165 protein-coding genes, 17 tRNA genes and 1 other RNA gene (1 of these 183 only partly in view) are annotated in these 177,131 nt (G+C 44.1%); 76 read left to right on the top strand and 107 right to left on the bottom strand.

Going from position 1 to position 177,131, the window contains the following annotated elements; all coding sequences use genetic code 11:
• Positions 1-306, top strand: partial view of a hypothetical protein gene (locus tag WC227_03590; GenBank protein MFA6963771.1) — the 3' portion only. The gene continues 24 nt to the left of window position 1, outside the view; 306 of the gene's 330 nt are visible here — the last part of the coding sequence; the start codon falls outside the window, past its left edge; the stop codon is at positions 304-306.
• Between the two features lie 65 nt (positions 307-371).
• On the opposite strand, the gene WC227_03595 is transcribed toward WC227_03590, so the two are convergent.
• Together WC227_03595 and WC227_03600 are read right to left on the bottom strand one after the other, a co-directional pair.
• Positions 372-812: a YbhB/YbcL family Raf kinase inhibitor-like protein gene (locus tag WC227_03595; GenBank protein MFA6963772.1), complete on the bottom strand. Its 441-nt coding sequence runs from the start codon at positions 810-812 to the stop codon at positions 372-374.
• A gap of 16 nt (positions 813-828) precedes the next feature.
• Complete coding sequence (locus WC227_03600; protein ID MFA6963773.1) at positions 829-1,974, bottom strand: NADP-dependent malic enzyme; 1,146 nt, start codon at positions 1,972-1,974, stop codon at positions 829-831.
• 142 nt (positions 1,975-2,116) lie between these two features.
• Between WC227_03600 and WC227_03605 the strand changes: the two genes are divergently transcribed.
• Positions 2,117-2,725 (top strand): CYTH domain-containing protein, encoded by a 609-nt coding sequence (locus WC227_03605; GenBank protein MFA6963774.1) that lies wholly within the window; start codon positions 2,117-2,119, stop codon positions 2,723-2,725.
• 72 nt (positions 2,726-2,797) lie between these two features.
• Here the strand turns inward: WC227_03605 and WC227_03610 are convergent, their stop codons facing one another.
• From WC227_03610 to uvrA, 4 genes are all read right to left on the bottom strand, one after another.
• Entirely contained in the window at positions 2,798-3,997 is a 1,200-nt protein-coding gene (locus WC227_03610) for a PLP-dependent aminotransferase family protein (GenBank protein MFA6963775.1), read from the bottom strand.
• A gap of 143 nt (positions 3,998-4,140) precedes the next feature.
• The gene (locus WC227_03615) at positions 4,141-5,469 is read right to left on the bottom strand and encodes a GNAT family N-acetyltransferase (GenBank protein ID MFA6963776.1); all 1,329 of its coding nucleotides are present in this window, start codon (positions 5,467-5,469) and stop codon (positions 4,141-4,143) included.
• A 144-nt stretch (positions 5,470-5,613) separates the two neighbouring features.
• Positions 5,614-5,949 (bottom strand): ASCH domain-containing protein, encoded by a 336-nt coding sequence (locus tag WC227_03620; protein MFA6963777.1) that lies wholly within the window; start codon positions 5,947-5,949, stop codon positions 5,614-5,616.
• 20 nt (positions 5,950-5,969) lie between these two features.
• Positions 5,970-8,795: an excinuclease ABC subunit UvrA gene (gene uvrA / locus WC227_03625; GenBank protein ID MFA6963778.1), complete on the bottom strand. Its 2,826-nt coding sequence runs from the start codon at positions 8,793-8,795 to the stop codon at positions 5,970-5,972.
• 235 nt (positions 8,796-9,030) lie between these two features.
• On the opposite strand from uvrA, the gene WC227_03630 reads away from it, so the two are divergent.
• The 7 genes from WC227_03630 (at position 9,031) to WC227_03660 (ending at position 13,372) form a co-directional block, all read left to right on the top strand.
• Entirely contained in the window at positions 9,031-9,501 is a 471-nt protein-coding gene (locus WC227_03630; protein MFA6963779.1) for a polymer-forming cytoskeletal protein, read from the top strand.
• Between the two features lie 65 nt (positions 9,502-9,566).
• Positions 9,567-10,337 (top strand): hypothetical protein, encoded by a 771-nt coding sequence (locus tag WC227_03635; GenBank protein MFA6963780.1) that lies wholly within the window; start codon positions 9,567-9,569, stop codon positions 10,335-10,337.
• 63 nt (positions 10,338-10,400) lie between these two features.
• The gene (locus tag WC227_03640) at positions 10,401-11,177 is read left to right on the top strand and encodes a C39 family peptidase (GenBank protein ID MFA6963781.1); all 777 of its coding nucleotides are present in this window, start codon (positions 10,401-10,403) and stop codon (positions 11,175-11,177) included.
• 216 nt (positions 11,178-11,393) lie between these two features.
• Positions 11,394-11,915 carry a translation initiation factor IF-3 gene (infC, locus tag WC227_03645; protein ID MFA6963782.1) on the top strand — a complete coding sequence of 174 codons (522 nt, stop codon included), beginning with the start codon at positions 11,394-11,396 and terminating at the stop codon, positions 11,913-11,915.
• Between the two features lie 15 nt (positions 11,916-11,930).
• Positions 11,931-12,113 carry a bL35 family ribosomal protein gene (locus WC227_03650; GenBank protein ID MFA6963783.1) on the top strand — a complete coding sequence of 61 codons (183 nt, stop codon included), beginning with the start codon at positions 11,931-11,933 and terminating at the stop codon, positions 12,111-12,113.
• Between the two features lie 17 nt (positions 12,114-12,130).
• On the top strand, positions 12,131-12,472 hold the full coding sequence (gene rplT / locus WC227_03655; GenBank protein ID MFA6963784.1) for a 50S ribosomal protein L20: 342 nt from the start codon (positions 12,131-12,133) through the stop codon (positions 12,470-12,472).
• Between the two features lie 162 nt (positions 12,473-12,634).
• Entirely contained in the window at positions 12,635-13,372 is a 738-nt protein-coding gene (locus tag WC227_03660) for a hypothetical protein (GenBank protein MFA6963785.1), read from the top strand.
• Between the two features lie 170 nt (positions 13,373-13,542).
• On the opposite strand, the gene WC227_03665 is transcribed toward WC227_03660, so the two are convergent.
• From WC227_03665 to WC227_03680, 4 genes are read right to left on the bottom strand one after another with little or no spacing between them, the layout of a single operon-like run.
• Complete coding sequence (locus WC227_03665; GenBank protein ID MFA6963786.1) at positions 13,543-14,142, bottom strand: MBL fold metallo-hydrolase; 600 nt, start codon at positions 14,140-14,142, stop codon at positions 13,543-13,545.
• A 1-nt stretch (position 14,143) separates the two neighbouring features.
• Positions 14,144-14,536: a signal peptidase II gene (locus tag WC227_03670; GenBank protein ID MFA6963787.1), complete on the bottom strand. Its 393-nt coding sequence runs from the start codon at positions 14,534-14,536 to the stop codon at positions 14,144-14,146.
• Entirely contained in the window at positions 14,517-14,858 is a 342-nt protein-coding gene (locus tag WC227_03675) for a TraR/DksA family transcriptional regulator (protein MFA6963788.1), read from the bottom strand. Before WC227_03675 ends, WC227_03670 begins: the two co-directional genes overlap by 20 nt.
• Positions 14,855-15,586 (bottom strand): prolipoprotein diacylglyceryl transferase, encoded by a 732-nt coding sequence (locus WC227_03680; protein ID MFA6963789.1) that lies wholly within the window; start codon positions 15,584-15,586, stop codon positions 14,855-14,857. Before WC227_03680 ends, WC227_03675 begins: the two co-directional genes overlap by 4 nt.
• A gap of 182 nt (positions 15,587-15,768) precedes the next feature.
• Between WC227_03680 and lepB the strand changes: the two genes are divergently transcribed.
• Positions 15,769-16,473 carry a signal peptidase I gene (gene lepB, locus WC227_03685; GenBank protein ID MFA6963790.1) on the top strand — a complete coding sequence of 235 codons (705 nt, stop codon included), beginning with the start codon at positions 15,769-15,771 and terminating at the stop codon, positions 16,471-16,473.
• On the opposite strand, the gene der is transcribed toward lepB, so the two are convergent.
• On the bottom strand, positions 16,441-17,781 hold the full coding sequence (gene der / locus WC227_03690; GenBank protein ID MFA6963791.1) for a ribosome biogenesis GTPase Der: 1,341 nt from the start codon (positions 17,779-17,781) through the stop codon (positions 16,441-16,443). The genes lepB and der overlap by 33 nt on opposite strands.
• A gap of 79 nt (positions 17,782-17,860) precedes the next feature.
• The gene (locus tag WC227_03695; protein ID MFA6963792.1) at positions 17,861-18,202 is read right to left on the bottom strand and encodes an RNA-binding protein; all 342 of its coding nucleotides are present in this window, start codon (positions 18,200-18,202) and stop codon (positions 17,861-17,863) included.
• A gap of 189 nt (positions 18,203-18,391) precedes the next feature.
• Between WC227_03695 and priA the strand changes: the two genes are divergently transcribed.
• From priA to trmD, 5 genes are all read left to right on the top strand, one after another.
• Positions 18,392-20,359 (top strand): primosomal protein N', encoded by a 1,968-nt coding sequence (gene priA, locus WC227_03700; GenBank protein ID MFA6963793.1) that lies wholly within the window; start codon positions 18,392-18,394, stop codon positions 20,357-20,359.
• Between the two features lie 40 nt (positions 20,360-20,399).
• Positions 20,400-21,731: a peptide deformylase gene (gene def, locus WC227_03705; GenBank protein MFA6963794.1), complete on the top strand. Its 1,332-nt coding sequence runs from the start codon at positions 20,400-20,402 to the stop codon at positions 21,729-21,731.
• A gap of 57 nt (positions 21,732-21,788) precedes the next feature.
• The gene (rpsP, locus tag WC227_03710) at positions 21,789-22,322 is read left to right on the top strand and encodes a 30S ribosomal protein S16 (protein ID MFA6963795.1); all 534 of its coding nucleotides are present in this window, start codon (positions 21,789-21,791) and stop codon (positions 22,320-22,322) included.
• A 68-nt stretch (positions 22,323-22,390) separates the two neighbouring features.
• Positions 22,391-22,741 carry a KH domain-containing protein gene (locus tag WC227_03715; protein ID MFA6963796.1) on the top strand — a complete coding sequence of 117 codons (351 nt, stop codon included), beginning with the start codon at positions 22,391-22,393 and terminating at the stop codon, positions 22,739-22,741.
• 102 nt (positions 22,742-22,843) lie between these two features.
• Entirely contained in the window at positions 22,844-23,515 is a 672-nt protein-coding gene (gene trmD, locus WC227_03720) for a tRNA (guanosine(37)-N1)-methyltransferase TrmD (GenBank protein ID MFA6963797.1), read from the top strand.
• An 87-nt stretch (positions 23,516-23,602) separates the two neighbouring features.
• On the opposite strand, the gene WC227_03725 is transcribed toward trmD, so the two are convergent.
• Positions 23,603-23,842, bottom strand: a complete 240-nt coding sequence (locus WC227_03725; GenBank protein MFA6963798.1) for a hypothetical protein — start codon at positions 23,840-23,842, stop codon at positions 23,603-23,605.
• A gap of 263 nt (positions 23,843-24,105) precedes the next feature.
• Here WC227_03725 and uvrB point away from each other — a divergent pair, with 263 nt between their 5' ends.
• From uvrB to WC227_03745, 4 genes are all read left to right on the top strand, one after another.
• A complete protein-coding gene (gene uvrB / locus WC227_03730) occupies positions 24,106-26,076 on the top strand; it encodes an excinuclease ABC subunit UvrB (GenBank protein ID MFA6963799.1) in 1,971 nt (656 codons plus the stop codon).
• Positions 26,077-26,116: 40 nt separating this feature from the next.
• On the top strand, positions 26,117-26,437 hold the full coding sequence (locus WC227_03735) for a hypothetical protein (protein MFA6963800.1): 321 nt from the start codon (positions 26,117-26,119) through the stop codon (positions 26,435-26,437).
• A 3-nt stretch (positions 26,438-26,440) separates the two neighbouring features.
• The gene (locus WC227_03740; protein ID MFA6963801.1) at positions 26,441-27,124 is read left to right on the top strand and encodes a 50S ribosomal protein L25; all 684 of its coding nucleotides are present in this window, start codon (positions 26,441-26,443) and stop codon (positions 27,122-27,124) included.
• A gap of 131 nt (positions 27,125-27,255) precedes the next feature.
• Complete coding sequence (locus WC227_03745) at positions 27,256-27,519, top strand: hypothetical protein (GenBank protein ID MFA6963802.1); 264 nt, start codon at positions 27,256-27,258, stop codon at positions 27,517-27,519.
• Positions 27,520-27,587: 68 nt separating this feature from the next.
• On the opposite strand, the gene WC227_03750 is transcribed toward WC227_03745, so the two are convergent.
• Complete coding sequence (locus tag WC227_03750) at positions 27,588-28,163, bottom strand: 2'-5' RNA ligase family protein (GenBank protein ID MFA6963803.1); 576 nt, start codon at positions 28,161-28,163, stop codon at positions 27,588-27,590.
• Positions 28,164-28,291: 128 nt separating this feature from the next.
• Here WC227_03750 and WC227_03755 point away from each other — a divergent pair, with 128 nt between their 5' ends.
• Both WC227_03755 and WC227_03760 read left to right on the top strand, forming a co-directional pair.
• The gene (locus tag WC227_03755; GenBank protein MFA6963804.1) at positions 28,292-29,326 is read left to right on the top strand and encodes a MiaB/RimO family radical SAM methylthiotransferase; all 1,035 of its coding nucleotides are present in this window, start codon (positions 28,292-28,294) and stop codon (positions 29,324-29,326) included.
• A gap of 48 nt (positions 29,327-29,374) precedes the next feature.
• On the top strand, positions 29,375-29,515 hold the full coding sequence (locus tag WC227_03760; protein ID MFA6963805.1) for a hypothetical protein: 141 nt from the start codon (positions 29,375-29,377) through the stop codon (positions 29,513-29,515).
• A gap of 58 nt (positions 29,516-29,573) precedes the next feature.
• Here the strand turns inward: WC227_03760 and WC227_03765 are convergent, their stop codons facing one another.
• The 14 genes from WC227_03765 to WC227_03830 form a co-directional block, all read right to left on the bottom strand.
• Positions 29,574-30,359 carry an alpha/beta hydrolase gene (locus WC227_03765; GenBank protein MFA6963806.1) on the bottom strand — a complete coding sequence of 262 codons (786 nt, stop codon included), beginning with the start codon at positions 30,357-30,359 and terminating at the stop codon, positions 29,574-29,576.
• Between the two features lies 1 nt (position 30,360).
• Complete coding sequence (gene thrS, locus WC227_03770) at positions 30,361-31,548, bottom strand: threonine--tRNA ligase (protein ID MFA6963807.1); 1,188 nt, start codon at positions 31,546-31,548, stop codon at positions 30,361-30,363.
• A 35-nt stretch (positions 31,549-31,583) separates the two neighbouring features.
• The gene (locus tag WC227_03775; protein ID MFA6963808.1) at positions 31,584-31,877 is read right to left on the bottom strand and encodes a GIY-YIG nuclease family protein; all 294 of its coding nucleotides are present in this window, start codon (positions 31,875-31,877) and stop codon (positions 31,584-31,586) included.
• Between the two features lie 213 nt (positions 31,878-32,090).
• Positions 32,091-32,543: a deaminase gene (locus WC227_03780; protein MFA6963809.1), complete on the bottom strand. Its 453-nt coding sequence runs from the start codon at positions 32,541-32,543 to the stop codon at positions 32,091-32,093.
• Complete coding sequence (dcd, locus tag WC227_03785; GenBank protein MFA6963810.1) at positions 32,506-33,234, bottom strand: dCTP deaminase; 729 nt, start codon at positions 33,232-33,234, stop codon at positions 32,506-32,508. The genes WC227_03780 and dcd overlap by 38 nt, the downstream gene beginning before the upstream one ends.
• On the bottom strand, positions 33,212-33,745 hold the full coding sequence (locus WC227_03790) for a dihydrofolate reductase family protein (GenBank protein ID MFA6963811.1): 534 nt from the start codon (positions 33,743-33,745) through the stop codon (positions 33,212-33,214). Before WC227_03790 ends, dcd begins: the two co-directional genes overlap by 23 nt.
• The gene (locus tag WC227_03795; protein ID MFA6963812.1) at positions 33,742-34,572 is read right to left on the bottom strand and encodes a thymidylate synthase; all 831 of its coding nucleotides are present in this window, start codon (positions 34,570-34,572) and stop codon (positions 33,742-33,744) included. The genes WC227_03790 and WC227_03795 overlap by 4 nt, the downstream gene beginning before the upstream one ends.
• Positions 34,573-35,136, bottom strand: a complete 564-nt coding sequence (locus WC227_03800; protein MFA6963813.1) for an AAA family ATPase — start codon at positions 35,134-35,136, stop codon at positions 34,573-34,575.
• A gap of 42 nt (positions 35,137-35,178) precedes the next feature.
• Positions 35,179-36,423 (bottom strand): serine hydroxymethyltransferase, encoded by a 1,245-nt coding sequence (gene glyA, locus WC227_03805; protein MFA6963814.1) that lies wholly within the window; start codon positions 36,421-36,423, stop codon positions 35,179-35,181.
• Between the two features lie 95 nt (positions 36,424-36,518).
• Positions 36,519-37,169, bottom strand: coding sequence for an HD domain-containing protein (locus WC227_03810; GenBank protein ID MFA6963815.1), 651 nt, complete (start codon positions 37,167-37,169; stop codon positions 36,519-36,521).
• Positions 37,166-37,852: a dTMP kinase gene (tmk, locus tag WC227_03815; GenBank protein ID MFA6963816.1), complete on the bottom strand. Its 687-nt coding sequence runs from the start codon at positions 37,850-37,852 to the stop codon at positions 37,166-37,168. Before tmk ends, WC227_03810 begins: the two co-directional genes overlap by 4 nt.
• Before the next feature lie 3 nt (positions 37,853-37,855).
• Positions 37,856-38,152, bottom strand: a complete 297-nt coding sequence (locus WC227_03820; GenBank protein ID MFA6963817.1) for a hypothetical protein — start codon at positions 38,150-38,152, stop codon at positions 37,856-37,858.
• A gap of 1 nt (position 38,153) precedes the next feature.
• Entirely contained in the window at positions 38,154-38,525 is a 372-nt protein-coding gene (locus WC227_03825; protein MFA6963818.1) for a nucleoside triphosphate pyrophosphohydrolase family protein, read from the bottom strand.
• Between the two features lie 59 nt (positions 38,526-38,584).
• The gene (locus tag WC227_03830; GenBank protein ID MFA6963819.1) at positions 38,585-38,755 is read right to left on the bottom strand and encodes a hypothetical protein; all 171 of its coding nucleotides are present in this window, start codon (positions 38,753-38,755) and stop codon (positions 38,585-38,587) included.
• 86 nt (positions 38,756-38,841) lie between these two features.
• On the opposite strand from WC227_03830, the gene WC227_03835 reads away from it, so the two are divergent.
• Positions 38,842-38,918: transfer RNA gene (locus WC227_03835), tRNA-Val, on the top strand.
• 79 nt (positions 38,919-38,997) lie between these two features.
• Here WC227_03835 and WC227_03840 read toward each other — a convergent pair.
• From WC227_03840 to WC227_03865, 6 genes are all read right to left on the bottom strand, one after another.
• On the bottom strand, positions 38,998-39,792 hold the full coding sequence (locus tag WC227_03840) for an inositol monophosphatase family protein (protein MFA6963820.1): 795 nt from the start codon (positions 39,790-39,792) through the stop codon (positions 38,998-39,000).
• 6 nt (positions 39,793-39,798) lie between these two features.
• Positions 39,799-39,873: transfer RNA gene (locus WC227_03845), tRNA-Val, on the bottom strand.
• Positions 39,874-39,912: 39 nt separating this feature from the next.
• Positions 39,913-39,986, bottom strand: a tRNA-Ala gene (locus WC227_03850).
• Between the two features lie 177 nt (positions 39,987-40,163).
• Positions 40,164-40,415, bottom strand: coding sequence for a DUF5665 domain-containing protein (locus WC227_03855; GenBank protein ID MFA6963821.1), 252 nt, complete (start codon positions 40,413-40,415; stop codon positions 40,164-40,166).
• Between the two features lie 101 nt (positions 40,416-40,516).
• Entirely contained in the window at positions 40,517-41,107 is a 591-nt protein-coding gene (locus WC227_03860; protein ID MFA6963822.1) for an Hsp20 family protein, read from the bottom strand.
• A gap of 48 nt (positions 41,108-41,155) precedes the next feature.
• Positions 41,156-41,770 carry a peptidylprolyl isomerase gene (locus WC227_03865; protein MFA6963823.1) on the bottom strand — a complete coding sequence of 205 codons (615 nt, stop codon included), beginning with the start codon at positions 41,768-41,770 and terminating at the stop codon, positions 41,156-41,158.
• A gap of 158 nt (positions 41,771-41,928) precedes the next feature.
• On the opposite strand from WC227_03865, the gene typA reads away from it, so the two are divergent.
• The 3 genes from typA to ssrA all read left to right on the top strand — a co-directional run bounded on the left by typA (position 41,929) and on the right by ssrA (position 45,358).
• Positions 41,929-43,764 carry a translational GTPase TypA gene (gene typA / locus WC227_03870; GenBank protein MFA6963824.1) on the top strand — a complete coding sequence of 612 codons (1,836 nt, stop codon included), beginning with the start codon at positions 41,929-41,931 and terminating at the stop codon, positions 43,762-43,764.
• A gap of 80 nt (positions 43,765-43,844) precedes the next feature.
• Complete coding sequence (locus tag WC227_03875) at positions 43,845-44,585, top strand: NTP transferase domain-containing protein (protein MFA6963825.1); 741 nt, start codon at positions 43,845-43,847, stop codon at positions 44,583-44,585.
• 388 nt (positions 44,586-44,973) lie between these two features.
• Positions 44,974-45,358, top strand: a transfer-messenger RNA (tmRNA) gene (gene ssrA, locus WC227_03880).
• A 1,895-nt stretch (positions 45,359-47,253) separates the two neighbouring features.
• Here the strand turns inward: ssrA and WC227_03885 are convergent.
• On the bottom strand, positions 47,254-47,895 hold the full coding sequence (locus WC227_03885; protein ID MFA6963826.1) for a hypothetical protein: 642 nt from the start codon (positions 47,893-47,895) through the stop codon (positions 47,254-47,256).
• A gap of 282 nt (positions 47,896-48,177) precedes the next feature.
• Between WC227_03885 and WC227_03890 the strand changes: the two genes are divergently transcribed.
• Complete coding sequence (locus WC227_03890) at positions 48,178-48,363, top strand: hypothetical protein (protein ID MFA6963827.1); 186 nt, start codon at positions 48,178-48,180, stop codon at positions 48,361-48,363.
• A gap of 12 nt (positions 48,364-48,375) precedes the next feature.
• Positions 48,376-49,038, top strand: coding sequence for a hypothetical protein (locus WC227_03895; GenBank protein ID MFA6963828.1), 663 nt, complete (start codon positions 48,376-48,378; stop codon positions 49,036-49,038).
• Between the two features lie 2 nt (positions 49,039-49,040).
• On the opposite strand, the gene WC227_03900 is transcribed toward WC227_03895, so the two are convergent.
• From WC227_03900 to WC227_03915, 4 genes are all read right to left on the bottom strand, one after another.
• The gene (locus WC227_03900; GenBank protein MFA6963829.1) at positions 49,041-49,574 is read right to left on the bottom strand and encodes a hypothetical protein; all 534 of its coding nucleotides are present in this window, start codon (positions 49,572-49,574) and stop codon (positions 49,041-49,043) included.
• Between the two features lie 27 nt (positions 49,575-49,601).
• On the bottom strand, positions 49,602-51,971 hold the full coding sequence (locus tag WC227_03905; protein ID MFA6963830.1) for a S8 family peptidase: 2,370 nt from the start codon (positions 51,969-51,971) through the stop codon (positions 49,602-49,604).
• Positions 51,968-53,059, bottom strand: a complete 1,092-nt coding sequence (locus WC227_03910; GenBank protein MFA6963831.1) for an ATP-binding protein — start codon at positions 53,057-53,059, stop codon at positions 51,968-51,970. The genes WC227_03905 and WC227_03910 overlap by 4 nt, the downstream gene beginning before the upstream one ends.
• A 133-nt stretch (positions 53,060-53,192) precedes the next feature.
• Entirely contained in the window at positions 53,193-54,149 is a 957-nt protein-coding gene (locus WC227_03915) for a hypothetical protein (protein MFA6963832.1), read from the bottom strand.
• 298 nt (positions 54,150-54,447) lie between these two features.
• On the opposite strand from WC227_03915, the gene WC227_03920 reads away from it, so the two are divergent.
• The 5 genes from WC227_03920 to WC227_03940 all read left to right on the top strand — a co-directional run bounded on the left by WC227_03920 (position 54,448) and on the right by WC227_03940 (position 57,688).
• Positions 54,448-54,912 (top strand): hypothetical protein, encoded by a 465-nt coding sequence (locus WC227_03920; GenBank protein MFA6963833.1) that lies wholly within the window; start codon positions 54,448-54,450, stop codon positions 54,910-54,912.
• Between the two features lie 122 nt (positions 54,913-55,034).
• Positions 55,035-55,442, top strand: coding sequence for a hypothetical protein (locus tag WC227_03925; GenBank protein MFA6963834.1), 408 nt, complete (start codon positions 55,035-55,037; stop codon positions 55,440-55,442).
• A 144-nt stretch (positions 55,443-55,586) separates the two neighbouring features.
• Positions 55,587-56,342, top strand: a complete 756-nt coding sequence (locus WC227_03930) for a PIG-L family deacetylase (protein ID MFA6963835.1) — start codon at positions 55,587-55,589, stop codon at positions 56,340-56,342.
• Positions 56,343-56,471: 129 nt separating this feature from the next.
• The gene (locus WC227_03935; protein MFA6963836.1) at positions 56,472-57,152 is read left to right on the top strand and encodes a hypothetical protein; all 681 of its coding nucleotides are present in this window, start codon (positions 56,472-56,474) and stop codon (positions 57,150-57,152) included.
• 125 nt (positions 57,153-57,277) lie between these two features.
• The gene (locus WC227_03940; protein MFA6963837.1) at positions 57,278-57,688 is read left to right on the top strand and encodes a hypothetical protein; all 411 of its coding nucleotides are present in this window, start codon (positions 57,278-57,280) and stop codon (positions 57,686-57,688) included.
• A gap of 90 nt (positions 57,689-57,778) precedes the next feature.
• Here the strand turns inward: WC227_03940 and WC227_03945 are convergent, their stop codons facing one another.
• Positions 57,779-59,251: a hypothetical protein gene (locus WC227_03945; protein ID MFA6963838.1), complete on the bottom strand. Its 1,473-nt coding sequence runs from the start codon at positions 59,249-59,251 to the stop codon at positions 57,779-57,781.
• 196 nt (positions 59,252-59,447) lie between these two features.
• Between WC227_03945 and WC227_03950 the strand changes: the two genes are divergently transcribed.
• The 6 genes from WC227_03950 to WC227_03975 all read left to right on the top strand — a co-directional run bounded on the left by WC227_03950 (position 59,448) and on the right by WC227_03975 (position 65,700).
• A complete protein-coding gene (locus tag WC227_03950) occupies positions 59,448-60,476 on the top strand; it encodes a hypothetical protein (protein ID MFA6963839.1) in 1,029 nt (342 codons plus the stop codon).
• 154 nt (positions 60,477-60,630) lie between these two features.
• Positions 60,631-61,569, top strand: coding sequence for an ankyrin repeat domain-containing protein (locus WC227_03955; GenBank protein MFA6963840.1), 939 nt, complete (start codon positions 60,631-60,633; stop codon positions 61,567-61,569).
• A 430-nt stretch (positions 61,570-61,999) separates the two neighbouring features.
• Complete coding sequence (locus WC227_03960) at positions 62,000-62,884, top strand: hypothetical protein (GenBank protein ID MFA6963841.1); 885 nt, start codon at positions 62,000-62,002, stop codon at positions 62,882-62,884.
• A 202-nt stretch (positions 62,885-63,086) separates the two neighbouring features.
• A complete protein-coding gene (locus WC227_03965) occupies positions 63,087-64,325 on the top strand; it encodes a DEAD/DEAH box helicase (GenBank protein ID MFA6963842.1) in 1,239 nt (412 codons plus the stop codon).
• Positions 64,326-64,413: 88 nt separating this feature from the next.
• Positions 64,414-64,968 carry a hypothetical protein gene (locus WC227_03970; protein ID MFA6963843.1) on the top strand — a complete coding sequence of 185 codons (555 nt, stop codon included), beginning with the start codon at positions 64,414-64,416 and terminating at the stop codon, positions 64,966-64,968.
• Positions 64,969-64,980: 12 nt separating this feature from the next.
• Positions 64,981-65,700: a ZIP family metal transporter gene (locus WC227_03975; GenBank protein MFA6963844.1), complete on the top strand. Its 720-nt coding sequence runs from the start codon at positions 64,981-64,983 to the stop codon at positions 65,698-65,700.
• Between the two features lie 52 nt (positions 65,701-65,752).
• Here the strand turns inward: WC227_03975 and WC227_03980 are convergent, their stop codons facing one another.
• From WC227_03980 to WC227_03995, 4 genes are all read right to left on the bottom strand, one after another.
• Positions 65,753-66,550 (bottom strand): hypothetical protein, encoded by a 798-nt coding sequence (locus tag WC227_03980; protein ID MFA6963845.1) that lies wholly within the window; start codon positions 66,548-66,550, stop codon positions 65,753-65,755.
• Between the two features lie 93 nt (positions 66,551-66,643).
• Positions 66,644-67,720, bottom strand: a complete 1,077-nt coding sequence (locus WC227_03985) for a hypothetical protein (protein MFA6963846.1) — start codon at positions 67,718-67,720, stop codon at positions 66,644-66,646.
• An 88-nt stretch (positions 67,721-67,808) separates the two neighbouring features.
• Positions 67,809-67,884: transfer RNA gene (locus tag WC227_03990), tRNA-Arg, on the bottom strand.
• A 122-nt stretch (positions 67,885-68,006) separates the two neighbouring features.
• A complete protein-coding gene (locus WC227_03995) occupies positions 68,007-68,459 on the bottom strand; it encodes a hypothetical protein (protein ID MFA6963847.1) in 453 nt (150 codons plus the stop codon).
• Between the two features lie 144 nt (positions 68,460-68,603).
• On the opposite strand from WC227_03995, the gene WC227_04000 reads away from it, so the two are divergent.
• Together WC227_04000 and WC227_04005 are read left to right on the top strand one after the other, a co-directional pair.
• Complete coding sequence (locus tag WC227_04000; protein MFA6963848.1) at positions 68,604-69,263, top strand: thioredoxin domain-containing protein; 660 nt, start codon at positions 68,604-68,606, stop codon at positions 69,261-69,263.
• A gap of 119 nt (positions 69,264-69,382) precedes the next feature.
• On the top strand, positions 69,383-69,811 hold the full coding sequence (locus WC227_04005; protein MFA6963849.1) for a hypothetical protein: 429 nt from the start codon (positions 69,383-69,385) through the stop codon (positions 69,809-69,811).
• 4 nt (positions 69,812-69,815) lie between these two features.
• On the opposite strand, the gene WC227_04010 is transcribed toward WC227_04005, so the two are convergent.
• From WC227_04010 to WC227_04030, 5 genes are all read right to left on the bottom strand, one after another.
• Positions 69,816-70,403, bottom strand: a complete 588-nt coding sequence (locus tag WC227_04010) for an MBL fold metallo-hydrolase (protein MFA6963850.1) — start codon at positions 70,401-70,403, stop codon at positions 69,816-69,818.
• Positions 70,404-70,693: 290 nt separating this feature from the next.
• Positions 70,694-71,164, bottom strand: coding sequence for a hypothetical protein (locus WC227_04015; GenBank protein MFA6963851.1), 471 nt, complete (start codon positions 71,162-71,164; stop codon positions 70,694-70,696).
• A gap of 17 nt (positions 71,165-71,181) precedes the next feature.
• Positions 71,182-71,643: a hypothetical protein gene (locus tag WC227_04020; protein MFA6963852.1), complete on the bottom strand. Its 462-nt coding sequence runs from the start codon at positions 71,641-71,643 to the stop codon at positions 71,182-71,184.
• A 24-nt stretch (positions 71,644-71,667) separates the two neighbouring features.
• Complete coding sequence (locus WC227_04025; protein ID MFA6963853.1) at positions 71,668-72,225, bottom strand: DUF4202 family protein; 558 nt, start codon at positions 72,223-72,225, stop codon at positions 71,668-71,670.
• Positions 72,226-72,233: 8 nt separating this feature from the next.
• Complete coding sequence (locus tag WC227_04030) at positions 72,234-73,148, bottom strand: EamA family transporter (protein ID MFA6963854.1); 915 nt, start codon at positions 73,146-73,148, stop codon at positions 72,234-72,236.
• A 128-nt stretch (positions 73,149-73,276) separates the two neighbouring features.
• Between WC227_04030 and WC227_04035 the strand changes: the two genes are divergently transcribed.
• Genes WC227_04035 through WC227_04045 form a run of 3 tightly spaced genes read left to right on the top strand, consistent with a single transcriptional unit; the run spans position 73,277 to position 75,855 of the window.
• On the top strand, positions 73,277-74,074 hold the full coding sequence (locus WC227_04035) for an ABC-2 family transporter protein (protein ID MFA6963855.1): 798 nt from the start codon (positions 73,277-73,279) through the stop codon (positions 74,072-74,074).
• On the top strand, positions 74,071-74,859 hold the full coding sequence (locus WC227_04040; GenBank protein ID MFA6963856.1) for an ABC-2 family transporter protein: 789 nt from the start codon (positions 74,071-74,073) through the stop codon (positions 74,857-74,859). Before WC227_04035 ends, WC227_04040 begins: the two co-directional genes overlap by 4 nt.
• Positions 74,860-74,901: 42 nt before the next feature.
• Positions 74,902-75,855 carry an ATP-binding cassette domain-containing protein gene (locus WC227_04045; protein ID MFA6963857.1) on the top strand — a complete coding sequence of 318 codons (954 nt, stop codon included), beginning with the start codon at positions 74,902-74,904 and terminating at the stop codon, positions 75,853-75,855.
• A gap of 24 nt (positions 75,856-75,879) precedes the next feature.
• On the opposite strand, the gene WC227_04050 is transcribed toward WC227_04045, so the two are convergent.
• Both WC227_04050 and WC227_04055 read right to left on the bottom strand, forming a co-directional pair.
• Complete coding sequence (locus WC227_04050) at positions 75,880-76,263, bottom strand: response regulator (protein ID MFA6963858.1); 384 nt, start codon at positions 76,261-76,263, stop codon at positions 75,880-75,882.
• A gap of 14 nt (positions 76,264-76,277) precedes the next feature.
• On the bottom strand, positions 76,278-77,906 hold the full coding sequence (locus WC227_04055) for a hypothetical protein (protein ID MFA6963859.1): 1,629 nt from the start codon (positions 77,904-77,906) through the stop codon (positions 76,278-76,280).
• 25 nt (positions 77,907-77,931) lie between these two features.
• Here WC227_04055 and rsmH point away from each other — a divergent pair, with 25 nt between their 5' ends.
• Positions 77,932-78,882, top strand: a complete 951-nt coding sequence (gene rsmH / locus WC227_04060; GenBank protein ID MFA6963860.1) for a 16S rRNA (cytosine(1402)-N(4))-methyltransferase RsmH — start codon at positions 77,932-77,934, stop codon at positions 78,880-78,882.
• Positions 78,883-78,909: 27 nt separating this feature from the next.
• Here the strand turns inward: rsmH and smpB are convergent, their stop codons facing one another.
• The 5 genes from smpB to WC227_04085 form a co-directional block, all read right to left on the bottom strand.
• On the bottom strand, positions 78,910-79,350 hold the full coding sequence (smpB, locus tag WC227_04065; protein MFA6963861.1) for an SsrA-binding protein SmpB: 441 nt from the start codon (positions 79,348-79,350) through the stop codon (positions 78,910-78,912).
• A complete protein-coding gene (locus tag WC227_04070; GenBank protein MFA6963862.1) occupies positions 79,337-80,347 on the bottom strand; it encodes an AI-2E family transporter in 1,011 nt (336 codons plus the stop codon). Before WC227_04070 ends, smpB begins: the two co-directional genes overlap by 14 nt.
• Before the next feature lie 12 nt (positions 80,348-80,359).
• Positions 80,360-81,004 (bottom strand): DUF881 domain-containing protein, encoded by a 645-nt coding sequence (locus WC227_04075; protein ID MFA6963863.1) that lies wholly within the window; start codon positions 81,002-81,004, stop codon positions 80,360-80,362.
• Positions 81,001-81,726, bottom strand: a complete 726-nt coding sequence (locus WC227_04080) for a DUF881 domain-containing protein (GenBank protein MFA6963864.1) — start codon at positions 81,724-81,726, stop codon at positions 81,001-81,003. The genes WC227_04075 and WC227_04080 overlap by 4 nt, the downstream gene beginning before the upstream one ends.
• A gap of 111 nt (positions 81,727-81,837) precedes the next feature.
• Complete coding sequence (locus WC227_04085; protein MFA6963865.1) at positions 81,838-82,056, bottom strand: helix-turn-helix transcriptional regulator; 219 nt, start codon at positions 82,054-82,056, stop codon at positions 81,838-81,840.
• An 80-nt stretch (positions 82,057-82,136) separates the two neighbouring features.
• On the opposite strand from WC227_04085, the gene WC227_04090 reads away from it, so the two are divergent.
• Entirely contained in the window at positions 82,137-82,847 is a 711-nt protein-coding gene (locus WC227_04090) for a phospholipase D-like domain-containing protein (protein ID MFA6963866.1), read from the top strand.
• Here the strand turns inward: WC227_04090 and WC227_04095 are convergent.
• The 6 genes from WC227_04095 to WC227_04120 all read right to left on the bottom strand — a co-directional run bounded on the left by WC227_04095 (position 82,806) and on the right by WC227_04120 (position 88,483).
• A complete protein-coding gene (locus tag WC227_04095; GenBank protein ID MFA6963867.1) occupies positions 82,806-84,824 on the bottom strand; it encodes a cation-translocating P-type ATPase in 2,019 nt (672 codons plus the stop codon). The genes WC227_04090 and WC227_04095 overlap by 42 nt on opposite strands.
• A 10-nt stretch (positions 84,825-84,834) precedes the next feature.
• Positions 84,835-85,197 (bottom strand): metalloregulator ArsR/SmtB family transcription factor, encoded by a 363-nt coding sequence (locus tag WC227_04100; protein MFA6963868.1) that lies wholly within the window; start codon positions 85,195-85,197, stop codon positions 84,835-84,837.
• 86 nt (positions 85,198-85,283) lie between these two features.
• Positions 85,284-85,580, bottom strand: a complete 297-nt coding sequence (locus tag WC227_04105; protein MFA6963869.1) for a zf-TFIIB domain-containing protein — start codon at positions 85,578-85,580, stop codon at positions 85,284-85,286.
• Positions 85,581-85,662: 82 nt separating this feature from the next.
• Positions 85,663-86,583: a thioredoxin domain-containing protein gene (locus tag WC227_04110; protein MFA6963870.1), complete on the bottom strand. Its 921-nt coding sequence runs from the start codon at positions 86,581-86,583 to the stop codon at positions 85,663-85,665.
• Positions 86,583-87,788, bottom strand: a complete 1,206-nt coding sequence (locus WC227_04115; protein ID MFA6963871.1) for a cysteine desulfurase — start codon at positions 87,786-87,788, stop codon at positions 86,583-86,585. Before WC227_04115 ends, WC227_04110 begins: the two co-directional genes overlap by 1 nt.
• The gene (locus tag WC227_04120; GenBank protein MFA6963872.1) at positions 87,785-88,483 is read right to left on the bottom strand and encodes a thioredoxin domain-containing protein; all 699 of its coding nucleotides are present in this window, start codon (positions 88,481-88,483) and stop codon (positions 87,785-87,787) included. Before WC227_04120 ends, WC227_04115 begins: the two co-directional genes overlap by 4 nt.
• Positions 88,484-88,994: 511 nt before the next feature.
• Here WC227_04120 and WC227_04125 point away from each other — a divergent pair.
• Positions 88,995-89,195, top strand: a complete 201-nt coding sequence (locus WC227_04125) for a hypothetical protein (GenBank protein MFA6963873.1) — start codon at positions 88,995-88,997, stop codon at positions 89,193-89,195.
• Between the two features lie 26 nt (positions 89,196-89,221).
• On the opposite strand, the gene WC227_04130 is transcribed toward WC227_04125, so the two are convergent.
• The 3 genes from WC227_04130 to WC227_04140 form a co-directional block, all read right to left on the bottom strand.
• Positions 89,222-89,395 (bottom strand): hypothetical protein, encoded by a 174-nt coding sequence (locus WC227_04130; protein ID MFA6963874.1) that lies wholly within the window; start codon positions 89,393-89,395, stop codon positions 89,222-89,224.
• 77 nt (positions 89,396-89,472) lie between these two features.
• Positions 89,473-89,549, bottom strand: a tRNA-Ser gene (locus tag WC227_04135).
• 51 nt (positions 89,550-89,600) lie between these two features.
• Complete coding sequence (locus WC227_04140) at positions 89,601-91,685, bottom strand: AAA family ATPase (GenBank protein ID MFA6963875.1); 2,085 nt, start codon at positions 91,683-91,685, stop codon at positions 89,601-89,603.
• 314 nt (positions 91,686-91,999) lie between these two features.
• On the opposite strand from WC227_04140, the gene WC227_04145 reads away from it, so the two are divergent.
• From WC227_04145 to WC227_04155, 3 genes are all read left to right on the top strand, one after another.
• Complete coding sequence (locus WC227_04145) at positions 92,000-92,800, top strand: replication-relaxation family protein (protein ID MFA6963876.1); 801 nt, start codon at positions 92,000-92,002, stop codon at positions 92,798-92,800.
• Positions 92,801-93,020: 220 nt separating this feature from the next.
• Positions 93,021-93,368, top strand: a complete 348-nt coding sequence (locus tag WC227_04150) for a hypothetical protein (protein ID MFA6963877.1) — start codon at positions 93,021-93,023, stop codon at positions 93,366-93,368.
• 645 nt (positions 93,369-94,013) lie between these two features.
• Positions 94,014-94,223, top strand: a complete 210-nt coding sequence (locus WC227_04155; GenBank protein ID MFA6963878.1) for a hypothetical protein — start codon at positions 94,014-94,016, stop codon at positions 94,221-94,223.
• 664 nt (positions 94,224-94,887) lie between these two features.
• Here the strand turns inward: WC227_04155 and WC227_04160 are convergent.
• The 4 genes from WC227_04160 to rny form a co-directional block, all read right to left on the bottom strand.
• A tRNA-Arg gene (locus WC227_04160) sits at positions 94,888-94,963 on the bottom strand.
• A gap of 106 nt (positions 94,964-95,069) precedes the next feature.
• Entirely contained in the window at positions 95,070-95,342 is a 273-nt protein-coding gene (locus WC227_04165; GenBank protein ID MFA6963879.1) for an HU family DNA-binding protein, read from the bottom strand.
• 27 nt (positions 95,343-95,369) lie between these two features.
• Positions 95,370-96,149 carry a TIGR00282 family metallophosphoesterase gene (locus tag WC227_04170; protein ID MFA6963880.1) on the bottom strand — a complete coding sequence of 260 codons (780 nt, stop codon included), beginning with the start codon at positions 96,147-96,149 and terminating at the stop codon, positions 95,370-95,372.
• A gap of 23 nt (positions 96,150-96,172) precedes the next feature.
• Positions 96,173-97,693: a ribonuclease Y gene (gene rny / locus WC227_04175; GenBank protein ID MFA6963881.1), complete on the bottom strand. Its 1,521-nt coding sequence runs from the start codon at positions 97,691-97,693 to the stop codon at positions 96,173-96,175.
• Positions 97,694-98,007: 314 nt separating this feature from the next.
• On the opposite strand from rny, the gene WC227_04180 reads away from it, so the two are divergent.
• Positions 98,008-98,083, top strand: a tRNA-Lys gene (locus tag WC227_04180).
• Position 98,084: 1 nt separating this feature from the next.
• Positions 98,085-98,159: transfer RNA gene (locus tag WC227_04185), tRNA-Glu, on the top strand.
• Between the two features lie 201 nt (positions 98,160-98,360).
• Here WC227_04185 and WC227_04190 read toward each other — a convergent pair.
• Positions 98,361-99,737 carry a radical SAM protein gene (locus WC227_04190; GenBank protein ID MFA6963882.1) on the bottom strand — a complete coding sequence of 459 codons (1,377 nt, stop codon included), beginning with the start codon at positions 99,735-99,737 and terminating at the stop codon, positions 98,361-98,363.
• Between the two features lie 175 nt (positions 99,738-99,912).
• Here WC227_04190 and WC227_04195 point away from each other — a divergent pair, with 175 nt between their 5' ends.
• Positions 99,913-100,626: a helix-turn-helix domain-containing protein gene (locus tag WC227_04195; GenBank protein ID MFA6963883.1), complete on the top strand. Its 714-nt coding sequence runs from the start codon at positions 99,913-99,915 to the stop codon at positions 100,624-100,626.
• Between the two features lie 46 nt (positions 100,627-100,672).
• On the opposite strand, the gene WC227_04200 is transcribed toward WC227_04195, so the two are convergent.
• Entirely contained in the window at positions 100,673-101,026 is a 354-nt protein-coding gene (locus WC227_04200) for a hypothetical protein (GenBank protein MFA6963884.1), read from the bottom strand.
• 216 nt (positions 101,027-101,242) lie between these two features.
• On the opposite strand from WC227_04200, the gene WC227_04205 reads away from it, so the two are divergent.
• From WC227_04205 to WC227_04250, 10 genes are all read left to right on the top strand, one after another.
• Positions 101,243-102,520: a hypothetical protein gene (locus tag WC227_04205; protein ID MFA6963885.1), complete on the top strand. Its 1,278-nt coding sequence runs from the start codon at positions 101,243-101,245 to the stop codon at positions 102,518-102,520.
• Between the two features lie 14 nt (positions 102,521-102,534).
• Positions 102,535-103,332 carry a hypothetical protein gene (locus tag WC227_04210; GenBank protein MFA6963886.1) on the top strand — a complete coding sequence of 266 codons (798 nt, stop codon included), beginning with the start codon at positions 102,535-102,537 and terminating at the stop codon, positions 103,330-103,332.
• 108 nt (positions 103,333-103,440) lie between these two features.
• The gene (locus WC227_04215) at positions 103,441-103,902 is read left to right on the top strand and encodes a MarR family transcriptional regulator (GenBank protein ID MFA6963887.1); all 462 of its coding nucleotides are present in this window, start codon (positions 103,441-103,443) and stop codon (positions 103,900-103,902) included.
• Entirely contained in the window at positions 103,903-105,702 is a 1,800-nt protein-coding gene (locus WC227_04220) for an ABC transporter ATP-binding protein (GenBank protein MFA6963888.1), read from the top strand.
• Positions 105,699-107,726, top strand: coding sequence for an ABC transporter ATP-binding protein (locus WC227_04225; GenBank protein MFA6963889.1), 2,028 nt, complete (start codon positions 105,699-105,701; stop codon positions 107,724-107,726). The genes WC227_04220 and WC227_04225 overlap by 4 nt, the downstream gene beginning before the upstream one ends.
• A 66-nt stretch (positions 107,727-107,792) precedes the next feature.
• The gene (locus tag WC227_04230) at positions 107,793-108,110 is read left to right on the top strand and encodes an RNA-binding protein (protein MFA6963890.1); all 318 of its coding nucleotides are present in this window, start codon (positions 107,793-107,795) and stop codon (positions 108,108-108,110) included.
• 113 nt (positions 108,111-108,223) lie between these two features.
• Positions 108,224-108,298 (top strand) — tRNA-Gly (locus WC227_04235).
• Positions 108,299-108,307: 9 nt separating this feature from the next.
• Positions 108,308-108,382, top strand: a tRNA-His gene (locus WC227_04240).
• Positions 108,383-108,437: 55 nt separating this feature from the next.
• Positions 108,438-108,513 (top strand) — tRNA-Arg (locus WC227_04245).
• A tRNA-Arg gene (locus tag WC227_04250) sits at positions 108,514-108,589 on the top strand.
• A 79-nt stretch (positions 108,590-108,668) separates the two neighbouring features.
• Here the strand turns inward: WC227_04250 and WC227_04255 are convergent.
• The 14 genes from WC227_04255 to WC227_04320 all read right to left on the bottom strand — a co-directional run bounded on the left by WC227_04255 (position 108,669) and on the right by WC227_04320 (position 140,606).
• Complete coding sequence (locus tag WC227_04255) at positions 108,669-110,324, bottom strand: hypothetical protein (protein ID MFA6963891.1); 1,656 nt, start codon at positions 110,322-110,324, stop codon at positions 108,669-108,671.
• 111 nt (positions 110,325-110,435) lie between these two features.
• A complete protein-coding gene (locus tag WC227_04260) occupies positions 110,436-112,220 on the bottom strand; it encodes a hypothetical protein (GenBank protein ID MFA6963892.1) in 1,785 nt (594 codons plus the stop codon).
• A 113-nt stretch (positions 112,221-112,333) separates the two neighbouring features.
• The gene (locus WC227_04265; protein ID MFA6963893.1) at positions 112,334-112,801 is read right to left on the bottom strand and encodes a VIT1/CCC1 transporter family protein; all 468 of its coding nucleotides are present in this window, start codon (positions 112,799-112,801) and stop codon (positions 112,334-112,336) included.
• 116 nt (positions 112,802-112,917) lie between these two features.
• Positions 112,918-112,993 (bottom strand) — tRNA-Pro (locus WC227_04270).
• Positions 112,994-113,059: 66 nt separating this feature from the next.
• Entirely contained in the window at positions 113,060-115,015 is a 1,956-nt protein-coding gene (locus WC227_04275; protein ID MFA6963894.1) for an ATP-binding cassette domain-containing protein, read from the bottom strand.
• Positions 115,008-115,277 carry a hypothetical protein gene (locus WC227_04280; protein MFA6963895.1) on the bottom strand — a complete coding sequence of 90 codons (270 nt, stop codon included), beginning with the start codon at positions 115,275-115,277 and terminating at the stop codon, positions 115,008-115,010. The genes WC227_04275 and WC227_04280 overlap by 8 nt, the downstream gene beginning before the upstream one ends.
• Before the next feature lie 2 nt (positions 115,278-115,279).
• Positions 115,280-115,999 carry a fibronectin type III domain-containing protein gene (locus tag WC227_04285; protein ID MFA6963896.1) on the bottom strand — a complete coding sequence of 240 codons (720 nt, stop codon included), beginning with the start codon at positions 115,997-115,999 and terminating at the stop codon, positions 115,280-115,282.
• Positions 116,000-116,002: 3 nt separating this feature from the next.
• The gene (locus tag WC227_04290) at positions 116,003-135,886 is read right to left on the bottom strand and encodes a BspA family leucine-rich repeat surface protein (GenBank protein MFA6963897.1); all 19,884 of its coding nucleotides are present in this window, start codon (positions 135,884-135,886) and stop codon (positions 116,003-116,005) included.
• Positions 135,887-136,042: 156 nt separating this feature from the next.
• The gene (locus WC227_04295; protein ID MFA6963898.1) at positions 136,043-136,768 is read right to left on the bottom strand and encodes a dolichyl-phosphate beta-glucosyltransferase; all 726 of its coding nucleotides are present in this window, start codon (positions 136,766-136,768) and stop codon (positions 136,043-136,045) included.
• Positions 136,768-138,606, bottom strand: coding sequence for a glycosyltransferase family 39 protein (locus tag WC227_04300; GenBank protein MFA6963899.1), 1,839 nt, complete (start codon positions 138,604-138,606; stop codon positions 136,768-136,770). Before WC227_04300 ends, WC227_04295 begins: the two co-directional genes overlap by 1 nt.
• Positions 138,578-140,113, bottom strand: coding sequence for a glycosyltransferase family 2 protein (locus WC227_04305; protein MFA6963900.1), 1,536 nt, complete (start codon positions 140,111-140,113; stop codon positions 138,578-138,580). The genes WC227_04300 and WC227_04305 overlap by 29 nt, the downstream gene beginning before the upstream one ends.
• On the bottom strand, positions 140,110-140,442 hold the full coding sequence (locus WC227_04310; protein MFA6963901.1) for a hypothetical protein: 333 nt from the start codon (positions 140,440-140,442) through the stop codon (positions 140,110-140,112). The genes WC227_04305 and WC227_04310 overlap by 4 nt, the downstream gene beginning before the upstream one ends.
• 13 nt (positions 140,443-140,455) lie before the next feature.
• Positions 140,456-140,531, bottom strand: a tRNA-Thr gene (locus tag WC227_04315).
• Between the two features lies 1 nt (position 140,532).
• Positions 140,533-140,606 (bottom strand) — tRNA-Gly (locus WC227_04320).
• Between the two features lie 152 nt (positions 140,607-140,758).
• On the opposite strand from WC227_04320, the gene trpS reads away from it, so the two are divergent.
• The 6 genes from trpS to gpmI all read left to right on the top strand — a co-directional run bounded on the left by trpS (position 140,759) and on the right by gpmI (position 147,302).
• The gene (gene trpS, locus WC227_04325; protein ID MFA6963902.1) at positions 140,759-141,766 is read left to right on the top strand and encodes a tryptophan--tRNA ligase; all 1,008 of its coding nucleotides are present in this window, start codon (positions 140,759-140,761) and stop codon (positions 141,764-141,766) included.
• Positions 141,767-142,176: 410 nt separating this feature from the next.
• A tRNA-Asp gene (locus tag WC227_04330) sits at positions 142,177-142,253 on the top strand.
• 185 nt (positions 142,254-142,438) lie between these two features.
• Positions 142,439-143,428 carry a hypothetical protein gene (locus tag WC227_04335; GenBank protein ID MFA6963903.1) on the top strand — a complete coding sequence of 330 codons (990 nt, stop codon included), beginning with the start codon at positions 142,439-142,441 and terminating at the stop codon, positions 143,426-143,428.
• A 179-nt stretch (positions 143,429-143,607) separates the two neighbouring features.
• Entirely contained in the window at positions 143,608-144,363 is a 756-nt protein-coding gene (locus tag WC227_04340; GenBank protein MFA6963904.1) for a slipin family protein, read from the top strand.
• A gap of 120 nt (positions 144,364-144,483) precedes the next feature.
• Positions 144,484-145,770 (top strand): phosphopyruvate hydratase, encoded by a 1,287-nt coding sequence (gene eno, locus WC227_04345; protein ID MFA6963905.1) that lies wholly within the window; start codon positions 144,484-144,486, stop codon positions 145,768-145,770.
• 14 nt (positions 145,771-145,784) lie between these two features.
• Positions 145,785-147,302 carry a 2,3-bisphosphoglycerate-independent phosphoglycerate mutase gene (gene gpmI / locus WC227_04350; protein ID MFA6963906.1) on the top strand — a complete coding sequence of 506 codons (1,518 nt, stop codon included), beginning with the start codon at positions 145,785-145,787 and terminating at the stop codon, positions 147,300-147,302.
• A gap of 50 nt (positions 147,303-147,352) precedes the next feature.
• On the opposite strand, the gene WC227_04355 is transcribed toward gpmI, so the two are convergent.
• The 19 genes from WC227_04355 to WC227_04445 all read right to left on the bottom strand — a co-directional run bounded on the left by WC227_04355 (position 147,353) and on the right by WC227_04445 (position 164,614).
• The gene (locus WC227_04355) at positions 147,353-148,396 is read right to left on the bottom strand and encodes a peptidylprolyl isomerase (GenBank protein MFA6963907.1); all 1,044 of its coding nucleotides are present in this window, start codon (positions 148,394-148,396) and stop codon (positions 147,353-147,355) included.
• 45 nt (positions 148,397-148,441) lie between these two features.
• Positions 148,442-148,975 carry a hypothetical protein gene (locus WC227_04360; protein MFA6963908.1) on the bottom strand — a complete coding sequence of 178 codons (534 nt, stop codon included), beginning with the start codon at positions 148,973-148,975 and terminating at the stop codon, positions 148,442-148,444.
• A gap of 35 nt (positions 148,976-149,010) precedes the next feature.
• Positions 149,011-150,411 carry an LCP family protein gene (locus WC227_04365; protein MFA6963909.1) on the bottom strand — a complete coding sequence of 467 codons (1,401 nt, stop codon included), beginning with the start codon at positions 150,409-150,411 and terminating at the stop codon, positions 149,011-149,013.
• 56 nt (positions 150,412-150,467) lie between these two features.
• Positions 150,468-150,830, bottom strand: a complete 363-nt coding sequence (gene tsaB / locus WC227_04370; protein ID MFA6963910.1) for a tRNA (adenosine(37)-N6)-threonylcarbamoyltransferase complex dimerization subunit type 1 TsaB — start codon at positions 150,828-150,830, stop codon at positions 150,468-150,470.
• Positions 150,827-151,249 (bottom strand): tRNA (adenosine(37)-N6)-threonylcarbamoyltransferase complex ATPase subunit type 1 TsaE, encoded by a 423-nt coding sequence (gene tsaE, locus WC227_04375; protein ID MFA6963911.1) that lies wholly within the window; start codon positions 151,247-151,249, stop codon positions 150,827-150,829. Before tsaE ends, tsaB begins: the two co-directional genes overlap by 4 nt.
• Before the next feature lie 45 nt (positions 151,250-151,294).
• Entirely contained in the window at positions 151,295-152,035 is a 741-nt protein-coding gene (locus WC227_04380) for a PH domain-containing protein (protein MFA6963912.1), read from the bottom strand.
• A 1-nt stretch (position 152,036) separates the two neighbouring features.
• A complete protein-coding gene (locus WC227_04385; protein ID MFA6963913.1) occupies positions 152,037-152,237 on the bottom strand; it encodes a hypothetical protein in 201 nt (66 codons plus the stop codon).
• A complete protein-coding gene (locus WC227_04390) occupies positions 152,234-152,818 on the bottom strand; it encodes an epoxyqueuosine reductase QueH (GenBank protein ID MFA6963914.1) in 585 nt (194 codons plus the stop codon). Before WC227_04390 ends, WC227_04385 begins: the two co-directional genes overlap by 4 nt.
• Before the next feature lie 2 nt (positions 152,819-152,820).
• Complete coding sequence (ruvB, locus tag WC227_04395; GenBank protein ID MFA6963915.1) at positions 152,821-153,870, bottom strand: Holliday junction branch migration DNA helicase RuvB; 1,050 nt, start codon at positions 153,868-153,870, stop codon at positions 152,821-152,823.
• A 73-nt stretch (positions 153,871-153,943) separates the two neighbouring features.
• Complete coding sequence (gene ruvA / locus WC227_04400; GenBank protein MFA6963916.1) at positions 153,944-154,498, bottom strand: Holliday junction branch migration protein RuvA; 555 nt, start codon at positions 154,496-154,498, stop codon at positions 153,944-153,946.
• 8 nt (positions 154,499-154,506) lie between these two features.
• Positions 154,507-155,631: a glycosyltransferase family 4 protein gene (locus WC227_04405; protein MFA6963917.1), complete on the bottom strand. Its 1,125-nt coding sequence runs from the start codon at positions 155,629-155,631 to the stop codon at positions 154,507-154,509.
• Positions 155,632-155,633: 2 nt separating this feature from the next.
• Complete coding sequence (locus WC227_04410) at positions 155,634-156,809, bottom strand: glycosyltransferase family 4 protein (protein MFA6963918.1); 1,176 nt, start codon at positions 156,807-156,809, stop codon at positions 155,634-155,636.
• A 17-nt stretch (positions 156,810-156,826) separates the two neighbouring features.
• Positions 156,827-157,903: an HAD family hydrolase gene (locus tag WC227_04415; GenBank protein ID MFA6963919.1), complete on the bottom strand. Its 1,077-nt coding sequence runs from the start codon at positions 157,901-157,903 to the stop codon at positions 156,827-156,829.
• A complete protein-coding gene (gene galT, locus WC227_04420) occupies positions 157,900-158,892 on the bottom strand; it encodes a galactose-1-phosphate uridylyltransferase (protein MFA6963920.1) in 993 nt (330 codons plus the stop codon). Before galT ends, WC227_04415 begins: the two co-directional genes overlap by 4 nt.
• Before the next feature lie 98 nt (positions 158,893-158,990).
• Positions 158,991-159,512 carry a crossover junction endodeoxyribonuclease RuvC gene (gene ruvC, locus WC227_04425; protein ID MFA6963921.1) on the bottom strand — a complete coding sequence of 174 codons (522 nt, stop codon included), beginning with the start codon at positions 159,510-159,512 and terminating at the stop codon, positions 158,991-158,993.
• 66 nt (positions 159,513-159,578) lie between these two features.
• Complete coding sequence (locus WC227_04430; GenBank protein MFA6963922.1) at positions 159,579-160,310, bottom strand: YebC/PmpR family DNA-binding transcriptional regulator; 732 nt, start codon at positions 160,308-160,310, stop codon at positions 159,579-159,581.
• Positions 160,311-160,416: 106 nt separating this feature from the next.
• Positions 160,417-162,201, bottom strand: coding sequence for a hypothetical protein (locus WC227_04435; protein MFA6963923.1), 1,785 nt, complete (start codon positions 162,199-162,201; stop codon positions 160,417-160,419).
• 110 nt (positions 162,202-162,311) lie between these two features.
• Positions 162,312-163,172: an MBL fold metallo-hydrolase gene (locus WC227_04440; GenBank protein MFA6963924.1), complete on the bottom strand. Its 861-nt coding sequence runs from the start codon at positions 163,170-163,172 to the stop codon at positions 162,312-162,314.
• Positions 163,173-163,174: 2 nt separating this feature from the next.
• Entirely contained in the window at positions 163,175-164,614 is a 1,440-nt protein-coding gene (locus WC227_04445; GenBank protein MFA6963925.1) for a ComEC/Rec2 family competence protein, read from the bottom strand.
• Between the two features lie 60 nt (positions 164,615-164,674).
• Here WC227_04445 and WC227_04450 point away from each other — a divergent pair, with 60 nt between their 5' ends.
• From WC227_04450 to WC227_04485, 8 genes are all read left to right on the top strand, one after another.
• Positions 164,675-165,151, top strand: coding sequence for a nucleotide exchange factor GrpE (locus WC227_04450; protein ID MFA6963926.1), 477 nt, complete (start codon positions 164,675-164,677; stop codon positions 165,149-165,151).
• Positions 165,152-165,340: 189 nt separating this feature from the next.
• Positions 165,341-167,245 (top strand): molecular chaperone DnaK, encoded by a 1,905-nt coding sequence (gene dnaK / locus WC227_04455; protein ID MFA6963927.1) that lies wholly within the window; start codon positions 165,341-165,343, stop codon positions 167,243-167,245.
• A gap of 116 nt (positions 167,246-167,361) precedes the next feature.
• Positions 167,362-168,021 carry a hypothetical protein gene (locus WC227_04460; GenBank protein ID MFA6963928.1) on the top strand — a complete coding sequence of 220 codons (660 nt, stop codon included), beginning with the start codon at positions 167,362-167,364 and terminating at the stop codon, positions 168,019-168,021.
• Between the two features lie 85 nt (positions 168,022-168,106).
• Positions 168,107-168,757 (top strand): DnaJ domain-containing protein, encoded by a 651-nt coding sequence (locus WC227_04465; protein ID MFA6963929.1) that lies wholly within the window; start codon positions 168,107-168,109, stop codon positions 168,755-168,757.
• A 225-nt stretch (positions 168,758-168,982) separates the two neighbouring features.
• Complete coding sequence (locus WC227_04470; protein ID MFA6963930.1) at positions 168,983-169,477, top strand: hypothetical protein; 495 nt, start codon at positions 168,983-168,985, stop codon at positions 169,475-169,477.
• A gap of 123 nt (positions 169,478-169,600) precedes the next feature.
• Positions 169,601-169,963: a phage holin family protein gene (locus WC227_04475; GenBank protein ID MFA6963931.1), complete on the top strand. Its 363-nt coding sequence runs from the start codon at positions 169,601-169,603 to the stop codon at positions 169,961-169,963.
• Positions 169,964-170,047: 84 nt separating this feature from the next.
• A tRNA-Lys gene (locus tag WC227_04480) sits at positions 170,048-170,122 on the top strand.
• Between the two features lie 140 nt (positions 170,123-170,262).
• Positions 170,263-170,853, top strand: a complete 591-nt coding sequence (locus WC227_04485; GenBank protein MFA6963932.1) for a hypothetical protein — start codon at positions 170,263-170,265, stop codon at positions 170,851-170,853.
• Positions 170,854-171,063: 210 nt separating this feature from the next.
• Here WC227_04485 and WC227_04490 read toward each other — a convergent pair whose 3' ends face one another.
• The 3 genes from WC227_04490 to WC227_04500 form a co-directional block, all read right to left on the bottom strand.
• Complete coding sequence (locus tag WC227_04490; GenBank protein ID MFA6963933.1) at positions 171,064-172,425, bottom strand: Ig-like domain-containing protein; 1,362 nt, start codon at positions 172,423-172,425, stop codon at positions 171,064-171,066.
• 14 nt (positions 172,426-172,439) lie between these two features.
• Entirely contained in the window at positions 172,440-176,096 is a 3,657-nt protein-coding gene (locus tag WC227_04495) for a S8 family serine peptidase (GenBank protein ID MFA6963934.1), read from the bottom strand.
• Between the two features lie 124 nt (positions 176,097-176,220).
• Positions 176,221-177,131: hypothetical protein (locus tag WC227_04500; protein MFA6963935.1), on the bottom strand; the 911-nt coding region annotated here is incomplete at its 5' end.

Raw genomic sequence — 177,131 nt, forward strand, 5'->3', positions numbered from 1 at the left:
TTTATGGCACTTGGTCTGGTAGTATTTTTCCAGATATGGCTTTGGCTCAGTACAATATTGTATATATCGCCAAAGGTTCAAACGCTAATTATTTGCTTGGCTGCAATTGCGATCATGCTTCTAGCGCTTAAGATGCATTATCGCGCGGATCAACCGTGGGGACCCTTCATTGACGCTGCGTGTTGGGGATCCATACTTACTGTGCTTTTGGTAGGGGGAGTGAAAGGCTTCGCTCTGTGGACTCCGTGGATAAAGTTGATTGTCTCTCTGCCACCGTCCGGAAACGGCGCATATGCGTTTTACTAAATGCCAAAATTTCGCACAATTGTGCATTCCTTCACACTTAACCAGAGCAAGCCTGCTCTGGTATTTTATTGCCTACCAAATGTGCCCATGAGTTCTGCTTCGGCCACGATATGGCCTTCGGCCGCCGCCATGAAATCGTCACGGCCGGATTGGTTGTCGAGATCGATAGTAGTGTCGAGAGCGTATAGGTGAAAAGTATAATGATGAACTCCGCTTGGCGGACATGGGCCCTGGTAGCCCTCTCCTCCAGAGCTATTAATTCCTTCGACTGCTCCTTCTGGCACTCCGCCCTGTTCGAGATCAGTCAACTCTGGCGAGATATTCCAGACCAGCCAGTGAGTCCAGACACCGTCAGGCGCATCTGGGTCTTCCATCATCAAAGCCAGACTTTCTGCCTCCTCTGGTACATCGTCAAAGAAAAAATTTGGATTGATATTCAAGCCGTCACAGGTAAATTTCTCAGGAATACCGCCCTCATTTTCGAAATCAATAGATCCAAAATTCATTTTGCCTCCTCCAATATTATTTTGCTGCCCTTTTGACTGCTTCGCTGACTGACTGAACTACTCCTCGGTCTAGCGGACTCGGGATTATATTCTCTTCGCTTGGATTCTCGACATAATTAGCCAATGCCATGGCTGCGGCCAGAAGCATTTGGTCGGTAATCCTCTCCGCGTTTGCATCGAGCGCTCCGCGAAATATTCCGGGGAAAGCCAAGACGTTATTGATCTGATTGGGGAAATCAGATCTTCCTGTTGCCACAACACGAGCGCCAGCACCTTTGGCCACGTTTGGATCAATCTCGGGCGTTGGGTTGGCCATGGCGAAGACGATCGCGTCCTTGGCCATCGAGGCAACCATTTCCTGATTTAACAAATTTGGTGCCGAGACTCCGATGAAGACATCTGCATTTCGGATTACTTCTTCGAGTCTGCCTGGCGTCTGATTGTCTGTGATTTTTGCTAGTTCTAATTTTTCTGGAGATAAGCCTGGCCGATCGAGATTAATGGAACCTTGTCGATCCACAACAATAATTTGTGCTCTGCTCTCCGAATAATCAAGTAATATTTTAGTTATCGCTGTTCCGGCCGCGCCAGCGCCAGAGATAACAATTTTGACATTTTGGATGTCTTTGCCCACCACTTTGAGCGCATTGATGAGACCGGCCAACACAACCACGGCTGTGCCATGTTGATCGTCATGCATGACTGGGATACCAATATCTTGCAATCTTCGCTCGATTTCAAAACAGCGTGGGGCGGAAATATCTTCCAGATTGATCGCGCCAAAAACTGGTGCGATGTTTTTCACACTTCGTATGATCTCTTCGGTGTCCTGGGTCGCCAAACAGATCGGGAAGGCATCAAGACCAGCAAATTCAGCCATGAGCAAGGCTTTGCCTTCCATCACCGGAATAGCTCCCTCCGGGCCGATATTGCCAAGGCCGAGAACGGCGCTGCCGTCAGAAACGATGGCGACAGAGTTACGCTTGATTGTCAGTGTCTTGGCTAGAGATTTGTCCTCTGCGATGGCGAGAGAAACTTTGGCAATTCCAGGAGTATAGAAAGTTGAGAGATCGTCTCTAGTTTTGACCTCAACATTTGGGATTATTTTCAATACATTTTTCTTTTTTCTGGCGTCTATCGACGCTTGTCCATAATCAATCATATAACTCCAAAATTCTTTAATAGTTCGCATCATAAGATTAGCACAAATTAGGTCAAATGGCATATCCTTGCTCTGCTCGTAATAATCTGATTAATTTCAGATATAATATATATAACTTTACAAAATAAACGGAACGAATCGAATGAAAAATATTGAAGTTGAAGTACGCGGCATGCTGCCCAAAGAAAAAGTAGAGCGGCTTAAAACTTTATTCGCCAAAGATGGGAGGCTCAAAGAATCCAAAAAACGTTTGCTAATAGATTATTCTTCATTTATTCCGGGCCAAGAGCTCGGAGACAGGGACAGGGATATCCGCCTCCGAACTACCAATGGCCAGCCCGAAATAATTGTCAAACTTGGCAATTGGGGAGTGGACGAGCGTAGAGAAGAAATCTCTATCAAGACAGAGGAGGGCAGCTTCGAGGAGCTAGTCAAAGCTTTTGCTGCCATGAACATGAGAAAAGGGATGATGGCTATCAGAGAGAGTGAAGTCTACGATTATAAAGGCATTGAGTTCGCTATCGTGACTGTACCAAACCATAGCTACTATTTCGAGGCCGAGAAGATGTCAACCGAGGAAAATTCGAAGCAGGCTTACCAAGAAATTCTGGAAGTTTGCAAAGATTTGGGCCTAGAGCCGTTTGACCAGAAGGGATTTCTGGACTATATCGATCTTCTCAATAAGGAAGCCAACCAGGTTTTTGATTTTGAAAAGTACACGCCAGGATACTTCGATAAGTTCTTGATCTAAAAATTTTTCGTGCTAATCATCTGCCAAGAACTATTTTTTGGTGGCGGATTGGACGCTATAGCGTGATAACCGCTACTTTCGGCCAGTAGATTCATTCGGCAGATTTATTGTATGACCTAACGCTGAATGCCCGGAAGCGTTGAACTCAATAATAGCTTCTTTAAGCTTCTTGATGCCGGTTATTAATTCATCATCTTTATAAGTGGCGAAACCAAATCTCAAATATGTCCTGAAATGGTTGCTGTCTCCGGCACATTTAATGCCAGGAACAAATACGATGCCCTTTTTGTCCTTTGCAAATTGCCTAAATTTGTCATCGGCAATCAGATCTTCTTTTAGATCGGTCCAAATATAGTAACCCCCGGCAGGGGTACGAAAGCTAGACTTGGGAAAAATATCCCTTAATTCTGTAACAAGTTCTTTTTGCTTTCTCTTTAGAAATTTAACCCAGATTTCGATGATCATATTCATATCTTGATTCTGGATAATCCCCTCCATTAATCTCGCCGATATGGGGTTAAAACCGCCTGAACTCTGTACGTATCCACTTTCGGAAATTTTCTCAATAACGGATTTCTCTGCCTCTATCCACCCAAGCCTTACTCCTGGACCGAATATTTTTGAAAATGATCCGATGTTAATTATTCTGCCCAAATCCTTTGACAAAATATCGTCATATTCTATTTCTGCAAAATTGAGATATTTATAGACGTTATCAACTAAGAGCCAGGTGTTCTTGTTTTCTTTGATTATTTCAACCAATTTTCTAGCCCTATCCTTACTCATACACACGCCTGTTGGATTCTGGAAGAAAGGCGTGACATGGATGAATACATTTTCTTCATGAGGAATAGTTCGTAGATGCGACAAAATCATATCCACCGAAATACCCTCCGAGTCCATATCTGCGAAATGCAAACTGAGGTTTAATTCTTTAAATAAGTCTATCATAGGAAAATAGGTCGGTCGCTCCATGATTACTGATGCCCTGCCTCCAGAAAGCGAGATGATTGATAAGAGAATCCCATGTGTCGCGCCGTTGGTAATAAATAGATTCTCTGGATTCAGAATTCTTCGCTCTTTACCCCCAATAAAATTTGCGAGTATTCTCTTAAATCTTGGATAGCCTGAAGAGAATCCATATTGTAGAAGATTCGGATCTTTTTCCTTTGATAAATCAAGAGACATTTGGTTGATTATTCTCGAAAATGGAAGTACTGAAACACAGGGTAACCCCGCGCTGATATGTATTCTATCGTGTATATCAAACATTTCGTATGACATGCTGCTTATTTCATTAATAATCTAGATTTCGGTAATAAGGTTATCTTTTATTTTAATGGTACTTTAACATATTTACTCGACAAATGTGTACATTAAAAAAGGCCTCCTAGATAGGCGGCCTTGCGATTGATTTATTTTTTGACTTCGATTTCGAGGACGTAGACCCCAAGGGCCTCACGTTCTTCTGAGTAAATCTCTCGAAGTAGCCAGAGGACCTGATCCCAATTTTTGTCTGGGACAATCTTGGTGTGATCCTCCACATTCAGCATCTCTTCAAAGTCACCGTAGACACGAACGTCTTTCACATGGATCACGCTCTGCTCTGTGCTGGAAGCAAGGAGAATGTCCTCGCCCGGTCGGATAGTTTTGATATTATCATACCCAACACGCACTTCGATGGTTTTCTGGCCAGACGTAATTTGTCTTAAGAGATGGTTCTTTACTCTTATGGTTCTCACTGTATTCCCTCCAACTTTGAAACTCCACTGCTGTGTCACCTTTCGTGGATGATATGCAGCAGGCATTGCGGCATCCAAGCTCCAACCAAGCTTTTGTAAGACAATCGTCTCTTCTACACCCGGCACGATATGGATATAAAGCTTGTGTCCATATGCCGAAAGAACGAATGGTAGGTCTCGGAGCAGAGCGATCATTGCGCAGATATTGTTCGCGCACAGAGGCATGACCTTGATCGGTTCTCCCTTTTTGGGTGTTGCTCCCGCAACGCCCAAAACATTGTTCTCTCGATCAACAGCGACATACACCAATTTGTATTTTGTGTTAATGTCGCCAGTACCACGTCTGTAGTACCCTTCAAAAAGCGAGCCGACCCAAGAATCATCAATACCGTTAAAACACGACTTTAGATTTTCAAGGATCAACTTGCGTACCTGGTCTTCGTGTCTCAGCTCCATTGGAATTACCGAGATATTTAACGCTTCCTCGATATCACAGCTTGATGTGTCCGCAATAAGCTTGTAGAGCATCGTCTCAACAATCCCAATCTTGTAGTGACTGTCAGACTCACCAGCGATCAGATAACCTTTCCTGAGGAAAAAACCCAGAGCTAAAGTATTCTGTTTTGCAACAGTGCAGTAAATCTGCCTCGCACCGTTGGATTCGGCATACTCTTCTGCTTTCGCGAGAAGCTGGCTACCATAACCTTTGGTCGAGCGGAAATGTGGCGATACGATCAGCGGACTGATTTTGTACGTACCCTGTCTCTTGCCAACCACATGAACCATCCCGACAACTTCGTCGTCGACGCAACCGACAAACATTTTCTGTTCTTTGGAGAAATGTCCGATAGCATCAACCCCACCGGAAATGTGGGTCTGAAAAATCCGCTCGGCATGCGACGTATGGTCGCCACCGTAGTAAGGTTCGAGTGCTTCTTTCATCAACTCGATAACAGTTTTAAGGTCAGCACTTATCGCTTCCCTTATGCAAAGTTCGGCCATGTACAGCCTCCTTCGTCTGTCGCTAACCATGCTTTGGTTTGAGCGACTGGAAACTCCCTTGCGGGGTAACATTCTTATAACATAAGAAACTAATTTAGTCAACAAAAAAATCCTCCCTCTTGCCCTGCTACGGATAGTACATTTCTACAATAGTGCGATCTTGATGCCTACTACGCCGAGACTTGACTCCTGTTTCGGAGTGTAGAATTCATATAATTCGGCAAGAAAATTTTGCTTGTCCGAGCCCCCTACCGCTGCTACTCCAACTTGATCAATTAGTTCGGCGAAAGTCTTACTGTATATTAGTTCAGTTACTTTAACTCTAAAAATATCGTGGCTTTTGACATTCTCGAAATCTATAAAATCGCCAGCCTTGATCATCTTACGTTTCTCGTCAAAAAGACGGCACTCTATGCTTTTCTCGCCCGATGCGATTTTTTTGAAGTATTTTGGTTGCAGGCTCATCTTGTGATCTGGCATAATAATTCCATGTTTAGCTGCTAATTTAGAAGTTTGGCCAGATATTGGCCGGTGTATGATGCTTTGACTTTTACGATCTCTTCTGGCGTGCCAGTGGCAACTATCTGACCGCCGCCATCCCCACCTTCGGGACCCAGATCGATGATATGATCGGCTGATTTGATAACATCGAGGTTGTGTTCGATCACCAAGACTGTGTTACCTTTGTCGACCAGAGCTTTGAGCACTCCGATCAGCTTGTTGACGTCTTCGAAATGAAGGCCGGTCGTCGGCTCGTCTAGGATGTAAAAAGTCTTGCCTGTGCCACGGTGAGCCAATTCAGAGGCTAGTTTGATCCTCTGGGCTTCACCGCCGGATAAGGTCGTAGCTGGTTGGCCCAGTCTGATGTAGCCAAGACCAACTTCAGAGAGGACGCTCAATTTTTGATAGATTTGAGGAATATTTTTGAAAAATTGCGTCGCTTCGTCTACCGTCATAGCCAAAATATCAGCAATGTTCTTGCCTTTGAAGTGAATATCGAGCGCTTCGGAGTTGTATCTCTTGCCTTTGCACTCTTCACAAGTGATATAAACGTCTGGTAGGAAATGCATCTCTATCTTGATCACGCCCTCGCCACGGCATTTCTCGCATCTTCCGCCTTTGACATTAAAGGAGAAGCGGCCAGCTTTGTAACCGCGAATTTTGGCCTCAGAAGTAGCGGCAAATAGATCACGAATGAGATTGAAGACTCCAGTGTAGGTGGCTGAATTTGACCTTGGGGTCTTACCAATCGGAGATTGGTCGATATCGATCACTTTGTTTAGATACTCCAGCCCTTTGATCTCTTTGAATTGGCCTGGCTCTACTTTGGCATGGTGAAAAACTTTGGACATATGCTTGGCCAAGATATCGTTGATCAGAGTAGATTTACCCGATCCAGAGACGCCAGTGACGCAGGTGAAAGTATTTAGTGGAATCTTAGCAGAAACATCTTTCAGATTATTCTCGGTCGCACCAATAATTTCAACAAATTCGCCACTGCCTGGTCTGCGAATTTTTGGAATTGTAACCTTCTTCTTACCGGAGAGATATTGACCAGTGATTGATTCGGGACAGGCCATGATTACTTCAGGGCTTCCTTCAGCTACAATTTTTCCCCCGTGCTCCCCTGCTCCAGGTCCGACATCAATGACCCAATCAGCTGATTTGATCGTATCTTCGTCGTGCTCAACCACGATCACAGTATTACCAAGATCACGCAGGTTGTTCAGGGTTGCGAGCAATCTGTTGTTGTCTCGCTGATGCAAACCAATCGAAGGCTCGTCCAGAATATAGAGGACTCCCATCAACCCTGAGCCGATTTGGGTAGCCAATCGGATACGTTGAGCTTCGCCACCAGCTAGAGTGGCGGCGCTTCGGTTGATAGTGAGATAGGACAATCCAACATCTTCCAAAAATTGGAGTCTCTGCATGATTTCTTTGGTGATCAGATTGGCAATCTGTTTCTCATTTGGTGTGAGTTTGCCATCAATCTCTTTGAAAAAAGCGATTGATTTGCTGATAGTCATATCCGAAAGAGTCGAGATATTTGTGCCATATATTTTGACCCCCAAAACCTCACGTCGAAGTCTGGCTCCACCACATATCGGGCATTTCTTGACGATCATATACTTCTCGATCTCGGTCTTGATATAGTCGGAATCAGTTTCCTTATATCTGCGTTCCATATTTGGTATGACACCTTCATACTTTGTTTCATACCCACCAACATTGAAAATTTCCTCTCCTGCACCAAACAAAATCAGGTTGAGCGAATCTTTCGAAAGTTTTCCGACAGGTATATTTAAATCGACGCCGTACTTCTCTGCCGCTTTTTCCATAGTGCGAAAATACCAACCTGGATGACCGATATTACGTGACCATGGTCTGATTGCGCCCTCGCTCAGTGTCAATTTGGGGTTTGGCAATATCAGATGTGGCTCGATCTCTGACTTGACGCCCAGGCCCTGACAATGCTTGCAGGCACCGTGAGGTGAGTTAAAAGAGAATGAGCGGGGCTGGATTTCTGGCATCGAAATTCCGCAATCAGGGCAGGAGTGTTGCTCAGAAAATGATTGATCTGTTTCTTTTTCGAAATCAAAAATAATAATCTTGCCGTTTGATTCTTTCAGCCCCTTCTCGATCGAATCATAAAGTCGGCTTTTGGTCGAATCATCAATATTATCAGCTTCCAATATCACGCGGTCGACTACAATTTCTATATTGTGACGTTTGTTCTTGTCAATTTCTTTGTTCTCCGCCTCTTCGAGGTCCATGATGGTGCCGTCGATCCGGATACGAGAAAAGCCAGATTTCAAGATTTTGGCGAAGACATCTTTGTGCTCGCCCTTCTTGTCCTCGACTACTGGCGCCAAGACGGCCAGGCGACGAGTCTGGGTATTTTCTCTGATAATAGTATCGACAATTTGGCCAACGGTTTGCTTGACCACTGCTTTGCCACATTTCGGACAGTGGATGATGCCAACTCGTGCGAATAGGAGACGATAATAGTCATATATTTCGGTGATAGTGCCGACAGTAGAGCGAGGATTGCGAGAAGCGGATTTCTGATCTATCGAGATGGCTGGTGAAAGACCTTCGATACTATCAACGTCTGGCTTTTCCATCATGCCGAGAAACTGTCGTGCATAAGAAGAGAGCGACTCAACATATTTGCGCTGTCCCTCTGCATAAATCGTGTCGAAAGCAAGGGAGGATTTACCTGAACCGGAAAGGCCGGTAATCACGACAAACTTATCTCTCGGAATTTCGAGCGAGACATTTTTCAAATTGTGTTCCCTTGCACCGGTAATTTTTATATTATGCATGGAAATAATGGATTACGAATTATTCAAATTACGAATGTTTATTCTTATCAATGCTCCGTACTGCTTCGCAGGTGAAAATTGATCCGCAAAATTATACCACTCTCAGTCAAGTATTTCAATCGTGGCCTCCTTTCGCCCACCTTGCGGATGAAATTGCTTGCATTTTTTTGCGTTTTATTTATATAGTAAGAAAAGCAATCGATAACAAAAAAATATTTATAAATAGGAGCAAGTTATGGAGAACAACATCGACACCATCATCGGCGTCAATGTGACGCTAAAGGGCAACCTTTATAACAAAGGTTCGATCCAAGTCAACGGCAGTGTCGAGGGGGAAGTGAAGAGTGATGAGAACATTGTGATTGGCGATTCAGCCAAGATCAAAGGCCCAGTCATCGCCAAGAAGATAGAAGTTTCCGGCGAAGTTATCGGCACTATCGAAGCTTCTGAGAAACTTGAGATCAATCCGACAGGCAGAATCGTTGGAGATTTGAAGGCCAAAACTTTGATTATCAAAGAAGGCGCTGCTTTTGTTGGCAAGAGCTTGATGCCAGCTACTTCTGCCGCAGGAGACACTGAGGCCAAGAAAGACGCCAAGGACGAAGAAACTGAGAAGGATTCAGCCACAAACGTATTTGAAGAAGAGAGCAAATTAGCCGACAAACCAGAATCTTCCGACAAGCTAGGCTTCTTTAGCAAAAAATAATTAATTCAAGTTCGCCTTCAATTTTCTGTTTTGAGATTTGAATTTTGAATTTTGAATTTTGAATAATGTACTATTATATTTTCGATATCAAGAGATGCAAGAATAAGACACTCGTAACTGACATCAAAAGCTACTTGTCTTCTCTTGGCATTTCCGGAGAATTTACCTATCCTTCGGCCGCCTACACCACCGAGGAGCTTGTCGACTTGGGCATCTCCAAGAAATATAACACTATCGTCGGAATCGGCAGTGATGATTTGGCGAATTCGATTGCCAGTCGCCTTTGCGGGCGACAAGAAGCGATGGGTATGATTCCGCTCGAAGCTTCGGCCGAGCTCACCGCCCTTATCGGAGCGAAAACCTGGCGCGAAGGCGCGGAGAACCTAAGATATCGCAAGATTACCACTATGAAAATAGGCAAAACCGCAAATGGTAGCGGATTTTTGACTGATTTGGAGTTGGCGTTGAAGGGACCGACTGAGATAACGATCGAATTTCGAGATTATATGGTCCAGGCTAAGGTAACCAAACTGGTTATCTCTAACTTCAACCCTGAAATTACGAAGATCGGACCAGACTTTCTCGATGTCGTATTCGAAAGTGTTGCTCCAGAACAAAATATGCTCTCTAGAATTGGAAATTTTCTCGGCATGGGCAAAGATGACCACAAAAGCAGTTTTTCCCTTTTTCGAGGCCGCTCACTCCGACTTTTCACAAGCTCTCAGATTCCGCTCGCCTCAAAGGGCCACGCGATAGCCAAAACTCCTCAGTTGGTCGAGAGCTCAGACGAAGATTTGCGTTTAATCATCGGCAAAAAGAGTGTCATCCTAGAATAAAATCTCCCGTACTCAAGAAAAAGGAAACTTATCAGGCGAAAAAGAAAAAAGCTATTACTCATTGTGTTCGCTTCCCTGACTGTCGTGGTTCTGGCAGTTTTGACGATTTTGTTTTTGAGATGGCGCGAAGCGCGTGAAATTCCAAAGACCGAAACGATACCTGCAGGAACAGAACAAATTGTTTATCCAGCCCCTGCGGCTCCTTACCCGGAGCCAAGCACCACGAACGAGTCGGCCCCAGCTCCAAGAGTTGCGGAGGTAAAAACAACGGCAAAGCCAGCGAAGGTCCTACTCGGAGTCCCCTTCACCTCTCAAGCGCCAAAATCTGTCTGGGACGCTCTGCATGAAGATGCCTGCGAAGAAGCGAGCCTGATCATGGCCCACCGTTATATCGATGGCACTGAGATCGAGAGCATTGATTCTGCCGACCAAGAAATTAATGATCTGATTAAATTCGAGGAGTCCAAAGGGCTTGGCACGAGTATCACGCTCGAAGAGCTCAATAATATTGCAAAAGAATATTATGGCATGAATTCCGGCCAGATTGTTCCCAACGTAACAAGCGACATTCTGAAGGACCAGCTAGCCGAGAGCAAAGTAATCATCCTGCCAGCCGCCGGTAAATTGCTCAATAATCCAAATTTCAAGAACGGCGGGCCGAATTATCACATGTTGGTGGTAAAAGGATTCGAAAACGGCAACTTCATCACCAACGATCCAGGCACTCGCAAGGGTGAAGGCTATCAGTACACGCCGGAAACGCTGATCGATGCTCTCCACGATTGGAATCCAGATAATATTCTAAATGGCGAGAAGAATATCCTGGTTTTCGCCAAATAAATAATCATTAGTAAATGATCAAAGATCAATGGTCAATTATTCCCAAAGGGACCCTTTTAGGGCAATTAAGTATCAATTTCAAAAATTAAGAAATTAATCACTTCGATGCTTAGATGATCATTGATACTTGAGCGTTGATACTTCCTAAGAAAATATTGACCTATGCCAAGTTTTGTGCTATTTTAGTGTTGTATTAAGAATAAAAAGGAGTCCAGTATCAAACCACGGTTTCTTCGTGCCAATAGACAAATTCGTTTTTCACCCATAATTGTGATCGACGACGAAGGCACGAACCTTGGAACTTTGTCCCTCGACCAGGCCTTAGCCATCGCGAATGAAAAAGGCCTTGATCTCGTTGAGATCAATCCTACAAATCGTCCACCGATCTGCAAAATTATGGACTTCGGCAAGTATAAGTACGATTTGGCCAAAAAGGAAAAAGAGAGTCGGGCAAAGCACAAGGAAACAGAGCTGAAGGAGATACGACTTACTTTTAAGATTGGCGACCACGATCTGGAATACAAAGCCAAACAGGCGAATGGATTCATTGCAGATGGCGACCAAGTCAAAGTTTCGATGAGACTTCGCGGCCGAGAAAACGCCCTTGGCGAGATCGGATTAGGGGTATTTGCTAAGTTCGCCGAGATGGCCAACCTTTCGTATGAGAGAAACCCAGTTCGAGCAGGCAATCAGATCGTTGGAATGCTCGTCGTGAAAAAAGAAGTTAAGCAATCATAAAGATTTAAAAATATTATGAAATTAAAAACACACAAAGCAACAATCAAAAGAGTCAAGACTAGCGCAACTGGTAAGCTTTTACGAGTCAAATCAGCCAAGAGCCATCTTCTCTCCCACAAGGCCAATCCTACAAAGACTGACTTGGTTGTCGCTCACGCAGATCAGAGACGAGTCAAGAGATTGACTCCTTATAGCTAAATTCTTTTGGAGAAAAAATGAGAGTCAAAACTGGCGTCGTCAGACGAGCCAAACACAACAAAATGTTAGCAAAGACCAAGGGCTTCCAAGGACGCCGAAGGTCAGTTTATAAACTTGCCAAGCAAGCCGTTCTTAAAGCTGGCGTTTACGCTTACCGTGATCGTAAGGTCAACAAGCGCAACTTCCGCTCACTTTGGATCGTCCGCATCAACGCAGGACTTCAAAGCTTCGGCATTTCATACTCTCAGTTCATCAACAAGCTTCTGAAAGCAAACATCACACTCAATCGCAAATTCCTAGCTGATCTCGCTACCAACCACCCAGCTGAATTCGAAGCAGTGGTCAAAAAAGTCAAATAGTCGCACTATAAAAAAATCCTCGGACAATGTCTGGGGATTTTTTGAATAAAAAAACAATCATTTTTTACTTGTAACTGTTGACAACATCTCTAGATTATTGTATAAATTAGAGTCACGGAAACGGCGGTTAGGCCGACTGTTTATCGTGAAGAGGAGGTCGATATGACCATTGAAAATTTAACAGACAGAATATGTCTGCAAGAAATCCTGCTGAAGCGACTGCTGTTAGAGCACGATCGCCCAGAGTTGCAAAGAGTGCCGGCGATTGAATACGCTTTAAGTCTTTTGGCATACAGGTACCATACGGATGATATTGCTTTAAGCATTATCTATGTTGAGCGTTCCCATCACACACCGGTCGCATCTTTGGCCAACAACATTGCGCAAGCTTTCCTGTTTATGTCTCAAAACAAGCGCGGACTCGGCGCGACGAAAGATTTTTGCAAGAAAGACCGTGATAAAGCCCGTGCAATATGGGAGTGTTACGCGGCCACTAAGCAAGCCAGAACGATGAACGCCCTCTACGGAACAATTACTGGCATTGGATACGGCGCCCATGATCCTGTCGCAATTGGGTCGAAAATAATCCAGGTATTCGGTGGAGAATGGCGCGATTGGGGTGATTCCAGTAACAGTTTTTTTTCTATCGTAAAATTGCCATGGGGCAGTATTGACCTTGTCAAAATTGGCGATGGCATGAAATGCAGTGAAAGCGTAATCACCTTCGGCACACAGATGAACATGGAAAGTGTCTTTGACAGCTTACGTCTTCTTGATGTTAACCCAGCGAGACAACAGGAAACCAAATCGGGGCAGCAAATAATTTGCTTTTCCTTGACGGTCGAATATACCAATGATCTCTTCGACCGTCTCTACTTCCGTATTGTCTCCTTGCCCTGACCGTAAAAATTACCGTTCTGTGCCAAATTTGGCACGGGGATCCGAGACGCTGCACAAAGCAGCGTTCCGCCCCTTTTATCTCAAATCGTTGAGCTAATAGGTAGCGAGAGATCTACTTTTTAAAAAATCCCCTGAGATTATCGGGGGATTTTTTGTATCAAGATAAGTAATTATTTTTTGACTTGAAATTTGTCACCGTGACCAGGAATTATATAGTCTGCGACTGCGAGAATTTTCTTCCGGCTTTCGTCGTAATCGACTAAATTATTTGCCAGTGGTGGATTCACTTCCATATCGGCAAAACTTTCATCGGCCATGGCATCGCCAGCGATGACAATGTTTCCCTCGTCAGTGTTTACTAGCACTGAGATGTGATCTTCGGTGTGGCCTGGAGTTAGCAGTATCGAAACATCTTTGGCAATTTCCGTCCCATCGATAATCTCAGATCTCTGTACGCTTTTCTCCTTTGGAATATGGTATTGGCCGATATAATCTTTCCTGAGTTTGCAGAATATCTTGGCGTTTTCAAACAAATATGTGTTGACCACGTGGTCCAAATGCATATGGGTCAGAATGACGATGTCGATCTGATCGGGAGTTAGGTTCTCCTTGGCCAATGCCGCAATTAATTCATCTTTGTCTCCGAAATAGCCCGCGTCGACAAGGATATTTTGGTCCGACTTGATAAGCGTCGTAGTTGAGCCAATCCGAAGTTTACCTTCTATCGCCTTGCCATGAACACCCTGAACTACTATTTTGATCTCTGCCATATTACTTTTTTTCCTTGCCCCAAATGATTAGAAGTACGAACATAAAACCGATAGTAATTAGAACATCAGCAATATTGAAAACAGTCAGATGGAAAAACGGGATATAATCGACCACTCCACCGAATATGGCGCGCTCTATCAGATTGGTAACCACTCCCACCGAGATCAATATTTTTGGCAAAACTGGTAGCGACTTTGATCGGACAAGTAGCGCTACAGCCAATATCAGAACCAGAATTACTGAGATAAATGCGATTGGTCCCTGCCAAAAGCCGAGATAGAAACTATTGTTGAGGCTTCCGAGGTTAAATTTGAATATTGAGAAATCGATCAACAAAAGCGCCGCGATATAGCACGGTATTGAGACGAATAAATTAACGTTCTTTTTTGGCATTATTCTGGCATGTTACACAAAGATCAGCGTAAGGCATAATTTTCAGTCTTCCTGTCTCTATCTCGTCTCCGCACTTGGCACATTTACCATATGCGCCGCTATCAATTGATTTGAGCGCTTTGTTGATTTTCTTCAACACTACTTCGAGCTGGTCATCAACGGCCATACTATTCTCGAAATCAGTCAATTCCTGGGTGTTGTCATCGCTAATATCACCGTAGTCAGGGTATTTCTTGAGCTTTTTGATCTGCTCAGCAATACGCTCTTTTTCGGCTAGCATCGCTTCTTTTTGCTTCTCGATATATTGTTCTGTTGGTTTCATTTCGATCTCCTGATTTTATGGCCGAGTATCTTGGTCCAAAGATAAATGGCGCCGATAATAAAAATTGCTAAACTGATGATTTGACCAAATGAAATTGGGCCCAGAATCTTAGAGTCATCTCGCCAAAAATCAATAATGAATCGAAGCCCACCGTACATGGTGATCATGGTGTAAAAAAGTGTACCGTCGGTCTTGAACTTCTTTTTCATGGTGACAAATAAAGTCACGAGGATCAAAATTAGGGCCAGACATTCATAGGCTGGGACTGGAATCTGATGATTGAGACTTAATTTTGAAAAAGTTCTGATACCGGAATACTCCCCCGCCATCAGATTGCCAATCCTGCCGAAGAAAAGGCCAGCGGCAAAAGCAACTGCATAGATATCGAGCCATTTCAGGATATTTTCCTTTTGGGCCTTGATCAGAAGGGCGAAGACAGCTCCGCCGACAATGAAACCACCGTAGGAGACAAGGCCGCCGTCCCAAAGATAAAAGATTTCTTTGAGCGATTGAAATTGTTCGTGATAAAGCACGAAATATGTAATCCTAGCGCCAATAATTCCAGCCAAGACAGAATAGACGATGTTGTCAAAAAGAAATTCTGTATTGTAGCCCTTGTACTTGGCAAGTCGATAAACGAGCAAACTACCGATCAGGATGCCCAAAACAGCCAGCACGCCATGTGTATAAAGACTAAATTGCCCGATTGTGAATAATATTGGATACATAAGAGAAAAATTATTAATTCTTAATCTTTAATTCTTAATCAATTTTTAAGTTCTAATACCAAATTATTAAATTAGAATTAAATTAGAAATTAGCAATTATTAATTATAAATTGTTTGGTAGCTATATTATATCTTGCTGTTGACCCGCTATGTCAAGTCTTGATAGAATCTAAATATCAAAAATGACAAATGAGGAACTAAAAAAAGAGTTGAACTCCGAGATCTTGAATGACTTAAGCACCGAGGTCAATCCAAAAAAAGATATCTTGGACCTAGTGATTGACCTGGTCAAAACCGGAGTCGTCGTTTTCGTGGTGGCCTTCTTGCTCCGCTATTTCGTAATCCAGCCTTTCCTTGTTGATGGCCAGTCGATGATGCCAAATTATCATCACAAAGAGTATATCCTGACCGAAAAATTATCTTATATGACTGGAGAGCCAAGGCGTGGCGATGTGATCGTCTTCCGCTATCCTCGCAACCCTAGCGTCAGCTACATCAAGAGAGTGATCGGGCTGCCTGGTGAGACGGTTAGAATCGCGAACAACAAAATTACAATCGTAAATTCTACAAATCCGAGCGGAATGGTGCTGACTGAGGACTATATTCCTGCTGATTTTAAGACCAAAACTTACGACAACGGCGACAGCAAATCTGCCTTTGAGAAGACCTTGCAAGAAAAAGAGTATTTCGTCATGGGCGACAATAGAGAACATTCTTCTGACTCTCGTGAGTGGGGCGTATTACCAAAAACTCTAATTACCGGCAGAGCCTGGCTCACCCTGATGCCGCTAGATCGCATCAAAATTCATGAAAGAATCACCTACAAGACGAGTATATCGTATATTTCAAATCGATTATCGCTTCTTGCTTCGAACTCTACCAAGTAAATGAGTATCAATATAGATCGGAACTCCATTCATCGGGACGACGTCTCTGATGCGATTTTCTAGATAACGAACTTGAGTGTAATGAGGGACTTTCTTGGCTGAAACCACGATTTCAAATTGAGGAGGAGTGCTTCTTTTCTGATTGAGTTTCTGGATATCTTGAAGCTGAGGATTGGATTGCTTGGAAAGTTCGATGATCTCATCCAATAACTCCTGTGGGACTATGGTATTTCTGTTCTCGGCCACTGCTACGACCTGAGTTAGGAGCGAGTTGATATTGACCTCATCTTGAGCAGAGATAAAGACTATTGGAAGCCATGGCGCAAAATTGAGTTTTCGCTGGAGAATCCAGATCGTCTTGGCCATATATTCTTGCTGGTCTCCTGGGATCAAGTCAATCTTGTTTACTGCCAAGATAATGCCCTTGCCCCACTCTTTGGCGTTGCCAAGAATGTTGGCGTCCAGAGCGACTAATCCCTCGCTAGCATCGATGACCAGTATGGCAACATCACAATTCTTGAGTGCTCTCTCGGCGCGAATGACGCTAAAAGATTCGATCGTGTCATGGCCAACCTTGCCAGGTCTACGGATACCAGCGGTATCAGAAATTTGAATATTCTTGCCTTTGTGAAAAAAGCTGACATTGACACTGTCGCGAGTAGTCCCGGCTTCTGCCGAAACAACCGCTCTTTTTTCGCCAATAATAGTGTTGAGCAGAGTAGATTTGCCTACATTTGGTCGCCCGATTATAGCGAGGCTAATATCATAATTAGTATGAACTTTGGCTGGTACTGTCTCATCGTCTTTCAACTCTTTGGCAATAACATCGAGAAGATCACCGGAGCTTTTGCCAGAAATAGCGGAGACAGGAATAGGATTCTGAAAGCCGAGGCGCTTGAATAGATCAATTGATTCGAGACGAGAAACATTATCAACTTTGTTGACGACCAGAAGCACCTTCTTGCCGCTTTTCTTCAGTCTGCGAGCGACTTCCTTGTCCTTCTGATTGTCTGGCTCGTTCCAGTCGACGATGAAAAGGATGAGATCGGCGCTTTCGATAGCAGTATCGACGCCATCTTGGATTGAGAGATCAATCTCCTTCTTGGTCCCTGATTCGATACCAGCTACGTCGATGAGGGTGAATTCTTCGCCCTGCCAGTTGACCTCACCATAAAGACGGTCCCTGGTCGTGCCAGGAATCGGAGCTTCAATAGCTACGCGTTTGCCGCATAGACGATTGAACAGCGTAGATTTGCCAACGTTTGGTCGGCCGATCACCGCTACAATTTTTTGGTTTTCTTTCTCCATTGTTGATTGACTATAACATAAATATACAAAAAATGGTAGCACTTACGTACTACCATTTTTTCTTTTATCGAGTTAACGATTAGCGTCTGTCGCCGAAGCGATTTCCGCCACTGTTTCTAGAGTCTCTACCACCACTGCGGTCGCCAGATGGGCGCTCAGTTTGTGGACGAGCAATACTTACGAAAATAGTTCTACCGTCAACTTCGGTGTTGTTGGTAAGCTCAATAGCCTTTTCGGCCATTTCTTTGTTGGCAAGGGTAACGAAACCAAAGCCACGTGATTTTCCGGTAAAACGGTCCATCACAACACGAGCTTCAACGACCTCAACTTCTGGAAGTGAACTAAAAACATCTAAAAGCTTAGCATCGTCGATGTTGTAACTAAGATTACCGACGAAAAGCTTGTTGTCTTCTTCTCTCATAATAGGATCCTTTCATTTATAAAAATCGACCTTGTTTGTCTGGTCTCAGCCGACTAATTCTCCAAAATCCCATTAGAGCCTAAGCGAGTAGTTTCAAACTTGCACATATCATAGCACAAATGATGGAAAAAAGATAGGGGTTAGAGTCTAAAAACTGGAATTTGCGTCCGACTTTGCTATACTCATGTCATGATTGTAAACGTAATACCAGAGGTCAAGGTTGGTGGAGAGATGGAGAGCTTCTCCTATTTGGTTCCCGAGGAGCTAGAGGGAGAGATACGAATCGGCTCAGTCGTCTCTATCCCTTTTGGTAATCGTAAGATTCGAGGCGTTGTCGAAGGGACGACGGAACACGGAGCAAACAATACTAAGTATGAAATAAAATCGTTAATTTCAGTTGACCCGAATATCATTTTCACTGAAAAATACATAAAAATCGCCAAATGGATATCATCATACTATTTATGTAGTTTGGGCGAAGCAATCGAACTATTCCTCCCGCCGATGATGAAAAAACCGCGCCCAGGAGCACAGGTTGAAAGTTCAAAGTCCAAAGTCAAAAGTCCGATTGAATTAACAAATGAGCAGCAGGAAATATTTGAAAAACTGAAACTAAGCCTGAATTCAAAAGCGAAAAAACATGCTCTGATCCGTGGAATTACTGGATCGGGGAAAACAGAAATTTATATTAAATTAGCCGAGGAAACATTACAACTTGGGAAGCAGGTCATAGTATTGGTACCAGAGATTATTTTGACTCCCCAAACTGTCGAGCGCTTCCAAAAAACTTTTGGCGACCAAATTACCCTGATGCACCACAATCTCTCGAAATCGGAGAAATTCAATTGTTATTTTGATTTTTATACTGGGAAGAAGCCGATTATTGTTGGACCACGATCTGCTTTGCTAATCCCCTGTCCCAACATCGGGCTTATTATCATCGATGAAGAACAGGAAGATTCCTTCAAACAAGATCAAAATCCACGTTACCACGCTGTCACACTGGCCGAGAAAATCGCTGAGGCTACAGGCGCACAGCTCCTCCTCGGTAGCGCCACGCCCAAAATTGAAACGTTCCACAAGGCGAAAACGGGACAGTTTGATCTTTTCGAATTGACCGAACGGTACAACTCCGCCAAATTGCCTCCAGCAGAGATCGTGGACTTAAGGAATGAACTCCGGACTGGCAACAACTCCCCGATCTCAGAGAAGCTTCGCCAAAGCATAGAAGATATTTTGGAGAAGAAAAAACAGATTCTTCTCTTCCTAAATCGTCGCGGTACATCCACCTTCGTCTCTTGCCGAGATTGCGGACACGTGATAATATGCAAAAATTGCTCCATCCCACTTATCTATCACCTTTATGGCCAGAAAAGTGAGTTGAATTGCCACCACTGTGATTTTCGCCAAGATGTCCCGATTACCTGTCCAAAATGCCACAGCCCAAAGATCAAATTTTTTGGCTCTGGGATTGAGAAAATTGAGACAGAGATCAGGAAGTTGTTTCCCCTTGCCAGGGTAGCCAGAGTAGACGCCTCAACGATCAAATCGAAGACCGACTACGAAAAGTTTTATCTCTCGTTCAAGAATCATGAGATCGATATCGCCATAGGTACGCAGATGATCGCCAAGGGCTTGGATATTCCAGGAGTTGACCTGGTCGGGATTGTTTCGGCTGATACCGGTCTCCACCTGCCATATTATCGAGCGAGCGAAAAGTCTTTTCAAATCCTGACTCAGGTCTCGGGCAGAAGCGGACGCAGAGGAGTGGCCGGCAAGACGATACTCCAGACCTACTGGCCCGAAGCCAAGCCGATTATTGACGCCAGCCTTCATGATTACCAAACCTTTTATAAGGATGAGATCGCGGAGCGTGAAAAGCATAATTATCCCCCCTTCCAGCATTTGATCAGAATAATTTCTGAGGACGAAAGCAGCGGAAAAGCAATCGAAAAGATTAGAAAAGTGGCGGCGGAATTAGCCAAAAACAAATTATCCTTCATCGGTCCTGGCGCTTGTTTCTATGAACGTCTTCACAACAAATTTCGCTTTCACATCATCGTCAAAGTCGACAAGCTTCCAGATCAAAGATTGCACGAAGTGGCAAAACTTTTTCCCCACCTCGTATGGGACGTCGACGCCGTAAATTTGTTATAATTTAGCTTACTAGAAAAATATATTTGTCGAAAGTAAAAATATGAAACTAGATATCTTCAAAAATGGATCCCCAATACTTCGCACACCCACAGAAACGGTGACTGATTTTGACATGGAACTCCAGAAAACTATAGACGATATGATCGAGACGATGAGGGGCGCCAACGGAATCGGCTTGGCCGCACCACAGATCGGTAGCTCGAAGAAATTATTGGTCTGCGAATTTGCAGGAGATGAAGAGAGCAAGATTCCGGCTGTCCCGCTAACTGTCCTTTGCAACCCCGAAATTGTTCAATCGTCAGACGAACTAAAAAATATGGTCGAGGGCTGCCTTTCCTTCCCTGGTATGGAGTTGATCGTGAAAAGACCGAAAAAGGTGAAGGTGAAGGGCTTTGATAGATATGGCGAACCGATCGAGATCGAAGCTGACAATTTGTATGCTCGAGTGCTACAGCACGAGATCGATCATCTAAATTGCACCCTTCTGGTCGACCATCTAGAGGAAGTTGACGTTATTTTTATCGGCACTGGCACGCTCGGCGTCCCTGCGCTCAATGCCCTAGCAACAGACCCGCAATATCGCATCAAACTTGTCATCACCGGTGAAAATCTTGCCGTCTCAAGAACTCATGCCGACAACATCAACCCAATCGAGGAAACTGCCAAGAAATACAAGATCCCAATTCTCAAGACCAAGAATATCAAGGATCCTGAAACAATTGAGAAAATCAAAGCGACTAAGCCAAAAATTGGCATTATGGCTGATTTTGGTCAGATCGTCAGCGAGGAGATTCTCAACATTCCAGAGTTTGGCATCATCAATATTCATCCTTCACTACTTCCTAAATACCGTGGACCCTCTCCAATCCAGCAACCGATTCTGGACGGCGTCAAAACTACTGGCGTAAGTCTGATACTAACGGCGAAGAAAATGGATGCTGGCGACCTTGTTTCTCAAACTATTGTGAAACTTCAAGGTTCGGAAACTTCTACTATTCTGAAGAACTTCCTGGCCGAAGTCGCTGCAACGCAACTTCTGAATTCCCTGCCCTACTATATCGCTGGCGACTTGAAGCCTGAGCCACAGGGAGAGAAGCGGATCAGCTATACCCGCCTTTTCACGAAGGAGGATGGCCTTGTCACCGAAACAACTCCAGCAGTAGAGGTTGAGAGGAAAATTCGCGCTTTTGACGCTTGGCCCAAGGTCTACACTATGGTCAAGGGCAAGAGAGTCCAGCTTCTCTCTTCACATTTCGATAAAGAAAATAATTTCTTCATCGACCGAGTCAAACCAGAGGGCAAAAGTGAGATGAGTTATGAAGACTTTGTCCGAGGTTATCATACCGAAATCAAATTCTCTGAATCGCGTTGACATAATGCTCTTATTTTGTTATTCTAATCAGAGAAATTTAAGTTTTTTAGGAAAAAAATGTTGAAAATCAGACTTACCAGAGTCGGCAAAAAGAATAGCCCGGCTTACCGTGTCGTAGTCGCAGAGCAGAAAAAAGCTGTTCAGCGCAAATTTATTGAAATCTTGGGTAATTACAACCCAGTTCTCAAACCAAAACAGCTTGTTATCGACAAAGAGCGAGCACTTTTTTGGATGAGCCAGGGCGCTCAGCCTTCTGACACCGTCAACAATTTGATGGTTGATCTTGGCATTTTGTCCAAGGACAAGAAAATCAAAAAGGTTTTCGGCAAAGCCACCAAGAAAAAGGACGAGGGCAAGGAGCCAGAAGCTCCTAAAGCCGAAGAAGCAGTCGTAACAGCCGAGAGTGCCGAAGAAGCAGCTGCCGAAACTCCTGCAGAAGAAGCCCCAGCCGAAGAATCCAAGGCTGAAGAACCAGTTGTTGAAGAGCCAGTTGCTCCAGAAACTCCAGTTGAGGAAACTCCAGCCGAGGAACCAGTTACTGAAACCGAAGCTCCTGTTGAAGAATCTCCTGAAGATTCTGTTGAAAAATAAACAAACTTTCCGTACAATAGAGCCATTAAGTAATATTTTTACACCGAAACCCGTGTAGAAAGGAAAATGTGGAAGCAGATCAGAAATTTGTTGAAGATCTAGTCAAATCAATCGTCGAAAATCCAGGAGACGTTAGCACTGAAAGAACGATCGACGAAAGAGGTGTCCTTATCAAACTCAATGTCAATCCTGAAGACATGGGCAAAATCATTGGCAAAGAGGGCAAAACTGCCAAAGCTATCAGAACTTTACTTCGTGTTTTCGGCGCTAAATCAAACTCAAGACTAAACTTGAAAATTGTTGAGCCAGAAGGATCCGAGAGACCAGAGAGATCAGAAACTGCTAGCGAAGATCAAGACGACGTTGAAGATGCTACCAAAAGCGCTTTGGACGACGTTCCAAACGACGTATTGGCCTAAATACAAATTGAATTTTATAAGAGTCGCCACAACTCTTACCATCCCAAAGATGGTTTGATGTGGCGATTTTCTTTTTTCAATAATTATTAATCGATATAAACTATGAAATTTGACATTATTACACTGTTCCCTGAAATGTTCGTCGGCCCCTTCTCGGAGTCCATTTTGAAGAAGGCCCAAAACAAAGACCTGATCAAAATTAATTTTCACAATCTAAGAAATTGGGCTACTGACGCTCATGGCACCGTCGATGATACTCCATATGGCGGAGGTGCCGGCATGGTCTTGAAAATAGACGTAATGGACAAGGCGCTGGAAGCAGTCAAAAGTGACAAAGCTGAAGGCTCAAAAGAGAAAATTATTTTGCTATCGCCAAAAGGGCGAAGATTGAACCAAGATATCGTCAGAGACTTAGCCCAGTATGACCGTCTAATCCTGCTCTGCGGGCATTATGAGGAGTTTGACGAGCGTATACGGGAGAATCTAGTTGATGATGACATCTCGCTCGGAGACTTCGTCCTGACGGGTGGAGAGATCCCAGCCATGGCGCTAGTTGATTCTGTCTCTCGTCTCGTACCAGGGGTGCTGAAAGAAGGATCTCCAGACGAAGAATCCTTCATGCAAAAGGATGAATCAGACAATTTCCTGCTCGAATACCCTCAATACACTAGGCCAGTAGAATACAAAGGTTGGAAAGTGCCAGAAGTCTTGCAATCCGGCAATCATGGCGAGATCGACAAATGGCGAGATCAAAACCGTCAAAAAGCTGAATAAATTCACTTTTTGGGCACAAAAAATCCCCAATGAAGGGGTAGGCGGGTCTCCGCGCATGTAACATGCTTGGAGACCCTCTGAAATTATCTACGTTGTGACTGAGACGGCATATTTGCCGCTTTCTGGTGCTCTACGAAGCCATGTAATCGCTGCTCGATGGCCAGTTCCTACAGGACAATTGCGGACGACTGCTCCGTCGTTGAGGATTTTAACGCCAATGACGCCAAATTCCTGCACACAGGCTTCGATCCGTGAGACTGCCGTCTCTGCTGACATTGGCTGACTACCGTCAAGCCCTGCCAACAATTTCTTCTTTTTGTCTGCCATTTGATTGGCTCCTTTGGGGGTAGAATGCTCCCTAACTTGATCCTTGGGGGATCGCCTTAGAAAGACTAGGCAAAGCTAATATCTAGCTCTGGACTAGCCTCACTAAATGCAGTATTATTACTACACAATATTTTTGGAATATTTGCAATTATACTGTTTATTAGTCTTTTTGTCAAGAGTACCGAACAAACATCGAATAAAATGATTGGATCCCCGGATCATGGCTAGCGCCTGTCCGAGGATGACAACTAAATAATATGGCCATGGAACATCCTTTTAAAATTCATTCCGATTGGAAACCTGCCGGCGATCAGCCGGAAGCGATTTTGGCATTGACCGAAAATCTGAAAAAGGACGTGAAACATCAGACCCTTTGGGGTGTGACAGGAAGCGGCAAGACCTTCACCATGGCCAATGTGATCCAAAATGTGCAGAAGCCTACTCTAGTGATCGCACACAACAAAACTCTGGCCGCACAGCTAGCCGATGAGTTTCGCGCCTTCTTCCCAGAAAATGAAGTCCATTATTTCGTTTCGTACTATGATTATTATCAGCCAGAAGCCTATATTCCCCATTCCGATACCTATATCGAGAAGGATTCCTCGATCAATGATGAGATCGATCGCCTTCGCCACGCCGCCACCCACGCGCTACTGACCCGCAAAGACGTCATCATCGTCGCCTCAGTTTCCTGCATCTACGGTATTGGTAGCCCAGAATTCTATCTATCGGAAAATTTCAGCTTCGAGGTCGGTCAAAAGATAAATCGCAATGAATTCTTGCAGAAACTAAATACTCTGCGTTACGAACGCAACGATATTGATCTCAAGCGCGGAACATACCGCCTTCGCGGCGACGTCCTGGAGATCCTGCCGGCCTATGCCAATAATTCTATCCGAATTGAGTTTTTTGGCGATACAGTCGAGAAAATTTCAGAGGTTGACTGGGTCACTGGCGCACAAATGAAGGATCTGACTGAATTTGATGTTTTCCCGGCTACTCACTTCCTGACCCCGCCAGAATTGCAGAAAAAAGCGATCGAACAGATCAAGAATGATTTGGAGATCCAAGTTGCCAGATTCAAGAAAGAGGGCAAGCCACTCGAGGCCGAGAGGATCGAGCAGAGGACAAATTTTGATATTGAGATGATCGAACAGACCGGGAGTTGCTCCGGAATTGAGAATTATTCTCGTTATTTTGATGGTCGCAAAGCGGGAGAGCCAGCCACCACCCTAATTGACTACTTCCCCGAAGATAAATTGATCTTCATCGACGAATCCCACATGACCGTGCCACAGATCGGCGCAATGTTCGAAGGCGACCGCGCCAGGAAAGATAAATTGGTCGAATACGGCTTTCGTCTACCGTCCGCCTATGACAATCGTCCGCTCCGCTGGCCAGAATTCTACAAGAAAATCGACCAAGCCATCTATGTTTCGGCTACTCCAGGTAAATACGAGATGGAGAAAACTGCTGACAATATTATTCGTCAATTCATCCGTCCGACAGGACTGCTCGACCCAATTATCGAGATAAGGAAAACGAAAGGCCAGATTGATGATCTGATGGCTGAGATCGCCAAGACGACGGCCAAGGGCCAGAGGGTCCTCGTCACGACGCTAACCAAGAGAATGGCCGAAGAGCTCTCAGATTATCTAACGGATAAGGGAATTAAGGTCGCCTATCTCCACTCCGATATTATTACGCTAGAGAGGCTAGAGATATTACACAAATTACGACTTGGCAAATTTGATGTCCTGATCGGGATCAATTTGCTCAGAGAAGGACTCGACCTGCCGGAAGTCTCTCTGGTCGCCATACTAGATGCTGACAAAGAAGGATTTCTCCGTAGCAAGACTAGCCTGATCCAGACCATGGGCCGCGCCGCCCGTCATGTTGACGGCCGAGTTATAATGTACGCTGACGTCGAGACCGATTCGATGAAAGCGGCCATTGCCGAAACAACAGCACGCCGCGAGGTTCAGGAAAAATATAATCAGGACCATGGAATCACCCCAATCAGCATTTCGAAATCTGTCGCCCCAGAGAAGATAGAGGAGGAGAAGGAATTGTCAGAAATCGAACACGATTTTGCCAGATTGCCAAAAAGTGAAAAGAAAAGGGTCGTGGCCGATATTCAAGTAAGAATGCTAGCGGCGGCCAAGAACCTGGAATTTGAGCGTGCAGCAGAGCTTCGCGACCAAATTACCTTCTTGGAGGCCCAAATCCGCTAACCTTGACTTTGAGCGTCATTTTGGCTATTATAACGAAGCAATGAATCATCAAGAGCTTTATAAATTGTTGGTCACGGTGCAGAAAAACGTTCGTTGCCCTCAGTGTGGCAAACAGTACGATTTTGCTTCAATCCAGATTCGTGGCATCGTCGACACAATTCTCTTTCTTGAGCTCAATTGTTCGAGCCACATGCCCCTCCTTGCCACAGTCACCTTGAGCAAACAATCGCCCAAGATCAAGACTGGCGTTGAGAGCAAAGTCAGCTCAGACGACGTGATCGAAACATACCGATTCCTGAAGGATTGGAACGGATCATTTGCCGAAATATTTAACGAAAAAATAGATAACAATAAGGAATAGAAAATGTCAGAAGAATTCAAACTAAAAGTAGAAATCAGAAGCGAGAAACCAAACATTACTCGCAAGAATAACAAAATTCCAGCTATCGTCTACGGTAAACACGTCGATCCTATTGCTGTAGCTATCGACAAGCTCGAGTTTGAGCGCATCTTCCGACATGCTGGTACTTCTCATTTGATTGAGATGACCGCCGGAGATCAAAAATTCAAAACTTTGATTAACGACTTTCAGAAGCACCCCGTGACTGGTCAAATTTTGCATATTGATTTCACTAAGATCAATATGAAAGAGAAAATCCGCGCCGAGGTCCCTCTCAAATTTGTCGGCGAATCCAATGCTGTCATCAATCTTGAAGGTTCTCTCATCAATCCAATCGATGCTATCGAAATTGAATGTTTGCCAGCCGACCTTCCTGCTGAAATTGAAGTTGATATCGCTGTGCTTGACGACTTCGAGAAGAATATCAAGATTTCCGACTTGAATATCCCTGCCGGTGTCGAAGTTCTCTCTGACGTCGAAGAAGTGATCGCATTTGTCCAGGAGCCAAGAAGCGAAGAAGAGCTTGAGGCCCTGAACGAAGAAGTGGTTGAAGATGTTAGCGCAATCGAAGTTGAGAACAAGGGCGAGGACGCTCCCGTTGAAGAGGGCGCAGCCGAAGAGAAATCTGAAGACAAAAAAGAAGAGTAAATATTTCGCACTAAATACAAAAAATGCTCCGCAAGGGGCATTTTTTGGTGGACAAAGATTAAATATTATGTTAACGTATCGCCATCATCATATTGATCGTGATCGGTCTCGATCAACTAGGGGGGCACCAAGTGGATGATTTAAAATTTGGACATAGAGTTAGGGTCAGAGTCCTTGGATTCCTCGAGGGAGTAAAAATCCCAGAAGAGTTTCAGGAGGCTCGACAGATCGGCCGTTATGGCAAGATTGTTGGTTTCGTCAGCGGTTATGGCGGGAACGTCTGCATAGTCCAAATGGGCGACACCTGCCAACGCGGGTATTTCTCCCGTCATGAGCTGGGAGAGACCTTCCACGAATCTTCTCCAGAATCAAGATGGTTCGACAAATCGGCCTGATGGCCGAATTAATTACACGCTCCGTAGAATCAATTTCCGCGGAGCGAATTTTATTAGTACTCGACTAATTATTTTGAGATCAGTTCTAGCTTCGATAATAATATGCGTTCATTCCCAAATCCTGTATTTTCATAGAGTGCGATGGCGTCGATCGTAGATTTCTCATCAAAATCCCTATCGGCTAAATATCGTTTTATTTCGGTAAATTTTTCTTCAGTAACATCGTTGTAGGCAAGAGTGACGTGCGGATCAAATGCCCGAGCTTGCTGAGCAGGAAAGGCATTGAACTGGAGTAACTTTCGATTAATACCTGATAGCTCGGCTCCCTTCGCCACATCAACCGTCGCTACATAAGGATTTTTGGCTGTTCCCCCGACGATAGCATTATCAAAAAATTTGAAACCGCTCAGGACAACTTGGATAGGGCCAATTGGCGAAATAAATTCTTTAAATTGGGAGATCATGTCTGCGATCTTATCTGACGGCACGATAAGACCAGGACGCAACGTCACATGTGGCGGCCAACTTAATGCTTCGCGCACATCAAATTTTTCAGCGATTTCAGCGCGTAATTCCTGAAGACGGTCGCTTGTTTCTTCCGAGAATAGCCCGATAACTGCAATATTTTTCTGCTCTGTGCCCATAATTATATCTCTATTTTTAATTGAATACGGTAGTTTACTTAGCGACTTCTTGTTTTTGAATGATTTATTTGCGTATAATAACCACTGCTAGTATAGCAAATTATTAATTACTATTATATTCGCTAAATATGAATTTCTATATCAAAGTTTTCGGCTGTCAGTACAACGAATGGGACAAGACACGTCTCGCTTTTGTTTTGAATAAATTTGGTCTGACGGAATCATCAGAAGAAAGTGCCGAGATTGTTTTCCTGTTAAATTGTTCTGTTCGCAAAACTGGCGTTGACCGAGCTCTCGGCTTCGCACGGAATTTTATCGATCAGAAGAAGAAGGTCGTAGTTACTGGCTGCGTCCTCGAACCCGACAAGAAAAGATTCCTGGAAAAGGGCGCCATACTTTGGGACGGCAAAGACTTTTCAAAATTGAATGAAGCTTTGAAATTAGAACCTACAGATGAATTACAAACTAAAAACTATGAACTAAAAACTAGCCTGGTTCCCATCATGACCGGCTGCAACAATTTTTGCTCATACTGCGCCGTGCCATATACTCGTGGCCGAGAAGTTTCACGATCGGTTGAAGACATATTAAATGACGTTCGCCGCGCTGTTGAAGCAGGAGAAAAAGAGATCGTTTTGCTTGGACAAAACGTGAATTCTTATTCAAATGACTTTGCTAAATTGCTAGAACAAGTAAACGCGATTCCTGGTGATTTTAAAGTCAAATTTACCAGCAATCACCCCAAAGATATGTCTGACGATATTATCGAGGCGGTCGCAACTCTGCCCAAAATTGCTAAAGAAATTCATCTCCCTCTACAATCCGGCAGTAACAAAGTATTACAGAGTATGAATCGTCCGTACACCCGAGAGCAGTATCTCGATTTGGTAAGTAAAATCAAAAAACGTATTCCAGAGATTAGAATTACGACCGATTCAATAATTGGTTTCCCGACCGAAACGGAGGAAGATTTTGAGCTAACAGTCGACGTTTATAGACAAGTCGGCTTCGCCCAAGCGTTCAATAATAAATATTCGCCCCGCGAAGGGACTAAGGCTTGGGAGCTAGGTGACCCGATCCCTTGGGCCGAGAAACAACGCCGCTGGCGTGTGCTCAACGACATAAGCTACCAAAAGAGCGAAAAGCCAGCTATTGCATTATAGACTATTTTGTGATATAATATATTATATTCAAGCTCGGAGGAGGTACTTATGAGCTTAGTTTACACATTGGTCGCATGCGCGGCCATGTTCCTGGCCTTCACCCATTTTATGGGCGGAGACCTCAAAGTCTTTGGCGAGTTTGCCAGAGACACTGCTGAAGATTTCAGCAAATTTTTCAGGAGAGGCTAAGCCTCTCCGCAACTAGCGCCCCAGACATTTATGTACTGGGGCGTTATTCTTTTTTAGATCATTTCAAGAACTCTATTACTTCATCCAAATATTGATCAACCATATCCGGTCGCGCAAGATCGTGATTGCCGTCCCTGACCTCTAGCAATCGAATATTGCTTGGTATTTTGTCATTGCTGGCCATGGGGACGACTTCATCAGACAAGCCGTGAATGATCAAAATATTTTCTGGCTTGGCGGTTTGTAGAAATTGTTGGTAATCCATTTCCGAATTTTCAGATAGATAACCACTATCGAGATAGTGTTCTTTTCTCATTTGATGATCAAGTCGACAGTTGTTCTGAAACGCAGCTTCGTCCAAATAATGTTCATAGTTTGACCACTCTATTTTCTGATCTTTCAGTTCTGATTGTACGAAGAAATAACGAAGAAGTTTTTGTTGGTTCAGCCCCGGGGCGAGTAAAATTAGTTTGCCCAGAGTATCAGGATTTTCTTGATTAAATTTGAGGGCAACGCATGCTCCCAGACTGTGAGCCACAACAGAAACATTTTTGATGTTGGTACAATTTGATTTGAGCGCCATAATGGCCGAATTTAGTTCCCCAACCATTTTGGCAACGGTTATTTTTGAAAAGTCACCATCCGAAATGCCAGCCCCAGCGAAATCTAAACGAAACGAGACAGCCTGATCCTTCAGTCGATCAACAATATTTTTAAATCTCATCCTAACTGTGCTGCCCTCAAACCCGTGGAGGAAAATAACGGCTCGGTCAGAATTAGCTTCGTCGACGATGCCACGCAATAACTCGCCATCTTGGTTTTTGAATTCTAATAGCTTTGCCATATTATTTGGTTATTTCCTTGACCAATTCGTGAATGCCGATTTGACCCTTGTCGCCCTCGCCGTATTTGCGAACAGCCACTTTGTCGGCCTCGATTTCTTTGTCACCAATCACTAACATATATGGAATCTTTTGCATCTCTGCTTCGCGGATTTTCTTGCCAACTGATTCGGTCCTAACGTCAATTTGGACTCTGACGTCCTGGCCTGCCAATTCTTTCCTAATCTTCTCAGCGTATTCGTTGTGGCGATCAGCAATTGGTAGAACAATCGCTTGAACGGGAGAAAGCCAAGTAGGTAGCGCTCCACCAGTTTGCTCTAGCAGTATGGCAATAAATCTCTCAACTGATCCCAAAATTGCTCGGTGGATCATAACTGGATGCTTTTTCTCACCCTTTTCGTCGACATAATTGGCGTCGAGTCTCTCAGCCATGGCGAAGTCTAGCTGGATCGTGCCCAATTGCCAGCTTCGACCAAGCGCATCTTTGACGTGAAAATCAATCTTCGGGCCGTAAAATGCACCATCGCCTTTGTTGATTTTGAATTCAACTTTTTTGGATTTCAGGGCCTTTTCCAGCCCGCCCTCTGCCTTGGTCCAAACTTCATCACTTCCGATCGATTTCTCTGGTCTGGTAGAGAGTTCAACTCTGATATCCGTAAAGCCATAACGATGATAAGTTTCGAATACGAAATCAATCAATTTGGCAATTTCCTTCTCGATATGGTTGTCATCACAATAGATGTGCGCATCATCTTGTGTAAAATTTCGAAGACGCAATAGTCCGTTGACCTCGCCTGCCTGCTCGTAGCGAAAAACTGTGCCAAATTCGGCCAATTTGATCGGCAAATCTTTGTACGAGTGGATTTCTTCGTTAAAGATCATGAGTGATCCTGGACAGCTCATCGGCTTCAAGCACCATTTTGGCTTGTCGAGCTCCTTTTCATTGCCGACAAAGAATAATTTTTCGTGATAGTTGTCGAAATGTCCGCTAGTTTTGAGTGTCTCAGTGCTGATAATCGAGGCAGATTTGATCTCTTTGTACCCGTCAGCAGTAAGATGTTTTTGCAAATCTGCGAGGATCACATTGAACAGTGTCAATCCTTTGGGCCACCAATAAACAACTCCTGGCACCTTCTCGTCAAAACTAAACAGTCCCAATTCTCGCCCCAATGCTTTGTGGTCGCTTTCCATAATTTCCTCATGTCATTCCTGCGAAAGCAGGAATCTTAAATAATATTTTTATATAAGTCATCCCAGTCGGGATTTTCTTTTTCTATTAATTCAATCTTCCAATCTCTCTTCCAACGTTTCAATTTCTTTTCTCTCTCGATCGCAGATAACGGATTGTCGTACTCTTCAAAATGTACCAACTTATCTATAAAATATCTGCTCGTGAAACTCTCTTTGTCATACTTGCCCTTGTGGAAATAAATCCTTCTTTTGAGATTATTCGTAACCCCGACGTACAAAACTCCGTCTTTCTTGCTGGCTAATATGTAAGTGTAATACTTCTTTCCCATCTTGCCCCTGAAGATCCCTGGTCAAGCCAGGGATGACATTATAAAAAGACTAGTACATTTGGGAGCCCTCATTTGAGGTCGGTTCCATCCCAGTTTCTAATCTTAATTTCCTCATTCGCTTGAGATTGCGCCAAGTCTCGCTGGATGGTGGCCAGGTCAACGACTTGGATAACTTATCTAGATAATACCATTATTTGGAAAAAAGTAAATATTTTATTGCATGAACATTTCGGTCGCACCTTCGGGTAAGTGGACATCGCGAATTTTGCCTCTGATCATCGCCTCCCAACAAGGCTGGCAACACCACCAATGTCCCCAGAGATAGACGTCTGCCCCCTCGGTATCGATGCCCGCCTCGATCGCTTTGTTCACAACCAAAAGTTCGGAGTGGCCCTCCTGTTCGCAAATTTCCTTGCAGAGATGATAATCAGTCCCAGTCTTGCTTTTTGCAACTACCCTGGGGCAAACTTCGACTAATTTGCCAGCGTTGGTCGAAGTCATTAAAACTTTGCCGTTTTTGACCAACACTGCACCGGTCGGCTGTTTGCGACAGCCGGTCTTCTCGGTCGCTTTCTTGGCCGCTAGGATGAACGGATTATCGACCGCCACATATTTGATCTCTCTGCCTTCAGGCAGATAGGGGCAATTGATTTTTTTCTTCGTCATTTTTTTCTGTTTTTATCGGTGCATCTGGAACTTCTACGAGATAATTCTTCTTGATTTTGTCGACTGCACCATCTCGAAGAAGGTTAATTTCATCGTGCGGATCAAATTTGTAGTCTAGCTGATAGCCTTCGACACCCTGATATTTTGGCTTGGAAAGGCCATGTTCCTCCGCTTCTTTGACCGTGATATCATGCTCCATGGTCTGGAAGACGAGCTGTGCGATTCTCTCGCCGGGATAAATTCTGATTTTCTGAGTCTTGGTCATGTTGAAAACTGGAATCATGAGAGAGCCAGAGAAATGAGGGTCGATAATGCCTGATTCGATCGAGATGCCACGACGAGTAGTCGAACTCCGAGGGTAGAGAGTGGCCATGATCCGACCGGAGTTGATATTGATCTTCTCGAGAGTCGAAATGAGGATGAATTCACCCGGAAGTAATTCGAAGGTTTGGCCGGGCTTCAGGTGCAGGATATCTAGAACTTCGCTTTTCACCTCGTTGTTCAAATGATCAACCATCAATTCTGTCCGGCCTTCTTCGCTGAAAGACCAAGTCTTGGGGATAAAGAAGTTGGAGCCGACGCGAACATCAATTGCGGCTGGTTGAAGTTGAAATTGGTCAACTCCTGGCTCAAAAGTTAGCTCGCCCTGGCTGATAGATTTGATAATTTCACTCTTTGTCAGAATTCCCATAGTTCACTCCGTATTTTAATAATACCGTTTGATTTGCTTTTTTGACGCTCTTCAAATGCAGATTAACATCTCTTTTGACGTCGGACAATATTCTCATGCCAAAACCGAATATCTTGGGCTCTACTGTAATCCAGAGCTCATCGATAAGTTGCTTGTCGAAGAAAAGACTATTAATCATGCTTCCGCCGCCAATGAATACTTTCTTGAATCCCCGCTTTTTCAAATTTTTTAGTACCTCAGCTGGAGGCGTGTTGACCACAAACTCGAGCAAACCCGGTTTCTCTAATTTTTTGTCCTCCGGGTTCATAGTCATGACATAATTGAGACGACCTGGAAGTGGCCTGTCGCCAAAGGTGGCGAAGGTGTTGCGGCCAAAGACAATGGCGCCGCCCTTTTTCGTTTCTGCGACGAAGAACTGTTTGTCTTCCTTCGAGGTCCAATTGGCGGTGTGATCCTTGTCATGAGCGATCACTCCGTCCAGAGACTCAGCCATAATAATTATTGTTTTCATAATGCGATTTTCATTTTTTTAACTGCTGCTTTGGGATTGTATTGACTGCTTAAGATTTCAAATATTTCCATAATCAGTGATTCATCGCCTGCCATCGCTCGATCGAGCCAATCTGCCTTGGGCTCAAATACAATGGGGGGATGAGAATTTACCCGATTGAGAAGTTCGTGTGCTTGAGCATAATGATTTTCATAGATGTGAGCGTTGGAAACGGTATGGGTATAGACACCTGGCTTCACTCCCAATTTGGCGGCTAATAGATACTGAAGTAATGCAAAGCCAGCGGTGTCGTGAGGACAGCCCAACATCATGTCGTTTGAACGAACGACCGAATGAAGGTGGAGTTTGTTGCCGATAATATTGACGGTGAAAGTGTATGGACAGGGCACATTTTTCTTCTTGGTGCCGCTCGATAGCCCATCATCAGCTGGGTCCCAGGTCACCACCACTCCATGGCGAGATGAAGGATCCTTTTGTAGTAATGTAACCAGATCGGCAATCTGATCACGGCCAAAGGCGTGACGCCAACGATAACCGTAGGCCGCCGCCACTGTCCCGTCTTCCTCCAAGAAGTCGTCCCAAATCTTGGTGTATTTGTCCAAGAACTCGTCCGGCCTCTGTCCCCCTGAGAGATACCAGACCATTTCAGCCACGAATATTTTGATCGGGATTTTGCGCAAAGTCAGAATTGGAAAGCCAAAATCAACTTGAAAAGTGAGTCCTGGCACCGCCTTGGTCTTGAGACCCGTGCGGACATTCAACTCTTCAATGCCTTCGTTCATCACTCTGGCGATTGCGTTTTGGTAGACCTTGTCAAACTGTGTCATTTATTTCTCGCCCAATTCTAATATTATTTTGTCGATCTTCTGATAAAGATCGTCGAAGTTACCCGAGTTGTCAATTTTCCGATCGGCCATAGCGGTTGTCAAGTCGATCTGGGGAGCGTTATTGGCACCAGACTTTTCCTGCTCCTCTTTCGCAACCAAATCATCAATCGTTTTGATCGCGTCATCCTCGCCACCTTTGTTCCTCGCCTGCATGCGCTGAAAACGTATCTCTATTGGCGCATATATTTCCCAAAGTTCAAAATCAGGGCTTTTTTTCAAAGCTTCAACTTCGCCAGTTTGGCGAACAGCCGGGACGACCCAATCGCCGCCAGTTTCGTTTATTTTTTTGAGAGCTTGTTCCGCCAAGTATCCCGTCCCGAACTCGGCACGTAATTCGTTGCCTTTTTGTAGTAAATTTTCACGAATTAATTCTTTGCCTTCCGCTCGCAAATGGTCACGAATTATATCTGAAAGAGAAACACGTTTATATCCCTTTTTCTCAACTAAATAATCACCCACTGTGTCTTTGCCGCCAGCAAACCAACCTGTAATTCCGATAATCATATTTTCCTTATTACTTTATAGACTTTACGAACTTTATGAACTTTATGACTCAACCCCAGGGACCGGGAACTTCGTCGCCATTTCTTTGACCTCAGCTTTGACTTCGGCCAATTTCTCGGCCTTGTCCATATTCTCTGCCACTATATTAAACATTTCGGCGATTCTCTGCATCTCGGCCACGCCCATGCCACGAGTAGTCAACGCGGCTGTCCCCACTCGAATGCCCGAAGCAATTTTGGGCGGATTGGGATCTGCCGGCACTCCGTTTTTGTTGACTGTAATACCAGCTTCGTGAAGAGCGTACTCAAAATCCTTGCCGGTCAGATTTTTGTTTCGTAAATCAACTAATACCAGATGATTGTCCGTCCCGCCAGTGACCAGCTCAAAATCAAAGGATTGGAGGGTCTTGGCAAAGGCTTGCATATTCTCCAGTACCTTGCCGATATATTCTTTGAAATCTGGGCGCAGTGCCTCGCCAAATGCGACCGCTTTGGCCGCGATGACGTGCTCGAGCGGCCCGCCCTGGAGCATGGGGAAGACGGCTTTGTCGATCTTCTTGGCCAGCTCCTCGTCATTGGTCATAATAATCCCACTTCGAGGCCCGCGCAAGGTTTTGTGAGTGGTGGAAGTTACAATGTCGGCAATTCCGATTGGTGACTCATGATATCCAGTCGCGACCAAGCCAGCGATATGGGCGATGTCAGCGATCAAAACAGCGCCGACTTCATCAGCTATCTCCCTGAATTTCTTGAAATCAATTGCGCGAGGATAAGCTGAGTAGCCGCACATGATCACTTTTGGCTTGACTTCGAGGGCGATTTCTCTGATCTTGTCATAATTCAATCTGCCAGTCTCGGGATCAATGCCGTAAAAGTGGGAGGTGAACCATTTGCCGGAAAATGAAACCTTGGCGCCGTGGGTCAAATGTCCCCCCGCGTCCATGGCTTGGCCGAGAATAACGTCGCCTGGTGATGCCACAGCGGCGTAAGCGGCCATATTGGCAGAGGAGCCGGAGTGCGGCTGGACATTGGCAAAGTTGCAACCAAAAAGCTTCTTGAGCCTATCGATCGCTAGAGATTCGGCCTGATCGACGCATTCGCAACCGCCATAATATCGAGAAGCAGGATAACCTTCGGCGTATTTGTTGGTCAATATCGATCCCGTTGCCTCCAATACGGCTTCTGAAGCGTAGTTTTCCGAAGCGATCATCTCAAGTCCTTCGACTTGGCGCTTTTTTTCGCACTCGATAATTTCAAATATTTCTTTGTCTGATTCTTTTAAATTCATAAAAATCCTTGTGATTGTCATCCTGAACTTGATTCAGGATCTAGATTATTTGGTAGGTTCCGGATCAAGTCCGGAATGACATTCTTCGCCTCAACTCATAGGTCCTCGCTTTTGATCTCACTTTTCAGCTCATCTAGAAAAACTTTTGTAAAATTGTATCTTTTCTCAGCAATTTCCTTCGAATATGGGAAGTTCAGATTTTCGTATTTTTGAAGAGGCCCTCGGTCTAGAGCGTCTACAAAGCTGTGATTTAGCCAGACTTCCTTTGACTCCGGCACAGGTTCGTCATTCACAATTGGATAGCCTCTCTCGCCATAATAATAGGCGATTCTACTGATCCCGATCGCTCCCATCGATTCCAGACGGTCTGCGTCCTGTAAAATCTTTGTCTCGACATGGTTAGTCTCTTCTCCGTCATGACCCCAAGCATAATTATCATGCAGACGAATCGCTTCCAATACGTCATCCATTTTGGCAGGAGGGAAACCGAGCTCAGGCAACCATTTTTTGGCGATTTCCATACTGTACTTAAAATGATGCTTGTCATCATCTTCATGATTTTTGTATCCGATATCGTGAAGCAAAACTGCTGCAACTAAAATCTCTTCATCGCAAGCAATATTTTTTGAGATTTTAATTGCAATATCTTTGACCCTTTCCAAATGATAAAAATCGTGGCAAGCGGTGTAGCCTTTCAAATATTCTTTGATCTTCTTTTCTAATTTGTCTTGCCAATCATATTTCAAATCAATTCCTTCTTTACAATCTCAAAAACCTTCTCTGATATCTCTTCAATCGGCAAAATCTTGTCGTCAACTGCGCAATCAATTTTACGCCATTCTGGGTACCTATCTGCTAGCCAAAGATATGTTTTTTCGACTTCAAGCAAATACTCGCTGTTGCTTTCGTGGATATCTCTTTTTGCGTCAGTATAACTTCTTTTGGCCTTCTGATCGACTAGAATCTGGCCAATCTTGAAAGGGACATAAAGATAAACAACCAGATCAGGCTTTGGGATATTGAAAACATGGTATTCCAATTCGTAAAGCCAATCTAGAAATTTCTGGCGTTCTTTTTCATCTGGAAACAGCGCGCCAGAGAAAGCCATGTTTGATTGCACGTAACGATTTGAGACAATGATCTTGCCCGCGCTCAAATCATTCCGCATCTTCTCAGACACCTCGTAACGATCGCCTGCGTACATTAGAGAGATTAGATATGGCGAAATTTGTTTGGTTGTTCCAAATTCGCCATTGAGATATCGTCCCACCATCTTGCCAAAGAATGTCTCTGTGTACTGGGGGAAATCATAATAGGCGATCGAGTGGCCCAGGCTTTTCAACTTTTCAACTAAAATATCAGACTGCGTCTTCTTGCCCGCTCCGTCAGATCCGTCAATGACGATAAAAGTTCCTTTTTGTTTTGCCATGGTTTAGTCGTTATTTTTTAATAATGCACTCAGCTTATTTTGCAGATCGTCCAAACGAAATGATTCGTGAATTTCGGCTTCAGAATATCTACCTTTTTGTTCAGCAGCCGCGTCGATAATGTCGATTCTCTTCTGCGCCTCTTCGATGATCATGCCTATCAGATTTGGTCTGATTCGAGCGAGTTTGATAATCGGAGCAACGTTCCAAGACATCTCAAAGTCATTAAGCAATTCCGAAATATCAATTCGTTGATAATCCTCTTTCATCGGCCTCTGTTCTGTCGGTTCGCCCTCTGCCATTTTAGCTCTCCAATTCTTTGCGCTCTTTGTCGGTTTGTCGATTAATATTCATCTCGTGGTCGTATTTGTCAGGATAGCGAGTCTTCAATTTACGAATATTCTTGTCCCAAATATCTTCGAAAGAAACACCCAATTCATCGGCCAAAATAGCCAGGTACCACATTACATCTCCCGCTTCCTCAACCAAATTGATCTTGTCGAGCGGTTTTTCGTAAATTTTTGTCTTCTTAACCGCCGACATGAGCTCGCCCGCTTCGGTCACAATGCCATAAACAGCATGCTCGATCCGAGGTGACAAATCCCGAAAGGCAGGAAAAGCGTATGGTTTTGACTCTGTCCTCTTGGCATTCTCAATATATTCTTTTGGTGTCATCTTGGCTCCGTTACTTATGTGTCGACGAAAAAAGCGCGCATCTCGCCGCTTCTTTGTTTTTATTTTTGCTTGCCATCCATAGCCTTGCGCGTAGGATGGTTTGGTTTAAGTTTAGACCAATTCCCAGAAAGTGTCCAACGATCTTTTCCACATATATTTTCGTATGAATATGGTCGATCGACGAGAATCATACGAATGATGAAGATCTCCATGCTATCTATAATTTTCATTTTTTGTTGTTTGGCTCTAAGACTCGGCTCTAAGCGTTGAAAAAAAAGCCATAATTTGATATTATAGCAAAGTAAAAGTCCGCTGCGCGCCCATAGCTCAGTTGGTTAGAGCGCCTCATTGACGTTGAGGAGGTCAGAGGTTCGAATCCTCTTGGGCGCACCATAAAAAAATCATCACCCTCCTTCGTTAAAACTACGGACGGCAGGCAGTGGTGATTTTTTTATGAGAATATTTAATAGAATTATTTTTTACTCAGGGCTGATTTTATGATCGGAGTGATCGCTTCGCAAATCGATTTATTTGCGCAGATGACAAAGTATTCACTTCCGAAAGAACGATCGGAAACCTCGTCGAAATATAATATAACTGCGCCGGCCTCCTCTGCAATCAATTTGCCGGCCGCATAATCATATATTTCGGTGGCACTATTGACCAAGACCTCGACTCGGCCCAAGGCAATGAGGGTACAGTCAACCGCTATGGACCAGTTTTCCATCCAGCGCTTGATGCCTATTTGGTCGAAGGCAATCCGAAATTTGCTAATTTGTTCTCGTGAGCCCTCATAGCCGGTAGTGTGACAAATTGTAGAATTGGCCAATATCCCTTCGTTGCTGGTCTGGATCTTCTTGCCGTCCATCCAGGTGCCCTGGCCCTTTTCGGCCCAGAAGGTCTCTCCCGTGATCGGCTGGTGGATGACGCCAAAGATTACTTCTCCTTTGTGGGCCAAAGCGATCGAGACACCAAAATTTGGGATGCCAAGGAAAAAGTTGTTGGTGCCATCGAGCGGATCGATAATGAACTCATATTCCGAGCCCTTGGCAATCTTGCCGGCCTCCTCCGAATAGATATTGTAATCAGGAAATTCACGCTCCAAAATCTCAAGTATTACTCTCTCCGAACCAAGATCTGCCTTGGTCCGAAAGTTAGCAGCCATGCCCTTGTCCTCCAACTCAAGAGCTTCGCCAAAATACTCCTTGACGATTTTCCCGCCAGCCTCCGCCGCTTCGATAATAATTTTGTATTTTTCTGTAATCATAATAGGTGGTGGTCGCTACTGGATTTGAACCAGTGGCTTCCTCAATGTGAATGAGGCACTCTACCGCTGAGTTAAGCGACCATGGTGCGACGCTGAGCGTCGCTTTCACCACGCTTAGCGTGGTGGACCTACCGAGAATCGAACTCGGGACTCAGCAATGCGAATGCCGTGTTAAACCACTTAACTATAGGCCCATCTATGTTTTACAAGGCTGATTCTAACAAATTATAGCCGGTTGAACAAGAAAAAATCCTCCAGCAACGGAGGATTTTCCCAATTTGATATCTGGATCCCGGATCAAGAGCCAAAGGAGCCGAGGGTTACCCTTTGGGTCTTCCCTTCGGGTTCCGGGATGACAATAAGCCGTCAGTCTACCTGGCGTTTTCTAAAATAGTTTTAGTTTTCTCGATAAAACCGCCCATGAAAGGTGCAAAATCAACGCGGTTGAGAACATAGGCTAGACCCGAAATAACGATGGCGGCACCGATGGAAGCGCCGAGACCGGCGATAATGCCGCGACCAAAAACGTAGTACCATTTGTTTAGCTTGAGACTTTTACTAAGCAATTTATTATTTAAATCAATTTTGTCCATTGAATTTTCGGGGATCTTGTCGTTTGCCATATGACCCATTCGTTAATTAGTACATCATTATTGTACTTTTAATTTTGCAATCCGACAAATTGTACCCAATGGGGTTGATTCAAGAAATGACGGCAGAACCGTCATTTTTTCTTAACTGTAATCTTTTGCGCTTTCTTCGGCTCAGCTTTTGGCACTGTGATCGAGAGAATGCCGTCTTTCATTTCGGCCTCTGCTTTATCGGCAACTACTTCGGCTGGCAAAGTGAAACTCCGCTCAAACCTGCCCGTATGGCTCTCTTTATAATAATAGTGCTCTTCGTTATCGGAATATTCGCCCGCGATCGTCATCACATTGTCCATGATCTCGACATTGATATCTTCCTCTTTCATCCCTGGCAATTCTACTCTGACCACGATAGCATCTTTGGAATCTAGAATATCAATTTTTGGTGTTAGGCTTTGCGGATTCGGCGCGGCGAAACCATCGCGTGACTCGTCAATCAATATCTTTTCTATTTCATGTTCAAATTCAAAAATATCTTCGAAGGCGGTATCAAAAAATTGGCAGAGCGAAACTGCCAGCGGCAGAGAAGGCATTGAGCGCCCCGACTCGAGCGAAATTATTGATTGGCGAGAAATGCCGAGATGTTCGGCTAGCGCTTCCTGAGAGAGATCGCGCTTCTTGCGCCAATCCTTAATCCTGATTTCAATTGGAAAATCTTTGTCATCCATGACATAAATGTAAAGTAGACTTTACATTATGTCAAGACCTGACTCGTTCTATTTGATGTTTTCAATAGTGACTGAGTCCATCTTGTCGCCAACTGCGATGTTCTTGACGACGTCCATGCCGCCAGTCACTTGACCAAAGAGGCTGTAGCTCTTGGGCAAACTTGGCTGATCTTCGAGACAGATGAAGAATTGTGAGCCATTGGTATCGGGGCCAGAGTTCGCCATAGCAACGGTGCCAGCTAAGTATTCACCGACAACTGGCTCATCTGGGAATTTATAGCCTGGTCCACCGCTTCCAGTGCCAGTCGGATCGCCACCCTGAATTACAAAATTTGGCACGACTCGGTGAAAAATTAGCCCATCATAATATTTCTGATCGGCCAGGTAGACAAAATTGCTCACTGTCTTGGGCGCCTTGTCAGCATAAAGCGTAAATTCGATCGTACCTTTGGTCGTCTTGATCACTGCCTTCTTGTCCGCGATTTGGCTCTGGTCCAGAGCACCAGGAAATTGATAAGTACTCACTTTGCTCTCCTTATTTTCGTTAGTTATTTGTTGTTGATTGTCTTCATTTTTGGCTGGGGCAATAGTCTTCTTGGGCCAGAGAAAATATCCTCCGATCAGGATAATGATAATGACGGAAAAAAAGATAAATTTCTTCATACTTCGTCTTTCCTTTGATTAAGCTGAACTCAACTATAATAATAGAGATCATGAAGTTTAGTCAATGCTAAATCCCTCTCCGATTGACAATGAGGCTCAATTTTGTTATGATAAATTCATACCATTAAGTACTATCCCGAGGGGATTTTTTATTTATTATGAAAAACGAACAAATCAGAAACGTTGCTATTATCGCCCACGTTGACCACGGCAAAACCACTCTTGTCGACGGATTTTTGAAGCAATCCAAAACTTTTCGCGAAAATGAAGCTGAAATGGGTCAAGACTTGATCATGGACTCCAACGATCAGGAACGTGAACGCGGCATCACAATCCTGGCCAAAAACACTGCTATCAATTATAAAAGTGTCAAAATCAACATTATCGACACTCCTGGCCATGCTGACTTTGGTGGTGAAGTAGAGCGTACTCTCAATATGGCAGACGGTGCCGTACTCGTCATCGATGCTCAAGAGGGCCCGATGCCTCAGACCAAATTTGTGCTGAAGAAAGCACTCGAACTTGGCCTCAAGGTGATTGTAATTATCAACAAAATCGACAAGGCAAACGCTGATATCCCAGCCACTATCGACAAAACATATGACCTCTTCCTCGAGATGGCAACCAAAGACGACCAGCTCGATTTTCCAATTTTCTACGCTATCGGACGCGAAGGCAAAGCTTGGGCCGAACTGCCAGATGACGAAAGCCAACCAGCTGATCTTTCCCCTATCCTCGACGCAATTGTCGAATCAATTCCAGCGCCGGAGGGAGACGTCGAGGGCGGCTTCCAGATGGTGATCTCCGCACTCGCACAGGACAGCTTCATCGGCAAGTATTCGATCGGTCGTATCACTCGTGGAATCGCCAAGACCAACATGCCAGTAGCATTGATCAACGAAAATGGCATTATCGAGAGTGGCCGAATGGAAAAAATCTATGTCAACTCTGGACTCAAAAAAGTTGAGGTCTCTGAGGCTGTGGCTGGAGATATTATCTCCGTGGCCGGACTAGCCAAAGCGACTATCGGCTACACTATTGCCGACAAAGAAAATCCTGAAGCCCTTCCATCCATCGAAATCGAAGAGCCAACCCTCTCAATCTCGATGTACGCCAATACTTCCCCATTTGCTGGTCGTGAAGGCAAATTTGTGACTGCAAGACAATTGCTTGATCGAATTCAAAGAGAGCTAGAAACAAATATCTCGATGAAATATCGACTCGGCGACGACAGCACCTATATTATCTCTGGCCGTGGCGAGCTCCACCTCTCTGTCTTCATCGAAACCCTTCGCCGCGAAGGATTCGAACTTCAGGTTGGCAAACCACAGGTCATTACGAAAGTAATTGATGGCACTGTTTGCGAACCAGTCGAAGAATTGACCGTAGACGTTCAAAACGATTTTACCAGCTCTGTGATTAGCGAAATTTCTCAACGTCGTGGCATCCTCCACAATCAGATGGAAAACGCGGATGGCACGACTAGACTCGTGTTTGAGATTACGACTCGTGGCACACTCGGACTTCGTAACACTTTGCTTACGCTTTCCAAGGGTACTGCTATCACCAACACGATGTTCCTCCGCCACCAACCAATCGGCGCCAAAATTCCGAAAATGAGAAACGGCGTTTTGATCGCCTACTCTTCTGGCAAGGCCGTTGGATTTGGTCTCAATATTGCTCAGCAACGTGGCACAACTTTCATCCATCCAAATACAGAAGTTTACGAAGGTATGATCGTCGGTCAGAATCAGCGTGAGGACGACCTTGAGATTAACGTAACAAAAGAAAAACAATTGACCAACATGCGTGCTTCTAGCGCTGATGCGATCACAGTGCTCACTCCTCCGACTATCTTCTCGCTAGAGCAGTGCATCGACTTCCTCGAAGACGATGAACTACTCGAAGTAACACCAAAAAGTTTGCGCCTCCGCAAGAAACATTTGGACTCCGGTAGCCGCAACAAGGCTAGAAAATCTGCAGGCCAATCCTAAAAAATTATTAGATCTACAAAGCAAAAATCGCTTCACAGGAAGCGGTTTTTGTGTTATAAGTGCTACAAGAGGTGAGGACAATGAAAATTGATTTTGGCATTCTTGCAGGCGGCGATGGAAAACGTTTGAACGCTGGCATTCCAAAAGCCTGGGTGACCATAGGCGGTCAATCAATCCTGAGCCGCGTTTATTACGAAATTCCGCCCTTGGCGAACAAAATATTTGTTGTTGGCCATGACGATCGGAGAGTCGACATTCTCGGACTTGGCGAGAAAAGTGTTTGGGTCCAGAAAACCGGCAAGTATATCAGCGATTTATTTGCCATCGTGAACAGTTCTGATGCTGACTTGCTTATCGTTATCAACGCAGATGCAGTGTTGGTGACTGAGGAAAATCTGGATCATTTAGTTTGGGTGCTGGGTAGCTTTCCTGATTGCGGGGTGGTTTGGCCAGCCGTGCCAATCGACGAATGTTTTCCTGAGGCCGGTGGCAGACGATACATTCCGGGGAGCAAAAGCTTGGCTCGGGGAAATGTCTTCGCTTTCCGACCGAAGATGGTCCGTATGCATGAGAAAATCATCAAGCGTATGGAAGAAAATCCCACTTTCGGCGAAGTTATCGCCTTGGGTCTGGGGCTATGCCTCCGCTACGCCACACGCAGTCTCAAGCCGCACCACGTGGCCGAACGGCTCGGACTTTTGTTCGGGTGCAAGGCCTTTATAGCACAAATGTCGACACCGGAGTTTGCCTTCGACGTCGATCATCCAAAAGACCGAGTGACCGCACTCGAAATCTTGCGCAAGCAAGGTCGTATAAAGTAACCCAAGATGGCTCAGTCAGCCATCTTTTTTAAATAAAAAAAGGAGCCCGTTGAGGCTCCATTTTTTATTTCTGTACAGTTATCGAGGACATACAATCTCTGCAATACCAAACCTTTTGAGTTCGTTTGACGATATTTCTACCGTCAGCACCCTTCTCAACGCAAAGCTTTTCCTTCTCAACCAAATTTCCGCTGCATCGAGGACAAATCATTTGTTGTCTTTCTTTTAGTGACTCTTTATTGTATACTTATTTCTCGCATTTAGCAAGTTTTGGGGCCTATTTTCAAGTTCATTTCCATTGACAAATAGCACAAAATAGCGTATTATTGATCTTGACTTAGCTAGTCAATCCCGACATTAATTGAACATTGAGTATTTCAATCGACTCGGGGGTGTATTAGCTTCGACAGCTGGATCTTTGAAAACATATCGCAAGCAGGTAAGTCGGTCGCCTTAAAGCGCTGACAAATCCAAGTGCAAACTCACTTGTTAGCAAAGTAAAAGCTGCCTTCGGTAGCCTTAGCTTTGCGCCAGCTTTAGCTTAATTGCTTTAGCCATACGTCCGAGGCTTTTCGACTTCGGGTCACGTGTGTAATATTCGAAATGCAGTTTTATCGGTTTTCAAGCGACTAAACGTAAGATTTACTTGAGATAGGACAAAAGTTTCTTGGTGACTTTCCAAGCTTAGTCCGAATAAATTGAAGGTCACTACGCTTGTAGAAAATATGTTTCCAACCAGTTGGACGCCGGTGCGACTCCGACCACCTCCACCATAAGGGAATCTGAACCAGTTTCAGGTTCTTTTTTGTTTGTAATTAGCCTCAAAATAGGGCTAATTTGAGGGGTGCAAACTTTTTCAGAAAAATTTACAATAATTTCGCCAGGAAATGCTAGCTGTTTGCACTTTGTGCGCTTATCTCTATCAAGCGACCTCCATTTGTTCAGTCCTCCATCTAAAAATTTCAATGAAAAATTCACAAATTCAACAAAGTCTTTGTCGATATCCTCGCTTTCAAAAAGCTCTCTCTCAAGAAATTTTATGTTCTTTTCAAAGTCATCTAGCACATCCTTAAAATACGGCTCTTTTTGAGGGTCGTCATTTGTAATCATTTTCATACCAATCTGTTTTTTGTCAGATATGAGCTGATCAAGCCGTTTTTTCATCTCGTCAATTTTGTCGAGCGTGATCTGCTCGTTTTCTTTCCAAACTTCGTTTAACGCTTCGATAAAGCCGTCTTCCATATCATTTTCAAGGCAAACCTCGCCTAGTTTAATATCAAGGTTAATATGAACAGTTGTGGCGTGGTATTGCTTACCACAACCTCTACAGCGGTATTTTGGACTAGTCCAGCCTTTACCATTTCTATGGACAAATCCAACTAACTTTCCTCCGCACTCACAACGACCGATATTACCCAGGGGAAATTCTTTCCGATCATTTTTCCGCTCGAAAATTCGTTTTTTACCAGAAACAACAGCTTTCAACTCTTCGAATTCTTCAATCGAAATCATAGGTTTGTGTAACCCTTTGAGGCCGTGAAATTCTTGTGAATCCCATTTCTTAACAGTAATCAGCCCAGCATAATAATCTTCAGCAAGTATCTCCCTAAATCTGTCAATGCGGAGGATCTTCCCTGTTGTTGTGCGATATCCATTGTTCGTCATATTAACAAGTGCTTCACTCACAGTTGATTGACCAGTAATTATTTCTCTCATTGCAGATTGCAATAAAGGGAAGCGAATTGGATCTGGCTCAAATAGACCAGGTACTGTCGTCCTGCGATACCCCTGATGTATTGGGAAAGGGTAATATCCTGCTTTTACTCTCCCCTTGAGTCCACTCATAGTTTTCCCAATACGTTCGTCGTTGCTTGCCTCAGCTCGAAAAACTAAAAATAGCTTTTGTAATTTGCTCATCATATCATCAGTATTTAACTCTGGCTGAGAAGCATACCAAACTTTTACACCAAGTTGTTCGAATTCAGCTTCAAAATAGTAGAAATACTTAATATCTCTCATAAAGCGATCTACTTCATCAACGATTAGATACTTAACTCGCTTATTTTTCTTGCAAAAATCCATCATCTCAGCAAGATCCTTGCGATTTAAGTTTTTCCCTACCCTACTGGATTGGTCAAGCGACCATTTTCTTAGAATTGGTGCTTCCAATAATTCCGCAGTTTTTTCTACGTTTTCATCTTGTCTATCCAGACTATGATTAGTCATTCGCTGTTCTGGTGTAGACACTCTACATAATGCAATCGAATTCATAAAATCCTTTGTAAATTAACAAAAATGGCAGTCTCTTGGGTACTCCGCACGGTTACGGAAAGAGGCTGCCATTGCTGGCTCCAAAATTTTACCGTTTTAGTATGTACCCACTTAACATTCTAATACTTATTCATTCATCTTTTAACACCTCCTTCACAATTTCTTTATTATTTTTATATAAACCATACAAAAATCTAGCCCAGTCCTTGAGATGTGCTTCTTTCTCGACTTTCGTCATTTCTAGATTTTTGTTTGTTAATGGTTTCATTTTGAATAAATAAGCCCCTTAGTAAGAGGCAACTTAATCTAAGAGGCTTATTAAAAGAAATTTTATTGCCTACAAAAATATCCTCTGAGAAGAGGATATAGCATTGTATGGGAGTGCAAAAATATAGTATCAGTGTGGATCGGCGTGATCTTTTATCTCCAATGAGAGGGTAACGTTACCACTATTTGAAGAGATTTCATACTTATTTAAGGAGGTTCTTTTTCTAATTTCAGCAACAGTATCTTTGATCTTTCTCGTATTCTCTGCTTTGCACCCTGGTGCTTTGGCATCTATAAGTCCCAATAATCTGAGAGCTCTGGCTCTTGTTATCTTTTTACTTTTCACCAACGCTCCGAAAAGTAGACTTGTATTTTTGCCTTCTGTGAGCCTGAATTTCTTACCTTTTATATTTCCCCTGCCTGTTACCGACGAGTACCAGCAATCAGCATCAGAAACAATGCTATTGTTCTGTTCAGTCTGACTAATACCGTTAAACATATCTAAGTATTCACTATAAAATTCCTGGTACACATAAATTACATAATTCCTGGAGCTACAATAATTAAACGGCTCCATTATCTCAATTATCTTTAGAGCACCACGTTCCTCAAGCCATTTTAGTACGATTTCAAGATCACTTATTGGAAATTCAGGATTTTCTTTTGAGAATTGTATATCAGAAATTATTATCGTCTCTTTTTCCTCAAGAGTTCGACATTCATCTATATGATTCAGCACTATCCCAATTTTTTTATATGCAGCTATGCTCATTTGTTGCCTCTTTTTTCTATTTATTGAAAATATATCCTATTTGTGGCAATATTAAAATAAGTTGAAATTTATTTCAGCTTAATACAATCTATATGTGCCTAACCCCAAATAGTAATATTTGGGTATGGTATTAAATCCTCTACTAAATGAAGACGGCTTTCCGTCCATACTTTTAGTAGAGGTCTATATTCGAAAGGATATAGGGTAAGTTCCGAAAGGGGCTGCCGTGGCGGAAGGCCATTTTTGTATTCAATTTTAGTTCTAAAATAATTAAGGAGGCAAATGCCAAAAGAAGAAAAAGAGAAGAAACCTGTTTGGAAAAAGTGGTGGTTCTGGGTCATCGTCGTGATTGTTATTATATGTTTGATTCCCAAGGGCTCAATAGAGAAAGCTACGAACAGCCTTGATTCAACAAACGATAAACTCAAGGGCACATCAGATCAGATTCAAACTGAGCTTAAGAAATAGAAAGGAAATCTTATGGCTGTATTCTTTACGTTAATGCTATTCGTTTCAATTGTTGTTCTAGTTCTTGGATTGATTAGTCCAAAAATAATCAATAAATTCATCAAAAATGAGAAGAAACACTTCGATCGCAAAAAGGTGGGGAAGGTTTTCGGCTTGATTACTATTGGATTCTTTATTTTGACTATGATTTCAATTATCGTTCCAGCCGCTAAAGAAGATGCTAAAAAGGAATCGATCAGCCAAGACAAATCCGTTTCTGATAATCTTTGGATTGCCTTGGATAATGCGACCAACTCAAGGAATGGATATTCGGTCGATTATTACGCATTGAATAAAAGCGTGATGATTAAAAAAGAGCCTGACACTGCTTGGGACGACAATACTTTTGTTATGACTGCTTATCAAACATATGTTAAGTTTGGCAAAACAGCCTTCAGTATTGAAGGTGTAGACTCAGTTAGTTTTATCTGGTGGGCAAATATGATTGATAGCAAGGGGCAATCAGAAAAATCAAAAGGGATTCAGATTGAGATGACAAAAGAACAATTTTCTCAATTCAACTGGGATAATCTCGTTGGGAGAAACATATATGAACAGATGCAACCATATCAATGGATTCATACAGGAATATTAAATAAGTTGAACAAGGATAAACTAATTTTGCTTACTGTGTAGTACTATACTTTTAATATTTTCTTCTCGTTCATAATATTTTTCATACTTTCTTCTCGCTCGTACGCTTTAATAATCACATCGAGCATTCTTTGTTGTTTTCTATAATATTCTAAAGGATTTTGATCAATCAATTCTTGCTCTTGCTGGTTTCTCATCCCTTGCTCTTTAATCTCGGCCTCTTTTCGTTCGATGATTCTCAACTTATCTTCTGGGTATGATTTCATATGAAGTTCGTGGAGTTTGCCGACAAGCGTGCCTATTGTGTATGCCGTTTTCGAATCCATCAAACCATTGGCATCTACTTGTCTGGTTCTGCTTATAGTGTCTTTTAAGAGCATCTCAAGGCCTTCTGAAGTTGATAGATCAATCGGATCGACAACAACCTTAGCAACGCTCTTATTGGCTAACCCACCTATCTTCACGGCTCGGAGATGTTTTTTCTTACTGGCTGGATCGTGAGAAAAACAAAATTTGCTTCCGCTTACCGAGAAAGCCCCACACTGCTTACCGTCCGATTTTGTATATTGGCATTGCATAAATAATTAGAATGACTAGTCAAGTTACTAAGCTTCCGCAGACACTACTTCAATCGGCAAAGAAATTTCAGTTGCAACCTCGAATTGGCCAGTCTGAATTATCGATTCCCTAATATTATTTGATCCCTCTTTGTCGATTATGGTGAGCACAAAAGAATAGGGCTGTTTGATATTACCTGGACTACCTAAGTTTTGTTTTTCATATTCTGAATAAACATTCATACTAATGTTGATCTGGAGAAACGGAGTTTTAACCGCCATTTTTTGACCCTGGAAATGAATTACATTAAATTTCTGATTTTTATAATTCTCCCAATTCCATTGACCATTTTTGGGGTTGACGTTATCAGGCTTATTCCCTTCTTCCCCATTTTCATCGATTGTAGGCTCCATTATTCGCACCGAAGCACCTACTTCAATCATATTATAGTTTTTTGGGAAATTTTTATTTGTTGGAGGATTATAGACAAGTGTAAAAATAAATCCAATATTTTTACCAACAAGATTCTGAGGCAATTCAATATTTAGCTTATGCTTCTTGTTATCATTCTCCAAAATATCACAATACATAAAGGTTACCTTGTTTTCGTCGTCATCCTGAATCGGAATTGACCAGTCTGGTATTCCAAAACCATATGCCTTTTTAACTGAATCGCTTGTTATCCGTGTTTGTTCTCTTAACGAAGTAGAGTGTATTAATAAAGATTTAACAAGATTAACACGATTCTTCCTTATATCTAGAACATTGGGAATATTGGAATTAATTATATAGTCATATAGAAGAGCGGATTGTCTTGCAATAAGTGGAGCACTAAAGCTAGTACCAATATCTTTAGACAGGCCATTCATATCTATTCCTTCAACACCAAAGGAATTGCTCGATGCGGTCAAAAAAGGTCTCTGGTATGAGCCTGAGGGATCTATTTTAATATTTCCACCGCTTTCTACTAATTCTGGCTTTTTGATACCTTCTGCATATCCGCTTTTTCCGTATCCGCCCCTTCGTGTAAATGGCGATGGGAGGCCTTTTCCACAATAACAATCAGCTGACGCATCAGCAGCAATCGATCCAACAGTCAGTACATTCAATGCATCTCCAGGCGAGGCAACAATAGCAGAAAGATTACAATCATCAAAAATTTCTTCATATTTATTGCCAGGATAACAAGTATTATTTCCAGCACTACAGACAATAAGAATATCTTTTTCTCTTGCAATTTCATCCACCTTCGCAGTCAAATCACTTACATCATCTTCTTCTATGCTTTTATTTTCATTAATTGATAGATTATATACAAAGACATCCGAGTGTCGATTTGCGACATTCTCAATTGCTTTTGTTATCTTAGTAGCATCTTTGTAATTTGAGTTAGGGCCAAAAAGAATCTGAGAATCGATTATTTTAGATATGGGAATCAGTCTCCTGTTGGCAGATATTTGCCCAGTGATATTATCGCCGAATAGAAGTCTACTTGCGACAAAAGTGCCGTGATTATTGTCTATGCCCTGATTGGCAAGCAGAGAATTATATTGAAGTGATACAAATTTATCTATTAATGGATGCTTGATACCACTATCGATAACGGCAACAGTTTGCGATGTATCCACCTCGCCTAGTACAACTTCACTTAAATCAACACCGCTAATACTCCTCTGCAGATTAAACTTTGGCGAGATTTTAATTTTATTGATAAAATTAAAACTTATTTCTGATAATAAGCTGTTTATTTCCGCTACATACAATTCAGCTCCATACAGCAGATTATAAACGAAAAAGTCTTCATCGAGCATAAACACTTTTCCAGAACCCAACCGCTGAGATAATTTTTGATATATTTCATTATATTCTGGCCTTAGCCTATCTTGAGTTATTTCAATAATACAGTCTATTTTTTCGTTAAATACATTATCACAAAGTTCACGAATAGCCCTGTCCATTCTTATATCATTGCTGGTATTAACATCTTGGATACTTGAAATCGCATATACCTCTCTGGAGAATTTAACTCTTTTTCTCGAGCCTCCCTCCTTTGCAATTTCAAAAGAACACGAATCCATAACTTCTCGTAATTTTTTGAAATCACTTTTCTTACCAGCTAATTTATAAGTAAATTCATCTCTTGATGCCACAACATCCAAATTTGATTCTTTCCATAGTTCGCTTGGCCTATTTGACTTAGACCTAACCTCATCAATCAATTTTATTTCTGCATAAACTTTGTCGTCTTCTGCTAGCGGCAAATCCACAATACTTTGAGCTGAATTTTTCAGGTCTCTAATGCGTATCCGATAATCAGCAACATTATCGAAGCCACACCAAAATTTTTCCCAGTAAGCTCCGAAACCCGTTTTTTGCTCTTTATCAACTTTTTTCTTTGGAATTAAAATATTGCTCATTTTATATTATCCCTTAGTGTTGTATACGGCATCGATGTTATGTCAGATATTTCTTTAATGGAATACCCCTTGTCTTTTAGTAATTGACATACCTTATAAGATTGTTTTTTTTCGATTAAAGGCTTACTGGAAAAATCCAAAATATTTTTCAATGCAAAAGTATTATCAATAATCTCAATCTTTTCCAAAATTGCTCTTTTTTTCATATGTATAACTATGTCCGAGATTGCCGATCCACTCAGCCCTTCTGTGAGATCTGCTAAGAGCTCAAAATCTAACTTATGTCTGAACTTATCAATAAATAGCTTTATTAATTGTTTCCTGGCTGGCTTGGAGGGCACTCCCAAACTGATTCTCAAAGGAAATCTTCTCCAAATGGCCGTATCCAGAAGTCCCTCGTGGTTTGTCGCTCCAATTATTATTGAATTTTGCGGAAAAGAATCAATGTTTTGTAACAAAACTGTTACTATCCTCTTCAACTCTCCGAGCTCTTTCTCATCAGCTCTGTCTTTTGCAATAGTATCTATCTCATCAAGAAAAATCAGAACTTCTTGTTTCTTTGCGATATCAAAAATATCTTTTATGTTTTTACCAGTTTTGCCTAGATAAGAAGAAATTAATTCATCTAATCTAACAAGGACTAATGGTAAATTTAATTTATTTGCTAAACCATATGCCAGCTTTGTTTTTCCTGTACCAGGAGGACCATAAATTAACAATTTATTAGTTGGACTTATACCAAAATCGCTTAATTTTATCCTATTTTCCCACTCTATTAGAAAATTCTTGATTTTTTTCTGATTCTCGATATCAAGTACAACCTCCTCTAGAAGAATCTTCGATTCAATATATTCAACTAACGATTCGTTTTTTGATGAATATATCTGGTGATCGTTTTTTACCGATTGAAAAGAATACGCTTTTTTATCAGGGATTTTGGAAAGTAAATTTCTAAGCCGTCTGGAAACAATATTCTGACCCATTTTCTTTCTTTTCTCAATTTCTCCCTCAAGTATAGAAATGATTTTTTTATTATCGCTCTGAATAAAAGCACTGGCGATATCTTCAATAATTTCGACGCTTGACATATTCGTACCCTCCTCCGTTATTTTTACCTCAATTACATTGTAAATTTATTAGTACGAAAAATCAACCGATGAACAATTCCGTATTTTATTCTTGGTAAGCAAAAATAATATCCATCACAAATATTCAATGATCTTATGGATTAGGAGTTCTTTCGATTATTTCATCTAGCAACATATATGTATAAATTATTATTTTTTGAGCAACTTCCTTTGTAATTGAGTGTTTATCTCCTTTTGCTTCCAGTCTTGTAACCGAATCAATCAACTCACATACATATTCGGACGTATCACGTGCTACAGAGTCCTCTATTTTTTTCCCTTTCATAAACTCTTTAATCCTCAGCCTATAGTGTTCAGTATCAAGCTTAATCACCTTACCATCTCTTGTTGTTGTCGTTTCGTTAGAGGGAGGATAAATAATATCAGCAATTCTTATAATTATTCTTCTGCAACCACTTGCGACATTCGACCAGTCTGGTTGATTATCAGAATTGGCAGATTTGTAAGCCGTGACTAATTCTTGCAAAATTTCTGGCACTTTGTTCTTCATCTCTTTCTCGACAATGTCTCTAATCTCAGAAAAGATGTCTGAAGCAGCCTCACTAAAACTTAACGCATTATATACATCCGCTATAAAACAATATAGCCGTCCTCTAATACGAGACAGAATTGACTGACTTGTCCTAATAGATTCAGAAATTGTATTTCTTTCAAATGCATTACTATGTGGCACATAAGTTGAATACTGGCTTGATGACTGAAATGATATATTTGGGTCATTGGCTACGCTTAATCTAATTTTCAGAGTATCTATGGTGTTCTCAAGTACCTCAACGTGATCTAGTCTATAGATAATTTCTTTACCAACCGTCCAGTATCTACCATTTGCTACTATATTGTCCTTGTCACCAGCAACATATTGGTTAAGAGTCCCAGTAATCTCTTTTTCGATCCAAATTTGATTCTTCGTGTCGTTCACAAGCCGAGCCAACAGAGCACCTTTTTGCAAAAGTATGCTAAGTTTACTACCACCAAAGGTTTCCAAAATCTCAGTAGCCAAAGTTAGTGCTTTTTTGTGATGGTCTTTCATAATTTTAAGAATAAACCCTGATGTTCATTATTACAAGTTATTATTAAGTGCTAATACTGTCTGGGATCTACTGAACTTAAAGCAAGTTTATATTTCCCATATTCAGAATGAAGAACTTCTCGCCATCGCCTCGATTCTTCAATGATAAAATGCAAATTTTTACGCACCAGTACCACCAAAAAATGATCAGATTTATTTTGGTCTTTTTTTGTTGCATAACATCTTCAGGCATTACTCAGTTTGCTCATTTATAATCATCTTAGGGTCGATAAGATAATAATAAATAAGAAGGAGAATTATGAAGAACAAGAAGATTTTACTTTCCGTGACCGCGCTGACACTGGCCGTAGCTGGTGCAGTCTGGTACGGCGGGAACAAGGTACTAGCGGCAAACGGTGTTGGACATGACGCAATGGTCTCGACATTATCAGAGAAACTTGGTGTGCCAGAAGACAAAGTTACCGCGGCATTCGATTCGATCGAAACACAGCGACAGGCAGACAGAGTAGCAGAGCGAAAAAACCAGCTCGATAAAGCTGTCTCGGCCGGCGTGATTACACAGGAGCAGGAAGATAAGCTGGTAGCGAAGCACGCGGAGCTTCAAGCAGACAGAGAAAAGGAACGCACGGAGCTTGAGCAATGGTACAAGGATAACGGTATTGATCAGAGCAAGCTGTCTGAATATACCGGACGCGGAGGAATAGGTATGGGGCAAGGTATGGGTAGAGGAATGGGCGGCCAAGGGCATATGGGCGGAATCTAATAAGTAATATGAAACACCTCACATATGTGAGGTGTTTCTGTATTCCGTCGCCAAATTTTTAAATTCTTGACATATGTGGTAGATTGCTCCTAAGCACTCTACGCACACTGGGAGGCAAAAATATGAACGCACAAGAACTGCTTGACAAGGGATACTGGTATGAAGGCGAATATGCCTATCTCTCTACTCCAGAATGGCGCAAATGGGAAAAGTTGATCGAATGCATCAAGAAAGACAGCGATAAGACTGTCTGGAATCTGATCAAACTTGCCGAGAGCTGTGTCCGCCCATTCACAGCCGCTTCTCAGCGCTTAGACGAAATAATCGAGGCTTCGCCGAAGTACCAGGATTCTTTTGCAAACGACCCGCTTGACAGCGCTTTCTTCGAAAGAGTTCGCGACTACGCTCAGATGCTGAGAGACGAGGACGATCTGACTGCCGACAACGAGTACGTCATCCACGAGCTCATCCTCGAGGTTGGGCCAGGCGAACCGGGCCGATGCGCCCTGTACTACAAGTTAAATCGCTGAGTTTTCTCTTCTCTCCCGACACGCTTCGGGAGAGAATTTTATTTTTGCTGCAGGATGACGACCTATTCCAGATTTTTTCTTGACAAAGTGACAAAAAAGTTGTATACATTGGACAGATAACGCCAAGCCGTAGGAGGTAGAAATGTGGTATCGTCGCTGCTCTTAATAGCGATGTACCTCATCGCTGTATTCCTAATCTTGATTATCTTGGTCGCGCTTATCATGATTACGATTCGTAATTCTGAAATATCTGCGGTTAGAAAAGAAAATGGAGACATCGCGGGACTTTTGAGCCAATTAAATGTCAAATCCGCAATAGTCGTCATCGCCCATCCTGATGACGAAACTCTTGGGGCTTTCAGTCTCATGGCCTCAATGGTTTCGCAAGGGATCAGAGTTCAAGTAGTCTTGGCCTCGGACGGTAATCGTCGGGGTCTGGGGAATCTTCGAATCGAGGAGTTTCTCAGCGCCATGGCCAAATTGGAGATCAGCTATGACAATTTATTTTTCCTGGGTTACTCAGACGGTAAATTGTTTGACTCTGCAGAGAGGATTGAAGCAGATCTGCTGAAAATCATGACTGAGCGCGATCCTGACCTGATCGTTTCCCATTATATTGGTGATCAGCATCCCGATCATCATTGTGTGGCAACAATCATGCAAAGCATCGGTCTGGATCGAGACAATCTGGTTCTCAGCTTTCCAATTTATGCTGATATGTTCAAGCGTCTCACAAAAGACGATGGCTGGTATCACTGCGATAGCCAAGCCAAACGGCCAAAGAGATTCGCCCTGACATCTTATCTCTCACAGATGATGAATCCCATCTTGTCACCACTGTTCTTGCGAGCGTGGTACTGTAGCGAGATCTTTCATATGACCAAAAACACTACCACTTGATAACTCGAGTGGTATTTTATTTGATCGTGAATCTAGGTTGACGCAGAACGAGAAATTGAGTATAGTTTTTTCAGCATTTTGTAGCTAGGCACAACGCCAGAATATGCTACTTCTGCGAAGGGGGTTGTCATGAGTATGACAATGGTTTTGTGCTCAATCTTGGGGGCACTGGTTGGTTTATCAATGATCTTCCCAATCTATCTCTGCCGAGCCAATTCTGGCTCGGGACGATACTCAGGGAAACATGTGTTTTTCACCGTTTTGGTGATAATGGTGGGGGTGGCATTTGACGTAGCCAGTGCCACCGCTTTGATTTTGTGGCACAGCTTCCTGCTCTTTATAGTGCTGGGTGCAATGTCGCTGATAATTATCAATTGCACATCGATGATGGTCAGGGTGCCACCGATAAATATCAAATCGGAAAAGATTATTGGTTGGTACCGCCAAGGATTGGAACCATGGAAATTTTCCAAAGAGTGGAAAATAGAAGAACTGAGAGTAGGATTTCTGGTCTTTGCCAACTTCGTTGGCGGCAGGATATCCCACAAAGAAGTGACAAACCAGTCCAAACGGCTTGGCTGTGAAATTGTCTACGAGGCAACTGGAACAGGATTGCCACGCGAGTTTAAGACTGCTTTCGAGTTTTGGTCACCAAAGATCGAAGGTGATATTCATTCGACCCCAACGAGCGCTTCAGTCGAGGAAATGCTGAAAGGGTGTAAATTGGATACCCACTCCCCATATCTCAGAATTGAGATTAGAAATCCGTGGAGGAAAGAGCTTCACCGGCCCTCAGCTCTGAAAAAGTAATTCTATCTACCTTCGCTTCATCCCATCGCGGTGTGAAGCGATTTTTATTTTGCTAGACAGAGAGAGCATATTCTGGTATTAGTAAGACCATACTTGAATGATACAGGTCGAAAAGGAGGCCAATCATGGTACACAAAGTCGTATACCTCTCTGACTACAAGAGAGCAAAAATGGACGACAAACAGATTGAAGGGTGGGTCTATGTCTTTTTCCAGGCCGCAGGCGTTAAGCCAGAAGACATTGAAATAATCCCGTATCACGTCGCACTTGGAAGCGCATCAGAGAAGACCCTGGGCGACGCTCTCACACAGGCAAGAGATGAAGAATTCGACGCAGTAGTTGTATCCGAATCTGTCGGACGCGTACATTGGTCGACAGCAATTTACTTTGGGATGTGCCACGATATTCCAATGTTGCTGAAACGAGAAGGCACCGAGACCCTTCACCTTACTCAGGTCGTTTTCGGCCCGACAATTTGCGAACGCATTCGCGCCGCACAAAAGAGCAACGAAAAATGCGAGCAAGTGCCCGTTTAACACCAAAACCCGCCCCCGACCCAGTCGGGGGCTTTTTATTTTCTTCTGTATTTAAAATTCCCCGCCGGCGCAAAGCTGACGGGGACTGATTTATTTGTGATTTTTTCCATTTCCTCCGATCAGGAAGAAATCGCAGGCATACTTACTCTTGAGATTTGGATCAATATTCTTGCAATATTCATTCATGAGATTGATCCATTTTCCGACTATATCAAACTCTTGCTCGAACTTGTCCTTAAGTTTAGTTACAAGAGTTCCTTGCGGTCCCGCCCCTGCCTTATTGGCATAAAGGGCAATTGTCGCAACATTGTGATTGAAAGTTTCCTCAAAGCTCCGTCGCAAGCAAGCATACATTTCAACAAGTTGGCTGATCTGAAGATTTCCGTTTAGCGAGACCTGGTGGCTCGCTTGGATACACTGGGCTTTATTGCGCTGAGCGGCCATTGCTTTGGTACGAAAATCAAGCAACTCTTTTCGATATGGATCCTGGATCCTGTCATCCATCTTGGGGTGATCTGGGCTGTTATTGTCATACGCAGCCTCAGTCCAAAGTCGCAAGAGGTATTCGTCGACTTCTACGCCGTTAACGAAGACTTTTTGACCATCAGTCAATGGGACCAAAAGCTGAGTATTCTGAACTGGAGTAGGGCTTGTTTGCCCGTTATTTTTCAGAGCCTTCTCTCGCCTCTCAATCTCCTTTTCTCGTGTGGTCAATTGATCTTCTCGCGTGTTTAACGCTCGCTCCCTGTTATCAAGGGCAGTTTCGCGTTTATCCAGTGCAGCCTCCCTATCTGCCTGGTCATCACTCGTGTCTTGCATCGAATCTGAGAATGCGCTCTCAATTTGTTGCAATTCGCTATCAGACGGCAACAAATCTTTCTTCTGCACAAGCAGTGGGTTCGTGATAAGCGCGGCTAACATGTTCACAAGTCCCGGAGCGAAATCATCAAGCGCCCTTAGCAACGCTGCCTCGATTGCCTCCGGTGTGACTTGCTGACCACCCGTCCTTGATTGAAACTCTTGTAGTGCTTCGACCATTACTGCTTTCATCGCCGCTGACATTGAGTCAAACGGTTTTGGCGGCAGGGTCTCCACCTCCACAGCTTCAGCGTTTTCGACAACCTTTGTCTCAGGCACCACTTCTTGATCTACCCGATCCTCCTTCTTCGGCTCAGCCTTTGGTGTGGGCCTTGCTTCAGCTTTTTTTGGAGGCTTGGCCTCTTTCTCGGGCTTTGCCTTCGCTTTCTTCGGCTCTCTCGGCGCCCGTGTCTTTTCCACGGGTGGCGGTGGTATTTCTTTGGGTTTTTCTACCGGTATGACCCCAAGCAAATCATGAATGGCCCTGATGATATCAACTGGACATTCTGATTTTTCGAGATCGTTGTCGGCGGTGATCAGAGATTCAAGATGTAGTTCCAAGAATCTCTTGTTGCGGCCAGTCTTCTCTGCCAGTCCGATCGCGGCAATGAAATCAGGTATAGTCCTATCTCCCGTCGCCACTTTGATCCTTCGGACCAATTGCCCAAGCTCAATTGAGCTATTCAGGCCATCTTGTTCTGCCATGTCAATGTACCTCGTAAACAGATTTCTCCCATGAGGAAGAGTTATGAAGATACTATCAGGGCGAGAGTGATATGAGAATATGCTGAGGGGCGATGCATTTGTCCGCATCAAACTTGGGCTTTTTTATTTACAAACCGTCATTTTTGTTGTATTATCACGAAATCTTACTGCATACCGCATACGGGAGGAAATAGAAATGAACGGTAGAGTAATTCATACCATTGGGATAGACGCAATGGGGGGTGATCATGCTCCTCGCGTTCCCGTCTTGGCCACGGTCAAGGCAATGTACCAACTGCCGGATTTTAATTTTTTAATCTTTGGTGATGCGACTGAAATCAAGAAACATCTCCACGGAAATGATTACCGGCGAATCGAAATTGTCCATTGCAAAGATGCGATCGGGATGGACGAATCAGTCAAGCTGTCGACCTTCAAGCGAGAAGACTCCTCGCTTTCAGTCATGCTCAACTTGCTGAAAACGGGCGGGCTTGGCGGAGTATTAAGCGGCGGGAACACTGCCGTCTACGGCGCTATGGCCAAAAGTATCCTTGAGACAATTGAAGGGTTCGAGCGCGCTGCCCTGGCAGCAGTCCTACCTGGGAACAAAATCATGTTGGACGTCGGTGGAAACGTCGACTCCACGCCAGCAACATTATTGCCTTGGGCAATTGGCGGCGCGGCATTCGCTCAGAAGGTTCAGGGTAAGGACCATCCGGTAGTCGCGCTACTCTCGATTGGAAGTGGACTGAAGAAAGGCAACAAGCTGGTCAAAGAGACCTATCCGCTTCTCCAGGAAGCCGCTGCAAAAGGACTTTTCCGCCTTAGCGATAGCCACATTGAGCCAGACAAACTACTGGTCGACCGAGAGGTCGACGTCATCTTGACAGATGGCTTTAGCGGAAATATCGCCCTAAAGGCTATCGAAGGAGCCTCATCGGCTATCAAGGAAATCGGTCGCCGACACTGGTATTTAGCGCCAATATTTCTTGCTCTAAAGTTGGCTATGAGACCATTGAGCTATGAAAAGTTTAACGGTGCTCCGTTCATTGGATTGCGTCATGGTGTTGTCGTCAAGAGCCATGGTCGCGCCGGTGTCGAAGCTTATATCAACGCAATCCGGGTCGTAGCACGAGCAATCGAGTCAAACCTGACCGAGATCATCCGATACGGGGTATGCCCCGAATCAGTTCTAAAACCCAAAAATCAGCAGTCTGCTCTCTAGGCAGGCTGTTTTTATATTTGATATCCACAGCCCCCATTGTGCCAAAGGCTGTTATACTACAAATAATAGAAGGCTAATAAGTACTTTGACATGTACTGCTAGACAAACGGATAGCAATTTTTGGTGGTAAAAAATCTACAAGGGGGGGAATCCGATGAGTAATTTACCAACTCAGAACCTTGCCCCTGATAATATTTCAGAGGCATACAGAACTCGTTTTTTCCGAGCTTTTTGCCCGGACCTCGGCAGCCCGACGGGTTGCTGCGGCAGAGATCACTGCAAGTTCGTCTTGGCGGTGGCAAACAAAGACCTCGCAACCATGGAAAACTTGATGGCATGGGACGGGAGCGAGTATTGCCACAGCCAAAGTCAGGGCATGGGGAGGACACGACTTCATTTGGCGGCCCTTCATGGCCGAAGTGAAGCAGTGGAAAATCTCCTGCTCGAAGGCAAGGACATTAACTGCCGGGATGACTATGGCAACACACCATTTGCCCTGGCAATGATCGAGCATCAACATGGAGCGGCCGACCTGCTGGTCCGTCTTGGCGCCGATATCAACTGCGCCAACAAGCTTGGCAGAACGATTCTGCACGAGGCCGCATGGCATAATTGGCGTGACTCCACTGACATTATGCTCTGCTGGGGGCAGGATCGCCTCCTCCAGGTCAATTACTTCGACCAGAACTTTCAATTACCAGTCGATGACGCTCTGTCGATGGGCAACTACGACCTTGCGACATTGCTGGTAAAGTTTGGAGCGATCACCGCCATCCATAGCAAAGCACAAATGCTTGGCGAATGGGTTGGCGACAGCGCCTTCCACTACGTGTGGCGGAATTCTCCCCTCAAAGGCGTTCTTGCGCGGCGCGACCTTGACCTTTTCAAGGCTCTGGTCACACCCGACTCCGTCTTTCGACACCATTTGGTGTACGAGGCGAATCTGATCATCAGACATGCTCATGAGATTTTCCAGGACGCGCACTCTAACTTTGTCCTGGCGATCGCGGATCACTTCCGAAGCCTGATTCGGCAATCTGCCGAAGAAAGCGTAGGCGTGAATGAACTGCTTGCACAATTAGAATGTGCTTAGACATACTCTGGCTCGAGTCGACTCCGACTCGAGCCTTTTTATGTTGACAGAGAGAAGAAAAGTAGTTATAATGCGCCCAATGTCCAAGATCAAAATGAGCTACCAAATATAGTCATTTTGAACTTGGCAAAAAAATGAGGAGGGATAGAATCCCATGGCACACAAACCAACTTTCCGGATCCTCGTCGGAGGATGGCACCTGATGGAGCAAACAATGGGCTTCGGCAATCCGACCAAGGGCGGAGCGAAAACAATGGACGAGGCATTACGCCAAGTCGCGGATCTGAATGAAGAGCTGTACGACGAGCACGGTTTCGAGCTTAGTGTCTCGGCCCATTTCTGGCACGAAATCATGGTATCGCCAAGAGCAGAGAAACTGCGCGATACCTTGCAGTTCAACAATTCGCGCGCCTTATTCCTTGATGAATGGATGTTAGGGATCGATGAAGGGATCTACCCCAAGATCGGTCGCATCATCCCGCCGGGCTTCGGCTTACCTTGGAGCGACGACGGCGCTCTGATCAATCCTGACCCAGTCGTGCGCCAAATTCACCACGACGTGATGGTTCACGCGTTTAAAGAGTCAGCTCATGTACGCGAGTCAGGTCACGGTCTGGGCAACGTCATTTATTGGACCGGGCCGGATGGCATTCGCTGGCAAAGGCTGGTCAACGGCGTTGATTCAACCCTGAGTTATGAAGACAACCCCAACCTCGAAGAGTGGAGAATGATAGTTGAAGGCCTAACCAACGCAGTCGGTGAAGCTCGCGGCCTGGGCTACACCAACGAAAAACTTCTGATTGAAGCAAAGGAAGGTGGAGACCCTTGTTACCTTGACCCGTTTACCGACGTATCCCTCCAGATCCTGGCGATTAGCCAAATCAACGAAGGCGTCGGTGCCAAAGTAGCAGAGTGGCAGGGAGAATTCTGCCACACCCGTGGCGGTGGTACAACCTTTGCCAATGGGATGACCCAAGCGATCGGCGGTGGCGTATTTGGTGGGCGCATTCATCTGAATTCTGGCCCCATAGCTAATCAGCGGTTTAGCACTATGCTGGCTAAGGGAACACCACTTTCCAAATTCCAGCAGTATGTCGATCCAGACTATTTGCCCGGCCAGGGTGTAGAAGAATGGCTGGACGATCAGCAAAAGTCTATCCAAATTGGCGCAGAATGGTCAGCCCAAACCGGGCAACCGTTCGAAATCGAATTCGACGCTCGCTTCTCCAGATACCCTGACATGATGGGCGAACTGCGCAAATCAACGCTATGGACTCTACATGAGTTGCAGAAACACGGCGCCTTACCGGCCTAACCTTCTCTTGCTTACACTCCCCCGATGGATTCCATCGGGGGATTTTTATTTCTCCCTCTTGATTTTTTGTGAAAGTAGTGATATAATAACTACATATTAAGATTGTTCTATAGATTTCCGAAGTAGTAATAAATTCGATGTTCTATACGGCAATACGAATTTATTAATGGGTACCCTTTGGGTCCCACACAGAAGGAAATCAATGCAAACGCAAAAAAGGCGCCAATCCGCCTCTTATTACTTTATGCCTGCAAAAGCACAGGGCAACAGATTCTCTCACGGTTCGAGAGGAAATTTTCGTGGTTCTCAGGGACCTCGCAAGCGTAGCTTTAGCGAGTCAATCGACGTATCGAAATTCGTTAAAAAAGCCTCTCCAAAAGTTGAGACTGTTTACGAATCAGAACGTACTTTCGCTGACTTCGGCTTCTGCCCAGAAGTTTACAAGAATTTGGCTTACAAGAAATACACCAAGCCAACTCCGATTCAGGATCAAGCTATCCCATATGTCAAAGAGGGACGAGACATTATCGGCTTGGCCAATACAGGAACAGGCAAAACTGCTGCTTTCCTCTTGCCTTTGATCGAAAAAGTTTATAAGGACAGAGATCAGAAGGTAATTGTGATCGCTCCTACTCGCGAGCTCGCTCTACAGATCGAAGTTGAACTTCGTGACTTTTCATGGAATATGAAAATCTTCTCCGCTACCTGTGTTGGTGGTATGCCAATCTTCAAGCAAATTCAAAATCTGCGCCGCAATCCTGCCTTCGTAATCGGTACTCCTGGTAGATTGAAAGATCTAGCTGAGAAGGGATATATCGATTTCACCAAATTCAACAATGTTGTTTTGGACGAGGTTGACCGAATGCTGGACATGGGTTTTGTTGATGAAATCAGAGAAATTTTGAACAAAATCCCAGCCGAAAGACAGACTCTCTTCTTCTCAGCTACTATGCCTCCAAAAATCAAAGAATTGACAAGCAAATTCCTGACTGATCCGATCACGGTCGAGGTCAAATCAGGCGAAACTGCCGACAACGTCGAGCAGGATATCATCCGCGTCAGAAGCAAAGATTCCAAATTTGTTCAGCTGACAGACCTTCTCAAGACTCCAGATTTCAAAAAAGTCTTGATCTTCGCTGAGACCAAATCTGAAGTTGATAAATTGGCTACCAATTTGAAACATGAAGGTTTCAGAGCCGATTGTATCCATGGCGACAAGAGACAGCGCGAACGCGCACGATCCCTGACCCAGTTCAAGACCAACGATGTCAAAATCTTGGTTGCGACCGACGTCGCCGCTCGTGGACTTGATATCAAGGATATCACTCACGTCATCAATTACACTGTTCCTCAGACCTACACTGACTATATTCACCGAATCGGCCGTACCGGCCGCGGTAACAGTATGGGTATGGCACTCACTTTCGTACCTGGCTACTAAGAGACATGAAAAACGTCCCGATTTATATCGGGGCGTTTTTTGGTATACAGGCCTTTCATAAATGCACAAAATCAATTATGATCTGAGTATGATTTTTTATATAATTTTATTGGTCTTACTTTCCTTAGTCCTATTCCTGACCATGTTTTGGCAAATTTCTCTACTTTGGGCCGCAATCACAGGCGTGCCAATTGTCTATTCCTGGAAAGGAGCAGTTCTGGACTCCCTCAAATTGGCTGGTTTGAAATCTGGCGAGACGATTATCGACCTGGGCTCTGGTGACTGCCAAACATTGATCTTGGCGGCCAAGAAATTCGGTGCAAAGGGTATCGGCGTTGACCGTTCAATCTGGTGTTACCTCAAAGCTAAGTTGAATGTCTGGATGGCTGGGGAGTCAAAGAATATCCGCATTATCAGAGGCGATTTCAAAGATGTGGAAAAGGAGCTCAAAGCCGCCGACGTGGTATATGTTTATCTTCTAGATCAAGTCTTGGCACAAATTGAGAAGTGGCTCTTTGACTCAATCGGAGAGAAGACTCGCGTCGTCTCGCTTTCTTTCCTGTTCAAAGTCAGAAAACCTGTCGCCGAAGCAAACACTCGCAATCTCTATCAGGATACAAAAGCTCGACTTTATAGAAAATAACAAGAGGATCTTATGGCCCTAATCGTAAGTCTCGCTACAATTATCAGCACTTTTCTGGGCGGTCTTTTCGCGATTAGATTCAAAGACAAATTGCATTTGATCCTCGGTTTTTCGGCCGGCTCCGTGATTGGTGTCGCCTTTTTTGACCTGCTTCCGGAATCACTGGCTCTGGCCAGCGGCACATATAGCATTAACACCACCATGCTCCTGATTGCCTTCGGATTTGTATTTTATATGCTCCTAGACAGAGCCTTTTCACTTCATGGCCATAGCCACGGTGAGCACTGCGAGAATCCAGATCATAGCGGAAAATTGGGTGCCTCAGCTTTGATCTTCCATAGCTTCCTGGACGGTCTTGTCATTGGCCTCGCTTTCAAAGTCTCCCCTGCAGTCGGCTGGATTGTAGCGGCCGCTGTCCTGGCCCATAGCTTCTCTGACGGAATCAACACGGTCAGTATGATTTTGAAGGAGAAGGGCAGCAAGAAACAAGCACTCAAATGGCTGATTTTGGACGCTTTGGCTCCTGCTCTCGGTGTGTTAACCGCCCTTCTACTCAACGTGAGCGAAACCACACTTGGACTGATCCTGGCCGTATTCACAGGCTTCTTCTTCTACATCGGCGCCAGCGATCTGATCCCAGAAAGTCATCACCATCATCCCACATTTTGGACCACTTTCATGACCATACTCGGTATGGCCGTACTATACTTTGCAATCCGCCTCGCGCTCTGACAATAAAAAACCGCATCGAATAGCTCAATGCGGTCGGTTTTGACTGTATAATTTACAGTTTATTTTGGTGTCCGATCAGGGTGCCGACTTCTTCTCCTCGGGCAAACCGAAGAATTGTGTTGTCGTCTGGCCCGGCGATGACAGTGAGGAACCCTTCGTTGGCTGCATTCACAGCTTGGAGAATCTTCTTGTTCATGCCGCCTTTGCCAGTAGTCTGACAATCTGCCAAGAGATTAAATGGGATGTCGTCACGGTCAATCTCGAGGTATTGGATCGCGTAAGGATCAGTCACTGGATTGCCAGTAAATACAGCACCAGATTTTGTGATCAAGATCAGAGCCGAGGGCCTGATGATACGGCCAAGGAGCACTGCCAAATGATCGTTTTCGCTAACGCCAAGATTCATCGCCTTGATCTCCTCGTCGGAGACGATATCGTTCTCGTTGATGATCGGCACGATGTTTCGAGCGAAACACTCCTCGATGTTGGTCAGAATCGTGCCATCTTCGGCTGTCAAATTGGCATAAGTGAGCCAAAATGGTGCGATCTCGTGGCCAAAGTTGGAAAACGCCGATCCCCAGAAATTGAGCAGATGCCTAGTCCCAATGCCAGACAAAATCTTCTCTGGAATCGGAGCGGCATCTTGACCGATATCGGTCATGCGCTCTTTGCCTGCCTGAATCGCTCCCGAAGAAACGATAGCGACCTTGATGCCCTGAAGCATCAGAACAGCGACTTGTCGAGCGATATTAGCAAAAATTTCTGCTGATAATCGGCTCATTTCTCCCATCAAACTTTCGCGCCCAAATTTGAGCAACAGTATTTCTCCAGACTGCATTACTCGTCTCATTGTGTGCCCCCTCAACAGAAAAATGGTCTTGCCAAGCAAGACCATCCAATTTACCACGAAATACACTTTTTGGCAATAAAACGCCCCGCTTAATTAAGCAGGGCAGGTAGCCTCCAAATTGACATATTGCGACATTTGTCGCATCCAGGGTGGCAGCTCACCAATCAAACAGTGAATGCCAGCCTGGTTTAGGACTGGGTAATAACGGATCGGTGCCGATGTAGTCCAAATCTGGTCTTCACCAATAATTCCAGCGACGATCTCGGCTACCTCGTCCTCTCCGCTTGTCATCAATACTCGGCCTGATGATGGAGATTGATAAAAACAAAGAGATGCAGGGATATTGAGTGGCGAGGTAGGAACGTGAATCTGTATCTCATTCTCGCCGCAAATTCTCCGATAAATTTCCAGGGTTTCTTTGTTCGTCATGAAACCAGAAATATTACGTATCCAGGCCTGTATCTTCGGATCGATTATAAGATGTGAACCGCCTGACCTGTCAGTAATCAGACCCATAAATAGATCGAGGTGATTGCCGAAATTGGCTGCCTTCGAGCGGACCTGTAGCGTTACTGGGGTGGGTAGAGCCACTGGTCTGATCCCAGAAACTCTGATGGAGCGACAGTCAGGTCTGACTATTTGATAAAATCCGTCTTTTTGCTTCGGATTTCTCTCCTCTGCGACGTTCTCCGGATAAATAGCCTTACCGCCCCCGATCGATGTCCGGCCTCCTTCGCCAAGATGGCTGACCATCACTTTGATCTTCTCGGTAGCCAATTTGTCGAAATTGTAAGGTTTGTTGTAACACACGAGTGTGTTACCGTCAGGCAGACAGACTGCCAAATCCCGCGGATACAAGAGCTTCACTTGGTTTATCTCGGGGAAATCAACGAATTCAAATCCGGCCTGTTCAAACCGACCGAGCATATCAGCCCAGTCCGGTTTGACATAAGCACGGATGATACTGAAATCTTCCCCCATCCGCATCAATGTCGCCGCAATCGTGCAGTATTCGAAATAGATAATCTCTCGTGCGCGTTCGATGTCTCCATCGATCTGCTCCAAAATCTTAAGACTGATTCCGAATTGTCCCCCAGGGTATTCGTAGTTTGTCCGAATCCGAGCGCCAAAGCTTGGCAAGCCAAGATATATGTCTGGTATGTACTTCATTGCGTTTGCCTCCTCAACAGAAAAATGGTCTAGCAGTGCAAGACCATCCAATTTACCAGTAATCTGAGCTGAAGTCAATCAATATCGTTGGTACCCGCGAAGGGAATTGAACCCCCGACCTCTCGGACCGGAACCGAGCGCTCTATCCACTGAGCTACGCGGGCAAATTATAATGATCCACTGTCAGCCAGAGGCTGATCGGCCTTTGGCCGAAGCTACGCGGGCATACCAAAACAAGACACCATCCATTTATACTTTAGAACTTGATAACTTTCAACTAATAGCGCTATTCTTCAGCAGCACGGTAGTCTTTGCGGAAGATTAGCTGCATGAACTCGATAATAATTCCGATTGCAGTACCAAGAGAAGAGGCGCCTAGAACTATTTTGGCCAGTCTGTCCCAATTGAAGCTCGAGTACATAGAAAAATCGAAAGGAAATACGAAAAAGAGAGACAGGAGGGCCAGGAAACCAAAAGTGTTCATGATCAGGCGCACGAAGCCATGGAACCATTTGGGATCGTGCAGGATCAGGAGTAGATAGCCAACGATCGCGGCAAGATACGACAGAGTCAGCATCCATTGGACTGAATTAAAATCTGAGGTCAGAAAAGGCACATGCCAGGCGAGCAAATTGCTCACGACCCAAATCATTATGGTGTTGGCTACAATAAGACTAGCATAGCCAGCCTTGCGAGCATGATTATATTTCGAACTATCTTTGGCAGTTTTCTTGGCCATTCCCCTCCTTGTGTTATTGATAATATTTTAACCCAAAACGGAATAAATAAAAAGTTGCTGTTGACAGAAAACTACTTCGAGTCTAGATTATACCTATTGCCAATTATTCAATTGTGCATATTTATTTGTAAGAAGGATAATTATATGAGAGATAAGATTATTTTCGTGTTGATAGGGGCTGTTTTGATCTCGGGGCTTAGCTATGCGTTGATTAAAGGTCGGGTGAAATTGCCTACATCAAGTGTCGCATCCGAAAAAGCGGAAATATTGAAAGTAAAAGCAGACGATCATGTTCGCGGTAGTTTGGACGCGCCAATCACCATTGTCGAATATTCTGACTTCCAGTGCCCATATTGTGTCAAATACGCCTTTACTCTCCAGGAAATCATGGTCGCTTATCCAGGCAAGATCAAATGGGTATTTCGTCACTATCCTCTGCCGTTTCACCAAGCAGCCAAGGGCGCTGGTATTTCGGCTGAAGCGGCCGGAAATCAGGGGAAATTCTGGGAGTACGCCGACATATTGTTTGAGAAATCACAGGCCGATGGCACGGGGCTGGCAAACGATGATTTCGTCCAATACGCACTACAACTCGGGATGGACGTAAATCAATTTAGTAGTGACGCCGCTGACCCGAAATATGAGCAAAAGATCAACAGCAACACTGCTGACGGAGATAAGCTCAAAATTACCGGCACTCCGGCCAGCTTCATGATCGACAGCAAGGGCAATATTCAGGATTTGACGGGCAATGTTCCCTACGATCAATTGAAACTAAAGATTGACGCGATACTAAATAAATAGATCGAATACGAAAAACAGCCAGTCATCTGGCTGTTTTTTTGATAAAAGTTATGGACATAGCAAACATATTTTGCTAAGGTCAAGCCAGCCGAAAGGCAAATCTGTTTGAAAAGGAGGAAATGATGAAATATTTCCTTTTACAAGGTGTCTTCTTCCAAGACGTGGCACGGCTTGGTGTCTCTCTGCGTTCCGGAGAAGCGAAAGCTGTTGTCAAAACCCAACAAGAGTATACGCTTTTCTCTGGCATCATCCAGATTAATGACGATGCCGAAGAGACAACAGGCGAGCCTTGTGGCGCGATAATGGATGTGTACGGAGTAGCAGACATATCGCATCTCACTTTGACAGCGTCGACGTTCGTCTTCGGTAAACAGTATCGCGGTCGCCTCGACATGATTCGATACCACTTCAGTAAGGTGGGCAACGAATGGATCGGCTCATACAAGGGTGACAGAGTCGGCACTGGTACTGCTCGATGTCATCTCACAGAAGTGAAGGAGGAATTCTTCACGCCACCACTCATTCCAAACCCAAGGCTAACAAAATGATTGTTCAGCCTTTTTTATTTGCAAACATTTTCCCGTGGCCAGGGATGATGAAATCGGCGAGATCTAATATTTTCTGACGATTCTTTTTGAGTAATTCTATATCTTTGGCGTAGGGGTCAGGATGATTGGCCAGACTTTCACGGTCAATTTTCTGCCCCTCCCCATCTACCCACCAAAATAAGTCTCCGGCTACGGCGTAAGTTTTTCCTTCGACCTTGACAATAAATGAACGAGAATCTCCGCTGTGGCCAGGAGTTTTGATAATTTCTAGATCCAGCCCCAGGACTTGACCATCATAATAGGTCTGGCGATCGTTGTCATATAATTCTGTGGGCGTAACGATTTTGGCGTTTTCGAAAATCCCCGAAAGTAGTATGTGATCAGTATGATTGTGAGTTTGCAGGACAAAATCTATGTCCCCTGTTTTCAGATTATTTTCCGCCAAAGAGCTAATTAGTCTAGCACGATTGCAACCGGGATCAACTACAATATTTTTGTTGTCTAATTTAATCAAGGTAGTTGTAGAACTGGCGATCCAGCCACCTTCAATTTCATGGTCATAACCGTCAATTAATACTTTCACTTCTGTCATATCATTCCTTCTTTATTTGCTTTGGGAGCGGGTTTGTAGTATAAAAATACTAACAATATATCTTGTACATTGGGGGAAAATCATGAAACAGTGCATATGTTGCAAGTGCTACTTGGATGCCAAAGACAAGTTTTGTTATTCATGCAAAACGAGGCAACCGCAAGCAGACAATTTCCCTATGAGCGGCCATCATGCCACAAGTAGACCCGTTGACCCAAATCGTGGGACTCAAGCGAAACGTTCCAAGTTTAAGCAAAGAATTATCTGGTGATCACAATGGTGGTCACTTTTTATTTCTTGGCGTCTTTGGCTTTTTCGAACTTGAACCAGCCTAGCGCGAGAGCAAAAAGCATACCGACCGTCACGATGATAAAGCGGAATTTGACATCCTCGGTCATCATACCTCGGATAATACCATAGATCAAAGTGAAGAGACTGCCCAACAAGATTCCGTTGGAAAAGACAATTATTTTATCGACTATTAGTAGACTGATGATCATGAGCAGTATACTGGCCGACAGCGCGACGATAGAAACATTTCTGCTGTGCTTGGCCGCTCTCTCATTGTAGGCCTTTTGGATCTGGTCGAACTCCTTTTGAGCTTCGATTGTCGCTGGCGCAGTTCCCGTCTTGTCCACCGAATACTGCAGAGCCGCAGGCGTTTCGGGCGCTTTCTCCCCTGGATAGAAAACTTCGATTCCTAGACCGATAAATAGAGCAACGATCGCCCCCAACAGGATTGAATACAAAACCTTAATCATATTTCTCCTTTGTTATATTATTTGGTCTCTAATTTCACAAATTTGATTAGGCCGATGATCTTAACGATTACCAAGCTTATAAGCGCAGCAAAGAAATTGAATTTTGAGGCAATTATGTAGGGGCTTGGAATGAATGTAAGATAGAGAAGAAAAACGCTTCCCACAGCCGCACCATTGTACAGTGGGGCAAATTTCGGAGAAGTGAAGAATATGCCGACCGCAATCAGAATCAAGCTGGCGAATAGTGCTAGGGCTAGGGAGACTTGAGCGTGGGTGTCGGAGGACTTGTTGTAATCAACGACCTTGATATCATATTCTGTCTGAGCCGATTGCTGAGCTGCTGTCAGATCCTCCGATACGGCTTGGAGTTCTGTAGGATACTCTGGATAACTCGCGGCTGGATAGAACGTTTGAATCGCAAAATTAATAGTGATCGCGAGCAACGCCCCCAAAAAGATCGAGTAGAGTGCCTTGACCATAGAAACTCCTTCTTTATTATTCTCTTAGATTATATTCCGCAAGGCTTCCTCAAGCAAGTTTAGAGCTTTTTCGTAATACGGAGCGGCAAGCTCTTTTGCCTTCTTTGAGGAGATTCTCTCGTACATCCATCGGAATTTGTCTCGCATTTCCGAGCCTGGAACTTCGCCGAGGTGGCCGACGTGTCTAGGCGCATTTACTTCTAGATAGCTTAAAGAGTCTGCGTCTTTGAGCAGATTTTGATCGTCCGTCCCCCCAATTTCATGTTTTGAGATTATTTCTTTGACAGAATCAGCCAAACTGCTATCAGCAAACTCATGTATGATAAAATCATACATTATGGCCGCGCTTTTTTCTTGATGCTCGGTTAGCTGTTCTGGCTTTTCATACATTAATCTCATTCGATCGCCCTTGTCTTTTTTGAATGCTCGCTCGACATCATGGCCATAGGCGGCAATTTGCAGAGCCAAGCTAGCATCGGGCTTTAGCACGAACAACCAATGCAAAGTCTGAACATAATGTGCCTTCTTGCCCCCAAACGAGTCGTTAACGAATTTGACAGTCTTTTGTAGTGTGTCTTCCATACATGTATCTAATTATTTAATAAATATGTGCCCAAGAATATAATGCCGATCGCTACAATTTTCTGCACCAAATTTCTCTTCGAGAGTGTTTCGTGAGCAAGTTTGGGAGTGAGGAGCGTTAAAATTACGCCGAAAAGCAAAACGAAGAATGGCTGGAGACCGTTGCTCACCACTGATACAACTGCAAGTGGCATAAGTAGCATGGCGAAAGTAAATATAAGTCCAGCGGCGACGTTGATAATTTCGTTGAAGAAAGTAATACTGAGAATGAAGGATTTGCTCTGACTGATTATCTCGATGAAAACTTTCTTCCAGCTTGGGTTGAGGGAAAATACGACGAGACCGGCGATGAAAAGACCCAAGAAGTCCCAAAATTGCGTGTTCCAATAGTTGCTCTCTACAGCCACATATTTGAAAGCCAGACCGTTCACCGCGGTGACAGCCGTGCAAAGAAGCATGGGTAGGATAACATGCATCTTGAACTTGAATTTGTTGCCGACCGATTCAATGGTCAAGATCAGTGACCCTGCTATGACCAGTATGCAAGCAAATATTTGTCCACTGGTCAGATATTCATTTAGGAAAAACATCCCCAAAAAGTAGCGAAAAATTGGAATCAGCTGGAAAAGCGGGACGACAACCGAAGGGCTATCTTTCTTGAGAGCCAGCAGGTAAAGATACCCACTCAGGAAACTGGCCGCCCCAGAGACAAGCATGATCAAAGCTGACTTGGGGTCCGTAGAGATGGAGCCAAAACGAAAAAGCAAAACGTAAAGAGAAACTAATATTCCAAAAAATGAGGTAAATAACATAAAAGGACCGCCGTCGCGGTTCTTGAAAAACTTGCCCAGAATATATTTGTCGATATGATTCGAAAGCGCCCAGAGGGCTGGTGGAATAATAGAAAATATTAGCCAATTCATAGACAAATTATACGCTGAATGGGCTTCGTTTTCAATTAAAATACTCTCGCGGATATCGAAGGGAGCCAAATTGTGATATAAACCCTGCTTGACTTCATCTCGCTTTCGTTATCTGCTAAAATGGATCTATGAACAAGTATTTCAAATACTTTTTGACCTCGATGAAGGTCAACACCGCCTATACTGGCAATTATTTTCTGCTGGTCACTTTCGACCTGGTCTACTTTTTTGTATTTTTCTCACTTTGGACCTCTGTGTATAAGTCTGGAAATATCGTCGAGATCTCCGGCTATACACTGTCGGGAATTATTTCATACTATTTCATATCAGAGATTATATTTAAGTTCGCCGATGTGATGAGCTCGATATATCTGAACTGGCAAATTTGGTCGGGTTACCTTACAAACGATCTGATCAAGCCATGGAATGTTTTGTCGATCAGTTACATTGATGCTTTTAGCGAAAAGATCATTAATTTAATCGTCTCACTCCCTGCCACTGTCGTCATGTTCCTTATCGCCAGAGAATTTATTATCTTACCGACAGGCATTAATACTCTCTATCTCGTAGTCACCATTGCCCTGGGCTTTGTGATGAATTGCGCTTTCAATCTTTGCATCCACGTCCTCTGTCTCAAATTTGGCGATCAAGAATCAAATATCGAGCTAGCAAACTTTCTGGCCATGTTCTTGGCTGGCGCGTTCTTCCCACTGGCCTTCCTCCCAGTGAAAATTGAGTTTATATTTTCACTCTTGCCGTTCAAATATATCTTCTACGTCCCAGCCAATATTTTTCTTAACAAAATGAACCTTCATGACATTATCATCGCTTGGGCCATGATAATTATGTGGACCCTTGTTTTCATCTTGACTTACAAAGTAATTTACAGAAAAACTATAAAATATTACTCAGGAACCGGACGATGAGAAAATTCTGGAGAATAAATCTTATTATTTGGCGAAACGCCTTGATCCGAGATTCGAAGATCTCTGGCTTTATTTTGTCGAGCATTATTTTCCAAGTTTTGGATATCGTGAACTCGGTAGTGTTTATCCTTCTAATCTTCATGCACACCAAGACTTTGGGCGGATGGGATATATACCAAGTTCTCTTCCTCTATGCCTTCTCGCAAACAATCAGTATCATACACGGGGCGTGGACCAAGGGCGGCCTCAACTCGCTCGCAAACGAGCTAATCCGGCTTGGCGACTATGATTTTTACCGGACAAAACCATTTGATGCGATGACACTGGTCTCGATCAGCAAACCGAGAGCCTATGCCTTGATCAAACTATTGTTTAATTTTTCGATCCTGATCTTCGCCCTGGTTCACTGTGGACCATTGCCGCTAATCAATTATTTTTGGTTTTTGATTTTATTCATACTTTCCTTCTTCCTTTACTACGCCATCAAAATTGTCACCGTCGTTCCGTCGTTTTGGGTGATCAAGAGTTGGGGGCTGACCGATTTGATGGATAAGCTCTCCAATCTGATGCGCTATCCCGCTAGTGTCTATCCCTGGCTTCTCAATTTCCTGCTCTCGACCGTTTTTCCAATTTTGGCCATTACATATTTGCCGGTTAAGACTCTGCTATTCGAGCCAAAGTTAAGCCAGATCGCCTATATGTTTGCGCTTACAGCGATATTCATGCTGATCGCCAGACTTATCTGGCGCCTGGGAGAAAAACGCTATGGCAGCGCATCCAGTTAGTTTAAAGTAAAAAGTTAAAAGTATAAAGTTAATAAGGAATATATGAACATTATTTCAGCAAAAGGAATTACAAAAAATTTCAGCAAGTCAAAGTTTGACTGGCGACATTTGAAAATTAACAAAGAAGACCATATCGCCGTCAGTGGTCTCGATCTTGAAATTGAAGAGGGCGAGTTCGTCGGTTTTTTGGGGCCCAACGGCGCCGGCAAAACAACTTTTCTGAAGATCCTATCGGGGATTGTGCACCCGACAAAAGGTGAAGCCAAAGTATTGGGATTTGTCCCCTGGGCCAGAGATTATAAATATCTCCGCCAGATCGCCATCGTGATGGGCCAGAAAAATCAACTTTGGTGGGATATCCCAGCGATTGATTCCTACCAAATGCTTCAGGCCGTCTACGACATTCCAAATGATATTTATAAGAAAAATCTGGATGAGATGGTAACGGCGCTGGACATGAAGGAGCTTTTGACCAAACGGCTTCGAGAGATGTCGCTCGGAGAGAGAATGAAGTGCGAGTTAGTCGCCTGCTTCTTGCATAATCCGAAAGTGATATTTCTGGACGAACCGACGATTGGGCTGGATGTTGTCTCATCGCAGACAATTCGCGCTTTTTTGAAAAAAATTAATCGCGAGAAAAAGTGCACGCTCATCCTGACCAGCCACTACATGGGTGATATCGAAGAGCTTTGCGAAAGAGTCGTCATAATTAATAAAGGGCAAAAGGTCTACGACGGTAATCTCAATAAGCTGAAAGAACAGTACGCGCCAGAAAAAATCATCGAGATTTATCTCGAAACAATAGAGGAAAAGAAAAAATTCGCGCATCTAGACACCGCCAAGAAGAAGCTTGATGGCCACAAGGGAATTATAAGAGTTAAGAAAACTGAGCTAGGGCAGATAGTCAAAGAAGTATATAGCACTTTTGACGCCGAAAATATTTCAATCAGCGACCCTGATATGGAAGAAATAGTACGAAAAATATTTAAACAATAAGCGTTAGGCTGATAAAATATTCGCTTATTTGGCTTTATCCAATATCGATTTGATTTTGTTGACAACGTCCAGCGGCAAGGCTTCCGATTTGGCGATGTAATCAGCCGCGCCGAGGCTTATGCCCTGTCGTTTCTTCTGCTCATCTGATAGTGCGGAGAGAACAATAACGGGGATACCGGCCGTTTCCGGATTAGCTTTGATCTGCTTCAATACATCAAAACCGTTGATCTTGGGCATCATCACATCCAGCAACACTATACTTGGTTTCGAAGACTTAACCTGTGATAGAGCCTCCTCGCCGTCCTTTGCCTCGACAACAATAGCGCCCTCGGCCTTGATCCGAGCGACATACATTTCGAGCAACATTGGGTCATCGTCAACGATCAGAACAACATATCCTTCTAGCATATAAACCTCTCGATTTAATATTCCATTTCTTCTTTTTTGTTGTTCACAAATTTGAGCCAGGAATTTAGAAGTTTGATAATAGTCTTGAGCGGAGCTTCGATAATAAAGTCGAGGAACAGGATAGCCGGGTTGAAAGCGGCGAATCGGTCTGAAATATGTCTGCCTATCTTGATAAACGGCAGGAAAGCTAGCTCGACTATTGTAGTAATCGCGTCATCTCGGGATCGTTTCATTGCCAATTCTAGAGCAATATTTCTGATTCTAAATGAGAAAAATGAAACAACAGAGACGAAGAAGAAGAAAAAGAAGATGCTGACAATGTTGAACTTGAGCCAAAGAAGCAACCAGATCGCCATCGCGAGGATAGTCAATGTGAGCAATGTATAGATAGCGTTAAAAACAATGAACGACGTTGGCTTCCGGGTCGAGACGAGAGGGACTGGTTTTTCCAAAATTTTGTCCCCGGAGATAATCTCATTTGCAGTTTTGGCAATCAGAATTTGATTTTTGGCCGGTGGTGTCTTGATGAAGGTGCCAGCCAGGAGCATCAGGATCGGCGGTAGTGATACATTGATAATGAGGGAGGTATAATCGACGTGCCCAGCAAAAAACTTGTCGAAAGGCACCTCTACGAAGAAAGCGAGGGAAATCTTGGTAATAAAAATGAAGATCAAGGCGCGAATAGTACCGCGCATGACCTTCTCTCGTCCCTTTTTGACCAAAATGTCATATTCATGCATCATCGCATCATGAAGAACAGAAGGCTTGTCTTTCATCCGCTGAAGGTCAAAGTTCTTAGTCGAAAGCACACTCTTGAGCAAGATAAAAGGTGGAATAAACCGTTTGGTGAAGCCCTGGTAGTTCTTGCGAAGTGGATGATTTAGAACACGTTCGATTTTGTTGTAGAATGGATCGAAGCTACGGCAAGACCCCTTCAGCTCCTCCAGGTCCATGTCATTCCAGTTCGGGTATACGTGTTCGAGTATCCAATATTCGGCCAAAGGATAATCAGGCTTGAAAAGCGAATTATAGATTACGATCTTGAGCTGAAGTTCGTTGTCGCTTTCTAGGACTTTGCTGTCAGTAAGATCAAGATTTTTCTTCAAAAAGTTATAGGTAAAATCTATCAGAAGATTTTTTTCTGGCTCGGGCCGGAAAATCTCATCTAGCGCACAGCCGAACCAATCGATGATTTTGCGCTGCAGATCTTGTTTCTTGAATCTGCCAGAACGTGCGACATGTAAAACTGTAAGATATCGTTCGATGACAGTCTTGATTGCGGCGACTTCAGAATCAACCAATTTTTCGGGATTGAGGTAATTTGCCCAGGCCAACTCACTGATCAAATCGCTAAATAGATTCTCTGCAGTAATACTGGGGGAAAGCGCGTATTTTCGGCGTAGTATTCGGGTGATAGCATTTTTGAATACCAAATGCTCTTCTTGGTATTCGACTGCAACACGGAGCTTCTCATAAACGAGGGCGGTACCGATTGTCTTGTCGTTGTCCCTCTCAAGATTCTTGGCTCCAGTAAAAAGACGGCGATACTCCTCGAGGAGATTTTCGGTATCTTTTGCTAGAAATTGTGGTTTTCTTTCGTCCATGCGGATACTATAGCCTAAACTGGCTTTCTTTTCAAACATGTGTTAAATTGGTACATTAAATTATATGAAACATATACCAGTATTAAAAAATGAAATTGTCAGCGCTTTCGGCTATCTCTCGAAGAGAGCAGTCTTTGTCGATGGCACGCTTGGGGCGGCGGGACATTCGATCGCGATAGCAATCGAATCAAAAGTCAAAAGTCAAAATTCGAAAGTCATTGGGATTGATAAGGATACGACAGCGCTTGAGATTGCGAAAGAGAATATTGATAAAGCTGGGCTCAGCGATAACTTTGTACTCGTTCACGATGATTTTAAGAATATCAAACAGATTCTGACCGACCAGGGAATTGAAAAAATTGATGGCGCTCTGCTAGATCTTGGAGTTTCGTCCATGCAACTCGACGAGAGAGCGCGTGGATTTTCTTTTAATGATTTGGATCAAAATATCGATATGCGGATGGATCAGTCAGCGGGAAGATCTGCGGCTGAAATTCTAAATATTTATTCAGAAGAAACTCTGGCCAGGATATTGAAGGAGTACGGGGACGAGAGATACGCCAGAAATATCGCTCGAAATATTCTAGTATTCCGTAAGGACAACAAAATTAAAACTGTAAGAGATTTTGTCGAGATCATCAGCCACTCTATCCCCCCAAAAGTCAAAGCTACTAGCAAGATTCACTTCGCCACCAGATCGTTCCAAGCGATTCGAATTGAGGTAAATGCCGAGCTCAGAGATTTGGACAAAGCCATATCGAAATATGTTGAATTTTTAAATCCAGGTGGCAAGCTCGCGGTTATTTCTTTCCACTCCCTCGAAGACGAAATTGTCAAAAGAACATTTCGCAAGCTATCTGGGCTCTGTGAATGCCCACCAAAAATGCCCTGCATATGCGGACAAAACGAGATTATTGAGATACTAACCAGAAAACCCGTTACCGCTGCTGATCAAGAAATTACCGAAAACCCTCGGTCCCGAAGTGCCAAACTCAGGATCGCGAAGAAAATTTAGACTTAAAATTTGATTTTAATTGATAATTTAGAACTGTTTTACTCTTCGCTCCGACTCACGCTCCTGCTCTCTTTTTTTCATTACCGCCCGTTTATCATACTCTTTCTTACCACGAGCCAAAGCAATTTCTAGCTTAGCCTTGCCGCGTTTAATATAGAGTCTGAGTGGAATCAGGGCAAAACCAGCCTGGACAACCTTGCCAGCTAATTTTTCGATTTCAGACTTGTTCAAAAGTAGTTTTTTTGTGCGCTGAGGCTCGACATTATCGAAATTAAAATTCCCGCCAAGCCAAAAGGCTTCGCCGTGCAATAATTTGAGATATGAACCGGTCAAATTCACTTTCCTGGCACGAATCGCCTTGATCTCCAGACCAGTTAAGATGATTCCTGCCTCGAACTTTTCGATCATTTCATAATCGAAAAAGGCTTTCTTGTTGAGAATATTTATTTTTTCGCTAGTCTCGGTCACTAGAGATCCCCCTGATCGAGTCCCACTCTTCATAAAGAACAAAGAGGATTCCCGAAACCGGTACGGCGAGCAAAGCCCCCGTGATGCCGAGAAGTTTCCCGCCGATCAGAATCGCGACAATGATGATCGCAGGTGGCAGGCCAACTGCTTTTTGCATAATTTTGGGAACAATCAGATTGTTCTCGACTTGTTGAAGAATTATATAGAAAATTATTGTGAAAAGAGCAGACAACGGAGAAATCGTAAGTGCGACGAGCCCACCGATGACTGCCGATAAAACTGGACCGATAATTGGCAAGAATTCTAGGACACCAGCGATGACCGCCAAGGTCAAAGCGTAAGGTATCCCAATCAATGATAGAACAATATAGACGAAAGTACCGATAATAAGACCCAAGATCAATTGCCCCCGCATCCAATTACCAATTTTTTGAGACACCTTGTCGGTCAGTCCGACAACCAGCTCTCGCTTATTGGCAGGGATTAGGCGCCCAAAGTTGTTGCTGAAAAACTTCTCGTCAAGAAGGAAATATAAAGTGAGTACAATGATGGTAAAGAATGAGACCACACCGCCGACCAGCGTTGTCGTGAAGCTGATGAAGCTTTGCCCAATATTGCCAAAGCCCTGAAGGAGAGATGACACTCCGTTTTCCAAAGATGGTAAATGTTCTCTCAAAAATCCAAGTTTCCCAGCGTAACTAGGTAGGTTGTCGATGAGCTGTACGCTCTGAGGAATTAGCGGCGGGAAAACAACATAGACAAATGCGGAAATCACAGTCAGCATGATTAGCAACAGGGCTAACACGGAAGGGACCCGGCCGATCCTTTTGCTCCAAGACTTAATCACTGGTCGGAAGGCTGCGACGAGAATCAGAACGATAAAGATGAGAACCAAAACATCTTTCAACAAGATCACAAGATAGGCCAACCCGATTACGAGGGCAAGCTTGAAAAATGTTGATAGCGAAATCTCGATTTTTAATCTTTCTGGTTTCATATTTCCCTTATATTAGTTTGACACTATTTTAGCATACTTGAATGTGAAATCGCGACTGCTTTTTGGCAATGTCATTGTTTCGAGTTCAATCACTGCGATGTCTTTGTTTTTCATGTTGAGCTGTTCCAATATCCCGCCACGTCGCTCGATGGCGGATTTGAGCAACTGGCTATTACCCAAAACCGTCACATCGAAGCTCTGATCTGGGGAGAATTGATAAAGGTCGGAATACAAAGTCAGCCTAGTCCCGTTGACCGAAATAAGGCCGGACCCGATGTTCTTGATCGCGTTGACGAGATCAACTAATTCTGGGGTGGAGAGTTTGCCTTTGATATTTATCGAGACACCCTGGCCGGTAGCTGGCAGGGAGCCATTGAGCACCTCGAATTTATCTAGATCAGATTGGTACCTCTGCCTCAGCTCCAAATTTGATTGTGAAACATTCTTGTAGGCGTCCAAGTCCCCGGTCAGTCTCTTCACCTCTTGCCTTAGATCTGAATTTGATTTGTTCAGCTTGGTGACTTCAAGAGCCAAGACAGCACTGTTTTCTGGCTCGATCAAAAGCTTGGTCTTCCTGGTTGAAATAACTTGCGAGAAAATGATCGCTCCGAACAGGAAACAGACAAATGAAATTATATAAAAATCATACTTTTTCATATATTCGACCCCGCTGTGTTTACGGCATTTTCCGAAGAGCCAGTATAGATTGGAACTGTAATGTCATTGTTCATTACTGTTTCGAATACCAACTTCTTGTCCAGATGACGATGATGTAAGTCGCTCAAGATATTTTGGTCGGAGAGTTTGCTGAACAAGATTTCCTCGGGACCGATCGCTTCGATGCGAAATGGCGTAGCTAGGCGAACATCATTGATTAGAATTGTATTGACGATGCAATCTATTGCAGTGTTCACGACTACCCGCTGGCCGTTGACCGATATCGCCTCTGCGCCGTTGGCCCACATCAGGTAGACGACATCTCTCAAATCGGCAGCGTGGACAATATTCTCTTCCGTCACGGTGCCGGATTTGCTGTCGTCAAGAGTGACTATGACTCCGGACCCGTTTAATTTTGTCACCCCAGCATTCGCCTTTTTCAGATTCAAATCAGCGATTTCCTGCCTACTAAGAACTTTCCCCTCGTTTACGGCTTGAAATTCAGCGATCTGCTGGTGAAGGGCCTCAATCTCTTGTTTTAGTTCACTCTGTTCGCCAGAAAGGTCACCCTTTGTTTCCTTGAGGCTGGCGTACGGTGCTATTGGATTTGAAATAATTGTAGGTAAAGAACGAATTTGGGCAGAGATAAGTACGCCAAACCCTATGCTCAAAATAAGCAAAAGGGATTTTGTAACAATATTTTTGTGATTGTTGGATTTCATCTTCTTGGAGCCAAATATTGGTACCCCTAATGCACTTTGCTTCGAACCTTTATTAGCATGGCTCGACCAACTTATGCGTGCTTACGATAAAGAAAAGGACGCTGGATGAATTTATGATAATTCTGAAACATCCAGTGTTTTTATTTTTAACAGTTTCATGATCTTCGCCAGAATATCAAGCGAAGGTTTCACCTCTCCCCTTTCGAGCCGCGCATAATAATTAACAGTAACGCCAACAACCTCTGCAACTTCTGCTTGTGTAAGATTAGCTGATTCCCTGGCCTTTCTAAACTTATTGCCAAGATCATTCAAGTTTTTATTACTGTTCAAGTTAGTCATTCTGAGAACAATATACCAAAAATTATTTGAAATAACCAGCTCAAAAATTATTAGACAACAAATGGAGGATCATGTTTAACCAAAAACAAGCGTTTAGAGAATATCTAAACAGAAGGCAGGACGCAATTGATTCTGAGAAATCACAAGATTCGCAAACCAGCAAATTGTTCAATGACAAAAATTTTTATAGCGCATTTACCAAAGACATGCTCAATGCTAAAAAGGAAGTCATCATTTACAGCCCATTTGTTGCCAAATTCAGAATGGACGAACTGAAACAAACTGTAGAAAAGCTTAGAAAAAGGAATATCGAAATATTCATTTTCACACGACCGACTGACGAGTATGAGACCATTTTCCAGCCTCAGATTCAGTGTGCACTTAAGCGTTATGGGGAGTTGGGGGTCAGTATTTTTTATCTTGGAGGCTCAATTCATGAAAAAGTAGCGATAATTGATCGAGAAATTCTTTGGGAAGGAAGCTTGAATATCCTCTCTCAGAGAGCAAGCAAGGAGATGATGAGAAGAACATCCAGCAAGGATTCGGCGATGCAGATAATGTTTTATCTGGGATTAAACAAAAAGTTAGCAGAGAGCTACAAGCTTAAATACGAAAGACTGTATCGAAGTTTAATAGACAATTCAGGGCAAAATTTCAGGCAGAAAATGTACATATTTCTGTTTGGATTTACAATTGCCTTAGTGTTTTGGTGGACTCTCGTTAACTTCAGGGAGATTAAATTATTCTCCCCCTGGAATTGGCTCGTAATGAGCTTCATTTGAGTTGCGTCCTGAAACAAATAGATTCTTCGGTTTAAATCCGTAAAGCGCCAAACTGCTGAAGATCACTATAATTGAAACTCCGACGTCGGCGAAGATGGCAAAAGCCAAGTTGCTCAACCCTGATAAGGCTAGGATTACAAACAGGAACTTAATTGCCAATGCCAGGCCGATATTAAATTTGATTGTTTGTCTCACTTTTTTGCCAAGCACTATTAAAAATGGAATCTTGCCAATATTATCATCCATGATTGCAATATCGGCGTTTTCTATCGCCATATCCGAGCCGACTGACCCAAGTGTGATGCCGACATTTGAAATAGCCAGAGAAGGAGCGTCATTGATGCCATCACCAACCATGGCAACACGAGAGTATTCCTTTTTCAAATTTTGGACTTGTGTAACTTTATTTTCAGGAAGAAGAGATGAATATACTTTACTAAGGCCAATATTGCTAGCAACATATCGGGCCGTACTTTCATTATCTCCAGTTAGCATAATAGGAGTAATACCCGCTTGTTTTAGGAAGGAGATTAGTGGCTTGCTCTCGTTCCTGATTGTATCCTCGATAGCGATAACGCCCTCGATATGGGTTTTATTGGCTACAATAATTGTAGTCTTGCCTTCTTTTTCAAATTTATCAACTGCTTTTCTTGTCTGTTCGTCAATCTTAATTTCATTCTCAACAAATGATAAATTGCCCAGGCAAGATGTTGTCTTGCAAATTGAACAATGGCCGATAATACCCTTGCCGGAAAGCGATTTGAAATCAGTAGCTGGCAGCACAGTCACGCCCAGCTCTCGCGCTTTGTCCAGTATTCCTTTAGCCAATGGATGACCCGAATGAATCTCTAGTCCTGCAGCGCAAGCAAGAATCTCCTTCTCACTGTATCCATTGAATGTCACAATATCAGACACTCGAATTTCGCCAGTCGTCAAAGTTCTAGTCTTATCAAAGGCAATGGCTTTGATTTTACCGAGCTCCTCTAAATATTTTCCACCTTTAATAAGTATCCCCTGCCTGTTGGCGTTACCAAGAGCAGAGAACACAGCAATCGGAGTAGAGATAACCAAGGCACAAGGGCAAGAGATAACAAGCAAACTCAAGGCCTGAATAAACCAAGTATTGAAAGGTAATCCTAGAAAAACCACCGGAATTATTACGATAAGAGATGCAATAACCATAACTGCCGGAGTATAATATTTTGCAAATCTCTCAATAAACTCCTGGGATTTTGACTTGTTCTTATTTGCACTTGCTGTCATCTCGATAATTTTGGCGATAGTTGAATCACCTGATTTTTTCATTACCTTTATTTCTAGCGAACCATCAATATTGACTGTGCCGGCATAAACCAGATCATTCATTCCTTTGGTTTCCGGGATAGGCTCGCCCGTAATGGTTGCTTCGTCGACCAGAGAACTGCCAGATACAATAACACCGTCAAGCGCAATAGTATCACCTGGTTTAACGATAATAATATCGCCAATATTAATATCCTCGATCGGAGTTTTATCTTCATCGCCCCTTTTTAAAACTGTTTTAGGAGTTTTTTGAATTAATTCCTCAAGAGCTTTTTTGCTTTTCTTGATTCCAATTTCTTCAAGAGTCTCAGCCAGGGCAAAGAGAACGACAATTGTGACCGCTTCTTCGAATTGTCCAAGATAGAGAGCGCCAAAAACTGCGATGGTCATCAATAGATTGATACTTGAGAATTTTAGCTTCAAAAGACTTTTGATGCCGCTGACGAAGACATCTCTACCAAAAACAATTAGAAGAATGATAGAAATCGGCAGCTCGATAAACAAAGGTATTTTTACTGATAGTAAGGACAAGATCTCCATCGGCACTATGATGGCAATCGAAATTAAAAGCAATACGAACTTTTTGTTTTTCCAGATAGAATTGATTTCTTGTGCCTCTTGTTTTCTTGAGCAACAGTCATCGTTGCAATAATTATCGTTTTTTTGTTTTTGCATGCCTCACTCCTTATTTCTCAAGACAGTTGTGTTGGACAGCCTTGTCTATTTTAGTTTTTGGTTTTCTTTTAAGTAGTTTATTTAACTTAGCTTCATTTTCTTTCAATACACCCCTGTTTAGATGGTGAACACTAAAATATCCACGCTTATGCTCGCTTAAAACTCCAGCTTCCTTGAGTTTGCCAAGGTGATGGGAAACCAAATTTTGGGGGAGATTTAAAGCTTCGCTAATATCACAGACACATTTACAATCATGCGAAAGTAGCGTCAGAATCTTTAATCTGTTCGGATCAGCGATAACTTTGAGAAACTTACTGATATTCTCAATCTGACTCAAATCTTCGGTATTTAAGTAATCCATTATTTTATCCATATCAATTTATATTGATATAAATATATCACAAAGAAAGAACTTGCGCAACAATATTATGAGTTTTTGGTTGGGATAGCTTGAATTAGTTAATCCCCAAAATCAAAGAGATCACCCAGAAATCCGCTTCTTTTCTTCTTCTTGTAGCTATCATGACCTTTGTAATATTCATTTTCTTTGCGGCGGTCTTCATGCTGATGGTCATATGATACTCTAGGAGTCTCGTTCTGCTGGATTCTATTAGATGAATCCTGACTTGATCTCTCTATGATCTTATCTAGCTCTCCTCGATCAAGCCATACTCCGCGGCACTGAGGACAATAGTCAATTTCAATCCCCTGGCGATCGCTCATTACTAAATCTATGTTGCATAATGGACATTTCATTTTTTAATCCTTTTTAAGTTAATTAGATTGGTTGCGGTAATATTCTTTATTGTTCTACATTTCTATCCTTTCGACTCAACATTTACTTGACCAACACACCTTTATAGACACGGTAAGGTTTTGGGCCAACCAACGTTTTCCCGTTGATAAAAACTGTTGGAGTACCATAAAGATCAGCGTCGCTCATTTGCTCTTTTTGCTTTTCTAACTCTTTCTTCGTTGAATCGCTTGTTGCACACTCATTAATTGTTTGAGGATTCATCTGGTACTTGGTTGTAAGCTCGTTAAGATATTCAGGCTTGAGCAAATCTTCCTTTTTTGATGCAAACAACTTGTCATTCAAATCCCAAAATTTGTCAGGATAGTTTTTGCTCGCGCAGTAAGAAAAATTTGTCAAAGTATCATTTGGATCTTTGGTCGGGAAATGAATAAAGGTTAAACTGCTTTTTTCTTTCTCAACTAGCTTCTTTACGATAGGGTAAGATTTTCGACTATAGTCACAGTTGTAGCAGCCTATAAAAACGATGTTATTTTTACTCTCTATTTTCTTTGAAGGGAATGCCGTGAGATCAATCTTGCTTTGATCTATACTCTCTGCGGTGTGTTCCTTAGCACTACACGTTTTGTTTTCAGCGGAAATTTGGTTATTGCCTCCAGTAGGATCAAAGACACAAAATCCGCTTTTGTTTAGGCCATTGCAACTGCCGTATTTGTAATAATTATAGCCGCCCTTAACAACATAAAATGTGCTTGCTATCATTAACATGAATAAGACAAATGAGAACAGCTCAAAATAGCGGTTTAAAATTTTAGCCATGAACGCAGATTTTGTTAGCATTCCACCAACTAATTTGCCTTTAACTTTTTCTTTAAAGCCTGTGTTGCAAGGCCTAAAAGTAGCTTTTCTAAAAACACAATCTAGTGCCTCCCTTGCCAGCTGGCGGTGAGTTGCACTAAAAAGTCCGAGTATAGAAAATACGATTAATGCGATTATACATGCCATTACAAAATCCTTACTATATTTTTAATTTGTTTAATTAAGGTTTCGGCTTCTGCTAAGGTGTTATAGAAGTATGTTGAAATTCTAATCACGCCTTTGATTTCCTTGTCTGAGAACCACGGATGGACACACAGCTGACCTGAGCGAATAGCAATATTTCCAGAATTCTCTAATAGTTGAGCGATATAATGCGGATCAGCGCCCTCGATATAAAAGGAGATGATTCCGCTTCTTTTTTTTGGCTCGGCGGGTCCGATCAACCGTAGGTTTGGCAAATTTATTAAATTCTCTGTTATATATTTATTTAAGATAAGATTTTGCTTCTCGATGTTTTCCATTCCAATAGAATTTATATAATCAAGCGCCGCCCCAAACCCAAAAATTCCTGAGTAATTCTGTATGCCCGCTTCAAATCTCTGTGGCGACGGGAGAAGCTCATAATCCGTATAACTTGCGCTGTTTACCGTTCCACCTCCGATCACAGATGAGACAAAGTTTTCAATAATCTCTTTTTTAATATACAGAATACCTATTCCTGTCGGCCCCAGCATTTTGTGAGCCGAAAATACTAGAAAATCTACACCTAGTTTTTTGACATCGATTCTTCGGTGGGTAGCTGCCTGTGTAGCGTCTAGTAATACCAGTGAATTATATTTATGAGCCAGTTCAACTATTTCTTTGACTGGATAGGTTACTCCATCCAGGTTCGAAGTATATACCAAGGAAACAAGTTTAATGTTTCCTTGGTTTTTTTCTAGTTGTGATTTATAGTCTCCCAAGTCAAATTCACCATTGCTAGCCGTTTTGGTGATCAGATGCTGAATTTTGCTATGTTTTGCTAATCTTACCCACGGCAGAAAATTGGAGTTGTGCTCTTTATCAGAGGTTAAGACGATATCGCCAGCTTTGAAGTTAAAAGAGTTAGCAACAAAATTTATGCCCTCGGTCGCATTTTTTACAAATATCACCTCATTAGAATTATTTGCATTTATAAACTTCGCGGTCTTTTGTCTTACTTTTTCACACTTTTCGCCCACGACCTGACTCAGCTTGTAGCTGCCTCGATCGCAGAAAGGAAATTCCCTATAAAATTGTGAGACTGCCTCAATTACCGAGTTGGGCTTCAGAGTTGTGCAAGCATTATCAAAATAGATAAGCTTTGAATCTGACAGTATCGGAAAATCTTGGCGAGTCTTTTCTAGGTTCATTTTACGTCCTCAAGCAGCGGATTTATCTTTGCCTTCATTTGCTCTAGAGATAGAGCGCCTGCAAGCTTTTCAGTCTTTCCTTTGCTATCAATAATAAATGTGCCAGGAGTGCCTGTAACTCCGACTTTTTCGCCAGATTCAAGATCAGATTTTACCTTATCCGCAAATTTACCGTCCTTTAGCGCCTTTTTGAATTTATCCATATCAAGGGACAATTCTTCAGCATATCTGATTAAATCTTGTTCATTCAGCCCTGTTCCATCTGCCTGAGAATTTGCCGCTAGCTTATCGCTGTACTCCCAAAACTTGCTATGCTCGCCGGCTGCTTCCGTGGCTTCGGCTGCTTTTTGGGCGGTTTTATGAAAATCAAGTGGGAAATGGCGGTAAACCCAGCGAACTTTGCCCGGATAAAGATCAATAACTTGCTTCATTGTCTTATGAAATTTTACGCAATACGGGCATTGAAAATCTGAGTATTCTACGAGTGTAATCGGAGAATTTATTTCCCCATAGATCTGGTCTTTATCAGTAATCGTAAGTTTTGGTCCGGTCTCATTAACTGATTGCAAAGAATCATTTTCTGCATTTTTAGCATTTGACGATCCATTCTTAGAGATTAAAACGACTGCTCCTACAATGACAACAACGATAATTAACAAGAATATATAGATAGCATTATTATTTTTTGAATTCACAAAAGCTCCTTTGTTATTAAGTAATTTAAACAAATAGAGATTTAGAGGTAGAGTTTTGGCCTTAACCTGCCGTCAGAAAATGCTTGGAGCAAATAATCGAACAATTTTTGAAAGAAATATTTTCTTGTGTCTTTAATGTGACTTGGTTTAAGCGTAATGATTATATAAATGGCAGTTAACGGTGAGATTATTGACAGAAAAGATAGTGAGAAAATATCTTTAAAGCTAACGTTCCTTAAATTAAATGCTTTTTCACTAAGGTGCTGGCTTAAACTTTCCCCGAGGCAAACTGACCGGCCGCATTGTTGGCTACCGTTATCAGTACAAAGTCCAGGCACACAATGACTAAGAGATAGAAACAAAAAAATGACCACAGCCAAAACGGCAAGCACCATTAGATATTTAGCAAAACTATCTTTAATAAGTGTGATCAACATAACCATATTCTATTGTTTTTGGGAGTGCTTGGCAACCAGTACAAAATAAAAAGCGGGCAGGAAGAGGATCTTGAGTGATCCTTCCTGCCCGCGGACGAAGCGGTCATCTGGCCGCTTTGGGGCTGCAAACGGCTACCAGGAACGCCAGCGCTGGTATTGCCAAGTTGCAGCCGATGAGTGTGGCACTGAACGAGTTGAGCGTGATCCATTCAATCATCGCCTTGCCCCTTTCCTATAGCGTTAGCTTGATATTAGCACTAGTCGCAAGCAATTAAAAGCGTGAGTACGTTACAAATTAATTTTAGAACTGCTCGATCTTTAATTTTTCATACTCTGCACGAGAAAAAAGTTTACCACATTCTATGTTTCTACACTTGGCAAAAAGACCGGCACCTTTACTCAGAGTTGGTGAACTCGAGATGATGCCGGTTTTCGTTACAAACTCGCCACATTTATCGCAAACTTTATATTTCATTATTATTTTTTAACAAATTAATTCGATTGGCTTATAAAAAATCCCTCTACCAAGAATCCTTTGAGAGAAAAGAACTCTTGACAGAGGGATTCGAACCCTCAAGCCTTTCGGCAACTGTTTTCTAGACAGCAGCGTATACCGTTCCGCCATGCCACCATTGCACTTAATTTTATATCAGATTAAGCCTAGATTCAAGGATAAAAACTTATTTTTTCTTAAATAGCTTTTCAATCTCTGTAAAAATCTTTTCAAAATTATCCTCGGCCGTTTTTGAGTATTTAAAGCCATCCCAAACAAGCTTATCGTGAATGTACTGTGCGACTCCAACCTTATCAAATGATATTCCTGGTTTTTGGAATAACTCAGGGTTCTCTTTGGCTAGCGAAGATTCTATGTGTTTTATTAATTTAACTTTACCATCAAAACCAGTTACGAAATTTTTTGCGAACTTTACAGTTGGATAGTTTTGACCATAATAAGCAATGACTTCATCAAGATACTCTGTTGGATCAAATAGCTCTTCGATGTCTTTTAAATCTGCATGACCGCTGATTGCGGACAGATCTTTCGTGAGCTCTTTCATATTTTGTAGACCATATTCGTCAAGAGTTTTTTTAATCTGATCTGAATCGTTCTTTGAGTCAGGAATTGCAACACATTTTACATTATTCTTGGTTTTACGAGTTAGAAATAGGCAGTAAAGCGGAATATTATCTTTGCCATCAGCGGGCACAAAAGTTCTTGTTTCGTCAGCATAACTCTGCAACCATTTTAACCTAACACCACCTTTCTCTTGGAAATACCTAAGCCATCCAATTAGAAAGAAATAATCCGATATTCCTTCGATCACAATATGCTCCTTGCCCGTCAGAAGCTCTTCGCCAATAAATAAACCTAACGCCTGTCGAAGGGGAGAAACTAGCTGCGAATCTCTCCAGAACCTCTGGTGAAGTGTACTCCCGTACACTTTCTGGCCTTTGACTTTTTCTATGTTTTCAACGACATACAATCTTTCTAATCTTTGCCACTGCATCATCATTGGCTGATGAGTAGTGTAAATAATCTGTGAATTTTTCGTATTAACTTCAAAAAAGTTTTTAAGGTCAATTTGAGAGGAGGCGTGAAGGTTTTGTCCTGGCTCATCAAAAAGCCAAATTATCTTCTTGTTTTCCTTATTAGCGATAGCTAATTTGACGAAAAATTTAAGATACCATTTTTCACCTTCACTAAGGTTATTTAGCTCTATCTGTGCGCCCTGCTTGGTAAAAAAGAAAAAGCACAAATGGCTATCGTGTCTTTCAATGCGATATATTAGGTTGTGAGTCAGCCAATACTTATTTATTTCATCAGTGAGCGTCTCTGATGACTTATTTTGCAAACCAGTTAGTGCCCTCCCGATCTTAGAAGAAAAGTCCGTTGCGGAAACTCCTGATAGTTTTAGTAGATCAAAGAGAAAAGGGTGCTTAGTATCGTCTAACAAGTCTTTTATTGGTGCTGTTCCCTCGACCGCATAATCAAGATCAAGCAAGTTTATGGATAATGTTTTAAAGATTTCTTTAATCGCTAAGGAAATATCTCGGTTTATGACCTCACAGTAATCGCTATAAAGAATATCGACTGAAGACTTTTCTATTTCATGATTTCCAATTAATACAATAAAGTTTTGTAGCTCGGTTCTTAAATTTGTATATGAATCTAAATCATCAGCTACAATGGCGAGTTTTATTTTGGCCTCAATATCGGACTTGGCTTGTTCTAGTTTTGAAATAATATCTTGAGTTGATTGTTCGGCTGTATTTATCTCAGGCGGCTGTTCTGCTGTAGGTGTTTGCGGATCAGCGATGGCCTTCTCTGGAACAACTATCATCAACTGCTTTATTTCTAGACCCAAATCCTTCGCAATTACTTTCAAATTTTTCACTCTCTCGTCCTTGTAATCAAGCGGTGTGATCTCCTGTGAAACCTCACCACCTTCACTTTTTTGAACGCTTAGCTCGAACCCTTTAACTCCCGTGAAACCTTTTTCTTTGAGCTTATCCTCATCTTCTTTCTCGAGAGAAAACTCAGCACTTAGGTTAATAACTTTATTTTTTGTAATTTCAGAATCTTCGTTTAAGGAATCATCGACCAGGAATTTATTATTTTTTAAAGAATATAACGCATATAATATATTTGATTTACCGGAACCATTTTGTCCGATCAAGCAGTTAATCTTGTCGTCATGAAATACTTGATCGCCTATTTCTTTGATTGATTTAAAGTTTTTAACGGAGAACTTTTTTAATTTCATTTTTGTCCTTTTGTAGATAATGGTTTGAGCTAAATTGCTTGCTTTTAGCATATCATTGTAGTCTTACCTGTCAACATACTGTAACTGTTATACTGAGGTAACTGTTTACTTGCTTCTACTTTTTGTGTTAAAACTGTCTCAATTGGTATCTGATTTTGTCCCATTCATTTGTCCCAGTCATCTGGGGCAAAAAATGAGGGCTTTTGAAGCTAAATCTGAAAATATTTTAGCACCTATCCTATACACATATAATGGTTAGGTAGGTTAGGGGAAAAGTGTAAATACTCATCTCAAAAATAATCAATCAAAAAAACATGACAATACAAACAATAACAACTAAACAAGAAGAAATACTAACTCTCATATACAAATACAAATTCCTAAACAGAATCCAAATACAATCATTTCTAGAACATAAAGATCACAGAAGAATAAACAGCTGGCTTAAAGACCTAACAGAAAAAGAATGCATAAAAAGAATTTGGTCAAACGGCTATGTCGAAAGAACAAGACCTTCTATCTATTATCTAGCATCCAGTAGCCTTGCGTATTTATCAAAACGATATTTCATCACTCCCCGATATTTTCCGAAAATAGCAGAAGAAGCAGTGATTGGTCCATCGGAACACTACATTCTTGATTCCCTTTTACTTGCTGATCTTAGTTTAGGTTTTCTAGATAAGAATAAGGAAGCGGCGAATACTTCAGTTATTACCAAAACCGAATTGGCTGAACCATATTCGGAGTATAGCTTTCTGGCAGAGGCCAAGATTAAGCCGGAACTTCTTTTTGCTACGAGAGCCAGTAGCAAAAGTATGACAAAGTATTATCTATTAGAGGTTATTGAGAGATATGCTTCATTCATCTTGGTTCGAAACAAAATCAAAAGATACTTTGATCTGTATTATTCCAATGACTGGGAGGATAACATAGAGGGTGAATTCCCAACAGTACTTTTTGTCTGTCATTCAATGTACTTACTAATTTATGCCAAGAGGTATGCCCGAAGGCTCAGAGCTGATGAATATCCGGATGCTGATTTCACAATTCAGTTTGCGCTACTAGAAAACCTCAAATCAAATGAATCAGGCAGTGATATTTGGGAGAAAGCTTAGACTGAAATAATATCTAGTGTTATTAACGATCAAAGTATTCAAAGATAGCTCAACCTGTTAGCGCAGGTGTATTTATTTAAAATTACCTAATTATTAGACACCTATTTATCATCTCTAGGACTTGTTTATTGGTTGATAAAGTAGCCCTATATTCTCTTGACACTATCCATGTGTGTGATAGTATATAACTATACATTACAGAGATAGTTAGGAGGGTGAGATGGTGCCATGTCAAACACAACTTTTTAATCCTATTGAGACAGTTTCGACTAGCAATAAAATTGCGGCTGAATTTGTATCCACTATCTTGGTTAATCCCTCGCGTGAAACAGTTGAAAAGCGTCCTCGCCAGAATATAACTCTTGACTCTATATTCCCTACCCACCAAGAGGAAGCCAAAATAACAAAGGCAAGACGTATTTTAGGAGAAGTCGGCAGTAATCTCTCAGATGAAGAACTGGAAATATACCTGACCAAATTTGAATTCTTACTTGACACTTGGTTGGATACTTTTGAAAAACAAACATTCAATGGGAAAACATTAGGCCAGTTATTAAGAGAGGGGTAAAAATGGATCAGTTTGGCTTTAAAGAAAAAGAAACAAAAAATGCAGTAATCTACTTGCGCGTCTCAACTGAGGAGCAGGTCGAAAACTATTCTCTGGATACACAAGAAGAAATTTGTTCAAAAGAGGCAAGCAAGCGAGGCCTCACAATTTATCATACATTTCGAGAGGAAGGCCGATCAGCCAAGACCATCACCGGACGGCCCGTACTTATTGAAATGTTGGAATTTTGCCGTACACACAAGAAAGAGATCAATGCCATTATTATTTATCGGCTTGATCGAATCTCACGCCAAACGGCGGACTATTTAGCTATCCGAAAGAAGCTGGCCGAATGTGACATCAAACTGATTTCTGCCACAGAACCGACCGGCAATAGTCCGACTGAAAAGTTCGTTGAAACAATGCTGGCTGGCTTTGCTCAAATGGATAATGATGTCAGAAGCGAGCGAACTAAAAACGGCATGAAGGCAAGATTCATGGCTGGCTTGCCCAGTGGTTATGCTCCGATCGGCTATACCAACCAAAACGGCTATGCAATTAAAGATCATGAAACTTTCGAAACAATGAAAGAGGGCTGGGATCTGATGGCGACTGGCGATAAAAGCCTAAAGGAGATGGCCGTGATATTGAGCGCAAAAGGAATCTATGGTGGTACCAGAAACGGCAGAAGGTGTATTCTTCGCCACCAACAACTTAGTCGAATCTTTAGAAACAAATTTTACACTGGCAAAATTGTTTCCAAAAAGTATGGCCATGAGATTCAGGGACAGCATCCCCCAATGGTTTCTGAGGAAAAATTCTACCGTGTTCAGGCAATTTTGGATGGCCGTAACACGAGAATTGCTTTACCATTAGCCAAGAGAAACCGTGATAATCCCAACTTCCCACTGAGAAGGATTATTAAATGCAAACATTGCGGTGGCTCGTTTACTGGAGCTAAAAGTCACGGACATGGCGGAGAATACCATTACTATTTCTGTCAGAAACGCTGTGAAAAAGAAAACGTTTCAGATAAAAAAGCTGAGGCTGCGATGGAAAAAGAGTTAGGAAGGATTAATCTGAAAGAGAAAGCAGTTTCACTCTTCAACGCCTTTTTACGAAGGAAATATTATGAGCGGATTTCCACGCTACAACAAAGACGAAAAGAGGCAGATACAGAGCTTCAGAAGCTTTACACCTTCCGCCAAGCTCTGATCGAGAAAAATATCGCAGGGGTCTATTCTGACGAGGTATACAAAGAACAAAACAAGCTTGTCGAGAAGAAGATCCAGGCAGCAGTGGCTGCCAAAGACGACGAAGTATTAGAGAAATATAATCTTGAAAAGATCACAGAGTTTGTCAAAGATAAACTCGGAAACCTTGTTCAAACTTATTTGGATTCTGAACTTCAGGAGAAGCGTACGCTCTTAGGTTCGATATTCCCCTCTGGATTGGTCTGGGACAAAAATGACTATTCCAACCCACAAATTAGTGAGTTCTACAGCCAAATATTGGCTTTTGGCAACGATGGGTGCTCATTTGGTACCCGCGGCAGGAATCGGACCTGCGACCTAAACGTTAGGAGTGTTTCGCTCTATCCACTGAGCTACGCGGGCAAATTGTAGTTCTTCTTAGATATAAATTATCACAATTTTAATTAAATTTCGAGCTCTCAAACTAAAAAAGTCCCTAGATGGGACTTTTTTAGTTTGTTTTTGATTTTTATTTGATCTTGACTCGGAGATTCTTGCTTGGCTTGAAACGTGGCATCTTGGTGGCCTTGATTTGAATCTGGCGGCCGGTTCGTGGGTTTACACCAACTCTTGCCTTGCGTTTACCGATGTCGAAAGTTCCGAAACCTGTCAGAGTCACTTTGTTGCCACCAACCAGCTCCTTGGCAATTGCGTCAAGCATTGTCTGAATCCCTACTTCAGCCTCGCGGCGAGAAAGACCAGTCTTCCTGGCAACTTCGTTGATTAGTTCATTTTTGTTCATGCTTCCTTTCTCACCTCCTTATGATTGCTATTTAACTGTTTCGTAAATGCGTTCTATCGAAACTGCCTTTTTCGTCCTAGTATCGATTTCAACCAGACACGCATTAAAAATAGTAGTTCCTACGGCTACTTTATGCGATTGTGGAAGCGCTGTCAAGAATTGCTTGATAATGATGCCCTTTTCGACACCCAGAACGGAATCTTTGGGTCCGCACATACCGAGATCAGAGAGAAATGCAGTCCCCTCTTCGAGAATGGTATCATCTGCGGTCTGAACATGAGTATGAGTGCCCATCACAGCTGAAACTTGGCCGTCGAGATAATGCGCAAGGGCGATTTTCTCGCTTGTCGCTTCAGCATGAATATCAATAAGAACAATTGAATCTTTATTTTCATCTGCAATTTCCTTTGCTACCTTGAACGGACTTTCGGACAATACTGGGATGAAAACCTGACCGAGCAGATTGATCAGAGTAACCTTGTGGCCGTTAACTTCAAAAGTTGCGAAGCCTTCGCCCGGACAATTTGAAGGATAATTTGCAGGTCGGAGAACCTTGATTGACTTGTCTTTGAGGTAAGGGATGATGTCGCGGTTGTCCCAGATATGATTGCCAGAAGTGAAATAGTCGACGCCGATTCGTAACATTTCGTCATACTTTTCCTTCGTCATGCCTTTGCCAGAAGAGAGATTCTCGCCGTTTGCGACAACAAAATCAATCTTCTTCTCTTTCTTCAGCGAAGGAAGTAATTTGGCAACGACTTGTCGACCGGGTTTCCCGACGATATCGCCGATGAATAAAATTTTTATAGTTTCTTTTACCATTACTAAAATTATTTAGCGAATTCGATTGCTCTAGTTTCACGGATAACTTGAATCTTGACCTGGCCAGGATATTGAACCTCTTCTTCTACTTTCTTGGCAATTTCTTTGGCCAATTTAGCCGCCAAGAGATCATCAACACTATCAGGTTTGACCAGAATTCTAACTTCTCGACCAGCCTGGATAGCATATGCCTTCTCGACGCCTTCGAAAGATGTAGCAACACGCTCTAGATCTTCCAAACGTTTCAAGTGGAATTGGAGGGACTCTCTACGAGCGCCAGGGCGAGCAGAAGAGATTGCATCGGCGATCTGAACGATAGCCGCCTCTGGAGTTTCCATCGGGACATCTTCGTGATGGGCTTCGACGGCGTGAATCAAATCTGCAGGCAATTTGAATTTGCGCATGATATCAGCAGAGATGACGGCATGTGAGCCAGGAACCTCATGATCTACGGCTTTGCCAAGATCGTGCAAAAGACCAGCCTTCTTGACCAAAGCAGTATTGGCACCGAGCTCTTCTGAAATTAAGCCAGAGAGACGAGAAACTTCGATTGCATGTTGGAGTTGGTTTTGGCCAAATGAAGTTCGGAATTTGAGACGACCCAAGACTTTGATGATTTCTAGCGGTAAACCAGTAACACCAGTCTCATAGGCCGCTTCTTCACCAGATTTCTTGATATCAGCCGCAACTTTGATTTTGGCTTTGTCGAAGACCTCCTCGATTCGGGTTGGGTGAATTCGACCATCAACTACTAGCTCGGCCAATGTGACACGAGCGACTTCACGACGGACAGGATCAAAGGAAGAAATAACAACAGCGTCTGGAGTATCGTCAATAATCAGATCAACTCCAGTCACCTTCTCGAATGATTGAATATTTCTACCTTCACGTCCGATAATTCGGCCCTTCATCTCGTCGCTAGGAATCTGAACTGTCGAAACAGTTGTCTCAGCAGTAGTTTCGGCCGCAATTCTCTGCATAGCAGAGATGACAATTTCTTTGGCTTTTTCGTCTGCAGAATCTCGGACATATTCCTCGACTTCTTTCATCTTCTTGACCAAGTCTTCCTTGCCCTCTTTCTCAACCAAATCCAGAAGAACTTTCTTGGCGTCCTCCTTGGTCATCTTGGCAATACGCTCAAGCGAATCTTCCTGTTTCTTGCGTAAATCACGCAATGTTTGCTTGATAGTCTCAATCTCTTCCTGTTTCTTCGATAAATCCTTGCGTGTCTTCTCGACTTCGTCAAAACGGCCATCGATAGTTAACTCTCTACGGCGAAGATCACTCTCAGTCTTGTCCAGTGAACGACTCTTGTCTTCATACTCTTTCTTGGCCTGATCACGTTCTTTGAGCGCCTCGTCTTTGCCCTCGAGCAAAATTTCTTTTGCCTTCGTCTTCGCGTCCTCGATCATTTTATCAGCCTTGGCCTGAGCTGAAGAAACCTTACCTTTCGTAGTGTAGCGATAGCCATAATAACCACCGGCACCACCTGCCGCTAGCCCGAGTAGGCCAACAATTACCTCGATCATAAAAACCTTTCAAATTCTCAACATCAAATTAGGCCAGCTTGATCTGACTAGCCAGAGTAATAGTTCCTAGATTGATATATGAGAATATTTTTTTCATAAATTAATAAAATTACATGCTGATTATAGCTTTTTCGTATAGAAAATGCAAATTGGTCTACATAATAATCAAGACCAGACTAGCCTTGCCATTTGGCATCAAATTTGATACTATACGAGGAGTTTCACATGGGTTGTTAGACCCGAAGGGTGGACCCGAAGGGTAGCCCTTGGCTCCTTTGGCCCTCAATTGGTAGAGCATTAGAAAATATGGTAATGGGTTGTTAGCTCAATTGGTAGAGCAGTGCCCTCTTAAGGCATTGGTTCTGGGTTCGAGTCCCAGGCGACCCACCATGGCCCCATCGTCTAGTGGTTAGGACGTCACGCTTTCAATGTGGTAAGAGGGGTTCGATTCCCCTTGGGGCTACCAAGAAAATAACTCAACTTCGGTTGAGCTATTTTTTTGGTAAATTTCTTGGAATCGAAGATTCCCCTTGCCCTGCCGTCCGTAGCTTAAGCGAAGGATGGGGGCTACCAAAATAAAGACTTCATCTTCGGATGGAGTTTTTATTTTGAATAAAAAATGCCAGCTTATGATTTTTGCAATCAATAAGCTGGCTTGAAATGTGAACTAACCTTTACCAAGGCGATTTTCTGGCAAAACGAGGTTATTTTTTGTTAAGAAACCTGATTCTGATTCCAATCGCCGATATCCGATCTTAAATTCAGGAAATTTTTCTAACAAGATTTTTCTGTTTTTAAGATAGGCGTTGAAGAAGAATGATTCCATCAGATACCGTCTGGCGGCGACAGAATCATATGGAACACTGAGAACAGGATGGACTGTGTCCCAATGTGCCAGATTGTGGTCAATTATCATTGATCGTATTATGTCGTCCCTGCCACTTGCTGACTGATGGAAAGGTGTGAAATGTGAACACCTGAATCCTGTCGCCGAGCAAGATTTTATCCAATCCCCACATCGGCCAATATCATTAATGGTTTGGTCCGGGACATCGATGATCATCAATAATCGAGTTGCAATTCCGTTCTTGAGGCAAAGCTTGAAAATGGCATCGGGGTCTTCATCTTGATGCTGTTTTGCCATTACTTGGCGTTCTCTCTCGGTAGGGCTTTCGGTGCCGATGGACAGCATTCCCCAACCCGCCTCACGCATTGCTGGAATCAGCTCATCTGAGTGATGCAAAGCAGGATTAAAAAGTCCGCCCATCACTACTTTGTTGTGTAGCCCTCGGTTGACCATCTCTGCACAAATTGCTAACAACCATTCATGGTTTAGGTTGATATTCAAATCATCCCAATCGATAGATCGGTATCCCTGACCCGCCAAATATTCTACTTCGTCGACCACTTTGATCGGGTCTCGAAATACTACTCTACCTTGCCACGCTTCTCGTGACTCACAAAAAGAGCAATCAAAAGGACATCCTCGTGACCCAGAGATTGAAGTTGGGGCTTGATCACCAATTTCAAGTGGCCATATATCGCGCATATGCAGAAAGGGCAACATTCCTTTGTCTCGAGATGGATATAGGACGCCCGTCCAAGCCATATCCCTGTCAGTGTGAACAATTCCTTTTGCTTGTTTGCCTCCCACGATTGCTCTTACAGCATTTTCTCCTTCTCCAATACATACCCAATCAAAATTGGGGATGAGATAACTGGGCATTGACGTTGCTCCACTGCCGCCAGCTATTAAACCGACGTTGGGATTTTTTGCCCGGATTGCCGATGCAATTTTGTTTGCCTCATCTAGTGTCCAAGTCATACAACTTACGCCAACAAAATTACAAGTTTTAGTTTTATCCAGGATCTCTTCCATAGCTAACGGCGCCAAGCCCAAATCGACAACCTCTACGTCGAAGCCACTATCCTGAAACGTCGTTGCGATATAAAGTAATCCCAAATTTGGTAATTGTGCATTGCCAAATAAGTTTTTGCGGCCCGAACCGCAACTAATCAACATTACCTTCTTTTTTACTGACATAGAAATACCTCCCACCAAAATGTGAATGTGCTATTCCATAGCAAAAATTTTCCAATCCATGGAACACTTTATATTAATACAATTATATTTTTATACAACTTTTTGGACAGATATTGACATATTATGCAAATTACTCTAGGGTAATTAGTTAATTGTTGTCTAAAAATAGGACAAAATGGATAATTTACAAATCAACGGTTTGAGCCAAAAAGAGTTCGAGGCATACAAGAATTTGCTTAGTTTAAAAAGGTCAACCGTGCTTCAGTTGGCTAAAATTTCCAATGATAAACGAACTAATCTTTATCGACTATTAGAAACACTGATCGGCAAAGGCTTGGTGAGCGAAATTTATGAAGGCAGTAAGCATTATTATATTGCCGAATCCCCAAGCAGATTAGTAAATTTCGTCGCTCAAGAGAAGAAAAAAATCGAGGAATTATTGCCAGAACTCGAGCAGATAGAGAAAGAAGCGATGGAGCGACCTAAAATTAAATATTTTGAGGGAAAAGAAGGTATAAAAAATCTCGAAGATGAGCTTTTAAAAGAACGGAAAGAAATATTGGCTTTTTCTTGGCCAGATAAATTGGTACAAAGCATTGAATCTCATGATTCCTTTGTCAAGAAAAGAATAAAGGCAAAAATACCCGCTAGGGTTATCTATCCCGATACAGGAGCTGCGCATAAAAGAAAAACGGGGTTTCGAGAAGTCCGATACTCAAAGAAGTTAAAACCGTTTGATTCGACTTTTATGATTTCTGGCAATAAAGTTGTGGCTTTTTCTCACAAGAGATGGATCACCGGCGTTTTGATCGAAAACAGAGAAATCGCTGAAGGACTTACTGCATTTTTCGATGCCTATTGGTCGGAGCTTAAAGAAACTAAAAAATAAAATTTGCGACCTGGCAAAGATGCAGGCCGCAAGGCTGATTGAAAACTTACTTTTTGTAATACTGATCGTAGTGAGGCTGAGGACCGATACGGCGGCTCCAGAGTTGTCTCTGTCTTTCTGTCATGGAATAGTGGTACTCGTCACGAATCATTTCCTCAAGCTTTTTGGGCCGTTCCATCCAGTTTGAGACGCAAGTTTTTGCCGAAAGCAGCTCGCTACCACGGTCAGATAATTTAACGACACCGAGAGCATCAATTTCGCACCTATCCTTGAGTCTGACATGCTCGATTGGCTCATGGAAGAGCATTGCTGTCAGTAATTGTCCAGGCGTATAACCTTCGTACGAGTCAAGACACATTTGTGCAAGAAGATTCACTTCGTGCAAATTAATTTTTAACATTTCAATCTCCTTCAGATTGGAATAGCTGATTCATTTATTACTCCAGGTTTAGTTTAATGTCAACCGCTCCGTCATCTTTTTGGTATGTAAAACGGGGCATTCTCCTTGACAAAATGGCCGAATCAGAGTATTAATTGGCTACATCGGGCGCACGTTGACAAATACATATTCAAGTTCAAATTTTGCGCATATTCGCACAAGAAGGAGGGAACTTCGATGCGAAAATTATCCCTTTGGTTACTCGCTCTCGCACTGTCCATTATATTGGGCGGTTGCGGTGGCAATGGACAATCGCTGGTGTCCCCAACTCCAGCAGACAACCGAGACTCCATAGTCTCAATCCCCAATGGAGAAATTGGTGGAAATCAATGGATCTCTGTGATCACAATCACAGTGACCGGTCCTGAAATTGATGGGACAATCAGCCAGGACATGACTTACAACGCCGCCACCAGCAAATGGGACGGCCAGCTCCAAGTACCAAATGGCGTCAACAGACTGTTCAAAGTAGTTGCCAAAGATGCCAACGGAGCAACTCAATTCGCCGGTCAGAAACTGGCGGACGTGGCACCGGGAACTTCGGCGACCAACAACATCTCAGTTGACCTATACTCTGGCGATGGCAAATCGCGGATATCGGTCAGGGTTTCCTTTGCCAATGTCTATCTTGGGCTTGGCAAACTATTTGCTTGCTGGGGGCCACACACTATAGAAGGCCAGGACCCCAATCATGACAGACCTACGGATAAGCAGATCTCGGATCAGGGTAATATCGTGACAAGACTTTGTTCAGGCACCAGAATCTACTCTTCCGACGAACGAATGGTTGCGGTCAATGTGAACGCAGGCATACCCTGCACCATTGGCATCAATCTTGGTCCGAACGAAGCCAACAATCAGACGGAGATCAATGCCGCGGCGGCAACCGTGGCAAAATATCCAGAAGTTAGCGCTATATACGTAGGCAACGAGATGTCGATGTCCAGTCTGCCGCCCAATGGGGCCGATCTGATCACGTACATCAATAGCACTCGTACGAAATGCCCAGGTGCTCAGATCGGAACCGCCGATACGTACGACTTCTGGTACAATTCCGGCCAAGGCAGGCCAGAATTGGCAGCGGTATGCGATGTCATCGCGTATCACGACCATATTTATTGGGCCGGCCTTTCGGTCGACAATGCTATGGTCGCGATCGCGGATCATTACCAAAAAATGAAGTCGTTATACCCGGGCAAACGAATTGTTCTCGCTGAAGTCGGTTTTCCAACCGCCGGAGGCACAAAAGGACAAGCAATCCCAGGTGAAATGGCTCAGCGTCTCTTCATCCAAGTGTTCGTCCCTTGGGCTCAGCTCAATGGAGTAGAATACTTTCTGTTCCAACTGTTTGACGAACCGTGGAAAACCGGCGAGCCGAACGGTGTAGGCACCCATTGGGGCTTATTCTATAACACTCTGGTAGCGAAGCCAGAGATAAACAAAATCTGGTTTTGAGGGAGGAAACTACCATGAAAAAATATCTTGCCGGAATTATAACTGTAATAGTCGGCATACTCATGTTGGCCGGCTGTGGCGGTGGTGGCGAAAAACCGCCGGTCGCTAACGGCAACGTCCGTGTCATGATCGCTCTACCAGGTCATGTCGCAACCACAAGTCGCTCTATCTCCGAAATAAAGAAAGGAAGAGTAACTGTGGCGGGCGCTGGCATGACCACCCTGACCGCGGACGCGGCGGTCGATATCGCGAATAAATCTGTCACCGTGATGGTACCAGAAGTAAAACCAGGTAACGATCGAGAAGTCACCTTTGACGGTCTCGATGCAGCTGGGAATATCCTATACACCGGGAGCACAAAGGTCACGGTGACAACAGGTCAAACTGTCGACGCCAATATTACGGCCACACCGACCAACTCGACGGTCAATATTGACATCATCGTCCATGAAGGCACACCGACTCTTGTAGTCGATACACCCCCGGCATTCGGTAGCACAGCCGATTTGACTGGTAAAATCACTGGCGGAGTAAATCCCGCCAACTATGTCGTTGCGGTGTTCTCGCACGGCACTGACGGTAAATGGCGCAATAAGCCAACCTATGCCAGCTATATGACCTATCCCGACAACCTCGGGGCCTGGTCAACGGACATAACTACCGGCGGAGACGACCAGAACGCACCGGAATTTCTGGTGTTCCTGGTGCCGGTAGAGACATACACAGACATTCCGAATTTCTACAGTAACTCGCTTGCCCCCACGGTCGCCAGTGCGGTAGACCAAGTGCAAATACCACGGCCGGCACAATAGCTGGCCAAGACTACTTTCCCCCCGATATTATTTCGGGGGGATTTTTATTTACAAAAATTATTTAATTAGTTATTATATAAGTATCTTAACTAAATTCACAGAAAATTTATGTTTAACCGCAAAAAAACAATTGAAGAGATTCTGGAGACCTTTCATCTGATCAAACGCAAAAGTATGAACATGGTCAATTTTGCCAAAACCGCCGACTTGAATATCATGGGCTCGCAGTGGCTCGTCCTCCACCTAGTGCAAAAAAACGACGGCATCGGGGTCAAGGAAATCGCCGAAGAAATGCACATCTCTAGCCCGGCCGCGACTCAGCTTGTCGACGCTCTTGTGACTCGCGGTTTTCTAATTCGTGAAACTTCCCCTACAGACCGTAGGGCGATAAAATTAAAATTATCCGCCCAGATGAGAGATAAGTTTGCAGATATGAAAAAAGCTGGGATGGCGCATGCTGGCACACTGTTTGAATCGCTAGATGACGACGAATTAGCAACCTTTATGTCCCTCTGCAAAAAACTAGTAAGCGATAAAATAGACATAAATATAGAAAGTGAGAACAAATAAATGTTAAAAATATTAAAATACTTAAAACCTTATACCTGGTCGCTGATTTTGTTGGTGATTTTAATTTACGTTCAGGTCCAAACAAATCTGAAGCTACCAGATTATATGGCCCAGATTATCAACAAGGGCATTGTGGTCGAAAATAATTCTCTGATCTGGAGCACAGGAACAAAAATGCTCCTAGTTTCTCTCCTGGGTGGCGCCTGTATGATTGTCGTAAGTTATATTGCCTCTCGCGTCGCCTCCGGATTTTCTGCCAATTTGCGACAACGATTGTTTACCAAAGTCGAAAGTTTCTCACTTGTCGAATTTAACAAATTTTCGACTGCGTCCTTGATGACAAGAACTACCAACGATATAACTCAAATTCAGACGGTACTCATCATGGTCTTACGGATGGTCCTGATGGCACCGATCATGGGAATCGGCGCGATTATCAAAGCTTACCAGATGGCGCCATCGATGACTTGGATTATCGCGCTGGCCGTCGGTGTTTTAACGCTATTGATTGGCACCCTCTTCGTCATTGCCCTGCCTAAATTCAAAATCTTGCAAAAAATGGTTGATAAAGTGAATTTGGTAATGCGAGAGATCCTAACAGGTCTCAGGGTTATTAGAGCCTTCAATACCGAAAAAATCGAGGAAAATAAATTTGATAAAGCCAACCAAGATTTGACTGGCTTGAATCTTTTCGTGAATCGATTGATGGTGATCATGCAACCGATGTTGATGTTGATAATGAATTTCGCCGCACTATTGACGATCTGGGTTGGTGCTCATTTGATAAATTCTGGCAGTTTGGCGATCGGAGATATGATGGCCTTCATGCAATATTCGATGCAAGTCATAATGGCTTTCCTCTTCCTGACAATGGTCTTCATCATGGTGCCACGAGCAGCCGTATCAGCAGAACGTATCGCTGAAGTTTTGGATACTGAGGTGCTGATCAAAGATCCAGAAAATCCAACGAAATTGCCAGCCGTCGGGCAAGGATTGATCGAATTCAAAGACGTGTATTTTGGCTATCCAGGAGCCGATATTCCAGCCCTAGAGGGCATCAGTTTCAAGGCCAAGCCAGGCGAGATTACCGCTTTTGTCGGATCCACTGGTAGCGGCAAATCAACGCTAATCAATCTAATCCCCCGCTTTTATGATGTCACGAACGGACAAATTCTGGTGGATGGCGTCGACGTTCGTGAAATCAAGCTGGAATCTCTCTGGAGCAAAATCGGCTATGTCCCGCAAAAAGGCACACTCTTTTCCGGCACGGTCGAGAGCAATATTAAGTATGGCGCGCCTGATGCAGATGAAAATGAAGTCAAAAAAGCGGCCAAGATAGCTCAGGCAACTGAATTTATCGACACTCTTCCCGAAAAATTGGCCTCGGCTATCTCCCAAGGCGGCACCAATGTTTCGGGCGGCCAGAAACAACGACTTTCGATTGCTCGAGCCCTAGTGCGCAAGCCGGAGATCTATATCTTTGACGATTCTTTCTCGGCCCTAGACTTCAAAACTGATGCCGCTCTCCGAAATGCTCTCATGACTGAAACCAAGAAGAAAACTGTATTGATCGTAGCCCAGCGAATTTCAACCGTTATTAACGCTGACCATATCGTGGTCCTAGACGAGGGCAAAGTTGTCGGACAAGGTCGTCATCACGATTTGATGAAAGACTGCCCCGTCTATAGCGAAATAGCGCTCTCCCAGCTTTCTGAATCTGAGCTAGACCGAAGCGATAATTCATCTGGGAAAAAGGATGTTAAAACACCCCTTAAATTATCCAGAAAGGAGGCGTTATGAGCGAACAAAATAACCAACAAACTCCTCCGAAAGGTCCTATGCCAGGCGGACGCAACGCCATGGGCGGACCAGGCATGATGGGCGGCGCTACCGAAAAAGCCAAAAACTTCAAAAAAACGATGGCCAATTTGATTAAATATCTAAAGCCATTTTGGATCTCGATAATTATCGTGTTCGTGTTTGCAATTGCCAGTACACTTTTCGCGGTTTTCTCGCCCAAAATACTCGGAGGCGTGACCAACACAATTGTCGACGGATTTATCAACCGCACTGTTTACGATCAAGTCGTAACGCAATTGCCAAAAGGGATGACAATTCCCACTGGAACCTCTGGCGCAGAAATACTCAAGAAAATGCCGCCACAGCAGTTAGCCCAAATCCCCGCAGACAGGCTGGACAAGATACGCGCCCTTGACCTCTCAAGCCGCCCTGGCATAGATTTTCACAAGATAATGACAACAGCTATTCTATTGATCATTCTATATGTCCTCTCCGCCTTCTTCAGTTACCTCCAGGGTTGGATCATGACCAATATTTCCCAAAAGATTACCTACAATTTCAGACGTGATATTTCGATGAAAGTCGGAAGAATGCCTCTGCGATATTTTGACACCAAAACCCACGGAGAAACGCTATCCCGAGTGACCAATGATGTCGATACCGTTGGTATGACACTCAATCAGTCGCTCACTCAGATTATCACCTCCGTCACTATGATCATCGGTTTCTTGGTCATGATGTTTACGATTAGTTGGCAGATGACCCTGGTAGCGTTGATAATCCTGCCTATCTCGATGGGAATAATTGGCATAATTGTTGGCCGCTCTCAGAAATTTTTCAAAAACCAACAGGTTTCTCTGGGCCAGCTCAACGGCCATATCGAAGAAATGTATGGCGGCCATAACGTGATGAAGGTCTTCAATGGTGAAGCTCGCTCAATTGCCAAATTCAATCAAATCAACGACCGACTCTATAACAGTTCATGGAAATCTCAGTTCCTCTCTGGCTTAATGTGGCCCATTATGGGCTTCATCGGCAACGTCGGATATGTCGGCGTAGCAGTAGTCGGTGGCGTCTTGGCTATTCGCGGAAGAGTCAATATTGGCGACATCCAGGCTTTCATACAATATATGAATCAATTCAATCAACCGATTTTACAAACAGCCAATGTCGCTAGTGTGATGCAATCAACAGCGGCGGCGGCCGAACGTGTTTTTGAATTTTTAGATGAAGAAGAGGAAACAGCCGAAGCGCCAGAGCCAATTGTTCTGGAGAAAGTCTCCGGGAACGTCACGTTTGATAATGTTGTCTTTGGCTACGAGCCAGATAAAACTATTATCAAAAAATTCAACGCCGAAATTCACACTGGGCAGAGGGTCGCGATCGTCGGGCCGACGGGGGCTGGTAAAACCACAATGGTAAACCTGCTAATGAGATTTTATGATGTAAACAGTGGCGCAATCAAAATAGATGGCGTCGATATCCGCGAAATGAGACGAGCCGACCTGCGCAAAATGTTTGGCATGGTTCTCCAAGACACCTGGCTATTTAACGGGACTATTCGCGACAATATCGCTTATGGGAAAATAGGCGCGACTGAAGCAGAGATCACCAAAGCGGCCAAGGACGCGCATGTTGATCACTTCGTCCACTCTCTCCCCCACGGCTACGATGCGGAATTGAATGAGGAAGCTGACAATGTTTCGGAGGGAGAAAAACAGTTGCTAACGATTGCCCGCGCCATGCTGGCCAACCCGCCGATGCTGATTTTGGACGAGGCTACAAGTTCAGTTGATACTCGAACTGAGGTATTGATTCAAAAAGCGATGGACAATTTGATGAAGGGGAAAACCAGTTTCGTCATCGCCCACCGGCTTTCGACGATTCGCGACGCAGATTTGATCCTGGTCATGAAGGACGGGAATATCATCGAACAGGGCAAACATGTTGAACTGCTGAAAGCAAACGGTTTCTACGCCGAGCTTTACAACAGTCAGTTCACCGCACCAGTCGTCAATATTTAGCCCAGGGGGCTATCTATTCTCTGAAGAAGAGAGTATAGTAAAAGTGTTAGATAATTTAGGAGATAGATGGAAAGCGAAAAGAACAAACTGTTCGTCGGCAACCTTTCTTTCGACATCGACCAAGAACAACTTGCGTCTTTGTTTGCAGAGATTGACGGTGTCGAAGTAGTAGAGGCGACTATTATCATGGATCGTGAGACCAACAGACCTCGTGGTTTTGGTTTCGTTAAGGTTGCAACTGATGAAATGGCCGAGAAAGCAGTAGCTGCTCTCGACGGTAAAGAAGTTGCTGGCCGCAAGATTGTCGTCAATATTGCCAAGCCACGTGAAGAGAGACCAAGAACTGGTGGCCAGGGTGGTTACTCTAGAGATCGCAGATACTAATAACCAAACTTATAGTTTAGTTAAATAGTCCTACTAAAATAAGGCTGCCGAAAGGCAGTCTTATTTTTATGGTTTACTATAGGCCCAATTTGTGATAGAATCGTGTAAGATTTGCGGGTATCGTATAGCGGCTATTATGCGACCCTTCCAAGGTTGAGATGCGGGTTCGACTCCCGCTACCCGCTCCAAAATATATGGCGGCTATAGTGAAGTGGTTATCACGGCAGTTTGTGGCACTGCAGTCATGGGTTCAATTCCCGTTAGCCGCCCCAGAATTTGGAAAACAAGGGTTAGAAAATAATTTTTCTAATTCTGTTTCTCAATTTTGCGCCCTTAGCTCAGTGGATAGAGCGCTCGACTTCGGATCGAGAGGCCGGGGGTCCGAATCCCTCAGGGCGTACCAGCCCGCGTAGCTCAGTGGATAGAGCAACTCCCTTCTAAGGAGAAGGTCGCAGGTCCGATTCCTGCCGCGGGTACCATAAAAAAATAAATTCAGCCGTAAGGCTGTTTTTTTGATATAAAAATCCCCGCCGGAGAGGCGAGGAGAGGCAGGTAGTATCAAACGCGTCTGGCGTTAAAACGCCATTGAATCATCAAGTGAATTCGCCTATAGAGTTTGATTGGCCGCTTGAGCGCCATTCTTAAATCATAGGGCAATTGTGAAAAAATGAGAATTTGCTTGCCACGATCACCAGCAGCGATAACAATTCTCTCAGCCCAGGCAGAGCCTAGACTTGGTGCATCGTCATGCCAACGAATTGACCCGGCTACCGAAAGGAGGAAAAAGTTTAGATCTAGCGATTCTTTGCGGATACTTTCGAGCGCTTTCTTGGTCCTTTCAAAATCAAATTGAGTGATCGATCGCAAGATTATCCGCCATTTTTCCCTTGGCCAAGCATGCAATAGTTTGTGTAATTCTGAATCATTTTCGCAACGCAACAACGCTCCCGAAAAATCGAGTCGAAGTTCTCTTCTGATTCGACTGAGTGACTGAATCGCCTCCTGACGGCCAAAAACTGTTTTTAATAGATTTCTGATCTTGTAGGTAGGCGGATTTTCGTTCAGAAAATCATTTGAAAAGAGCGGGTTCCTGGCCATACTGCTGATCGCCAGGATTTCCATCGAGGAAAATCCCAGTTTGCGGAAATGCTCCTCAAGTATCTCCAGCACAGCTGGAAATATTTCAATATTGTGTTCTATCCAAAGAATCCGCAGGATTTCTTTTCTGCGAGCTTCATCGCTAAACCAATAGCCCCAGCTTGTTGTAGCTTGGCCCCACCTCAGAAGAGCAAGATGGTTGAAATCTGAACGAGCGAAAGCGCTGACAACTTCATGCCGCCACAAGGGACGACGATGAAAATTCAGGGCGGACTCAAAAACCCATCCCAAAAACCGAGGTGTAACCTCAAACTCTTTGGCGTACCGAAGAATTTGAGTGATCTCGGCAATTGTCCCATAACGAGAACGAATTGGCTGAAGAGTAATCTCGGCAAATTCTGGTACGGATAATCCGATAGACCGTACCAGGTCAATCGCCAATGATATCTCGGCCTCGTTCTCGGCAGAAGTATTTCGATAATAGTAGCCCGACCTAACAATATGCTTTAGAAAGGAGACAACTGTTTGGCCGCTAAAGCCTTCTGCATAAAATTGGTCGAAGAGAGATTTTGTTTTCTCATATCCCAAAGCCAGGGTTATGTAGCAGTATTCTCCCCTGCGATCGTTCCACGCCCTCTCAACATCCCAGTATTTTTGCAAAACCGGTGGTTCGGCAATATCGCTCGGCCTTGGCGCCAAAGCGATCCCCCTTTCCATTTCATCTTCACGTTTTTGCTCTATAGCAATTATCAGCTTAGACAGAGGGACATGATGCCGAATGCAACTATGTGAGTAACGAAAATCTATGGCTCGATGGACTAATTGACTTCGGCCGGTCGCAAGATACTCTGCGATATCGTCTCCATACCAAGTCAACCAAATATGTTCGTTGACGAGCTTGAGAAACTCAACAAATATCGATTTACCATATTTGTTCTTGACTGTACTTAAGCTTTTTCTGGCCTCGTTGATGCCAGATTGCGATGGATGATAGTGGGAAACGACATACTCCACTACTTTATCAAAAATGTCATGCCATTCTGGAAGAAGGGCGGCGACGCCTTCAAACAGATTTTGGAATGCTTTTGTCCGAAGACAATCGTCTTTCCTGGGCATTGTGCTCACCTCCTTCTAGATTTCAAAGTCATAATGGTGCTTATTACTTCATACCTTGTATCACGCTCAAAGTCAAAATAAAAATCCCCGCCGGAGAGGCGAGGATTAGAATTAGCGCTTGTGCAATCCGGAAAATTTAATAGCCGGATATGCGCCACGAGTTCTAGTTTTTGGGGCAGAAAATCCGACACCTGGAATTGTTAGAACAAGATGTCGATCTACCTTGAGATTATTTCCATGATCATCCTGGTAACAGGCGTTTATAATGAAAGTTCGGGCCTGCAGATTTGGGCTCAAATCAGAGATCATCAAACTTCCGTCACAGGAGGCCAGCAGGGAAATACCTAACTCTTCAGTATCGCCTGGAGCGATAGCGAAATCCATTTCTACTGGAGCTGAAGGAAACACCTCATCCGCAGCTATGCTGGGGTCGTACCAGCTGAGGTAGAGCCAATCGCCCGAACCATCATATTGGTCGAAGGTAATGCTTTTAACCAGGAGTTCGGAATTACCTCTATTGTTCAAAGCAATCGTCCAATTCCACTCGGTATCTGTGGGAGAGGCTTCTATCCTGGAGCTGGGAGTGATGGTCAATCCAAGCTGGCCGGTAGCGATCGGCCTAGCGTAATTAAGTAACTCCTTAACGCCACCATCGGTGTCTATCAACCCGTCATGGTCATGGATAGTCGTGATTTTAGTGATAGTTCCAAGAGTCATCTGGCGCAGATCGGTATGATCGGCTAAAGCACTTGCGTTCCCGACTATTAAGTCACTCCATGCTGCACCGGCTACCAATATGTAATTTACGTTTCCAAGCTGGACATTGGGCAAACCGGAATTTAGTTGAGTGAGAAAACTGCTATTAGCTGCGATCTGAGCGGTTGAGTAAGTATCGAATGCCGGCAAATATAGACCAGCACGAGCATTTTCCGGTTTATTGAGATAATCGTCCCTAAGATATGACATGATATTCTCAACTCTTCCCAATATTGAGCCTTCGTTCGCCCCACAAATCGAGACGAAGGAACGAACATTTTTGGTAGCCTTGCAATATTCCAGAGCATAACGAGAGACCAGCGCTCCCATCGAATGAGCCCAAATGTCCATTCGCCGATTTTTGATAGCTAGTACCTTGATACTGTACCCCAGATACCCGCCAGAACTCTCGATGTAGTCGCACCAGCTGTATTCGTAGGCATAAATGTTGGAATACCTCTTGCTCGCAATGACTGCCTCGATAAGTCGATCAAAGACGTGCCTGGTGGCATTCCAACCATGAACAAGTATCAGATCATGGCCATTGGTCATATCGGGATTGGTATAAACCTGGACAAGATCCATTTTCCTTTCTGGCTTGGCCCAGCCCAACTTGCCTATCACGCCTGTGACCTTTTTACCAAAGGTCGAGAAGGCTACTCGGTCAATGACGACTTTGGCACCCCATTTGAGGTACTCTGCCGAAGTCGCAGGCAATTTGCTGATCATAGCCCATTTACCATCTGACAGTTTGGTAAAAAATCCGTAGATGGCAGTGACGGCAGATGTCCTGCCGCCGTAGAGAAGCACTTCCGATGGAAGGTCGATAACTATATCATCGTTGACCTCGGCAGAAACTGTAATAGTAACTTCTGGCTCTGACCCCACAGATTTGAAATTAGAAATCGCCGGAGTGCTAGTAGGAGTAGCACAGTCAATACGCACAGACGTATCTGACAAGAAAGTACCAGCGGGAACAGTGACAGTAATGCCACCGATTGATTTAGAACTGTCGATTTCGGAGTCGGCAGTGACCTGAATTTGGCCGGAAGTGCCCGGCTTTGTCAGGTTAGTGCTATTGTTGGTGCCGCAACCGGCGACCAGAGTGACAAGTAACAATACGAAAAAGCAACGTAACAATTAGTACACCTCCAAAAAGAGATTTTCGTTGTCAAAGGACAACAATTAGTCTTATCTTAGAACAATAACTGGCTGATAGCAAACACCTCACATATGTGAGGTGTTTGGTTGCTTTAGAACGATGTTTTGATGAATTGACCGATAACGAATCCAATCACGATCACCACCATACCGATCAGGAGATGCTCAGAAATCGTTTCCCATTTTTTATCTTTTGGCGCAATGATGTAGTTCAATAGACCAAGCAGTAATGTGCCCCAAGCAATACAGATGATGAGGGCAACCGTGGAGGAGAAAAAGGCCAGAGGGATTAGGAATGAGAGAGCGATCACTAACTTTGAGAAATAAGTGCTTAGGGTGGCTGTCCAAATTTCCTTCTTGGTGTGAGTTTCCTCAGATTCTTCAGAAATATGAATCCCCAAAGCGTCCGAAAAAGCATCGGCGAATGCAATAGTCAAAACGCCGCCGATTACGACCGCCCTAGTGGCATCGCTTGCAGTCAAGCCCACTATCAATCCGAGCGTTGTAATAATGCCAGAAGTAGCACCGAAGCTGAAACCGATTTTTGATGAGTGATCCATGTGCCTCCCAATAATTATGAGCTAACGTTTCCTATGATGTAATTGACTACGACAATCGCCCCGTAAAAAGGGGCGACAATTTGAGTATCCAAAATATAAAGTGCGAATAATTGTGATGGTCGGGGATGCGAGACTCGAACTCACGACCTCTCGGTCCCAAACCGAGCGCTCTACCAACTGAGCCAATCCCCGAACTAAATTATCTTACATTAAATCAAGAATTTTTTCAATCTTTTCGCGATATTTCTTTGGTATGAACTATTCATACCTCAAAGCTTCCATCGGCGAAAGCTTGCTCGCTCGTCTAGCCGGATACACACCAGCCAATAATGAGACTAATGTTGTGACCACAATCATTTCTAAGGCAAAGAGCATTGGGGTAGCGAATATATTGAGACTGCCATCAATTGAGCTAACCTGCATTAAATAATTGATCAGAGCATTGATCGATTCCCCAAAAATCCAAGCGCCAACAACGCCAGCGATAGAACCAGTCAGACCGAAAAGTAAAACTTCATACTCAAAAATCTTTTTGATGTCTCGGTTCGTGGCACCGATCGCCTTCATCGTACCGACCTCGTGTGTCCTCTCAAGCAACGAAATGGTCATGATATTGATAATTCCAATCAAGGCAACCATCAGAGCCACACCGCCGATAATACCTAAGATTATTTCTGTGATAAAAAAGATCTTGTCGACTTTCTTGATTAGATCAACGACAGAGGTGGTCTGATAGCCAAGGTCGTCGATAGCATCCCTGGCGGCCTCCACATGCTTCCGATCGCTCACTTTCGCCTTGAGAGAGCTATATATCGTGGTCTCATTGATCTTGGCCAATTCGTCGATAGGTAGGAATATCGCCGCGACAAGTTCATCATTGGAAACCCCGACGATTTTCTTTTTTGAGGTAGTTTCGTGAATGCTGGTCAAATCATTTGTATCCTTCGGCACGACCAAAAACGTAAGGTCCACCGTCTTGTTCAAAGCTGATGTCGGCTCCTTGATATCAAAATTTTTGAGTGCTGCTTTGGATATCACTATCTCGTCATTTTCATCAAAACCTTCGCCTGCCACGGCGTACACTCCTTCAAAGGAGAGGGCTGACGCCTCGAGACCATAGGCGATGACCTGCTGAGCGCTGCTATCAATGGCGATTCTGGCAGTCGAAGTGATCGAAGGACTGACTAGGGTCACGTTTTGCACGTTTTTGAGCTCGAGGAGGGCGGTCTGATCCAGATGTTTAGTCGAATTTTTGTCGACATTTACATTTATCGTAACGAGAGAATCAAGAGAGGCAAGCTGATTTGAGGTAATATTTTGCAAACCCATCCCCAAAGAAACGAGGGTGACGATAGACCCAACCCCCAAAGCTACGCCCAAGGCCGTCAGAAGTGTCCGCATCTTTTTGCTTATGAAATGAAGTCGGGAAATCCGCAATATTTCCAGAAAACGAAGAGAGCCCCTCTTCTTTGGCACAAAATATTTCAAGCCATCATCTTCTAGATTATCGGGTGCAAGCACGCTTCGGGTCGCTTCGCTTTTGACAATCTTGCCATCCTTCATATGCAAAATTTTGTCACCGTAGTGAAGAAAATCCGGATTGTGAGTAACTAAAACGACCGTCCTGCCCCACTTCGTGCTGATGGTTTTGATCATTCTCATGATTTCAAGCCCCGTCGGCTCGTCCAAATTGCCGGTTGGCTCGTCCACTAGCAAAATCCAAGGATTGGCGACCAGTGCTCTAGCGATGGCGATCCTTTGTTGCTGTCCCCCAGAGAGTTCCACGGGCTTGTGATTCGCGCGGTCGCTCAATTCCACCACAGAGAGCAATTCGCTCGCCCGTACATAAGCTTTTTTGCGGTCAACTCCAGAGAGAATCAGAGGCATTGCGATATTATCAATGGCAGAAAGAGTAGGAATTAAATTAAATTGCTGGAAAACCATCCCGATTTTGGTCCGACGATATTCCGCGAGTTCTGCCTCGGAAAGTGTGTAGATGTTTTGGTCATGCACCCAAACTTGGCCGGCGGTCGGCTTGTCCAGTCCTCCCATCAAGCTAAGCAGGGTCGTCTTGCCGCAACCAGACGGACCGTAAATGACAACAAACTCTCCCGGCATGATATCAGTCTCAACACCCTTCAAGGCTTCAATATATTGATCTCCTACAAAAAAAGTCTTCTCGAGACCGGAAATTTTGATCACTGGTTTAGTCATCGTTTCTCTTCCTGGCCAAAATTTGTTTGAGTTGATCCTCGATGAGCAATAAATCATGCATTGACTCGAACACTGAGAAAGCAAGAGCGAAAACGGCGATGGCCGATATCAGCAAACCAGCTATGACCAATATTTTCTTGAGCAGCGAGGCGTCAGGGAAATTAACCAACAGCGATATGACGAATATCAATATCAAGGCGGCGATAATAATGCCTATAATCAAGACGAGGTAAGAGCCAAATTTTATTAGAAATCTTTTCATAATTAGCTATTAAACCATTTCGCAAAGCCCTCAAAGGCACGCGACAACGCATCGATAATCACTTGGAAAATCGAAAGATCTTTGGCTGGATTTTTGGTCACAAACATCTGATCATCTGACTCGGCAGAATCAGTCGCGCCCTTGTTCACCGCCTTGATCTTCAGATGATATGTAGTAGCTGGTTTGAGTTTGTCCAGAATAATGGTATGACTCTGGTTTAGGCTCTCCTCTACCGCGGTCTCTGAGCCATATGATAGAGTTTCGCCATAAAACACCTGGCCGGTCGAGAGTATTTCTGTCTTGAAGGTCACAATCGCTTGAGATTCCGTCTTGCTAGTCGCGCCAGCTTCGATTTTGATTGCGGTGACTAAAGGCCTCCCAATCACGTCAATCGCCGAGGCGGAAGTAAACGAAATATTTGTGTTTGACACACGATAAATATACGCGGCCAATGCAGTCACGTTTGAATCCATGTAGAAATTCAAATCGGTTTGGCCAAGCGTTGAATATGTTTTGCCTCCGTCCCCGCTCCTCTCGACGGTGACTGTGCCCTTGCCTTTCGGCCACGACAGAGCAAAGCCCGCCGTGTCCTTGGTCGAAATATTCGAAACTGTCAATCTGTCTTCAGCCGAAACTAATCCGATCTGGAAGAGGCTTATCAGTGCAGCAAGACCCAGGGCGACTAACCATTTTTTCTTGTTTAGAAACATATCTTTTTCCATTTGTTATTTATCGCGATCGATCTCTATCTTCCTTGAAACAGTTTGGAGCTTCTCCTGGGCATCCATATGCGTAGCGTCAGAAGGTTTGTATCCAGCTTTGGCAACCAGGAGTTTGTATTTGCCCTTTGGCAGGACGGTTGAGAATTTGCCCTTTTCGTTTGTGACTGCTGTTCGAATTAATCTTTTGCCTTCGCCGTCCATGATTCTGACTAATGCCAATGAAACTCCCGAGTGATTGACGCTATCTAGGACATTGCCCCAAGGTGAGACTTTGACGAAAGACTTGATGTTGACGTACCAAAGCAGTGGGAAGAGCAGAGCTGAGACCAGGGTGACCGTGTCACGGTGACTGTGAGCCAAGCTATTCAGGATAGAGACGGTGCCAAAAATCAGGAAGCCGAGGGAAACGTAGACCAATACTTTTTCGACAACCCCGATTTTCTCGATAAATGAAAATCTCTTGGCGATGCTCTTGTCGTTCATCGAAAGCAAAATATTTGGTACGATCAGTCCTTCTTGCTCGCTCTTAACCTCGATGATCTGACCCTTTTTGTAGAAACCTGGGGCTTCAGAAACTTCATATAGATCTTTGGTCACCTCAATCTCATATTTGCCTGGATCAGCGACAAAGCTGAAGTTGCCTTCGATATCAGAATATGTATTGGCTACCGGCCTCTTTGAGAACGAGCCAGGGAAAGTTTGAGTTAATTTGAAGAGCGTCAGTTTGGCTTGAGCGATTGGGATATAAGTGCCAACCTCAAGTACTCGGCCCCACTTGCGACGGCTTTTCTTGGTGCCGAGAGAGGCAAGGGCGAAGATCAAAGAGCGAATGTATTCAGGAAGTGAGAATAGAGTGGCGGCATTGGCCAGTGGAGCGGCGGCGGCAGAGATAATCGCTATGCCAGCGACAGCAGCGGTGCTGGCTGGAGTAGTTGTCGATGTTGGTATGCCAAAGACTACGGGTTGGCCTGAATTGTTGACGCCCACGATTTGCATCTGACCAATAATATCGCGAACTTTCATGGCTGTGCCAGAGAGATTGGAGATAACAGTATCTAGGACCGATTGCTCCTTGAAAATATCCTTGGTGGCGAAAGTAAAGTCTGTCGATTCGGCAGTTTGGCCATATTTATCTTTGGAAATGACAGCGAAATGGTAAGTTTTGTTGAAGTCCAAATCGGACAAAACAACTGTATGGAAAGAGTTGAGCCCAGTATCAACCTCGGTCGTGTAAGGGTATGGAGCAGAAGCGCCATATTTGACTTGAGTGGTGGCTGGAACGGTAGTTTTCCAAGTGATGGTGGCTTGAGCCTTCTCTGACATCAACTCGCTAGGAGTTGCCTTCACGTCTGATATCTCCAAAGTGCCCTCGCCTGGCTCATCTGGCGGCAGGATAACACAGCCAGAACAATCTACAACCGTAGTTGTCTGGAACTCAGCTGCCATACTAGCTGTCTGGTTCTTGGCTAGATCAAAAGAGAATACGGAGTAGTTGAATTGGGTATTTGGCGTGACTGTGTCGACATAAGAAGCGTAGCCAGAAGCGTCGACCTGGACGCCAGAGGTTGATTCAGAAATTATATTGTTGCCGTTTTTGACGATAGTGTAGCCGAGCAACCCAGAGCCAGTGTCAGTACTGGCCTTCCAGCGAAGCATCACTCGGTAGTCAGAGTTGACCCGATCAGAGATGTCGAAAGCTTCTACCTTTTCTAATGATGATGGGAGGACCGTATCTAAGATGAAGGTAAGTTCCTCTGACCAAGCGAACTGATTGCCTAGATTATCGTTTGCGGCCACTCTGACGTAGTAAGTGCCGTCGGCCAGAGCACTGGCACCATCCAAGGTCAGAGAATTTGAAGGAGAAGTCAGCGTAGAGAGAGACAGAGCGTCATTTGCGTTGGCGCAGCCAGAAGTCTTGCAGATCTTGATACTGTAATTTAAAATTCCTGAATTTGTATCTGTTGCGGCTGGCCAAGTCAAAGTGACGGCTGGCTGATTGTAATATTCAATGTTGTCGATAGTGTTGGTCTTACCAGATACCGTTGGCTTGCCAGGAGCTGTTGGCTTGTCGCTGTCTGGCTTGCCAGAAGCTTGATTGGAGGCGGCTGAATAGTTGTCGACGCTATCGATAGCTTCAACTTTGTAATAGTATGTGACACCGCTTGTGACGTTGCTATCAATGTAAGTGGCAGTCGAAGATAGAGTCGTATAAGCGATCTTGTTCGTACCGATATTTGGTGTGAAATCGGCCTCGGTGGAACGGAAGATAGCGACATTGGCGAAGTCTGTGTCGGTCGGATTGACCCAAGAGAGCGAAACAGAAGCGCTAGCAGAGAGAGCGGTCAGATTCGTCGGTGCGGATGGCGCTGTGATATCTAGGATAATTGATGCCGAAGCAGTCGGCGACTCATCACCATCGATATCTTTGACTTTCAGGTAAACCGTCTTCATCCCGTCAACAGTAGGAGCGGCCAAAGTCCATGACTTGCTGGTTGAGAATGTTTCATACTCGCTGCCAGAGAAATCAGGAGAATTTGAGACCTTCATTTGTGTGCCAGTGCTAGAAGAAAGCGTAAGTGTTTGATCTATTTGATTTGTCCTAGCCGAAGAGAATGAGATCGTGCCAGTCGGCGGGAACCATTTGTTGGTATTGCCGAGATTGATCGAATTTGAAGGATCGATGACCGCACTGCTTAGATTCTTGGAGTTTTCGACAGAAAGATAGGAAGTAGAGGTCGAGCCCTTTGGATCAATCTTCCATTGATCTGTACCTGTGCCGCCAGATCTACTGAGCGTGATATTTCCAGCAGAAGTTCCGTTCAAGCTTAATGCACCGTTGACCGTCTGAGTCGTATCAGAAGCGAAACTAATTGTTCGAGCCGCAGACGCTGTGGCAGATAGATTATTGAAAGTGTTAGATCCAGCGACCGTCTGACCTCCGATGCCATTCAAGGTAATCGTTGATGTGCCAGGATCTACCGTCATGCCAGTGAAATCAATATTCCCGCCGATTGATACTGATGACGACTCAAGGTTCAATACGTTGGTGTCGTCAGTCGAACCAGTGTATCTAAAGATTCCATTTGTGAATTCATGAGTACCAGAGCCAAGATTTGCTGTTCCAACGCCATATACGGGATAGGCAAGATAAAGATTTCTTGCAGTTAGATTGTTGTCAACAGCATTTAACGTTGTCCTCTTGCCAGTAGTTATAGAATAGGCGTAGATGTCACGAGTCGTCGTCACATCAGATGACAGAGTGATCGCGACATCGTTTGTCACACCGGAATAAGCGACTGACCCTTGGCCGAAGTTTTGGCCAGCGACCGTGACGTCAGATGATGGTCGATAAACAAGGAAAGTCGAAGCAGTAAAATTTGCGCCTGTGTTGACGACGGCATCGCCGTCTGACTTGTACATCCTGAACGCATATCTGTTGTCACCGTTCAATGTACCACCCGCGTAAGTGTAGAGAACATTTGAGGTAGTGACCGATGAAATCGCGTTGGTAGTATTGCCGTTGTGCGCCAACTTCAGATTATAGAAATCATAGGGAGCCGCAGCATAACCTTTTGATTGCAACGTTCCAGTCCCGGTCAAGTCAACAGTTGAAGTGCCAGGGGTGACAGTGATATTGCTCGTATCCCAATTCCCGCCAACATTGATCGTTCCTGATCCAAGATCAAGCTTATTGCCGATATTTGAAGCATTGCCATGCGAAAGACTGCCGGCAATATTTGTTGTGCCGGATCCTAACTTCAAATAGCCAGGGATTGTAGCGTACTCGTTGGTAGAGGTCGAGCCAATAGTCAAATTTTTGCACGTTAGATTGTGCGTACTCATATCGACGTAGCCGGCTGGAGTGGTCGTTCTATCTTTTGCGACTATGACATTGCTGTTGCCAAAGTTGAAATTGCCAGTTGCCGTAAGAATCCCTGTCGGATCTTGTTGGAATGAAAAGGTTGTAGCAAAATTACTTGGCAATGTTATCGCCTTCTGTGTCATATCAGCAATTTGTGGATATATTGCAAGGACTCCCAGTCTTGAATCAGCAGTCAAGTTGTTCACTGTCACGCTGTCGTTGCTCCTAGAGTACACGATGACAGCTTTGCCAATACCCATTAGCGTCCCAGGGCCTACTGTGAACGCGCCAGCAGAGCCAGAACCCAAGCCCACAGAGACACCGGCGGTCATAGTAGAAGTAATCCCGGAGCCCGCCGCAACCAGGCTACCAAAAGTATTATGCATATCAGGGTTGGCAATATTCCCGCTAGACGACTGGGTCCATACGCCGGTAGAGGCGAGAACGCCGACTTTGTTTGCAATAATTATGTCACCAGCAATATTAACCGACTTTCCACCGTCAACTAATGTTCCGGCGTTTGCAGTCAATGATTGGGCCGACACATTATCTTGGAAAGTCCACCCTGCAGTAAGCGTATGATTCGCAAGCAAAGAGATATTATTATTTAGCAAAGTCACATTCGGGTCGATAACCGCATCAACACCGTTGAAGATAAGATTTCCAAGTACTTGACCATTTGTCGTAATCGTCTTGCCGGTCGTTGTCGGATTGAAGTTGATAGTGCTAGTACCTTCGTTGAACACTGCGGTTGGATCGGCGGTCATGGTTAAGGAGCCAGCGATATTTAAGGTTTGAGCATTTGCGGTGAATGTGCCGGCGTTAAGAGTAAAGTCGCCATCATCGTTCAAAGTAGTATTTGCCGAAATTGTCCCGCTGTAGCCGGTGTTGACTGATAGTGATTTGATGTGACTCGTAAAGCTAGCATCAAGCGTCGAATCTTTGGTTGATGTAGCGTCGAAAATAACATCGCAAGTTGCGCTTGGGATAATATTTGCCGTCCAGTTATCAGCACTTGACCAATTGTCATCCGCTGCTTGGCCGTCCCAGACGCAAGTGTTGTTGGCGGCGAACGACACAGAGATTGAATGAGTTGCAGTTACATTTGTAAATGTATATGACGATGGTAAAGTGCCACTGATTGCGCTGCCATCGACGACAACATTTGAGATATAATAGCCGTCGCTAGGCGTGATCGTGTACTCCGGGCTAGTCCCATAATTGGCTAAATTATCTCCGAGAGGAGAGATAGCCCCGTTACTGCCAGCACTTGAGCTAATAGTGTATGTCTTCAAGGTGAATGTGGCGGTGATGGTCTTGTCAGCAGTAATATTTGTTAGTGCCGCACTACCTGTGCCAGCGGCATCGCCGCTCCAACCAGTAAAGTCAGAAGATACAGCAGGCGTAGCAGCAACTGTCAAATTAGCGCCGTAAGTCACTACTTGTGTCGATTGATCGAGATCACCGGTACCATTGCCAGCCTTGCTGATGGTGACTGTGTAACTTCTGATTGTAAATGTGGCCGTAATTGTCTTGTTAGCTGTGATGTTGGTGAAAGATGCGTCCCCTGTGCCAGTTGCGTCGCCAGACCAACCAGCGAAGGTAGAAGAAGCCGCTGGTGTGGCCACAACCGTTAGATTGGCGCCATAATTTACTGTTTGGGTTGCCTGATCCAGATCACCCATGCCAGTACCAGTTGTGTTGATAGTAATAGTATAAGTCTTGATTGTAAATGTGGCCGTAATTGTCTTGTTAGCTGTGATGTTAGTGAAAGATGCGTCCCCTGTGCCAGTTGCGTCGCCAGACCAACCAGTAAAGGTTGAAGAGATGTCAGCTGTCGCGACAACAGTCAAATTTGCGCCATAATTGACATCTTGGGTTACTTGGTCCAGATCACCCGTGCCAGTACCGGCTTCGTTGATGGTGATAGTGTAGGTTTTGATTGTGAAGACCGCAGTAATGGATCTGTCTGCTGAAACATCAGTCAGATAGCAGATGTTGGTAGCGACTGTATCGCAACCAGTCCAGGAAACAAAGTCCGAGGAGGCTGCAGCGGTCGCAGTGGTAGTAACGTCTGCGCCAGCGTCAACAATCTGGGTCACCTGGTCGAGACTGCCCGAACCGCTACCGTCAGAGCTGATTGTCACAGAGAAGTTGTCTAGCGTTGTAGTATTGTTGGTCGCGCCGAAATCAGTTGCAACATTGTCGCCATTTCTAGCTTTGATCTTATAAATATAATTGGTATTTTTGGTGAGACCAGTATTCGCAAAACCTGAATCTCCGCCCCAGTCAGCGTAGAGCTGCCAGTCCTCTGAGACCTGGGTCGTACCATCAGCGTTTTTGACATAATTCCAAGTGCTTCCAGCATCAGCTGAAACGGCAATCGCGTATCGTGTATTTGCATTTGGATTGCCATTCTTGTCAACGGTGATTCTAATGCGAGATGACGACAATGTTGTGACCGTAGGCTGGCCAGGAACCGCAGCCAAAGTATAGACGGTATCAGAGTTTGAATCTTGGCTACCGCCGCCGTTGTAGACATTTACGTGACGAGTGTAACCAGTGTTGGCCGAGAGAGGAGTCTCGTTGTAAGAAGTCGAGCCGGCATCGAGATTTCCAGAAAGGCTAGTGTGGGCAGAGTCCTCAACTTTGTAACCAGTTTCTTCACTGGTAATATCGCTCCAAGTCCAATTGATCTGCGTTGTCGAAGCGGCTGAGCCAGCAAAATCATCAGGAGATTCGACGCCACAATTAGAAGTCTCAAAGCTTGATGGCGCGGCGTATGGGCCGGTACCGTTTGCAGTTGAAGTAGCAGAAGCTTTCCAATAATAGGTAGTGGTGTTTGAGAGTCCAGTAATCTGCTTGCTGGTCGTCGCTGTTGTCAATGTGCCAATGTTGGTTGCCGCCGTATCAGTACCATAAGAAACCGTATAGCTGTCTGCGCCAGTAGCGGCTGTCCAGGTCGTGGTAGCTTTGGTAGTACAAATATTCGTTATGTTCAATGCTGTTGGAGCGGCTGGAGGAGTGACATCAGCAACTGAGGTCGAGGTGTAAATAGTTTCAACATTATCGCCATTCTTGGCCTTCACCTTCATCCAATATTGAGTATTGGCAGCAAGATCAACGTTGTCTTTGTCTTTCTTGAATAGATAAGTCGTTTCAGTCTGCCAGGCCATCGCATTTGGATCGTAGAAATTGCCAGCACCGGCGCCATCATTGGTCGAGTATTGAATATAATAGTTTGTCCCTGCTGGATTGGCGCTCGCATTAATAGTAGTATCCAGATGCCAAAGGTCTGCGTCAGAATAGTCCCCTGCGACAGTGGTGAAAGTCGGGACATTGGCCAGAGTATATTTGGGCGCCGCATATGCCGGAGCAGAATCACCGCCGGAATTGGTCGCTACTACCTTGGCACAATATTGAGTATTAACTGATTTACTGGCGATAGCCTGGCTGACTGCATCAGCCGACGTCGTAGTATCTGGTGTACCAGAATATGAAGCGGCAGAACAATCTGCGTTGCCGTCAGCAGTATAGACCTTGTAGCCAGTCTCGATCGAAGAATTGTCCGTCCAAGTCACATTAAACGTAGTCGACGAAGTCGGAGTAATAGTGACTCCCGTTGCGCTGGCCGGTGCGTCAAGAGCAAAACTAGCAGTCACTGCGATATCACCTGCTACGTTTGAGTCAGTTCGAGCCGCGGTCATGACATCATCAGACCAGGAGACGAAGTGGTAATTGGCGGCAGGAGTAGCGGTAACTTGGGAGCCATTCGCACCGTAATTGACTGTTTGAGGCGTGGAACCAACGACTGAGCCATTGGCGCCAGCAGAGTAAGTAAGAGTGTGAGTATCGATGGCAAAACTAGCAGTCACTGATTTATCGGTGATCACATTGGTTTCCGTTCTCGCTGCAGTTAGAACACCATCAGACCATGAAGTGAAGTGGTAATTAGCAGCAGGGGTAGCGGTAACTTCTGACCCGTTCGCGCCATAGTCAACTGTTTGAGGAGTTATGCCAACTATAGAGCCGCCCGAACCGGCCGAGTAAGTCAAGACGAATGCGCTAGGGCCGCCATCAGTAATTGTCCAAGTGTGAGCACTAACTAGATGAGCTCGGCCGTCAGCCGCCGCTCCAAGAGTATACTTTTTAGTTGCAGCACCAAGAGTCACGTTGCTCTTCACTGCCTGTGCCGACCAGCCAATCAAAATATTACTATAATTAGCGTTAGAAAGTGCCGAGCTACTAAACATATTTGTCATATCCGTCACATTAACCACATTCCAGCTGGCCAAGTTTTGGTTGAAGGCTGCCGCGGAGTAGAACATTTGATTCATATTAGTCACAGCGCCAGTATTCCAATTGCTGATGTTTTGGTTGAAGGCACTGTTGTTCCAGAACATTTCACGCATAGTGGTCACAGAGCCGGTATTCCAACTGCTGATGTTTTGGTTGAACGCCCAAGCAGACTCAAACATATAGGCCATATTAATCACGTTAGTTGTATTCCAACTACCGATGTTTTGATTAAATACAAAGGCGTTGTAGAACATGGCGTACATACTGGTCACGGCACCAGTATTCCAGCTACTAATGTCTTGATTGAAAAGAGAGGAAGACTCGAACATGCAGTACATATCTGTTACGGCTGACATATCCCAGCTATTCATCGAGGGTACAGTGTCAATACCGCTATCTCTAAAGGAATTTTTCATTGTTGTCGTACCAGTCGTATTCAAGACATCGGTGGCGGTGATTTTAAGATTCTTCGTGCCGGAAAAATAACCGTCGGAGTTACCCAGTCGGAGTGGACCGAATTGACTGATTTGAGAAAGCTTTAACTTGTCACCAGCGTTGTTAAATCTGAATCCAGTAATTGTCCCACCAATTTTGAGATCATAAATACCGCCGCTGGCGTAGGTGTGAGTGGTTTCAGCTTGGTTCCAGGTAGTGATGGTACTAGTGGAGCTGTCACCCCAGTCAACGATAAAGTTGTAGGTGCCAGTGGATTCTAGGGGCAGATGAATTTGGGTTGCCGTACTGGAACCGCTTGAAGTCTTGCTGGTATCCCACCTGGAGAGGAATTGGAGGGCAAAGTTGGCCGTGACGGTGATATCAACGGTGACATTGGTGTCGGTGCGGGCGGCAGTAGTATTGGCATCTGACCAGTCTACGAAATAATAGCCAGCTGCTGGGGTAGCGGTAACTTGTGAACCGTTGGCACCGTAGTCAACAGTCTGTGGCGATGTACCAACAACTGAACCATTCGATCCAGCGTTGTAGGTCAAGGTGTAGGTGTTGATAGCAAATGTAGCCGTAACTGAAATATTATCAGCAACATTGAGATCAGTTCGAGCCGCGGTCATGACATCATCAGACCAAGATACGAAATGGTAGTTAGCAGCAGGAGTAGCGGTAACTTCTGAGCCGCTTGAGCCATGGTCAACAGTCTGGGGGGTGGTACCGACAATCGAGCCATTGGCGCCAGCAGAGTAAGTAAGAGTGTGGGTGTCGATGGCAAAACTAGCAGTCACTGCGATATCACCTGCTACGTTTGAGTCAGTACGAGCAGCAGTCATGACGTCATCAGACCAAGATACGAAATGGTAGTTCGCAGCAGGAGTAGCGGTAACTTCTGAGCCGCTAGCGCCGTGATCAATGGTCTGAGGGGTGGTACCGACAATCGAGCCATTGGCGCCAGCAGAGTAAGCCAAAGTATGAGTGTCGATTGCGAAACTAGCCGTTGTCGTAATGTTGGCCGTGACGTTGGTATCCGTTCGGACTGGATTAGTAGAGTCATTGTCTGACCATTTGACAAAATGGTAATTGGCGGCAGGAGTGGCAACAACTTCTGAGCCGCTTGACCCATGGTCAACAGTCTGAGGAGAGCTGCCGATAACTGATCCGTTGGCGCCAGAGTTATAGGTAAGGGTGTAGACGGCCAAGGTTGATTGGTCGGCAGTAGCAGAATAAGCAGTCGCAACACTATCGCCATTTGTAGCGGCCACGGAGAAAGTATATAGGGTGTTGGCGGTCAGACCGGTCACGGTCTTGCTCGAACCCCAGGTCGCATAAGCTTGCCAGACAGCTGAATCGCCGAGTGTGCTGTTGGCTTGAACATATTTCGTCGTAGCGCCGTAGACTACTTTGATGGCATAAGTCGTATTGGATGGATTGGAGTTTTGGGCAATCAGGACTGGAATAGTAGTCGAAGTGACTGTACCAAAAGTTGGAGTGCCAGGTACATTAGCCAAAGTATACTTGGCAGCAGTAGAGCTAAATGCTGTTTCGGTATTGTCACCATTTCTAGCTTTGACTTTGTAGGTGTATTGAACATTTGGACTCAAGGAAACATTGTCAAATCCAGAAGCACCACCCCAGGCGGCATAGTTTTGCCAGTCTTCAGAAGCTTGATTGGTGCCGTCTGCATGTTTGACATAATTCCAAGTACTTCCGCCATCAGCTGAGACAGCGATAGCATAAGTAGTAGAAGAGTTGTCAGTAAGTTTGATATTGATGACGCTAGCAGATGAAGCAGCTAGGGTTGGAGCGTCAGGGGCGGCGGCAAGGGTGTATTTGGGCGCAGCATATGCTGGAGCAGAATCGCCAATTGCATTGGTGGCGATCACCTTGGCACAATATTGAGTATTGATTGATTTACTCGTAATAGCTTGGCTAATAGCGCCAGCGGCAGTCGTATAATCAGGAGTGCCAGAGTAACTGGCGGCCGAACAATCAGCATTGCCAGCGGCAGTATAGACCTTGAAGCCGGTCTCGTTGCTGGAAGCGTCAGTCCAAGTCACTGTAAATCCAGTGGTAGTCAGCGTCCCAATGGCAACTGTGTTTGGCTCCGTTGGGGCAACGTCGACTGTGGTCTGAGCAGTTCCGCTAGATAGAGCGGTCTCAACATTGTCTCCGTTCTTGGCTTTAACTTTATAGGTATATTCTGTGTTGGCGGTGAGGCCAGTATTGGTAACTCCAGAAGCGCCACCCCAGGTAGTATAATCTTGCCAGACAGCAGAAGTATCTGAAGAACCGTCCGCCTGGACATATTTGCTCAGAGTATCATTGTAAACGGCATAATTGGTGCCGGCTGGGTTGGAATTCTGGTTAATTTTGACGGTTAGAGAGCTCGAGGAAGTGGCGTCTACTGTCGGAGCAGAAGGTACATTAGCCAAAGTATACTTGGCAGCAGTAGAGCTAAATGCTGTTTCGGTATTGTCACCATTTCTAGCTTTGACTTTGTAGGTGTATTGAACATTTGGACTCAAGGAAACATTGTCAAATCCAGAAGCACCACCCCAGGCGGCATAGTTTTGCCAGTCTTCAGAAGCTTGATTGGTGCCGTCTGCATGTTTGACATAATTCCAAGTACTTCCGCCATCAGCTGAGACAGCGATAGCATAAGTAGTAGAAGAGTTGTCAGTAAGTTTGATATTGATGACGCTAGCAGATGAAGCAGCTAGGGTTGGAGCGTCAGGGGCGGCGGCAAGGGTGTATTTGGAAATCGAGTCGGTAGCTGCTGTGGTCTCTCCGTCTCCGTTTCTAGCCTGAGCGGTGTAGGAATACTGAGTATTTGGCGAAAGGCCAGTATTGGTAAGGGTATTGTTGTTGGTATTCCAAGAAGCAAAACCCGTGCCAGTTCCGGCAGATTTAGTAATGTAGAGGCCAGATGAGCCAACGGACAAGTTGGTAAATGTGCCGGTAGCAGAGACTTGGATCGAATCAGTAGCTATCGTCCCGAAGGTGATACCGGAAGCGGCCTCGATAGAGGAGTAGGCAGAAGCAGTAGAGGAAGCCTGGCCCAAAACTCCGTTGTAAGCACGGACGTAATTTGTATATTGAGTATTGGCTGAGAGTGAACCTTGATCATACGCCGAAGCGGATGGGCTCCCAACGTCTGAATCATCGGAGCTCTTTAGAAGTCTGTAGCTAGAGGCACCTGCGACATCAGCCCAATCCCAAGATATTTGAGAAGCGGTGTTGGCGGTGTGAGTCAAGCTTGCAGGCTGTGCCGGAGCGGAAGTAGCAGTGCCAGCAGAAGAGGCAGAAGTTTCGGTGGTGTCACCGTTTCGAGCCAGCGCTTTGACGGAATACAACGTGTTTGAGGTAAGATTTTTCAGGTAATTGACTGTGCCAGTTTCCCAATTTACCTTGGTCTTCCAAACCTTTGATGCGCCGCAAGTGCCATCGCCCTGTAGCCATGAGTCTGGAGTTGCGTTGCAGGAAAGAGCAAACTCAGTCCCGGCTGGATTTGAGTTGACATTGATTACCGCGGCCATATTATTTCCGCTGGCTGCGCTCCAATCGTAAGCAGTGACAGTGGGGGCATCTGGCGTATTAGCCAAAGTATATTTCGGTGCAGCAAAGGCTGGATCAGAATCCCCGTCTGCATTGGTAGCGATCACTTTGGCGCAATATTGAGTATTGATAGTTTTGCCCGTAATGGCCTGGCTGGTAGCATCTGCGGCAGTGGTATAGTCTGGGGTGCCAGAATACGAAGCGGCGGAACAATCAGCGTTACCAGCGGCAGTGAAGACTTTGAATCCGGTCTCGTCGCTGGAATTATCAGTCCAAGTAACGGTAAATAAAGTAGAGTCAATCGAAGTGATCGCCACAGTGCTAGCCGCATTTGGCGGAGCCGAAGCGAACCAGTTTACATTATTACCGGCGCTCGTAACGTTTGAACCTGAGTTATCGGTATAGATCGCAGTCGCGTTTGCATTTATCGAATCTTTCACTGAAGCATAAGAGATTGCTCTTGTGCTCTGAGGATCTATAGACCATGTAGAGCCATCAGAGGAAGAATTTAGAGAGATAACTCGACCAGAAGCTCCAGAAACCGTCAGCGCACCTGCGATTGTTTGAGTTTTACTTGCCTCAAATTTCAAGGTTTTTGTTGTTGTCGCCCCAGGCTGTATTGTCACAGCGCTAAAAGTGGTATCGCCTGAAATATCCTGGATGGAGCTATCTCCTCCATTGAAGACGACCGTGCCAGAATTGTGGGTGAAAGTACCAGCAGTGTGAGTGAAATCATTCGCAACGCTCATAGTGGTTGACGGAGCAGCGAAGGTACCGTCAGTTTGGATAAAACTACCCACAGTAACTGCATTTGCGCCAGAAGTGAAAGTGCCAGAGGAAACCGTTAGATTGTTCGAGGCGACAAGAGCGTCAGAAAGCGTAATTGATCCTGTCCCGCCCTGGCTCAAAACAATTTTTTTGTATGCATAGCCAGTAAAGTCACCAAGAGAATACGGCGCTAGTCCTGTGTTTATCGTTGCAGCAACAACATTGGTTGATCCATTTATTTTGGAAACTGAATTTGCGCTGGAATTAGTAACCCAGACAAAACCGCTTGCATCCACCGCAACACCGCAAGGAGCGCTTCCAACTGTGACTGTCGCAGCTACAGCATTTGTGGCTGTATTTATCTTGGTTACAGTATTTGTACCTAAATTTGAGACCCAAACAAAGCCGTTGGCATCAGCCGCAACGCCAAATGCATTCGTCCCCGCAGAAACAGTCGCTACAACTGTGTTTGTTGTTGGATTGATTTTCGAAACATCACTTGTGCCATAATTCGGAACCCAGACAAAACCATTCAGATCAACTGCGACACCAGCAGGCTGTGTACCGACCGTAATAGTTGCCACAACTGTGTCAGTCGTAGCATTGATTTTTGAAACTGTATTGCTATTAAAGTTTGCAACCCAGACAAAACCACTTGAATCGGCGGCGATTCCATAAGCACGCGCACCGACGTTCACTGTTGCTGCAATTGCATTTGTTGTCGGATTTATCTTGTACGCTACATTGTTCGTACCGCTAGCTACCCAAACAAACCCATTAGAATCTATGGCCACGCCATAGGGATCAGAACCAATCGTAATCGAAGCATCTACGCTATTAGTGGAAGCATTAATTTTTGTTAAAGTACCGTTTGATCTGTTGGTTTGCCAAATAAACCCAGAATTATCAACAGCCACGCCAAATTCGGCCGCTCCGATTGTATGTGTAGTCACTGCGTTTGAAGATGTATCAATTTTTGTCGTCGTGGTTGCGCCAGAATTTGCAATCCACGCATAAGGAGTTGAAATCGTACCGGCCTGACCAGCCACAGTAATATTGTAAAAATCGTTGCTATTGCTAGCGACTGTAGCAGCTGCTGTACCGTTGAAGTTTACCGTTGAAGTCCCTTTGGTGAATGTGCCACCAGTATTATTCCAGCTTCCACCAATATTTATTGTGTAATTTCCCGCACTTAGAGTTCCCTCAGCAAGATTCAACGCTCCATCATCATTCAAATCCGCGCCGAGAGTAACCGTATCCGTGTAGCCAGTATTGATAGAGAGAGATTTGATGTGAGCAGTGAAACCGCTATCGAGAGTTGACGCCTTGGTCGAGGTGGAGTCAAAGACGACATCGCAAGCAGCATCAGGTACAGTATCAAGAGTCCAGTTCTCAGCTGTACTCCAATTGTTCCCTGTACCGCCGCCATCCCAAACACAACCAGGCAAAACGTCCCAATTGGTCACATTCACACCCTTGGTCCAGTTGGTCGGGCTTATTGGATTGGCCGCGTTATTCTTCGAATTTGAGACTGAAACATAGTCGACAGTCCACTGATTATCCATGCTCGTGCTTGGAGTGATTTCCCATTGTGCACCAGTACCGTTGCGTTGAAGTGTTAACAAATTATCAGCGATACCGGTAGCGGTCCACTGGCCAGTCACAGTCTGATTCGTGCCTGGATTGAAGCTGATCGTCCGAGCAGTCGAAGTCGTCATTGTAAAATTGTAAAATTCAGTCGAGCCGCCAACGACTTGGGCCAAGCTCGCAGAATTGAGCTCTACGGTACCGTAGTTGTTGCTGAAAGTACCTCCGTCCCGAATAAAATCACCACTAACTTTCATGGTGCCGTTTGGAGCTGAAAAAGTACCAGTGTCCTGAGCAAAGTGTTTTGTCTCTACGTTGTAGCCATAAGCATTGAATGTATTCGCGAGCGTAATATTCAGCGAATGCTCGACAAGTAAAGTGTCCTGAGTCACGACTGTACCGTTAGCAGAGTTTGCAGATAATTGGTAGAACTGGTTGCTGCCGCATTTAACATAGTATGTGTTGGCAGAGTTGATATTGTTGATCCATACCGCGCCGTCGTTATTCACAAACGTACCACCGCCAGACATGTCGAAGAGGAAGTCAGTGGCAACATCATTGGCGTCAAGTGTTAGGACCTGGGCAGGCGCGTTAAATGTACCGCCATAGAGATAAAAATTGTAACTTTTAATTGTAACGGTGGCTGTGTTGCTGTTGAAGGTGCCCGAGATAATAGTAGTAGAATAACCGTTCAAGACCAAGGTTGAAGAATTGGAATTAAAAGTGCCGCCGTTTAAGTATAGTCCGCCTACTGTCACAGTGCCTGTACCAGCATTGAAAACAGCACCAGACTCAACATAGAAGCTGCCCATGTCGCTAGAAGTAAATGTGGCAGTGGCATTGATTGTACCGTAAATATATGCGCCAGAAGAACCAACACTTGCACCTGGGGTATAAACTTTTGAAGCCGGGATATGAAGAGAATAACTAGTCGAGAGTACATTGGAACCATCGACACTGAACAAGATTTTTCCATTCGCGTCAGAACAATTATCAGCAGTCGCAAGAATAGTATTGGTCATCGGGCCAGAGTCTTCATAGGTGAGAGAAACCAGGTAAGAGTAAAGCGACAAGCCCGTGATGTCGCTAGAGCCGGCCGCAACAGTCACAATATTACCAGCTGAATAATTGCCATCTTCGAAGAAAATTGTAATAACTGTTCCGGCGGTAACACCGCCGGCGACGAAATCAAAAGCGCCATTCCCATCGGTTGCCATTGTCTGTTTTGCACCACCATTAACCGAGGCAGAAACATTTTGCCCAGAGCCAACATTCCCCTGCCCAATTCCCTGATATGCAGTACCCGAGATATGACTGCCGAGCCAGTTGGTATTATTACTACCAGATGCAGTTGAGTTGGTCGGTGCGATTGGTCGAGAATTTAGATTGTTTGAATCAGAATAAGTAACACGATCGACTGTCCAAGGCGACATCCCACTGGTGTTCGCATTTATCTTCCATTGGCCCGAGCCTGCAGTGCCGTTGAGCTTCATGACAATGTTATTCCCAGCCGCGCCCTGTATTGTGAGCGCTCCAGAAATAGTCTGGGTTGAGTCTGCTGCAAAAGATAATGTCTTGCCAGCAGTGGCACAAGTAAAGCTAGAAGGAGCGTTGTCGCCAGAGATCACCGATTCTTGAGCAGTATCAAATGTCACGACATAAGGCGAGAAAGTGCCGCCAGCCGTCGTAGTCAGATTGCGTCCGATTGTAATATCGCTACCTGAGAAATAAGCGCCTGAGCTGATAGCCGCATCGCGCCCAACAACAACTGCATAAGACGGCGATAAATAGCCGTTCGTCACAGAAAAGTCATTCGATACCGTAAAGCCAGCACTATAACCTACTGTCCCATCACCAGTGTTTGCGTAAATATAATTATAGATAGGCGGAACGTTTGTAAACGTATATGGATTGTAACTGCTATTAGCAGGAATTGAGCCAATTTTGAAAGTACCATTGGCGTTATTGAAAGTACCGCCAGAGATATTCCAAGTATAATCACTATAATATCCGTTTGAGTCAGTTGTAATAGTCAATGTGCCCGAAGTAGATGTAAATGTACCACCGCTCATCGCAAATGATGCGTTTAGCATAGTAATCGTAGCAGTGTCACCATTAAATGTAGCACCGGTGCTAACCGTAATTTGATAATTTGATAAGGTCAAATTTGAAGTGTTAGCATTGAAAGTACCGCCAGAGAAAGTAGGAGTAGCCAAGATGTGAGTACCGCTACCAGCATTGAACTCGCCGCCAGCCTGATAAAATGAGCTGGAAAGAGTGAGGTTATTGGCTTCCATCTCAACAATGCCATCGTTATACATACCATAGGCGTTTACATTGCCGCCAGGAGTAAACATCGTATACTGAGTGACATAAAGATCATACATAGTACTGAGAGTCGAACCAGAGACCGAGAAATCAGAGAAACAGCCGCAGTCATCAGCAATCGCTAAATCTGCGTTTGTAATAGCCCCTGCGGTATAGTCACTGTAAAGAGTGGTCTTGTATCGATACATATTGAGACCAGTTTTGTCTATGGCGGATTCAGGCAAATAGACGATACTGCCGGAATTGTAGCTCGGATCATTATCAATAAAGATGGTGACTGGTTTGCCAGCAACAAGCTCGACCCCGCTAAAGGAAAAAGTACCACCGGAGCCAGTGACGCCCGACATCTTTCCGCCACCGTTTGAGGTAATGGAAATCGGGATATCAGCGCCCAAAACGCTGCCGCCGATACCATCGTAAATTGTGCCGGAAATCGTATTGCCGCCAGAATATGTAACTGTTAATTTTGGATCGAGTGCCGTACCATCATTTTCTGCAAAGTAGCCATAGAAGTAGACACTATCATAATCGGCATTTATGGTTGGCTGACTATCTGCAGCATCAGCAGTGATTCTAAGACCAAGCTTCGTAACACCAGATGTACTAATAGCTGCTAGACCGCTTGCATTCATCGCGAAATCGTTGTATCCCATATCGTTGTAACTGGCGTACGGAATCGCAGATGCAAATGCAGTTGTTCCGAAAGTGTCGTAATCCGATGCTTGAAGCGAAGTGTTGCTAGAAGGGTTCGAGGAATACAGACCCAAACTCGAATTCCAACCCGAAGGGTCACCCATCTTGTATGCGCCATATACGGAAAAATTGGCAGCTGAGATAGTCGCGGTGTTTGGGATGCTAGAAGTATCAAAGAGAAACGCACTTCTTGAGACGTAAGCCCAAGCAGCGTTGTTGCCAGCGGCGATTGCGGCCATATCACCGCTTGTTCCGTCATCAGCAGCGCTATATCCGCCAGACCTTATGGAAGCCCAGTCCCAATTGCTCCTACTGCTGTAAGTGTACCCATCAACAGACGTGACTTCAGTATGAGTATTTGGATAATAAATAACATCAGTATCAATCTTCATGTCAGACTTTGGCGCTGTCTCTTGCCAGACAAAGCTTGAATCCAAGCTGCCTTCGATCTTTTTGGCTTCGACTGCGACAACCTTGTCTTGGCCAGTCTCATCTTTGACGACTTCACCAGTTGAGGCATTTACATCAAAAGCTTCTGGCTTGTCTCTGAATTTGAGATCGTCTTTGACGACGACAGTCTTGTTTTCTTTGGTCTCTGGGTCGGTGACGACAACACTTCCTTCTTTCCCGCCATCAGTCTTGGTCACATTCCACTGGAAATTCTTCGGCGCGTCTTCGCCCTTGATTGTCTTCCAGAGACGTACACCATACTCAGAGATGTCAAATTCAAATTTGAGGTTACCGTCATCGGTTGTGACCTGGCTATCCTCAGCCAAAATCTGTGGTGCAATCCATTTGGAAAGCGCGTTTCTGGTATCTTCGGCCATCTTCTGGTCAGGAGTGTTGATATCGGCCCAAGCCACTTTGCTGTCAGTTCCCTTTGATTTTGATAAAACTGGATTGCCATCGACGTCTTTCAGGGTCACCGTATATTTGTCGCCAGTTTGTCGAGACTCGATTTCATAGCCAATCTTGTCTTTGAAAACTTTGACAGTAGAGGGCATCTGGTCAAAAAGCACATATTCGGGCGTATCGATGGAATGATTTGGGTTGATATCCTTCCAGCTTGAGTCAGCCTTGGCATAATCTTCTTTGTAGTGGACAAGGCCGGTATAGGACTCTAGAGTCTTGGTGCCGTTCTTGTTGTCGATTGTCTTGGTAGTCTCTGTGCGATCAGCGACAATCTCATTTGGATTGGCCAAAATCTGGTCAGTGCCGTTGTTTGAAATAGTAGTATTCTTCTGGCCCTCTTCTTTGGCGATGACAAATGAATATTCCTGGCTCCATGGCGACCAAGCGCCAACAGAGTCCTGATAGCGAACGCGAGAGTAGTAGGTTCCTTCGGTGAGTAGAGTTGTTAGCTTGATATTTGTCAGTTCGTCTTTGGGCTCTGTCTTTGTCTGATCGAAGATCGGAGAAGCATAATCGCCAGATTTGGTCGAAATCTGCCACTCTGAAGCGTTTTGCGTGTCATTGTCGATATCAAGATAAGAGCTAGCGCTTAGGGTCTGAGTATTTCTAAACAAGCTTTTGTCAGCAGTGAACGAGAGACCGGTTGGTGTATTTGGAAGTCTAGAGTAGAGCAAGGTCAAAGAGTGCAAAACAGGCGAAAGACTAGCGTCGCCAGTCGAAAGGGTCAAGCGTATGTAGAGAGTCTCGGAATCGGCCATCTCAAGGACATCGCTCGAAAACAAAATGTTGTCAGTAGAAAATTCCTTTTTGACAGCACCGCCGTTGAGTACTTCGCTGGCCTCGATCGAAAGCCAATCGACAAACTCACCCTTGGCCGGGGTGTAGGCCAAAATCGCGTTGCCAGATTCCTGGTACTGATTTTGTGTAATATCTGAGTCTAACTTCGCACTTTGGGAAAGAGAGAGAGAATTGGGGTTATCGGCTGTCGAAAGTCCAGAAATAGTCCAACTCTGCCAAGCTTCCTGTGTGCCCCAAGCCACTTGTGAAGAGGCGAAAGTGCGAATGACGCTGGTAGCAAAAACGGAGGTGAAGATAAGGGCCACGATGCCAGACATGTAGCCGGAGAGTGAAACCCAGTGAATTGCAGAAGCAAACGGGCTCATGTGCCACTTGTAGTACCATCTGAATTTCATCCGAAGATTGTTGTGGAGGGTGGCGAAGACTGGAAAAGTAACCTTGGTCGAACGCTGGATCAAAATGATTTCACGTTCAAGCTGAGCTTCCTTCTTTTGGAGCTCTTTTTGCTTCTCCGCGACAATCACCTCTTCTTTGGTGAGACCTTCAATCGCTGCCTTGTCCTGAGGCAACAAAGTGTACTTCTCCAAAGGTGCTTTTTTGGAAAAATGACTGCGGAAAAATTTGCGTAGGCCCTTCAACTTCCCTCCTGCGACAACCAGTCTTATTATTATGAGTATATTTTAACAAGAGAAGTGAACTCGTTCAAGGGCAAAAGAGGGTCTTGGCTGTTGATAAGATACAGAAAAATAGAACAAATTTATTTGCCTCATATTTGTCTTTGCTAGACTAGATAATTAGTAAATTTTCTTTTGCAAATTTTGACGGATTTTCCACGAATCAACTATCATTTTGAGCCCATCTTTCAATGGGTTGACAGTCGAATGTGGATCATCGTGCCAGGTGATCCCCTCCTCCTTTATTTTGTATCCTAATTTTTTGGCAATAGCTAAAACTTCAATATCGAAAGAGAAGTCAAATATGGTCAGCTTCTCGAAAATCGCTCCGGCCGCCTCTTTCGAAAATAATTTGAAACCGCACTGTGTGTCTTTGATCCCAGGCGTCACAAGGGCTTGGATCATCCAGTTCAAAGCTCGGCTGCCCGCTCTTCGAGTGAATGACTGTGGGATGGCTAATTTGCCACCTTTGCAGTATCTGGAGCCGATGACGACATCGTATTTATCGATATGGGCAAGAAGTTTGTCGACCTGTTCGATTGGGGTAGAATTATCAGCATCGGCGAATAACACATACTGGCCCTTTGCCAATTTGATTCCGTCCTGCACTGCACCACCCTTCCCGCGGTTCTGTTCGCCTTCGTAGATCACCAGATTCGGAATTCTGTCCACAAAATGTTCGGCGGAGCCAACCGTGTCATCAGGGGATGCATCAATTGCAACTATCGTTTCGACGATGAAGTCTTTGGTTTTAACATATTTTTCTATCGCTTCCAGAATAACGTGGATCCGTTTTTCTTCACGATATGCCGGAATCACAATTGATAAATAGATTTTCTCGTCCATCAAAGTCCTATTTTGTGATTAATATTTGGTCTGGGATAATCAAGATATTTGATCGGATACGGAGATTTGGGCGGATGTTGCTTCAAGTCTTCCGGAGTAATGTTGTAGACCAGGATAGAGCCACCAATAATCGCCTTTGGCTTAATATCGTCAAGCCAGTTGTACGACCATTTGCCCTCTTCTGGACCACGTAATTTTGACAATTGATAGAAAGTCGCAGAGACAGCCAACCAGCCCGTAGTGGGTCCGTAGCTAGAATGCCAGTCTGTACGACTTGGCAAGTAATAGGTGGGGACTGAACCGAAATAATCCACCTTAATATTCGTGATATTATTGTCGCCTACGTATTTCTTGAGTCGGAGAAAGTCCTGGCCCCAATCAAGTGAAGAGTCAACTAGCCTGGTGTAGCGCTTGTCTTTGGGGGTGAGTTCATTGAAATACGCGATGAAATTAGGGAAATTTGAGATTGTTGAAACAGCTAAATATGCCAGAAGAATAACTAGGGCGATCTGCATCCGACCCAGTTTCCGCCAATTCCAGCTGGGATTCACAATTGGATAAATTGCATAACCGATCATCAATAATACGAAGGGAATCGTTGGCATGAGATGACGAATACCAATGTTCAGCGAACCCTGCAATGTGATAGCCCAGTAAATAACCCATGGCACGATTAGGAGCGAGAGCATCCATTTGATTTCTTTTTGCTTTGGCCAATTACGAATTATCGAATAAACAGAAAAGAAAAACATAGCTATGATTGGTAAGGGAGTTTTGAGCAACCAAGCGACCGGGAAATACCAGGGGATTGATTTGTCAGAAAGATGACCCCAAATAAAGGTTGCATTGCCACCGCCAACACGGCCGATAACTAGGAATATTCCCAGGATATAGTGGCCAAGTGCTCGCAAGTACGGATTATTTTCAAATAAGTGGAGAAAGTTTCTAAGGGGCAAAGTCCTCGCATCGGACGTCATATTTGTGTCTATCAATTGATGCTCGATAGCAGGCGGAGTCTTCCAAACCAAAGGTAGGTAAACCAACCAGACGACCACCAATGAGATCAGACTGACATATACTAGAGGCATGAAATTTGCAACAAAATTATGCCGGAAGCCTTTCTCCTTTCTATCCAAAACGGCCCGAACTACCACGAGAATGAAGAAAATCGGGAACAGCAAAACCCCAGAAAACTTTAGGAGTTCAGCTATCCCGAGCGCAACTCCGGCAAGCAAAATGCTCGACAAAGTTTTCTTAGTGACCGCCTTGTCAAAGGCATACGTCGCCAAGACAAAACCAAATGCCGCCGCTACGTCGGTAGTGACTAGCCGGCCGTGAGCGATGACGTCAGGGTAAAGCGCATATAGGAAAAGGATGACTACGCCGACTTTCCAGCCGAAGAGCTCAATCGCCCACTTGAAGAGCAACAGGCCCAGCCCAATCATGAGCAGCATCATCGGAAGTCTGGCAAGAGAGAATACTTCGGCAGGATCGTTGCCTTGACGATAAATCATGCTCCAGCCCGATTCCCATTGGTTTATGTCTTTGAAGCTTGAATCGTCCTCTGGACCCTTGATCTTACTATTCATGACGAGAGGAACACCGGCCAGAACTTTCGCCAGAGGCGGATGCTCTGGATTCAATCGATAATCTTGATCTTTTAAGTAGGTATAGCCAGCGGGAATATGTGCGATTTCATCGACAATAGCAGAATCACCCGGCGTGTTTCCGATCCCTCGGGAGGAAAATAGGGCGAGCAAGAACATAAACAGGAGAATCCCCGCAGGCACGAAATATTTATATTGTATTTTACTGCAGATCCTCTTTAGCAATTTCATTTTGTCCCTCCAAAATATTTGACCTCTTTGTTGATTTCGTAGTCACTCTGAAAACTTCAAGATATTTACCAAACATCAGCCGAGTCTGTGATTCCATAGCTGGGATGGAAGAAAAGAAAATGTTGGAAATCGGCATTACAAATGGGGTCAGGCACCAGTCGAGTAGAATTCGACCAAATGGTTTCCTGCCTTGTCTCTTCGGCATCAGAAGGGTAGAAATCACAAGTGTGACAATCATACCGAGCCATGCGATAGTCAGCATTTTGATATACACTCCGCGAAAGCTATATGCCAAAATGTCTCCCTGAAAGGCAGAGCCGAAAAAAACCGGAATCCAGGCTGAAGTGATCAGGACCAACGATGTCGTCGACCAGGAGATATGTGATTCCCATAATATCAAAGCGTTCGCCCACCTGTCAAAAAACGGTATTTTGTGGTTTCCTATCGTATTTTCCATCACAAAAGGGATGTCTGACACACCCCAAGCCCAACGTTTTTTCTGCAAATACTGCTCACGCATAGTATTCCTGAAAGTGTCAGCCAAGACTGCGTCCTGATAGATTGGAGTATACATCGGTACCACTTCGTGACAGCCGTCAAACCGATAATAAGTTCGCCAAAACTGATGGCCGTCTTCCACAATCGTCTTGGTCGACCAGAAATCTGTTTGGACTAGTGCGGCTAGACTCTGTGCATGGGCAGAGAAATTACGAAGCCGAGAAGGTCTTGTCGTAACAATTAATTGCCAAAAAGACGAACCCATCGCCATCAACCGATTCATCATCGGCACGTCCCAAATATTGTTGAAAAACATAGGCAACGGCTGAAAACTTTTGTGGATGGGATCGGGATCAGTGACATATTTATAAGTCAGATCGAGGAGATAATTTTTGTCCATGATATGGTCCGAATCCATCGTTGTCACGACCACATTTTCGTAAGGAATTTTCTCTTTGTCGATTTGTTCGAGTACCTTTCTGGCCGCGTAGGTGATGTTCCCACCTTTACCGATCACTTCACCGGGAATATCCTTGGGATGCATTACGGTCATGAAAAGATGAAACTTCTTGCCGTGCTTTTCGGTTAATATTTTGGAATACTCCCCTGCCCGTTCTTTGTCGCGCTCCTCCGTCCCCAAGACATAAATAACATGATCCTGCGGGTAATTCGAAGTGAGAACGGAACGAATAGATGATTCTAGAATTTCAATATCTTCCTTGTATGTCGGAACAATCACAAGATGATATATCTCCTTCCATTTGCCGTCCGTCTGGTCTAATTTTGCTTGCCAATCAGTTTTCATGTCACGTCGATAATTTCGATAACCCAGGATTAACCGATAAGACATCACAAATGTTCTTATCAACCAGTAAGTTAGATAAAAAATCATGTAAATAGCAAATACTTTTGGCGAGACTAGGACAACGACGAAAGGCAAAAGCAATATTGACCAAGAAATCAAACCGGGGAGTACTTCAAACAATCTTTTGTATTTCCAGGTGTTCATTGGTGAGATAGATAATAAATTTCCAAAATCATTACAAGTGCTACTGCCAAGATATTGCCGATGAAGAGGAGATAGCCAATTTCGCGTTCTCTTTTGAAGGAAGAAAAGGCCAAAACAGTGTTGAGAATCAGAATGATGAAAAGCAGTTTGATTGGGTAAACACCGATTCTGATATAGACAAAAATGTCTGGAGAGCTAAGCAAGAAATGCCAGATAAGATAATCTACAAACGACCAGATTAGGGAAATAGAAAACAAATACCGATTCACGATATCGTCAACCAGAAATTCCTTCAGGAACGGACCAAGGGTGGTTATATATTTTTTCATATTTTTTGTATTTTGGAGCCGCATTCGAGATTCGAACTCGAGACCTCCACTTTACGAAAGTGTTGCTCTACCAGCTGAGCTAAAGCGGCATGGAGCGGGTAGTGGGAATCGAACCCGCGACTCATCCTTGGGAAGGATACATTTTACCACTAAACTATACCCGCATTAATAACGACGATATTATCTACTACTAGAAAATTTATCACTTTGGGGTTGAAAAAACAATCGCTTGCCAATATTTTGTGTAAATAGAAATTCCAAGCTTGAAGATCACTCAGAAAAATTGTATAGTTATTGCAAATCAAGAAAGGATTTCATGGAACAGAAAAAAGTTATATTGACAGGAGACAGACCGACAGGCAAACTTCACCTCGGTCATTTTGTCGGTTCACTCCAAAATCGAGTCAAATTGCAACATGAGTATGAACAATTCATACTGATAGCCGACCTCCAGGCCCTGACAGACAACTCTGAAAATCCGGAAAAAATTAGGTCAAATGTCCTCGAAGTAGCCCTAGACTACCTAGCGGTTGGAATAGACCCGGAGATTTCCACAATATGTATTCAGTCCGAACTGCCCGCACTTTCTGATTTGACAATGTACTACTTAAATCTCGTCTCGCTTGCCCGACTTCAACGCAATCCTACAGTTAAAGATGAAATGAATCAAAAAGGCTTTGGAGCTGAAGTCCCTGCCGGATTTTTGACATATCCGATCAGCCAAGCCGCCGATATATCTGCATTTAAGGCAACTTTGGTACCAGTCGGCGCTGACCAGCTCCCGATGATTGAGCAAACCAACGAGATCGTTCGCAAATTTAATCGTGTTTACAATTCCAACGCATTAGTTGAATGTGAAGCACTAGTATCCGAAACTGGTCGACTTCCTGGTATCGACGGTAGCAACAAGATGTCCAAGTCCCTTGGCAACTGCATATATCTCTCAGATTCAGCTGAGGAGATCAAACAAAAAGTCATGAATATGTACACCGACCCGGATCACATCCATGTCGAAGATCCAGGAAAAGTTGAGGGGAATACTGTATTCGCCTATCTCGACATTTTTGATGAAAACAAAGACGAGATCGCGAAATTAAAAGAAGAGTACAAAAAGGGCGGCCTTGGCGACGTAACACTTAAGAATCGTTTGAATGATATTTTGCAGGAATTGCTCAATCCAATCAGAGCAAAGCGCGAAGAATTGGCCAAAGACCCAGATGCAATTATGAAAATTTTGGAAAAAGGCTCAGAGAAAGCTCGGGCAATTACTGGCAAAACGTTAGAGGAAATTAAATCTGCGATGAAGCTGGATTATTTCGCATAAGATTCAAACGCCTCATATGTCTGAGGTGTTTCCGATATCCACTTCATTGATTTTTGAGTCCAAATTTGTTATAATCCATTCTATTGCGGGGGCGTAGTTTCAGCCAAAGGCTGATCAGCCTCTGGCTGACAGTTGGAAAATATGCATTTTGTTTATTTCTTAAAAAGTATTACCAACGGAAAGTATTACGTCGGTCAGACAGATCGCGAACCTTCTGTACGTTTACAAGAGCATAATTCTGGCCATAATTCATGGACAAAAAAGAATGGCCCCTTCGAACTGATTTACCACGAAAGTTATGCATGCAAAGAAGATGCTAGGAGGAGAGAAAACTTTTATAAATCTGGTATTGGCAAAAGGGTTATGAAAGCGATAATCGAGATATTTGTTAATAAGGAAAAACCAACTACGGGGGCGTAGTTCAGTTGGTTAGAACGCCACACTGTCACTGTGGAGGTCGCCGGTTCGAGCCCGGTCGCTCCCGCCATATGTTGGTTTTTCCTTAAGAATAATGTCTCTCTAGCAGGTCTGGGGCAGAGGCCCGCCCATCCTCGACTGGGCTCCCGCCATAAAAAAGGATAGCTCTTCGAGCTATTTTTTTGTTGCAGAGCCGTCAAGACTCGCACGAGATTAGCGTATTTGATATAATCAAAAAAATAAATTGGAGTTAGAATGTCTGAGCATAATCTTGGCGCGAGTAAAAGCGATACAAAATTTTCAGCATCGGATGAACAAGTTAATCCAATACAACCTGGCGGTCCTTTGCCAGACCATATGCTATGGGAAACCAGTGTAGATCAGAATGATCCATCAATAGAATTGGGTATTACAACACCTGATGGCGATTATTTTCCATTCGATCATGGCGAATCGCTAATTATGATCATGATGGCAGATGGCCAGAGACAACCATTTGTTAGACTGAAAAGTGGCCAGGAAGTCAGGTTTGAATCTTGGAGATTATCAAGAAGACAAGAATTTGCTGAAGTATTAGACAATGTCGACGAAGATTATAAGGCAGCATATCTCGCGGCACTGGAAGACTTCCCCCATCTTGACCAGATGCAAGTCGAATTGGCAACTTCCCAGCAATATCCAAATCTGAAGTATACTGGCGGCTTTTGGCGAAAACCTCAAAGCGACGCAGATGCTCCAAAAATTGTTGTTATTATGGGGCAAAATGGGCTATATGAACAGCTACTAATCGATCGAGAGCTCTCGGCCAGAAAAAGTGCTGAGATAATCGGTATCGATTTCGAGGTGATGAAAGAACACCCAAATATTTTAAAACTTTTTATTTTCCTCCATGAAATCGGCCATGTTGAGGATTATATAACAAACTTTCGCAAGAAAAGTGAATTAGACGGTTCTGATCCAGTGCAGGCAAAACGAGAAAAACGCAATCGAGAAATGGTCACTTTGCCTATTCCTGGAGTAAGTCCAGATTTGGCGAGACGAATGTACGACAGCGGAGAGCTCCAAACATACTACGCAAAATATCAACAAAATTACCAAAGGATTAGAGGGTTAATGTCGGTTGAAGAATTGCTAGATGCCAACGAGATTGCTTACCATGAGCTCCCGTCAGAGAGATATGCTGATCAACGGGCAGGAGAGATATTAAGAAAACATTGGAACGTATTAATCAATCACACCAAATAGTGATGTATTAATTCGAGATAAAAATGTATTCAGACCGATAGTTCTAACTTCCGCCACTATGCCCCGCCGTTAAGAATCACCAATCTTTGTAAAAATTGGTGATTCTTTATTTGCTAATACTCTTGCATTTAGGTCAAGATCGTTGTACTGTGGAGCTGATAATTAATAGAAAGGGTGTTATGTCCTATTGGCTCATTCCGATCGCGATCTTGGTCTTTTCTGCCCTCAGAGTCGTTCAGCAATATGAAAAAGGTGTCGTTTTCCGCCTTGGTAAGGTCATCGGCGAGCGAGGCCCAGGTTGGCGAATTATGATTCCGATCATAGACATTATGCGCAAAGTTTCCTTGCAGATAATCACCATGCCGATTCCTTCACAGAAAATTATCACGAAAGACAATGTTTCGATCGATGTAGCCGCTGTCGCCTACTTTCAGATCGTTGACGCGACCAAATCCTTGGTTGCAATTCAGAATGTTGTCTCAGCCGTGAATCAAATTTCCCAGACCACGATTAGAAATTTTGTTGGACAATTCACACTTGATGAAGTATTGTCCGAGACCGATAAGATAAATAAGAAGGTCAAGAATATCATCGACACTCACACTGAGGCCTGGGGCGTTTCAGTCAAAACTGTAGAGATCAAAGATATTCAACTCCCAGACACAATGCAACGAGCGATGGCCAAACAGGCCGAAGCTGAGAGAGAAAAGCGGGCCAAAATCATCGCAGCTGAAGGTGAATTTCAATCAGCAGATCAGCTTGGCAAGGCCGCCGATGTCATAGCTAAGCATCCAATTGCTCTGCAACTTCGCAATCTCCAGGTCTTGTCCGAAATAGCAGTGGAGAAGAATTCGACAATTGTCTTCCCATCCCAACTATTCTCAAGCGTTGATAACTTGAAAAAATTCGTGGGCGACGAGATAAGTTCTAAATAGTTCATACAATTTCATACATAGAAAATTGCCCCGCCACACTGGGGCAATTTTTTTGTCTTGAAATTTATAGTAAGAAATTGGTAAGATGAGTGAGCATTATTATTTATTGGAAGGCATTGAATGTCAAAAATCGCAAAAATTGTCGGGAGAGAAATCTTAGATTCTAGAGGGAATCCAACCGTAGAAGTTGATGTTACCCTAGAAGATGGCTCATTTGGCAGATCCGCTGTGCCATCCGGTGCTTCAACTGGAAGTTACGAAGCCGTAGAGCTCAGAGACGGTGGCAAGAGATATGGCGGCAAGGGCGTCCAAACAGCAGTATCCAATATCAATACTGAATTAAACGATAAATTGATCGGCCAAGAATTTGACCAAGGATCTCTCGATAGCGCGATGATCGAGCTGGACGGGACAGAAAACAAAGGAAGGTTGGGCGCGAACGCAATCCTCGGTATTTCCTTATCTTTTGCTCACGCAGAGGCCAAGAGCAAAGGTATGAAATTGTATGAATACTTTGCTCAGATTAGCGGCAACGGCAACCTGCAACTTCCAGTTCCAATGATGAATATCTTAAACGGTGGAAAACATGCCGAAAATTCTACTGACCTTCAGGAATTTATGATTATGCCCGTTGGAGCGCCAACATTTGGGGAGGCCTTGAGATATGGTGTAGAGACCTTCCATGCTCTTAAGAAAATTTTAAAAGACAAAGGCTTGAACACCTCTGTCGGCGACGAAGGTGGATTTGCACCCTCTCTTCCGAATAATGAGGCCGCTCTTAAAATAATCCTTGAAGCAATTAAATCTGCAGGCTACGAAGCCGGGAAAGACATTTTCATCGCCATCGACGGTGCCGCTACTGAGCTTCTTGTCGACGGTAAATATGATCTTAAGACCGAAGGAAGAAAATTATCTAGTGACGAGATGATCGATCTTTATGCTAGTTGGATCGAGAAATATCCTATAATTTCGATTGAGGATGGTCTGTCAGAAGATGACTGGGAAGGTTATGAAAAGTTCACACAGAGATTGAGCGGGAAAGTCCAAATTGTGGGCGACGACTTATTCGTAACGAACATTAAAAGATTGCAAAAGGGCATTGGCAGCAAAGCAGCAAACTCCATTCTTATCAAACTTAATCAGATTGGTACGGTCACCGAGACGATAAAGGCGATAGAAATGGCCAATAAAGCAGGCATGACTTCCGTCGTTTCACACCGTTCTGGCGAGACCGAAGATGCCACTATCTCGGATTTTGTAGTAGGCCTAGGGACTGGCCAGATCAAGACCGGTTCTCTCTGCCGTTCAGAGCGAACATGCAAGTACAATCAGCTCTTGAGGATAGAGGAAGAGCTAGGCGACAAGGCAATTTTCCCAGGACGCTCAGCTTTCTTATTTGATAAATAATCGAATCTAATATTATGAAACAGAGCGACAGAAAAGTTGCGCTGATTATTTTGGATGGCTGGGGATATAGTCCAGACACAGAGCACAATCCGATCAGTATCGCCGAGACTCCATGTTTTGATCGTTTGTGGGGAAAATGTCCTCATGCTTTTCTGGAAGCTAGCGGCGAGGCAGTCGGTCTGCCCGCTGGGCAAATGGGTAATAGCGAGGTTGGCCATACCGTAATTGGAGCTGGCAAAATAGTCTACACTGATCTGGCAAAAATTTCTAAGGCCGCAAGAGAAAAAGAACTTTCAACAAATTCAGCTTTGATTGCACTCTTTGACCACGTGAAAGAATACGACTCGGTACTCCATGTTGCAGGACTGATTGGTCCTGGCGGAGTCCACAGCCATTCGGAGCACCTCTACGCTTTCCTCCGAGCCGCCGACAGAGCCGGGATTAAGAAGATAGCCATCCACGCCTTCATGGACGGCCGCGATACTCCTCCCCAAAGCGGACGACAATACTTGAAGGAACTAGAAGAAGTAGTCGACGAGATTGGAATTGGTTTTATTGCCACAGCTTCAGGAAGGTTTTACGCTATGGACCGAGACAACAACTGGGATCGGCTCCAAATGGTGGAGAATATGATATTTGATGGCAAGAGCGGTCGGCGCGAAAGTCGAAAACCGTCAGAAGTAATTGCTGAGCTATACGAACATGGTATTATAGACGAACATATTGAACCAACAATGTTCTTGGATGATTCTGGGATAAGTTACCAAATCGGCAAGAATGATGGCGTATTTTTGTTTAATTTCAGAAAAGATCGGGCCAAGATGATGACGAGCAAAATCATCGAAAGAGGCAGGGGCAATAACAACTTTTTGGTTACTATGACAGAATATGATAAAAGCTTCCCCTGTCTACATGCGTTTACCGAAGAAATCATCGAAACTACCGTTGCCAAGGAGATCTCGAGAGCAGGGATGAGACAGGCTCATATCGCAGAAACCGAGAAATTCGCCCATTGCACATATTACTTGAATGGCGGGAAGAAGGAGCCATATCCCGGAGAAGAACATATCCTTGTCGAGAGTCGAAAGGACATCAAGACTCACGACCAGGCCCCAGAAATGAAAGCAGAGGAAATAACGGAAAAAGCTATCGAGCAGATAGAGATTGACACAAATTTCATCTTCATAAACTACGCAAACCCAGATATGATCGGTCACACCGGCAATAGAAGTGCGGCCGTTAAGGCCATCGAATCCCTCGATTGCCAATTGGGAAGGCTCGTTCAAAGAGCCGAAAAATCAGGTTACAATATTCTAATTACCGCTGACCATGGAAATGCTGAGGTTATCTTCGACGCCGTCACGAAGCAACCTCATACGGCTCATACCACAAACAAAGTCCCCATCATCTATTCGGGTGGAGAGGGGCACACACTTTCGGACGGGAATCTAAGTGATATCGCGCCCACAGTGCTATCCTTGCTGAAGATACCAATCCCCGAAAGCATGACTGGCAAAATATTGCTTAAATAACGAAAAATCGACCCTGAATGGTCGATTTTTCTAGTGTAGGATATTTGTGTCTATTTTATATCATACATTTTCAAAATAAAACTTTTGTCCTTGAGCTCAGAAATCCAATCAGCAAATTTTTTCTGTAAAATCCCACCCCTGCTTTCTACTTTGATAATGTGCCAGCCGTAGATAGTCTTGACCGGTTCAGACACTTCTCCAACTTTTGTGCCGAAGGCGACGTCGGAGAATTCCTGAACCATCTCACCGTCTGCAAATGGCTCAAGTTTGCCCCCGTTTGGAGCGCTACTTGAGTCTTCTGAGTATTTCTTGGCCGCTTCTGCGAAATCAAGTCCGCCGCTAATTTCTGCTTTTATGGAATCTGCCTTGACTTTGGCTTTTGCGATATCGTCAGCAGAGGCGTTTTCAGCCACTCTGATCAAGATATGGTCAACCGTAACCTTTGCGATAACTTTCTCATTTAGTTTGTCTCTCATAATCTGGATTCTGACTAATTGCCTAAACCTTTTCAGATTTATTCCGTACATTTCGTTCAGTATTTTTTCAACTTTGTCCTGGCCACCATTTTGCTGAACAATACCGTCGATAACTTGGTCTTCGTCCTGCTTGGTAACTTTGACTTTGTATTTGACAGCCTGGATCTGGATAATTTTATTTTCGATTAATTGGTCTACAATTTGCTGATCAATTTCCTTGAAATCTACTGAGGTCTCCATCTGAGTTGCCTCATAGAAATGATGGATATAATCAGACTCCGCCGTGTACGAGTCGTAAGTGATGAACTGATAATTCACGACCGCAATTGGATAAGGAATAAAACTAGTTGCGAATTTTACATTTTTCGACTGCGATTTGAATCCGTAGATCATAACTCCTGTCACAACAACGTAAGCGACAAATATGACAATAAATATCCCGACAATCACCGATGTTTTCTTGTAGAGCGGGCTGGCCATAAACTCCTTGCATTTGATCGCTCGGATTTTCGTCCAGCATGCAGAACAAAAACTAGAAACTGGTTTTGGTATTTTAATCTTATCAACCCAAATAAATAACTTTTTCAATCTCTTAAATACGTCCTTATCAATCTTCATATAGCTTCCTTTTAATGTGAGTTTATTATAGTTTCTTTGTCTTCTCTACACAAGCCCACCCCAGCTGGAGGTCAAGAAGACTATCGTGATGGCTAGCACAGTAATCGTCGCGTAAGTAAAAAACTTGTTGTCTGTATGCTTAGCCAGAACAGTATAGCAAAATCCGACGAAAAGATAAGAAACCGCTGCGATTATCAATCCCTGGCTAGTTGGATCGACCAAAAAATAACTCAATATCAGGAAAACCTCGAGGATAATCAGAGAAAAAAGTACAAGATAAATCAACCGCTTGTCTCCGAGAATACCGATCTTTTGCTCGACATATGTGAATAAGTATGAAAATATGATCAGTGTTCCGATCATCGCGAACCAAAGGGGCAGGGACATTTGATATAAGACAGAATATAGGGCATGGCCAGATGTAAATGAAAGCAAGATTAGCGTAAATATTGGTGAAAGTTCCCGCCATATGACAAAAAGACCAAAAACAGAAATCCCGATCATCGTATACAAAAGAAAATCGCTAGACACATTTTGGGCATAGGTGAAAACACCCCAGGCCAAAATGGCTGTGAGCATAGATTTTCTAGTAAATTGACTCTTCAGAAAAGCCATTAATTTTTGGTCGAATTATAATCTTTACCAATATAGATCGCAATTTCGGAGGAAGGATTTGCTGGCGCAGTTTTGCCTGCAGTAACCCCAACCTTGAGGAGAGAAGAAAGATCGTCGAGCGCTTTCTTCTTGTTTCCATTTGAATAGTCGTAAATAACCGTTTTCTCCATCACTGACTTGGCATTTGAGACTGTCAGCACATCAACTTCCCCCGATCGAGCTAACTCTTTGGACAGATTTGTGGCCAGGCCGGGCGTGCCAGAAGCGTTATAAATTTCTATCTTTGCAGTCGTACCCGCCGGTTCATCAAAAATGTTTTTGATCATGCTATTGATTTTGATGTAATTACCACCCTTCGGCAGAAGGTGATAGGTCCCGTCAGATGAACTCTCCAAATAACCATCTTTGCCGGTGTTCAACACCTTGGTGCTCATATTGTTCCTGTCAATTTTTGAAGCTAGCGAAAGAAATTCTTTTAGTTCTGGCAGGGACATATTCGTTTTCATAGAATCGCCGAGTGTGTTAATTAAATCCAATATCTTCTTGGGGTTAGCCAAGGTACCGCCAGCCGTTGCCTTCTCCTTTACGGCAGTCAAAATTTGTTGTTGTCTAGCCGCTCGGTCGAAATCGCCTCCGCTAGTCCCATGGCGAGATCTGGCATATTTGAGAGCAGTTTTGCCGTCCAAATGATGCTGCCCGGCTTTGATATAAAATGGAGCGTATCCCTCCATTTTGTCGTCTGGGAACTCAGGATCGTAGATATCGCTCGCCACTGTGACGTCAATTCCGCCCAATTGATCAATTAGCTTTTCGAATCCGCTGAAATCGGTGGATACGTAATAATGAATTGGAATATCAAAAAGTTTTGAAATTACGTCGCTTTCGTAATTGGCGCCAGATGTAAGCGCCTCACCTCTACACTGGCTAAGCTTCTTTTTGGTGCAATTCTTCGCCAGATAGGAATTATAGCCGATCGAGAGTGCGGAATTTATCTTGGCTTCCCCACCACTTGGCATTTTGACCCAGAGATCACGAGGAATCGAAATCATAGCGGCTTTGTTGTCAGAAGGTCTAACGCTCAGAATCATAATCGAGTCAGTAAGCAACCCTCCGTCATGGCCGACTCCGCCTGATCCGAATAGCAGGATGTTGATTCTATTTTCTTTTTGTCCCTTGAGGATATCTTTGCTGCCGTATATGGTTTTGATCAGGTCTGCTCCGTTGCCAAACCCATTCTCAAAAATTTTTGATCCTGAGGAAATAGCATAAGATATGACCGATATTCCGAGTACAACAATAATTCCCAATATGATAAAGAAAATTTTCCAGAGCCTTTTCTTCTTTGATTGAGCTACAACTGGTTGGTCTTCGGTCTTTCTGACTTTTCGTCTCAAAAACATTAAAATATCCGCTATTTGTTTCACTAATCAATAGTATCAAAAACGAGGGCGAAGGTCTAGCTTTTGGGCTGTGAAATCTTTGGTGCAAAAGCATAGACTGGCAGAACAGGCTTTTCAAAATTTCTGGTTTGAATGTCAGACATTTGAGCAACAACTGGAATATCCAGACTAAATGCCAAACTATTTGCAACACTAACCCCAACTCTTACTCCCGTGTATGGCCCAGGGCCTGGATTAACTACAATTGCTGAGAGATCTGACTTTTTTTTGCCAGCGTCTTTCAAAATACGCTCAATGTTGGAGAGCAACTCTTCGGTATGATTGTGTACCACTCGCCAATTTAATGAGCCGACTAAACTTTCTCTGTCATAGAGACAAAGTCTGGCTTCCCAATCTGCTGTATTTATCTCAAGTATCATCGGTATTCTACCTCTCTTGAATTTTCGTCGATGTATTTGAACATAATGGTTTTCGTTCGCTCTTTGGGAATTAACTTGGATATTTTCTCTGGCCACTCAATTACACAAATGCTTTTGCCGTCCGCAAAATATTCCTCGAGCCCAATTGAAATTGCATCATCCTCGTTTGCAAGCCGGTAACAATCTACATGCACCATTTTACGGTCCGTAGCTTCAATCTCATACTTTTTCATAATAGTGAAGGTCGGGCTTGTGACTGGGTTGGTAATACCCAACGCCTCGGCAAAAAATTTCGTAAACGTGGTTTTCCCAGATCCGAGATCGCCTTCCAGGGCCAAGATTTGGCCATCGCAAACCTCACCAGCTATGTCAGCGGCGAATTCAGACATCTCACCCAAATTATTCAGAACTTTTTTCATTTGGTATTCAAATAATCAATGCAAAGAGGATTTCGACAAATATGATTATAACTTAATCTCCTTCCCCTCTTCCAACTCCCCATTTCTTTTTTTTTCTTCGCCCCTGTTCAAATCACCAAATATTTTTTTGGACTCTTCACTTTCGAAAACGGGACTCTTCATTCTTTCGGACAAGTTCTTCTTTTTTATCAGAGTCTTGGCCTCTCTTTCAAGATGTTCATACTTTTTATGAGTTCCTGGCTTTTGGTCTGGCAGGTTCTCTATGTGATGCTCGTGGAGATTTATAATTCTCTTTGCCACTAAATATGGGTTGGGAATCGACAAGAACTGAAAGTTTTCCCTCTCTCCTGCGGTCTGAATCATCACGTCACCGAAATGTAACAGAGTCGGAAAAATTCCATTAATTCGTGCATTCACATCCTGGACCTGATGCAAATGTAATTCTGAGATCTGGCGATGGAAGAATCCGGCTTGATCAATATCGACAATCCTTCTGTCAGTGACGATATAAACATCTAGATAGTAGGAAATAAAACCATAAAGCTGAAGGCCTATGGTAAACAATAGATAGATACTCAAAAGTAGCATAAGCGAAAGTCTGAGCAGGCCGTCTAGCGATTGGCCGTAGGCAATGAAATAGTAAATCGCGAAAATTGCAGGCACGATCATAAACAAACCAATCCCGGCAAACGGGACATAGTTGAACCAGTGTTTCCTGATCAGCAGAAAAACTTTTTCTTCTTTTTCTTGGCTAGGGAATAATTTGTCTTCGTCTGTTTTGGCCATTTTAGGGTAATTCGACTATTGCGAATATTAATGTTGTCACAATGATAGCGACAGAAACGATAGAATAAATCACTATGGCAAGCTTGGAAAGGTCACCCGAGTAGCCAAAACGCCAGAGATGATAAATCCCCACGCCGCTGTAGATAACGAAGGCGAGGACAACACAAAGATAGATTACGATAACAGCATAATTATAATTCATTCTAGGCGTCCTTCCGCTTTTGAATCCTTGCATCCGCAAAAAGTTGGAGACTCCAAATCATGATTTTTGGCATAATTTCTTCCCTTCCAGTAACCTTTGCGGAAATCTTGATAATAAAACGTCAAACCATAGTCGAGAGCCCTCTCGTTGCAAATCTCGACAATTTCGTCGTGGTCTTTGTACGGAGAACAAAGTAAGGTGGTAGTAAAATAATTAATCTTCAGCTGTTTGGCCTGTTCAACTGTCTGCTGTATTAGAAGAGAGTTGCAAAAGCGACAGCGGCGTCGGCGGTATCGATCAATCTCAGTAATATATTTGATTGAACTCTTGTCCTTGTACGGGGCTATGATATCGAGGAGGTCATCTGGATGATGCTCTGGCAGAATAAGCTGAATGTCATTCTCCTGGCAATAATTTTCGATATTTTCTCGCCTTTTCTGGTATTCCTCGTGCCCATCGATTTCGGGATTGTAAAAGAAGGCTACAGGCACAAATCCGGCCTTTTGGAGCTCAGCAAAAACATAGCTGGCGCACGAGGCGCAACAGGTATGAACAAGAATTTTCCGAATTTTGCTGGTCATCTTTAGAAAAGACTATTCTTCTGGCTATTCTTTATTTTTAAATGGTCGAATGCCAGTGGTGTCACGATTCTACCACGATTTGTCCGATTTATGAAGCCTAGCTGTAACAAATATGGCTCGATCACATCCTCAATCGTATCCTTGTCCTCCGAAAGTGCGGCCGCAATTGTTTCAAGCCCCACTGGTCCGCCGCCGAATTTTTCGATAATGCAGTTGAGATATTCTCTATCATTTCGGTCGAGACCGATTTCATCAATATTGAGCTTGGAGATCGCTTCGCGAGCAATCGGCTGGTCGATCTTGCCATGATGTTTCACCTCCGCGTAGTCCCTGACCCGCTTCAAGATACGGTTGGCAATTCGAGGAGTGCGACGCGATCTCTTGGCAATCTCACCCTTGCCCTCATTGTCGATAGAAACATTTAGTAAATCAGCTGAGCGATTGATGATTTCAGAAAGTTCAGGATCAGAGTAAAATTCCAGCCGATGAACCAAACCAAACCGATCACGCAAAGGAGACGAAAGAGAGCCAAATTTGGTGGTGGCGCCGATAAAGGTAAATGGTTCGAGATTGATTCTCATGCTACGGGCCGACGGGCCCTTGCCAACAACCAAATCAACGACATAATCTTCCATCGAAGAGTATAATACCTCTTCGAGATTGCGATTCAGTCGATGAATTTCATCAATAAATAGGACGTCGCCCTTCTGAAGATTGGTTAAAATTGCCACTAAGTCGCCCGCTCGCTGAATAGCGGGGCCAGAAGTAACCTTGATCCCGACACCAAGCTCATTGGCGATAATGTGGGCCAAGGTTGTCTTGCCAAGTCCTGGAGGGCCGTAGAGTAAAATATGTTCGATTGAATCGCCCCTTCTTCGCGCTGCTTCAATCACGATTGCCAGATTGCTCTTGATCTCATCTTGGCCGACATAATCTTTCAGCGCTCTCGGGCGTAGGGAGCTATCGAACCTTTCGTCCTCAGAAGAAGCCTCTTCGCCGGAGACGAGGGTAGAAATATCAGTTTCTAAATTTTGTTCTAGATCTCTATCCATGAGGCCATTATAACAAAAAGAGAGCTCAATACTAGCTCCCTGCTCCTATTTGATCTCCATCCGTAAATAAAGCCTAGCTTTTCGCTAGTTTTTTGAGACACCAGCGAATTTTCTCCTCCGTGGTAATAATTTCGGCTGGAATTTTGTTGATGAAAGATGCAATCTCGTTTTTCTTGTAGCCGAGAGACTCTAATGCATCGAAAAGGTCGTTGTTTTCTCCGCCAGCGAGGACATTGATATTCTGATCTCCCGACAACTTCGACTTCAATTCAAGGATTATTTTGGCCGCCACTTTCTTGCCGATTCCTGGAACGGCTGTAAAGAAATTTAAGTCGTCAGAAATGATAGCACGAATTATCTTGTCCGACTTGCCTGATGACATAATATTCAATCCAGCCTTCGGTCCAACCCCCGATACAGTGATCAATTTCTCGAACATATTTAGCTCGTCGAATGACTGGAAGCCGTAAAGATCATCTAGATCTTCGCGAATATGTTGGTGGATGAATAATTCCGTTGACTCGCCGTTGGCCAAGACGGTAGCTGAGTCGACATTGACGCCATAACCAACCCCGCCAGTTTCTAGAATAATGAAACCGGTCCGGCTGACCACAACTTTTCCTTTCAAATATGAAATCATTTTCGCAACAGCTCGATAAACAACCGTTCATAGCTATCAACCATTTTCTCGATATCAAATTTTTCTCGGGCATGATTATGAGAAGCGACGGCCATTCCTTCGTACTCAGCGTCGCCAAGAGAATCAATTTTGCGAATCGCTTGCTCGAGACCGCCAACACCAGTCTTGGCTATCACCCTTCCTCGATCAACTTTCCCCTCTGCCGGATCAATTAAATATCCGGTTTTCCCGTCGATGATGAGTTCGGGCGCTGAGCCGTTCGCATATACAATCGCTGGCTTTCCAGCCGCCATACTTTCCGCCATCACTAGACCGAACGCTTCTTCCACTTGCATCGGATTTACCAACGCGATACTTCCAGCCAACAATTCGCTCTTCTCCGCATCATTCACTTCGCCCACATAAAAAATCTGCTGATTATCAATTTGCGGCTTTATTCTTTCCTCAAAATATAATTTGTCCTCGAGACGAGGATAGCCCCCTGCGATTTTCAATTGAACGCCTGCCTTCTTGGCTGCTTCAATCGCAAGATGGACACCTTTCTCCTCGGTGATACGGCCCAGAAAAACGAAATAATTACCTTTTTCAGTTGTGAACTTTATTTTTGAGAGGTCTATCCCATTGTAAACGAAATTGTGGTATTCAATGGAGTCGAATATTTCTTGTTGGTGTTTGCTAACCGTAACCAAAGAGACATTCTTCATTTTGCTTATTTCAGTATATATCCTAGCACGGTAAGGTGGGGAACCAACAGGAGCATGGATGGTTGAGACGATTGGTTTATTTATCAGACTTGCGTGCATGAGAAAACGCCACCCTATGTTGTCGTGGATAACATCAAAATCTTCTTGAAGCCGGACTATCTCATCTAACGCCTTATTCTTGTAATGCTCATTCAGGGCCTCAAACCCAGAGGAGCACAGTTCGGCGTCTTCTCGAATACTCTTTTCGATAACGGGTACAAGTTTGGCGCTGGTTTCTGAATTAGAAGATGCGAAAAGTGTGACGTTATGACCGCGCTTGACTAGGCCCTCGGCCAACCAAAAAGCTATTCTATTGACCCCGCCACTCTTCGAAGGAGGAACCGGATCCAATAATTCGGCCAATATCGCAATTTTCATTTTTAATTCGCAATTAATGATTTGTAGAGTTTCTCAATTTTCTTCGAAATTTCTGGCCATTGGAATTTTTCGACTGCCCGCTTGTGGCCAGCTTCGCCCAATTTTAATCTCAATTTTTCATCCGAGAGCAGACGAATAGCATATTTGGCGAAGCCGTGGATGCTATTGTAACCACTAACTAGATACCCGTGTTCACCGTGTTGGAGCACGTATGGTACTCCCCCACATTTAGTGGCTACTACTGGGACCTTAGAATACATCGCCTCGGCCAATACGATACCGAAGGCTTCATAGATGGTTGGTGAGATCAACACTTGTGACATCCTATAGAAAGCAACTTTTTCTCGGACATTGGAAATATAGCCACAAGCAGTCACCCTCTTCTCAAGTCCGTATGAGCTTATCATCTCTTTCAGTTCAGGCGAGGTGTCTGTGTAGGCCCCAATAATTAACAGATGCGCGTCAGGGATCTTTTTGGCGATCAGATCAAAAGCTTTGATCGATCTGTCCAAGCCCTTCCGAAGATCAGTCATCGATCCGAAAACCAGGACATATTTCTTGTTTTCAGGGATTTTGAATTTCTTCCTTACGTCTCTTCTCGGTTCCGATTCACTCACGATATTAATATCGATGCCATTTGGGATTATTCGGAGTCGATCGATATTGATCTCTGGATATTTCCGCTTCAGCAACGCCTTCTCGTAGTCGGAGACACAGATGGTAGCAGAGGAATTTCTGATGACTGGAACGGTCAGCATCCGCTCAAAATATTTTCGAATATTTTTGACTTTCTCGGTATCAAAAACGTTCCAAGGATGATAATGAGGCGTGAAAACATATGGCTTCTTCTTGCATTTGGCCGCAATGGCGCCGACCTGGGAGGATTGGCAAAGTGTGCCATGAACATGGAGCACATCAAAGTCATGCTCTAACAAATAGGATAATAGAGTTGGAAAAACGACTTGATTGGCCGGCTCATCGAGTGGATAGGCTGGCAACACTACAATTTTGACCCCTTCAAGCTTGAGCGACTTCTTGAAGCTGGCCAATTCTCCGATATCACTAGTAATGATCGTGACGCTGTGGCCCAACTTGACCAAGTTTTTTGAAATATTAAAGACGTGACGCTCCTGGCCACCACCGTAATAAAATCTTTGACAAATTTGAATAATTTTCATGTTTGCTTCCCTGACTCCTATTTATTCTCAGTTGATGTAGTATTATTTCTAATCTTGTTAATTTCTCTCGCTCTTCTTAATACTTCTGCGGCGTAGGCGACGCTGTGCGGACCCTTACGACCCTTTTTCTCGACATAAAACAACGCATGTTCTCCTTGATTTGTCGGCACGTATTTAAAGCTACCCGCTCCAGTTACATCTTCTTTATTGACAATATCGTCTATGGCCTCATCAAGTTCTGGCTTTGACCCACCAACTTTTACTTTAGCAACTTTATCGATACTATTTTCGAACATCGGAATATCATTTCCACTATCACCCGCTACGATCCCAGAGTCAATATCTAATTCTTCAACTAAGTAATTGATCGCGTCCGCTTTATCAAGTGCCAATAGATCCACATAGTAGAGGCTTTTGCCCCCGTCTAATTTCTGGATTTGACAAACTGAGACCCTGAATTTTGGAAATAATTCCGTGAATCTATCACGGACACTCTGCATCTTCTGAATATTACCTTCGAACTGAAGGCTAACTTTGAACTCTTGGTTCTCTAGATATGGTGCTCCGTCCAGGAACGCTTGTTCTTCGGCTGGCCACTGGAATTGTAATTTTAATTCTTGGTCGGAAGCTGACTCACCATCAATTTCTTCTTTGGCAGTCTCTACCACTTCCTTGCGGTTGAATCCTGTTGCCAACACGCGTTCTCGATATTTTGAATCCGGGACATAAAACAATTTATCTCCCTCTCGCTTTAATACCCAGATCTGTGAACCCACCGAACTACAAATCGCTTGGAAATAGGGCAGTTCTCCTTTGGCGATTCTTTCCCCCACTACCTGAATTTGATTTCCTGTATCAGCAATAATTGGGTAGTTCTCTCTCTTGGCCCCGTCAAACAGTATTTTGGTTGTTTCTGGTTCGCTCGGGAGAAAAGCTGTGTCATCAATATCGGTAAAAACCGCCACGGATTCTCCGTTGCTTTTCCTCTGGGCGTCTAGCATCGCGACCAATTCAGAATCAGTATAAGCTGACGGCGCTTCCTCGGCTGGGCTTTCTAGATCGATGCCATAGTTTACTTCGCCACGGTCTATCATTTATCTTTCCCTTTTAAGTAGTGTGAGGCCTCTTCTGGCGGCATAGTATTGATGATGATTTCGCTACCCAATTCAAATCCTCCGTAGCGTGAAACCCTGGGCGCAATTTCCATGTGCCAGTGATATGAAGCTGAGTCATCAAATATGGTCGGTAGTGTATGAATATAGAAGTTTAGAGGTGGATTGTCAAGAGTTTTGTCGATCATTTGGAGCACCTTGTGGGCCGCTTCGGAGAATTCTTTCATGCTAACTTTCGAAGTCATCTCAAATTGGCTCTCATGACTCTTCGGCATTATCCAAGTTTCAAATGGAAATCGGGAGGCATAAAAGTTGAAGGCAATAAATCGGTCATTTTCATAAACAATTCTCATCTTCTCTTTCTTCTCGTGCCGAATCATGTCGCAATAGACACAGGTACCATTGATACCAAAATATGTATCAGAGCCGTTCAACTCTCGGCCGACCATGTTAGAGACAACTCCTGAGGCAAAAATCTGGGCATGAGGGTGATCTATCGAAGCACCTGCCTCAGCTCCATGATTGTAAATTGGCACAATCGAAGAAATCTTCTCGTGATCCTTCATCCAGATATAACGGTCGCGGATAACTTCGAACAATTCGTCCAGTATAGCCTGCGGCATCTTGAACAGGGTCATCTCGTGCTCTTTGACGATGACGACTTCATGGTCGCCTACCGAAGCCCGAGCGCGATAAAATCCTTCCTCGGGATAGAAGCTTCGAACGCTCTTGTGCGATTCGTCCTCAAGGAAAGCCGGAAAACGATTCTCTACAACATAGACGTGAGGAGTCTGGCATTTTCGTACTTTTTCGTTTTGTTTGTAGCCCTCGGAATCGACGCAAAAAGGACAATTCGTCTTGTCGGCTACCTTAACACTTTTGGGGATAATAAAATCACGAGGCCGTTTGGCACGCTCCGGCGCTACAACAACCCAGTCACCGGTGATAATATTTTGACGTAATTCAGGCATGATTCCCTCCGGTCAAATGTTCAATGATCAAGTGTCAATTTTCAACTAATTTTGAAATTAAAAAAATGAAATGATCATTGATAACTGATACTTGATAATTAATCGGCCTTTAGCCGATTGTTGGTTTGTGCGTGTGTAATCGCAACTGCCAGGGCGTCTGCCGCATCATCTGGCTTGGGGCAATCTTTCAGATCGCAGACGACCCGCACCATCTCCTGCATCTGCTTCTTGTCCGCCCTGCCATACCCAGTCAGGGCTTGCTTGACCTGGAGAGGCGTATACTCGAAAACTGGCAGACCATATTTCAATCCGGTCACGACTGCCACGCCTCGCGCCTCTGCCACCGATATGACCGTAGTCGCGTTCTTGAAAAAGAACAGCTCCTCCACAGCCATTTCGTCTGGTCGGTTCTTTTCAATTATATCACAAAGAGAGGTGTAAATATGAAGTAACCGCTTCATTTTGTCGGTCTTGGGCGGGGTAATAACACAGCCATATTTGAGCGGTTTGATCTTGTCGCCGCTCTTCTCGATCAGCCCCCAGCCAAGAATTCCGGTGCCAGGATCAATTCCTAGAATCCTGACGGATTTAGTTTTCAGTTTACAGTTTACAGTTTCCATTTATTTTTTGTAATTAAAAATTATTAATTGATAACTAATTGAAAACTGCTAACTGACAATTGCTAACTATAAGTTCGCGTTGCTATATACATTGTTCACATCATCGAGGTCGTCTAAATGATCGATAATTCTTTCGATCATTTCTTTCTTGTCATCAGCCAAATCAATATAATTGGAAGCAATTTGTACTGCCTCGGCTGAATCAACCTTGATGCCAGCAGACTCTAAATTAACTTTGACTGAATGGATATCAGTGAAGGCGCAGGTGACAACGATCAGATTCTCTTCTTTGTCAAAATCTTCTGCCCCAGAGTCGAGAATTGCCATTTCAATATCATCGGGACTGATTGAATTTTTACTGAGATCAATAATCATCTGGCCTGTTTTCTTGAACAAATATGAGACCGAGCCGGCCGAAGCGAGAGAACCGCCATTTTTGTTCAAAACCGTTTTGATTTCCCCAAGCGCTCTGTTTTTGTTGTCAGTCAAGCATTCGATAAGGATGGCAACCCCTGCTGGACCGTATGCCTCGTACGTAATTTCTTCGAGTGCTGCGCCACCGTCAAGACCGCCAAGACCACGCTTGATCGCTCGATCAATATTGTCCTTCGGCATCGAAACAGACTTGGCATTATCAACGGCAACTTTAAGCCCTGGGTTCATCGTCACATCGCCAGATTTGCCATCACGAGCCGCAATAGTGACCAACTTCGCCGCTTTAGTGAAAACTTTGGCCCGCTTGGCGTCGATCACGCCCTTCTTATGTTTGGTCGTCGCCCATTTACTATGTCCTGACATAATTTCCTTGTCATCCCGAACTTGTTTCGGGATCTTAATTACAAACAATAGCGCCCATCTCTGGACACTATTGTTATAACAAACTTCAAACTATAAATCTATCTAGCTAATTGGTGAATTGGAAAGTAGAAGTGATTTTATCCTGAGTTGCCGATAGTTCGCCCGGACTGAAATGAATCCAATATACCTTGGAATTATGTTCTGCAGCTATTTGATAATATGCATCGCCGATTCCACCAGTTAAATATTTGTAGGCCTTTTCTCCATCTAATGTTGTGACGGCTATCTCTGAATTCGTAACATCATTTCGGATAAAGCTATCTAAAGTCTTATCGTCGTTGTTAAATTTTGTAAATTCGGCAAGAGAGCTAACTGTCTGAACAATGATATTTGGTGAATAGGCTTCATTTTGCGTACCACTATTTTTTATAGCTTCATTCTTAGGAGAATTAAACGTGGCAGAGTCTGCTAAGACTCCTTTGGTCCAGTCAGCGGGGTATTTTACAGAGTAGCCAAAAGCTGTGTCTGTATATGTCTTCCAAGTCAGAGTTTCGTCGTAAGTCAACGAATCGGCAATCAAACGAGCTGTCTCGATCTTTGCATTTAGGTCAGAATAATCACCATTTTTAATCTTCTCCGCGATCTGTCTCGAGGATCCAACTCCGTCACATACATCTTCCTTGAGGGCAAGGCGCGCCGCCGCCGAGTCAGCAGTCATAGCCGCAGAAGATGAAGTGATACTTATTTCAATATTTGGAAATTCACTGTTAAGCGCAGTAACAACCTTCAGAGAACTACTCGGAGAACACTCACTGTTGAAATAATCGTAGACCAGCAGACTCTTATTGCTTAACTTTTTGACCATCAATACCTCCGGTATGGCTTGCGCACCGAACATGTTCGTTTGCAAATCTGCAACCGACCAAGAAGTATCTACCTTGACCTGGCTATAGGATGTATTAATTACAGGCAGTCCTTGAATATAAGCCTTTGCTTGGGCGCTTATGTCAAAAGATTTATCAGGGTCAAAATGAACAATTCCATTTTTGCCGTCAGAACTAGATATAAATTTGCCACCATATCCATCTTTTAGATTGTCGATCAGGTTAAGCTTCATGCTGGACCAATCTTGCGGATATTTAAGAGTGAATCCGACTTCTGTATTTGTATATGTCTTCCAGCCGAGGGTAGGATCAATCGCAAATGTATTCAAAATATTCTTTTCCGTGGTGGTCAGATCGCTATCTACTTTTTTGTTCAATGAACTAATTTTATAAATATGACCGCTGCTTTCTAAAACAATTACATATCCGCTGACATCTCCCGCTTGTGTCGCCGAATATGCGGTCTGACCAGCAAAAGTAATTTGTTTACTGTCGGAGAAACCAGATGTTTTCACATAATCAGCAAGAGTCGCGGGCTTCGCTCCACCCAGACCGCCATAAGTGTCGCTAATACTAGCGTAGTAAGTCACCCCCATATTCGGGAAGACGGCTGCTCTTGAGGTAGGGTTTGCGACAGCATAATCATCGTTTGTTTTTTTGGTTTCTGGACTAGTTAGAGCGATAGAATTGGCGCCGAATACCGTTGCGGCATCAGCAAGCGTCCAATCAGTTGGGTATTTGATTGAATAACTAAACGCGGTGCTAGTGTATGTCTTCCAATCTGCAGTCGCGTCTACTGCTGTTGTCGTTGTGGTCGTGTCAGTCGTGGTAACCGTTGAAGCTGTGTCATCGCTTGATTTGGAGTTGATATAGCGATAGTAATAGGCGCCGGCAGCGACTACGAGAAGGAGGACGACGAGAGCCAATAATAGAATTACTTTGCTTCGTACTTTGGTCGATAGCACAAAACTTTTGTGCGATTCTGTCTTCTCCGTTTTTTGATCCATATTAATCTCTCCCTCTTTCATCTTGTTCCTCTCAGTCAGTTAGTGAACACATTGATTTTAAAATTGTATCTAGCTTTTATTGTACAACAAAAATAGTTTGGACAATAGTTTTATAAGCTGTTTCCAAGTTTTGATCGCGATAATTTACCCGCCTTGTCGATTTCGAAGCAGATGTCCCCGTCCTGATCGGTGCGGGAGATTTGGATATTGTGCTGATTCAGCCCATCGAGCGTTTCCTGGTTGGGATGACCGAATTGATTGTTTAGCCCATCTGAAATGACAGCAAACTCTGGATTTGCTTTATCATAGACAGAGCTTAAATAAGCATTTTTGGAGCCGTGATGGGCGACTTTGACGACTGACTCCTTGGACAAATTCGGAAGCAGATCAGACTGTCTATCCGCTTCGATGTCACCAGTAAGGAGGAAACAATTTTCTTGGGCGCAAAAATCCAAGACGAGCGAAGAGTTGTTGAGATTGTCAATTTTCTGCTTCACATATTCTCCTCCCGGATAGAGAAAGCGAATCTGGCCAGGTGGGACTTCAATTGTTGAATCAATTTGTGGCACCGACAGGGACAGATTTTTGTCCTTCAAACTGTTCAAAAACTTTAGATATTGATCTGACTCAGCCACCACTCCAGTGCCGTAAACCTGACCAACGGTGTAGCGAGCTAAGACTTCATTGATCCCGACAATGTGATCGGCGTGTGGATGAGGAAGTATGATGAGATCGATTTTTCTGTCTTCCAGAGCCATCATTTTCGGTAATTTTTCCAAGACTTTGGCATCTGGCCCGCCGTCAATTAGTATTTGGAAATCGCCCTTGGATATCATGGCCGCGTCTCCTTGGCCAACGTCGAAATAACAAACTTTGGTCAAGTCTGTGGCTGGAGAATTGAAAATCAGAAAGATAAAGGAAATCGGCAGGAGCAAAGATACCATGATTATTTTTTTGGCGTGTTTTCTCATGATCAAAAAGTTAGCGAAGCTAGCGGAACACGAGCTAAATAATGAATTGCCAAGATAACGTATTCGAGCATCGGCCAGAGCAGGAGGGCAATGGCTTGAGCGAAAGGCGCCCAGATGAAGCCCAAAATTATGGCGACAAAAGTGAATAGCATGATCCAGGCCACGCTCCAGACGACCAAGAGATTGGCAATCGGCGAGATCAATGAAATTGTTCGGAAATTGTAGAAAATGATCGGAATTACGGCGAGCTGAGCCGCCAGAGTCTCACAGGTCATCTTGGCGAAGTCAGGTGTTTCGGAACGCTTCGAGATTTTTTGATACAAATCAGAGAGCAATGGAGCGAGATATATGATACCGATGAAAGCGGCGAATGAAAGTTGGAAGCCGAGATCATAGAATAATAGATACGGATTTTGCAGCAACATAACAAGCGCAGTCAGAGTCAAAATATTGAGCTGATCAGCCCTCCGGCCGTAAGTCGTGCCGAAAAGAATCAGCATCGAGAAGATTCCGGCTCGGACAACCGAAGCGGAGCATCCGGTCGCCAAGATGAAAATGATGACGAAGATTAGTCCGGCCCAAAACGATCTCTTCTTGCCCAGAAACCCAGCAAGGACCCAGGCTAGAGCGATCGTAATGATAGTGACGTTAAATCCCGAAAGAGCCACGATGTGAGTCAGCCCCGTTTTCTGGAGATCATCCTTCAGCCCCTGGCTCATATTGGATTGGCTGCCAAGCAAGATTCCACTAGCGAGCGAGGCGTGTGGCTCAGGCAGGGATCGGCTGATCAGACTGGCTGATTTCTCTATTGCCAAGAAGAGCGCACCCTTAACCGTCACCCAGATAGAGCTATCCTGCCCAACGATCGTAATCTGCTCGCTCTCTAAGATGCCATAAATCCCCTTCCCTTTGAGATATCCTGGATAATCAAAATCTTCAATTTTCTCTGGTTTGACTATTTTCCCATTAATCTCTAATTTGTCGCCATATCGATAAATCGGAAAAACTGGAGCCTTCAGAAGCAAACGAGTTTTCTTGCCTGCCTCGGCGGCAGACGGGCCATTTATATCCGCCAGTACTGTCAATTTTTGATTGGTCGCCGTCACCGCCGGTCGCTCCGCCACGACGACATTAAAGCTCGCGCTTTGGTCAAAAATGAGGCTGGGCGTGCTTTTGTAGGAAAAATATGATAAATAGAAAAGTCCAAGGGAGAAAAATAAAAAGGCAAAGGAGATCAGGACCAGCCCCCGTAATTTAAGAAGAAAATTGATGAAAGCGGTCAGAATGAGAGCGCAAAATAGAAAAATAAACAGACGGAAATCTGCTAAATAATTGAGAGTCAGGAAATTCGCAAAAGTTAGGCCAACCAAAAATGAGATCGCAAGAACTGTGAAAAGACGAAAGGGATAAAATAAATTCTCCCACCAATCTTTGAAAAGCATATTGATTTAGGATTTGAGAATACTATATCATAAACGAAGGGATTAATAAGGAATACCAATATGAAAAGCAAAAAAGTACAACCAGATACAACAATAGAATCAGAGCAAAAGATTGCCGAGCTGACCCTTGGCTGGCAGAGAACTCAAGCTGATTTTCAGAATTTCCGACGCCAGGTCGAGTTAGATCGGCAGAAACTGCTCAAGACGGCTAGCGCCCAGGTGCTGGAAGATATTTTGCCGGTGTTGGACAACTTCCAGCTTGCGGCCAAGCACGCTCCGGCAGAATTGGAAAATAATAATTGGGTTATCGGCATCAAACAGATCGAGAAACAGCTCGAAGGCATCCTGGCCAACGAGGGCTTGGTAAAAATAGAAACAATCGGCCAACAATTTAACCCAGAATTTCATGAAGCAATCGAGCATCTCTCCTCCGACAAACCAGAAAATGAAATTGTGGAAGAAGTTTCGTCTGGCTACACTTACGAGACCATCGTCCTCCGACCAGCAAAGGTAAAGGTCTCTTCAGGAAAACAATAAGCCCTAATTTACAGAAGAACCAAAAAAGTCGGCCTAGCCGTCTTTTTTGATAGGGGGTCTTGATCCGTCCTTCGTTAAAACTACGGAGGATCAACCCCTCCGTAGCTCCTGCGGAGCAAAGGGGGGTTGACAAAATGTAAAGTCTACTTTACATTTTAGATAGTATTATTTTATTAACAAGGAGTTCATATGTCCAAAATCATCGGTATCGACTTAGGTACCACCAACTCAGCTGTCGCTATTATGGAAGGTGGCGAAGCCAAGATTATCACTTCCTCAGAAGGCGGACGAACCGTCCCCTCAATCGTGACTGAGACCAAAAAGGGCGACCGATTAGTCGGTCAATTGGCCAAGAGACAAGCTGTCACAAATGCAGAAAACACTGTTTTCTCGATCAAACGTTTCATCGGTCGTAAGTTCGACGATGCTGACGCACAGGCAGATATCAAGAAAATGCCTTATGGCGCCAAGAAGGCCTCTGATGGATCGATCCGAGTCAGCATGATCGGTCAAGAGTACAGCCCACAAGAAATCTCTGCCTTCATCTTGCAGAAATTAAAGACCGATGCTGAGACCTATCTCGGCGAGAAAGTAACAGAAGCCGTCATTACTGTGCCTGCCTATTTTAATGATGCTCAGCGCCAAGCGACCAAAGATGCTGGCAAAATTGCAGGTCTCGAAGTCAAAAGAATTATCAACGAGCCGACCGCGGCCGCTCTTGCTTACGGACTAGACAAACAGAAGAATGAAAAAATCGCTGTTTACGACCTCGGTGGCGGAACATTTGATATTACCATTTTGGAGCTGGGCGATGGCGTTTTCGAAGTCAAAGCAACCAACGGTGACACTCATCTCGGCGGCGACGACTTTGATCAGCGAATCATGGACTACATTATCGATGAGTTCAAGAAGGATCAGGGCGTCGATCTACACGCCGACAAAGCAGCAGTCCAAAGAGTCAAGGAAGCAGCCGAAAAAGCCAAAATTGAGCTCTCGACCGCTCTTGAGACTGAAATCAACCTACCTTTCATCACCGCTGATGCCTCCGGTCCAAAACATTTGACCCTGACAATCAAACGCGCTGATCTCGAAAAAATGGTTGGCGAGTTGATCGAAAAGACGATGAAGCCATGCCAGAAGGTCTTGGACGACGCTAAGATGAAAAAAGAGGATATCAATGAAGTGATCCTGGTCGGTGGCATGACACGTATGCCAGCCGTTCGTGAGGCAGTCAAGAAATTCTGGGGCAAAGAGCCAAACCATTCCGTCAATCCTGACGAGGCCGTCGCTATCGGTGCCGCTATTCAGGGCGGAGTCTTGGCTGGAGATGTCAAAGATTTGCTCCTGCTAGACGTGACTCCACTCTCTCTTGGAATCGAAACTTTGGGCGGTGTCTCGACCAAATTGATCGAGCGCAATACTACTATCCCAACCAGCAAATCACAGATTTTCTCTACCGCAGCTGACAATCAAACTTCTGTAGAAATTCATGTCTTGCAGGGCGAGCGCGAAATGGCCGCCGACAACAAGACGCTTGGCCGATTCATGCTTGATGGCATTCCACCTGCCCCACGCGGCATTCCACAGGTCGAAGTTTCCTTCGACATTGACGCCAACGGCATTGTGAATGTCAAAGCTACCGACAAAGCAACCAACAAAGAGCAGAGAATCACTATTACTGCTTCGAGCGGACTATCTGAATCTGAAATTGAAAGAATGAGAAAAGAAGCCGAAGAGCATGCTGACGAAGACAAGAAGAAAAAAGAGGCTGTCGAAGTCAAAAATATGGCTGACACATTGATCTATACTGCTGAAAAGACACTAAAAGACGCAGGAGACAAAGTTGATTCTAACTTGAAATCTGATGTCGAGCAGAAAATCCAAGCCTTGAAGGACGTCAAAGACAAAGATAATCTCGAAGAGATCAAGACCCAGACAGAATCTCTCAGCACTGCTCTGCAGGAAATTGGCAAGAAGATGTACGAACAGGCTGCCAAAGAGCAACCAAAAGCCGACGGTGCGAAGGAAGAGGAAAAGGCCGAAGAACCCAAAAATAATCCGCCAGCTGGCGGAGATGAGCCAAAAGCTGAATAATTTGCTTCCATATTTGCCCTCTATTGCTTAGAGGGCAAGATGGAGTTAAAATTATAGAGATCTGGTTTTGTCCGATTTCAACTTAACATGGAGGGTCCCCTCAGGGGGAAAGTTTTGTGAATTTGTTTCGTAATCCTATCTTTATACTTTTCTTCGTCGTCGCCCTAATCGTGTCGATCGTCTGGAGTTATATTTCGAACAAGAAAACTAATACTCCGGTCACGACCGAGACGACTGAGACGACAACAACAGACACACCCAAGGTGACCAATCTGACAAACCTTGACCCTGTCGACTTCGACTCGACCTTGAAGGGATATCTCGATATCGCAGCCACTAAGTCAGCGGAGATCAACAAGGATTACAAGTTGGCCGATATCGAAGTAGAGATAGGCCAATCCCTCCAACCAGCCGACGCCACTATTCGATATGCGTACAATCTCGGGGCCACAGACACAAGCAATTGGATAATTTCATTTGCCCAGGACACCGGCAGTTATGTTCGTTCGCTTATCCCAAGTGAGGATTATCTCGGCCACCCCAAGCAGATTGACACGACACTCTGGAAATTTAATTACGTCACCGCTCTGCAATTGGCTGAGAAGAATGGCGGCCTCGAATACCGTGAGAAAAATTCTGACTTTTCCAGCGTCAAAATGAGTTTGAAACATACTGGCGAAAAAGCCTGGCTCCTCTGGAGTGTGGAGTACAAAGGTACGACCAGCGGCCTAACTGTCCTAATCGACGCAAACTCAGGTGACAAAGTCACTCAATAAAGCAGTAATATATAAGCTTATAAGTCCGATAAGCGCTCTGCTACTTGCTTACCAACTTAGGATTTATAGCTAATTGCTTATTTTTATGTCAACAGATTATTACAAAACTTTGGGTGTCTCAAAATCGGCCTCGGCCGAGGAAATCAAAAAAGCTTATCGAAAGCTTGCTTTGGAGCACCATCCTGATCGAGGCGGCGGCAACAATTCCGACGCCAAGTTCAAGGAGGTCAACGAGGCCTATCAGGTCCTCTCTGACCCCGAGAAACGCAAGACATACGATCAGTTTGGCGATGCCGCCTTCAAAAACGGTGGAGCTGGGGCTGGAGGCTTTGGCGGATATCGACAGGGCGGATTCCAGGGCGACTTTTCTGATTTTGACTTCTCTGGATTCGGATTTGGTGGAGGAATTGGAGATATTTTTGAAGACTTTTTCGGCGCCCAGATGTCTCAGGTCCAAGCCGAATTACAAATTTCCCCTGCTCAGGCCGTACTTGGGGATAAAGTTTCCGTCCAGATCAATGGCGAGAATCTGGAGTTCTCTCTTCCCGCAGGCACAAACGATGGCACTTCATTCCGTTTTCAGGGCAAGGGTCGTGCAACACGAAATGGCCGCAAAGGAGATCTCATCCTAACAATCAAAATTGTAATGCCAAAACACCTGACAAAGGAACAGCAAGAACTCTGGCAACGTCTCCGCGACGAAGAATCCAAGAAAAAAGGTTGGTGGGGCGCTTAGCGCCCCCTTAACCACGCTAAGCGTGGTGGCGGTAGGCCAAAAAAGGATTACCCCGCAGGGGACCCTTTGGGTCAAATTTTCCTAATTACAGATATTAATTTGATATTCGTAATTTGAACGATCCGTAATCCGTTATGTTGTTTCTTGACTTGAAACAAGAAAAAACCGATAATAGAAGAAACAAAAAGGTAAGTTAGAGGGGTAAAAAGAGTGCAGCTTCCTAGTGTGGATGTTTTTATCGGGTTGTTATTCTTAGTCGGCATCGCCTACGGCTTTATTTTGCAACGAGAAAAAACGATCACGACACTGATTTCTGTCTACATCGGGCTGGTCGTTGCATCGAGCTTCTCCGGAACAGTATTTGACTTCTTCAATGGCAACAAGGTGATTGCCAATCAGATTTGGATCAGAGGCAACGCTTCAAATCCGACAATAGCGATCGTAATATTCTTGATCACTACTTTCCTCGTCTCGGGAGCAATCAACTCAAAATCAAAAAAAGGTGACGGCAGTATTTCTCTCCTCGAGACGATTGTCTACAGCGCTCTGATGATGGCCCTAATCCTCTCCTCCATCTTGGGATTCCTCCCCGAAGCGACCAGAACCCACTATATCGAAACTTCTATGTCCGCAAAATATCTTTGGAATATGCGGACATTATTTGTAGTTTTACCCCCGATCATGTTGGTCTTCCTGAATTGGAAAAGAAAAGAGAAATAGCAGAAAATTATTACTTATTAGTTCTTAATTTTTATTCAATTATTAATTAATAATTATAAATTGATTAGAAATTAAGCCGAAGGCTCCCCTTCGGGGGAAATCAATTATTAGAAATTGAGGAATATGCTTTTACTTCGTTGGATCTTAAATACTTTGGTTCTTTTGCTAGTTAGCTACCTTGTGCCTGGTGTAAAATTTTCAGGGTTTTGGGCCGCTTTGATCACTGCACTAGTCTTAGGTTTACTGAACGCTCTAGTAAGACCGCTGATCATCTTACTCACCTTGCCTGTCAATTTCCTGACCCTTGGTTTCTTCACTTTGGTCATCAACGCTCTCATGTTCTGGCTCGCCAGCACCATCGTCAAAGGATTTGATATCGCAGGATTCTGGCCCGCTTTCATCGGCGCTTTGGTCTATTCGATCATCATCATGATCATAAATATGATGACACTCAAACAACCGCCTAAGCAAACGATCAAAAAATAGTTCTGATCTATTTTCACCTGATATCAAAACATTGCTTTCAGAGTTGATTTTTTGTTGGAAATTATGTATTATAACAGCTAATGTGGGCTGTTAGCTCAATGGTAGAGCAGTGGCCTTTTAAGCCATTGGTTCTGGGTTCGAGTCCCAGGCGGCCCACCAAAAAAAGTTTCTGATTCGTCAGAGACTTTTTTTATTGACCAAATCAATCAATAATGATATAGTTCTATACATCTTAAAGCTTTCAAAGAAAGCCTTGGGAAGCACGCTGGAATGCGTGACACTACTCCGGAGGGTCTCAAATGACCACATTATCAGTAGCACAAGTTGCAGAAACAGGTGCCCTTGAAGCTGGCGTAATTTATAATTATGCGACCAGCGCCGCTATCAAAGCGGCTCGACTACGACTTGCTAACATGCGCGATCAGTTGGCAGGAATTATCGCTGAAACAGATTTGTCCGATACCGCACATGGTGATGTTGACGCAGGTGTCGTGAATGATGCGATACAGTGCGGCGCCCTTTTGACAGCGATCGACAATCTTGACTTTGAGATTAGCAATCCGAATCTCATAATAGTCGACTGGATGGACCACGGGCCAGAACCCAAGGTTGTCCCCGGGACGGAAATCACCGCCCTTTTGGATGGAGAAGAAAAGTCCTGGATATTCCTGGATTCGCTGGACTTGACGTACGGAGAGCATTCGCCAGAGATTACCAGCCGATTAATTACAATTAGTAGCACCATCGGCGAAGCGATCTTCGGCAGTTCAGCCGAAGATGAGATTACCATTCTGAAGCCCATCAGAGGGCAAAGGAACAGAAAGGTGAAAATCCTTTCAATCGAACCGTGGCCACCCCGAGCCACAAAAAAACGCAGTAACAAAGATTAACTGCTTCCCCAAATAGTTCGTATTTAGCCCGGCACCGTCCCCAAGACGGTGCCTCGCTTTTTTTGTATAGCTCAATTCGCTTCGGAGGACACTTCGACACGACTGACCGATCTGTCGACTCGTCTACAAGGAGCTAATCATTTCTTTAAACGCCTCACATATGTGAGGCGTTTAACACAGTGCCCGTATCGGATAGAGAACGAAATAATGTTAGTTGAAATGGTTAATATCGTTGTTATTGTCCACGACAGGATTCTCTGTTTCTGGAGTCGGAGTCGAAATTGGAGGTGCAGTTGAGGTAAAGGTGGAAATTGGGGTAGCTGTGATTGTAGCAGGGGTGGATCCTTGAGCGCGGCCTGTCATTTTCAGATCTATTTTTCTGTTTCGATAGAGAAAGAATCCCAGCAATAGCAATCCGAGTAAAAGAGCGACGCTGCTCCAAAACCAAGGGTTCTGAAGTAATCCGGAAGACCAATCATTCTGAATCACGATTGGAGTTGCATAGGCTTTCTCTGGATCGACCTGAAAGGTAAGTTCGTCTGCCGCTTTGGTCGTCTCTGTCGCTGTAGTAGAGAGTGCATATGCTTTATGGACGCCCGCTTCTATGCCGTCGCTGACTGTGATACTCCATTTGCCCTCTGCATCGGTTGTGACAGATTTTGTGATCAGTGTGCTAAAGACATAGACTGTCACAAGAGAGTTCGGCTTGGATATACCCTTAAAGGTTAGATTGGTTAGAGATTTTTTGTCTTGAATGTTGGCGACAACTGCTTGGTCAGAATTTAATAATATTGTGGTTTCTGAACTAGCGCTAATCTTTTTGATTTCTTTTTGAAATTTCTTCTCGCTATCTGGCATTGTCGGCGCGACTAGTACGGGCGCCTCTGCTGTAGCTGGAACTGGCGTCTCTGTCATGACGGCTGGTGTCTCTGCTGTCGCGGCGGGTGTCGTAGCAGCAGGGGTAGCAGTTGTGGCAGAGCTTGGAGTGGTGGTCTTTTTGGTTGTGCTTGGAGTTGTGGGTGTAGTATCGGCTGGGTTGGTAGCTGGGACATCTGGTGTTGTCGGAGTATCTGGTATCGGGTCTGGGATGACTGGTGCTGCCGCTATGGTGTAGCTACCTCCTGAGACAGAAGACAAAATATTGGCTGGTTCATCGCCTGAGCTGACGACTTGGCCACCCGACAAGGAAATTGTGGCTGTGCCGGCATTCGTGCCTTTGACTACCAAAGTGTAAACGGTAATGGTACCAACACCATCACCAGTCGAACCACAGCTGAAACTTAGCGATGGGGTGCTTGGGTCGGTAGTACACATAGAAACGGAGCCTTTGGTCAGGCTCACCACGGTCAAGTTGCTGACTGATACGCTTGCCTTGTAAACCGACATATTTTGGCCGCCGCCATCTGCAACGATACCAACTGAAAATTCCTCGCCGACAGTATGGCTACCTGTTGCTGAGCTCACCGAAATTGTGGCTGTGTTTGCTGCCCGTATAGGGGTAATTGCTCCAAAGATAGCAACTATCGCTGAGATAGTGACAATAGCACTAGTTTTTTGTATTACGTTGAACATATCCACTCCCTAAATTATTTATTCCAGTTTGTAAGTAAGGTCGCAAAGTCTAGTTCATCCACAACCCTATCTCTATTGTAGTCAGCCATTACATTCTTTGGTGCACCCCAGTTTCCAAGCATACTAGCAAAGTCAAGCTCATCGATGGCGCCATCATTATTTATATCGCCACTTTTGTGGATGATGAGGTTCAACGTCTTCGTTGCTTTTTTGGCCCCACTTTCGGCAGAGAGATCAACTTCATATTTGCCAGGAACAGTGGCCTTAACGGTGGCGTCTTGTTTGTCGGAATTTTCAAATACAAGATCGGCCGGACCAGTCTTCTTACTCCAAGTGAACTTGGTTGCATTTTTTGTCTTCGCTGATACTGGTATGGCTACATTCTTATAGCTCTTGATATCTGCTAGATTCTCAACTTCCGGAGGAGGGGTGCCATCGCCCAAGACCGCACCGTTAGTTTGGGCCGCATCACCGCCGGCCTGGCTCCAAGGAATCGCATTCTTTCCGACGGTTGTCGGGAGTTCCCAGGCGTAAATTTGGAGCGTCCAAGCTCCGAGATTCCAACCCGAACCTTCTCCTCTGGCGTTACCCACCATGTCTAGCCGGCCATCACCATTGATATCCCCGAATAACGGTGCAGATGGACCTTGGGCAGCGAAACCTTTTGACAGTACTTTCTCTCCTCGCAAATTATATGCTTCGAACGTAGATTGACATGATGGATCAGTGCACCAACTAGGACCAACAATTTCTGCCACTCCATCGTTATTTATATCAGCAACCGAAACCTGAGACCACTCGACAAGGAAAAAGCTGTTTGGCCAACCCTCCATAATTTTACCGGCTGAATCAAACAGCAAATTCCCTTTATACCCCCCAATAAATATCAGTTGACCGCTGCCTGATGGATTATTGACAAATACCGGTGATGATCCACCAAGAGCGTCTACATCGGCCAAGTCTTGGTCCGCGGTTGACTTTTCCCATAGCAGTTTACCCGCCCCATCGAAGGTAGCCACCGTGTAGTGGCAAACCGTAGTATCATCACAGATGCCGTCAGCGTATGTTCGAGCCACAATCTCATTGTCGCCGTCATTATTGATATCGGAAATACCGAACTTAACACCCAAGACAGATGAGCGGGAAGTAATCTTTTGAGGCCAGCCAGGTTGAAGGACTCCTGAGAGATTATAAACGTAGACCGAATCTGTGTCGCTTGCCACAATCTCTTTTTGACCATCAGCATTAACATCAACTGCAGCAACCTGACCTAAACCAGCAGATTTGTACTCTTGCTGACCTGCTAGCGATACAGGCCAAGATGGAATTGCTTTCCCTTTGTTTGATAGAATGTACACTTTCGAGTCTGCAGTCTCAAGTAATACTTCTTTTTGCCCGTCGTTGTTCACATCCACAACGGTCGGTAGAGCGGAACGACCAACTGGCAATTCAAACGGCCAACCTGGGATCACTTTACCATTTCCGTTGACGACATAGACTGCAGAACTTGTAATAATTTTATCGGCTTTTGCGTTTAGTCTTAGCATAGTAGCACTTTCGACAATATCTTGCTTGCCATCATTGTCGATGTCGGCCAAAACAATAGAGCTAAGACAGCCGGCACAATCGAGAGCACCTGTTTTTAAAGTAACGGGGAAATTTGCCATTTCTTTGCCGTCAGATTGAAAAGCATGAATTAGAATACCTGTGTCTTCTTGATTAATCCAGTATGCGTCTGCGGAAACAACCTCGTTTTTACCATCACCGTTAATATCACCAATCGCGGGTTGAATATAATATTCGGTAGCCCATTCTTTTGGCCAGCCTGTTAGCACATCACGATCATACATCGAATCGGCATAATCTATAGAAGTAATATCATTTGTGTCGGTAACGGAAAGCCTCAATGAATAATAACCGTCAAGACCTGTCGGCATAGTCGCAAGCAGTCCGCTCATTGCAGCTGTGCCAGAGGCGGCTGTCTTCCAATCAGTCGGGGTGAGATCAGAACTGTATTCCAGTTTCCAGCTCTTGACGACACTCCTGGCCGAAACGGTGCCGTTGACCTTACTTAAACCATAATTTCTTTCATCAATATCTAGAAATGCGACAGGCGGCGCAGACTGAAGGCCAAGAGCTTTGGCAACATCAAGTCGGCCAAAACCAGTACTGACACTCCAATCCCGATTGTCCAATTTGGTAGCTGAGTTGTCCAGTGCAAATCTAACCTCTTCTGGCGAATAGTCGGGATGTAGCGCCAATACCATTGCCGCTGAGGCGCTGACGAAAGGCGCTGCCATCGATGTCCCCGGCATACCAATTGACCATTGATTCATCCACAAGCCCCCATAGTTCGGATTGAGAGGCTTCGAGTTTAGCTTGGTCGAAAGGATCAGATCATCTATCCCACCATAGTAAGAAGAATCACCGCCAGGTGCAATCAAATCAACTCTGTTGCCATAATTGGAAAAACCAGCAAGGTTGTCCTCTGAGTTCGAGGCTCCAACAGTGATAGCATATTTATTTCCTGCCGGTGTAAAATTTTTGACATCAATTGTATCATTACCTGCTGCAAAAACTGTAACGACATTTTTATCGTGAGCATACTGAATGGCGTCATCGAAAATAGTCAGATGATAGCCAGCTAGCCCCCAGCTACAGCTTATGACCTTGGCACCATTGTCTACCGCAAACCGAATCGCTGAAACAAGGCCATCAGAATCTCCGCCCTCAAGTCCTAGACCCTTGAGAGGCATAATTTTTAGCTCTGGACCGACGCCAATGTTGCTTTTGCCACTCATTTTGGTGTGGTCTGGGTCGTTGTCTGCAATCGCCGCAATAATGCCAGCAACATGAGTCCCATGGCCATCATCATCCATCACATCACGATTATTTGAGACGAAGTTATAGCCAACGATGCTGTTAGAACTATTCCTCAACATATTATTCTTCAGATCTGGATGGTTGTAGTCAACGCCAGTGTCAATCACCGCCACGACGACACCATTGCCCTTGGTAATATCCCAAGCTGCTGGCGCCCCAATATTTTTCAAGCCCCAGAGATCATCCTTCCCTGGAAACATTAACTGGGTGCCGAGTAGAGCATCATTTGGCAGAGCAGTTTTCGTTGCTATATAATTTGGCGAAACTTCTTCAACCCCCGCTGATTTATACATATTCATGACTTCAAGCATAGTCATTTTCTTGCCAGTGCCAAGCGAGACCTCGGTCAAGGCTTTTGCAGGATCTTCATCGGTAAGTTTACCCTCGCCAGCCAAAGTGATTGTGTGCCAACGATTTAATGGGCTAGATGTATCCACAGCCGACGGAAGACTCTCCGTCTGATTTTGGTTGAGATCAGCATTGGCAACTGAACTGATCGCTGAAGATTTTAGCAAATTATTCAGCGAATCAAGTCGAGTATCTCCAGTGTTTTTCGGATCAATAGTAGCGCTTATTGACGTTTTCTTGCTATTGATCGCGTCAGCATCAACTTTTTTTAGCCTAACCAAAATTTGGTTAGTAGCATATTTCGGCTTCTGATTTTGTACAATTCCTGATTTATTTGTCGGCAATGTATCTGCCTTGAATCTATCTCTAAAAAAGAAAAAGCCGCCGGCCAATATCAGAAAAACCAAGATGCTTATAGGTACTATTACTTTTTTCCTCATTAGAGAACCCCTCAAAAAATTATTATTTGTAATTATTATGACATCCAAGAATGCTTAAATCAACCCATTTCTGATGAAGAGGACTTTGCGTGAATATTACTTGAAATCTAGCGACAATTAGCAATTATTTATTCCAATTTGTAAGTAATGTCGCAAAGTCGAGCTCATCCACAACCTTGTCTCTGTTGTAGTCAGTCATAGCATTCTTTGGGGTACCCCAGTTGCCAAGCATGCTAGCAAAATCAAGCTCGTCGATGACGCCGTCATTGTTTATATCACCGCTTTTGTGAATGATGAAATTGAGGGTTTTGGTAGTTTTTTTAGCGCCGTTTTCGGCTGAGAAGTCAACTTCGTATTTGCCAACAACGGTCGCCTTGATAGTCGCTTCTTGTTTGTCAGCGTTTTCGAAAGTCAGCTCTGCAGGACCAGTCTTTTTGCTCCAGGCGAATTTAGAGCCGTACTTGACTGCTGCAGTAACAGGTATTTTTTGGTTCCGGTAGGCGTGTACATCTTTGAAATCAGTAATATTTGGAGCTAAGCTTTCAGTATCTGCTGGTATCTGAAATTGATAAGTCAGGGAATTGTCCATATCATCCGATGCTGCGAGGATTAATGTGACCAGGCTATTTATCGCTTGTGTCGCGGCCGATTCCATTAAATTTGCGCTATAGACGCCGTTTGCGTCACCAGCGAAGGCAATATCTGAAGTCGTGTTGTCGCTCTTCAATATTTTCAAAGTCGCTGATTTCATGGTGCCAATGTTCGGATCTAGCGTGATCTTGAGAGTAGATGACAGGGAGGCGCTTATTATGTCAGTTTGGTTGTTGTCTACGGTCAATGTCATATCTTTGATGTAAGGGGGATTGCTATCACTTCTTGATAAGTCGAATTCTGACTTGACCTTCGCGACGGCATCGACACCATTTATCTTATAGGTGAGGTCGGCCGTTTCGAAAGAAAGCTTCCCCTTGTCGGTTACCTGTTTGTAGAATAGGTAGCTTTGGTACCAGTAGCCGTATCCACCGTTGTTGAATA

This window comes from Patescibacteria group bacterium (assembly GCA_041671645.1).
GTDB lineage: Bacteria > Patescibacteriota > UBA1384 > XYA2-FULL-43-10 > 1-14-0-10-43-13 > JBAZBD01.

Excerpts from the sequence above, each read along its gene's own strand:
- WC227_04210 (MFA6963886.1), top strand. The coding sequence starts at position 102,535 with ATGAAAAAATATCTTGCCGGAATTATAACTGTAATAGTCGGCATACTC.
- WC227_03775 (MFA6963808.1), bottom strand. The coding sequence starts at position 31,877 with ATGGGAAAGAAGTATTACACTTACATATTAGCCAGCAAGAAAGACGGA.
- thrS (MFA6963807.1), bottom strand. The coding sequence starts at position 31,548 with ATGGAAAGCGACCACAAAGCATTGGGGCGAGAATTGGGACTGTTTAGT.
- WC227_03740 (MFA6963801.1), top strand. The coding sequence starts at position 26,441 with ATGTCAGAAGAATTCAAACTAAAAGTAGAAATCAGAAGCGAGAAACCA.
- WC227_03600 (MFA6963773.1), bottom strand. The coding sequence starts at position 1,974 with ATGATTGATTATGGACAAGCGTCGATAGACGCCAGAAAAAAGAAAAAT.
- WC227_03820 (MFA6963817.1), bottom strand. The coding sequence starts at position 38,152 with ATGGCAGAGGGCGAACCGACAGAACAGAGGCCGATGAAAGAGGATTAT.
- priA (MFA6963793.1), top strand. The coding sequence starts at position 18,392 with ATGATTGTAAACGTAATACCAGAGGTCAAGGTTGGTGGAGAGATGGAG.
- WC227_04090 (MFA6963866.1), top strand. The coding sequence starts at position 82,137 with ATGTTTAACCAAAAACAAGCGTTTAGAGAATATCTAAACAGAAGGCAG.
- eno (MFA6963905.1), top strand. The coding sequence starts at position 144,484 with ATGTCAAAAATCGCAAAAATTGTCGGGAGAGAAATCTTAGATTCTAGA.
- WC227_04355 (MFA6963907.1), bottom strand. The coding sequence starts at position 148,396 with ATGAAGATTGATAAGGACGTATTTAAGAGATTGAAAAAGTTATTTATT.
- WC227_04450 (MFA6963926.1), top strand. The coding sequence starts at position 164,675 with ATGAAAAGCAAAAAAGTACAACCAGATACAACAATAGAATCAGAGCAA.
- WC227_04435 (MFA6963923.1), bottom strand. The coding sequence starts at position 162,201 with ATGGATCAAAAAACGGAGAAGACAGAATCGCACAAAAGTTTTGTGCTA.
- WC227_03900 (MFA6963829.1), bottom strand. The coding sequence starts at position 49,574 with ATGCAATGCCAATATACAAAATCGGACGGTAAGCAGTGTGGGGCTTTC.
- WC227_04140 (MFA6963875.1), bottom strand. The coding sequence starts at position 91,685 with ATGAAATTAAAAAAGTTCTCCGTTAAAAACTTTAAATCAATCAAAGAA.
- WC227_04410 (MFA6963918.1), bottom strand. The coding sequence starts at position 156,809 with ATGAAAATTATTCAAATTTGTCAAAGATTTTATTACGGTGGTGGCCAG.
- WC227_03915 (MFA6963832.1), bottom strand. The coding sequence starts at position 54,149 with ATGAAAGACCATCACAAAAAAGCACTAACTTTGGCTACTGAGATTTTG.
- WC227_04380 (MFA6963912.1), bottom strand. The coding sequence starts at position 152,035 with ATGGCCAAAACAGACGAAGACAAATTATTCCCTAGCCAAGAAAAAGAA.
- WC227_04365 (MFA6963909.1), bottom strand. The coding sequence starts at position 150,411 with ATGTTTTTGAGACGAAAAGTCAGAAAGACCGAAGACCAACCAGTTGTA.
- WC227_04415 (MFA6963919.1), bottom strand. The coding sequence starts at position 157,903 with ATGATAGACCGTGGCGAAGTAAACTATGGCATCGATCTAGAAAGCCCA.
- WC227_03975 (MFA6963844.1), top strand. The coding sequence starts at position 64,981 with ATGGCCCTAATCGTAAGTCTCGCTACAATTATCAGCACTTTTCTGGGC.
- rplT (MFA6963784.1), top strand. The coding sequence starts at position 12,131 with ATGAGAGTCAAAACTGGCGTCGTCAGACGAGCCAAACACAACAAAATG.
- WC227_04360 (MFA6963908.1), bottom strand. The coding sequence starts at position 148,975 with ATGCTCACAGCCATTTTGGCCTGGGGTGTTTTCACCTATGCCCAAAAT.
- WC227_03840 (MFA6963820.1), bottom strand. The coding sequence starts at position 39,792 with ATGATTACAGAAAAATACAAAATTATTATCGAAGCGGCGGAGGCTGGC.
- WC227_04340 (MFA6963904.1), top strand. The coding sequence starts at position 143,608 with ATGTCCTATTGGCTCATTCCGATCGCGATCTTGGTCTTTTCTGCCCTC.
- WC227_04095 (MFA6963867.1), bottom strand. The coding sequence starts at position 84,824 with ATGCAAAAACAAAAAAACGATAATTATTGCAACGATGACTGTTGCTCA.
- WC227_03605 (MFA6963774.1), top strand. The coding sequence starts at position 2,117 with ATGAAAAATATTGAAGTTGAAGTACGCGGCATGCTGCCCAAAGAAAAA.
- WC227_04215 (MFA6963887.1), top strand. The coding sequence starts at position 103,441 with ATGTTTAACCGCAAAAAAACAATTGAAGAGATTCTGGAGACCTTTCAT.
- der (MFA6963791.1), bottom strand. The coding sequence starts at position 17,781 with ATGGAGAAAGAAAACCAAAAAATTGTAGCGGTGATCGGCCGACCAAAC.
- WC227_04230 (MFA6963890.1), top strand. The coding sequence starts at position 107,793 with ATGGAAAGCGAAAAGAACAAACTGTTCGTCGGCAACCTTTCTTTCGAC.
- gpmI (MFA6963906.1), top strand. The coding sequence starts at position 145,785 with ATGAAACAGAGCGACAGAAAAGTTGCGCTGATTATTTTGGATGGCTGG.
- WC227_04035 (MFA6963855.1), top strand. The coding sequence starts at position 73,277 with ATGAACAAGTATTTCAAATACTTTTTGACCTCGATGAAGGTCAACACC.
- dcd (MFA6963810.1), bottom strand. The coding sequence starts at position 33,234 with ATGGGAATTCTGACAAAGAGTGAAATTATCAAATCTATCAGCCAGGGC.
- WC227_03735 (MFA6963800.1), top strand. The coding sequence starts at position 26,117 with ATGAATCATCAAGAGCTTTATAAATTGTTGGTCACGGTGCAGAAAAAC.
- ruvC (MFA6963921.1), bottom strand. The coding sequence starts at position 159,512 with ATGGAAACTGTAAACTGTAAACTGAAAACTAAATCCGTCAGGATTCTA.
- WC227_04105 (MFA6963869.1), bottom strand. The coding sequence starts at position 85,580 with ATGAAATGTCCATTATGCAACATAGATTTAGTAATGAGCGATCGCCAG.
- WC227_03895 (MFA6963828.1), top strand. The coding sequence starts at position 48,376 with ATGGCTGTATTCTTTACGTTAATGCTATTCGTTTCAATTGTTGTTCTA.
- rsmH (MFA6963860.1), top strand. The coding sequence starts at position 77,932 with ATGAAACATATACCAGTATTAAAAAATGAAATTGTCAGCGCTTTCGGC.
- WC227_03905 (MFA6963830.1), bottom strand. The coding sequence starts at position 51,971 with ATGAGCAATATTTTAATTCCAAAGAAAAAAGTTGATAAAGAGCAAAAA.
- WC227_04040 (MFA6963856.1), top strand. The coding sequence starts at position 74,071 with ATGAGAAAATTCTGGAGAATAAATCTTATTATTTGGCGAAACGCCTTG.
- WC227_04295 (MFA6963898.1), bottom strand. The coding sequence starts at position 136,768 with ATGGACGAGAAAATCTATTTATCAATTGTGATTCCGGCATATCGTGAA.
- glyA (MFA6963814.1), bottom strand. The coding sequence starts at position 36,423 with ATGAATTTAAAAGAATCAGACAAAGAAATATTTGAAATTATCGAGTGC.
- WC227_03855 (MFA6963821.1), bottom strand. The coding sequence starts at position 40,415 with ATGGCAAACGACAAGATCCCCGAAAATTCAATGGACAAAATTGATTTA.
- WC227_03780 (MFA6963809.1), bottom strand. The coding sequence starts at position 32,543 with ATGACGAAGAAAAAAATCAATTGCCCCTATCTGCCTGAAGGCAGAGAG.
- rpsP (MFA6963795.1), top strand. The coding sequence starts at position 21,789 with ATGTTGAAAATCAGACTTACCAGAGTCGGCAAAAAGAATAGCCCGGCT.
- dnaK (MFA6963927.1), top strand. The coding sequence starts at position 165,341 with ATGTCCAAAATCATCGGTATCGACTTAGGTACCACCAACTCAGCTGTC.
- WC227_04050 (MFA6963858.1), bottom strand. The coding sequence starts at position 76,263 with ATGCTAGAAGGATATGTTGTTCTGATCGTTGACGATGACCCAATGTTG.
- WC227_04010 (MFA6963850.1), bottom strand. The coding sequence starts at position 70,403 with ATGACAGAAGTGAAAGTATTAATTGACGGTTATGACCATGAAATTGAA.
- WC227_04070 (MFA6963862.1), bottom strand. The coding sequence starts at position 80,347 with ATGAAACCAGAAAGATTAAAAATCGAGATTTCGCTATCAACATTTTTC.
- rny (MFA6963881.1), bottom strand. The coding sequence starts at position 97,693 with ATGATCGAGGTAATTGTTGGCCTACTCGGGCTAGCGGCAGGTGGTGCC.
- WC227_04390 (MFA6963914.1), bottom strand. The coding sequence starts at position 152,818 with ATGACCAGCAAAATTCGGAAAATTCTTGTTCATACCTGTTGCGCCTCG.
- WC227_04310 (MFA6963901.1), bottom strand. The coding sequence starts at position 140,442 with ATGAAAAAATATATAACCACCCTTGGTCCGTTCCTGAAGGAATTTCTG.
- WC227_04305 (MFA6963900.1), bottom strand. The coding sequence starts at position 140,113 with ATGAACACCTGGAAATACAAAAGATTGTTTGAAGTACTCCCCGGTTTG.
- WC227_03945 (MFA6963838.1), bottom strand. The coding sequence starts at position 59,251 with ATGGCAGAACAAGATGGCCTGAATAGCTCAATTGAGCTTGGGCAATTG.
- tsaE (MFA6963911.1), bottom strand. The coding sequence starts at position 151,249 with ATGAAAAAAGTTCTGAATAATTTGGGTGAGATGTCTGAATTCGCCGCT.
- WC227_03665 (MFA6963786.1), bottom strand. The coding sequence starts at position 14,142 with ATGGCAGAGATCAAAATAGTAGTTCAGGGTGTTCATGGCAAGGCGATA.
- tmk (MFA6963816.1), bottom strand. The coding sequence starts at position 37,852 with ATGGCAAAACAAAAAGGAACTTTTATCGTCATTGACGGATCTGACGGA.
- WC227_03725 (MFA6963798.1), bottom strand. The coding sequence starts at position 23,842 with ATGGCAGACAAAAAGAAGAAATTGTTGGCAGGGCTTGACGGTAGTCAG.
- WC227_04255 (MFA6963891.1), bottom strand. The coding sequence starts at position 110,324 with ATGCCCAGGAAAGACGATTGTCTTCGGACAAAAGCATTCCAAAATCTG.
- WC227_04430 (MFA6963922.1), bottom strand. The coding sequence starts at position 160,310 with ATGTCAGGACATAGTAAATGGGCGACGACCAAACATAAGAAGGGCGTG.
- ruvB (MFA6963915.1), bottom strand. The coding sequence starts at position 153,870 with ATGGATAGAGATCTAGAACAAAATTTAGAAACTGATATTTCTACCCTC.
- WC227_04465 (MFA6963929.1), top strand. The coding sequence starts at position 168,107 with ATGTCAACAGATTATTACAAAACTTTGGGTGTCTCAAAATCGGCCTCG.
- WC227_03635 (MFA6963780.1), top strand. The coding sequence starts at position 9,567 with ATGTACTATTATATTTTCGATATCAAGAGATGCAAGAATAAGACACTC.
- WC227_03670 (MFA6963787.1), bottom strand. The coding sequence starts at position 14,536 with ATGCCAAAAAAGAACGTTAATTTATTCGTCTCAATACCGTGCTATATC.
- WC227_04205 (MFA6963885.1), top strand. The coding sequence starts at position 101,243 with ATGCGAAAATTATCCCTTTGGTTACTCGCTCTCGCACTGTCCATTATA.
- WC227_03680 (MFA6963789.1), bottom strand. The coding sequence starts at position 15,586 with ATGTATCCAATATTATTCACAATCGGGCAATTTAGTCTTTATACACAT.
- WC227_04475 (MFA6963931.1), top strand. The coding sequence starts at position 169,601 with ATGCTTTTACTTCGTTGGATCTTAAATACTTTGGTTCTTTTGCTAGTT.
- WC227_03980 (MFA6963845.1), bottom strand. The coding sequence starts at position 66,550 with ATGAGACGAGTAATGCAGTCTGGAGAAATACTGTTGCTCAAATTTGGG.
- WC227_03790 (MFA6963811.1), bottom strand. The coding sequence starts at position 33,745 with ATGAAAACAATAATTATTATGGCTGAGTCTCTGGACGGAGTGATCGCT.
- WC227_04265 (MFA6963893.1), bottom strand. The coding sequence starts at position 112,801 with ATGGATCACTCATCAAAAATCGGTTTCAGCTTCGGTGCTACTTCTGGC.
- WC227_03755 (MFA6963804.1), top strand. The coding sequence starts at position 28,292 with ATGAATTTCTATATCAAAGTTTTCGGCTGTCAGTACAACGAATGGGAC.
- WC227_04220 (MFA6963888.1), top strand. The coding sequence starts at position 103,903 with ATGTTAAAAATATTAAAATACTTAAAACCTTATACCTGGTCGCTGATT.
- WC227_04440 (MFA6963924.1), bottom strand. The coding sequence starts at position 163,172 with ATGAGAAAACACGCCAAAAAAATAATCATGGTATCTTTGCTCCTGCCG.
- WC227_03795 (MFA6963812.1), bottom strand. The coding sequence starts at position 34,572 with ATGACACAGTTTGACAAGGTCTACCAAAACGCAATCGCCAGAGTGATG.
- WC227_03925 (MFA6963834.1), top strand. The coding sequence starts at position 55,035 with ATGAACGCACAAGAACTGCTTGACAAGGGATACTGGTATGAAGGCGAA.
- WC227_03965 (MFA6963842.1), top strand. The coding sequence starts at position 63,087 with ATGCAAACGCAAAAAAGGCGCCAATCCGCCTCTTATTACTTTATGCCT.
- WC227_04020 (MFA6963852.1), bottom strand. The coding sequence starts at position 71,643 with ATGGTCAAGGCACTCTACTCGATCTTTTTGGGGGCGTTGCTCGCGATC.
- WC227_04150 (MFA6963877.1), top strand. The coding sequence starts at position 93,021 with ATGGTGCCATGTCAAACACAACTTTTTAATCCTATTGAGACAGTTTCG.
- WC227_03920 (MFA6963833.1), top strand. The coding sequence starts at position 54,448 with ATGAAGAACAAGAAGATTTTACTTTCCGTGACCGCGCTGACACTGGCC.
- WC227_04495 (MFA6963934.1), bottom strand. The coding sequence starts at position 176,096 with ATGAGGAAAAAAGTAATAGTACCTATAAGCATCTTGGTTTTTCTGATA.
- WC227_04055 (MFA6963859.1), bottom strand. The coding sequence starts at position 77,906 with ATGTTTGAAAAGAAAGCCAGTTTAGGCTATAGTATCCGCATGGACGAA.
- WC227_04225 (MFA6963889.1), top strand. The coding sequence starts at position 105,699 with ATGAGCGAACAAAATAACCAACAAACTCCTCCGAAAGGTCCTATGCCA.
- WC227_04080 (MFA6963864.1), bottom strand. The coding sequence starts at position 81,726 with ATGAAATCCAACAATCACAAAAATATTGTTACAAAATCCCTTTTGCTT.
- WC227_04405 (MFA6963917.1), bottom strand. The coding sequence starts at position 155,631 with ATGAAAATTGCGATATTGGCCGAATTATTGGATCCGGTTCCTCCTTCG.
- WC227_03940 (MFA6963837.1), top strand. The coding sequence starts at position 57,278 with ATGGTACACAAAGTCGTATACCTCTCTGACTACAAGAGAGCAAAAATG.
- WC227_03695 (MFA6963792.1), bottom strand. The coding sequence starts at position 18,202 with ATGAGAGAAGAAGACAACAAGCTTTTCGTCGGTAATCTTAGTTACAAC.
- WC227_04190 (MFA6963882.1), bottom strand. The coding sequence starts at position 99,737 with ATGTCAGTAAAAAAGAAGGTAATGTTGATTAGTTGCGGTTCGGGCCGC.
- typA (MFA6963824.1), top strand. The coding sequence starts at position 41,929 with ATGAAAAACGAACAAATCAGAAACGTTGCTATTATCGCCCACGTTGAC.
- WC227_04275 (MFA6963894.1), bottom strand. The coding sequence starts at position 115,015 with ATGACTAAACCAGTGATCAAAATTTCCGGTCTCGAGAAGACTTTTTTT.
- WC227_04335 (MFA6963903.1), top strand. The coding sequence starts at position 142,439 with ATGTCTGAGCATAATCTTGGCGCGAGTAAAAGCGATACAAAATTTTCA.
- WC227_03910 (MFA6963831.1), bottom strand. The coding sequence starts at position 53,059 with ATGTCAAGCGTCGAAATTATTGAAGATATCGCCAGTGCTTTTATTCAG.
- uvrA (MFA6963778.1), bottom strand. The coding sequence starts at position 8,795 with ATGCATAATATAAAAATTACCGGTGCAAGGGAACACAATTTGAAAAAT.
- WC227_04195 (MFA6963883.1), top strand. The coding sequence starts at position 99,913 with ATGGATAATTTACAAATCAACGGTTTGAGCCAAAAAGAGTTCGAGGCA.
- WC227_03630 (MFA6963779.1), top strand. The coding sequence starts at position 9,031 with ATGGAGAACAACATCGACACCATCATCGGCGTCAATGTGACGCTAAAG.
- def (MFA6963794.1), top strand. The coding sequence starts at position 20,400 with ATGAAACTAGATATCTTCAAAAATGGATCCCCAATACTTCGCACACCC.
- WC227_03825 (MFA6963818.1), bottom strand. The coding sequence starts at position 38,525 with ATGACACCAAAAGAATATATTGAGAATGCCAAGAGGACAGAGTCAAAA.
- WC227_04110 (MFA6963870.1), bottom strand. The coding sequence starts at position 86,583 with ATGGCATGTATAATCGCATTAATCGTATTTTCTATACTCGGACTTTTT.
- lepB (MFA6963790.1), top strand. The coding sequence starts at position 15,769 with ATGACAAATGAGGAACTAAAAAAAGAGTTGAACTCCGAGATCTTGAAT.
- WC227_04300 (MFA6963899.1), bottom strand. The coding sequence starts at position 138,606 with ATGAAATTGCTAAAGAGGATCTGCAGTAAAATACAATATAAATATTTC.
- WC227_03595 (MFA6963772.1), bottom strand. The coding sequence starts at position 812 with ATGAATTTTGGATCTATTGATTTCGAAAATGAGGGCGGTATTCCTGAG.
- WC227_03960 (MFA6963841.1), top strand. The coding sequence starts at position 62,000 with ATGTTAGGGATCGATGAAGGGATCTACCCCAAGATCGGTCGCATCATC.
- WC227_03750 (MFA6963803.1), bottom strand. The coding sequence starts at position 28,163 with ATGGGCACAGAGCAGAAAAATATTGCAGTTATCGGGCTATTCTCGGAA.
- WC227_04100 (MFA6963868.1), bottom strand. The coding sequence starts at position 85,197 with ATGGATAAAATAATGGATTACTTAAATACCGAAGATTTGAGTCAGATT.
- WC227_04200 (MFA6963884.1), bottom strand. The coding sequence starts at position 101,026 with ATGTTAAAAATTAATTTGCACGAAGTGAATCTTCTTGCACAAATGTGT.
- WC227_04485 (MFA6963932.1), top strand. The coding sequence starts at position 170,263 with ATGACCACATTATCAGTAGCACAAGTTGCAGAAACAGGTGCCCTTGAA.
- WC227_03955 (MFA6963840.1), top strand. The coding sequence starts at position 60,631 with ATGAGTAATTTACCAACTCAGAACCTTGCCCCTGATAATATTTCAGAG.
- WC227_04075 (MFA6963863.1), bottom strand. The coding sequence starts at position 81,004 with ATGAAAAAGTATGATTTTTATATAATTTCATTTGTCTGTTTCCTGTTC.
- WC227_03885 (MFA6963826.1), bottom strand. The coding sequence starts at position 47,895 with ATGAGCATAGCTGCATATAAAAAAATTGGGATAGTGCTGAATCATATA.
- WC227_03865 (MFA6963823.1), bottom strand. The coding sequence starts at position 41,770 with ATGAAGAAATTTATCTTTTTTTCCGTCATTATCATTATCCTGATCGGA.
- WC227_04445 (MFA6963925.1), bottom strand. The coding sequence starts at position 164,614 with ATGCTTTTCAAAGATTGGTGGGAGAATTTATTTTATCCCTTTCGTCTT.
- WC227_04280 (MFA6963895.1), bottom strand. The coding sequence starts at position 115,277 with ATGAAAAGATTTCTAATAAAATTTGGCTCTTACCTCGTCTTGATTATA.
- WC227_03860 (MFA6963822.1), bottom strand. The coding sequence starts at position 41,107 with ATGGATGACAAAGATTTTCCAATTGAAATCAGGATTAAGGATTGGCGC.
- WC227_03660 (MFA6963785.1), top strand. The coding sequence starts at position 12,635 with ATGACCATTGAAAATTTAACAGACAGAATATGTCTGCAAGAAATCCTG.
- WC227_03970 (MFA6963843.1), top strand. The coding sequence starts at position 64,414 with ATGATTTTTTATATAATTTTATTGGTCTTACTTTCCTTAGTCCTATTC.
- WC227_04285 (MFA6963896.1), bottom strand. The coding sequence starts at position 115,999 with ATGGAAAAAGATATGTTTCTAAACAAGAAAAAATGGTTAGTCGCCCTG.
- WC227_03935 (MFA6963836.1), top strand. The coding sequence starts at position 56,472 with ATGAGTATGACAATGGTTTTGTGCTCAATCTTGGGGGCACTGGTTGGT.
- WC227_04030 (MFA6963854.1), bottom strand. The coding sequence starts at position 73,148 with ATGAATTGGCTAATATTTTCTATTATTCCACCAGCCCTCTGGGCGCTT.
- WC227_03615 (MFA6963776.1), bottom strand. The coding sequence starts at position 5,469 with ATGGCCGAACTTTGCATAAGGGAAGCGATAAGTGCTGACCTTAAAACT.
- tsaB (MFA6963910.1), bottom strand. The coding sequence starts at position 150,830 with ATGATACTTGAGATAAATACAGCAGATTGGGAAGCCAGACTTTGTCTC.
- WC227_03760 (MFA6963805.1), top strand. The coding sequence starts at position 29,375 with ATGAGCTTAGTTTACACATTGGTCGCATGCGCGGCCATGTTCCTGGCC.
- WC227_04130 (MFA6963874.1), bottom strand. The coding sequence starts at position 89,395 with ATGAAATATAAAGTTTGCGATAAATGTGGCGAGTTTGTAACGAAAACC.
- WC227_03765 (MFA6963806.1), bottom strand. The coding sequence starts at position 30,359 with ATGGCAAAGCTATTAGAATTCAAAAACCAAGATGGCGAGTTATTGCGT.
- WC227_04025 (MFA6963853.1), bottom strand. The coding sequence starts at position 72,225 with ATGGAAGACACACTACAAAAGACTGTCAAATTCGTTAACGACTCGTTT.
- WC227_03890 (MFA6963827.1), top strand. The coding sequence starts at position 48,178 with ATGCCAAAAGAAGAAAAAGAGAAGAAACCTGTTTGGAAAAAGTGGTGG.
- WC227_03675 (MFA6963788.1), bottom strand. The coding sequence starts at position 14,858 with ATGAAACCAACAGAACAATATATCGAGAAGCAAAAAGAAGCGATGCTA.
- WC227_03830 (MFA6963819.1), bottom strand. The coding sequence starts at position 38,755 with ATGAAAATTATAGATAGCATGGAGATCTTCATCATTCGTATGATTCTC.
- WC227_04115 (MFA6963871.1), bottom strand. The coding sequence starts at position 87,788 with ATGAACCTAGAAAAGACTCGCCAAGATTTTCCGATACTGTCAGATTCA.
- WC227_03985 (MFA6963846.1), bottom strand. The coding sequence starts at position 67,720 with ATGAAGTACATACCAGACATATATCTTGGCTTGCCAAGCTTTGGCGCT.
- WC227_04155 (MFA6963878.1), top strand. The coding sequence starts at position 94,014 with ATGGTGGTACCAGAAACGGCAGAAGGTGTATTCTTCGCCACCAACAAC.
- galT (MFA6963920.1), bottom strand. The coding sequence starts at position 158,892 with ATGCCTGAATTACGTCAAAATATTATCACCGGTGACTGGGTTGTTGTA.
- WC227_04015 (MFA6963851.1), bottom strand. The coding sequence starts at position 71,164 with ATGATTAAGGTTTTGTATTCAATCCTGTTGGGGGCGATCGTTGCTCTA.
- WC227_03650 (MFA6963783.1), top strand. The coding sequence starts at position 11,931 with ATGAAATTAAAAACACACAAAGCAACAATCAAAAGAGTCAAGACTAGC.
- WC227_03995 (MFA6963847.1), bottom strand. The coding sequence starts at position 68,459 with ATGGCCAAGAAAACTGCCAAAGATAGTTCGAAATATAATCATGCTCGC.
- WC227_04145 (MFA6963876.1), top strand. The coding sequence starts at position 92,000 with ATGACAATACAAACAATAACAACTAAACAAGAAGAAATACTAACTCTC.
- WC227_04045 (MFA6963857.1), top strand. The coding sequence starts at position 74,902 with ATGAACATTATTTCAGCAAAAGGAATTACAAAAAATTTCAGCAAGTCA.
- WC227_03950 (MFA6963839.1), top strand. The coding sequence starts at position 59,448 with ATGAACGGTAGAGTAATTCATACCATTGGGATAGACGCAATGGGGGGT.
- WC227_03800 (MFA6963813.1), bottom strand. The coding sequence starts at position 35,136 with ATGATTATCGGAATTACAGGTTGGTTTGCTGGCGGCAAAGACACAGTG.
- WC227_04005 (MFA6963849.1), top strand. The coding sequence starts at position 69,383 with ATGATGAAATATTTCCTTTTACAAGGTGTCTTCTTCCAAGACGTGGCA.
- WC227_03620 (MFA6963777.1), bottom strand. The coding sequence starts at position 5,949 with ATGCCAGATCACAAGATGAGCCTGCAACCAAAATACTTCAAAAAAATC.
- WC227_03610 (MFA6963775.1), bottom strand. The coding sequence starts at position 3,997 with ATGTTTGATATACACGATAGAATACATATCAGCGCGGGGTTACCCTGT.
- WC227_04165 (MFA6963879.1), bottom strand. The coding sequence starts at position 95,342 with ATGAACAAAAATGAACTAATCAACGAAGTTGCCAGGAAGACTGGTCTT.
- trmD (MFA6963797.1), top strand. The coding sequence starts at position 22,844 with ATGAAATTTGACATTATTACACTGTTCCCTGAAATGTTCGTCGGCCCC.
- trpS (MFA6963902.1), top strand. The coding sequence starts at position 140,759 with ATGGAACAGAAAAAAGTTATATTGACAGGAGACAGACCGACAGGCAAA.
- WC227_04000 (MFA6963848.1), top strand. The coding sequence starts at position 68,604 with ATGAGAGATAAGATTATTTTCGTGTTGATAGGGGCTGTTTTGATCTCG.
- WC227_04385 (MFA6963913.1), bottom strand. The coding sequence starts at position 152,237 with ATGAATTATAATTATGCTGTTATCGTAATCTATCTTTGTGTTGTCCTC.
- WC227_03875 (MFA6963825.1), top strand. The coding sequence starts at position 43,845 with ATGAAAATTGATTTTGGCATTCTTGCAGGCGGCGATGGAAAACGTTTG.
- uvrB (MFA6963799.1), top strand. The coding sequence starts at position 24,106 with ATGGAACATCCTTTTAAAATTCATTCCGATTGGAAACCTGCCGGCGAT.
- WC227_04490 (MFA6963933.1), bottom strand. The coding sequence starts at position 172,425 with ATGTTCAACGTAATACAAAAAACTAGTGCTATTGTCACTATCTCAGCG.